This is a genomic window from Bradyrhizobium sp. HKCCYLS3077 (assembly GCF_051167555.1).
Classification (GTDB): Bacteria; Pseudomonadota; Alphaproteobacteria; order Rhizobiales; family Xanthobacteraceae; genus Bradyrhizobium.
The window spans coordinates 167790-398475 of sequence record NZ_JBNPTH010000005.1 but is presented as its reverse complement, the minus strand read 5'-3'; the positions used below and the strand labels follow the sequence as shown (position 1 = coordinate 398475).

The window sequence follows — 230686 nt, the reverse complement described above, 5'->3', positions numbered from 1 at the left end:
CGCTGTTGACCGGGCTCGATCCACGCGACTTCACCAGGCTCAGATCATACAGCGCCTGATGCGGCAGGAACGGCACCGCCGCCCCGGCCTGGGCCGGACCGAGTGTAACCGCCGCGATCGCCAGCGCGCCCATCGACAGTCGAAACGAATGAGCCATGAGTTTTCCTCGGGGGACGTATCGTTGAACCGTCACATTAAAGACCGCCGCAATACGTCGCAACTGCGGCTGGCTCACGGAAACGTGCGAAAGCGGCACCAAGTTAACGACGGCCCGGGCTGCTTGCATGTCACTGGCAACTGCGCCAAACAGGGCCGCGGTCCGGCACGGGACCGGCGCTCACGCGACAGAATGGGGATTTGAGATGGCGGGTACGGTTGAACAGACTCTGGCGGCACAAGGCATCACATTGCCGGCGCCGAAAGCTCCGGTGGCCAATTATGTCCCGTTCGTACGCACCGGCAACCTGCTGTTCGTCTCCGGCCAGGTCTGCCTCGGCGGTGACGGCAAGCTGATCGCAGCCGGCAAGCTCGGCGCCGGCGTGTCGCTCGAGGATGGCTATGCGGCGGCCAAGGGCTGCGGCGTCAATTTGCTGGCGCAGGTGAAGGCGGCCGTTGGCGATCTCGACAAGGTCGTGCGCGTCGTCCGGCTCGGCGGCTTTGTCAACTCGGCCCCCGACTTCGTCGATGGGCCGAAGGTCCTCAACGGCGCCTCCGACCTGATGGTCGCCGCCTTCGGTGACAAGGGCCGCCATGCCCGCACCACGGTCGGCGTCTCGTCGCTGCCGTCGGATGCGGCGGTCGAGGTCGAAGGCGTGTTCGAGATCGCGTGAGATTGAACTGAAAGACAATGGACGGGGCGAATGCGCGCACCTGACTGGCTGACGGCCCGCCCCGTCGCCCACCGCGGCCTGCACGATGCAAGCCGGGGCATCATCGAGAACATGCCGGCCGCCGCCCGCGGCGCGGTCGCCGGCAATTTCGCCATCGAATGCGACATTCAGTTGTCGGCCGATGGCGAGGCGATGGTGCATCACGACTACGAGCTCGGCCGCCTGACCGAAGGCTCCGGCTACCTGATCGAGAAGACCGCCGCCGAGCTGAAGGCTGTCAGATTCAAGCAGACCGACGAGCGCATGATGACGCTCAAGGACCTCTGTGACCTGATCGGCGGGCGCGTCCCGCTGGTGGTCGAGGTCAAGAGCACGTTCCAGGGCGATCGCCGTCTGGTCCGGCGCATGGCCGAGGTGCTGTCGGCCTATTCCGGCCCGGTCGTCGGCATGTCGTTCGATCCGAACCAGGTGCTGGCGCTGCGCGAGACCTTGCCGAGCCTGACGCGCGGCATCGTCGCCCAGCGTACCTATCAGGACGGCTATTGGGCCAAGCTCACCCGGGAGCAGCGCGACAGCATGCTGCATCTCAAGCACGGCATGAGCACGCAGCCGCACTTCGTGGCCTATTGGGTCGAGCAGTTGCCGGCTCCTGCTCCCTGGATCGCGCGCAACGTGTTCGGCTGTCCGCTGCTGACCTGGACGGTCCGCACGCCGGCGCAGCGCGCCACCGCCGCCCGGTATGCGGATCAGATGATCTTCGAAGGGTTTACGCCGGAGACGTGACGTCGGTCTTGAAGTCGGTGCTGCGATGCACGATCTTGAGCAGAGCAATCCGGACGTCTCCGACGAGCGTTCCTTGCCAGACGCTTTTTCAAGGGTTCGATGGCAGCACCTGAGATCACGCTCGAAGCCGTTCCCGGGATCGGCGAGATCCCGGCCGAAGCCTGGGACGCCTGCGCCAATCCGGCCGGCCGCCTGCCGCCCGGCTCATCCGGCGCCTGCGGCCCCTCGTACAACCCGTTTGTCTCCCACGCCTTTTTGTCGGCCTGCGAAGCCTCCGGCTCGGCGACGATCCGCACCGGCTGGGCACCGCGGCATCTGGTGGCGAAGCTCGGCGACGAGGTCCTCGGTGTCGTGCCGTGCTATCTGAAATCGCATTCGCAGGGCGAATATGTCTTCGACCGCGGCTGGGCCGATGCCTATGAGCGTGCCGGCGGCCGCTACTACCCAAAGCTCCAGGTCTCCGTGCCCTTTACGCCTGCGACCGGGCCACGGCTCTTGATCCGTCCCGACCAGGACCGGGACGTGATCGGCAACGCGCTCGCACAAGGATTGAAGGCGCTGTGCGGGATCAGCGAGGCCTCCTCGGTCCACGTCACGTTTGCACGCCAAGCCGAGTGGGAGCTGCTCGCCGCGCAGGGCTTCCTGCAGCGCACCGACCAGCAGTTCCACTGGCATAACCAGGGTTTCTCCACCTTCGACGATTTCCTGGCGACGATGAACTCGCGCCACCGCAAATCGATCAAGCGCGAGCGGCGCGATGCGCTGGCCGCGGGGATCACCATCCATTGGCTGACCGGCAAGGACATCACCGAGGACGCCTGGGACGCGTTCTTCGACTTCTACATGGACACAGGCTCGCGCAAATGGGGCCGGCCGTATCTCAACCGCAAGTTCTTCTCGCTGATCGGCGAGAGCATGGCCCAAGACGTGCTGCTGGTGATGGCCAAGCGCGAGGGACGCTGGATCGCCGGCGCGATCAACTTCATCGGCTCGGACACCTTGTTCGGCCGCAACTGGGGGGCCATCGAGCACCACCCGTTCCTGCATTTCGAAGTCTGCTACTACCAGGCCATCGACTTCGCGATCCAGCACAAGCTCGCCGTGGTCGAGGCCGGCGCGCAAGGCGAGCACAAGATCGTGCGCGGCTACCTGCCGCAGACCACCTACTCCGCGCATTACATCGCCGACCGCGGCCTGCGCCGAGCCATCGACGACTATCTCAAGCGCGAGCGCGCCTATGTCGAGCAGGCCGGCCGCGAGCTTGCCGAATCCGGCCCGTTCCGCAAAGGCATGGACGAGCAATCTTGACCGGCGGCATGGGGCAATGAGAGTAAGGCGCATAACGAGGAACCGCTGAAGGACCTGCCGATGACCGCCTACGATCCGCAAAACCCGTTCGCAAAGATCCTGCGCGGCGAATTCCCCTGCGTGAAGGTCTACGAGAACGACCACGTGCTGGCCTTCCTCGACATCATGCCGCGCGTCCCGGGCCATACGCTGGTGATCCCGAAGGCGGCGGCCCGCAACATCCTTGATATCACCGAGGAAGACTACCTCCACGTCGGCCGTGCCGTGCGCACCATCGCCCGTGCCGCCAAGACCGCGTTCGCCGCCGAAGGCATCACCGTGCAGCAGTTCAACGAGCATGCCGGCGGCCAGATGGTGTTTCACCTCCATGTCCACATCATGCCGCGCCACAATGGCGACAGCCTGCTGCCGCCCGCGAGCCATAAGGAGGACCCGAAGGTGCTGGAGGAGAACGCCGCGAAGCTGATCGCGGCGCTCAAGGGCTGATCAGGCGTCGTCGAGGCCGATATCGAGCGCGGCCGATGAATGCGTGATCCAGCCGACCGAGATCAGGTCGACACCCGCTGCCGCGATCGCCGGCGCGGTGTCGACATTGATCCGGCCCGAGGCCTCGGTGATCGCCTTGCCGCGCGCCATGCCGACCGCGCGATCGAGCTCCGCCGGCGTCATGTTGTCGAGCAGCACCGCGTCGACGCCGAGCGCCAGCGCCTCCTCGAGTTGCGCGAGGTTGTCGACCTCCACCTCGATCTTCACGAGATGGCCGGCATGAGCCTTCGCCCTCGTGATCGCCGCCTCGATGCCGCCGGCAATGGCGATGTGGTTGTCCTTGATCAGCACGGCATCATCGAGCCCGAACCGGTGGTTGCCGCCGCCGCCGGCGCGCACGGCATATTTCTCCAGCGCGCGCAGCCCCGGCGTCGTCTTGCGCGTGCAAACGATCTGCGCCCCCGTCCCCTTCACCGCCGCGACAAGCGAAGCGGTCGCGGAAGCGACACCGCTGAGATGGCAGAGGAAGTTGAGCGCAACGCGCTCGCCGGTCAGCAGCGCCCGCGCCGGGCCGCTGATGGTGGCGATGACGTCACCCGGCGCGACGGCACTGCCGTCGCCGCGGATGATCTCCATGCGGACCTCGGGCGAGACGGTCTGGAACGCGCAACGCGCAACGTCGAGCCCCGCGATCACGCCTTGCTGGCGCGCCCGCAGCTTCAGGGAGGCGCGCTGCTCGGCGGGCACGATCGCGTCAGTGGTGATGTCCCCGGCGCGGCCGAGATCCTCCAGCAGCGCCATGCGGACCAGCGGCTCATAGAGCAAGGGCGAGAGTGGATTGAGGGTCATGCGACGACGCTCCTGAGAGAGGGACGCTTCGTCTCGGCGATTTCCCGCGCGGCGGCGACCGCCGAGGACCAAGTGAGGCGGGACGTTTGCGCGAGGGGCTGCATGTCAGGACAGTCCGTACGGCAGTGCCCTCCGCGGCTCTCCTCCCGCGCGAGGGCCGCAACCGACATCATCAGGCCGACCAGGGCAGGATCGGCCGCAGCCTCTGCTCCCAGCGCCAGCGGGAGCAGGCTCCGGATCCCGACTGTCATCCGATCACGGTCGCGCAACACGCCGAGCGTATCGGACAGCAATGGACGTACGGCTGCGGGATCGGAGGCAACAGGGATTGCTGCGGCCTCTCCGGGCTTGGCCGCGCGTGGCGGCGAGCCAGCCACGCTCTTGGCCACCCATTGCGCGCAGACGATGGCTTCCATCAGCGAGTTGCTGGCAAGGCGGTTCGCGCCGTGCAGGCCGGTGCGGCCGGCCTCGCCGCAGGCCCAGAGACCATCGACGGTGCTGCGCCCCATCGCGTCCACGGCGATGCCGCCCATATGGTAGTGCACGGCCGGCCGCACCGGGATCGGATCGACGGCCGGATCAATCCCGGCCATGCGGCAGAACGCGGTGATGACGGGATAGCGCGCGGCGAACGCCGCGCCTGGCTTCTCCCGCGCATCGAGGAACGTCCGGTGACCCGCCGCGCGATGACGCCACACTGCGCGCGCCACCACGTCACGCGGCGCGAGCTCGGCGCCGGGCTCGGCGGCCATGAAACGTGTGCCGGTCTCGTCGATCAGCACCGCGCCATCGCCCCGGATCGCCTCGGTCAACAGCGGCAGCGGCCGCGACGGTCCGTCGAAGGCCGTGGGATGAAACTGCACGAATTCGAGGTCGGACAGCACCGCCCCTGCCCGCGCCGCCAGCGCCAGCCCCTGACCAAAACAGCCGGAGGGATTGGTGCTGTCGAGGAACAGCCCGCCGATGCCGCCGGTCGCGATGACGACGCGCGTCGTGGCGAGCACGAGCGGCTCGTCACCGCGCACCGCGAGCACGCCCTGGATCGCATTGTCCGCGACGATCAGCCGGCGCGCCTCGACGCCTTCCAGCAGCGTCACCGAGGGACATCGCCGGACAGCCGCGATCAGCGCGCGCATGATCTCGCGCCCGGTGCCGTCGCCGGTGGCGTGGACGATCCGGTTGCGGCTGTGCGCGGCTTCCAGGCCCAGGCGCCAGCGGCCGTCGGCCTCGCGGTCGAACGCGACGCCGAGTTGCGCGAGGCGATCGACCGCCGCCGGCGCCGCGTCGATGATGCGGCGCGCCGAGGCCTCATCGCACAGGCCCGCGCCGGCAGCGATCGTATCCGCCAGATGCAGCGCCGGAGCATCATCGTCGCCGACAGCGGCGGCGAGGCCGCCCTGCGCCCACATGCTCGACGCCTCCGCGCCGAGCGGCGATTTCGACAGCAGCACGACCGGCTCCGGCGCGAGTTGCAGCGCGGTCATCAGGCCGGCAGCACCGCCGCCGATGATCACAGGACGACCGACAAGGTCAGCAAGATCGACACTCATAGCGCCAGCATCCTTTCCACCGAACGCCGCGCGCGCTCGGCCATCCCTGGATCGATCGTCACCTCATGCGTGTTGGTCTCGAGCGCATGACGGATGTTCTTCAACGTGATCCGCTTCATGTGCGGGCACAGATTGCAGGGCCGGATGAACTCGATGTCCGGATACGAGACCGCGACGTTGTCGCTCATCGAGCATTCCGTCAGCAGCACCACCCGCGCCGGCCGCTTGATACCGACATAGTCGGACATCGCCGCGGTCGAGCCGGCGAAGTCGGCTTCCGCCACCACCTCCGGCGGACATTCCGGATGCGCGAGCACGGTCACCCCGGGATGATTGTCGCGCAGCGTGCGAACATCCTCGGCGCTGAATCGCTCATGTACCTCGCAATGGCCCTTCCAGGCCGTGATCCTCGCCTTGGTCTGCGCGGCCACGTTGCGGGCGAGATACTCGTCGGGCAGCATGATCACGTGATCCGTGCCGAGCGACTCCACGACCGCAAGTGCATTGCCCGAGGTGCAGCAGATATCGGACTCCGCCTTCACCGCGACCGACGTGTTGACATAGGCGACCACCGGCACGCCAGGATGGCGCGCGCGCATCAGTCGGACATCGTCGGCGGTGATGGATTCGGCGAGCGAGCAGCCGGCATCGAGGTCCGGAATCAGCACCGTCTTGCCGGGATTGAGCAGCTTCGCCGTCTCCGCCATGAAGTGCACGCCGGCGAGCACGATCACCTCGGCGTCGACCTTGGTCGCCTCGCGCGCCAGCAGCAGGCTGTCGCCGACGATGTCGGCGACGCCGTGGAAGATCTCGGGTGTCTGATAGTTGTGCGCGAGCACCACGGCGTTGCGCCGTTGCTTGAGCGCCAAGATGGCTTCGACATCCTCTTCGAAGACGGCCCATTCGGGTGGAGGGATCACACGCCGCAGGCGGTCAGGGAAAGGCGACTGCGGCGCGATCGCGGGCAGAACAAGCTCGGCCATTTATACTCTCCATGAGCATAAGATGGCTTATACTTATCCTGAGCATAAGTCGTGTCAAGGGCTGGAGATCACGAGCGCGAGAGCGGGAGCTTGGTTCCGACCACCGCGCGTTCGGCGAGCACGCCCTGGCGGAAGCGAAACAGCTTGGCCGGCCGGCCGATCGTGTCGGCCGCCATTGCCCCTGTTTCTTCAACGAGTTCCTGCTGCTCGATGAGGCGGCGGAAGTTCTGTTTGTGCACCAGCCGTCCGGCCAGCGCCTCGACGCTGCGTTGCAATTGCAGCAGCGTGAATTCGTCAGGCATCAGCTCGAACACGACGGGACGATATTTGATCTTGGCGCGCAGCCGGGCGATGCCGGTGGCGAGAATGCGGCGGTGATCGCCCGTCATCGCGCGGCCGGGCACGGCTGCTTCGCCGCCCTGCTCGCGCACGCTTTCCGGGATCAGCGCCGCCTCGTACAGCAGCTCGTAGCGCTGCAGTGCCAGCTCTTCATTCCACTCGCGGCCGTCGAGGCCGAAGGTGATCGCGGCCCGCCGCCATCGCGTCTTCTGCAGCGCCGGCTCGTCGGCGGACCGCGCCCACGCCTTCAGCTTCGGCCCGATGATCTTCGACAAAATGGCAGGATCACCGTCGCGATGATCCTCCCAGGGGAAGTACTCGTACCAGGACGACCATTGCGCATCGACGCCCTCACGCCCCTCCTCCTCTCGCGTGAGTCCGAGATAGCTGATGGAGATGCGGTGCGGCGCCTCCGGATCCCCCGAGCGGCCACGATCGGCGAATGTGTAGAGCTGCTCGACATAGCCGAGGGGATGGCCGGTCTGCGCCTCGACCCATGCGCGCAGGCCCATCTGCAGCGAGCGGTGCGCGAACTGGAACGGCCCGCTCGGCAACGCCGACGCGTGCTCGATCGTCATGATCCGGGGATCGCCGTCGGTCACCGCGACCAGCACGGCGACGAGATCCGCAGTGATCGCATCCAGCGCAGTCACGGTCTTCTGCGGCCGCTTGTTCACGTTCGCCATCGGGGATCGCTGGTCCTATTTGTCCTCGCCTGCCCCAGGCGTGAACACGCAATGATCCGGCTTGAGGTCAATCAGGGGCGTCTCGTCGAGACAGTCGAGGCCACGCACCAGCACGGTACTCCCCTCGAGCGCGACGAAGCGGACGGTCGAGACGCCGATCGGATTGGGTCGCACCGGCGAACGCAGCGCGAAGGTGCCGCGCGTCTCGCCATCATGATGGCGCGGGCTCTGCTTGACGAGGTCGCGGCGCGCGCGGTTGAGCCAGTACAGCACCTGGAGATGGCTGAAGCCGTCGATGCCCTGCAGCGCCGGCACCCAGGGCTCGAAGATCTCGAGCCGGCACACGGGGCCCTCGAAGCTGCCCTGGCGCGGCGTCTCCAGCCGCGAGGTCCAGGGCGTGCGGATGCGGCCGATGAAATACAGCGAAGCGTCTCGCGGCAGCGGCGCGTCGACGGCGACTTCGCCCGGGCGCAGATCGGTATCTGTGGTCATTCCGGAATCCTCAGGTCTCCCGGCAATCTAGCCGAAGCCGGCGGCGCCGCAATTGCGGCCGCGCAATTCAGCCGAGCCACCATTTGCCGGCCAGCATGACAGCCTCGCCGCAGACGACGCCGGCGAAGATCGAGCGGCGCGTGGCCAGGAATGCCGCGAGGCCGGCGACGACCGCGCCGTAGCGCAGGCCCCAGGGCACGCTCGCCAGCGCGCCCGGCGGCTGCACCAGGATCTGGGCGATGACGCCGGCCAGGATCGCGGTCGCCACCGCCTTGACCCACATCAGCAGGTCCGAGCCCTCGTCGAGGCCGCTGCCGAACCACAGGCCGAGCAGGCGCCAGATCTGGTTCGGGATCACGCCCGCCACCAGCAGCACCACCAGCGCGTGCCAGTCGCCGATGAAGTCGCTCATGCCGCCTCCCGCCGCTCACGCCATTTGTGGACGGCGAAGGCGAGCGTCCCGGCGACCACGCCGCTGACTAGGATGTCGACGCCGCTGTTGAGCCGCGCGGCCAGCGGATAGAGCACGAGACCGAGGCCCAGCGCCAGCACGTCGGCGAGTTCCTTGGCGTTGCGCAAGGTGGAGAACAGAAAGGCCAGCGGCGTCAGCAGAAGCACCGCCGCGCCGAAGGTCTGCGACAGGTTGGCCGCGAGCAGATAGCCGATGACGGTCGCGACCAGCGCGACGCCCATCAGCCCCGAGCCGAGGCCATGCACGAAGGCGATGCGGCGCTCGCGCGGCACATGCGGCAGGAAGCGATAGCATTCGACCCACAAGGTGACCGCGGTGAAATGCGCGATCAGCACCAAATGCCGCCGCTTGGTGTCGGGCGAGCGGATCAGCGGCAGCACCGCGACCACCATGGGAAACAGCCGGATCGCGCTCATGGTGACCGCGATCGCCGACTGCAGGATGGTCTGGCCGGAGCCGAGCGTGGAGACCAGGATGATCTGCGCCGGCCCGGCCCACACCAGCACGGTGCTCAGGATCGCCCAGAGCATGCTGAAATGGGTGTCGTGGGCGAGCGCGCCGATGCCGATGAAGGTGACGAACAGCACCACCGACAGGATGGTCGCCGACGTCGCGCGCAGGCCCCAGCCGAAGGCCTTCAGCGAACCATGCCATTGCGGCGAATCGAGCGGAGGAAGTGTCACGGGCGGCCCAGTGGAACGGAGCGCGATAAGGCTGGCGAAAACGCCTCGCGTCAACCGCCACTGCACGCGCGCGGCTCTGCACGCGGCGCAAGCCGCCTGCCCTCAAGCGCGGTTGCGCAGCACGAAACAGGCGCCGCCGGCGCCGCGGATACGGTTGCAGAGCGCATCCGCCTCGGCACGCGTGTCGGCGCCGATCCGCACCTGGTAGAAGGCGCGGTTGCCGCGCGTGCGCATCACCGAGGACAGCAGGCTGGGATCGCGATCGCCGATCACCGAGCCGAGCCCCTTGATCGCCCGCGCATACATCGCCAATGCCCTGTTGCGATCGAAGCCGGCCGCGAGCTGCACGCCCCAGGATTTCGCAGCCGCCACCGCAACATGCTGCTCGAGCTGGGTCACGAACGGGTTGGGCGCGCGCTTCAGCAGCGCCATCAACTGATGGCACGAGGTCGGCCGCGCGCTCGGCGGCGTCTTGCCGCCCTTGCCGGCCGCGGCCCAATCGTCGATCGACGAGCCGGTGATGGCGGAGACGTAGTTGCGGGTCTCCCACGGGATCTGTCCCTTGCCGCCGAGCCAATCCTGCACCCGGCGCGGGCCGGCATTGTAGGCGGCGGCTGCGAGGCCGAGATTGCCGAACTGAGTGCGCAGCTCAGCGAGAAACTCCGCCGATTTCGGCAGCGCCTGCACCGGGTCGAACGGATCGAGCAGTTGCCGCTCGCTGGCCGTGCCCGGCATGAACTGCGCGATGCCCTGGGCGCGCTTGCCGCTCCGCGTGACGGGCCCGACCGCATCGGTCTGAAAGCGGCTCTCCTGCCAGATCACGCGGGCGAAGAACTCGAGCGGCAGATCGTTGGCCTTGGCGGCGGATTCGATCATCAGGCAGATCGCCTCGCGGGTGCCGCTCTCCTTCGGCTCGGCGGTCTTTTCGGCAGCGTCCTTGGAATCGCTTGCTGCCGGGGGCGCACCGTCCACCAGCGGCCAGACGGTCTCGCCCTCATTGGCCGCAACGGCAGAGATCGTCGCGACAAGGAGACAGACAACCACGCTCAGAGACTGAAAGGCGGCCGACAACGAAATGGGCATGGACACAATGAAAAATGGCCGGCCAGCTGCCGGCGAACCCCAACGCGGAGAGACAAAGCCTCAGAGGCGATCCGGTTCCAAGAGGCCGCGAGGGCGCGGCGCCTTGACACACGGGCCCACGCCGCTAGCAAATCGATCATGGCTTCATGGAGCGCCCCCGATGACCGCCCCGACTGACGACAAGCTCGGCTTTGCGCCCGATGACGCCGCGCCGCTGGCCTACATGGCCCGCACGCGCGACTATTATCTCGCGATCGGCTACGATACGCCCTATCGCTGGGCCCACTACACCTCGGCGCCATTCCAGCCCTTGCGCAAGCCGCTGGCAGACTCGCGAGTCACCATCATCACCACGGCCTCGCCATTCGACCCGGCCAAGGGCGATCAAGGTCCGGGAGCGCCCTATAACGGAAGCGCGAAGTTCTATTCGGTCTATGACGGCGACACGTCGGCGCAACACGATCTTCGCATCTCGCACATCGCCTATGACCGTGCGCATACGTCGGCGGAGGATTCCGGCACATGGTTTCCGCTGCCGCAACTGATACGGCTCGCAGGCGAGGGACGCATCGGCGCCGTCGGGCCACGCTTCTTCGGCGCGCCGACCAATCGCAGCCAGCGCGTGACGATCGAGACCGACGCGCCCGACATTCTCGCACGCTGCCGCGCCGACGCCGTCGACGCCGTCGTGCTGGTGCCGAACTGCCCGGTGTGCCACCAGACCGTGACCCTGGTCGCGCGGCATCTCGAAGCCAACGGCATCGCCACCATCGTGATGGGCTGCGCGAAGGACATCGTCGAGCATGCGGCCGCGCCGCGCTTCCTGTTCTCGGATTTTCCGCTCGGCAATTCCGCCGGCAAGCCGCACGACCCGGCGTCGCAAGCCTTCACGCTCGAACTCGCGTTGCGTGTTCTCGAGGGTTCACCAGCCGCACGGACGACCGTGCAATCGCCGCTGCAATGGAGCGACGATCACAGCTGGAAGCGCGACTACAGCAACCCCGCCATGCTCGCCCCGGACGAACTCGCGCGGCGGCGTGCCGAGTTCGACGCGCAGAAGGCGATCGCGCGCGGGATCCGGGAAAAGCAGGCGTGAAAGACACACCTGCGCCGGACTCAGCGGCATTTTCCTTCGGAAAAAGCTGATTGCGCTTGCTCTCCCGTCCCAGTTGAGCTTGAGTTCCGCCGAGTTCAAGGGGGCACTACCAAATGAGAGTTGTAGCGTTGGTGGCGCTGTGCGCCGCCCTGGGTGGTTGCGCGTCCGTCACGCGCGGCACGACCGAAACGATCAGCGTGGCCTCGACGCCGTCAGGGGCGGAGGCGACGATCTCCGGTCTCGAGGCGCCGATGACCTGCACGACCCCGTGCTCGTTCGTCGCCAAGCGCAATGCGGATATCTCCGTCACCGTCGAAAAGCCGGGCTATGAGACCCAGATCATTCCGCTGACGAAGGACATTCCTGCGGCCGGCGCCGCCGGCTTTGCCGGCAACATCATCGCCGGCGGCCTGATCGGCATGGGCGTGGACGCTGCGACTGGCGCGGCGACCGACCACAAGCCCAATCCGGTGATCGTCACCCTGCAGCCGAAAATGGCGGCCCCCGTGGCGCGAGCCCAACGGCCGCCGCGCCGGTCGGCGCCGCCGCCGGCACATCCGGAGGCCGGGACCTAGCGCGCCGTCAGCCGGCGGCAGCCTGAGCCTCGCCGGGCGCTACCGCATCGACGGGCAGTGCGAACGCCTCGACGCGATTGAGCGGTTTCTTATTGAGCAGCAGCCGCGTGACGTCGGGGCGCGAATAGTGCCCGGCCGGGTCGGCGGCGTTCTTAGCGATGCCGATCATGCCGAGGTCGATTTCGGCGATCAGCAATCCCTCCTGCTCCGGCGGCAGCTTCTCGACGAGCATGCTGCCGTCCGGGCCAAAGATCGCGGCATGGCCGCCGCCGACATGCAGCAGCGCGTGCTTGTCGGGCCGGTCGCAGAGTTCGTCGATCATCGCCTGAGAGACCGTCGCACAGGGCGCCAGCACGAAGCAGGAGCCTTCGACGGCATAGACGCGCGAGGCGGCGTTGTTGACCTCGGCGCCGAGCGCCGGCGCAAACGGATCGTACAGCGAGAAGCTCGGCCAGGACGCGACGTGCACCTGCTCGTTCTGCGAGTACATCGCGTATTTCGACAGCGGCTGCAGGTGCTCCCAGCAGCACAGCGCGCCGATCCGGCCGATATCCGCACGGTCATGCACGGCGAGATCGCTGCCGTCGCCCTCGCCGTAGACGGTGCGCTCGGCATGGGTCGGCCGCAGCTTGCGGCGCTTGGCGATGGTTTCGCCATCCGGGCCGATCAGCCATTGCGCGATGTAGAGGCTGCCGCCATCGCGCTCGGACAGGCCGAGCACGGCCGTCAGCTTCGCCTTGCGCACGGCGGCGCGCAGTGCGTCCGCCTGCGGGCTGTCATAGGCCAGCGAATTGTCGAAATAGCGCTGCACGAAGCCGCGGCCGATACACCAGGCCGGCGAATCCATCCAGATGTGCCAGGGATAGCCGGGGATGAACACCTCCGGAAACGCGATCAGCCTGGCGCCCTTGTCGGCGGCCTCCTCGATCAGCGCAATCGTCTTCTTGATCGAACCGTCCAGGTCGAGCCAGGCAGGCGCCGCCTGCACCACCGCGACCTTGTACTTCGGATGTGCCAGTCCCATTGCGTGAACTCCCCTGCTGCCGGATCGGCGGCGCGCGGCGCCGCATTGGCCTGCAGTATTGACCTCGGCCCGTAATCGCGCTCGTCTTGGACGGAACGAAAACTCGACTGCGGCCGTGAGGAAGAGCCCTCCGGCCCGGATTTTGCTGAATTCCGACGATCCACGCGAATGGCTGCGGAGGGAGACGGAGCGATGCCGGTCTTGTTCACCACGGAAGGAAGCCCGGGCCACCGCCGGCTGGCGCTGTGGCAGGATATCGTCTGCGACGTCTATGTCGGTCTCGACTGCACGTCCGATCTCGGCAGCGCGTTTCGCGGTGCGGTGACGCACACGACCTTGGGCCGGGCCGTCTGCTCCGAGGTCGCCTCGGACCAGCAGCGCGTGCGCCGGACAACGCAGCGCATCGCGCGTGCCGATGCCGACTACGTGCTGGTCGCGCTCGGACGCGAGGGCACCGGCGGCGTCACCCAGGACGGCCGCGACACGGTGATCCGGCCCGGCGAGTTCGCGATCTACGACACGACGCGGCCCTATGAGCTGCAGTTCGACGCGGCCTTCCGGCAGACCGTGTTCAAGCTGCCGCGCGAGATGCTGCAGCGCAGGATCGGCGCGACCGAGGCAGTCACGGCGATCACCTTCGGCAGCGACAGCCCGCTGCAGCCGCTCGCCTATGACTTCATTATCAAGCTGTGCGAGCGCGCCGATCACATCGGCGTCGAGCATGCCGAGCACCTCGCGGATCAGGCCGCCGACCTGCTTGCGATGACTCTGACCGAGCGGCTCAGCACGCAGCCCTTGCCGTCGTCCAGCCATCGCGCGGCCCTGCTCTACCGTATCAAGGCACATATCCGGACGCGGCTGTCGGATTCGGATCTGTCGCTGCAGGCGATCGCGCGCGAACTCGGCCTGTCGGCGCGCTACGTCAATGACCTGTTCTCCGACGAGCAGCTCTCGTTTCAACGCTTCGTTCTGGCCGAGCGCCTCAAGCACTGCCGGCGTGACCTCGGCTCGCCGTCGCTGGTGCATCGTCAGATCGGCGAGATCGCGTTTTCCTGGGGCTTCAACGATCTCTCGCATTTCGGCCGCGTATTCCGCGAGCAGTTCGGCCTGACGCCGAGCGAGTGGCGGCGCAGCGCCGTGAAGCGCTGAGCGCCCACGCCCGCGATCAGGCCGGCGTACCGGCGCGCAAGGCATCGATGATCCAGTCACGGAACGCGCGCATGCCGGACGTCGGCTCCTTGGACTTCAACCAGGTCAGCCAATAGGACCCGGCGGCGACCTCGGCTGCAAACGGCCGGACCAGCCGACCGGTCTGAAGCTCGCGCTCGAACATGGCGATGGGGACCAGTCCGACGCCGACGCCGCGCGCGGCCGCCTCGGCCATCGCGACGGAGCTGTCGAAGATCGGCCCCTGGATCATCGGGCACGGAGCACCCGCGACCGCGAACCAGAGCGGCCACTCCTCGGCGCGGTAGGACCGCAGCAGATTTTCACGCGCGAGATCCGACGGCGCGCGCAGACGGCTCGCGGCGTCGGGATGACAGACGGGCGACAGCGGCGCGGACATCAGATGGAGAGCTTCGGTGCCATGCCAGGAGCCGTCGCCGAAGCGAAGCGCGATGTCGAGCCCGTCGCCAGCGATATCGATGCGGTTGTTGTTGGTGAGCAGGCGCAGGTCGATATAGGGGTGCATCTCGCGAAAGCCGTCGAGACGTTGCAACAGCCATCCGGTGGCGAAGGTGCCGACGCAACCGACAGTCACGACCTCGCGGGCTCCCTTCGTCTCGATGCGATCGATCGCGCCGCTGATGCGACTGAACGCGTCGTTGAGCACTGGAAACAGAGCAAGCGCTTCGTCGGTCAGCGTGAGGCCGCGCGGCAGCCGCCTGAACAGGTTGGAGCCCAGCATCTGCTCGAGCTGTTTCACCTGGTGACTGATCGCGGTCTGCGTGACCCTGAGTTCCAAGCCCGCCTTGGTGAAGCTCAGATGCCGCGCGGACGCTTCGAAGGCGCGAAGAGCGTTCAACGGGAGATGGTTGCGGATGGGCATGATGGCCAAGTTCTGCTCATGGCTCGACGCATAAATGATCGTTTGTCAGTCGTCACCCCGTTCGGCAGGTTCGCGCCGTCACGGGAGAATGAACATGCTGACGCGACGTCATCTCGGTCTTGGACTGCTTGGGATCGCGGCTTCGGCGAGCTGGCTGCGATCGCCAGCGGCCAACGCGGCGGACCACCGAAGAGCGCGCCTGGAACAGGAACTCGCCCGCATCGAACGCGAGAGTCTCGGACGGCTCGGCGTCGCCGTGCTCGACTCCCAGACCGGGTTCGAGGCGGGCCTGCGTCCGGCCGAGCGCTTTCCGATGTGCAGCACGTTCAAATGCCTGGCCTCCGCAGCGGTTCTGAAGCGCGTCGACGCCGGCGACTTGCAGCTCGACACGCGCATTGCGTTCGAGGCGAAGGATCTCGTGACCTATTCGCCGGTGACGAAGGAGCATGTCGGCCGCGGCATGACCCTCGCCGAACTCTGCGAAGCTGCGCTCACGCAGAGCGACAACACCGCGGGAAATCTGCTGTTGCGGCAGATCGGCGGTCCCTCGGGACTGACAGGTTTCGTCCGATCGATCGGCGACGAGGTCACCCGTCTGGACCGCTGGGAACTCGAGCTCAACGAGGCGAAGGCCGACGATCCCCGCGACACGACCAGTCCGGCCGCCATACTGCAGAACCTGCGCCGCCTGCTGCTCGGCGACGTCCTGTCGACGACCATGCGCGAGAGGCTGACGGGCTGGATGCTCGCCAACAAGACTGGCGACACCCGATTGCGGGCCGGTGTGCCACGTGACTGGCGCACCGCCGACAAGACCGGCTCTGGCGAGCGCGGCACGGCCAACGACATCGGCGTTTTCTGGCCACCAGGCCGCAAGCCGGTTCTGGTCACGGCCTATCTGACCGGCTCGCAAGCCTCGCCGGAGGAGCGCAACGCCACGATCGCGAAGGTCGCGCGCGCGGTCGCGGACGTCGTGCTCGGACAGGCGGGTTAGTTCGGGCACCGTGCTTCCGTTCAGCCTCGAGGGCTCGGCCCACGCGATGTTCGTCATGGCGGGGCACCGACCGGGCGGGCTAAAGTGGCACCGGCCCACATCATCGAAATGCGGGGCCGCTGCCGGGACCGATCCGATGCGCCGCTTTGCCATGAAGGCCCTGTTCTCCCTGCTGACCTTGCAGCGCGACGAGGAGACCGAGCTGCGCTGGGACCGGATCGTCCTGATCGGCTCGACCCTGGTGACGATCGGGCTCGTGGCCCTGTATGCCTATGGCAAGGCCGAGGGCCGCTGGTAGCCCTGGGCGCACGTCCAAGCGAGACACGCGTTTATGAGACGACGAATGGGATCCGCCTGCCTGCTGCTGCTGGCGCTGGCATCCACCGCCAGCCATGCGCTGGACAGCGAGCAGAAGCGTGGAAAAGCGCTCTTGCAAAGCCTTTGCAGCCGATGCCATGCGATAGGTCCCACCGGCGCCAGCCCGCACCCGGACGCGCCCCCGTTCAGGACCTTCGGTGACAGCAAGCTCTACGACGAGGATTTTGCTCAGCGGCTGCAAAACGGCCTCTCCACCATCCATAAGGACATGCCGAGCTTCCAGTTCGACCGGCCTGACGCGGAAGCCGTGGTCAATTATCTCAAGGCCATTCAGGTCCGTTCCAGGCGCTGACGCCTCGGTCCCGCCTGAGCGCATGGAACGCGGATTGTGCGGTGCGGTTGCCCGTGCCCGTCCCTCATCCGCGGCCCGGCTGCGGCGGGAACCTGCGCAATGAACTCTACGACCACGATGGTGCATGCCGACGGCCTGCCGCTGCCGCAGCGGACCTGGGCGATCGTCACGATCGCGCTCGGGATCGTGCTGGCGGTGGTCGACGGCGCCATCGCCAATGTCGCGCTGCCGACCATCGCCCGGGATCTCAACGCCAGCCCGGCGTTCTCGATCTGGATCGTCAACGGCTATCAGCTCGCGGTGACGATCTCGCTGCTGCCGCTGGCCTCGCTCGGCGAGATCATCGGCTATCGCCGGGTCTATCTCGCAGGTCTCGTGCTGTTCACCGCCGCGTCGGCGTTCTGCGCGCTGTCCGACAGCCTGCTGCTGCTGACGCTCGCGCGCATCCTGCAGGGCTTCGGCGCCGCCGGCATTCTCAGCGTCAACTCGGCGCTGGTGCGCTTCACCTATCCGCAGGCGCTGCTCGGCCGCGGCATCGGCGTCAACGCGATGGTGGTCGCGGTGTCCGCCGCGGTGGGACCGACGATCGCGGCCGGCATCCTCGCCGTCGGCAGCTGGCCCTGGCTGTTCGCGATCAACGTGCCGCTCGGCATCGTCACCTTCGTGTTCGGCTTCCGCTTCCTGCCGCATACGCCGCGCGCGCCGCACATGTTCGACTGGCAGAGCGCGGCGCTGAGCGCCGTCACCTTCGGTTTCCTCATCGCCGCGGTCGACAGCCTCGGCCATGGCGAGGCGCTGGTGACCTGCGCGATCGAGTTCGTCGTCGCCGTGATCGCCGGCATCTGGCTGGTCTATCGCCAGACCCATATGGCCTCGCCGCTGCTGCCGCTCGACCTCCTGCGCATCCCCGTGTTCGCACTGTCGATCGCGACCTCGATCTCGTCGTTCTGCGGCCAGATGCTCGCCTTCGTCGCGATCCCGTTCTATCTCGAAAGCCATTTCGGCTATTCGCCGGTGCAGATGGGCCTCCTGATCACGCCCTGGCCGATCGCGGTCGGCCTGACCGCGCCGATCGCCGGACGGCTGGTGGAGCGCGTGCCGGCCGGTCTGCTCGGCGGCATCGGCCTGGTCATCTTCGCAGCCGGACTCCTCACGCTCGGCCTGCTGCCGCAACAGCCGTCATCCTGGGACGTCGTCTGGCGCATGGCGCTGGCGGGCTGCGGCTTCGGCCTGTTCCAGACGCCGAACAACCGCACAATGATCGCCGCCGCGCCACGCGAACGCGCCGGCGGCGCCAGCGGCATGCTCGGCACCGCGCGGCTGCTCGGTCAGACCACCGGTGCGGCGCTGGTCGCGATGTTCCTGGCGCTCGATCCCTCCGGCGGAACGCGGCTGTCGCTCCTGACCGGCGTCGGCTTCGCGCTGGTCGGCGCGTTCCTGAGCATGCTCCGGCTGTCGCCGGCTGGCGCGCGCGGTGCCGAGCATGTCCGCGTTCATGATGGCCAGCGGCTGAAGGGCGAGTAGCGGCAGATGAGTGAAGTGTTCATTCGGGACGATGAGTCACTGAATCTAGCCGAATTCGCTCTGTCGATTTTCAGTCGCCTGAATGTGAGGTTCGTGGAGATTCGCGAGAGTTCGTTCTACGTGGAGAACACATACATCGTTGGTGAGGCACTGGGCATCACCGTCAAGTTGGCGTTGACCGACTATGCGGAGTTCAGCGACTATCGATACTGGCTTACCCTCAGTGCTCCGCATGGCCTGTGCGAGCCTCGACGGCCTTGCTGAGTTGGTCGCGGGCGCATTGGCACTGGAGGGACTGGAGACGGCCCGTTCGCTCGGGCTACGAAACGGTGATCCGAAGAGGGTTTACAGGAGGGAAGTCCGAAGCGACGGCCCGGGCTATGTTTTACGAACGACGGAAGCATAACCTGTGTGGACGACCAACTTCACGATGCTGTCCCTGCTTGCGCTCGCTGCCTTCGGCTCGGGGATCGTCAATGCGCTCGCGGGCGGCGGCGCCTTCTTGACCTTCCCCACCCTGTTGGCCGCCGGCATTCCGGCGATCGACGCCAACGCCTCGAGCACGGTCGCGCTCTGTCCCGGGCAGTTCGTCAGCGCCTTCGCCTCGCGTGACATCCTGAGAGACACCGAGGCGTCGTGGCGCCGCGACCTGGTGCGGCTGTCGATCATCAGCCTGGTCGGCGGTACGCTCGGAGCCGTGCTGCTGCTCGTCACGCCGTCGGCGGCCTTCAGCCGGCTCGTGCCGTGGCTCCTCCTGTTCGCCACCGTCGTGTTCGCCTTCGGCATGCGCTTCACGCCGAAGGACGGCAAGCCCTGGCTGGGGCCGCTGACCATCCAGGCCGTGCAGTTCGTGATCGCAATCTATGGCGGCTATTTCGGCGGCGGCATCGGCATCCTGATGCTGGCCGCGCTGGTGTTCTATGGCATGCGCGACATCCGCGCGATGAACGGCTTGAAGATCTGGCTGGCCGCGCTGATGAACATCATGGCCTCGATCATCTTCGCCTTCTCCGGCCGCGTGCATTGGCTGGAGACGCTGACCATGATGTGCACGGGCATGCTCGGCGGCTTCGTCGGCGCCCGCCTCGGCCAGATCATCCCGCCAGCTTACGTGCGCCGCTTCATCATCGCGGTCGGCTGCGGGCTGACGGTGTACTTCTTCATCAAGCCGGCCTGAGCGCGAGATCCTCGTCGACCACCTGCTTGACCCCTTATCGGGTGCATTCCACAGTCCGTCACATGAACCCGCAGAGATACGGGTGCAGTCTCCCAGCGAGCCCATCCATGCTGATGACGAAATGCAAGCCAGCGACAGTAGCCGAGATCCTGGTCGAGGAGTTCATGCAGCCGCTCGGGCTGACGCAGACCGCGCTGGCGGCAGCGATGGGTGTGCAGCGCAAGCACGTCAACGAACTCTGCAACGGCAAGCGGAACGTCACCGCCGCCACCGCCCTCATCCTCGCCCGCGTGTTCGGCAACAGCGCAGAGTTTTGGCTCAACGTCCAGCGCCGCACCGATCTGTGGAACGCCCTGCATTCGCCACGTGAACGCAAGCGTATCGACCGCGCGAAGCCGCTCAATTCAGCGGCGTGAGCGAGACAGACGAGGCCTGAGCAGAAGAGGCCTGAAGAAAAGGCCCACTGAAGAAAACAGACCCAAATAGAAAAGGCCGGCGCGAAGCCGGCCTTTTCATTCATTGACTTGGTCCGGCCATCACGCCTTGACCAGCGGTCCCTTCGGCGCCGGGCCCTTCGGGCCGCTGCCGCCGGACTTCGGCTTGCGCTTGCGCGCCGCCGGCACTTCCGACTTCGGCGAGACCGGGCCGTCGACGAACTCGAAGCCGATCTTCTCGTCCACCCCCGACTCGTCCTTGACCAGGACGACGCGGACGTGGCCGCCGCTCTTCAGCTTGCCGAACAGCACCTCGTCGGCCAGCGGCTTCTTGATGTGCTCCTGGATCACGCGGCCCATCGGGCGCGCGCCCATCTGCTCGTCATAGCCGTGCTGGATCAGCCAGGCCTTCGCCGGTTCCGACAGCTCGATCGTGACGTCGCGGTCGGCCAATTGGGCCTCCAGCTGCAGCACGAACTTCTCGACGACCATGCCGATCACGTCGACCGAGAGATGGCCGAACGAGACGATCGCATCCAGGCGGTTGCGGAATTCCGGCGCGAACTGCCGGTTGATCGCCTCGTGGTCGTCGCCTTCCCGCTTCGAACGGTGGAAGCCGAACGCCTGCTTGGCGAGGTCCGCCGCGCCCGCATTCGTCGTCATGATCAGGATGACGTTGCGGAAGTTGACCTGCTTGCCGTTGTGGTCGGTGAGCCGGCCGTGGTCCATGATCTGCAGCAGCACATTGTACAGATCCGGATGCGCCTTCTCGATTTCGTCCAGCAGCACCACGCAATGCGGATGCTGGTCGACGCCATCGGTCAGGAGGCCGCCCTGGTCGAAGCCGACATAGCCGGGAGGCGCGCCGATCAGGCGCGACACGGTATGCCGCTCCATGTACTCCGACATGTCGAAGCGCAGGAGCTCGACGCCCAAGGTCGCCGCGAGCTGCTTGGCCACCTCGGTCTTGCCGACGCCGGTCGGACCCGAGAACAGGTAGCAGCCGATCGGCTTTTCCGGCTCGCGCAGGCCGGCCCGCGCCAGCTTGATCGAGGCCGACAGCGAATCGATCGCCTTGTCCTGGCCGAACACCACCCGCTTCAGGGTCTGCTCGATGTTCTTCAGCACCTCCGCGTCGTCCTTCGACACGCTCTTCGGCGGGATCCGCGCCATCGTGGCGATCGTGGTCTCGATCTCCTTGATGCCGATCGTCTTCTTGCGCTTGTTCTCGGCGAGCAGCATCTGCGCCGCGCCGGACTCGTCGATCACGTCGATCGCCTTGTCCGGCAGCTTGCGGTCGTGGATGTAGCGCGACGACAGCTGCACCGCGGCCTCGATGGCCTCGTTGGTGTACTTCAGGCGGTGATAGTCCTCGAAGTAAGGCTTGAGGCCCTTCAGGATCGCGATCGCATCTTCGACCGACGGCTCGTTGACGTCGATCTTCTGGAACCGGCGTACCAAAGCGCGGTCCTTCTCGAAGTGCTGGCGATATTCCTTGTAGGTGGTCGAGCCCATGCAGCGGATCGAGCCCGAGGCCAGCGCCGGCTTCAAGAGGTTCGAGGCATCCATCGCCCCGCCCGACGTCGCGCCCGCACCGATCACGGTGTGGATCTCGTCGATGAACAGGATCGCGTTCGGATGCGCTTCGAGCTCCTTCAGCACCTGCTTGAGGCGCTCCTCGAAGTCGCCACGATAGCGCGTGCCGGCGAGCAAGGTGCCCATGTCCAGCGAGAACACGGTCGCCGCCGACAGCACCTCGGGAACCTCGCTGTCGACGATGCGCTTGGCGAGACCTTCGGCAATCGCGGTCTTGCCGACGCCGGCTTCGCCGACGAACAGCGGGTTGTTCTTCTGCCGGCGACACAGCACCTGGATCGCGCGGTTGATCTCGGAGTTACGGCCGATGACCGGATCGATCTTGCCGTCGCGGGCCTTCTTGTTGAGATTGACGCAATAGGTTTCCAGCGCCTCGCCCTTTTTCTTGGAGTCCTCGTTGCCCTTGGTCTCCGTCTCCTCGTCGACGCCGCGAACCGGGCGCGCTTCGGAAACACCAGGGCGCTTGGCGATGCCGTGGCTGATGTAGTTCACGGCGTCGTAGCGCGTCATGTCCTGCTCTTGCAGGAAGTAGGCGGCGTGGCTCTCGCGCTCGGCGAAGATCGCGATCAGCACGTTGGCGCCGGTCACCTCTTCGCGGCCCGAGGACTGAACGTGAATCACCGCGCGCTGGATCACGCGCTGGAAACCTGCGGTCGGCTTGGCGTCGTCGCTGCCGTCCGTGACCAGATTTTCGAACTCGGTTTCGAGATAATTGACGAGACTGCCGCGCAGCTTGTCGAGGTCGACGCTGCACGCGCGCATCACGGCCGCTGCATCGCTGTCATCGATCAAGGACAAGAGGAGATGTTCCAATGTCGCGTATTGATGATGACGCTCGTTGGCAATCGCCAGCGCACGATGCAGGGATTGTTCAAGGCTTTGAGAAAAAGTCGGCATGCGCGTCCTCTGTGGCCCCTTGCCATCATGATCGCCGCCGCCCGGTCAGGCAACAACAACCTTTGTCAAATATAGTTATAACCGAGTGCGACAAAAGACCGGCCGAGCGTCTCGATTACGGGTTCACCGGATCGTCAATGCAAAACCCGTTCCGATTGAGGCGAACCCAGCCTCGACAACCGACGGGAAGAGCCGTTCTGAGTCCCCAAAGAGACGGGACCGGATCGGCCGTAATTCTGCGGACGAAGCACTCTCCGGGCACGCCGAAGATGCGGCAATTGCCCTCACGCTCCATCAGCCGACGCGCGTCCGATCATCGGCTGTGCGATCATCGCGGCCCCCGGATCGGGAGACGCGGCTACTTCTTCTCCATCACACACTGCAGCGGGTGCTGGTGCTTGCGGGCGAAGTCCATCACCTGCGTCACCTTGGTCTCGGCGATCTCGTAGGTGAAGACACCGCACTCGCCGATGCCGTGATGGTGCACGTGAAGCATGATCTTGGTCGCGGCCTCGACGTCCTTGTTGAAGAATTTCTCCAGGACGTGAACCACGAACTCCATCGGCGTGTAATCGTCGTTGAGGATCAGGACCCGATAGAGATTGGGACGCTTGGTCTTCGGCTTGACCTTGGTGATCACCGAGGTGACGGGGCCACCCGGACCACCCGATTTATTGTCGTTATTGCTCATCCTGGGCGCGGATCGGTTCAATCTGGAAGTTGGCTGCGACATCTTGCACGCGTTAGATATGGCGACGAGGACACCAATAAAGAGTTTCCCTGGAGAGGGTGTCTCAATAAGGGCTGCCCCGTCCTGTCCCCGGCCGGGCCGCTTCCGCCACCCGGTCCTGCTTTCCAGATCGCCTGTCCCAGCCGACCGGTCCGGTCGGACCGACACCAGGAATATGGGTCAGTGACGGGTCTGCCGCAAGCGCATGACCGCGAGGGACACGGCGCCCCGGCAGGACCGATTCCCTGCCCCGGCGATGGCACCGAAGGTTAATCAAACCGACCGCATTTTACAAAGCCCATTCACTGGGCATTGACAGGGAACCGGATTCGCCGGGGGAGCGGTGCCGGGCTGCGGGCACACCTGCGGTTTTCCGGTTTCGGATTCACCTGCCTTTATCGACCGGCCGCGGAAATCACCTGCAGAAACCACATTTGGTGAGCGACATGACCGCCGTTTCCCCGCTCCGCTTCTGCCGCCGCGTCGTGCCCCAGTTCGTCCGCGACCGCCGCGGCAACATCTCCATGCTGTTCGCCATCGCGCTCGTTCCGATCCTGGCCTTCATCGGCGCCGGCATCGACTACAGCCGGGTGAATGCGGCGAGGACGTCGATGCAGGGGGCGCTGGACTCCGCCGCGTTGATGCTGTCGCGCGATCTGTCGCAGGGCACGATCACAGCGTCGGACGTCCCGGCGAAGGCATCGGCCTATTTCAAGGCGCTCTACACCAGCGCCGACGCCCAGAACGTCACCGTGAACGTCAGCTATACCGCATCGACGAGCTCCTCACCCTCCAACATTCAGTTGTCGGCCTCGGGCCAGATCGTCACCCAGTTTATGAAGATCGTCGGCTTCCCCACCATGGATTTCGGCGTCAAGGGCACGACCACCTGGGGCGACGTCAAAATGCGGGTGGCGCTGGCGCTCGACAACACCGGCTCGATGGCCTCCAGCGGCAAGATGACCGCGCTGCAGAACGCGGTGGCCGGCAGCGGCGGGCTGATCGACCAGCTCAGCGGCCTCGCGAAAACGCCCGGCGACGTCTACATCTCGGTCGTTCCCTTCGCCAAGGTCGTCAATGTCGGCGCCAGCAATTACAGCCAGAGCTGGCTCGACTGGACCGACTGGCAGAACCCGCCCACGATTCAGCCCAACAACGGCTCCTACCAGGCCGCGATCCCGAATACGAAGTTGACCCAGGCGCAATGGGACATGGTCGGGCCGGGATCCGCCTGCCCGTTCACCTCGGGCAATGGCTACTATTTCGGCTGCGTCAGCGGTCCGACCTCGGGCAGCGCGAGCACCTCGACGATCCCGAAGACCGGCGACGCCAACGCCGGCCAGGTCTGCCCCGGTTATGACTCAGCCTCGCACAGCTACTACAATGGCTGCTGGACGACGGCCAAGACATCGACGGTGGTCACCTATTGCACCGGCTCGAGCTGCAAGTGCAGCAACGGCGCCAATGAGAGCTGCAGCTGCACGGGCACATCCGGCACCAGCGGCTACACCTGCAAGGTCAACACCTACACCAAGACCTGGGTGGCGAACGCCTTCAGCAGCTGGACCGGCTGCGTCGCCGACCGCACCCAGCCGAACGACGCGACCGCGGTCTCGCCGGTGGCGTCCGACGTCAAGACGCTGTTCCCGACGAACCAGCACATGGAGAACAACACCCAATATTGCAGCAGCACGGCGACGACCAAGCTCGCCCAGATCGTGCCGCTCAGCTACAGCTGGAGTTCACTGAAGAGCGCCGTCAACGCCATGCAGCCGACCGGCGGCACCAACCAGGCAATCGGGCTCGCATGGGCGGTGCAGTCACTGATCCCCAACGGCGTGCTCGGCGCACCGTCGGAAGATGCCAACACCACCTACAACCGCGTCATCATCCTGCTGTCGGACGGCTTGAACACCGAGGACCGCTGGCCCGAATACGGCAACGGCTCGTCGCAGGCCTCGGGCAACCCGATCGACGCGCGCCAGGCCCTGCTCTGCTCGAATCTGAAGAACACCAAGGATTCGAAGGGGAACTCGATGTACACGATCTACACCATCCAGGTGAACACGAGTTCGCCAGCCGACCCCACCTCGACGGTGCTGCAAAACTGCGCCAGCAGTCCCGACAAGTTCTACATGCTGACGAGCTCGAGCCAGATCGTGACCACGTTCAATTCGATCGGCACGGCCCTGTCGAAGCTGCGCGTCGCCAGATAGCGGCGCGGGCGCCCCACGCATTCAGCCAACAAAAAAGCCCGGCGCGAGCCGGGCTTTGTGCTCCCTGCGGGCGCGAACGCGATCAGTGCGCGGCCGGCGGGGTGAACTTCGCAGCGATGCCTTCCAGCGGCTTGAACGCCTGCTTGGCGAGATCCGAATAGAGGCCGGCGATCTTCTGCGAATCCGCGACGAAGGTCTCGTAAGCCGACTTGGCGAATTCGGTCTGCGCCTCGAGCACCTTGTCGAGCGACTTCACGCCCTGGAGCTTCTCGACGAACGACTTGGTGTCCTCGAACGACTTCTTCGTATAGTCGCCGTAGGCGGTGGCGATCGCATGGAGGCCGTTCTGGACGGTGGTCGCGGAGTTCACGACGGTCTCGAACTGCTCCTTGCCGTAGTTCTGAAAGTCTTCAACCTTAAACATGTGGCATTCCTTTCCCTGACTTTGAGCGCCCACAGGGAAGCCCCGGTTCCCTGACGCGGCACCAGTATAGTGCACCGCACAATAAAAGCAAGAATCTTGTGCAATGCACCATTGCAGGCATTGTCGCGGAGTATGGGATTTTTGCCCCGTCGCGGATCGAATCAGCAGAAATCCGGAGTGTCGAGGCAAGATTTCTTTAATACTTTGGCAACTCGACCGTCCTAACCTCCCCGATGGTCCCGGCCAGCGTCGGCCGAACCGTAAAGCTGTTCTAAAACAGCGTCTTAACAAAACCTCAGTTCGGGCCTTTCGATGCGGTGCCGCGGTACGGCGCGGTTCTGGAGGGTCCGGCAGGCACGATCACAGGGCGTTCGGCACAATTTCGCCTTACGAGCCGGTGATCACGTCAGAAATTGGACGGGGATTTCATGCTTCGCACAAAAATGGCTTCCTCGCGCCTCTTGCGGGTGGGCGTCTACGGACTGATCACCCTCGCGACGGCAGCAGTGGTCACGGTCGACAGCGCAGAAGCGCGGCGCCGCCACCGGCATCATCACGCACGCCATTCGCCGCACAATGACGAGGGCAGCTACAGCCCGGCCTTCGCCTCGATCATCGTCGACGGCAATTCCGGCGCGACGCTGACGGCGACCAACCCGGACTCGCTGCGGCATCCGGCCTCGCTCACCAAGATCATGACGCTCTATCTGCTGTTCGAGCGCCTCGAGTCCGGCAAGATGAAGCTCGACACCGAGATGCCCGTCTCCGAGCATGCCTCCGAGCAGTCGCCGACCAAGCTCGGGCTGCGTCCCGGCCAGAGCATCCGCGTCGAGGACGCGATCAAGGGCCTCGTCACCCGCTCGGCCAATGACGCCGCCGTCGTCATCGCCGAGGCGATTGCCGGCGACGAAGACGACTTCGCCAAGCTGATGACGCGCAAGGCGCGCGCGCTGGGCATGAGCCGCACTACCTATGTGAACGCCTCCGGCCTGCCGGCCGACGAGCAGATCACGACCGCCCGCGACCAGTCGATCCTCGGCCGCGCGATCCAGGACCGGTTCCCGCGCTACTATCGCTACTTCTCGACCGAGGTCTTCAATTATCGCGGCCAGTCGATCCGCAACCACAATCACCTGCTCGGCAGCGTCGAGGGTGTCGACGGCATCAAGACCGGCTACACGCGCGCGTCCGGCTTCAATCTCGTGACCTCGATCCGCCGCGGCAACCGCTTCCTGGTCGGCGTCGTACTGGGCGGCCGAAGCGGCGGCTCGCGCGATGCGATCATGCGCAATCTGCTCGCCGAAAATCTTGAGAAGGGCGCGACCCGACGCACCGTGGCCGCGATCAGCGAGCGCGGCAGCTCGGACAACGGTGACGCCGACCAGAGCACGATGCAGCTCGCCTCGGCAGCGCCCGAGGCCGCGCCGGCCCCGAGCCGCGCCGCGAAGCTGATCTCCACCCTCTCCGAGGCCACCGCCGCGCTGCCGCCGTCGGCGCCGAAGGAAGCCAAGGCCGAGCCGGCGCCGATGACCTCCGGCGTGATTCAGAATCCGATCTCGCTCGTTCCGGGCTCCACCGAGCCGATGAAGCCGGTCAAGGTCCGGACGGTCCAGGTCAAGGCTGGTGCCGTGAAGCTCGCGACGGCTGCGCCGCAGCCGGTTGCTGCCGCCCCTGCTCCCGCTCCGTTCGCCCAGCGTGTCGAGGCGATCGAGCCGGCTCCGCCGATCGCCCGCGCCGAGGCCCCGCGTCCCGAAATGCCGCCGCAGCCCCCGGGACACGGCACCGGCAACGGCATTCTCGGTGTGCTGCCGGCCTCCAGCCTGCCAGCGGGTTCCTCTCAGGCGATGGCCTATGCCGCGCCTCCGGCTGCCCCGGCGCCGCAACCCACGCAGCTCGCGTCCGCCAGCCCCGCGCCCGAACTTCCGAGCAAGTCGGCCGTGGCGCGCAGCGGCTGGATCATCCAGGTCGGCGCGCTCGACAGCGAGGCCGAGGCTCAGAAGCGCATCGAAGCGGCGCGCAGCTCGGCCCAGGGACTGCTCAGCAAGGCCGATCCGTTCACCGAGACCGTGTCGAAGGGCGACAAGACGCTGATCCGCGCCCGCTTCGCCGGCCTCGATCGCGATCAGGCCGAGGCCGTGTGCAAGAAGCTGAAGCGCGCCGACATCTCCTGCATGACCGTGCACAACTAACAACGTCACTGACACTTTGGACGGTGAGGCCCGCGCGACACAGCGCGGGCCTTTTCGTTTGGGCCTCGCGCGACCGACGGCCGGCGGCGCGGGTGCAAACCACTCGTCAAGGATTTGCCGCTAGAACTTCTTCACCATGACGAACGATGGTGCGTGACGAGGGCGAAAGCCTGCGGGGCCGACACAACGGCCATCACGACGGGGTCGTCATCGGGGCGTTGGTAGCGTTGTCGGAGTTAGCCGTGATGCGTACGAAGCAGAGTATCCTTGGCCTCGTTCACCCGGGCGGCGAGATACGTCGACCCCCCTTGGTCGGGATGCAGTTTCTTCATGAGCGCACGGTGGGCACGCCCGATCTCGTCGCGCCCCGCGCCCGGCTGCAGGCCAAGGATCTGATAGGCCTCCTCGTCCGTCATTTTGGAACTCGACGCCGCGCGGCGCTGCCGCCCTGCCGCGTCGCCCTGCGCGTCCTGACGCCAAGCGGGAAACCGGCGGTCCAGATACGTTTCAAGTAGCGCCAGGCTGTCGGCGTCGAGGCTCGGGGCCATCGCCACGAGCTGCGGCAGATCGAAGTCATCCAGCGACCGGCCGGCATGAGCGCCGGCAATGAAGCGCCCCTGCATCTGGCCTGTGTCGTGATCGAGCCTCATCTCGATCAGGGGCGAGCGCACCTGCGAGCTCTGTCCCGCCGAACGTTGCCCGCCGAGCCCGAACAAATTGCCGACAGGGCCCATCCCAGCCGGCGACCAGCCCAGCAGCCCTGCTCCGAACAGCCCGATCGGGATCGCCACCACCAGCTCGCCCCGAAGACCGGTGAACGCCGCCACGGCAAGACAGGCGACACCGCCGGCAAACTTGACGATTCGCGCCAAGGCCGCCGGATTGGCGTTCCGGAACATTTGCAGCAGCAAATAGAGGGTGATGACGGCGACGGCGCCAGCGATCAGGGTCATGCGCCGAATATAGGGCGTGTCGTCCCAAAAAGCATGATCGGCCGTGCGAGGGACTGCCGCAGTCGGACCCTCGCCTCACCGCAGGCGCCGCCGAAAAGCGGGATCCGCCGTCATTTCATCTGATCGATCAGGAAGGCCGCCCCGGTTTCGCGGCCCGCCAGCCGGAGCAGCGCTTCGCGGCCGCCCGCCGCATAGGCCGCTGCCGCGCGGAGAAGTTCGCGCAACTGCGCGGCTGCGCCGGGATCGAACCGGCACCAGGCTCCGCCGGAGAGCCGCGCCATGTCGCGAAAGGCCTGTTCGGCTCGTGGCTCCTGCCCCTCCTGGAACATGAACAACGGCACCTTCAACAGGCCGAGTTCACCGGCCCTGGCGCAGAGCTCGTCGACATTCTCTTCCATCGCATCGCCAACGAATACGACGGCGCGAATGCCGGCCGACGTCGCGTGACGCCGCGCCTCCGCGAGCACCTTGCCGATCTGGGTCTCACCGCCGCGACAATCGATCTTGCTCATCAGCCGCGCCAGCTCGGCGCTGTCGGAAATCCAGCCCGTGGCGCGGCATTCGTTGAAGCCGCGATAATAGACCAGGCGAATGTCGAGACGTCCCAGCGCGGCGGCCTCGCGGAACATTTCGGCCTGCAGCGCACAGGCCATGTCCCAGGTCGGCTGGCGGCTGAGCGTTGCGTCAAGGGCAAACATGAGCCGGCCTCGGGTGCCCTGCGCTTGCGGCGCCATGGCCTTGGCCTGCGCGACAAACGCCGCGATCGCATCCGCCGTGGACCGTTCCGTTTCCGGCAAGCGCTGCGGCCGCGCCTCTGCGTCAGGCGACGCCATGGGTGCGGAACCAGATTTCGAGGGACGATCGGCCATGCGCATCACCTGCTGCGATGCGCATCATGTGGGCAGGTGAGCCCCGGCCTTCAATGACAGTGGGGGAGCAGTAGTCGGACACGTCTCGGCCGCAGCTTGGTGCGGCGGCGAGACGAGGAAGCGGCGTCCAGCGTCAATGCGTCAGGGGCTTGGCCGGCGTGGCGGCCTTGGCAACCGGCGCATAGGGCGCGACCGGGCCCGGGTCGAGCAGCGGCGTCTTTGACTTCACCGGACCGATGCTGGAGCTGTCGCTGTCCGCAAGGAACTTGTCCAGCATGGCCTGGATCGACGACTTGGCATCGTCGGGCCCGGTGTCGCGCATGTCGTTATGCTGGAAATCGGTGTTCACGACCGTGATGCCGGTCTGCTCGCAGATGTCGTCGCTCGGGACCACGCCCGGATCCGCCTTGAAGTGCGGATCCTTGGAACGGAACGACAGGATCTTGAACTTGCCGTCGGTCACGAAGGGCACACGCAGATTGTCCAGCGTAACGACCTTCCTGACGTCATCCGGATACTGCTTGGCGAAGTACATCGAGATGTCGCCGCCCATCGAGTGGCCGACCATGGTCAGATGGTCATAATCCGCATTCGGCTGCAGCTGACGCATCTGCTGAACCGCAAACCTGATATTGGCCACGCCGCGCTGGATCTGCGGCAAGCGGCCGACATAGGGCTCGCCGACCTTGGTCACCATCGGCGCATCGGTCGGCAGGTCGTGCTGAATGCTGACGGCCATATAGCCGCGCGCCGCGAGCACGTTGGCCAGGAAGGAGTATTCGGTGAACTTCACGGTGTTGCCGTGATTGAGGATGGCGACCGGCAGCTTGATCATGCCGGCTTCGGCCTGCATCTCCTTGTCGCGGCGGACCGCGACGGCGACCTCGACGAGACGGTTGCTGCGGGAGGCGTCATAGAACCTGATCGTCTCGTGCCGGATCGCCCACTTGCTCGCAGTGAAGTAGCCGACGGCCGCCAGGATACTGACAGACACAAGAACGGTTATTCCACGCTTCATGTTCGTCCCTCGGGAGCACAATCAAAGGTAGTTTCAGACCTGTAAGACTCTCGCGACCCGTTCTGTTTAATATATGTAACCGCGCTGTGACAGAAAGGCTAAATGTTGTGTATCCGCCGCCCGTTCGTTGTGCGGCGCACCTAGTTGCTGTGCAACATAAGCGGCGCCGCGCCCCTCCTTTGTGACGGGAAGGCTGAACGTCAGGTTCAAATCAGTCACGAATTTGACGGTAATCGAGCGAAATCGGCGACGCTTTGACCTGAGACAACTGCGACCAGAGACAACAGCCTTGTCTGATCCCGGCCGCCAGCCGGCTGCCAAGCTTCGACAACCCGGGACGTTACCGGCGATGCCGGTGTGAGCCCAGAGCGCACAATGTCTCAGTTGGCGGCGGCCGGGCGCCTCGCCGGCCTGCGCCTCAGGCGCTGATGATGTCGTGAAGGTCGAGCGGCTTGTCGACCTGCGCGAACCACTCCGCCCGGTTGGCAGCGCGGCGGCGGCCGCGCTCGTCGAGCGGCAGCTTGAGCTGCCGCAGCAGGCTGGTGACCTCCTCCCGCGCCGTGACGTGGCCGAGATTGGGGCGCGTGCCGAGCGTCGCTTCGTCGATGTCGTCGAGCGCCGTCAGGCCGCGCGGAAAGAACTCGCGATAGACCACGCGCTCGGCGAAGCCGTCGATGGCGCGGAAGCCGAGCCTCAGCGACAGATCCTTCAAGCCGTCCGCGACCAGTTGCTTGTTGCGCGAGCCCAGCATCGACAGGCGATTGCGGACCACGATCCAGTCGGTCATCACGCCGTCGACCTGGCGCCGCTTGCGCCGGACGTCACGCACCATCTCGGCGTAATGACTTTCGCCGGTCACCGCATAGGTGGCCGGGTCGACGGTTCCGAGCACGTCGAAATCGAGAAAGCTGTCGTTGATCGGCGTGACCAGCGTGTCGGCCATCGAATGCGCCAGCCGCATCAGATAGCTGTCATTGCCCGGCGTATCGATAACGATGAAATCGAAGGATCGCTCGACCGCGCTCACCGCCTCCATGAACTGCTGGAATTCGGTGTTCTCATTCTCGTCGATCTGCAGCGTCTGACCGAGCTGGATGCAGTAGTGCGTCGGCAGCTCCAGGCGCAGGCCGGTCCGGCGCGCCCAGGCGCTGCGATTGTTGATGTAGTGGGTGAAGCTCTGCTGCCGGCAATCGAGATCGATCGTGGCGACGCGCTGGCCTGCCTTGAGAAGCGCCACGGCGATGTGCAGGGCGGTGGTCGACTTGCCCGACCCACCCTTCTCGTTCCCAAGCACAACCACGTGGGCAGAGCCCGATTGTCCTTGGCTAGTCTGCACCAGCATGATTTCGACCCCTTACGATCATCTTCGAGTCACGGTCGTCCGTGGTCAAGTGAAATACATCTTCATCGTGAATCCACGGGGGGACGCATCCTCCGCTACTACTTGATGCGCGCGTTTACCAACTCCGCATTTTGCTGCGGAGAGGTGCTAACAGGCGTGATCGAAGAAGCTGAGCGGCTTGTCCCGTGTTGTGAGAGGCGACCGCGCGAGCGTCAAGGCCGAACACTGACTCCGCGCTTTTTCGCCGGAAGATCGAGCAAAAATGTCACGACATCCGCGTATCGCCCGCATCGTCTCCGCACTGCGCCGCGAGCCCGATGTCATCCGCCCGCAAGGCGAGCGGCGCGCTGCATGACGATCGCCTGTCGCCCGGTCGACGGGCGACACACGGTGCCGACGAGGTGGCTCGTCGATCTTCGTCCATGCGACTCAGTTCGCCGCTCGGAAGATTTCGGTTCCTACCGGCGTACCTGGAAGGAGGACGTTCCAAGCTGGCAGGCGGAGAAAGTCGATCTGATCCGGCATCCGCGCGCGATCGTCGCCGCGACGGACTATCAGCCGCTCGACGACGCCGTCCCGAGCGGAGCGCGACGTCGCTCTCGGCTTTCGCATTGACGGCTCGCGTACGGTGCACGAACGCAACCGCGCGTGCGATGTCGTCGCGCACCGTCGCAATGTCCATCTTGGTGCAGAGGTGCGGCGCGCTTGCGGGCGCGCGGCCGATCAACGCCGCCCTTCGGATGCGGCCAACATGCGGGAGGCTGCTACAACAGCCCGAGATCACGCAGCTCGCGGCGCAGCGGCTCGGGCATCGCTTCGACGCCGGCCGCGCTGGTCTTGCCGAGATCGGCGGGAGCATCCTCCGCCGTCAGGTAGCGCCAGCCCTGGAACGGGCGCATCGGCCGCGGCGACACCGCGATCACCTTCGGCTGCATGATGATGCGGCAACGGCCGATGCCGTCGCCGTCGCGGAACGGCTCGATGCCGATGATCTTCTCGCGCGCGGCGACCTCGCCGCGAATCACCCAGTACAGCGATCCGCCGCCGAGGATGTCCTCGACACGCTTCGGCGTCATCCGCGTGACGTGGACGTGCTGCTGCGGCAGGCCCTTCTTCTTGGCGGCGAGCATGCGCTCGGCGATCCACTCCTTGAGGTCCGTGACGGACTCGCAGCCGACGGCCAGCTTGATCAGGTGCAGGGGCATGAGGGCGGTTGGACCAGCGGAGCTATTCGTTGTTCGCTGCCGGCTCGGCAGCCTCGGGCGCCGCCTGCTGCGCGGGCGCGGCTGGTTTCGGCTTCGGTGCCGCCTTCTTGGCCGCGGCGGGAGCCTGGGCATGGCTGGCCGCCACGGAAGCCGGCGCGGGCGGCGCAAGCTGCGTGGGCGGCTTCGGAGCGGCCGCCGCCGGCGCCGCCGAACGGGTCGAGGCTGTCGGCTCCGGATTCATGATGCTGACGGGCGGAGTATTGGCCGAGCTCGGAAACTCCGCCGTGGTCGGCTTGCCGGTCGGCTGCGACGGCGCGAGGCCCGCGAAGGTCCCGACCGGCGCCGGCTGGCCCTGGGGCGGCTGCGGCGCGTTCCACTGCGAGGCATAGCGCGTCACCAGCCCCTCATAGGTCCGCCCTTCCATGTTGTTGACCAGTTGCTGGCGGTCGCCGACGGCGCGAAACATGACGCAATCATTCGGCGTGCAGCGGTCGCGCGTCAACAGCACATAGGCCATCAGGCCATAGCGATCGCGCTCCACGGCACGGCGCAGCGCCAGCAATTCGGCTGTCATCACCTTGTTGGCGTTGGCGAGATCGCCCGCCTGCGACAGCCGGCTGAGAAGCCCGGCCGAATAGCTCACCGCGGCGGCCGTCATGTCCGGCGAGCCGAACAGCGCTCGCTCACAGTTCGACAGCACCAGATCCCCGGCGAGGTCGTCGATGCACGCGAGCGCGGGGGGCGTAAGGCCGACCGACGCCGTCGTCTGCGGATCGCCATTGGCGTTGCGCTGCGCGGCGTCCTGGGTTCGCATCATCGATGCAACGGCAATCCCGACCGCCAGCAGAGTGATCACGGTGAGCGCGCCATTGGCGACCGACTTCTCGGCGCGCAGCAGCGTGATCAGGACGACCAGCGCAAAGAAGCCGGCGGCCGCGACGGTCAGCCACATCGGGAAGGCCGGCGAATTGAGAAGCTGGTCGAGCGAGGAAGGCCAGGTCGAATTCATGCGCGCTTGTTCCTGACGCGGGCCAACAACGACGGCCCCGATGGCGTCCCTACAGGGGACGGCCGCGAAACGATCATCAAATTCAAATGATCACCCAAAACCTTGGCAGCCCCACCGGCGACAATACGACGATTCCATGGGCCCCGTGGGCACAGGATGGTGTGGAGCTACCCGCTATCCCCAAAGGGATCGCGCAACATTCGTTTAGGTCCCCCGCCACGCCCTCGTGGCCAGCACGATCCTCCCTCTCGACACGTCACATCGACGCACAGGCTCAAGACGAGGCCTGTCGAGACCCCGCCGTCACGACAGGGCCAATTGGCTCTCTCTCGCAACCCGCTCAAAGGCTTCCGTGGAGCTCTTGATCCGATACTGGCAGTCATCGCCTTCGGTCGGAAGCTGGCGGATGATCTCATACGTGCCAGTCGCCGCCGGACGCGAGACATTGCTGGTGGTGAAGTAGACCGTGGCTCCGATCGGGAACTTGTGTTTCAACGCCCTCTCCTGCTCGCATGCCGGCACGAGCCCCTGGTCCCGCTGCCCGGGCCGGCGTGTCTTTATAAGTAGCGTCCTATAGCATGCCGAGGCCCGCACTGGCCAGCCTCTCGCGACATAGCAGGCCGGAAGATTGCAAGGTTCTTCAACGAGATGGCGTCAAGAATGGTATTCCCGGACGAACCGCGCGGCCGTCCGGGGCAGCCCTGACGGAACACCGCTCAGACGTTTTCGACCCGCGCGATGATCCAGGTCTCCGCGAGCCCGGCCTGGACCCATTCGGCAAAGGCCGGCATCGCCATCATGGTGTCCATGTAGGCGCGGGTCTCCGCCGCGACGGGGACCGCAAAGCTGTGGAACCGCGTGACCACCGGCGCGAACATCGCGTCAGCCGCGCCGAACCGGCCGAACAGGAACGGCCCCCCGGCGCCATGGCGCGCGCGGCAGTCGCGCCAGATCTCCTCGATCCGGGCGACGTTCGCCTTGGCGTCAGCCGACAGCTCCACCGGCCGCACCGGCCGGTGCAGGTTCATCGGACATTCGTTGCGCAGCGCCTGGAAGCCGGAATGCATCTCCGCACAGACGGATCGCGCATGGGCCCGCGCCGCGGCGTCCGCCGGCCACAGCCCGGCCTGCGGGAAGCGCTCGGCCGCATATTCGATGATGGCGAGCGAGTCCCACACCGTCGTCGCGCCGTCGACCAGGACCGGCACCTTGCCGGCCGGCGAATGCGCGAGGATGCGCGCCTTGTCGGCGGGATCGTCGGTATAGAGCGGGATGACGATCTCCTCGAAGGCGATGCCGGCGCCGCGCAGCGCCAGCCACGGCCGCATCGACCAGGAGGAATAGTTCTTGTTGCCGATCACCAGCTTCAGCGTCATGTCCTGCCGTCTCCGTGTTCGAGTCAATGGCGTCGGCCGATCTCGATCGCCGGCCCCGCGTCCGCACCCATGGCTCGTGCGACGCATACAGGATCAGAGGGCGGTGCGTCGACAACGGCGCGAGAGAGCTCAGCCGCCGAAATCCTGCGGGCGAAACGAGATCTCCAGCACTTGCCACTCCCGGTAGCGGTCCGGCGGCAGCATCGAATAGGGCTGACACGCATCGAGAGCGGCGAGCGCGCTCTGCTTGAGCTGGATCACCTTGGCGACCTTCTCGGGATCGGCCACGGCGGGCCCTCCGAGCAGTTCGGGCTCGGCGGCGAGCCGGCCATCGGGCCGCATCGCGACCAGAAGCTTCACGAAGATGTCGTCCGAGCGCGACAGCGAGGCCGGCAGCCGGGCGCAGGATTTGAAGCGCTGGCGCAGCGCCGCCTCGAGATCGGCCGCGACGGCCTTGGTGGCGGTCGACCCGACCTCCTGGTCGCCGCCGGACGGCAGCGCATCGAGCGGATCGGGCAGCCCGAGCCGCACGCCGTATTTCACCGTGATGTCCGGCTCCGGTGGCACATAGCTCTGCGGCTGCACCGGCATCGGCCGGAGCACCGACCTGACCTCCTGCTTCGCTTCGGGCTTGGCTTCGGACTTGGCTTCCGACTTGGCGGCCATCTTCGCAGGCGCTTTCGGCGACGGCCGCTGCGGCGGCGGTGACGGAGAGGACGCTGGCTTCGGCGCCTCCTTGGCCTCCATGGTCGGCGATGGCTGCGGAACCGGCGGCGGCGCCGAGGCGGCTGGCGACGGACTTGGTGAAGGCTGCGGCGCCGGCTGCGGCAGCGTCAGTTCGGGCGACGGCGAGGCGGACGGAGACGGCGTCGGCTCGGGCTCCGGCGTCTTCTGCGGCTCCTCGGCATCGACGATGTCGACCGCGATCTCATTGCTCTTGGGGATCTCGTAGGGACGGACCGTCGTGGAGACGACGACGCCCCCGGCGATCAAGAGATGCGCAAGCACGGACGCGGCGATGCCCCAACGGATGAACTGCCAACGTTCCATGCTGCTACACTTGTGCCCGCGCCCGATCGAGAACGGATCCCGCCCGCTCTCGCCGATCAACGGCAGAGTTGCAGCACGCGCCGCCCAGCGGCCCGCCGGCCGCACCCTGCCCCGTCGCAGTCTAGCATAATCGCGCGGGCGCCGCCCTCAATCCCATTTGGGCGCGAAGGCGAAGTTGGTCATCCGCCCCTCTGGGCTCCCCATCGCGAAGATGTCGGCCATGTCCTGCTCGGACAGTTCGAACTCGAACACGTCGAGGTTCTCGGACAGGCGCTCGATCTTCGAGGTGCGCGGGATCGCCACCGCGTTCTGCTGCACCAGCCAGCGCAGGCAGATCTGGGCGGGACTCTTGCCATGAGCGCGGGCGATGCGCGTCAGCGTCGGATCGTTCTTGATCTTGCCCCGGGCGATCGGGCTATAGGCGACGACCGCAAGGCCGTGGCGCGCGCAGGCCTCGCGCACCTTGGTCTGGTCGAGATAGGGATGATACTCGACCTGGTCGCACACCAGCGGTTCGGGCGAGACGGCGACCGCCTCATCGAGCAGAGCCACCGTGAAATTCGATACGCCGATGTGGCGGGCAAGCCCGAGCGTCTTGGCATGCGACAGCGCGCCGAGCGTCTCCGCGAGAGGCACGTGCGAATTCGGCCAGTGCAGCAGCAGGAGATCGACCTCGGAGACGCGCAGGCGCACCAGGCTTTCCTTCGTCGAGCGTTCGAGATCGTTGGGCGCGAAATGCGTCGTCCAGACCTTGGTGGTCAGGAACACCTCGTTGCGCCGGACGCGGGAGGCGCGCAGGCCCTCGCCCACCTCATTCTCGTTCTCATAGACCTGGGCGGTGTCGATATGACGGTAGCCGAGGGTCAGCGCCTGCTCGACGATGCGCGCGCAAGTGCGTCCGCGCAGCTCCCAGGTCCCCAGACCCAAAGCGGGAATCTTCGCACCATTGGCCTCGATCATCAGCATGGCCGTGCACTCCAGACCGCGTGCAACATTATGCACGCCACACGCCCAACGTGCCACGCACGATCGGATTTGAGCTTAAGTCTTAGCTAAGGCCGCGAATACCGTCTCCGGCGCGTGCGCGATCACGGTGAGCAGCGCCCGCGCGGGACCGCGCGGCATGCGCTTGCCCTGCTCCCAGTTGCGGATGGTCTCGACGGGGACGCCGAGCTTGGCGGCGAATTCCTGCTGCGTCAGTTGCACCCGGCGGCGGAGATCGCGCACCTCGACGGGAGCTGCGGGGGCCGATGGCGCCAGCGGGAATTCTCCGCCGTCGCGCAGCTCCACGATTCGTCCATCTGCCTTCAGCCGCAAGCGTTGCATCGGTCCAGCTCCGTCTCGACGAGGAGTGTCACTGATCCGCGTTAAGGCCGGATTAACGATATAAGCCGTTCAGGCGCCTCGCCTATTTCAGGCCGAACCACAGCGTGGCGATGCCCAGAAACGAGAAGAAACCGACGACGTCCGTCACCGTGGTGACGAAGGTCCCCGAGGCCACCGCCGGATCGGCGCGGACGCGTTCGAGCACCATCGGGATCAGGATGCCGCCGAGCGCGCCGGCCACGAGGTTGGAGATCATCGCGAGCCCGATCACGATGCCGAGCCCGGGGGTCTTGAACCACGCCACCGCGGCGATGCCGGTGACCAGCGCGAAGGCGAGCCCGTTGACGAGGCCGACCAGCGCCTCGCGCATCACGACGCGCAGCGCATTGTTCGGCCCGAGCTCGCGCGTCGCCAGCGCGCGCACCGCGACCGTCATGGTCTGGGTCGCGGCATTGCCGCCCTGGCTCGCCACGATCGGCGCCAGCACGGCGAGCGCCACCATCTGCTGCAGCTGGCCCTCGAACAGGCCGAGCACCGACGACGCCAGGAAGGCGGTGGCCAGGTTGATCAGCAGCCAGTTGAAGCGGCCCTTGGCGATGGTCCAGACGCTGTCGGACAGCTCCTCGTCGCCGGACACGCCGCCGAGCGCCTTGAAGTCCTCGTCGGCCTCCTCCTCGATCACGTCGACGACGTCGTCGATGGTGATGACGCCGGCGAGCCGGTTGTCGGCATCGACCACCGGCGCCGCCACCAGATTGTACTTGCCGAACATCCGGGCGACCTCGGCCAGATCGTCGGTGACGGTCACGCGCCGGCGGTCCTCGTCGATCAGGTCGGCGAGCGGCACCGGCCTTCGCGCGCGCAGCAAGGTGTCGAGCGACACCGCGCCCTGCCAGTGCCGCGCGCCGTCGACGGCGTAGATCTCGTAGAAGCGTTCGGGCAGATCGGGCGTCTCGCGCATGTAGTCGATGGCTTCGCCGACGGTCCAGCCCAGGGGAACCGCGATGAACTCGCTCTGCATGCGCCGGCCGGCGGAGCCGTCGGGATAATCGAGGCTGCGCTCGAGAACGTCGCGCTCCGACGGCGGCAGGCGCTCGAGGATCTCCTCCTTGTCCTCCTCGTCGAGGCTTTCCAGCAGCTCGACGGCGTCGTCGGATTCGAGCTCGCGGACGCCCTCGGCCACCGTCTCCGGCTCGAGCTCCTCGAGGATTTCCTCGCGGACGGAATCGTCGACCTCGTTCAGCGCCGAAAAGTCGAAATCGGTGCCGGTCAGCTCGACCAGCCTGACGCGGTCGTCCGGCGCCAGCGCCGCGATCAAATCGCCGAGATCGGCCTCGTGCAGCTCGGCGACCTCGGCGCGCAGGAACGCCTCGTCCTCGGCGGCGATCGCCGCCGTGATGGCGCTGAGGAATTCGGGACGGATCTCGCCGGCCTCGGTGCGCATCGGCGCATGACCAGCTAGAGTGGCATCAGCAAGGGCAACGTCCGATGTCTCGTTCATGACGTGCCTCACGAGCGCAAAATGGTGTGATTTGTGCTTTCGTGCATTACATAATCGGCAACAGCGAGTGCAACGGGAAAAGATGCGACATCCTCGGCCGATCACGGGATGGGTAAATGCAGCCGCGGTCGCAGCCGCGCTGCTCGCGGCCGATGTCGCGATGGCCGCCTCCGCCGCATGTCCGCGCGAAGGCACGCTCGGCACCTCGCGCGTGCTGAGCGTGAACCCGAAGAACTATCCCCGCGTCGGCCTGAAGAGCTTTCCCGATACGCTGCCGCTCGAAGACGGCGAGGTGGTGCTGACCTTCGACGATGGCCCCTCGCCGCCGATGACCAACAAGGTGCTCGCAACGCTCGCCAAGGAATGCGTGCGCGCGACCTTCTTCCTGGTCGGCCAGCCCGCGTCGGGCCGCGCCGAGCTGGTGCGGAAGATCGCGGCCGAAGGCCACACGGTCGGCCATCATACCTACACGCACGCGCATCTCGCCCACATCACGCCGGAGCAGGCGGTCGAGGAGATCGATCGCGGCATTGCCGCCGACGAGAAGGCGCTCAACGGCGTCGAGACCACGACCCCGTCGACGCCGTTCTTCCGCTTCCCCTACTTCGAATCGACGCAAGCGACCCTCGACCTGCTGCAATCGCGCGGCATTGCCGTGTTCGGCGCCGACCTCTGGGCCAGCGACTGGACGGCGATGTCGCCGCAACAGACCTTCAAGCTGCTGGTCAAGCGCCTGACCCAGGCGCGCAAGGGCATCATCCTGCTGCACGACCCGCAGCCGCGCACGGTCGCGATGCTGCCCGCGTTCCTGCGCTATCTGAAAGACAACGGCTATCGCATCGTCCACATCGTGCCGGCGAAATCCGAGCAGGCGGTGGAACCGCACACTGAGCAGCACAGCGGCGAACAGCACAGCGGCAGCCCTCCACCCGCCGAGCCGCATGGCGGTGGTTAATCCCGCGTTCAGGGCCGCTGATTACGCTTGACTGTCGCAGTGAGTGACGATTCCAGCCGATTGCAATCCGGCAACAGCCACCGGTAAAGCGGAACCCGGGATGATGTGATGTCGCGACGGCTCAACATCCCTGCTATGTCTCGGTGGGCGCTTGCCAGCATGGCTGCGACCGATCATGGACCATCGAAGCGCCGGGCTGAAGGACCCGGCCCGGTGAAGGGAATCGAGCAGCGTGATGCGTGATCGTAAGTCTGCTTGCGTCGGACGGCCCACACGGCTCGCAGTGCTGCTCGGCGGCGTTGCCGGAGCGGCCTTGAGTATCGCATCGGCCGCGTCGGCCGCCGATTGCCCCGGAAATCCCAACGCGCTCGGCACGTCGCGCACCCTGGTGGTCGACCCGCGCGAGCATCCGCGGCTCGGCGCCATGCAGTACAAGGAGACGCTTCCGCTCCGGGATCACGAGGTGGTCATCACCTTCGATGACGGCCCGCTGCCGAAGTACAGCAATCAGGTGCTGCAGATCCTCGCCGACCAGTGCGTCAAGGCGACCTTCTTCACCATCGGCCGCCAGGCCAAGGCCGATCCCGAGGGCGTGCGCAAGCTCGCCGCGGCCGGCCACAGCATCGGCACGCACAGCCAGAACCATCCGCTGAGCATGAACCGGATGACGCTCGAGCAGGTGCAGCCCGAGGTCGACCAGGGCATCGCCTGGACCAAGGCCGCGCTGACCGATCCATCGGCGCTGTCGCCGTTCTTCCGGGTGCCAGGCCTGCTGCGCGGCGACGCCGTCGAGAGCTACGCCGCCTCGCTCGGCCTGCAGGTCTGGAGCGCCGATTTCCTCGCCGACGATTGGCGCAGCATTTCCGGCGCCAAGGTGCACGAGCTCGCGATCAAGCGGCTGGAGGCGCGCGGCAAGGGCATCCTGCTGCTGCACGACATCCAGGCGCGCACGGTCGCCGCGCTGCCCAAGATCCTCGCCGACCTCAAGGCCAAGAACTACCGCGTCGTGCACGTCGTGGCGGCAACGCCGGACCGGCCGGCAACGCCGACGGATCCGCAGGACTGGCTGGTGCACCGGCCGTCCGACGAGACGCCGGTCGCGCATTGGCCGGCGATCACGCCGGTCGATCTCGCCGGCGCCGAGACGCGCATCCGCGCCAGGCTGGATGATTTCGGCAATCTGGAGATGCGGCCGGCCGGGGCCGTGAGCCTGCCGAAGCCGGCATGGCCGCGCCCGGCGGTCGCTGCGCGGATCGCGAATGCGCCGGCCCTTCCCGCGCCGGCGGCCGACCTGTTCGCATGGCCGCCCGTCGCTCCGTTCTCGGCTGGACGGCATCATCTCGCCCGCCTCGAGGCTCCCGTGGCGAAACCGGCCGCTCGGCCGGTTCGGCTGGCCAGTCTCCGGAAGCGCTGAGCACCGCATGCAGCCGCCGCGGCGACGCAAGCGTCGCGCGCGGCTAGAGCATGATGCGCCTCCGTGGAAACGCATCATGCCCTCGTCGCCAACGTACCGATAAGGACGACGGAAGGCCGCGAATTCCGTCACCCTCCCCTGGAGGGCAGGGCAATCGCATGTGGCGATCGCCGTTTTGTGCTCGTCTCTCTCCACGTCGTCATGGCCGGGCTTGTCCCGGCCATCCACGTCGGCCGGCATGCTGGGAACGACGTGGATGCCCGGGACAAGCCCGGGCATGACGGAGTCACTAACTTATAGGATCGTTCGTTGCGACAAAGCTGCGCACTGCGGGATCGGAAAGGTGCGTCATGCGGCCATGATGCGTTTCCGAAGAAGCACATCGTGCTCTCGCTACTTCGACTACTTCGTCACCAGCTTGCTGACACAGAGAATGACCGCCGCGGCCAGGAAGAACAGGTCCATGTAGGACATCTTCTCGCCGTCGCGCCGCAGCGAGCCGACTTCGTTCATCGTCTGCTTGTTGACGACCTGGCCGACAGGGCCTTCACCTAGCATGCCGGACAACCGGCGAACGTCGGCCTCCAGCTTCTCGATGCGGCCGAAGAAATGAAACGAGCGCACGACGGTGTACGAGCGCATACCGGAATAGACCAGAATGACGAGCGCCAGAACCGCGCGATTCTGGTAGTTCTCGATGTAGTTCAGGCTCATATACACCGCGCCGAGAAATACGAAATTCGACACGAAGCGGTAGGCCAGGCCCGCGAAATTCATCTGCTCCCCCACAGGATGTTCGGATCACCGGTGGACGACAGAACCTGCGACTAGCGCCTCGCCCCGCATTCTGCCCCAACCGGATTCACCGTAGGAGCGCGGACTTGCGAATGTGTGAAGTACGGAATTTTGCACCGCAAAACGGGCGTCGTTGGTAAACAAGACGCTGCTGGGGACAAGCCGCTACAGCCGGCGATTGCAGGACTGCAGCGGCTCTCGTGAACTACGCACCGAAGCGCGCTGGCGCGCACGCGGCGACGTCGACGGAAGGCTTCTCACCGCTCATCAGCTCCGCGAGGATACGACCGGTGGCCGGCCCCAGCGTGAAGCCCTGATGGCCGTGTCCGAAATGCAGCCAGAGGCCCTTGTGCCGCGCCGCCTGTCCGACGACCGGCAGCATGTCCGGCATGCACGGCCGCGTGCCGACCCACGGCTCCGACTCGACCGGCTTGCCGAGATCGATCAGTTGACGCGCGGCGGCCTCGGCCTTGCCGAGCTGCACCGGCGTCGGCTTTGCATCCGGCGACGACAGCTCCGCGCCGGTCGTGATGCGCACGCCCTTGGCCATCGGGTTCATCAGGTAGCCGAACGCCGCGTCGCGCAGCGGCAGGTCGAGCGGCGCGCCGCCCGAATAGTGCCGGTGATAGCCGCGCTTGCGCACCATCGGGATGTCCATGCCGAAGCGCTTCAGGAATTCCGGCGACCACGGGCCGAGCGCAACGACCACGGCCTCGGCCTCGATGCGCCCCTCTTGCGTCGTCACCGCCCAGCCGCTGCCCTGCTGCGACAACGTCGTCGCGTCGCCCGTCAGCAGCTTGCCGCCGCGCTTGACGAACAGATCAGCGTAGGACGCGACCAGGCTTCCCGGATCGGACACGGTCCACGGCTCCTGCCAATGCAGACCGCCGATGCCGGTATCGGTCAGGCCGGGCTCGGCCTTGCCGAGCTCCGCCGATGTGAGCAGCTTGAACTTGACGCCATAGGCCTTGCCGACCGCCTCGGCCTCCCTGGCCTCCTTGTCGAACTGCGCCTGGGTCCGGTGCAGCACGCGAAAGCCGTCACGGCGCACAAGGTTGCCGGCGCCGGCGGCAGCGATCAGCGGCTCGTGCTCCAGCGTCGCCCGCCCGATCAGTTGCGCGTAGGTGCGGGTCAGCACGTCGTGGCGCGCGGGAAACGAATTCCACCAGTACCGCAGCAGCGGCTTGACGTGATACGGCAAGGCCATCAGCCGGTAATGCACGTCGTTGGTGCGCGCCAGCGCGATGTCGAGCACGCCGGCGAGATCATAGGGCATCGCATACGGCCTGACGGCCTCGCTCTGGATGATGCCGGCATTGCCATAGCTGGTTTCGCGGCCGGGCTCGCGGCGGTCCACCAGCGCCACCGACCAGCCGCGGCTCTGCAGATGCAGCGCCGTGCCGACACCGACCATGCCTCCGCCGAGAACGATCGCGCTACGCATTGTCATGTCTCCTGTTTCAGGTCCGCGCCGCCGCGACGACGGTGACCTCGAGCTTCACGTCCGCGATCATCTGGGCCTGCACCGTGGTGCGCACCGGCAGCGGATCCTTGAAGTGCTTGCGATAGGCCGCGTTGTATTCGGCGAAATCGGCCTTGTCGGCGAGGTGCACCATGCACGACACGACGTCGTCGAGCGAAAGCCCCTCGCCCGCCAGCGTCTCCGAGATGTGCTTGAACACGAGGTCGGTCTGCGCGGTGATGCCGTCGGGAATGCTGCCGTCATCGGCGACCGGGATCTCGCCCGACAGAAACACCAGTCCGCCGGCGCGGCGCACCAGCGAGAACGGCCATGAGGACGCGTCGGACATTGTTAGCTCCGGAAAATGTTGATCATTGTCGGCGCCGCTCAATCCCAGGCCATGAAGCCCGGCGTCTGCGCCAGCGGCGGCAGGCTGGCGAGCTTGGCGAGATCCGGCTGCGGCCGGCTCAGTTCGGCATCGTCGGCGAAGGCGGCTTCCAGAGCCGCGGCCACGCCGAGCACCAGCGCATCGCCACCGCGGGGGCCGACGATCTGCAGCCCGAACGGCAGCCCGTTCTCATCGACGCCGAGCGGCAGGCTGAGCGCGGGATGTCCCGCGAGCGTCACCGCATAGGCCAGCGCCAGCCAGTGGAAGTAGGACTTCGTCGGCACGCCGTCGATCTCGGCCGGATACAGCTCCGCCCACGGCCGCGGGCTCAGCGTGATGGTCGGGCTGATCAGCACGTCGTGCTGGGCGAAGAACGACTGATAGGACCGGTAGATCCGGGTCTGGTTGGCGGCCGCGCGCGAAAAATCCTCAAGGCTGTAGGACAGCCCCTCCTCGACATTGGCGCGCACGTTCGGCCCGATCATGCCAGGGCGTTCGCGATAATTCTTGCCGTGCTGGGTCAGGAACAGCGAGGCGCGCAGCACCGCGAAGGTCTCATCGGCGCCACTGCAATCCGGTGCGCTCTCGGCCGCGTCGGCAAACAGCGGCGCGATGCGCGTCACGCGCGCGCGGAAGGCGCGGCGGATCAGTTGCTCGGTCGGGGCAAAACCAAAATCCTCGGTGAAGGCGAGCTTGAGCTTGCGCAAGTCCACCTGCGGCGGCACGGCCCAGCGCGCTTGTGCGCCGCGCACCGCCTCGCCCGGCAAGGTGTAGGCGAGCGGATCGCGCGCATCGTCGCTCGCCATCACCGCCAGCATCAGCGCGGTATCGGCGACATTGCGCGCCATCGGCCCGTCGGTCGACAGGCACGACCAGCCATGGGCGCGCTTCTCGCTGGCGACGAGGCCGTAGGACGGCCGCATGCCGACGATCCCCGAGAACCCGGCCGGATTGCGCAAGGAGCCGCCCGTGTCCGAGCCGGAGGCGAGCGGCGCCATGCCGCAGGCCAGCGCCACGGCCGAGCCGCCGGACGAGCCCGCCGCCGAGCGCAGCGGATCGAACGGATTGCCGGTGGCCCCGAACACGGGATTGCGGGTGTTGCCGCCCGCCGCCCATTCCGGCGTGTTGGTCTTGCCGAAGATCACCGCGCCGGCGGCGCGCAGCCGCGCCACCGAGGCCTGGTCCGTCACCGGCACGTTGTCGGCCAGGATCGGGCTGCCATAGGTCGAGCGCATCCCGGCGGTGTCCTGGGTGTCCTTGATCAGCACCGGCAGCCCGTGCAGCGGACCCTTGTCCTCGCCGCGCGCGAGCTCCGCCTCGGCGGCCTTCGCCGCCGCCCGGGCCCCCGGCTCGTCCAGCGTCACCACCGCATTGACGGCCGGATTGACCGCCGCGATCCGCTCCAGGCACGAATCGAGCAACGCGACCGGCGAGATCGCCTTGGTTTTCAAGAGCTTGACCAGCTCGCCGGCAGTTTTGTCGCAGATCGATTCCACAGGGCTTCTCTTTTCCGTTTCGGAAAACTATTTAGCACATAAGAAATCGAATGCACGACTTGAAAACGCAATGTTCCACCGCGCTTCACGCATGACCGTGAGCCGCCGGCCTAGCTTGTTGATTGATCAGCCCCTTTCGGGCGACATTACCCGACTGCCGCCGCCCCGAAGACAACCCGATCCGCTAACGGATTTTCCGGAGCCCTGAAGTGACCGACACCGCCGTCAGCGACCACGCGTCCGAAGGCCCGCATTCCCAGCTCGGCCACTGCCTCAAGGCGGCCCGGCAGGCGCGCGGGCTGACCCTGAAGCAGGTGGCGGAGAAGACCGGGATGGCGCTGTCGACCTTGTCGAAGGTCGAGAACGGGCTGATGTCGCTGACCTACGACAAGCTGCTGCAGCTCACCTCGGGCCTGCAGATGGACATCGCCGAATTGTTCAGCCCGGCGGCGCCAAAGCCCGAGCCGGGCCGCGCGGTGACCGCCCGCCGCAGCATCAGTCGCGCCGGCCAGGGCCAGGTGGTGAATACCAAGTTCTACACCTACACCTATCAATGCACCGACCTGATCGGAAAGCGCATGGTGCCGATGATCACCGAGGTGCGCGCCCGCACATTGGAAGAGTTCGGCCCCCTGCTCCGCCACAGCGGCGAGGAATACTTCCTGGTGACGCGCGGCACCATTGCCGTGCACACCGAATTCTACGCGCCGGAGATCCTTCACGAGGGCGACGGCATGTATCTCGACAGCACCATGGGCCACGCCTACCTCAACGCCGGCGACACGGAGTCCGCCCAGGGCGTGTGTCTCTGCACCAGCGAGCAAGCGGATCTGTTCGAGCAGTTGCACCGGATCGCGCGGAAGGATGCGGTGGAATGATGGGCCGCTTCGGCGCCAACTCCTCGTAGCACGGAAGAGCGCCAGCCGACGCCCCTTCGGCGTCGGCGATAGCGACATCCGGGTTCACCGGCGACGGCTCGTGAGAACCCGGATATCGCGTCCGCCTCCGGGCTCTGCTTCCGCTCATCCTGGCTACTATTCCGCCCGTCATTGCGAGGAGCGCAGCGACGAAGCAATCCAGGACTGCGGAAACGACTCTGGATTGCTTCGCTTCGCTCGCAATGACGTGGAGAGAGTATCGCTAAGCAGCTAAGCCCTGAGACTCACGTGCAATCGCGGGGTCCAGCGCTGTCCTCACCGCCTCGTCCAGCCGCGTATGCGGCTCCGCGCCGAGCAGGCCGACGAGCCGTGTATTGTCCAGCGCAAGGCTCCGCTGCCACAGCCAGCGCATCTCGATCGCCTCGCGCATGAAGCGCACGAATGGCGCGGCGAGCCAGAGGATGATCCACGGAAACGGCTTCACCGGCAGATCGGGCTTGCCGAGGACGCGGCGGACGGCGTCGGTCATGTCATGGCCCGTCGCATCGTAGTGGCCGGCAAAGTTCAGCATCGTGTAGTTGGGCAGATCGGCGCGGATGTCGACCACCCGGGCGAACGTCTCGGCGAGATCGGGAACGTAGGCCCAGGCGTGGCCAATACCCGGCCTGGTCAGACGCTGCACGGAGGTCGCAGCCATGCCGCCTTTCGCCAGCGCCTGCGCGAACCAGGAATTGGTCACACCGGGGCCGAAGAAGTCGCCGGCGCGGATGGCGATGACGCGGACGCCGTGCTCGCGCGCGGCCTGCTCCAGCATCTCCTCCATCTCCAGCCGCACCTGCCCCTTCCGCGTCGTCGGCTGCCGCGGCGTCGTCTCGCTCGCCACCGCAGGCGATGCGGATGAGTAGACGTAGACATTGCCCGGGAACACGATGGTGGCGCCAACCGCCTTGGCGGCGGCGATGCTGTTGGCGAGCATCGGCAGCGCGTCCTCGCGCCAGCGCGCATAGCCCGGCGGATTGACGCCGTGCACGATCAGGCTGGCGCCCTCGGCGGCCAAACGCAACGCGGCCGCATCGCGGGCATCGCCGTCGCGCCACTCCACCGGAAAGCCGAACGAGGGCCGCTCGGCCGCGGGCCGGCGCGTCAGGGCGCGGATGATGAAGCCGCGGCGCGCCAAAGCCTCGGCGATGGCGCCGCCGATGGCGCCGGTCAGGCCGAGGACGAGAACGGTGGAAGCGGATGGGCTGGTGGACATGGTCGATCTCCTGCTGTCCCCGGCACTCTCGCCTTCCTCTGTCAAAACGAAAATTGCCAATCTTCCTAGAGATGCTATACGTTTTTGTATGACTGAGCCCTCGGACTGGAGCCTGCTCCGATCGTTCCTCGCTGTCGTCAGGCGCGGCAGCCTGTCGGCGGCGGCGCGCGCGACCGGGCTGACGCAGCCGACCGTCGGCCGCCACATCGACGAGCTCGAGACGGGTCTCGGCGTCGCCCTGTTCACGCGCTCGCAGGCCGGCCTGCTGCCGACCGCCGCGGCGACCGCGCTGCTGCCGCATGCCGAGGCGATGGAAGCGGCGTTCGCGGCGCTGGTGCGCAGCGCCAGGACCGGCGGCGACACGGCGCAGCCGCGCGGCGTGGTCCGGATCTCCGCGAGCGAGATCGTCGGCACCTATGTGCTGCCGCCGATCCTCGCCGGCCTCCGCAACCGGCATCCGCACATCGTCATCGAGCTCGTGCTCAACAACCGCACCGACGACCTGCTGCGGCGCGACGCCGACATCGCCGTGCGGATGATCCGCCCCAAACAGGACGGCCTCGTCGCGCGCCGGCTCGGCAGCGTCCCGCTCGGGCTCTACGCGCACCGCGACTACATCGCCCGCTTCGGTAAGCCCGAGACGGTCGAGGCGCTCGGGGCGCACCACGTCATCGGCTTCGACCGCGACGATCACTCGGCGCGCTCGGTGGCGAGCTCACGGCTCCCGATCTCGCGCGAACTCTTCTCCTACCGCACCGATTCCGACGTCGCCCAGGTCACGGCCATCGAAGCCGGCCTCGGCATCGGCGGCATGCAGACGGCGCTCGCCAGGCGCAATCCGTCTTTGGTCCCGGTGCTCGCCGATCACATTGCCTTCGAGCTCGACTGCTGGCTCGCCGCGCACGAGGACCAGAAGGATTCCCCGCCGATCCGCGTGATGTTCGACGGGCTGGCGGAGGGGCTGGCCGAGTGGATCAGCGAAGGCAGAGCGTAACGCTTCGCGCCATTGAAAAACCCTGCGCGAAAAAACTCATTTCACGTGGCGCCGCAACGACATCACCTCTGTCCAGTCCCGCCGTAAAAAATAAATATCTTTCGCATTATCGGAATTCATGATTGTATCTCCCCATCCCGCCTCGGCACGAGGGGCGTATCGCGATCGTCACGGCACGCGGGGTGGGATGCGGTGGGCGCGTGGGTCTCGCAGCATGCTGGTCATGCGGACGAACGGGATTGCGCGCCGGCGAAATCGTAGGGTCCTGGCCTCCCGGTGCTGAGGCCAAGCGGATGGTGACGATCATCATTCGTGACGGGGGCAAGACAGCCGGTCCCCGGGGAGAGGACGTATAAGCCGGAAAACCATCGCGCGGGGAATGCCGGGATGACTCGGCTGAACCTGTGGTGACTGCCGCCTGCTTTTTGTGTTGCAGGCGGGCCATGGGTGCGGCCAGCGCCCGGCATTCCCTGCGCCCTCGACGTGTCGAGGGTGAAACGACCCGCACAGCTCGGACGCCCTGCGCGCCGCGAGGCCGTTATCTGTTGTCGCTGCACGCCGGTGGGCAAACCCGAGGAGATCACGATCCATGATCGCGACCAGGTGTGATCAGGTGTTGGCGGCCTTTCCCGCACCGGTCCCGGCCAGCGTCGCCACGATCGCGTCGGACAATTGCCCCAGGCGAAACGGCTTGGCGATCAGCCGGCTGGTCTCGCGCAGCTCCTCGGGCACCAGCGAGGGGTCGGCGAAGCCGGACATGAAGAGGATCGGCAGGCTGGGCCAGCGGCAGCGAACCTCGCGCGCCAGCTCGATGCCGGTCATGCTGCCGGGAAGCAGGATGTCCGTCAGCAGCAGGGCGACCGGGTCGGGCCGCGCCAGCGCGGCGAGCGCCGCGGGCACGTTGTTGACGACCAGCGGGCTGTAGCCGAGCGAGGAGAGCATGGTGGAGGCCATGACCCCGACCAGCGCATTGTCCTCCACGACCAGGATCCGCTCGCCGGTCTCCGGCCGCGACGGGCGCGCCACGGCGGCGCGCGGCGGATCGGCCACGCCCGGTCCCGCGCTCGGCAGATACAGCGTGACGCGCGTCCCCTGCCCGACTTCGCTGGTGATCACGGCGGTGCCGCCGGACTGCCGGGCAAAGCCGTAGACCATGCTGAGGCCGAGGCCGCTGCCCTTGCCGAACTCCTTGGTGGTGAAGAACGGCTCGAAGGCGCGGCGGACGATGTCGGGCGGCATGCCGGTGCCCCTGTCCGACACCGCGATCGTCACATACTCGCCGGCCGCGATGCGCTCGTCGCCGTCGTTGAGCGGCTCGTCGAGCACGGCGTTCTCGGTCGCGATCGTCAGGCAGCCGCTGCCCGACATGGCGTCACGCGCGTTCAGCGCGAGATTGAGCAGCGCGTTCTGCAATTGCGTCGGGTCGATCAGGCAGCGCCACAGCATCGGGTCCTGCGCGAGCGCGATCTCGATGGTCTCGCCGAGCGTCCGCTGCAGAATCGTCGTCATGCCGCCGACCAGCTCGTTAACGTCGGTGATCTGCGGCCGCAGCGTCTGCTTGCGGGCGAAGGCGAGCAGGCGGCGGTTGAGATCGGCGACGCGCTCCGCCGCCTCGATCGCCCGCTCGACCATGCCGCGGCAGACTTCTGCGCCCGGCGGCAAGGTGTCGAGCAGCATGTCGAGATTGCCGAGCGTGGCCGCCAGCATGTTGTTGGAGTCGTGCGCGATGCCGCCGGCGAGCTGGCCGATCGCCTCCATCTTCTGCGCCTGGCGCAGCTCGTCCTCGATGCGCTTGCGCTCGGTGATGTCGACCGACAGCACGACATATCCGCGCACGGTGCCGTCAGGACTGCGATCGGGCACGCGGATGATCTCGCACCAGCGCTCGCGGCCGTCGGGAAAGACCAGCTTCTCCTCGCCGCGGATGGTCTTGCCGGCCAGCACGGCCTGGATCTTCTGCTTCCCCTCCACCTCCCGCGAGGGATCGATGAAACTGTCGATTCTGCGGCTGCGCTTGGCGGCGGCGGACGCATCGGCGTACCATTCATGCGCGATACGATTGGCGTAGCGAATGCGGCCGTCGGCGTCGACGCGGACGATCAGCGCGGGAACGTTCTCGGTGACGAGCTTGTGCTGCTCGAAATTATCGCGCAGCGCCTGCTCGGAGTTGGCGCGCAGCCGCCATTGGCGCGCAAGGCCAAAACCGAACCCGACGATCAGCAAATTGAGCCCGGCCGCGGCGGCGCTGTAATAGAGCGCATTGTTCTTCCAACCGGCCAGATACTCCACCGGATGCCGCGCGACGGTCACGACCAGCGGCAGGCCGGCAACACGCCGGTAGCTGATGGTGCGGGACACGCCATCGGTGATGCCGCTGCCTTCGAAGCTGCCGCTCGGCGCCTGGGGAAGATATTTTGTGAACAGCCAGTTCGATCGCACGTTGCGCCCGCCGAAGGCGTCCGCGTTGGGCGTGCGCAGCAGGATCGTGCCGTCATCGCGGTACAACGTCACGGTGCCGCGCTGGCCGACGTTCAGCGACAGAAAGAACCTTCTGAGGTTCTCATAATCCAGCGGCACGACGACGACACCGCCAAAACGCCCGTCGCTCGTCAGGAAGGCGCGGCTGACCGCAATGAAGACGCCCTTGTTCACGCGCGAGGTCACCGGCACGTCGATGAAGATCCCACGGCCGGGATCGTCGCGCTGAACCTGGAAATAGGCGCGGTCGGAAAAATTGTTCTCACGCCCTGGCACGCCGTTGCCTGCGCTGTCGCCGATCAGCTCCCCCTCCGCATCGAGAACGACGATGCCGCCGGCGACCGGATAGGGTTTGACCCGCTTCTTGAGATCATCGATCAGATCCAGGTTGCCGCGCGTGAGCAGCGACGGGTTCTGCCTGAGATTATCGATCGTCGTGTTCAACAGCAGGTCGACGGCCTGAATATTGCGCAGCATGTATTCTTCGAGCGCGCGCGCGAGATCGCCGTTGGCGGCTTCGGTGGTGCGCTGGGTCTCCCAGTAGTTGACCGAGAGCATGTGCGCGACGAAGGCATCGCACAGGATCGCGAGCACGAGGCCGCTGAGAACGATGATCCTCGGCGTCCAGCGCCGGTCGCGCGCCGCGCGAGCCTCGGCCCTGGCCGTCTTGTCGCCCCGCGGCCGTCGACCGTGCCGTTCGTCGATGGTCGATTGAGATTGGTCCAACATGACGTCACGGCTTCGGAAATCGTCGAGCCGTTCCAATTTCTGTGGATCGGCGCGGCACCGTCAGCCGATCGTCCGCAGCTCGGCTTGATCCGGCATCTCGGGCGGGCTCGCGACGTCCCGATAGCAGTTCCGCCGGAAGATGTCATCCTTGCCAGAGCAGCACCTGCGCCGGGCGACGAACGATCGCCGCGACAACCGGTCCGGTCAGAGCTGATGCTCGAACGCCTCGCGCTGTGCACGCGTCAGATGCAGGCCATGCTTGGTGCGGCGGTCCAGGACGTCGGCGGCGGTCACGGCCCACTCCCGCTCGCGCAGATAAGCAAGCTCGCGTTCATAGAAGGTGCCGCCGAAATGCCGGCCGAGGTCATCGGTGCGGCGGGCCGCACCGAGCAGCTCACGGGCGCAGCTGCCGTAGAGCCGGGCATAATGCGCCACGGTCTCGGGCGGCAACAGCGGATAGTCGGCGCCGAGTTCAGCGAGAAACTGCGTGAACGGCGCGCCGAGATCGCCGCCGGGAAGACAGGCGCCCGCCGTCCACGCCGGCGCCATCTGCGGAAACCACGGCGCGAGCCGCTCCATCGCGTGCTCGGCAAGCTTGCGGAACGTGGTGATCTTGCCGCCGAAGATCGACAGCAGCGGCGGATGCTCCGCCGTGCCGTGCACCTCGAACACATAATCGCGCGTCACCGCCGAGGGATTGTCGGCATTGTCATCGTAGAGCGGCCGCACGCCGGAAAAGGCATGGACGATGTCAGCCTTGCCGGGCGCGGCGCGGAAATAGCGATCGAGCACCGCGAGCAGATAATGGATCTCGCCGCCCTCGATCGCGACGTCCTCGGCGCGGCCGTCATGGACGATGTCGGTGGTCCCGATCAACGCCAGGTCCGTCTCATAAGGGTTGACGAAGATGACGCGGCGGTCGGTGTTCTGCAGCAGATAGGCCTGCGAGCCGCTCCAGAATTTCGGCACCACGAGGTGACTGCCCTTGACCAGCCGCACGCTGTGCGCGGAGTTGAGGCCGGCGACGCCCTGCACGACGTCCTGCACCCAGGGGCCTGCGGCATTCACCAGCGCCTTGGCGCGCACCGTGCACAGCTCTCCGGTCTCGGAGCGCATCTCCAGCCGCCAGCAATCGCCCTCGCGGCGCGCGCTCATCGCGCGGGTGCGCGGCAGGATGATGGCTCCCTTGCGCGCGGCATCGACCAGATTGAGGATCACGAGCCTGGCATCGTCGACCCAGCAATCCGAATATTCGAACCCGCGGCGGAATTCAGGGCGCAGCGGCGCGCCCTCCGGCTCATGCGCGAGATCGACGCTGCGGCTCGCCGGCAACTGCTTGCGGCCGCCGAGATGGTCGTAGAGAAACAGCCCCGTGCGCACCAGCCAGGCCGGGCGTTGCTCGGGCGAGTGCGGCAGCACGAAGCGCATCGGCCAGATGATGTGCGGCGCCGAGGCCAGCAGCACCTCGCGCTCGATCAGCGCCTCCCGCACCAGGCGAAACTCGTAATATTCGAGATAACGCAGGCCGCCATGGATCAGCTTGCCCGAGCGCGACGACGTGCCTTCGGCGAAATCGTCCTTCTCGCACAACAACACTTTCAGGCCACGGCCGGCGGCATCACGGGCGATACCGGCGCCGTTGATGCCGCCGCCGATCACGGCGAGGTCCACCAGACCGTGATCGGTTCCGCTGCGTGAGACCGCGACGTTCATCGCGCGCCGCTGCGCTTCGCCTCGGGCCTGCGGCCTGCCGCTGCGGCCCGCGTCCTGGCGCCGGACTTTGCGGCCGCCTTCTTGACGGGCTTCGCGGCCTTGGCGTTCTTCTTGGCCTTGGGCTCCTGCAGCCCATAGGTCGAGAAGCCCTGCGCGGTCTCCGCGATCTCGGCATCGCCGAGGATGTGCGGCTGGCCGAGGGCGAGCGACAGATAATACTGCTTGGCGATGGTCTCGAGCTCGACCGCGAGCCACATCGCCTTGTCGAGATTGGCGCCGACGGCGATCATGCCGTGATTGGCGAGCAGACAGCCGTTGCGCCCCTCCAGCGCCTCCAATGCGAGTTCGGACAGCTCGGCCGTGCCATAGCGTGCATAGCCGGCGCAGCGGACATCGGTGCCGCCGAACGCCGCCATCATATAGTGACAGGCCGGGATCGGCTTGCGGGCAATCGCAAGCACGGTCGCGTAGGTCGAATGCGTGTGCACGACGGCACCGACATCCGGGCGTCCGCGCATGATGTCCAGATGAAAACGCCATTCCGTCGAGGGCTTCAGCGGTCCTTCCCAGGAGCCGTACTCGCCGTCGAGCGGCATCGACGCGATCATCTCCGGCCTCATGGAGTCGTAAGGGGTGGCCGACGGAGTGATCAGCATCCGGTCCTTGTAGCGGGCGGAGATGTTGCCCGACGTGCCCTGGTTCAGACCCGACGCGTTCATCCATCGGCACTTGGCGATGATGTTCTCGCGGATCTGTCGTTCCTCGCGGTTCATTGCAAAAACCTTTCGTCAGCAGGGATTGAGCGGCGGCTCGCCGGCGAGATAGCGGCGAACCTCTTCGGCCGCCTGGTCGGCGGCAAAGGTGACGGTGCGCACCGAAGCGCCGGCGATATGCGGCGTCAAGGTCACGTTCGGCAATTGCAGCAGCGGCCAATCCGGCGGCACCGGCTCGACCGCAAAGGTGTCGAGCATGGCGCCGGCCAGGCGCTGCGAGCTGAGCACATCATAGAGCGCCTGGTAGTCCACCAGCGGCCCCCGCGCGGTGTTGATCAGGATCGCGCCCGGCTTGATCTTCTCCAGCGCCGCGCGGTCGATGAACCCGGTGGTCTCGGCGGTGACGCGGGCATGCAGGCTGATGACATCGGCGTGCGCCAGCAGCTCGGCGAGCGCGACGTGCTCGACGCCGTCATTACGGTCCTGGACGCTGAGCTGGACGTAAGGGTCCGTCACCAGGATCTTGCAGCCGAACGCCTTGAGCAGCTTCACCACGCGCGTGCCGATCGCGCCATAGCCGACGATGCCGACCGTCATCTCGCCGAGCTCGCGCCCCGTGCGGTCGGCACGGTAGAGATCGCCGCGCCACTCGCCGCCGCGCAGCGACTCGTGGCCGCTGCGGATCAGCCTTGTCTCGGCGAGCATCGCGCCGATGGTGAACTCGGCTACGGCGCTGGCATTGCGTCCGGGCGTGTTGACCACGAGCACGCCGTGATCGCGCGCCGCCTGCATGTCGACATTGACCGGGCCGCCGCGCGACACCGCGATGAATTTGAGGCTGGGCAGCCGCTGCAGCATCGCCCGCGAGATCGGCGCGAGATGCGTCACCAGGAGCGCTGCTTCGCCGATGAAGTCGGCGAGTTCGTCGGGGTCGCCCATGAACTCCTTCAGGCCGTCGAGCTTGGAGCCGGCATAGCCGTGCTCCATCGGCTCGTCCGGCCATGGCTGCTCGAGCATGCGGATGTCGATGGCATCGCCGCACGTGGCGGTGATGCGCTCGGCGAACACCGAGGGCAGCATGAAGCGGTCGCCGATGATGGCGATGGAGCTAGACATGATTGGTTCCCGCACGCTGTGCAGCGAGCTGCTTCCACACCGGCCGCGCCGCGAGGCGGGCCTCGACATAGGTTGGAAACAATTGCGCATAGCGTTCCGCCAGCGCCACATCCGGCGCTTGCGGCTCATCCAGATACGGTCTCACCCATCCCTCCGCGCAGTCCATCATGTTCGAATAAAGTCCGGTCGCGACCGCCGCCATCATCGCGGCGCCCGACGCGCCTGCCTCCTCGCGCCGGCAGACACGGATGGTACTTCCGAGCACGGCACCAAGAATGGTGCCCAGCGCACGGCTGCGCGCGGCACCGCCGGTCAGCCGAATCTCCGCCGGCAGCGAACCCATCGCCGCGTAGCAATCGCGCGCGGCGAAGGCGAGCCCCTCCATCACCGCGCGCATCAGGTCCCAATAGCCATGACGCGTGCGCAGTCCGATCAGCTGCGCATGGGCCTCGTGAGACACGAACGGCCCACGCTCGCCGGCATCGGAGATGAAGGGATGATACAGCAGCTCGCACGCCTTCGCTTCGAGCACACGCTGGTCGAGACGCCGGATCAGATCGTTGCGCGAGCGCGCGATGCCCTCCAGGGCAAGCACGCCGCGCGCGACATCCAGCAGCCAGTCGATGTTCAGGGTCGCAGCCATCGTCGACTGCATCTGCCCGTAGTGACCCGGCACCGGAAACGGCATCGTGTAGCCGGTCGCCTCGGCATTGAGCTGGACGTCTTCGGCCCGCGCCGCGAGGCGCATGTGCATACCGGTCGAGCCGATGATGCTGCAGCCGACGTCCGGGGTCTGGTCGTAGAGTCCGCCGCCGAGTGCATTGCAGATCACGTCGACATAGCCGAGCGACACCGGCACGCCTTGCGGCAATCCCGTCTCCGCAGCGGCCGCTGCCGACAGACCATGCGTCGTCACGACACCATCGACGATCTCCGGAAACAGCCGCTCGGAACTGGCGATCCCGATCAGCCGCGCCGCTTCGCTGTCGAAGCAGCGCTTGCGGTAGTCACCGCAGGAGAACGTCGCCTCCGACGGATCGGTGACGCGCTCGCCGGTCAGTTTGAAATACAGCCAGTCCTTGCAGTGGAACGCCGTGCTGGCGCGCGCCAGCATTGCTGCGTCATTCGCCTGCAGCCAGGCCAGTTGTGGCCCCTGCTGGCAGGCGTTGAGCCCCGACCCGGTGCGCTGATAATGCGCCGCGTTGCGCTCACTGCCGCGGAAGGACTCGACGAAGCCGGCCGCGCGGGAATCGAGCCACAGCAGCGCGGGCGCGACGGGACGGCCATCGGCGTCGATCAGCCAGGTGCCGTCGCCCTGCCCGGTCACGGCGATCGCGGCCACGCGGGGGGCCACATCAGGCAGCGCCTTGGCCAGGCCGCGCAAGGCTGCCACCGTGTCTGTCCAGGTCCTGTCCATGTCCTGTTCGACGCGGCCGCCCGGCGCCGTCGTGTAGCTGTTGGGAATTGCGAAGTCGCCGAGCTGGCGGCCATCCCGCGCGAACGCAACCGCCTTGATCACCGAGGTGCCGGCGTCGATGCCGATGATCACGTCGCGGGCGGAGGCGGACACCATGATCAGCGCGCCTCCGCATGGCGGATGCAGACGCCATCGGCGCCGAAGAGATGAAGATGGCCGGCCTCCAGCCCGCAGGGCACGACATCGCCCGGCCGCGCGGCGATCTTGCGCGACGTCACCGCGACGAGCAGATGCCCGGCGCATTCGCCGGCAATATGCGACTGGTCGCCGAGCCACTGGTTGGACACGACGCGCAGCCGCGCCTCGCCGCTGCCGATCGCGATCCGCTGCGGCCGGATGCCGACCTTGATGCGCTCGGCCTGCGCCAGCGTCTGCTGCGCCTTCGGATCGAGGGACTGGCTGGGAATGTTGAAGGCGATGTCGGCGCCAGCCGAGAGACGGAAACCGCCCTCCTGCTGCGCCACCACGGTGTCCAGCAGGTTCATCGGCGGCTCGCCGATGAAGCTTGCGACGAACAGATTGGCCGGACGGTTCTTCAGCTCTCTTTCGCTCGCGAACTGTTGCAGCACGCCGTCCTCCATGACCGCGATGCGATCGGCGAGCGCGCTCGCTTCGGTCTGATCATGGGTGACGAAGATGGCGGTCATGCCCCGCTCGGCGAGCAGGCCCTTGATGCGGCCGCGGAGCACCGCACGCAGCTGCGGTTCGAGCTGCCCCATCGGTTCGTCCAGCAGATAGAGGTCGGCGTCGCGCACCAGGGCCCTGGCGAGCGACACGCGCTGTTGCTGGCCTCCGGACAGCGCACGCGGATGATGATCGAGGATGTCCTCGATCTCGACCAGGCGCGCGATGCTGTCGACGCGCGCTGTGATCTCGGCCCGCGACAATTGCTGGGCCTTCAGCGCGAAGGCGATGTTCTCGCGCACGGTGAGCGGCGGGTACAACGAATAGCCCTCGAACGCCATCGCGACCCTGCGCCTGGCCGGCGGCAGATCATGAATCGGACGCTGCGCCAATGCGATCGACCCCGTGCTGACGCTCTCGAAGCCCGCGATCATCCGCAGCGTGGACGTCTTGCCGCAACCGGACGAGCCGAGCAGCGCGACGATCTCGCCGGTTCTCACATCCATGTTCAACGCGCGCACGGCGTGAACCGGCGGTTTGCCGCGGGTGTGATAGACCTTGTCGACGTCACGGATTTCGAGCATGCCCATCCCAAACTCTCAAATGCCAAGCTCTCAAAGGCCAGATCATCAAGCGGCCTGCCGCCGCGGCGAGAGGCCGATGCGCTCGCCCGTCGCATGGTCGAACAGCAGCACCGTCTCGGGCGCGAACCGCACGTAGACGTCCTCATCGGCGCCGGCCTGCAGCGCGTCCGGCGTCAGGGCCGCCAGCCATTCCGAGCCATCGGCGAAGCGCAACAGCACCACCGCGCGCTCATGGATCGGCGTGACCGCGACCAGCCGCGCGGGAAGCGCCCCGTCTCCGGCCTGTCGCGTCACCATGACATCGTCGGGCCGCACGCCGAGCCAGCAGCGCTGGCCGACGACGGCCGAGGCATCTTCGGCGTCGAGCCGGATCTGCGTTCCCGCGAGATCGGCGATCACACGGCCCTGCTCGGCCCGCGGCGTGACCTCGGACAGGTTGATGCTGGGGTCACCGAACAGCCGCGCCACCGCGACGGAGGCCGGCCGGGAATAGATCTCCTCCGGGCGCGCCACCTGGACGAGACGGCCGTTGAACAGCACGACGATGCGATCGGCGATCGCCATCGCCTCGCGATAGTCCTGCGTGACGTAGAGCACCGCGGCAGAGCCCCGGCGCAACAGGCTCGGCAGCTCCAGCCGCATCTCGTAGCGCAGCTTGGCATCGACGTTGCGCAGGGGATCGTCGAGCAGCAGCACCTCGGGATTGCCGATCAGCGCACGCGCCAGCGCCGTGCGTTGCTTCTGCCCGTTGGACAGTTCGCGCGGCTTGTGGCCGAGCACATGCTCGATCTTCAGAAGCCGGCTCATCGCCGCCACCTTTGCCGCTACGTCGGCCGCTCCGCTCGCGCGCAGACCGCTCGCGATGTTGTCGCGCGCGGTCATGTGCGGAAACAACGCGAAGTTCTGGAACGCCATGCCGATGCCGCGCTGCTCCGGCGGCGCGTCGACGATCGAGTGGCCGCCGACGAGGATATCCCCTGCATCAGGCTCGAACATGCCTGCGATCATGCGCAACAGCACGGTCTTGCCGCTGCCCGAGGGACCGAACACCGCGACGATCTCGCCGGGCTCGACGGTCAGCGACACGCCCTTGGCGCAACTGACGCTGCCGAAGCTCTTGTCGACGGATTTGAGTTCGAGACGCGCCATGACTGCTCAACCCTTCACTGCACCGAGCGAGAGACCTTCGACCAGATAGCGCTGCGCATAGAGCGCGAGCAGCAGGGTCGGCGTCACCGACAGCACGATTGCCGCCGCGATCTGGCCGTATTGGATGCCGGACGCGGTGACGAAGGCCAGCGCGCCGACCGTCACCGGCTGCTTGTCGGCCGAGGCCAGGATCAGCGCGAAGACGAAATTGTTCCAGCAGAAAATGAACGACAGCAGGCCCGCTGCCGCAATGCCAGGACCGGCAAGCGGAACCGCGATTCGCGTGAACGCCTCGCGCCAGGAATGCCCGGCCAGCCGGTAGGCATGCTCGATATCCGGGCTGATGTCCTCGAAATAGCCGCGCACGATCCACAGGATGAGTGGCAGCGCGATCAGCTGATAGACCCAGACGATGCCGAAATAGGTGTCGTTGAGGCCGAGCTGCTGGTAGTAGAGCGACAGCGGCAGCAGCACCAGGAGCGGCGGTGCGAATCGGAACGACAAGAGCGTGAACGCGATGGTCTCGCCGAGCTTGAACTTGAAGCGCGCGAAGGCATAGGCCGCGGGCACGCCGAGCAGCAGCGCCAGAATCACGGACGCACTCGACAGCAGGAAGCTGTTCATCAGATTGCGCATGAACGAGATCTGCAGATTGCCGGCCGCGGTCTTGAGCTGGCCGGAGATCAACGCCTCGTAATTGGCGAGCGTCGGCTCGAACAACACCCGCGGCGGAATACGCAGGATCTGCTCGTTGGTCTGGAACGACATCAGCAGGATCCAGACGATCGGAAACATGAAGAATACGAGCACGAGCGCGAGCGCAACGCCGCGGAAGATGCGCCCCATGAGACTGGAGTGATCCATCAGCGGCCTCCTTCAGGCGTGACCGTGGGCGCGTTCGCGCAGCCGCAGCCAATTCTTGATGAAGATGTTCGACAGGATGTTTGTGATCAGCCACAGGATCATCAGCAGCGCCGCGGAGCGTCCGACATTGGTGTACTGGAAGAACTCCAGATAGGCCTGCACCTGGAACACCATCAGCCGGTCGCCGGGGCCGCCTTGCGTCATCGCATAGACGATGTCGAACTGCTGGATCGAGTCGAGCAGCCGGAACAGCGACGCGGTGATGATGTAGGGCGCGAGCATGGGCAGGGTGATGCGGAAGAACACGAAGCTCGCCGGCACGCCGTCGAGCGCCGCGGCCTCGAACGGCTGCCGCGGCAGCGAGCGCAGGCCGGCCAGCAGCAGGATCATGATGAAGGGCGTGTAGACCCAGACGTCGACCAGCACGACCGTGAACAGCGCGGTCGACGGGTCGGACGCCCATTTGAAGTCGTGGGCGCCGAGCAGCCCGACGAGATAGGACAGGATGCCGAAGCTCGGATTGGTCATCAGCTTCCACATCAGCGCGGCGATCGCCGGCGCCGTCATCAGCGGCAGCAGCAGCATGATCGAGACCGCGTTGTGGAAGCGCGTGGGACGCCGCAGCAAGAGCGCGATGCCGAGACCGAGCAGCAGCTCGGCGATGACAGTCACCGCGGTGTAGACGAGAGAGATCCGCAGCGTATTCCAGAACGCGGGATCCGACAGGAAGTCGATGTAGTTGTCGACGCCGATGAAGCCGCGCAGATACGGCAGGTTCAGCCGGTAGCGCTGCAGCGAATACACCGCGGCAGTGACGAACGGCACCAGAATGGCGATGCACACCAGCAGCGCCGGCAGGCTCAGGAGATACGGCAGCAGCCGGCCGCGCCAGCGTTTCGTGCGGCGCGGCACCGCTTCGGTCTCGACAAGTTGGGCCATGCTCATGACAGGCGTGATCACATCGTCGCAGGGAGATGGGCCGGTCCGGACGCTTGTGGGGAGCGGCCGGACCGGCGGGCGGTCATGGAGAGTGCGCGTCCAGCCTCAGCCGAGGCCGGCCTGCTTCAACTGACGGTTGATGCTGTCGGCCAGCTTGTCGAGGCCCTCGTCGACGGTGATCTCCTTGGCCACCATCTTCTGCAGCGACGCCGCCCATTCGGTCGTGAGATCGAAGAACAGCGGCTGCGCCGTGAAGTAGATCTTGGCTCCGGGCGCCGAGAGGTCATGCTGCTCAAGATAGCCCGGATAGGATTTGGCAATGCGGTCGCGGAACTCGCTGTCCTTCCACACGGAGGTGCGGACCGGATTGACGAAGTCCATCTTGCGGGCGCCGAACAGGTCGTGCTCGACCGAGGCCGCCCATTGCATGAAGGTCCAGGCCGCATCCTTCTGCTTGGAGAAGCTCGACATCGCGAGCGACCAGATCCACACGTTCGGCGTCGGCGCCTTGGCGGCCGGGTTGGCCGCGAACGGCGCGTAGCCGAGATTGCCGCGCTCCTTGTTCTCGCCGCCGTTCATGAAGTAGCCAAGAATGTCGGCGTCGAAGATCATGCCCGAAGCGCCGGCGCCGAGATCGGTGCCGACCTGGTACCAGGTATAGGTCGACCAGTTCTTGGGACCCGAGCCCTGGATCATCTTGACCCACTTCTCGTGGAAGTCCTTCGAGGCCTTGGTGTTCATCGCGGCCTTGAGCTTGCCGCCCTCCATCACGAAGTCCTTCTGGCCGAAATTCGCATAGGCCGACAGGAAGCCCGGATGGATCGTGGCCCAGGAGCGCGAGCCGCGCACGCCGACGCCATAGGGACCGCCGGCATCCTTGGTGATCTTGGCCGCGACCTCCAGCATCTCGTCGAGATTGGTCGGCGGCTTGACGCCGACCTTGCTGAAGATGTTACGGTTATAGGTGATGTTGTTGAGCTCGTAGCCCCACGGAATACACCACTGTTTCGCCTTGCCGGAGCCGAGCTCGGAGCCGGCGACACCGTCCCAGGCGGTCGAGGAGCGCAGGCCCGGCAGCACGTCGTCCCAGGCAAACGCCGGATTGGTCTTGGCCGGATCCTTGATGTAGGTGTTGAGGTCTTCGATCCAGCCGGCCGGACCATAGGTCCAGGTCATGTAGGCGCCGGTCATGAAGGCATCGTACTGATCCGACTTCGACGACAGCGCCGCCGTGACCTTGTCGAAATAGACGTCCTCCGGAAAGATGTCGTAGGTGACGTTCATGCCGGTCAGGCTCTTGAACGCCTCGATGTCGCCGATCATCGCATCGACGTAAGGATGTTTGTTCAGCAGCAGCTTGACGGTCTTGCCGCTGTGGGCCTTCCAGTTGAAGTCGGCGGCCATCGCCTTCGACATCGCCGAGGCAAAGGCGGCATTGGCGGCCACGCCGGCGATGCCGAGCTTGGCAGCGCCGTCGAGGAGATCGCGCCGGCTGATGCGCTTGCCGGCATAGGACGCAAAGAGATTCTTCTCACGATCGTACATTCAACCCTCCCTATTTTTTATGATGAGACTTGCTCGCGTTACCTGCCCTTCCGACTTTTCTTCTTGGAGTGACCGGATGTTTTCTCCGGCTTGTCGGTCGTGAGTGCCTGAGCCGTGACCTCGTCGATGATGAGGCCGTTCAGGAAGCCGCTGCGCAGCACCGCCCGCAGCGCTGTGAGTTTCGCCTCGCCACCGCCGATGGCGACGATACGATGTTTCTTCAGCTCGCTCGCCGCCATCGAGGTCGCGCGCGCGGAGAGATCGAGATCGAGCAACTCGCCGTCGGCGTTGAAGAAGTGGCCGAGCAGATCGGCGCAGGCGCCGGCGCGCTTCAGCTCGACGACCTCGTCGGGCTTGATCATGCCGCTCGACACCAGGAACCCGTCGGCGTGGATCTGGCCGATGCCGACGAACAGCAGCGACGCCTGCTGCGCCAGCGCGAACACGTCAGATATGCCGAACTGCTGCATCAGCACGCGGCGGTCGGCCACGGAGTTGGCGAACACCGGCACGGGCAGCAGATAGGCCTCGGCGCCGGTGCGCTCGGCGAGACGGTGGATCACGTCGAACGGATTGGCCGCGAACTTGCGCGTGAGGCCGCCGAGCAGCGAGACGAACTGCACGTCGCGGGCCGGCGTCTGCGGCAGTTGCGCCACCACGGCCGCGAGCGTGCGGCCGTGGCCGACACCGATGATCTTGTCGTCGCCGCGCTCCAGCACCTGGCGCAGGAAGCTCGCGCCCTCCAGCGCCAGCGCCTTCAGTGGCAGATCGCCCTCGCCGAGATCCGGCGCCACGCGGCAGAAGTCGAGGCCGTAGCGATCGGCCAGCGCATTCTCCAGCGCGACGCATTCCGCGACGGGACCCTCGACGAAGACGCGGATCATGCCCTCGCGGCTGGCGCGCGCGATCAGGCGATGCGCCTTGGTGCTCTGGATGTTCAGGCGGTCGGCGACCTCCGACTGCGTCAGTCCGGCCGCGAAATACAGCCACGCCGCGCGCGTCGCCAGCGAGGCCTCGCCGTCCACCATGGGCGCCCTGTCGGAAGCTGTCGTCACGCGCGATTGCCTGCTTGCAAATTTCTTCACGTCTTGCAAAAAATTGCAGACACCGATCCGGCCGTCAATCCCCCAAACGTGCTGCAGCGCGTCAGGGACTGACGGGATCGCGCGGGCAGTCATGCTCGCCTGGTCACAACGAGAAGAGGTCGCATGAGGGAGTTGTTTGTCGGCATCGATGTCGGAACGAGCGGCGTGCGCGCCTGCGCGATCGATGCCAGTGGCGCGATCCAGGGCGCAGCTTCCGTGCCGCTGGCGCCGCCGCGTCAGGATGGCGCAGCCATCGATCAGGATCCCGAGCTGTGGTGGCGGGCGACCACATCAGCGCTCGGCAAGCTCGGCGAAGCCGTCGATCTGCGCGCCGCCGCGCGCATCGCGGTCGACGGCACGTCGGGCACGCTGCTGCTGATCGACGGCGACGGACGTCCCCGCTCCCTCGGGCTGATGTACAACGATGCACGCGCCGTCGATGAGGCCAGGCGGATCGCCGCGGTCGCACCGCCGGAGAGCGGTGCGCATGGCACCAGTAGTCCGCTCGCGAAACTGATGCATCTGCTGGCGTCGACCGGCGGCGCTGTCCGCGTCGCGCATCAGGCCGACTGGATCGCGGGCCGGCTCGCCGGCCGCCACGGCGTCAGCGACGAGAACAACGCGCTCAAGCTCGGCTATGATCCGGTGCAGCGCCGCTTTCCCGATTGGTTCGATCAGCTCGGCGTGCCGCGCGAGGTGCTGCCGACCATCCTGGTGCCCGGCACGCCGTTCGCCGAGATCGATCCCGCGATCGCGCGCGCGCTCGGCATTGCGTCCTCCGCGCGCATCGTCGCCGGCACCACCGATGGTGTGGCCGCCTTCATCGCCACCGGCGCCGACGCGCCGGGCGATGCCGTCACCTCGCTCGGCACCACGCTCGTGGTCAAGCTGATCGCGACCCAGCCGATCTTCGCCGCCGATCAGGGCGTCTACTCGCACCGGCTCGGCGACAAATGGCTCGCCGGCGGCGCGTCGAACTCCGGTGGCGCCGCGCTGCTCGCGCATTTCTCCGCCGACGACATGGACCGCATGACACCCTTACTGCGCCCCGACGAGCCCATCGGGCTCGGCTATTATCCGCTGCCGAAACCCGGTGAGCGTTTCCCGATCGCCGATCCCGCGCTGGCGCCGCGGATCACGCCGAGGCCGGCGGAGGATCATCGCTTCTTCCAGGCGCTGCTCGAGGGCATCGCCGATGTCGAGGCGCTGGCCTATCGGCGCCTGCAGGCGCTCGGCGCGCCGACATTGCGGCGGATCATCAGCATCGGCGGCGGCGCCAGGAACCACGCCTGGATGCGGATGCGCGAGCGAATCATCGGCGTGCCCATCAGCGTCGCGGCGCAGACCGAAGCCAGCTACGGCACCGCCCTGCTCGCCTTGCAGGGGCCGCCGCAATGACCGCCGCGGCGTGTGAGATCAGCGGCCTTTCCGCGATTGCCGACCGGTTCGATCACGTGCTGCTCGATCAATGGGGCACGCTGCACGATGGGCGCACCGTGTTTCCCGCGGCGCTGGAGTGCCTCGCCAGGCTGAAGCGGGCGCACAAGCCGACCCTGGTGCTGTCCAACTCCGGCAAACGGGCGCGCTCGAATGCCGAGCGACTGGCGCGGCTCGGTGTCAACAGCGCGGCCTATGACGGCATTCTGACCTCGGGCGAAGTCACCTGGGCCGGATTGCGCGACCGGACGCGCGCGCCCTTCACCGATTGCGGCGACACCTGCTTCCTGATCAGCCGCGGCGGCGACCGCTCCCTGATCGAGGACCTGGACATCGTGACCGTCGACGACATGCGCGAGGCCGATTTCATCCTGCTCGGCGGGCTCGACGATGATCTGGCCGAGCCCGATCTCTGGCGGGACCAGTTTGCGCGAGCGGCGGCGCGCCGCGTGCCGATGATCTGCGCCAATCCCGACCTGATGATGTTCGGTGCGAGCGGCCTCGTCCCCGCCCCCGGCACGCTGGCGCGCGCCTATGAGTGGCTCGGCGGCGCGGTGACCTTCGTCGGCAAGCCGCATGCGCCGATTTTCGAGGCGGCGCTGGAGCAGCTCGGGCGTCCCGATCCGCGGCGCGTCCTGATGATCGGCGACTCGCTCGACCACGATGTCGCCGGCGCGCGTGCCATGGGCTTGCAGACCCTGCTGCTGGCCGATGGCGTGCATCGCACCGCGCTGGCCGGCGCGCCTGACCTCGCCGCGGCGACGCGAAAGCTCGCGGCGTCCGCGCGCCGCATGCCGAACTGGACGATGCAGCAGCTGAGCTGGTGAAGGAGACCGACCATGCGCGAACCCGCCGAGCTTGATGCGTTGCGCCGGATGTCGGCGCGCGTCGGCTGCAACATGCTGCTCGTGCAGGGCGCCGGCGGCAATTCCTCCGTGAAGGATGACGATGTCCTCTGGGTGAAGGCCTCCGGCACGTGGCTGTCCGACGCCAATGACAAGGACATCTTCGTGCCGGTGCTGCTGACGGCGGCGCGCGAGGCGCTGGCCCGCGACGACGAGCGCATCCCGCTGGCCGCGCCCGGTGCCTTGCGCGCGTCGATCGAGACCTCGCTGCACGCGCTGATGCCGCACCGGGTCGTGCTGCATGTGCATGCCGTCAACACCATCGCCTGGGCGGCGCGCCGCGACGCGCGCGATGAATTTGCCGCGCGGCTCGACGGGCTCGCCTGGCGTCATGTCGACTATGTCCATCCGGGGCTGCCGCTGGCGCGCGCGGTCGGCGCGATCGTCGCAAGCGAGAGCGTCGACGTGCTCATCCTCGGCAATCACGGCCTGGTCGTCGGCGCCGAGACCTGCGAGGACGCCGAGGCGCTGGTCCGTGACATCGAGACGCGGCTGGCCTTGCCGGTGCGCGCAACACAAGCGGCAGACGATGCCGCCTTGCGCCGGCTCTGCGCCGGCACCGAGTATCGCCTGCCGGCCGACGCAGGCTGTCATGCCATCGCCACTGATCCGTTCAGCCGCGCGGTCGCGACCGGCGGCTCGCTGTATCCGGACCATGTGGTGTTTCTCGGCCCGGGCCTGCCGACGATCGAAGGTGCCGATGGTCTCGCCACGCTGCTGTCGCGCGCGCGCGCAGCCGGCCTCCCCGCGCCCGTCGCGGCCTTGGCGCCGGGTCTCGGCGCCATCATCCGCAACGATGCCAGTCCCGGCGCGGAGGCCATGCTGAGCTGCCTCGCGCTGGTCACCAGCCGCCTGCCGCTGTCGGCCGAGATCAGCTATCTCTCGTCACAGCATGAGCAGATGCTGCTCAACTGGGACGCCGAGCGCTACCGGCAGCAGCTGACGGCGAGTCGCGGGTAGATCGGCCGCATCAGTTCGGATCAGCCGACGCGATCCATGGCTTCATTCGGCTGCATAGGCATCCGGATCGGGACTGCTGCTGGGCTTCTTGAACGCGGCGCGCAACGCAGCCGGCATCGGATAGTTGAAGTTGGTCCCGGTCGGCGGCACCGGCGATTCGAACCAGGTCTTGTAGAGCTTTTCGATCTCCGGGCTCTGATAGAGCTCGGCGGTGACGCGGTCGGCGATGGCCTTGAACGGGGCATCATCCTTGCGCAGCATGATGCCGAAGGGCTCGGCCTTGGAGAACGCATCTTCGCTGATGACATAGGCGGCCGGCTCCTTGGAGCGCGCGATCGCGACCGCAAGCTGGACGTCGTCGAGCACATAGGCCTGCGCCCGGTCGGTCTCGAGCATCAGGAACGCCTCGGCCTGGTCCTTGGCGGGAACGATGGTGATCCCGAGCTTGCGCTCGACATTGACCTTGTTCAGTTGCGCGATGTTGGTCGACCCGGCGATCGCAACGGCCGTTTTGCCCTTCAAATCGTCGATCCGCCGCAGCGAGCTCGACGCCTTGGCGGCGAACCGCGTTGCGCTGAGAAAATGCGTGTTGGTGAAGGTGACGAGCTTCTGGCGCTCCGCGTTGTTGGTGGTGGAGGCGCAGAGAAGGTCAATGGTGCCGTTGGTCATCAGCGGAATGCGGGTGGACGAGGTGACCGGAACGGTCTCGACCAAGAGGTTGGGCAGCCCGAGCTCCCGCTTCACGGCGTCGGCGATCCGCGCACAGATGTCGAGCGCGTAGCCCACCGGCTTCTGGTTGCCGTCGAGATAGCTGAAGGGCACCGCCGCTTCCTGGAAGGCGACCGCGATCTTGCCGGTTTCCTTGATCTTCTGCAGCGTGCCGGTCAACTCCTCGGCGCTAGCCGCATGTGCCGCCAGAACCAGTGCCAGTACGCATCCCCATCGGCGCATCGAAGCCTCTCCTCGTCGTCATTCCCTGCATGGTGCAGCGGGCCGCAGCCTCGCTTCGGCCGACTGCGATGAAAAGGGATAAAAACGCTTCCGCGTCCATTCCAAAAAGTGATGTCTATCTCGGAGCTCTAGCCCTGGAGCTGCCGGCTGAAGTCGCAGGTCCTGCGCGCCAGTTCGGCCACGACGGCCGTGAGCGCCGACGGCCTGTCGTTGCGATACATCGCCGAATACGGCACGGCGGGAAGCGCCGGCTTGACCGGTACGACGGACAATTTTCCCTCGGCAAAAAGCGGCCGGAAGCAACGTTGCGGAAGGTAGCTGATGCCGAGGCCGGCCACGGCGAGACCGACGAGAGCGGTGAGATTGTCGACCGTAATCGCCCGCTTGAAGGCGACACCGTTCGCCGTCAGCCACCGATTGATGTAGAGCCCCTGCCCGGAGCGGCGGCCCTGCATCAGGAGAGTGTATTCCCCGAGTTCCTCGAAGCCGAGCGACCGCCGCGACCGAACCAGACCAGGGCGCGCGGTCCAGACGTTCTGCACCTCCGCGAGCCTGACCGAGGTCACATCCGGGTCGGAAAACACCTCGGGAACCACGATCAGGTCGATGCTGCCTTCCATCAGGCGATCGTAGAGCGTGCGGGTGGTCTCCACTTCAGGCTCGATCACCACGGCGGGATGCTGCTCCCGAATCGCCGAGACGAGGCGCGGCAACCAGGTCAGCGCCGACAGTTCCGTGGCACCGAGGCGCAGCCGGCGGGCTGGGGACTGCCTGCCGTCCCTCAGCGCCAGGATCTGCTCCTGCAGCGTCAGCATCTGACGGCCCAGAGCGAGGATCTCCTCGCCCCGCTCGGTCAGCCGCGCACCGCGCTGGCGGCGGTCGAACAGCGGTACGCGCGCGGACGCTTCGAGCTCCTGGACGCGCTTGGAGATCGCCGACTGCGTCGTGTTGAGCTTCGCCGCGGCGCGCTCGAACGTGCCGAGCTCCGCGATCCAATGCAGCGCCTCGAGCTGCTTCAGCGTGATCATGAGACATTCTCAAAAGCGATGATATGACATCGTCATTTATCTGTTTTCTGAATTTGGCGCGAGTCCTACACCGGTGCCCATGCAGCCATCCGACGGCGCGCATCGAGGAGAGCGACAATGAGTGACACCGAACGGCCGCCGGTTGCGACAGTCGATCCCAGCCTGATTGCCGCCTTCAGGCAGATCCCGACGGCCGTGATCAGCGACAATCTCGAGCGTTTGCCGGGCGCGATCGGCCTCAAGCCGTTCTACAAGGGACCGCCCATGGCCGGGATCGCGCTCACAGTCGACACCGCGCCAGGAGACAATCTGTTCGTCCATCGCGCGCTCGATCTGATCAAGCCCGGCGATGTGCTCGTGATCAATGGCGGCGGCGACGAGACGCGCGCCCTCGTCGGCGAGATCATCGCCGCGATCGCCGAGCAACGCGGCGCGGCCGGAATCGTGCTCGACGGCGCCATCCGCGATTCCGCCGTGCTGATGGCGTCGCCGTTTCCGGTGTTCGCGCGCGCCGCCAACCATCGCGGCCCCTACAAGAACGGGCCGGGCACCATCAACGAGCCGGTCTCGATCGGCGGCATGGTGGTGGCACCCGGCGACGTCGTGGTGGGCGATGCCGACGGCGTCGTGGCCTTCGCGCCGGAACGCGCTTCGCTGCTGTTGGAGATGACGCGCGCGCAGGAGCAGCGCGAGGCCGACATCCTGGCGAGCATCCGCGCGGGCCGCTATCAGGGAGCCTACGGAAAATAGCCGCGGGCGGCGGCAGTCGGGCCTGCACACGAGCCCGACGGGCGACTCATGCCTCGCGCTGACTCTCACCTGTACCCGCCGGGCAAGCCAAAGCCGTGCGCCGGAAAACTGATTTCTTCCGTCGTCTCAGTCAGATGACCTGTGTCCAGTCGTCTCACAAAAAATAAATCGATTTCGCTTTATACGAAAGTCTGCTTGGATGCCCCTGTCCCGCCTCGCCGAGAGGGGCGCATCGCGATCGTCACGACGCGTGGGGTGGGATGCGGTGGGTGTGTCGGCTCGCAGCATGGTCTTGGGCCATGCGGACGAACGAGCCCGATGCGCCGGCGAAATCGTAGGGTCCTGGCCTCCCGATGCTGAGGTCAAGCGGATGGTGATGATGATCCGTCCGTGACGGGGGCAAAAAAGCCCGGTCCCCGGGGAGAGGACGTATAAGCCGCCCAACCATCGCGCGGGGAATACCGGGATGTCTCGGCTGAACCTGTGGTGACTGCCGCCTGCTTTTTTTCTGCAGGCGGGCCATGGGTGCGGCCAGCGCCCGGCATTCCCCGCGCCCTTTCCTGATTCGAGGGCGAATGACCAGCACGACCCGGACGCCGTCGCGCCGCGGGGCTGCGAAGTCACGCCAGATGAAACCACGCCAGAAAAAGCCACAAACGGAGTCGAATTTCGTTCAGCGATTCCGGCTGCTCTGAAAGGGCGAAACATTGTCTGCGCCGTCAACCTCTTGCTCAGAGCACCGATTGCCCCAATATCAGGCGACGCCGATACGATGGCGGCTGCGGCGACACAGCGCGGTCTCCGGCTTTCAACGCGCCAATGGCGCGATGCCGTTGCCACCGCCATGCCACATTGCCCTCGTGTGGCATCGGCGCACCCGCCCGTTGACGCGGCGTGCCCGGCTTGCCATGTAGGCCGCCCGAACCTCCCAGGGGCAGTCCATGCAAGTCATTCGCTCGGTGCGCCTCTGGATGAAGGAGGGCAAGTCCGACAAGGTCTACGAAGTCGATCTCGTCGATCTCGAACGCGGCGACGGCGACGCGCGCTATCTCGTGAATTTCCGCTATGGCCGTCGCGGCGGCTCGCTGCGCGACGGCACCAAGACGACGTCGCCCGTCACCCGCGCCAACGCCGACAAGCTGTTCGACAGCGTCGTGGTATCCAAGATCAATGGCGGCTATCGCCGCGTCGATGGCGACGCGCCGCCGCTGATGGAGCTCAACGCCGGAGCCGCCAATGACGGCCGCGATACCGAGCTGCTGAAGCAGCTCGCGCTCTGCGTCCGCGGCGGCTGGAGCGACACGGAACGCGACCGGCTGTTCTGGCGCCTCGGCGTGATCCGGCTGACAGCCGCCTACCCGCAGCTCGCGGCCTTCGCGCGGAAGGCCGGGGCGGCGAATGCGAGCTACAGCCTGGTCTATGCGCTGGCGCGCTGCGGCGGTGGAAGCGCCGCCGAGCTGCTGCGCAACTGCGCGGAGACAAACGTCAGTCCCGTGACTCGCGACTACGCGGCCTACGCGCTGGCGAGCGAGTTGATGGGCGCGCAGCGCTCGCCGCCGCGCCCGTCGCTGCCGCGCAGCAGCGATGCGGCGGCCAACGGCGACATCGATGCGGCGCTCGCAGGCGGCAATGGCGCGGCGCTGCTGCAGGCGCTGGCGACGGTGAGCGCATCGCAGCCGAACTTCGGCAATCAGTACCTCTTCGCCCTCGCCCATCACGCGCTCGCCGATTCCGCCGCGCGCCGCACGCTGCTGTCGGCCATGCGCGCGATGATGCCCCGACCGCCTCACGTGCAGGTGCTGCGACGGCTGTTCAAATATGCCGATCTGACCGACGACGGCCCGCTGTTCGCCGCGACGGCGCGGCAGTTCGAACTGGCGACGCCGATGTATCGCCGCGGCCATGTCTATCGCGATCAGGTCTGGCTGCCCGGCCTGCGCCAGCCGTTGAAGCTCAGCGAGGAGCAAGCCAGCGCCGTGCCGCGGCTCGCGCTGTCCGACCAGACCCTGTTCTACTTCAAGCGGCGCGCCTGGCGCATGCTGCGCAAGCGCGCCGAGCTCGGCCAGGACGCCTTCACGGCGATGGCGAGCGAGATCCTCCTCGCCTTCACCGACGCCGACGGCGGCAAGCCGGTCGAATGGACCGGCTACGTGAGCATCGACGGCCGCTATCAGTCCGTTCCGCACGCCACCGAGGCGCTGAGCCAGGTCTGGAGCGTCAGCCATCTGCTGTATGGCGCGGCCGAGACCAGCCGCTTCAATGACAAGGCGCTGACACATCGTCATGTCGGTGCGCGCATCGCCGGCCGGCGCCAGGAGGCCTTCCCGGCGCTGTGGGATGCCCAGCCGCAATCCCTGCTCCGCATCGCGGCGCTGGCGCGCAATCACGATGCCGCACGCTTTGCCGCGCTGGCCTTGCAGCAGGGTGCGCCACGGCCGGAAGCGATGGACATCGCCGCCATCGGCGGCCTGCTGGCGTCGCCCTATCCGGAGGTCACCACGCTCGCAGCGGGGATCGCGCGCCGCCTGATCGACGCTGGAAAGGCCGATGCGGCCCTGATCGCGGCGCTGCTCGCGACGGGCGCACAGGAGATGCGCGACCTCGCCATCCGCGCCATCGACGATCGCGCCGATTGGCCTTGGGGCCACACAGGCCTTGCGCTGGCCACGCTGACGAGCCCCTACGAGCATGTGCAAAGCCGGGCCCGCGCCTGGCTGCGCGACCGCGCGCCGTCGCGCGAGCAGCGCGCGCAGGCGACGGAGGCATTCGCGGCCTGGCTCGCGCAATTGCCGGCCGAACTCGACGACCTCCAGCGTGCCGGCCTGTCGGCCGCCGTCGCGCTGCTGCCGCAGCTCTGGCCAGACCGCGACTGCCCGCTGCAGCCGGAGGTGATCGAAGGCCTCACCGGCCACGGCAGTCCCGAGGTCCAGGCGGCCAGCATCCAGCTCATCGCCGTCACGCCGACGAAGCCAGCCGACCTGCCGCCGGCTTTCATGCAGGCGATCCTACTGGCCGACGCGCCCGAGATTCGCATCGCCGCGATGAACCTGCTCGGCCGGCTCGACGACGCCGCGCTTGCGGAGCATCGCGACGGCATCGTGCTCGCGGCCACCGGCACTCATGCCGGCCTGCGCGCAGCGGCGCGGCCCCTGCTCGCGCGCCTCACGGCCGCCGATGCGGCGTTCGCGTCCCGCGTGCGCGACCTGCTGATGGCCATCCTGTTTCGGTCCGAGCCGGTCGAAGGCCACGCCGTCGACATGGTCGCGCTGTTCACGTCGGCCTTGCCGCCGGCGGCCGCCGACGTCGACGACGGCACGCTGTGGCGGCTGTTGCAGGCCCGCGCGGCCGGCGCCCGCATGCTCGGCGCGAAGCTGCTCGGGAGCCGCGACCCCGCGCAGTTCTCGGTCCGCCAGCTCGCCCGCCTCGGCAATCATGCGCTGGTCGCCGTGCGCCGTTTCGTGCTGCAGGCCTTCGCCGCCGACGAGGCCCGCTTTCGCGCCGATCCGGAGAACACCGTGCTGCTGGTCGAAAGCGAGTGGGAGGATGTCCGAGCCGCCGCAGTGAGCCGGCTGACGGCCTGGCCGAGCGAGGCGCTGCCGGCTTCGGCGCTGGCGGTGATGGCGGATTCCACCGTAGCAGCGGTGCAGGACAGCGCCCGCGTGCTGCTGCGGCGCAGCCTGTCCGACGGCGACATCGCCGACGTGCTGGGCCGCCTGCTCGAGCATCCCTCGGGCAGCTTCCATCTTTTCGTGACCGAGCTGCTCACCGGCGCGGCGCTGTCGGATCCTGCCGTGTTCGCCAAGTTCATGACCCAGGCGCGCATCATCCTGATGCAGATCAACCGCGGCCGCGTGGCCAAGGACCGGATCTTCACGGCGCTGCGCCACGAGGCGCTGGCGCACCGCGAGCGCGCCGCCGAGATCGCGCAGCTGCTGCACGACTTTACCCTGAGCGTCACGCTTCGCGACAAGGCGCCCGCACTGCTGATCCTGCGCGACATCGCCCGCGCCTGGCCGGATCTCACGCTGCCCGTCACCGTGGCCCGCGCCGGGCGCAGCCCCGAGGGCGGCTCGCACATCAGCGGAAGCGCCGCATGAATTTTGCCTATCGTTTTCTCGGCAGCACCAGCGCCTCGTCCGATGCCGCCGCATCATCATTTGCTTTTGCGCCGGACACGCTGCGCCAGCCGACCTTCTTCACCGGCAAGGTCGCGCGCCACATCGCCTTCCGCGAGGCGATATCGGCGCTGCATCACGTCGTCGTCTCCGACCTGCGCTTCAAGCCGCGCGATCGCACCGCCTATTTCGAATGGCTGAAGCAGAACGAGGCCACCTTCCTCGCCGAGGCGACCGCGCAGTCCGAAGCGCTGAAGCCGCGCATCGCCGAGCTGCAGGCCCGCATTCGCGGATTGGACCAGCAGCGCAATGTCCTCATGCAGCCCTACTGGAAGGCGCAGCGGGCCTATTTCGACTACCTCTACAAACGGGATCGCGATGCCTGGATCGTGCTCGATCCGGTCATCACGGTGCATCCGGACGAGATCTTCTTCGAGTGCTTCAGCCTCGACGAGTCCAGCTACGGCCGGCTGTCCTGCGATCACGACGTGTTCGAAAGCCTCGGCGAGATGGCGTTCGGTACCACCAACATCGACTACAGCCACGCCCTCTACGACGAATTCCAGAAGATCCGCTCCTATCGCGACACGACGCTGACGATCGACCCTTCCGGCTTCGAGGTGCAGACCGGCGGCGACGCCGATTTTCGCGAGGAGAAGATCGACCTGCCGGACAGCTGGGTGCGCGGCTTCCTGCAGGTGTCGAGCGCCATGACCCTGCCGGCGCATGTGTTCGACCTGCATCCCGTCGACATGGCCAACATCCTCACCCGGCTCGCGCAGAAGAAGGAGAAGGCCGGCCCGCGCTCGCTGCGCTTCGTGCTGACGCCGGATGCGCCGGTGGAGGTGGTGATCGAGCCATGGAACGAACGGCTCCGCTTCCGCCGCTCGATCTATCGCGGCCCGAGCGCCGCCGAGATCCGCATCTGGGGCCGGCGCCGGCTCGCGATCCTCGGGCGCACACTGGCACTGGCGCGGTCGGTGCGCGTGCACCTGACCGGCAGCGGCCTGCCCTCGTTCTTCGTCGTCGATTTCGGCGGCCTGCGCTTCACGCTTGGCCTCTCCGGCTGGACAGCGAACGACTGGTCCTCGGCGGGACAGTTCGACCTGCTCGCGCCGCGCCACAAGGTCGATCATGACACGGCGCAGCGGATCTTTACGGCGCTCGGCAGCGCGCATGCGGCGACCGCCGCCGAGCTGTCGCGGCAGACCGGTGTCAACGAGCCGCTCGTGCATGCCGCGCTCACCGCCTACACCCAGGCCGGGCGCGTGATGTTCGATCTCGACAAATCGCTCTACCGCGTGCGCGAGCTGACGCGCGATCCGCTGTCGCCAGACCAGCTCCGCTTTGCCAGCCCGCAGGAGGAAAAGGCCGACCGCCTGATCGCGGCGAACCTCGTCACGATCAGCAGCATCGACCGCAACCAGGGCGCTCGCGCGGTCACCGGCAGCGTGCTCGACAACGCCCGCACCGAGCAGGTCAGCTTGGTGATCGACGGCGACGACCGTCTCGTCGAGTCGCGCTGCAGCTGCCACTTCTACATCCACAACAAGATGGCGCGCGGTCCGTGCGAGCACATGCTGGCCTTGCGCCGCATCGTCCATGCGCAGGTCGAGGGCGTGGCCCAAGATGCACAGGCTCACGCACAAGACCGCGGACAGGCCATCGCATGACCGACATGACAGCCGCCATCAACACACCCGGCTTGAACCGGCAACGACAATTCGCGTATCACTGGCTTCGGAAGAGCGCAGGCCGGTCAGGACCTTGCAATCCGGGCGGCGTATCGCCGTCCTTGCACCATGACCATGCATGCGTCACTGGCCCGATCTTCACTGGGCCGGGGCTGCCCACCCATCCGCAATCGCAGAATGGGTTCTTTGAACCCAATTGCGGATGGGTGGGCGCCCCGGCTTCGAGTGGATCGATCCAGTTCTTGGAGAAGACGAAGGCAAACCGGCCTGCGCTCCTTCCGATCTCTCTTGATCGCTCTGCAGCGCCCCTCCTGACCGGAGGGCCGACCGCGTGACCGACACCGTTTCGCCGGGCAAGCTCACGCGCCAGGAGCTCTACGACCGCATCCGGGAATCCTCGAAAGACGAGGTCATTCTCGAAGAGATGATCCGGCTCGGCTTCTGGCCCGAGAGCGAGCGCGCGCCCGCGCCCGCAGCGGAGGCCATCCGCAACCGTGCGGAGGCCATTCGCGAACTCGCCGAATTGCAGCGTCAGAACGCCGTGCTCGGCGATCCCGTGCGCGCATTGAAGGAAATGCACAAGCGCCGCAAGGCCGAGGCGATGGCGCGGCGGCAGGAGACCAGGCGTCGCCATGCCGAAGCGCGGCAAACGCGGGCGTTTGCCTGGTACGAGCGGCGCAAGCGCGACGTGCTCTATCTCGGCGAGGATGTTTCGCCCGGACTTCATAGCCGGACGAATGCCACGCCCTTGCGTGATGGCCTGCCCCCACTCGCGGACGCCAAGGCGCTGGCCGATGCGATGGGCATTGCGCTCGCCGAGCTGCGCTTCCTCGCCTTCAACAGGAAGGTAGCGTCGGTCAATCACTACCAGCGCTTCACGATCCCGAAGAAGAGCGGCGGCGAGCGGCTGATCTCGGCGCCGATGCCGCGCCTCAAGCGCGCGCAATACTGGGTGCTCGACAACATCCTGGGCCGAGTGCCGCTGCACGAGGCCGCGCACGGCTTCGCGCCGGAGCGCTCGATCCTGACCAATGCGCGCAACCATGTCGGCCGCGACGTGGTGATCAATCTCGATCTCAAGGATTTCTTTCCGACGCTGACCTATGTCCGCGTCAAGGGCCTGTTCGAGGCGCTCGGCTATGCCGAGTCCGTCGCGATTCCGCTTGCGCTGTTGTGCACCGAGCCGATGGTCGACGAGGTCACGCTCGACGGCGAGCGTCACTTCATCGCCGACGGCCCACGGCTGCTGCCGCAGGGCGCGCCGACGAGTCCGGCGATCACCAACCTGATCTGCCGCAAGCTCGACCGGCGCCTCGCAGGCCTCGCGCGCACGCTCGGCTTCGTCTACAGCCGCTATGCCGACGACATGACCTTCTCCGGCTCGGGCGAGGCGGTGAAGAAGATCGGCACTCTGCTCAAGGCCGTCCATGGCATCGTCGAGGCCGAAGGCTTCAAGGTGCATCCGGACAAGACGCGCGTGATGCGGCGGTCGGCGCGCCAGGAGGTGACCGGCCTCACCGTCAACGAAGCGGTCGCGGTGCCGCGCGACCTGATGCGCCGCTTCCGCGCGGTGCTCCAACAGGTCGAGCGCCATGGACCCGCCGGCAAGCAGTTCGGCCCCGGCAAGGACGTGATCCGCTCGCTGCTCGGCTTCGGGCATTTCGCTGTCATGGTGGATCCGGAGCGCGGCCGCCCGCTGCTCACGCGTGCGCAGCAACTCGCCGCACGCTACGCGCCCGCGCGCTCGGCACGGCGCCCCACGCGCCTGGCATTCCGCAAGGCCGCAGCCGCGGGTCAGACACCACCCGGCCGGCAATGGACTCCCGCGATGCGGCCGCCGCCGGCGCCGGACCCGGTGCTGGTCGCTCTGGCGCGGCAGGAGGAGAAGAAGCAGGCCGCGCAGGCGCGCGCCAACGCGCCCGGCCCGTCGCGCCCGCCGATCGTGCCGCCACCGGTCTGGGGCGCGACACGCGCGAACGAGCCGCAGGCGGCCGGTTCGGCAAATCCGTCGACCACGCCCACGAAGCAGCGGCCGCCATGGTACGTCACGGCGCTGGTGATCCTGGCGGCCGTGCTGCTCTCCGTCGCGATCATTCCCGGCGGCGCCGCGATCGCCGGCGGTCTGCTGTATTTCTACTACCGGACATGGTGGAGGCGCTGAACCGACGCGCCGCCGATCAGGACGTCTCGCGCTTCAGCGATCGTCGGCTCTGAACAAAACGCGCCTGGTACATGGCTTCGTGACTGATCCGCATCGTCTCGTCGTCCGGGAAGTCGATTTGCACCCAGGGCACGACCTGGAATTGCCGCTGAGCCGGTTCTGACGGAAACTTCGGCATGGCGGCGGCGCCTCCTGGATTGCACTCCGTCGTTGACAATGCGATGGGGAGTTAACTACCTTCTTCGAAGGGTATCTGTCGAACGTGGCGTGCGCTGAACTGGCCGACGTCGTCCAGCTCTTTGCACCGAGTGCTTCGTTCGAAGACGGACCCTCGACGACAAATCATAGACGCGGCATGTGAGCCATTCGTTGCCTCATTCGGGAGGTACGGGTGGCTTTTTTCGTTTGCCGCCCAAGATCTGTCGATCGAGACACGTCCGCGTCGCCAGACCGGCAGCGCAGGTCCGAGTGCGGAGCATGAGTCATATCGCGAGAGAGGATGACGAACGATGGCAGCAACAGATGTCCACTATCTCGGCCTCGTCGATATCGGACGAAAAATCCAGGCCAAGGAGTTGTCGCCGGTCGAGGTGACCGAGGCCATGCTCGGGCGGATCGAGCAGCTCGACGGCAGGCTCAAGAGCTTTGCCCATGTGATGCCCGACTCCGCGCTCGCGGAAGCGGCGGCAGCTGAAAAAGAGATTGCCTCCGGCAAGATCAGGGGGCCGCTGCACGGCGTGCCGGTGGCGGTGAAGGATCTCTGCTGGGCCAAGGGCGCGCCGGCGGCGCATGGCATGACCATTCATCGTGACTTTCGTCCCTCTGAGGACGCCACGGTGGTCGCCCGGCTCAAGGATGCCGGCGCCGTCATCCTCGGCAAGCTGCAGCAGACCGAAGGCGCGTACGCCGATCATCATCCGAAGATCGATCCGCCGAAGAATCCGTGGAATGCCGATCTCTGGCCCGGCGCATCGTCGAGCGGGTCCGGAGCCGCCACCGCGGCCGGCCTCTGCTTCGGCTCGCTCGGCACAGATACCGGCGGCTCGATCCGTTTCCCGTCTGCGGCCAACGGGGTCACCGGGCTCAAGCCGACCTGGGGGCGTGTCAGCCGGTACGGCGCATTCGAGCTCGCAGCGACGCTCGATCATATCGGTCCGATGGCACGGAGCGCAGCCGATTGCGGTGCCATGCTCGGCGTGATTGCAGGGGCGGATCCCAAGGATACGACCTCGGTTCCGCTGCCCGTCCCTGACTATTTTGCTAATCTCTCTGGCGACCTCCGGGGTTTGACGATCGGGATCGACGGGCGCTGGACCAGCGAAGGCACCGACAACGATGCATCCGGGGTGCTGGCCGAAGCTCTGCGGGTGGCAGCCGATCTCGGTGCTGAGATCAAGGAGATCAGCTTCCCCGATCCCAAGGCGGTGATTGACGACTGGTTCCCGCTTTGCGGCATCGAGGCCGCGGTCGCGCACGAGGACACCTATCCTGCGCGCAAGGACGAGTACGGTCCTGGGCTCGCGGGTCTCTTGGATCTCGGCCGGCAGCAATCCGGCATGGACTATCAGAAGATCGTGCTTCGGCGCGAAGCGTTTCGGGGCGCAGTCCGCATGTTGTTCGAGACCGTCGATCTCCTGGCGGTTCCGGCGCAGGCCTTTGCTGCGCCGAGCCTCACCAAGATGGCGGCCCTCGGCGAGGATGCTTCGCTGATCGGTGGCCTGCTTCGTTTCACATGCCCGTTCGACATGACGGGAAGTCCGACCGTGACCTTGCCGGGGGGCTTTGCTGCGAATGGCGGTCCGGTCGGATTCCAGTTCGTCGGCCGTCATTTCGACGAGGCCAGCCTGGTGCGCGCAGGCGATGCGTTTCAGCGCGTCACCGACTGGCACAAACGTCACCCGGAGATCTGATGTAACCACCGATCAGATTGGCCCGCAGGCAGAATCAGAACCTCTCAGCCGCAGCCGCCTCCCTGATCTCGACCCGTATGCGAGTCGGATCGAAGCCGTTGCAGCGGTTGTCGACCTGCGGGCAGTTGGAGATCACGAACAGCACACCCGCTGTTCGACGGCGCTCGCAAAGCGAATGACGTCAGCTGACCTTGCTCATCAGAGGCACCAGCTCGGCGTCGGCCGGCGTCTCGGCGGGCACCAGAGTGGCGGCGACCGCGTGCTGTGTCGGCAGAGGCGGTCTCACGGCTGCCACACTGGAGCGGCCGACGACGATATGGGCCGTGAGCACGACGGGAACGCCGAGCCCGAAGGCGATGTGGACGGTGCTGATCCAGGGACGCAGTGCTTCCGAGCCGACGTAGTAAAGCCCGAACGCGGTTGCGATCAGCAAGCCGTACAGCGCGACGCTGAGCACCCCCGTCGCCCGGTTCTTGCTGGCGCGCCAGGCGCGCTGGACGTGCATGGGACCGAGCGCCCCCAGCAGCATCAGCGTGATCATCGCAGTGCCGCCATGCGCACTCAGGAGCATGGCGGAGGCCTGCTGCCAAGCCTCGCTGTCCGCCTCCGAGCGGGTCTTCATCTGATCGGCGTAGATCCACAGCGCTCCGCTGGCAAACAGGAGCCCGAAAATCGCATAGACAGCGAAGCGAAACGCACCCTTAAGCCGCATGCTGCAGATCTCCTTGCCAATCGGGGGTCGTGAGGATGTCGCCGTTCGCCACGACGAGCATGGCGCTCGCGCCGAACCGGGAGAGCTGCCCGGCAGCGGCTTCGCCCGTGATCATGACGATCTTGGTCAGCGCGTCGGCTACCATGCAGGTGGGCGCGCAGACCGTTGCGCCATGGATATTCTGGGCCGGCCGCCCCGTTGCCGGATTCACCACCGCGGTATCCGTCGTCTCGACAGACCGGAACGGATCGAAGCGGCGCGCCGACGAAGCCATCGCCTTGTCGCGCAATTCCAATTGGCAGACGATGCCGCATGGTGAGCGCGGATCGCGTATATCGACCACCCGGGCACGCGGGCCGAACGCGGCGAGGTCACCGCCTGCGTTCACCATGGCTGCGGCGATGTCGTATGTCCGCAGCGCAGCGATTGCGCAGTCGACGGCGAAACCTTTTGCGATTCCGCCAAGGTCGATCTTGTATTCGGCACGATGGAAGCGGACGCGATCACCGGCGAGCAGTTCGATCGCGGAGTCCTCCTTCTCGACAATAGGCTGTCGCGCCCGGCTGGACACGCCGATATCGAAGGCGCCATCGGACAGACGCGCCATATCGACCGCCGCCTGCAGCACCTTGGTGGTCCAGGGATGCACCTCGACCGCGCGACGGCATGCCTCGCGGTTCAAACGCGAGACGTCGCTCTCGGGATCGTGGACGCTCATCAGCCGATGCACGTCGGCGACGGCCGCGAACGCCGCTTCGACCGCCTGCTCCGCGCCGTGCGCGCGCGCGTCATCGACGTGGATCTCGACGTAGGTCCCGAGCAGCGGCCGCGCACGCCGCAAGCTAGCGGAAGTGGCTGGCATGATAGGTCAGCACCTTCTTCACACCCTCGGTCACATGGGTCGAGGACAGCGTCGCACCGGAAATGTTGCGGATGTCGGAATTGATGCGAACCTCGTTCTGGCTGCTCTTGCCGACGAACTGCGCGAGCCAGCTCGCATCATGCACCTCGCCGCCATAGGATTCGCGGTAGTTCAGGATTTCGACCTTGCGCACGCGCCCGTCCGGTCCGATCGCGACCGTGTAGTCGATCAGCAGATGCTTTCCGACGACATGATCGTAATAGAAATAGCCGCCATTGCTCGCCTTCCAGACCCGGCCGGCCTGCACCTCGGTGAAGCTCGCGCCGGGAAATGCAGCCTTCTGCGCCTCTTCGACGCTCATGTACTGCATCGCGTAGCCCGGCGAGGCCATCGACACGATCGCGGCGGCGGGCGCCGTCCATTTCAGCCAGCCGCTCATTACGCCCACCTCGTATTTGTTGTCATGTCACGATCCTCCCTCGCGAGCCGGCAGCGACGTCTTGCGGACGATCATGTCCTCAAGCTTCGCGACGGAAACGACACTGGCGTGATCGTCCGCCAGCCTCGTCATTCCGTTCGGCGTCCGTCAGCCGCACCCAAGCGAATTTCTGCAAACCGGACTGATTGTCAGTGCGAATGAATTAAGTGGTTTGATTGCGGCGAATTGCCGCGTCGATGTTGGCGATTTGCCGGAGCGGCTGCGAAATTACGATGTTGGCGGTTGTGCTTTGACGCACGGTCTCGCGACGCGCCGACCGAACTGTCCAAGCGCGAGCGCCCTTCTCCATCGAGTTGTCGGCGCCGCGACCGCGACGCCGACATCCCCAGTCGAGGTCGGCGCGGCTGCGCCTACCACGGCATCTGGTTCATCGCCTCCCATGGCGAACCGTTATAGGGCGACGGCACCACCTTGATCTTCGCCATCATGCCTCCGTCCTCATGTTCGAGGATGTGACAGTGATAGACGAACTCGCCGACCTGCGAGAACGGGATGTCCACAACCACCGGCTTCGAGGTGCATTGCCCGCTGCGCCACTGCTCGATGGTGCAGACGCCGTTCTGAGCGTCCATCACCTCCGGCACGTTGGGAGTCGCGACCCCCAGCGGGACGTTGTCCTGCAGCATGCCGCCGCCGATGTTCTTGTTGAACGACACCGCCAGCGGCGTGTTCTCACCCGCCTTGCTGTTGATCGTCCGGAACCGCGTCTGGTGAATGTGGAAGTTGTGGTTCTCCGTCGAGAGCTGCACCAGCTCCCACGTCTCGTGCACCGGGCGCTGCCCCGCGGCCAGCGGCAGACAGACGATGTTCTGCGACGGATCGAACTGGCTCACCGGGAGCTGGGTGCCGGGCACCGGGTTGCCGTTGTGATCGACCTCCTCGTAGCCGAGGCCGAAGGTGCCGTCGTCGTTCAGATCAGCCAGCCCGAAAAAGATCCGCCGGCGGTGACCGGGCGGCAATGGACGGCAGCCGTTGCGCAGCGGCGCGGCGCTGGCATAGGGCACCTTCGCATCGAGGATGCCGGACGGCTGCATCGTCGCCAACGCATCGCCCCTGATGTCCAGGCCGTAGGCGATGTGGTTACGCGAGCCGTGCTGGTGGAAGCGCACCTTGGCGAGATCGACCGCCGGCCACTGATCGCCGCTGCCCATCGTCAGCCCGGCCATCTTGAACGTCGCGGAGGCCACGCGTCCGGGACTCGCGATCGCGCCCGTGTTCGGATCGCGGTAGGTGACGAACACCTCCGTGCGCGAGCTCGGCATCATCACCATCTGGGTGACACAGACCGGCTTGGAATGGAAACGCGACGTCGGCAGCGGCGGACACGGCACCACGCGGAAACGCGCGCCGCCGAGATGGACCATGGTGTCCATCGTCGTATCCTGCGGCAGGTTCACGCTGACGCCATCCACCGAGATCAGCTGCATGATCATCGACTTCTGCGTCTCGTCATCGGTGAGCTGAAGATTGTAGGACAGGCTGCCCGACGCGTTGGTCAGACGCCAGACCTCACCGTCCGGGTCGGTCACCTTGATCTTCGGGAATGTCCGCCCGTTGACCGTGAAGTACCATTTGCCGCCGCTGAAATTGGTGCCGCCATCGGCCGAGGTGTCGACGCCGGGGCACGAACCCTCGCGCACCTCCGAACTGTCCGCCGGAAACTGCGCGCAGAAGTTCGGATCCTGCTGGTTGATCACCTCGCCCGGCTGGACGTTGACCGGGCCGCTGTCGAACTGCACCGGACCACCGGGCGCGACCTGGAGATCCTTCAGGATCAGGTGGCGCACGCTGGCGTCGGGAAACGGCGTATCCCTGGCGTCGCCATGCGCGTAGTCGGAGACCTCGCCGACCGAGATGATGCCCGCCAGCCCCTGAGACACCTGGTTCAGCGAGATGCCATGGATGTGCGGGTGAAACCAGAACTGTCCGGACGGATGATTGCGCGGAATGTTGATGCGGAACTCCGCTGAGTCCATCTTGTTGGAGCCGTGCTGATGGGTCGTCTGCGGCACCGGCATGCCGTTGGCGGAGTTGAAGATCTGCACGAAGACATAGTCGCCGAAGGTCGGATCATTGAGCGTCGGCGCGCGCGGCTCGACGATCAGCCCGTGCGTGTGCAGGTTGGTCGGATTACGAAACAGGTTGGCCTGGCCGGGGTCGGTGTTGTGGTTCACCTTGGCCGGATCGAGCTGCGGCAGCTGGTTCACCAGCTTGATCTTGAGCGTGTCGCCCTTCTGGAGCGCCAGGCGCACGCCGCCATAGTCCGCTACTGCGGAATGAGCCGGACAAGTGTTGCCCCATGCGGGCCTGCGGCAGATCTCGTAGACCCAGCCGGTCGGGTTCATCGGCGAGCTGCTCGGCGGAGCATAGCTGATCGTCGAGATCGGCTTCGCCTTGGCGATCATCAGGAGATCGAGGACGCCGCGCGAGCTCCTGAACACGGTGGGCTCAGCCAGATCATGGGCGCTCGCCATGGTCCCGGTCATTGCGAGACCTGCCAACAGCGCGGCTGCGGAGAGCGATGTTCTGATTGTTGGTTTTCTCGTTGGTTTGCGTGGACACCCGACTGACATCCCTGATCCCCATTCGGCTCGAGACAAAGATCGTTGCGGCGCGATGCAGTTCATCGGATGCCGCTTGCGCGAAGCCTCACCCATGATCGGCGATGAGGCCATCGCACCCTCCCGCTTCGTGGCTACGGATGGGGGGTGTCTCCTTTGTGACCGTTTCTTTCGCTTTGTGAGACCCGCAAAACCGATCTTCAAGAATCGATCTAATCAGGCTGACAAACAATCATGCTGTGCGTAGGCCGCACGTGCGGCGACACAAAAACGACAACCACCCCGCTTAGTTCGCTTCCGACGGGCTCTGATGAGTCGGCAGGACGCACCGCGACGATCCCCGTTTATCTTACGACCGCGCCAAGGAGGCCTGAGAATGCTGCTTGCTGTTGCTCTCGCATGGGCGTGCAATGTGGCCGGCGTCGCCTGCGGCACGCCGACCGTCGAGACCATTCAGAAGGCCTACGAGCAGGAAGCGCCGGCGTCCGGCGTGCGCCACGACAAGGGGCTGAAGATCGTCGAGGCGAGCTGCGACAAGGGCGACGGAAGCGGCCGTTTCCTGTGTCAGGTCTCGTTCGTCTCCGAGGACGATCCCGACAAGCGGCTGTATTTCGACATCGTCTCCGCGGCGCTCACCGACAAGGGGTGGGTCCTGACCAGCGGGTTGTGCAAGCGCTGAACGAAGTTCCTCGCGGCGGCTCTCTCACCTCTCACAAGTGGCGGCGTCCCGACCTTTGCCGCTGATGCATGCGGAGCAGTCTCGATTCCGGCGACAGAAACGGCGCGCCTGATTGCGCCAATGGCGGCGCAGTCGGCGTCGAGGGCATGTCGGAGATGGTCGTCGCAACCGGGATGATCGACTGCCCCGGCGTCTGCTGCGCGAAATAGAGCACGATGAGCTCCCCGCCCTTTTGCAGGGTGGCCGATCGTGCCTCGACATGGCGCAACGTCCAACCCTGATAGTCCGCACCGGTTCGGACGCGCAGAGGCGTATTGCTGCCGGACTCGAGAAAGATGGCAAGCCCACGCTCGCCGTTGACCACGGTGCCGACCAGCGAGAGCGCCGGCCGCTCCGGCCGGCTCGGCTCCTGAATGTCCGGCGCGGCAGCAACAGGCGGCGTCGGCGCCTCTTCCGGCGGAGGACGCCGCGACGGCGAGAAGATCGGCCGGTCGCGCGTCGCGGAGAGCTGATCGAGCGGAATGCCCCAGAGCGGGTTGCCCGTTCGCGCCTGCCCGTTCGATGTGAGCGGCGTGTCTTGCGCCACCGCCGGCGCGCGCTCGTTCGCGGCCGTGAGCGCAAGATCTGGGCCGGCAGCCTCGGCGGACATGTCGCGCGAGGTCGCGACGAGAACGCTGATGGACAAGACGGCACAGAGTTTCATCCGAGCGTTCATTGCGGGCCCTGCCATTGTCCGGACACCATGATCGTGATGCGCAGCCTTCCGTTCGACATGGCTGCAGAGGCGCCGCCATCGACAACCAGCTCGTCGATGAACAGGCACGGCATGCCGGCCTCCAGCTCGTAGAGGATGGGCTGCAAGGCGGTCTGGTCAACCTCGAAGCTCGCGCCGACCCTGGCCTGACGATCCCTGGCACGCGGGCCTTGAACGTCGAGCTGCGCGGACGACACGCTGCCGCCATGGCGGCCGACGACCTCGTTCAGACGCTGCAGCAGCGCCGCGCCGGCTACCGTCACGGTGGGACCTTCGAGAAAGGCCGATCCGGAAACGGCTCCGCCGCCTCTGTCCTCGCGGGCGACCGCCGCCATGCTATGCGCATCGAGCAGCCGAAGCGTATCGGTGAGCGCCTCCAGCTCAGTGCGCTGGTCGAGCAGGCTCCTGACCGGCAGCACCGTGGCTGCGCCCAGCATCAGCAGCAGGCCGGCGTAGACAGCAGCCGCGATACGGGGCGAGGACGGAGTGGCGGTGAACAGCGATCCGATGCTCATATGCCGGGTCCGAAATGAGGCTTGATGCCTGCTTCGATATGGAAACGCTGGCCGGCCTCGTCGGCCGAGCGTGTGGTCGGCGCAGAAAATGTCGCGCGCGTGAAGTGCGGCGATTGCTCGATCAGTCCGATCAGCGCGGGCGCATCTTGACTGACGCCTGCGATCTGCAGCCGGTCCTTGTCGATCCGCAGCTCGGTCACATAGGTGTCGTCCGGAAGAACCCGCGATAGCGCTTCGAGCAGCATCACGTCGGCCGCCGTGTCCTGCTTGCGTCGCAACAGACTGCTCAGCGCCGCATTGTCACCCCCCTGCGAGCCCAGGCGCAATTTTGCGCGCCGCTCTGCAATCTTCTGCGACAGCATGCCTTGCTGGTCCTCGAAGCGCTCGCCGAGAAAGCCCGTGATCGCCAGCGACAGCGTCGCCGCGACTGTCGCAACGATCAGAACGGCCGTCAGCATGCGACCGACGCGGCCAACGTCCAGCGATCCGCGCAGCTGCTGTTCGATCAGCCGCGTGGCCGTTGCCGTGACGGCCTGGCCGGCGTCCGATCCCGCAGGGGTCTCGGCAGCAAACAAACTGACGGACGCGGCACGCCAGGACTCCGCCAGCCGGACGAGCGGATCGATGCTAGATCTCGGCGCGGCGACGACCGTCGTCCGAATGCGGTCCCCTGGGATTTCGGTCGGAGCCGTGCTGCCGAACACCGCCTCCTGCGCCGTCCACGGCGTCAGACGATCGAGCTGCGAGCGGACCATCGAGTCGAGAAACTCGACCGCACGCTTGGGGAGATCCAGCGGACGCCACAGGAAGCGGTCGGGCCGCAGGGTGATCCTGATCCGACTGCCGCGCAGCACGTCCTTCCAATTCGAAGGAAGCTCGGCGGCAACTCCATGCACCAACCGTATCGTAACGTCCTGCGGCACCGATCGCCCGCTCGCGCTGATGATGAACACATCGCGCTCGGTCTCGACCAGTTCCACCGACGGTCTGAAATTGATCCGGCCGATCGCATCCACGATGGCTTCGGCGACCGACCCGATCCATGTCGTGAACTCGCGACGCGCGCGCGTCAGGATGGTCATCACAGCGCCCTTCCTTTCTCCCTGAGCATCGCGGGGCTGCTTACATCGTCCCGCCATGACAGGATGCGATAGGGATCGTCGCCGTCGCCCAGCAGGATGACGGCCTCCGCCGCGGCCCGCCGGCCGGCATCGAAGTCGATCGTGATCCGCACCCGAAACGCATCGCCGACGTCCAGCGTCGCACTGGCTCGCGCTGGTCCGAGCACGGACGATACCGACCTGGCGTCCCGACGCAGCGCGGCGCGCTGCGCGAGGAAGGCCTTCAGGAGATCCTGGGTCATCCCGGGCAGCGCAGCGACGACCTCGGGTGGCGCTTCGAGCGCATCGACCTCGCTACGCCCGCTGAAGACCGTCACGAAAGGCATCGCCTGGTCGACGAGAGCCGGCGGGATGTTCAGCACCAGCTGAAGCTCCTCGGAGTTTGCAAAGTGGCCGCCACGCGGGACGTAGTCCACGCCGGCCGTCCGGTAGAGCTCGCGCTCGGCGTCCGGAGCATTGTCGCCCGGCGCGGTGCGCCAGCCGATGATTCGCTGCGCATAGTCGCCGGCCTTCTCCGGGCGCGCTCCCAGCGCCACGAACAGATTGGCGAGCATCGGCCTGGAGGCATGGTTGAGATCAATGCGGGCTGCTTCCGACCGGAACGCGACCGACACCTGCGCATGGTCGAGCCTGAAGGAGAAGGCCCCCGCGGGCGCGCGCTGCGGCCTGGGCACGGCAGATAGTTTGTAGGCTGCGAGTTCGAGACCGGCCGAGACCAACGCGGCAGACCGGAGCCGGGCGTCATCGAGTGACAAACGTTGCGCCGTGCTGACCAGGTAGACCGAAAGCGCTCCGGCCAATCCGGCCAGCGCGATCAGGATCCACAACGCTGCAACGAGCACGAATCCGCCCTCGCGGTCGTGATGGAGGTGATCCAAGGCATCCGTTGCGGCGCGCATGATCATGGCTCCGATCGCGCCGCGGCACGTCCGACGGTGGCGCTCGCGGGCAGCAACGGCGTGTCGCAGGTTCGGTCCGCCGCGCTGCAGACGCTGTCAGCTGGAGCCGAGACATGGATGACCGCGATGCGCGAGATCGATGGCGCGCTCGCATCGCTCGCGTTGCGGACGGTCACCCGGACTGCGGCCGGCAGCGTCTCGGACGCGCGCCACGACGGCATCCAGTTGCGGTCGGCACCTGCATAAGCAAACGAGACATGATAAGGCGCCTGCAGCAGCACGACCGGCTCGGCCAGCGCGCGAGCGCTGCCCGGCGCGAACGCAGCGCGTCTTCGGCTCAGCACCGCGCCATCGCCCTCCCCCGCCTCGGCGATCCGAACCAGCTCGAGCCCGCGGCCGCTCCGTAGACCGAGCGCCACCCGGACGAAGCTGACCGAGGTCTCCGATCCGTCGAACAGCACGGATTTGGTCTGGCCGTCGGGCCGGATGAATTCCGCCGCCGCGATGTCGGCGCTGATGCGGTCGAGCGCGACGCTCAGGGACTCATTGCGCTGGATGCGAAGCAGCCCGCGATTCCAGTTCGGCATCCATTGTGCGGTGATCGCCGCAAGAGCCGAGACCAGCAGTCCCATCAGCGCCATCGCGACCAGCGCCTCGATCAGCGTGAAGCCGGCTTGTGGATCTTTACATCGGCGCGCCATCACTCGGCCCGCCTTCGGAACAGACGGATGGTCTCGAGCTCCATCGTGGCGCCCGATGGCGACCGCACCTGGAGCACGATCTTCTGCGGCGTCCAGGCAGATGCACCGGGCTCGGCCGCGAGCGGCTGAGCCTGTGCGCGCCAGGTATGCGCCATCGTTTCCCCGGACTGCATTCCCGACGCCGGCAAGCGTGACGGGAATGCCAGCCACAGCGCATTATGGGCCGCCTGCACCAGCGCCACGTGCTGCTCCAGCTTACGGCTTCCACGCGACGACGAGCCGGTCAGCGCCGCAATCGCGACGAGCGACACCGCCACGATCGCGAGCGCAATCAGCGTCTCGATCAGGGTGAAACCCGCGGTCGCGTTATGGTCTGGTGAGGACGGCATTCGACGCCACTTCGATCCTTCCCGTCAACCAGTTGACCCGGATTTCGTAGCCGGCTTCGCCATGCGCGAGCGCGACGATGCCGCCGCACGACATGCCGGAGCCGAAAAAGCTGATCGTGTCGAACGCCGGCCGATCGACGCAATTGCGCGGCAGCACCGTCTCGAGCCGTACGTCCTCAGGCAAACGGACCACCTGCCCGCTCGTCCCCGAACGGATCGTCCGCGCCTGCACATCGATGCGGCTCTCGACCGCGCGCCCACGGTTGATCGCGGCGTTGCGATCGGCCTTGAGCAACGCAGCCGCTTCCAGCGCATAGGCTTCGAGTCGCGGCCGCGAAGTCTGCCTGGACATCGCCGGCAACAACACGGCCGCCATCAGCGCCACGACCCCAAGCCCGCAGACGACTTCGAGCAGCGTGAACCCGGCCATGCTGCCGCCCGGATCATTCATCGCTAGCGCGCTCCGACGGTAACCGATGAGGAGATGTCGGCCGCGAGATCCGTACCGCCCTCCTGGCCGTCAGATCCGTAGGAGAGGATTTCGTAGGGGACGTGCTGTCCGGGAGACCGGTAGACATAGGCATGGCTCCACGGATCGCTCGGAACGTTCCCTCCCTTCAGGTACGGTCCGGCCCAGCCCGCAATCGTCGATGCTGGCCGCACCAGGGCAGCCAAGCCTTCGGATGTCGTCGGATAACGGCCGGTGTCGAGGTAGAACAGATCGAGCGCGCTCGAAAAGCTCTGGATCTGAATGCGCGCCGTCTTCACGCGGGACTCGTTCAACGACGACAGCACGCGCGGCCCGATCAGGCCCATGATCATCCCGATGATGGCGATGACGACCAGCATCTCGACGAGCGTGAAGCCGCTCTCGTCACCGCATCGGCTGCGCAGACGCCGCATGGCGGCGCTGGTCGCTGGCTGTGTCATCTGCTGATCTCCTCTACCCGACGAGTTGCGTAACCGACAGCAGCGCGCTCATCACCGACACGATGAGGCCGCCGACGACGGCGCTGATGAGAATGATGGCGGCGGGACCGACGATGCCGACGATGCGATCGAGGCTCCGCTGCAGCTTCGCCTCGTAGAACTCGGCGATTCGCCCGGCGAGCACCGGCAGCTGTCCGCTCTCCTCGCCGATCCGGATCATCCGCGTCGCCATTGACGGCAGAACGTCCACCGCAGACAGCGCATCCGACAGCTTGCCGCCGTGACGCACACGATCAGCCGCAGCATTCCACGCCGCCCCGCTGCCGGTCACTGACATGATGTCGAGGAGAATGCGCAAGCTCGCCGTCAACGTCAGCCCACTGCCGAGCAGGATCGCGAGGTTGCGACAGAACAGGCTGGTGCGGTACGACCGGAACACCGCAGCGAGACCCGGCAGCCGCGACAGCCGCGCGATCAGCGCGATGCGCACACGGGCGCGACCGAGCAGGACGACAACTGCAATCATCAGCGCACTCGCTGATGACGCTAGCGCGAGAGCGTTGCCGCGCACGAAATCCGAGATGTCCAGGAACGTAGTGATGGCCGCGTCGCGATCGGCGCCGAAATCGCGCAGCACGGCCGAGAACTGCGGCAGCACGACCACGAAAAAGAACAGCATCACAAGGCTGGCGGCGACCAGGACGAACAGCGGATACTGCATCGCGTCGCTCAGCTTGCGGCGCATCGCCTCGGCGCGCGCCCGCTCGGCGCCGAGCAGTTCGAGCACGTGGTCGAGCGTCCCCGACGCTTCCCCGACCCGCACCAGCGCCAGATACATTGCAGGAAACTGCTGGGGATGCTGCGCCAGCGCCTCCGCCAGACTTTCGCCGGCCAGGACACTCGATCGTAGCCGGCCGACGACCGGACGCAACCGGCCGATATCGGCGTCGCCTGCCAGCAGTTCGAGCGACTCCTCGAGCCGCGCTCCCGCCTTCAACAGCAGAGCCAGATCGCGCGTGAAGGTCGTGACGTCGGCCGGCGATGGACCACCGAACCAGGCCAGCGTGTCCCGCGCGGCAGACCCCGCAGGACTTTCCTCGAAGGTCTCGATCGGCATCAGCCGCAGATATTCGATCCGGTCGATGACGTCCTTGGCCGTCGCGGCCGAGATCGTGCCGTGCACGACGTCACCCTTCTCGGTCAATGCGCGATAGCGGAAGGTGCTCACCTTTTCACCTCAGTGTCGCCACGCGCAGGATCTCAGCGACCGATGTCGCCCCCGCCCGGCACTTGGCGAGGCCATCGTCGAGCATCGTGGTCATGCCGCTGCGCATCGCAGCGCGATCGATCACGCCCGCATCGGTCTTGCCGTGAACCATCGACCGGATCTCGGCATCAAGTTCGAGGATCTCGAAGATGCCGAGGCGGCCGCGATAGCCGGCGCCGCCGCAACGCTCGCAGCCGGCCGGCTCATAGACGGTCTCCCCGGCATTGAGACCGACCGCCTGAAAGCGCGGATCGGCATGGAGATCGTCGGCGCTCAGCCTGCGCCGCGACTTGCAATGGTCACACAGCCTGCGGACGAGCCGCTGCGCGATCACGGCACGCAAGGTGGAGCGAAGCAGAAAGTCCTCGACGCCGAGGTCGAGCAGCCGCGGCACGGCGGCCGCAGCGTTCTCGGTGTGCAAGGTCGTCAGCACCAGATGGCCGGTGAGCGCCGCGTGAACGGCAACATGGGCGGTCTCGCCGTCACGAACCTCGCCGACCATGATCACGTCGGGATCCTGCCGCACGAACGATCGCAACGCGCTCGCGAAGGTCAGACCGATGGCCGGCTTGACCTGCGACTGGTTGATCCCCGGGATCTCGTACTCCACCGGATCCTCAATGGTGAGGATCTTCCGCGTCGGTTCGTTGAGGATCGACAGTGCCGTCGCGAGCGTCGTGGTCTTGCCGCTGCCGGTGGGCCCACAGATCACGATCAGGCCGTGGGGCAGCGCGAGCAGCCGGCGCAGCGCTCGATCGTCATGGCCGGCGAAGCCGAGCTTCTCGATCGACAGCAGTCCGCGATCCTTCGGCAGCAGCCGGATCACAGCGGATTCGCCATGCTGCGTCGGCATCACCGCGACACGGACGTCCAGCTCGAAGCGGCCGATGTGAAGCCGCGCGGCACCATCCTGCGGCAGGCGCCGCTCCGCAATGTTGAGCCCGGCGACGATCTTGATCCGCGAGATCACGGCCTGTGGCAGCACGCCGCCGGGCGCCGGCAGCGGCTTCAACAGACCATCGACCCGCATCCGGATCGACAGACCGTTCCGCATCGCCTCGACGTGGATGTCGCTCGCGCGCAGTTCGACCGCCTGCTCGAACAGATCATTGACGGCGCGCACCACCGGAGCACCGGTGGCGAGGTCGCGAAGGCTGTCGATGTCGTCCTCGCGCAGCTGAGGCTGCTGCTGCGTCGGCTCGGATCGAACCGAACTCTCGCCCTCGCCCGCCAGCCGGCCGAGCGCGGTGACGATGTCGTCAGACGACGCCACCACCAGTTCGACCGGACCACCGAACACCAACTCAGCCGCGCGCAACGCCGCCGTATCGCGGGGGTCGGCGACCGCCAGGCAACGCGGGTGGTGCGACGATTGAAACGGGAAGATAACCGTCTCGCGCAGGAAGCGGCGGGAGAAGTGCTCAGCCAGCGGCCGGGCCGCGAGCAGATCGGCCAACGCGATCCGCCGCAATCCAAGCTCGTGCGCGATCGCGTCGGCGAATTCGGGAGACGCCGGATCCAGCGCCTCTGCTGCACCCTCGGCCGGCGTGCGCAGAGTCGGGCCCCCCAGCGCAGCTCCATTCGGAGCCAGCGGAGAGCCCGCAGGACGATCGACCGCGTGATGAGGAAACGTCGAAACCATGGCGCTTTCCGAGGATCGTGCCCGATCACCTCATGCCGAGGCCGAGATGGAGAGCCGTCGTCCGAGACCTTACGTTCTCGATTTCAAAGATGACGCTTATGAGATGGACGACTTAGAACAACTACAAACCTGGTTTTGCTGCGACGACACGATGGGGGCCGAGACGAGCGCGCTGCCAATCCAGCGACAGATTCTGGCCTTCCACGATCTGTGCCTGCGACATCTTCGAGGCGACGGCATCGCGAATCCGCAGGTAAGGCTCGCGCAGACGCAGCGGCGCCGCGGCCGCCGCGAGGTTCAGCCATTTGTAGGCCAGCACCAAGTACTGATCGACGCCATGGCCCTTGTCGTAGCTCAGCCCGAGCAGATGCTGCGCCGCGGGCTCGCCCCGCTCGGCGGCTTCGATGTAGAGCTCGACCGCGGCATCGTAGGACTGCGGAACGCCAAAGCCGTTGTCGTACATATAGCCGAGCGTGGTCATCGCGCGCGGATGTCCCCGCTGTGCGAGGGGCACCAACAAGGCGGCCGCGCGGACATAATTGCCTCGCGCGAACGCCGCCCACCCGTCACCGCGGGGCCGGGCTTCGGCGCCGACAAGGCCGAGCGACAACGCCAGGACGCCGGCTGTGATGACCGAATGCCACCTCATCGCGTCGTCCGCGACGTCTGCAGGGCGCTGGTCGAGACCGGCCTGATGGTGCCGCGCAGTTTCGAGCGGAGCTCCTCGGCGACATAGTGGGCATCGGTGCCGTCGCGGATGATCTGCGGGCGAATGAAGATGATCAGTTCGGTGCGACCCCGCGTGCGATCGGTGTTGCTGAACAGCTCGCCAAGGCCCGGGATCTGGTCGATGCCCGGAACGCCGCTCCGGCTGCCCTGGCGGGTCTCGCTGATGAGGCCGGCGAGCAGCACCGTCTGGCCGCTCGCCACCGCAACCGAGCTCTTCACCTTGCGCTGCGCTACCGTGGGCGTGAGGCTGTTGGCGGTCTGCGGCGCCACGTTGCTGATTTCCTGCTCGATCTCCAGCCGCACATTGCCGTTCTCGTTGACCCGCGGCGCGACGCGCAGGATGATTCCGGTGTTGCGATAATCGATCGTGTTCACGACCGTGTTGTTGGTGGTCAGCACGGTGGCGCTGCCGGTCGAGACCGGCACCTGGTCACCCACCTGCAACGTCGCCGCCTGATTGTCGATCACGACCAGCGAGGGGTTCGACAGCACCTTGACGTCGGTCACCGTATGCAGGGCGCTCAGGATCGCGCTCGGCTGCGATTCCGAGCCGATCAGAAAGTTGAAGCCCGGGAATGCGCGATTGAGGAAGGCGTTGGTGATCGTTCCAGCGGCGGACGCGACCGTCGCCGGCGCGGAGGTCGAGGTGGTGTTGAGCAGCGAGCCCTGGTCGGGGCGCAGGCCGAGATTCTTGCTGGTGAGAAAGGCCTGCACGCCGTAGTTCAGATTATCGTTGAGGGTGACCTCGGCGATGGTCGCGTCGATCGCGACCTGCAGCTGCGGCCGATCGCATTGCCGCAGCGTGGCTTCGATGATTCGATAATTCTCACGGTCGGCGTAGATCAGCAGCGTGTTGTTGACGACATCGGGCGTGATCCGCACGCCGTCCATCAGCGGCTTGCCGCCGGAGGAAGACATGCGCGGCTCTGCAGGCGGATCTGCCACCACGGGCGGCGGCGTCCCACCGAAGCCGCGCGTGGCCACCAATCCGTTGCCGCCCTGCTGCTGGCTGGAGAAACCCGATTGCGCCGTAGTCCCCGCGGCCGACAGCCGCTCGCCGCTTGAGCTGGTCGCGGTGCCCGATCCCGGGGCGATGTCCGTCGACGACGCATCCGCCGCGCTGCCAGCGCTCCCGATGAACATGTCGTTGAGCACGCGCGCCATCTGCCGCGCCTCACCGTATTTCACGCGGTAGACATGCACGCTGTTACGAAGCGTGTTGCCCGCGTCCAGCCGCTTGATCCAGGTCTCGGCGGTCTTCAACAAGGCCGGCTTGCGGCTGATCACCATGATCGCATTCATCCGGCTGACGGTCTGGAACTTGACCATGTTCTGGCCGAGCCCGCTGTCGCCGGTATCCATGATCTTCTCGAGCTCGGCGACGATCGGCTCCGGATTGCCGTTGGCGATCGGGAAGATGCCGACCGACTGGCCGCGCATCCAGTCCGCATCGAAGCTCAGCGCGGCCTCGGCCGCGGTGCGGCGCTCCGCGCCCGTTCCCTGAATCAGCAGCACGTTGCGGCCGGGATCGGCGCGCACCATGCCCGGCTTGAGCGCGAAGCTGTCGAGCAGCTTCAGAAGCGTCGGCGCCGAGACATATTGCAGAGGCAGCGCCGTGATGCCGTAGCCGGCTTCCGCCGAGGCGCCGGAGGCATCGACGGTGCCGGCCCCCATCGCCTCGCCGAGCGGTATCAACCGATAGCCCGACCCGTCGCGGACGAGCGCCGTGCCGGAGAGGCGGAGCGCGTTTTCGAGCACATACGCAACATCGGTCTTCGCGACCGGGCGCACCGACGACAGGCTGACCGTCCCCTGAATTCGCGGATCGATCGTGTAGCCGACGCCGAGAATATCGCCCAGCATCACCTTCGCGACCGTCGCGATCGGCGTGTTCTCGAAGTTCAACTCGAACCCGTTGCCGACCGCCTGCGAGTGAGCGGCGACCTGCTCGACCGGAATCGCATTCGTGGCCGGCGCTTCCGCGCGCGCGTCGCGTGCGCCCCGGATATCTTCATTGCCACCGTAGATCTCGGCGCGCGCACGGCGGGCGGCCGGAGACTGCTCGGGCATCACCTGCCTCGGATAGCGCGGTGAAAGATCGAGCCGTCCCACCTTGTCCATGACGTCGTCGCGGTTGTCACTGCCGAGCGTTGCGGGATTGCAGCCCGCCAAGACCAATGACAAGCCGAGCGACATGACGGCCGGCATCACGAGCATGCGGACCCGCAATCGATCGCGTCCAGAATCAACGATATTCAACACTCACCCGCCCACCCGATGTGCCGAGTCTTCCGTCGGTTAGTCCCGGGACGGCGTGACCTCCACGCCGGCCCGGGGGGTCGTCCGCGCCCTACCAGAGCCAGCCGACGCCGGCGAGCACCCGGTCGGACATCGCACCGGCCGCGCTGTGGTCGATGACCTTGGTGTAGTTGAGCTTGTAGACGAGGCTCGGATTCGGGAAGATGGCGACGCCGACATCGTGGAAGGTCATGTCGCCGCTGCCCGTGACGTTGTTCAGGCCGTTTCTGAGATCGGCGCCGAGCATGCCGGAGGTCTGGAAGTTCTGTCGCGTATAGCGATAGAACGGCACGATGTCGTAGTCGTTGGGCGCGCGGAAATGATAAGCGATCTCGCCCGAATAGCCCCACATGGTCTTGCCGACATTGTTCGTGTCGTCGAGATCGTTGTTGGCGCGCAGGTTCTCCGGATTGGAGAAATGCACATAGGCATATTCGCCGCGGAACTCCAGACCGGTATTCGGAACGCGATAGCGGGCTTCGGTATTGAAGATCGTCATCGCATTCTTGCCGAGCAGCGTCTCGGTGCCGTCCGCCTCCGTCGCATAGGCGCCGCGCGGCGTCACATTCGGCGAATAGTAGATTGCCGAGCTTCCGGCGAACCCTGGCAGGAACGACGGCGCGTAGCTGAGGCGGAACGTATAGGCGAGCTGGTTGCTCAGCTGGCGGTAATCGCCGATCGGTGCCTTGGACAGCGCGAGCGCCTCCGAGCCGCTGATGCCCGCCTCGTAACCACCCGAAACGATATGGCCATTGTCGCCGCGATGGGCGAAATCGTCGCCGAAATCCTCGGCGCTCTGGCTGACCTGGAACTGGTAGTTCAGGCCGTCGACGATCTTGCCGTAGAATCCGGCCGACGGTGCGTACCAGGTCGTCGGGATCAGGCCGTTGGCGAGCTCGGGACGGCGCACGCTGTAGAACAGGGTCGGCTCATGATACAGATTGATGAACGAGATCGGGATCAGATCGATACCCGGCGACCGCAGGGTGAAGTGGTCGTTGAACTTGATGTCGAAGAAGGCCTGCTCGACCTCGATCGCGCCATGCAGCTTGTCGTCGTTGTCGAACGCCGTGCCGCCATGCTCCCATTCCAGCTCGGCATTGAAAGTAATGTAGTCATTGACCTGGTAGGTCGGCAGCAGCACGAGGCGGGCCATGTCGAAGCCGTTCTGCCACTGACCGTTCGCGGCCGGGTTCTGCATCGAGCCGAGCTTGATTTCCCCATACATGCCGATGCGCATGCCCGGCACGGGTGACGGCGCGGCACCGAACAGATCCCTGCCGGGCGTTGGCGGTGGCGCCTTGAGATCTGACGCCGGCAAGAACTTCGGCTTCGGATCGGAGTCGGCGAACGCCGCCGCCATGCGCGAGACCGGAGAAGGCGACGCCGTCTCCTCGGCTGACGCAGAGCCCGTCTTGCCGTCCTTCGGACCCGCGAACGGCACCGCGGTGACACCCGGTTTCGACGCGGGCTGGGCCATATCCCACGCCTTCCCGTGCGTGTCCTTCGCGCCGCTCAGTGCGACCGAGTCGGAGGGACGCCGCGACGCAAGCGAGGCGGACTGCCCGACACTCGTCTTCTTCGCCTTGGCATCCTTGAGCTCAACCTGGAGCGTATTGATGCGCTGTTCCATCGCGTCGAGCTTCGCCATCAGCGCCTTGACCGCCGCTCCCTCGGCGGGGCGCGCATGGGAATCGTCGGCGGCTCTCGCCGCGACCGCGCCGAGCGCCAATGTCGATGCCGCCGCGAGCAACGATGAGACGATCATCCCGCGGCTGCGCGCTGCACGAGCACCGCGACAATTCCTCAGAGCCCCGCTTGGAGACACCGGGGCGCCAGTGCGCTGGGCATTGCAGCTTATCAAGACCATTCGTCGGACCTCCCCATGATTGAAGCGCGGGCGATTTTCCCCTGCCCGCGCCACAGAACCGCTCGTGCGCAACCGCGACCCATTCGCGCTAGAAGCGTGCGATGTCGATACTTGGGCTCGCCGGCGATGCTCGCGTGTCAGCAGTTTGACGCCATCAGCAGGACGGGTCCCTGGGAGCATGGCAGGCTGCGGTCGACCGATGACTCCGTCGTGCGTCAGGACGATGCTAAGTCGCTCAACGGCCTATTGATTGTTCCGAGCTCCATGCGCCGCACGCGAACAACCAACAGCTGGTCCTCAGCGGTTGTATTTGCATCGTCGCGCAGCCACGCAGCGGCCGGCGCCACAGTTTTTCCGGCGCGGCCGTACTTCGATAGACATTGCGGTCGGGCGATGGCGCAGATCGGAGATGGATCTTGAAATCAAAAGACAAAAGCGGGCTGCCGGCAGGAGTGAGATTGCGGCGAGATGACGCATGATGAGTTCAATGAGCGTTGCAAACGCGGAAGCAAATACCTGCCGCCGACGATCAAGGCAGCTCATGACACGCGGCGACGGACTGTTTAAAGAAATTCTAAAACGCCATCGTCCGGCGTTCGCCCGATTCCTTGGAATGATTACAAATCAGTTGGTTCGGCCAACTCATCAGGCCATCACGCGATGATCCTCCCATCATTACGCCGCATTGCCTTCCCCTATTGCTCATCAGTTAGTACGGCCTGACTTGCTCGTTACAGTATTCGTGCAGATGGCAGGCCGTCGCTATCCATGTCTGATGATCGCGGCCGATGATCGCGACTGCAATTACTGCAAGGCAACACGAGTTCGAAAATAGGCTTGTCAATGAACCGATTGCTTCGCTCCAGGGCGACCAGGATTGGAGGCGCGTCATGAACGCAATCCATCGGATGGAGATGACGACCGGACCGTTGCAGACGCTGCTCGGCCATCTCGCCGAGACGGTCGCGCACGATGCGCCGACGATCGAACGCCTGCCGGATCGTTCGCTCACGGCCGGACGGCGCCAAATCATTCATCAGCACGAGCTTGAAGGGTTGCCCGGCGTCACTTTCAACACGTTCGATGCGGACGGCCCGGTGTGGCTGTCGATCGAATGCCTCGCCGCAACCGAGCCGCCGGTCGTCGCGGACGATCTCGTCCGGTGGATCGACGTGTCGTCCGATCCGGAGCGGCGCCCGTTGGTCCGGCAGCGCGTGACGATCACGGTGCAAGCCGCGGAAAAGGAGCGGCTGATCGCGGACGGCGATGCCCGCGCCGAGCACTGCACGCCTGCGGCCGGCCACGAGGATGGCGTGGGACTCTGGAGCGTGCGGCTGTGCCTCGAGCAGCGCGCCGACCTCGTGCAGCGCCTGGAGCACTATCTCGGCGGCCCGTGGGCAGCCTGGGCAGGCGCCGAGCGGCCGCGCCGCCGCACCATCGCGATCTATCAGACCCTGCGGGAGCTGGCGCGCGCGGACGGTGCCGTGAGCCAGCAGCGTGGTTGCGAGATCGTGTGGGGCATCGGCGTCACGCGGTGGCGCCGCCATGGGCATGAGCTGGAGCTTCCCTTGCTCGAACGGCTGGTCACAATCGAGGTTCTGGACCGCGCCGACGCTGAAATCAGGATCAGGCCGCGGCTGGCGGCCGCGACGGCACATCTGAAGCCATTCGAGGCGCTCTCGCCGGCCACCAAGCTCGCGGCGCATGCGGCCGAGCAGATGCTCGAGCGCGGCGCGGAGCTTTCGCCCTTCCAGCCCGCCACCTTCGAGCCGATCCTCAGCGCCATCGGCTCGCAGCTGGACCCGCAAGGGATCTATTGTCCGACGCTGCCGGATTCAGCGCTCGTGCTCCCCGAGGAAAGCGAGCAGCTGGTCGTCTCCGACCGATGGGTGCTGTTTGCGCGGCCGCGCTCGGACCTGCTGCTGCTACGCGACATCGAACGCCTGAGACGCGCGATCGACTACACGCCCGGCGCCGAGTGCTGCCTCGGCCGCATGGCGCAGCTCCTGCTCGGCGGCCCCGATCACGACGGCCATGACGGCCCGCGGCTTCGGCTGTCCGGTGTGATCGGCGAGCGGATCGATATCGCGCCGGAGACGCAGGTCGCCACCGATCGGGGGGACCTGTTCTTTCCGCTTCCCACCAACTCCGACGAGATGGAGATCGTACGCCAGCTTCGCCGCTCGGACGGGGTCATCGTCAGGGGCGCAAGCGGGCCGGACCGGAGGTCCGCGATCGCCAATGTGGTCTGTCATCATCTCGCGCTCGGCTTGCGCGTCCTGATCGTTTCACGCCATGACATGGCGCTGTCGCTGCTCGCGGCCACGCTGCCCCGGCCGATCCGCGATCTGACGCTCGATCTGACCGGCTCCGACGCCGATGTGTTGAAGCGCGCCGAGGGCGTGATCAGCCGGCTGCAGTCGATCATCGACGTGACGGGCCTGCGCGATCAGGCCGAACAGGTCAATCAGCTCGAGCAGAGCATCATCTCGACCAGTCACGCGATCAGCCGTCTCGACGACGAGATCGCCGACATCGCAAGCCGCACGCTCCTGCGCTCCGGAACGAACGCCCCGTCCTTCGAGGACCTGGCCACGCTGGTGTCCGACCGCGACGCCTATGCATGGTTCACGGATCGGCCTCTCGGCTATCTCGGCGAGAGCGACCTGCTCGTGGCGGCCGTCGAACAGGCTCGGGCGGCGCGGCTGCGGCTTGGCGACGACCTCGCCTTCGTCGACGATCCGCTGCCGGATGTCTCAGCCCTGCCGGACACCGCGACGCTGGTGCGTCTGCATCGGGGTCTGCAGCCGGTCGCTGTATCGATGCCAGTCGACGGCGACAAGGACGAGCTGGCGCGGCGCGTCGTCAATGCCCTGGAGCCGGACGGCGCGGAGAGGTTCGCCGATGATCTCGATGCGCTCGCGGGGGCGCACCGGGTGGTCGCCGGCGAACCCTGGCTCGCCGCCTTGTCGCCGCTCGGCGCGCAGCCCGATATCCCTCCAACCAGCGCGATCCTGGTGGATTTTGCCCGCGACGCGTCATCGCTGTTGACGCGGCGGAGCAGCTTCCTGGTGCGGCCGGTGGAGACGCCCACCGACGCGTTTGCCAGCGACCCCTTGCTGGCGGTCATCGAACGGCTCGCGTCCGGTCAAAGCGCGGTCGCGACATTCTCGCTGTCCGGGCGCGCGCTGAAGCGGACGCTGGACGACATCAAGGTGTCGGGCTTCCGGCCCAAGAGTGCGGCCGATTGGGCCCATATTCGCGACTATCTCCTCTGGCGGCGTCACCTGCACTCGCTCGACGTGCGATGGCGGTCGCTGGCGGACGAGATCGGCGCGCCCACGCCGGAGCAGGACGGGTCCAACACGCTTCACGTCCACGAGCGCGTCGTCAGGCAGGTCGAAGTCGCGATCGTGATGGCGGAGCTGGCAAAGCGCAACGTCCGCACCGCCGCTGCAAAGCTGTCCATGCCTGACGATGCGATCGCCGGCCTGCTCGCCGACGCCTCGCGGCTAACCGCGCTGGCAGCCGCGATCAAAAGTGCCGTGGCGCTCGTCGCGCAGCAGCGCAACGAGCTCGCGAGGCTGACCGAGCTGTTTGGTGGCGGCGGGTCGATCAACGCGCAAGTCCGGGCCGACATCCTGTCGCAGCTTGGCCGCGCCGACATCGACCTTCGCGACATGGAGACGCGATGGACCGCGATTCGTGCAAGGCTGCAGAGGCTGCACGATCGGCGCCAGGACCTCGAACTCATTCGCGAAGTCTGTGAGTCCGTGACCGAGGCCGGTGCAGGGGCGCTCGCCCGGCGGATCCGAACCGAGCCGGCGCGCCGGGATCACAGCGATCCGGTGCTGGTCGCGGACTGGACGATGGCCTGGAACTGGGCCGTGCTGATGCGGCAGACCGAAGGTGTCGGCCAGCATCAGCGGCTGCATGATCTGTCAGGCCAGCGTGCGCTCTTGGAGACGCGGCTGCGCGAGCTGTTCGAGCAGGTGGTCGTTGCACGGATGCAGCTGCACCTCGCGCAGAACACCGGCGGCGCTGTCCGCCAGAGCTTCGATGTGTTCCTGACCACGCTGCGCAAACTGGGGACGAGCTGTTCCGGTCCCAATGCCGGCCGGATGCGTCAGGTCGCGCGCGAGGCACTCGAAACCTGCCATGACGGCATTCCCTGTCATCTGCTGCCCGCCTGGCGCGTCGCCGAGCAATTGCCCGCGCGTCTCGGCGCGTTCGACCTCGTTGTGGTCGACGACGCATCGCAATCGGACCTGCGCGACCTCACCGTCCTGCTCAGAGGCCGGAAGGTTCTCGCCGTCGCAGATGAGCTTGTGAGAGAGGAGACCGACGCTCCGGCTCGCGTCGACGTCGGAGGCATCGCGCCTGCCGGTCTCGGCGGCCTGCCGCTCTCGCTGCGCCAGCTGATGCCGGCAAACGCAAAGCTGTGCGATCTGCTCGAACGGCTGTTTCCGAACCGGGTGATCCGGCTGCGCGAGCACGCCCGCCGGATCGATCCGCTCGCGATGTCGATGGAGGGCCCGTCGCAGCCATTCGCGCCGCCGACCATGTCGGATGTTGCGGCAGTCTCCGCAGACGCGTCGGAAGATCAACTCTCGGCAGCGCTGGAGGATGAGATCGCCAGCGTCGCCGAAAGCCTGTCGCTCGCGCGTCAGGAGCGGCACGCCGAACCGCCCTTGCCGGCAGAGGCGTCGCCGCCGCCGTGGCTGCGCAGCCGGGCAGATGCGGCCAAGATCGATCGCGACATCCATGCATCGCACGGGCCGCACACGATCGATGATCGAGTCGTGGAGACGGCGCCGGCTTTCGCCGATGTCGCAACAACTCCGATCGCCCGTGCGACGCCAGCGTCGGAAGCGACGACGACGCCCGTCAATGCCGATCCGGCGCATCTCCATGCGATCATCGCCTCGGCGCAGCGACGGCGGCCGCTCGATGCCGGCGCGCCGATGCGGCGCCCCTACCGCAGCCGCGCCATCGCCGCGGCCGCGGTCATCGCGGTGGCGCTGGCCGGCGGTTCGATCTACTGGCAGCCGGCATCCAGCCGCATCGCAAGCTCCTGGGGCTCCGTCTCGAGCCAGTTGGCGTCCTGGACGGCAACATCGTCGACGACAGCGGCGCCGGCGAGCACCGAGCCGCGCAAGGTCACGGCGGAGCGGATGACGACGGGCGCCGCGAGCATGGCGGGCCGCGAGACTGCGGGCTTGCCGGACAACCTTCCGTCGCACGCCGTGCTGTATCAGGAGGATTCGCAGGATCCGCTCGGCAAGCGCTATCTCGGCAAGGTGACCTGGCGCGTCGAGCCGGCCGCCGGCAGCGTGCCCACCTCCATCAAGGGCGACATCGAGATCGACAAGCGGATGAAGGCGACGCTGTCGCTGCGGCCGAACACCGAGAACGACATGCCGGCCAGCCATATCATGGAGTTGAAGTTCAACTGGCCGGATGACCCGGCTCATGCGGGCGTCGACACGCTGAAGGGTGTCAGCATGAAGATGAAGGAGGCGGGCCGCGGCGCCGCCCTGGCGACGCTCACGGCCAAGGTGACGCCGGAATTCTTCATGATCGCGCTCTCGGCCGGCGAGGTGGACGCCAAGCGGAACGTCCTGCTGCTGAAGGGCAAGGAATGGATCGATATTCCGATCGTCTATAACGGCGGCAGCCGCGCCGTTCTTGCGATCGAAAAGGGAGCAGACGGTGATCGCGCTTTCAAGGACGCATTCAGCGCCTGGGGACAATGAACAGGACGCCGTGCCGGGGCATGGCGGTTCGCGCGTGAGCGGCGGGATCAACGTCCTCAGGCCGTCGCTCGCCCCTGCCCCCGGCGGGCCCGAGCGGTCGCTTGAAGCCGTGAGCTATCCGGTGCCTTGCGACCAATGCGGCCGCGTGGTGAATGTGGCGCTGAGCGCGCTGCGCGCCCCGAGCTTTCAAGACCTCGCCGAGCAGCTTGCATGCCCCGACATCCAGGCCCGCCGCAGCAAGCGCGGTGGGCTGCTCATGATGATGTGCGGCGCTCTGAAGCAATCGCTTACCGAGCGCTGCGACCGGGCCGAGGTCGAGGCCACCGCGCCTGTTCGCGGCGAAGCCGGCCGCGTGGTCTGCAACATCCCCGGCATTTCCATCGCTCAGCATACGCCGCAGGAGGCGCGCAGCCTTGCACTGATGTGGCAGGCGCACGGACAGACCAAGCTGGCGGCGCGGCTGCGCGACGCCGCGGCCAGCGCCGAACGCCGTCCCCTGCTCCGAACCGGCATGGCCGCCGGCCTTGCGCTCCTGCTGTTCGCGATGGCAGGCAGCTGGCTCCTGCTCACGCGCCAGCCCACCGCGTCCCCGCCAGCACCGCCGCAAACCGCCGACGCGCCAGTCGCTGCGCCAGACCTCGCCAGCGCAGAAGCTCCGCAGCGCGCCGCCATGGTGCAGGCGGTCGCCAGCGCGACGGCGCCGCTGCAGGATGTCGCCGCCACCACCGCGGCCGACGAGGCGCCAACCGCAAAACTCCCGGGCGCTGTCGCCGCCGCGGAGGCCACGCCCCCGACGCCGCCGACACAAGATCCGGAAGCACCGCGAACCCGCCTGCCTGACGTCGTCATGATCCCCGGTGGAAGCTTTGCGATGGGCGGCACGGAAGCCGCCGAGCTTCCGGTCCATCGTGTCACCATCAAGCCGTTTGCGCTCGGCAAATATCCGGTCACGATCGGCGAGTGGCGGGAATGCGTCGCCGACAAGGCATGCGCGGATGTCACCAGCGGACCGAACGACAATCCCGTCTCCAACGTCAGCTACGATGATGCGAAGGACTACCTGGCCTGGCTCTCCCGAACCGTCGGCAAGCCATTCCGGCTGCCGACCGAGGCGGAATGGGAGTATGCGGCGCGCGCGGGAGCGAACACCAAATACTGGTGGGGCGATCAGATGCGCGCCGGAATGGTCAACTGCCATGGCTGCAACGAGGCGGGCGCGCCGCCGCAGCTGATGAAGGTCGGACATTTTCCCGCCAATCCGTTCGGCCTGTTCGACATGGGCGGCAGCGTCGACCAATGGGTCGCCGACAGCTGGCACAAGACCTATCAGGGCGCGCCGTCCGATGGTTCGGCATGGATCGACGAGCAGAGCTTCATCCGCGTCATTCGTTCCGGCTCCTGGAAAAAGGACGCGAGCTATGCGCGGAGCGGAAGCCGCGATCGTTATGATGGACGGATACGCTACCCGACCCACGGCTTCCGCGTGGCGCTCTCGCTCTGAGATGAGCTGCATCGAGGTCGCCGGCACGGCGCTCATTCGATGCAGCATTTTATAGGAATTCTGATCGAAATCGCCTCGCGAGGCTGAGGGGAACCTCAATTTCGCCGCGCTTGGTTCGATTGATAGTCTGCCCGTTCGGGTCCGTTATTTTCCAGATTTGTGAGCAGAGCGTTGTGAGTAACAAGACATCCGTGCGGTCGGCGGCGCAATCCGGATTGATGACCCGCCGAGATTTTTCCATTGCGCCGCTCTCCCTTGCCTGCGTCGCTTTCGCTGCGTCGCTGACGCTCGCCCCGCATTCCTCGTGGGCGCAGAGCAGGAGCGCGCCCAAGGACGCCTACGTCTACTTCATCTCGCCAACGGATGGAGACACCGTGAAAAGCCCGTTCTGGTGTCGCTTCGGGCTGCGCAACATGGGCGTGACCCATGCCGGTGACAGCTTCTCCAATACCGGCCACCATCATCTGCTGATCGACAACAACGAACAGATCAGCCCTGGCGAACCCATCCCGCAGGACAGACACCATCTTCACTATGGCGGCGGCGAGACCGAGGCCCTCATCGAGCTGCCTCCGGGCAAACACACACTTCAGCTCGTGATGGGTGATGGCATGCACTTCAACTTCGATCCGCCGCTGATGTCGAAGAAGATCACGATCACCGTCGAGGGCGGATCAAATCGCCGAAACCGTAGCGCCGCGGAGACGCACCACCACAAGAAGCCCATCCGCGCGGCACGCTCCGCCGAAACCTCGACAGCAGAAGCGCCGCCGGACGATCCGTCGAAGTCGGCCGGAGCGCTCGACTTCCTCAAAGGGCTGCTGTCGGGCACGAGTGACGCCGGCACGAAGTCACCGCGTTGAGACATGCGCGAGGGGCCTGCGACCGAAGCAAATTGTCGCTGATCGCCCCGCCAGTTCGGAATACGACGAAGTCGCGAGTCCACGATCGACAGCATGATCGGAGCTGGCGAATTCGACGGGGCTTCGTGAGCTGGCGACGGCATTTTGTCCTGTTCGGCAAGCCGCAAAGGAAGCCGTCACGGAGTGAGCAGGCAAGCAGCGTGAGGGCCGCGGCTTGAGGTGAGTACGAGCTGGCCCAGCCATCGTTCGCTGTCTGCAATTCTCCAGCGCGATCGGCCCAAGCCCGTCCGCCATCTTCGCTTAAGAATAATCTACTTGCTATTTTTCAGAATTCATGGTTTTCTGTCTCCATCCCGGCCCGCGAGAGGGGCGCTTCGCGATCGTCACGAGACGTGGGGCCGGAGATGCGGTGGCCGTAAGCGTGCTGCAGCGGGTGTGATGCCTGCCGACGAACAGCGCGCTTTGCGGACGTGAAAGCGCGTGGTTCTGGCCTCCCGGTGCTGAGGCCAAGCTGGTGGGGATGATCCGCCGGCGACGGGGTCAAGAAGCCGGTCCCCGAGGAGATCGCGCCATAAGCGTGAAAACCATCGCGCGGGGAATGCCGGGTGTCCTCGGCTGAACCTGTGGTGACTGCCGCCTGCTTTTTTTGCTGCAGGCGGGCCATGGGTGCGGCCAGCGCCCGGCATTCCCCGCGCCCTCTCATCTTCCGAGGGCGGAACGACCGGCACAACTCGGACGCTCTTGCGCCGCGAGACGAAGTCCCGCGCCTTGCGCGACAGGTGTCACGCCGGAACGAACCGGAAACAGATTGGGATTTTCAAGGAGAGAGGGATGGTGCGCTCGGAGGGCGGAGAAAACTTGCCTGTGATCAGCAGGCTGATCGAGTGGAATCCATTTTGAGGCGCTTTGCACGGCCGTCGAGCGCCTTTCAGCGGAGAACTGGTCCTGCTGCTACACCAAGCAGCGTCGACATCCAGAGCTGCGAAACAGCAGACGGGATCAGGGACGCGTCGCTTCGATTCTCATGGTGACAGGATCTGCGCCAGATCTTGCGTGGCGTTGCCTTATCGGCTGCGACCAAGCGCGAAGCCATCAAAATTCAGCTTGCTTGGGCTCGTCCCTCGACCCGCTCGCAATCTTGTGGCAGAGCGGATGGAGCCGGTCTGCCACGTCGGGTGTCTTGATGTCGTCGAATCGAGATTGGACGGACGCTTTCCCTCCCCTGCGGCAGCTGCCGGCGGTGATTTTTTCTCAGCTGCGTGAGGCGAGCCTCATTGTCGAGCTTCCCGAAGGCAGTCGTATCTTCGGGCCCGGCCAGGCGCCGGAATCGTTCCTACTGCTGCTGGACGGCACCATTCGCGTGCAGCAGACGTCGGAGTCCGGCCGCGAGATCGTGCTGTACCGCGTCCAGGCTGGGGAGAGTTGCGCGCTCACCACCGCCTGCCTGATGGGCTATGAGGAATACCAGGCCGAGGGCATCGCCGAGACGCCGATCCGTGCCGTGGCTATTCCGCGTGCGCTTTTCGACCGGCTGATCGCCACCTCGCGCGACTTTCGCCAGTTCGTGTTCACCGCCTTCAGCCGCCGGGTCACGAACTTGTTTCGCGTCATCGAGGAGGTGGCGTTCGAACGGATCGACGTCCGGCTAGCGCAGAAGCTGCTGGAGCTTGCCGGCGCGAAACAGCAGGTTGTGGGCACCCACCAGGATCTTGCCAACGAGCTCGGCAGCGCCCGCGAGGTGATCAGCCGCCAGCTCAACGAATTCGCCAGGCGCCACTGGTTGCGAGTGGCTCGCGGTACCGTCGAGATCACCGACAGGCCGGCGCTCGCGCGGCTGGCCCAGCATGGCTAGAAAGCCAACTGTCTCGGTGACTTAGTTACAGACCGCTCGTCCCCCTGCCGCTTACGTTTGCTCCATCGCAACGCCGGAGGGGAGTGTCACATGACACGGAATGTTGGCAAGATCGACCGACTGCTCAGGATTATCGTCGGACTGGCGGTTCTCAGTCTCGTGTTCGTCGGGCCGCAGACGATGTGGGGCCTGCTCGGCCTGATCCCGCTCGGCACCGCGCTGGTCGGCTGGTGTCCGCCCTACGCTTTGCTCGGCATCAACACCTGCGGAACGGAGTCGAGCCCGACGTCTTAGACCCGGCAGAATGACAGCGGGCACGGGGGCGGCGATGCCGCCCCGGAGCTTCATCGTGGAGCAGCAGCCATGTCCTATCCGATCGATCTCCGTGTGCGGCCCAAGGTGGCCGGCTTCTTCGATCCGGACACCAGCACGATCAGCTATGTGGTGAAGGATCCGTCATCGCCGTCCTGTGCGATCATCGATCCCGTCCTCGACATCGACTATGCGGCCGGTCGCCTCGGCACGCGCTCGGCGGACACGCTGATCGACTACATCAGGATGAACGATCTGCGGCCGGAATGGCTGATCGAGACGCATGCCCATGCCGATCATCTCTCGGCCGCGCCCTATATCCAGGACAAGCTCGGCGGCAAGATCGGCATCGGCGAGCACATCCGCATCGTGCAGGAGACGTTCGGCAAAGTCTTCAACGAAGGCACCGAGTTTCGCCGCGACGGCAGCCAGTTCGACCGGCTGTTCAAGGACGGCGACACCTATCAGGTCGGGCAGATGACCGCCTTCGTGATGCACACGCCCGGCCACACGCCGGCCTGCGCGACGCATGTGATGGGCGACGCGGCGTTCGTCGGCGACACGCTGTTCATGCCCGACGGCGGCACGGCGCGCGCGGATTTCCCCGGCGGCGACGCGCGGACGCTGTTTCGATCGATCCGCAGGATCCTCGAGACGCTGTCGCGCGAGACCCGGTTGTTCATGTGCCACGACTACGGCCCTGACGGGCGTGAGGTGCGCTGGGAGACGACCGTAGGCAACGAGCGCCTCCACAACATTCACGCCCGCGACGGCATGACGGAGGGCGCGTTCGTCGCCCTGCGCGAGGCCCGCGACAAGGCGCTGGGCATGCCGCGGCTGATCATCCCCTCGCTGCAAGTGAATATCCGCGCCGGACATCTTCCACCCGCCGACCACAGCGGAAAGATCTTTTTGAAAGTGCCGATCAACGCGCTGTGATCTCGCGGACGGTCTCATCGTCTGTTGCGCGATCGCGGCGTCACGAAGATGTCAGTTGCCAAGCACGAGCGGTCCGCGCGACGTGTCTGCGCTGGAGAAGTAGTTCGAGATGAGGCGATCTGGTTTCAAGGTGCCCGCGCTGACCCGCCGCCTCGTGGCGGCGCTGGTCGTGGTCGCCATGAGCCTGGTTCCGCTGCTCGGCACGCTCGAAGCGGCAACGGCGGCAGCGGCCGATGGCATCCCTACGCAGCAATGGTCGTCGACGACGACACCTGCGCCGAAGCCGTGCCGGAAGGCCGTGCTCCCCGGCACCGTCAACATCTGTCCCTTCGCCGCGGCGAGCCTCACCGCCCTCCCCGCGGATGACAGCGCAACGGCGCAGCCGATGGCCAAATCCCGGACGCTGTCGTGGCATCCCCGGCATGACGCGCTGACGACGCAATGCCACGCGTCCTCGCCCTACCGTCCTCCCTGTCGCCGCTCCTGATCACCGTTTCGCGCGCGGCGTAACGCTGCGGCTGGAGCGAGCGAAATTCCATCATCGATCGCGCATCGAGCGGATCGCGTAGCGCGGCCTCGTCGTCAGGCCGCCTTGCGTCGAACCGCGCGGTACGACCGCTTGAGACATGCGCTGACCGCGCAGGGAGATCATCATGTCCATCCGCCATCCTGGCTGGCTCGGCCTGCTGCTGGGCGCGCTTCTCGTTGCGACGACGGGTGCGAGCGCTGGCGCGTCGCGGCCTCAACCGAACCTCGCCACGCGCCTGGTGGTCGGCGACGTCGCACGCGCCGACAGCGGTGTGACGACGGCCTGGGCCGGCCTCGACGTCAGGCTCGACGCCGGCTGGCATACCTATTGGCGCTCGGCCGGCGACGCCGGCGCGCCACCGGAGTTCGACTGGAGCGGCTCCGCCAATGTCGCCGATGTCACGGTCGAATGGCCGGCGCCACGCCGCTTCAGCGAGCAGGACATCGACACGTTCGGCTATGACGAGCACGTGCTGTTTCCGTTGCGGGTGCGGCTGAAGGATGGAGCAGCGCCCGCGTATCTCAAGCTGAAGGCGGTCCTGTTCGTCTGCTCGATCATCTGCACCCAGCAGGAGACGCAGCTCGAAGCCGACATCCCGGCGACGTCGCATCAGCCGAACGATCAGGCGCTGATCGAGGAATGGCGGCAGCGCGTGCCGCGCGAGTCCGCGCCCGGCCTCTCCGTCACTGCGCTACACATCGCGCGCCAGCCCAAACCGCAGTTGCGTCTCGAGGCGCGGGCGACGCCACCGCTACGCGCGCCCGACGTCTTCGTCGACGGCGACGACGCGGTGTCCGGCGGTCGCGCTCAAGTCAGCAACGGCTCGGATGGCGCCGTCACGATCCATGTGCCGTTGCACGGCCTCGATCAGGCCGCCGCTGGACAAAGGTTGCGGGTCACGCTGGTCGATGGCGACCGCGCGATCGAAGCCACGCTCCCCGTGGACGCTGATGCTGTGGCCGCCAAATCGGCAACGGCAAGGCCGCAGGCCGCCGCGGCATCGATCTGGAGCATCCTCGGCGTGGCGCTGCTCGGCGGCTTCATCCTCAACTTCATGCCCTGCGTGTTTCCGGTGCTGTCGCTGAAGATCGTCTCTTTGGTCGACCACGATCCGGCCCTCGCGCCATCACCGCGCCCGGCCTTCCTGGCGACGGCCGCCGGCATCATCGCGTCATTCGTGACTCTCGCCCTCATCCTCTCCGGTCTCAAGGCCGCGGGCGCGGAAGTCGGCTGGGGGCTGCAGTTTCAGCAGCCGGCTTTCCTCATCGCAATGATCGTCGTACTCGCCGCGTTCGGCGCCAATTTGCTCGGGCTGTTCGAGATCCGCCTGCCCTGGTGGATCGCCGGCCGTCTCGGCGGCGCCGCCGGCCGCAACACGATGGCGGGTCACGCCGTCAACGGCTTCGTCATGACGCTGCTCGCGACGCCCTGCTCGGCGCCGTTCGTCGGCACCGCCGTCGCGTTCGCGCTGTCGCGGGCGGCGCCGCAGATCCTGCTGGTGTTCACCGCCCTCGGGCTCGGCATGGCCGCGCCCTATCTGGGCCTCGCAGCAGCGCCGCGCCTGGCCGCGCTGTTTCCTCGGCCGGGCCGCTGGATGCTGACGCTGCGCGCGGTTGCGGCGTTTGCGATGATCGCAACGGCATCATGGCTGCTGCGCGTGCTCGCGGACATCAGCGGCGTTGCGGCCGCGGCCGTGCTCGCCGCTGTGTTGCTCGTGCCTGCGCTGATCCTGACGATGCTGCGCTTTCCGTTGCGGCGAACGGTCGCCTGCGCAGGCGTCATTGTCGCAATCGGGCTGGTGCTCACCGCCGCCACTGTGATCGGTTCGCCCGACAGCCAGGGACGGTCGGACAGAATCGCCTGGCGGCCGCTCGTGCCGACGGACATCGCGGCCCAGGTCCGCGCCGGCCATACCGTGTTCGTCGACATCGGTGCCAGCTGGTGCGTGACCTGCAAGGTCAACGAGACGCTCGCGATCGACAGCACCGCCGTGCGCAACCGTCTCACGTCTGATGTCGTGGCCGTCAGGGCCGACTGGACCTCGCACGACAATACGATCGCAGCGTACCTGCAATCCTTCGGCCGCTACGGCCTGCCCTTCAACGTCGTGTTCGGCCCCGGCGCCCCCGCCGGCATCGTGCTGCCCGAATTGCTCACACCGCAAATCGTGCTCGACGCCATCGACACTGCATCGACCAGCTCACAAAAGGAGACCCCCAAGACATGATGACCAGGAAGACCTTTTCAGCTTCGCTCGCGACGCTGCTGCTGCTCACGTCTGCCATGCTGCCGCTCCAGGCCCGCGCCGAGGATGACGACGGCGACATTCTAAGCGAGGCGCGCATTCTGCGCGATCCCGCCATTCCGGTCCTCGGCAACGCCGATGGCGACATCACGATCGTCGAGTATTTCGACTATCAATGTCCGTATTGCCGCAAGATCAGCCCGGACCTCGCCAAGGTGGTGCGCGATGATGGTCACATCCGTTTGATCTTCAAGGACTGGCCGATCTTCGGCGGGCCGTCGATCTACGCGGCCCGCATGACGCTGGCGGCGAAGTACCAGGACAAGTTCGCCGAAGCCCACGAGGCGCTGATCTCGCTCAAGGACAAGCTCTCGGAGGCGAACGCCGATGCCGCGCTTTCGGCCGCCGGGATCGACCTCGCGCGCGCCAAGGCCGATCTGGCCGCCAAAGGCAGCGAGATCGATGCCGTCCTCGCCCACAACCACGAGCAGGCCATGGGCCTGGGCTTCCAGGGCACCCCGGCCTTCATCATCGGCCGCTTCCGCGTGCCCGGAGCGCCCAACGCCCAGGCCTTCAAGCAGGCGATCGCGGATGCGCGGAAGGCTGCGGCGGCGTCCACGAAATGAGCCGGCTCGCCGGCCTCACGCCGCCCTGATGTGAGCGAGGAACTGGTCGACCTCGCTGCGCAGCCGTGTCGACTGCTGGGCGAGCTCACCGGCCGCCGACAGCACCTCGTTGGCAGCATGACCGGTCTGCACCACACCGCTTGTGACGCCTGCGATGTTGCGCGTGACGTCCTGGGTCTTGCCGGCGACGAGGTTCACGTTGCCGGCAATCTCGCGGGTGGCCGCGTCCTGCTGCGCGACCGACGAGGCGATGATGGTCGAGATCTCGTCGACCTCCCGGATCGTGGCGCAGATCAGGCCGATGCTCTGGACGGCGGCCGCGGTCTCGGTCTGAACCGCGGCGATCTGGGCGCCGATCTCCTCGGTCGCCTTGGCGGTCTGGGTCGCCAGCGTCTTCACCTCGCTGGCGACGACGGCAAATCCCCTGCCCGACTCGTCGGCCCGCGCGGCCTCGATGGTCGCATTCAGCGCCAGCATATTGGTCTGGCTGGCGATCTGGTTGATCAGCGCGACGACCTCGCTGATCTTGCTGGCGGCGATATTGAGCCGTTGCACCTTGTCGTTCGACTGCTGTCCCTCGTCCGCCGCCTTGCGGACGACCAACGACGCACGCTCGAGCGTCTTGCTGATCTCGTTCATCGACGATGACAGCTCCTCGGCCGCCGAGGCGACGGTGTTGACGTTGTCGGATGCGGAGCCGCACGCCTGCGACACGGTCAAGGCCTGCTGCCTCGACTGGTCGATCGTCGCCGACATCGACCGGGCTGTGGCTTCCATCTCGATCGCTGCGGCCGAGACGGCATCGACCACGCCTCGCACGCTGGCTTCGAAACCATCGGCCAACTCCATCAGCATGCGGCGGCGATCCTCCTCGGCGCGGGCCTGCGCCTTCTCTTGATCCGCCTGCAGATCCCGCATCCGGATGGCGTTGTCCCTGAACACCGAGACGGCACGCGCCATCTGTCCGACCTCGTCCTTGCGCTGGGCGGCGGGAACGCGGACATCCAGGTTGCCATCGGCAAGCTCGCGCATGGCGCTCGTCATCTGGACGATGGGACGGGAGATGCCGCGGGCGATCAACAGGCCGGCGAATGCGATCAGCGCGAGACCGGCCAGCGTTGTTCCGATCGCAATGGCGCCGGCGCGATTGCGGGCCTGGATGAACTCGCTGTTGTCCATGACGATCTCGACCGCGCCGATCGGCTTGCCGGAGAAATCCTTGATTGGGCCCAGCAGGGCAACGACCGGCACGCCCTTGAGCTGCCCCTGGCGCGACAGGAAGCCGCCGGCGGATGCCCCCCTATACTCGCCGCCTGCAAAGAACGACGTCTCGCCAATCGTCGTCGCAAACAGCTTGAAGGCCGCGTCGCCAGCCAGGCGAAACGCGACATCGACATTGCGGCTGCGCTTGAATTCGTCGAAGAAGCCCTGGCCGAAGGTCAGCCCGAACTCGACCGAGCCCAGATGCTTGCCCGCGGAGACGATCGGTACCACGCCGCGGAGGCCGAGGCCGGCGACGCCGCCCTCCAGCCCGACGACCGGCTTGCGATCGGTGTTGGCGGCCACGACGGTCTTGCGGAAGCTCGATAGATCGTCGCCAAACTTGGCCGGCTGATGCACGCGCAGAAAGGAAATCGCCGGGGCCGTGTGGAACTGAAACTGATCAACGCCGTAATCGGACTTCAGGCTCGCCATGCCCGCGCCGAACAACCGCATCAAGGCGTCCCGGTCGTTCTGCGCCATGGCCTCCTGGACCGCGGGAATCTTGGCGACGACCGCGCTCATCGCCTCCGCGCGGGTCGACTCCAGTTGCAGGCGCGAATTGAAGGCGTCATATTTGGCGTGGAGTTCGCGTTCATTGGCGCGGTCGATGATGCCGCCAATGATCCACATGGCGACCATCAGCACGAACAGAGCCGTCGCAGCCGCACCGATCACCAGGGACAGAGTGATCCGGGCCCTCAAGCCACCAAGCTTCAGCATGCAATCCTCGACGGTTGACTGGTGCTCGAGTATTGCAGCGGCGGAACTAATTATTCCTGAACAAATAAGCTAATGACGCGGACTGATCAGCAACAAACTGGCGGCGAGACGTCAATTGCGATTAACCTACGACACTCTCGTTGGGAGACAGATAGGCTGGCCGTCCAGCACGCCTCAACCAGGCCGGAGCAACACAACAGATCAGAACATCCCGACCGGTCATCGGTAGCGCCTAGGCGACAGGACCACCGCGTGCGCGCCAGCCGTTCATGCCGCCGGCATAGTGGCGAATGTCCTGCCGGCCCGCCGACAGCGCCCGGCGCAACGCGGTGGCCGAGCGGCCGCCGGCCTGGCAGATCAGGACGACCGGCTTGTCGTGCACGAGGCTCTCCGGATCGAAACGCGACAGCGGATGGTTGATAGCGCCCGGGATATGGCCGCCCTTGAACTCGTGGGGCTCGCGGACGTCGACGATGATGCAGCTGCGCTGCTGATGCACCTTGACCAACTCGTCATGCTGGATGGCTGGCACGCTGGTCGATCCCGTCAGCTTGTTGAACAATCCTGCCAGCATTGGATGAACCTCTCGACTATCGATGATGGGCAGATCGGGCGAAGCGGCCTAACCTTGCGCGCGCCTCGCCTTGGCCTCCGAAGCCTCAACCCAGAAGAAGAACGCGCCAGCGCCGATCGCGAGCGCGGCGAACCAGACACCATCCGGCACACCGGTGATGTCCGGCAGCCGCAACTTGCCGAGTGCCCAGACATTCAGGATGTGAGCCTTCACCCAGTCAAAGCTGAGCGCATAGAGGATGGCGCCGACGATCATTCCGAAGGCTCCGACCGCCGCATGCACGCTGCCACTGGCGATGGCACCGAGCGCGGTGCCCGGGCAGTAGCCGTAGACCACCATGCCGATGCCGAACAAGGCCGCGCCGAGCGCGACCGCCAGCATGTTGGCGTCCTTGACGTAGTATTTGGTGTTGCCGGTGTCGACCAGCAGCAGCACGCCGATGCCGCCGACCACGATCGCCGTGCCCATCACCTTCAGGACGGTGAAGTCGCGCAACCGGAACTGGTTCTCGATCACGTTGCAGCTCGTGACCTTGCCTTGCTGCAGCAGATAGCCGAACACGGCGCCCATCAGGATCGGGCCTGCGATGCTCATCAAAGATGTCATGACCTCTCTCCGTCTCAGGCTTTGCGGAACATCAGGCGCGACACGACCAGGCCGGTCGCAAACATCACCGCCAGGAACAGCCAGCTCGACAGCGCCAGTTGCAGCCCGCCGGATATGCCATGTCCGCTAGTGCAGCCGCCGGCCAGCCGCGCGCCGTACATGATGACGATGCCGCCGAGGAACGCGGCGACGAAGCGTTTGAGCACCGACGGACCGAAGCGCTGCTTCCAGACCTCCGGCACCAGCTCGAGGCGCCACGTTCCCGAGATGATCGCCGACAGGAACGCGCCGAGTGGAATGCCGACAAGGAACCACACGCCATAGTCCCATTTCAGCGGCATCGACTTCCAATAGCTGTTGGCGGCGACGACGTCGGATCCGACCACCGGCGCAGCAAACAGCGAGGCGACGCGGGAAAACGCCGTCGTCACGCCAAGCGGATCGCCGAACCCGGCAAAGGCCACCCAGCTCAAGATGCCGATACCGGCCCCGACCAGATAAGGCGACCAATCGATGGGCTTTCTCGCATCTCCGACGACGACGTCGGTCATGATCGTCATGACACCTGTCCTCCCTGATGGCGCGCGGCGCGCTGCTACCACGCATTATATACGTACATTCGCACTTGTGAATATAAATTATGATGGCGTCACCGCGCTCGGCAGCATCTCGCCTTGCACCTGTTTGGCTCCGAGCAGCCAGCGGTCGAGGACGAAATCGGTCACGGCCGCGCCGAGCCACATGCCGCCGAGCACGATCCAGGCGGTCAGCGCGAACACCGACGCTCCGGTCACGCCGGCGCCGACGGCGCAGCCTCCGGCCAGCATCGCGCCAAACCCCATGAGGACGGCGCCGATCAGATAGCGCCGCATGCCGCGCCCATCTGAGAAGCCTTCGAGATTGAGCTCGCGGGCCAGCGCCGCGGCGACGAATGAGCCTATGAAGACGCCCGGGATGATGCCGAGATCGAAGCCGGGCTTCAGCTGCTGGCTGGCCAGCACCTGCATGAGGAGCTCGGCGGACGGGCCGCTGAAGGTCAGGCTCTTCAGCGGCACCGGCGCGAACGAGGCCTGGCCGAGCTGATACGTCAGCAGCCAGCCGGCGGCGACCGCCGCGCCGGCGGCCACGGCCGAGCCCATGACCTTCGCGCCGACCTGAAACTTCGACACGGCGGCGAGCCCGGCCACGAACCACAACATGCCGAAGCCGAGCTTCTCGGGCGTGCCGCCGCCGAACAGGCTCATGATGTCGCGCGACGGCCCGCCGTCGACGAGCCAGAGCTTGGTGAGCCACTCGCGCGCCGGCGCGAGCAGGCCATGATAGGCGGATTGCGCGGTCACCGCAAAGATCAGGCCCGACAGCAGTGCCCGCAGATTGCCGTTGGCGGAGAGCACCAGGAGCCGGCTGGCACAGCCGCGGGCCAGGATCATGCCGCAGCCGAACAGGGTGCCGCCGATCATCGCGCCAGAGATACTCCCCTGCTGCGCCAGTTGCCGCGCTTCGGACACATCGAGGAGGCCCATCGCCACCAGCGCCTGGGTGCCGAGCAGCGCCGAGGCGAAGGTGAGGAGCCACACCGCCAGACGCGGGCCGCCCTGTCCGCGGGCGAACTCGATCGTCGCCGCCCGCAGGCAAAAGCGGCTGCGCTGGGCGAAGAAGCCGAACGCGCCGCCGACCGCAAGCCCGCACAGCAGCGACACCAGCTCCTCACCCAACAGGTCGATCAATGCGGTGAGCACGGGCGCTCTCGTCGTTCTGTCTGCCGCTCAACGCGCCGGGCGGCATCGGCTGCGACATACGCGCCGTCACGGGCGCAGATAGGCATATCCGCTCTGTTGCAGCTCGGTGAGGCGCACCACCCCGCCCTTCTCCGCCACCGCGAAGCCGGGCAGGAGATCGTCGAGCTTCACGCCCTGCGCCTTCATGGTGTTGGCGCAGGCTTCGAAACCGACGCTGGCTTTCATCAGCCGCTCCGCCAGCGCCGCGATGGTCTGGTCGGCCGAGATCGCGTGGAAGGCGCGCAAGCCGGGACCGTGGATCACCAGCCGAATGTCCGCGCGCCCCGGTCCACCGATGCCATCGACGTGGTTCTGGATGTTGCCGAGCACGAACAGCGCGCGATCCTGGTCGGCCAGATGATAGGCGACGCGCTGGCGCGGAGACTCCGTCGCGGCCCGGGCGCTACTGACACCCAACATTCCGAACAGGCCGGCAAGCCCGGCTTGCATTAGAGATCGTCGTTCCATGAGTTACTCCTAACGCGCGGCTGCAATGAATCCTGCGATGCGATCTGCGGCATCCTCGGCGGCGAGATCGTGAAAGAAATGATCGGCGTCGTCGATCGTCTCCAGCCGGACACGGCTGCCGGCGCGAGTGGCGAGCGGCGCGAACGATGCGACCACGTCCGGCACGGTCTTATCTTGCGCGGCCGCCAGCACCAGAACCGGGACACTGACGTCCGCGATCAGCGCCGCTGTGTCCTGGCGCCGGTCGGCGCGATAGAAGGCGGCGAAGGCGCGCGCGGTCACCTTGGCATCGCGGCAGTAGATGAATCCCGGCACCGACATCGAGTCGCCGCCGCGTCCAGCTGATACAGCGCCTTCGGCCTTTTCGAGCAGCGGCGCCAAGGGCTGGCCATAGCTCTCCGCATAGGCCGCCCTCAGGCCGGTCTCGATGCCCGCCGTGGCCGGCGCCAGCAGGATCGCGCCTTCGATCGCAGCCTTCGGGTTGGCGACCAGATAGCGCGCGAGCTGATTAGCGCCGCGCGAGTGCCCGAGCACGAAGATCCGCGACGCAGTCTTGCGCGCCTCGGCGAGCCAGGCGGCGATCTCTTCGATCGCATCATCCGGCGCGTAGTCATGCGGCTTGGCGCAATCATACATGCCGGTGCGGCGATCGAGCCCGAGCACGAGGTTGTGCGCCAGCGAGCCGATGCCGCGCTCGGCCAGCGCCTTCGACAGGCTCTGGATGGTCTCCATGTCCTTGTGCGCGAGCGTGCCGTGCGTCATCAGCACCAGGGGGACATCCGGCCCCGACTGCGCCGGCAGCCGGAGCGTGGCGAGCGCCGTACGGCCGCCGATCACGAGCTCGCGCGGCTCCTCAGCGGCTAGCGTGACCGACGCCACCAGACAGACGACGAGAGCGAGCCACCAGCGCATCGCAAATTCCTTCAGGGACGTACGATCGTCCAGTTCTTCTCCGACAGCTCAAGCAGAGTCGCGACCCCGGTTTTGACGACGGTGACGCCGGCGAGCAACGGCGGCTGCCGGCCCTCCTTGCTCGCGAGCGTCTCCAAGGTGTTGCCGCAGGCGATGAAGCTGACATTGGGCATCGACTTGGCGAAGCCGAGCACCCGCTCCTTCACCGGCGAGCGGTCGGCCAGCAGCATGTCGAGCCCGCCGTTGAACGCCACCACCACGATCTCGACCTCGTCGCCCTCGCCCGAATAATGCCGGGACACATTGGCGGCGACGTCGAGCACCGCACGCATCTTGGCCGGATCCTCATCGCTGATCTGCAGCGCGAGCCGGTGCGGCTCCGCTGCGGCGGCAATCGAAGCGCTCCCGATTATCGCAAGCGTAACGGATGCAGCCGCCAGCAGCATCTGGCGGCGGCTGCATCCGGCCATCGTCACTCGACGCCCCGCGGCTTGCCGTCCTTGTCCTCGGGCGTGACGTCGACGGCGGTCGCACGTCCCGTGATCTTGACCGGCGCGATGCAGTTCTTCATGCACGGGTCCTTCTGCCAGAAGGCTTTCTCGCTGGTCGCTCGGTTATCCATGATGAACCCGCCCTCGTTCGGCATCTTGATCGTGGCGAGATTCTTGTCGGTCAGCTCGAAGTTTTGATCGGTGATGACATCATTCAGATAGAGCACATAGGCGACCAGCGCGTAGTACTCGTCGACTTTCAGCGACTGCGGGCTGCCGAACGGCATCGCGTGGCGAACATAGTCGAACAAGGTCGAGGCGTAGGGCCAGTACGAGCCGACCGTCTTGACCGGATTGTCCGAGGTGAGCGAGCCCTTGCCGCCGGCGAGTACCGGCCAGCGGCCGGCCCCCTCGCCGAACTCGCCATGACAGCTGGCGCAATTGTCCATGAACAGCTTTTCGCCCTGGGCGACAGTGCCCTTGCCGGTCGGCAGACCCTGCCCGTCCGGCCGCACGTCGATGTCCCAGCCGCGGATCTCCTCGACCGTGGGCGCGCGGCCGATGTTGAAGCGCTGCGGCGCATTGGCTTCGGTCTTTGCCTCAGTCTTGGCGTCGGTCTTGCCCGCGATCTTCTCCCCCGAACCGCCGGCGAGCGCCACCGAGCCAGCGAGCGTGGCAAGCGCGGCGGCTGCGATGATGAGCTTAGGCGACCTCGACATTCTCGACCTCACCGTTTGCCTGCACATGCCAAGTCTGTATGCCATTGTTGTGATAGATGGAGTTGTAGCCACGCACCTTGCGCAGCTCGGCCTTGGACGGCTGGACGTATCCGGTCTCGTCCTGCACCCGCGACTGCAGCAGCAGCGGCTCGCCGTTCCAGTCGAACTCGTAGTAGAAGCGCGTCAGCGCCTTATCGAGCACAGGGCCGTCGATCCGCGCCGGCCACCAGTTGCGGCCGCCATCGAGCGACACGTCGACGCGCTTGACCTTGCCGTTGCCGGACCACGCCAGGCCCGAGACGATGGTGAAACCCTTGCCGTGCTTGATCGGCGCCTGCGGGCTCGGGCTCGTGATCACGGACTTTGCGTCCATCGACCAGGTGAATCGGCGCGCCTTGCCGTTCGGCAGCAGGTCCGTGTACTTCGACGTCTCCTCGCGGGTGTGCCAGGGCTGATCACCGACCTCGATGCGCCGCAGCCACTTGACCCAGAGATTGCCCTGCCATCCCGGCACCACAAGCCGCATCGGATAGCCCTGCTCGGGATACAGCGCCTCGCCGTTCATCTTGTAGGCGATGATACAGTCGTCGAGCGCCTTCTCGATCGGCAGGCTGCGATCCATCGACGCGGAGTCGGCGCCCTCGACGAGCAGCCATTTGCCGCTGGGCTTGACCCCGGTCTCTTCCAGCAGCGTGCGCAGCGAGACGCCGGTGTATTGCACGCAGTGGATCATGCCGTGCGTGAACTGGCAGCCGTTGAGCTGGGCGCCGCGCCATTCCATGCCCGAATTCGCCGCGCATTCCATGAAGTGGATGCGGTTGACGCGCGGGTAGCGCTTGAGCTCGTCGAGCGACAGCAGCAGCGGCCGCTCCACCAGGCCATGGATCATCAGCCGGTGGTCGGCCGGATCGACCTCGGCGACGCCACCGTGATGGCGCTCGAAGCACAGCCCGTTCGGCGTGATGATGCCTTCCAGCTCATGCAACGGCGTGAAGCTGACCGAGGATTCGCGCGAGGCTGTCAGCCATTCGACGTCGCGGCGGATGACGTCCTTCTCGAATTTCGACGGCTTGCCGTAGGGACGCACGGCGACGCCCTCCCCGAGCGTACGGGTCCATTCCGGCACGTTCGGCGGCTGGTTGGCGGGATTGCCGGCGCCCGCACGCGCCTGCGACGCCAGCGCGGTGGCAGCGAAGCCGCCTGCTGCGGTCAGGAAGCCACGGCGCGACGCGCGAGATACTGAGGAAAGTGATTTGTCCTTGGACATCGTCGTCACACTCCGGAGACTTTGACGGCCCGGTTGGGCTCGAGACGCACGGTTTTCTGGCGCTGCAGATAGCTCGACACGACCTCCCAGATCGGCGGGCCCTGCGTGCCTTCATTGACGCTCGCCCAGCCCGCGACCTGATACTCGCGCGCCGGGTCGATCGCCGCGCCGGTCTTGATCAGGCGCATGTCGGAGATGCGCTGTCCCTGCGGCTTGTTGACGTCGATGGCGTAGGACATGCCGCCGATGCGGACCATGTCGCCGCCCTGCTGGTAGTACGGATCAACGTTGAACAGATTGTCGGCGACGTCCTCGATGATCTCCTTGAGGCGCGTGCCGGTCATGCCCATGCGGTAGACCGCGGGATAGGTGATCGCGGTGGCGTTGGTGACGTCTTCGAAGGTGATGTCCTGGCCCGGCATCACGCTGGTGCCCCAGCGGAAGCCCGGCGACAGCGCGATCTCCGCATCACGCTCCTGCAGCAGCGCCTGGCAGATGAGGTCGTCGAACGTGCCGTTGAAATTGCCGCGGCGGTACAGCAGCGTTTCGGTCCGTCCCAGTGAGCGGCCGAGATCGGCAGCAAACGGCTTGCGCACCTCGGCAATCTTGGCCGCCATCGCTGGATCAGGCGTGATCACGTCGGAAAACAGCGGGATCAGCTTGTACCGATAGCCCTTGACCTCGCCATCTCTGACGTCGAGATCGAGCCGTGATACGAACTTACCCGAGGAGCCCGACGCGATCAGCAAGGTCTTGCCGACCTTGACCGCTTCAGGCAACGCATCATGGGTGTGACCGGTGAGGATGACGTCGAGGCCCTTGACGCGGCTCGCCAGCTTACGGTCGACGTCGAACCCGTTGTGCGACAGCAGCACCACGAGGCCGGCGCCATCCTTGCGAGCCTTGTCGACCTGCGTCTGCACGTCCTCCTCGCGAACGCCGAACGACCAGTTCGGAATCATCCAGCGCGGATTCGCGACTGGCGTATACGGGAAGGCCTGGCCGAGCACCGCGATCTTGACGCCGCCACGCTCGATCATCGTCGAGGCCTCGAACGCCGGCTCGTTCCACTCGGTGTCGCGGATGTTGAGGCCGAGGAACGGAAAGCCGAGTGCGTCCACCGCCTGCTTGACGCGCTCGGTGCCGTAGGTGAACTCCCAATGCCCGGTCATCGCATCGGGCCTCAAGAGCGCCATGCAGTCGATCATGTCCTGGCCGCGGGTCTTCAGCGACGACCACGATCCCTGCCAAGTGTCACCGCCGTCGAGCAGCACAACCTTGTCGCCGCGCTCGGCGCGGATGGCCTTGATGACGGTCGCGGCGCGGTCGAGCCCGCCGATCCGCCCGTAGGTCTTGGCGAGCGCCTCGAAATCCTCCGAGGTCAGCGCATAGGCCGACGACGAGCCTGGCGCGATGCCGAAGCGGGTGAGGAAGTCCTTTCCGGTGACATGCGGCGGCTGCCCCTTGGCGTCGCCGACGCCGAGATTGGTCGAGGGTTCGCGGAAGTACAGCGGCATCAGCTGGCCGTGGATGTCGGTGACATGCACCAGCGTGACGTTGCCGACCGGATCGAACGCCAGCAGCTCCTTCTCGGTTAGCTTCTGCTGCGCAAAGGCCCGGGACGTGCCGCCCGTCAAGGCAGCCGCCGCCAATGCGACCTGAACGAATTCGCGACGCGATATCATGATGTGTCTTCCTAGTGTCCGCTAGTTGCGGACCGACGGTGTCTCGACGGGCAGGCCGATGCCGCGCCAGGCGACGTAGAGCTCGAGCGCGAGGAACTCGTCCGACAGCGGCTTGTAGGGCACGCCGCGAACGTCGAACATGCAGCCCTCGAAGCGCTCGTGCAGCGGGATCAGGCGCTGATCACGCAGCCGGTAGGTCGGAAAGCCGTTGGTCTGGCCCTGGCTGAGGAAGTCGGCGCGCATGAACTTGCCGTTGTTCTTCTCATGGCAGGAGGCGCAGGCGAGATCGAGCTGGCCGACCCTGGTGTAGTAGATCTCCTTGCCCTTCTCGAACCAGGGCGACATCGGACCATCGGTCTTCACCGCCACCGCCATGCCGCGCGACTGGAAGCGGACGAAGGTCGTCATGTCCGTCAGCTCCTTGGACTTGAAGCCCCAAGGCTGCGCCTTCATGTGTTCGCTGCGACAGATGTTGATCTGCTGCTCGAGATTGACCGGCTTGTTGAGCTTCTCGCTCCATTTCGGCATCGCGGCGCCGACGCCCTTCATGGCTGTCTCGGCCTCGCCGTGGCAACTCATGCACGATTTGCCTTCGCTGCCGTCGACCGCCTTCCACATGTCCGCAGCCCGCTCCACCGCGAGGAAGCCCGGGTTCTCCAGGTCATCATCCTGGAGAGCGCGCGTTTCCTTGGTACGGAACTGATAGCCCGAGATGATGGTCTTGAAGACGTGGCCGGGAGGCGCCGGAATGCCCTTCCGTTCCGCCTCCTGGCCGAACACCGCAATGGCCGAGAGTGTCAGCGCGGCCGTGGCCAGGACAGCGAGAGAACCGTAGCGAATGGACATTCGTCACTCCCCGTAGCGATCGCACGCGGCCGGTCAGGCTTTCAACGCGATCTTTTCCTCGGCCGTCACCACCGAGCCGTCATCATCCGTCCAGGCGAACTTGAAGGTGCCTTCCTCGTCGACCTTCGCGTCGAACTGAATATACGGATTGGCGGAGATCGCCGGCTCCAGCACGCAGGAGAACACCGGCTTGCCGTTGAACTCGCACGCGAACTTGTTGATGATCTTACGTGGGATCGGCTTGCCCTGCGCATCCTTGCGCTGGCCCGATTCCATCAGATGCGAGACCAGCGTTTTGATCTGGATGATCTCGCCCTTCTTGGCTTCCTTCGGAAGCTTGATCCGCGGCTTGTCTGCCATGTCTTCTCTCCCCTGTCTCAGCCGCCGCAGCCGCCGATGGTGACCTTGACGGTCTTGCGCTCGGTGAACAGCGAGCCGTCGCTCATCTTGGCGACCGCGATCACGTTCTGGGTCTGCGCCAGGCGGATCCGGATCGAGGCCTCGGCCTTGCCGGACATCGGCGTGAACATCAGCGTCGCGACGCCAGCGTTCGGATTGCCGTCGGCCACGAACAGCACTTCCTTGACGTAGTTGTCAGCCGTCATCGGGCTCTCGATTGAGAGCGCGAGCGGCACGGTGTTGCCGTTCTCGGCGATCTCAGGCAGATCGAGCGTGATCTTGCCCTTCGTGGCTTCCTTGCCGCCGGTGAACTTCTTGATCATCTCGGCCGCGTCATTGCTCGGCTCGGCGTTGGCGGCCATCGGCAGCACCGTCAAGGCGACGAAGCCGCCGCCGAGAAGGAATGCCTGTCGTCTGTTGATTGCGCCCATGCATCATCCTCCAGAGGCGGTTATTTCAATGTTTCGAGATAGGCCACGACGTCCTCGACCTGCGCGGCGGTGAGAACCGGCTTGCCGACAAACTCGGGACGCACGCGATTGAGGCCGTCGTTCTTGTGGAAGGCGGGCATCACCGTATCGGTGAAGATCCGCTTGGGATCGGCAACGATGAGGCGCAGCTGCGCCGTGTTGTAGCGGGTCGCGACGCCGTCGAGCGATGGACCGAACTCGCCGTGAAACTCCTCGGACTTCAGAGAAGACACCTGATGGCAGGCGAGGCAATTGCCCAGCGTTCGAGTCAAAAACACTTTCTTGCCGGCACCGGCATTGCCGGGCGTTCCCGTCAATGATTTCGGAATGGCGTAGTCGACGACATCGAGCCTGATCGGCTCGTCACCTCGCGCGGTTGCCGAGAGCAACGCGCAGAACAAGGCGGCCGGAATCAAACGGCGCATGCTTCCACCCTGACCGACGAGGCTTCCCCTCGCCTGCTGATGCAACGGACTTACGGCCCGTCATATTCACGAATTATGATTTGATAATGTGATTGAAGTCAACGGAAATCGATGTCGCAGTGCACTCAACCTCTGGAGGCGGCGAGATAGTCGCGAAACGTGCCGCGCTCATAGGCCTTGTCGCGCACGAAACGGAACATCGCCAGGAAATGCGGCGGCTTGAGATAGCCCGGCGCGCGAGCCACCTCGCGCGCGAGCGGCTCCTTGGCGGCGACGCCGTCCGCAGACGGCGGAAAGAACTGGAAAGTCGGCGTGAACCTGATGGCGTAGCGCTCGGCCAGTTCCTTCTCGGTGAGCTCCTTGCCGTCGAAGTCGGTGACCTTGCGTGAGCCGAGCAGATTGAGCTGCAGCACCTCGAAATTCGCGCGGATGTAGTCGGTGATGAGGGGATCAGCGAAATTCACCAGATGTGTCTCGCGGCAATAGGGACAGCCGCGCAGCTCCCACATGATCGCGAGCCGCTTGCCTTCCGATGCAGCGCTGTCGAGATCTTCGCGGAGATCGAGGAAGCTGTTGAGGAACCACGACTGGTGATAGAGCCCGTCGTCGCCGAGCACGGCATCGGCGCGCGCCAGCGTCGGCATGGCACCGAGGACAGCAGCGGCAGGCACCATGGCAACCAGTTCGCGCCGCGACATCATCGGGTTCGAAGTCATGAGCCTCCCCGCGCTTTGCCAAATCTCTCGAAGTTCGATACACCATATTCGAATAATAGAATGTGAAAAGGACGTTCGATGCTGCGCCGCGCCATCATCCTGTCCCTCGCGCTGTCGTGTCTCGCCCCAAGCGTCCATCTGCAGGCCGCAGAGAAAGCGGACATCGCGGCGATGATGCCGGCGGCGATGGTCAGCCTGCGCGCGGCTGCGAGCTATGCGCGGACCGGCAACATCGGCCTTGCGCAGATCGAGCTCGATGATGCCCGTCGGGCCTGGGCAAAGCTCGGCGGACTGGCCGCGCGCGCGGCGGCCCCCTATTCCAACCCGTCGCTTTCGGAGCTGATCGGGGGCGGAAGCGATCGCCTGAGCAAGGCTGACGCGGCGCTGGCCTCAGGTGATGGCGCTCGCGCCGCGGCGGACATCGCCGCGCTGCGCCAGTCGATCCACGCCCTGAGGCGCGATGCGGGCGTCATCGAGCTCAGCGACTGCGTGTTCGAGCTCGTTCCCGTCATGAATATCTTGCGCGACGCCGCGGCACGGTTCTCCACGACCAAGGCAGGACCTGGCGAGGTCGTCGAGGCCGGCGCCGCCCTGCGCGCGCAGTTGCAGCGCTGCAACGGCCTCGCCACGCCGGACGTTGCAAGCCAGGCCGAATTCCGCCGCCTGATCGACGGCGCCAGCTTGAGTGCCCAGGAGATCGGGCGCGCCGCGCGCGAGGGCGATGCCGGTCTCGTGCATCGCTACGAGATCGAGCTGCAGTCCTTCGTCAACCTGCTCGACTTCCGCTATGGCTGATCAGCCGATGGTGGCGAGCGATGGAAAGCGCTCGAAGATCCATTCCGACATCCGCGGGATGACGCCGGCGAGAAAGGCTGCGCCGGTAAGGACGAGAAATCCGCCCATCGTCTTCTCGACCAAGGGCAGATGCGGCTTGATCCCCTTCAGCATCGCCATGAACTGTCCGGTGAAGGCGGCCGCGATCAGGAACGGGATTCCCGTGCCGACCGAATAGGCCGCGAGCAGCAGCGCGCCCTTCCCCACGGTCGCCTCCGCGCCGGCCATCATCAGCACGGCGGCGAGCACCGGCCCGGCGCACGGCGTCCAGCCGAAGGCGAAGGCCAGCCCCATGACGAACGCGCCGAGCAGGCCGGCCGGCTTGCGGCCGACGTCGATTGTCGCGCTGCGGTACAGCAAGGGAATCCTGAGCGCCCCGAGAAAATGCAACCCCATCGCGATGATGACGAGCCCGGCGAGGATGCCGAGCTGGCTGAGATGGCCGGCGATGAAGCGCCCGAAGACGGAGGCTGTCGCCCCCAGGCCGATGAACACCAGCGAGAAGCCGGCGACGAAGCACAGCGCCGTCAGCACCGTCCGCCGCCGCTGGACCATGCCGCTCTCGATGATGGTATCGGCCGCCGAGACGCCGGCCATGTAGCACAGGAACGGCGGGACGAGCGGCAGAATGCAGGGTGACAGGAACGACAGGAGGCCGGCGGCAAGCGCAGCGCCGAGCGTGACGTCGAGATCCATCTCACCTCCCCCGCGACCAGTGCTGCGGCCCCATCTGCATGGCAGGCTTCGGAATTCACGCACTGGTACATATTCGAATTTAATGATAGATTGGCGGGCAAGTCCAGAGAGGATGGCGGCATGGCGGGTCAAATCACCATTCGCAGGCTCGCAACGCTGGCATCTGCCGCGGTCGCTTTGCTGTGCCTGTCGGTCCCGCTCCTCGCCTCCGAGCTCGTGATGTTCGAGCGCCCCGGCTGCGGCTGGTGCGCCCGGTTCAATGCCGAGATTGCGCCGATCTATGCCAAGACCGACGAGGGGCGCGCACTTCCCCTGCGGCGGGTCGATCTCACCCGGCCGCTGCCGGCGGATCTCGCCGGCATCGACCCCGGCGCCTTCACGCCGACCTTCGTGGTGCTCGACCACGGCCGCGAGATCGGCCGGATCCGCGGCTATCCGGGCGAAGCATTCTTCTTTGGGCTGCTCGGCCGCCTGATGAATGCTACAAGCGGGACGCCGCCCCGCTCCTGACCGACAATCGAGGATCCCAAATTCATGCCGCTGCCGAAGTTGAAGGACATCGAAACCTCCGCCGAGCTCGAGCAGATGATCGAGAAGGCGCGCGAGGCCAGCGAGATGCTGAAGGCGCTGTCCCACGAGTCCCGGCTGCTGCTGCTGTGCATTCTCTCCGAGGGCGAAAAATCCGTCACCGAGCTCGAGCAGTTTCTCGGCGAGCGGCAGTCGACCGTCTCGCAGCAGCTCGCCCGTCTCAGGCTCGACCGGCTGGTGACAACGCGGCGCGACGGCAAGACGATCTATTACAGTCTCGCCAGCGAGGACGTGCGCAAGATCCTGACCGCGATCTATGACGTCTTCTGCGAGCCGGTCCGCAAGCGCCGCCGCTGACCGTCTCTGCGCTGCGAGATCGTCGGCCGCATCAGAAGCAGGCGGCCGCAAGCGCTGGTATCGGACTGCGGAAGAGTTCTGGCTTTGCCAACAATCCTGGCGCACAATCGCCCGGACACGAACAAGGACATCGGGAGGAATGCTCAGTCCGTCAGCAATGACGTTCCTATGCGGGCTGCTGGCGGGCGCCGTGCTCGGAGTCGCCGGCCGTGCGGGTCGTTTTTGTACCCTCGCGATGCTCGAGGACGCATTCTTCGGCGCCGATACGCGGCGGCTCAAATCCTTCGCCCTGGCAGCGGCCTCGGCGCTGGTCGCGACCCAGCTGCTTGCCAGCTTCGGCCTCGTGGATCTCTCCCGTTCGATCTACCTGACCTCCTCGATTCCGCTCGGCGGTGCCATTCTCGGCGGTTTGCTGTTCGGGATCGGCATGGCGCTGGTCGGCACCTGCGGCTTCGGGACTCTGGTGCGCATCGGCGGCGGTGATCTGCGCGCGATCGTCGTCTTTCTCGTGCTCGGCGTCTCGGCGCTGGCGGCGATGCGTGGTCTCACCGGATTCGTGCGCGTCGGTTTGATCGAGCCGCTGTCGGTGCATCTGCCGGAGACGATGAACCAGGGCATGGACACGCTGCTATCCGCGGCCATCGGCTCCTACGCGCGGCCTGTCATTGTCTCGGTCGCTGCCGTGGCGCTCGCGGCCTGGGCGCTGGCTGATGGCCAGCTGGTCAGGTCGCCCCGCCTGCTGTTGTCGGGCCTCGCCGTTGGCGGCGCGGTCGCCTTCGGCTGGTTTGCAACCGGCTGGCTCGGCCATGATGATTTCGACCCCGAGCGGGTGGCCTCGCTCACCTTCGTCGCTCCGCTCGGCAACACCGTGCTCTACATCGCCACGCTCTCGGGCAGCCACGCCGACTTCGCGATCGGCTCGGTCGCCGGCGTCATTCTGGGATCGTTCGTGGCGGCCATGTTCTCGCGCGTCTTCCGCTGGGAAGCCTGCGACGACGCCCGCGAGCTGAAGCGCCACATGACCGGCGCGCTCCTGATGGGCACCGGCGGCATCATGTCGATGGGCTGCACCATCGGCCAGGGCCTGTCTGCATTCTCGACGTTGGCGCTGTCCGCACCACTGACGATGCTCGCGATCAGCTGCGGCGCGCGGCTTGGCCTAGAATACACGATGACCGGCGAATGGCGACCGGCGCTGCGCAGCCTGCTGCGGATCTAATTGGTGACAACCGGTATTTGTTATGCGCCGTGGACCAATTCGTCCTCAACCGTCCGGGAAGAGAGTCTTTGCGCGCTGATCGAGCGCCCAGAGCCTCAGGGCTTTCGAAGATGACTGCCTTTCGCCGTGGACACGAGGCGGCCGCGCGGGCTTTGAAGCAGGGCCTGCCATGTTTGCCGTCACTGCCGACACGTCGGCTTCGATCTTCATCCGGCCGTAGAGTAGCGCCAGTAAGTGCAGAGCAGCTTAAGGCCACGAGGCCGAGCGGCAGCCCCGATGCCGACGGTCATTGGGCCATGACCGGTCTTTCCCAAAGCAAATAAGTCCAGCTTGAAAGCTGCGCGAGATAGATCTGGCGATTTCCTGGGCGTAACGGTTCATCCGGTGTGCTCTTGAGCTGCTCTGACATCACACTGTCTAGTGTTAGCTCATGCAGCATCGGTTTTTAGCGCCGGCCCGCATCAGAGGCCTTGGCAGCCCGCAAAAAGGCTGGTTCAATTTGCATGGCATTTGCATGATCCTCGCGAGATCACCCGTCCGGTCTGAGACCCCGATATGGAAGCTCGAGCCGATCTTAGGACATTCAGCGCGTTCGTTCTCGAGCTGTACGAGCGCAGTCAGGTGCTTGATCCCGTCGATCTCCTGCATTGGAGCATCGACAGCCTCGGTGCCACAACGGCGTGCGACGCCAATTGGGGGGGCTGGGCCGACCTCAGTTACGACGCCATCGAGATCTGCGGCTCGGTCTCGCGCAACCTGCCGCCCGACTTCGTGAAATTCTGGTCCGACATCAAGCACGAAGATCTGCTTGCCCGTGACTTCATCGAGACCGGTTGCGCATACCCGACCTACAGCCGCCAGGGGACGCGGCATACCCCAGGCATGGTGGCGCTGTCCGACCGGTACAACATCGACAAGTTTTCGACCATCGTGGTCGACAACAAGCGACTGCCCGTGATGCTGTTTATGTCCTGCTACCGGAGCGGCCGCTCAGCACGGCCACTCGCCGAGGACGAACTCAGATTTTTGCGCGCGGCACTGGACCATGTGGAATTGGCCGTCGAGCGCAAGGCGCTGGGTGGGCCAGACGGGAAGCATCTTCTGGTCAATGAGAGCGGCCGTGTGCTGGCCGCTTCACCGGAAACGCTTCGCGCCCTGCGCGATGTCTGGCCTGGCTGGAAGGGAGACCGTCTGCCGGCCCGGCCGCCGCGGCATTCGTCGCGGCAGATCGTGTCGATCGAGAAAGTCCGCTTCGAAATCCAGCTCGCATCTCAGCTGGCGGACCCGCACCTCTATTATGTCCGCCTGCTCGGCAAGGACCCTTGTGACAATCTCACATTGCGCGAGCGGCAGATCGTCGCCCATATCGCCGATGGCCTGACGCATAAGGAAATCGCCCGACATCTCGGCATCTCGCCGGCAACGGTGCGCAATCATACCCAGGCGGTGCTGACCAAGCTCGGCGCCCGCAACAAGGCCGCGCTGCTCAAACTGATCCATTCCGCGGCCGCCGGCTGAACCGCGAGCCATTCGCCCTGCCCTAATGCATCTGCATCATACCGGGGTCCCTTCCGTCGCCGTACCGTGACGATCGCTGATGATCGAACGCAGGTCAGGACAGGACACCGCACATGCAGATCGCACGCAGAACACTGCTTGGAGGAATGGCAGCATCCGCTCTGACCGGATCGCTGGCCGGCCGTGCCGCGGCCGCGGATGATATTTTGATCGGGGTGCCTACCGCCCAATCATCCCCCGTCGGGGTCGGCGACCAAAAGGACTGGCTCAACGGGGTCACGCTGGCGATCGATGAGATCAATGCAGCCGGCGGTGTCGCCGGGCGCAAGCTGCGCGCGGAAGTCACCGACATCGACATCATGACACCGGAAGGCACGGTGTCGGCGATGCAGACCCTGACGGGCAAGCGCGTCCACGCCATCGCCTCCGCCTTCGTGCTCATTCCGCAGCCAGCGATGGATGCCGCCGCGGCGTCTGGGACCCCCTATCTGCACGGCAACACCTCGATCGCCTCGCTCGAGCTCGTGAAGTCAAGTCCCGCTAAATACAAGAATATCTTCCAGATCGATCCCGCCGAGACCTGGTACGGCTACGGCTTCGTGCGCTATCTGAAACAGCTCACGGCCGCTGGATGGAAGCCGAAGAACAAAAAGATCCATATCGTGCAGGAGCAGATCTCCTACACCCAGGTGATCTCCAAGTCGGTGCAAAAAGCCATCGCCGAATCCGGCGGCGAATGGGTGCTGGGTCCCGTCACCGACATCCAGTTCCCGGTTCAGGACTGGTCGCCGGTACTACGTGCGCTGCACGATTCCGATGCGGGCGTCATGTTCATCGACCATTGGGTCGCGGCGGAGCTCGCAGCCTTCGCCCAGCAGTTCGCGGCCGATCCGGTGAAGGGCTCGCTGGTCTATCTGCAATACGGCCCGAGCCAGCCGGAGTTTCTCAAGCTCGCCGCCGGCAGCGCCGAAGGCATGATCTGGGGGACCGTGATCGGCACCCATGCCGACGGCAAGGGCAAGGATTTCCGCAGCAAGTACATCAAGCGCTACGGCGACAATATGGGCATCGTCTATACGGGCAGCGGCTACGACACCGTCAAATTGCTCGCGACCGTGTGGGAGAAGACCGATCCGTCGAATTTCGACACGGTCGGCTCGGCGATCCGCAAGCTCCGTTACGAGGGCGTCTGCGGCACCTATACGTTCGACAACGCTGAACAGGCGCCGCCCTGTCATCCCTGGCAGACAGAGGATGTGAAGGCGGGTATCAGCCATCTGCTGCTGCAGGTGCAGGACGGTCAGCATAAGATCATCGCGCCGGCCGAACTGGCGGAGGTCAAGATCAAGCCTGCTCCCTGGTTCTGAACGCAACGCACGCGGATCACCGACCATGCTGCCAGCTGGCGCGTGCTTCGGATGCGAGGGCGTCATGCTGTCGCTGGGAGGCCGGCGGATCTTGAGCGACGTGTCCCTCCACGTGAAGCGCGGCGAGGTGCTCGGCCTGATCGGCCCGAACGGCGCGGGCAAGACATCCCTGTTCGAGGTCCTGTCCGGGCGCTACCATCCGCAACACGGATCGGTCTTTCTCGACGAGCTGCGGCTCGATCGCCTCGACATCTTTCGCCGGGCCCGGCTCGGCGTCGCCCGCACCTATCAGAGCCCCGTCGTTCCCAATGCACTGACCATCGGCCAGACCTTGCGCGCCGCTCGCAAGGCCTATGCGCCGATGATGTCGGCGCATGACGCCGAATGGGCCGCGCGCCTCGTGCGGCTGGAAGCCAGCTGGGACCGGCCGGCCGGCTCGCTCGATACGTTCGATCGGCGCAAGCTCCTGCTGGCCTGCCTCATGATGCGCCGGCCACGTGTGTTGTTGATGGACGAGCCGGCCTCCGGGCTGATCAACACCGAGATCGCCGAGCTCGATCTGCTGCTGCGCAAGTTCGCCGACGAATATCATCTCGCCATCATCCTCATCGAGCATCGGCTCGAATTGCTCGGAGCCATCGCCGACCGGGTCTACGTGCTGGATCTTGGCGCCATGATCGCGGAGGGCGTGCCCGAAGACGTCTTTCGCGACGATCGGGTCCAGGCGGCGTATTTCGGAGGCGCCGCATGAGCAGTGCGCTCCTCACCGTTCGCGGCCTGTCCGCCGGCTACGGGCCGCTGCGCGTGCTTCACGACATCGATTTCGCGATTGCGCCGGGCGAGCGGCTCGCGATCGTCGGCCTGAATGGCCATGGCAAGACCACGCTGTTCCGCGCCATCATGCAACTCGTCGGCTGGCAGCGCGGATCGATCCTGTTCGACGGCAAGGAGATCGGTGGCACCCGCTCGCTCGGTGAGGGCCGCTTTACGCCAGGGATCGTCAGGCTCGGCATTGCGATGACGCCGCAGGGCGATGCGATCTTTCCGGGGCTGACGGTGCGGGAGCATCTGGATTGCGGGGCTCACGCCAAGACGGCCTGGCGAGATCGCGCCCGCCGCCGGCAACGCGTCTATCAGTTGTTTCCACAATTGGATGAGTTGCAAGGTGCCCTGGTCGGCAAGCTCTCCGGCGGCGAACGCCGGATGGTCTCGATCGGACGTGCGCTGATGTCCGACGCCAAGCTCTACCTGATCGACGAGCCGACCCTCGGCCTTGCACCGAAGGTCTCCAAGCGGGTGATCGAGGCGCTCGTGAACATCCCGCTCGAGGGCAAGGCCATGGTCATCACCGAGCAGAACGTCGCGCTGCTCTCCGGCGCCGTGAGCCGCATGATGGGAATGCACGCCGGCCGCCTGCGCGGCGAGGTCGGACATGTGGGGCTCGCGTGATGGACGCCACCCTCGTCATTTATGCGCTCTATCTCGCCGCCATCTATGCGCTGATGGCGATCGGCATCTCGCTGGTCTGGTCGAGCATCGGCATGGTCAACATGGCCTATGGCGCGACCTTCGCAGTGGCCGGCTACGCCGCCTATTTCGCGGCCGACGCGATCGCACCGGCCATTCGAAGCTGGAGCACGGGCGTTGACGGAATGGTTCTGCTTGCGGTCCTCACCGTGATGGCGGGGATGATCGCAGGCGCGCTGTTCGGCATCTTCGTCTATCTCGTGGCGTTCCTGCCGATTCACGACAAGCCGAACTTCGCGGTTCGCAGCCTCATCGTCACGCTGGCCATCAATCTTGCGGCCGTTCAGGCCTTGTTGTTCGCGTTCGGGCCGCAGCAGAAGGCGCTGCCGCGCATCTTCGGCGTCGGCCGCTTCAACCTGCTCGGCACGTCGATGCGCCTGGATCAAGCCATCACCATCGTGACGACGATCGTGCTCCTCGCCCTGGTGCTGTTGTGGCTGCGGATCAGCCGCAGGGGCCTGGAAATTCGTGCCGTGATGCAGAACTCCGAGGGCGCGGCCTTGTGCGGCATATCCACCCGCTGGACGGCGCTTCCGGTCATGATGTTGACCGGATCGCTCGCGGGCCTTGCCGCCGTGCTGCTGTCGCAGAGCATCTTCGTGAACCCGAGTGCCGGCACGACGCCGCTGATCAAGGGGCTGACCATTGCCCTCCTCGGCGGTCTCGGCTCGGTCCCCGGCGCCGTGCTCGGCGCGATCCTGGTCGGCTTTCTCGAGGCCATCACCGGGATCATTCCCTTTCTCGGCCAGCGCTACGTTCTGGTGGTGCAGTTCGCCTTCATCGTTCTGGTTCTTCTCATTCGCCCCCGGGGTCTCGGCGGCCTGCTGGACGAGACGCGGGAATGATGAAGACGGACAAACCTGCAGCCTCGTACGTCAAGGTCGGCCGCAGGCCGGACGAGGTCACGCTGAAGCCGGATGGCGACCAGCTATGGCATCGCTGGCGGCCGCCGTTCAGCCGGCGGCACTGGCTGGCTTGGCGCGGACGCTACAATCCGAGATCGCTGCGCCGCGAGCGGCGGCTCGTCGACAAACGGCCGCTGTGGTGGACGTTGGGGCTCGGCGGCCTGCTGATCGCCGTTCCTTTCCTATCCGATCAGTTCGTCAACATCGCTGCGATCTTCTGCATCTTCGCCGCCATCAACGTGATCTGGACGTTGATCGTGGGGGCGGCCGGCATCTTCTCGCTCGCGACCATGGCGGTCGTCGGCCTGAGCGCCTATGCCGCCGCCGCGGCCAACGTTTATCTCGGCCTGCCCTGGCCGTTGATGATGCCGATCGGAGCTGCCGTGGGCTTGATCTTCGGGCTGCTGCTCGCCCTGCCCTCGACGCGGCTCGACGGCCTCTATTACGCGCTGCTGACGCTCGGGATCGCCGAGATCTGCCGGGTCTCGATTTCGCAGATCAAAGCCCTTGCACCGTCGAACAGCAGCATCAACGGGGTCGACTCCTTCATTCCCTCTGCCTGGCATCTGCAGCGACCCGGATTACTCCTGGGCTTCGCCGGCGCGTTCGTCCTTCTGCTCTGTGCGCTCCTGGTGTTTCGCCTTGTCAACACCGAGCGGCTTGGCCTGCTGCTGCAGACCGCGCGCGAGGACGAAGCCTTCGCCGAGGCCGTCGGTATCGACTACCGCCGCGCGCGCTGGCTCGTCTTCGTGCTCGCCTCGAGCGCGCTTGGCGCCATCGGTGCCTTCTATGCGATGTTTTACCGCTCGATCTCGCTGGCGGTGTTCTCGCTCGATCAGCTCCTGCTGCTGTTCGCGATGATCGTGATCGGCGGCCTCGGCCGCTCCGAGGGCGCCGTGCTCGGCACCGCGATCGTGGTGCTGATCGACAAGGGCCTGATCGGCCTCGGGCCCCTGCGCATTATCATCGTCACCGCCGTCATGATCATCGTCGCGCTGACGGCGCGCGAGGGACTGACCGGCATCAAGGCCCAATTCCAGGCCTTCAGGAATCGCAAGAAGAGCGAGCGGCGCGCCGCGCGGACGGAGAAAGGGGGCGAGGTCATGCCCGAGGAAGCCACCGAGATTGCCGACAAGCAGTTGATCTACCGGCGCCTGTTCGACAAGCGCCTGCGCGATGCGCTGAAGTCGTCGATCACGCCGGACCTGATCGCGGAACACCGCGCCAAACCGCTCGGCCAGCACTCCGACGCGCTCGATCGTCTGCTGAACTATTTCCGCCGCGAGGAGATGCCGGACAAATACGCCATCCTCAGGGTCGGCCCGCTGCGTTCCTGCAGCTATCGCGTGATGGCCTTGTCCGGGCGCGCCGGCCATCCGCCCCGCCTCGTCGACGACAAGCTCTATCCGACCCTCGACGAGGCCTATCACGCGGTGTTCCTGCTCCGCATCAACGACCTGCTTGCGAGCTGAGACCGACGCCATGGCAGAGAAGAAGCTCTACGGCTATTGCGACCCCTGGACAGTCAAGCAGGGCGAGACCCTGTCCTTCATGATCTCGGCCGAAGGGACCGACACCGTTGACGCCCGCCTGGTTCGTCTCGTTCACGGCGACGAACACCCGGACGGCCCCGGCTTCCTCGAAGAGGAGGTCGATTGCGACATTCCCGCCACCCTGAGCGTCCAGCGCCAGTTCACCCAGATCGGCGCCCACGCCGTCGTCGAGGACGTCTCCCGCCGCCTCATTCCCACTCAAGATTTCACCGTCTATGGCTTCATCTTTCCGACCCGGCCGGGCGGCAGCCGCCAGGCCATCCTGTCGAAGTGGGACATCATGTCCGGCAAGGGTTACGGCATCGGCATCAACACCGAGGGCCGGCTCGAGTTCTGGGTCGGCAATGGCGAAGTGATCGACCATGTGGCCGCAGAGGTGCCGCTGCGTCCCCGTGCCTGGTACTTCGTGGCGGCGACGTTCAATGCCGCCACTCGGGAGGCCCGGCTCTACCAGATCGGCGCCGTCAACCGCTACAACTCCCTGCTCGGCCTCGTGGTGCCGATCGACTACGATTCCCGCGTCGCCGAGACCTTCCGCGTGATGCCCCAGGCGCCCGACGAGTCGGTCCCGTTTCTATGGGCGGGCGCGAGCGAGGAGAACGATCGCCGCGGCCGCTTCGTTGGGATGCTCTATTCTGGCAAGATTGACCGCCCCGGGATCCTCAACAAGGCCTTGCCACCGGAGGCGATCGCCGCCCTGGCGCAAGGCGAGCTGCCGCCCGCCGACGCGATCATCGCTCATTGGGACACCAGCGCCGGGTACACCGACAGGGGCATCGGCGATATCATCACCGATGTTGGACCACACGGCCTGCATGCGCACGGCGTCAACCGGCCAGTGCGCGGCATGACGGGCTGGAACTGGGCTGGACGGGAGGACAGCTTTCGCCTCGACCCCAGACAATACGGTGGCATCGCTTTCCGCGATGATGCGCTGACCGACTGCCGCTGGTCGCCGACCGTGACGCTGCGGATTCCGAATGATCTCAAGAGCGGCGTCTACGCGCTGCGACTGCGGGCTGGCGAGAGTGAAGACCATATTCCGTTCTTCGTCCGGGCAGCGACGCCGCGCGCGCCGCTGGCGGTCCTGATGTCGACATTCACCTATCTCGCCTACGCCAACGAGCGGCTCGGCTTCGATGCGCCGATCGCCCAGGCGATCACCGCCCACACGCCGATCTTCAGCGAGGCCGATATCGACTTCTACAAGCTCCAGGAATTCGGCTTGTCGACCTACGATCACCATTCGGACGGATCGGGATGCTGCTACTCGTCCTGGCGCCGGCCGATCATCAACATGCGGCCGAGGCATCGCAATGCCGCGACTGGCGTCACCTGGGGGCTTCCCGCCGATCTGTCGCTGCTGTGGTGGCTGCAACATGCCGGCTATGATTTCGAGATCCTCACCGACCACGATCTGCATGCCGAAGGTGCCGCCGCGCTGCGCCCCTATCGCGCCGTCATCAACTGCACCCATCCCGAATATTATTCCGAGCGGATGATGGACGGCACCGAGGATTATCTGCGCACGGGCGGCCGCCTGATCTATGCCGGCGGCAACGGCTACTACTGGGTGTCGGGGCTGCGCGAGGACGAGCCGCATTGCATGGAAGTGCGCAAGCTCGACAACGGCTCGCGCGCCTGGCAGGCCGATCCCGGAGAAGCCTATCTCGTCAGCACCGGCGAGCGGTCGGGCCTGTGGCGCTCCCGCGGCCGGGCTCCGCAAAAGCTGGTCGGTGTCGGCTTCACCTCCGAGGGCATGGACGAAAGCCAGCCGTTCGAGCGCATGCCGGATTCCTTTCACCGCCTGATAGCCTGGATGTTCGAAGGCATCGGCGACCGGGAAGAGATCGGCAATTTCGGGCTGGGGCTCGGCGGGGCGGCGGGAATCGAAATCGACCGCTATGATCTGGCGCTGGGCACGCCACCGCACACACTGCTGGTCGCCTCGTCGCACGGGCATTCCGACAATTACCCGCTGGTGTCCGAGGAGATCACCTATGCGTTCCCCGGCCGCGGCGGCACCCAGGATCCCCTGGTCCGGGCCGACATGACCTATTTCACGACAGCAGCCCACGGCGCCTGCCTGTCGATCGGCTCCATCGCCTGGAGCCAGGCGCTGCCGGTCAGCCGGGGCGACAACAACGTCGCGACCGTCATGCGCAACGTGCTGACCGCCTTCCTACGTCCCGGTCCCCTGCCCGGTAGCGAATTCGTGGGCGACGAAAAGCTCTGGCGTTGATCGTGATGCATATGCATCATTACGGAGCCGGAGCGTCCTATCGTATGCTTTGCTCCCGGAGCACGTCGCAGCCTTGGCTGCTGCAAAGGATACAGGGTAGGCATGCTGGGGGCCCGGCGGCGGAGAGATTGAGATGAGGTCGTCTTCATTCATATCCCTGCTCGGGCTCGCGCTGATGCTCCGCCCGGGCGCCGCGGCCGAATTCAAGCCGGAGGCGACATCGAACAGCACGATTCCCGCGACCATGAACCGCGTCTATGTGGCCGACCCCGCGCTTCCCCACATGGTCGATGGACGCGTCTACGTGCTCGATGCCTCTGACCTCAGCCTCAAAGGAATGCTGGAAGCCGGCTTCGCCGGCATGATGGTCGCGGCGCCCGACAAGCACCGCGTCTATGTCGCGACGACCTTTTACGAACGGCTCACCCGCGGCAAACGGACCGACGTCATCCAGGTGTTCGACGACCAGACGCTGAAGGTGATCGACGAAATTCCGATCCTGACGCGACGTGCCCAGGCGCTCGGCTATCGCAGCCTGTTCCAACGCTCCAGCGACGGCAAATTGCTGTTCATTCAGAACGCCACCCCGGCCACCTCAGTCAGCATCGTCGATCCCGACAGCAAGCGTCAGCTCGAGGCTCCGGCTCCGGGATGTTTCGGAATTTATCCAGCACTGTCCACGCCGCTGCGCTTTTCGACCCTGTGCGGTGACGGAACGGTGGGCACCTACACGATCACGGCAAATCTGCGCAATTCGGACCGGAAGGCAAGCAGCAAGCTGTTCGATGCCAGCGCCGATCCCCTTTTCATCCACGCCGAGCACGACCAGGACAGCTACATTTTCCTGAGCTTCAAGGGCAAGCTGCTGCGTGTCTCGCTGGAGGGCGAGCGCGCTACAGCCATCGAGACGCTCGATGTCATTCCGCCCGATGCGACCGGCTGGGCGCCGGGCGGCTATCAGCCTTTTGCGGTCGACGCCAAAGCGCGGATTGCTTACATCTTGATGCATTCGGACGACAAGGACGGAGTACACAAGAATCCGAGCGCGGAGATCTGGTCCTATGACATCGGCAACAAGCGTCTTCTGGCGCGCTCGCCCGCTCCCAACCTGACATCACTGACATTGTCGGCCGTTGATCCGACAGTGCTGTTCGCGATCAATCCGGTCGACCAGAAGATTGAGCGCCTCACGATCGACGCGACTGGAAAGGTCTCGCGCTCCGCGGACATCAAGCTCGGCGAGACCGCCGCTTTGGTCGAGGCTCCCCGATGAATTGGCAGCTCGATCCCCTTCTGCATCTGGTGGCAAGCGGCTTCATCATCGTCGTGCTGGCACGCGCGGTGCTGGAGAAGGTTCAAGGCTATGCTCTCTTCGTAGCGAATCTGCGCGACTATCGTCTGCTGCCTGAGGCGTTGGCTCCCCTCGCCGCGCCGTTGCTGCTGGCGGCGGAAATCGCGGCGATTGGGTGCCTGATGTATCCTGCCGCAAGCCAGATCGGAGCCATCCTCGCCTCCCTGCTGCTCTGCCTTTACGCCTTCGCCATGGCTGCAGTCCTGATCGCAGGTCGCAGCGAGATCGAATGCGGCTGCGGCGGCGAGGGCCAGCTCGTCAGCTGGACGCTCGTTGCCAGAAATGCGGTGCTGGTCGCGGTCAGTGCCGCCATCATGCTGCAGACGTCGCCACGTCCAATGGGCTGGTCCGACATGCTGATCGGGCCAATGGCCGTGTTCGTGCTCCTGCTGCTACTCGCAACGGCCGAAAAAACCATCGGAACATGGGCGGTCATTCGCCGGCTCGACTCCGGCTCGTTCAACTGAGGTGACCATGGACGGTCTCGTCGTCGCATTCATCCTGCTCTGTATCCTGGTGCTCGGACTGGCCATCGCGGTGTTCGCGCTGGCGCGCCAGGTCGGCATTCTGTACGAACGGATCTCCCCGATGGGGGCCCTCATGACCGACTCCGGCCCCGCGGTTGGCGAAAAGGTGCAGCGCTTCGACCTCACTGCGCTCGACGGTCGCGCCGTCGCGGTCGGTGCCGCTGGTCCCCGTTCGCAGCTGGTATTCTTCCTGTCGCCGACCTGCCCGGTCTGCAAGAAGCTGCTGCCGATCCTCTCCTCCGTCGCTGCAGCCGAAAGCTCGTGGCTGGACCTGGTCCTCGCCGGCGACGGCGACGTAGCCGCGCACCGAACCTTCGTCGCGCAGCGGCGGCTGGACAAATTTCCCTTCGTGCTCTCCCGCGAGCTCGGCATGGCGTTCCGCGTCAGCCGGCTGCCCTACGCCGCACTGATCGACGGCAACGGGCTGGTGCGCGCCAAGGGATTGATCAACAACCGCGAGCAGCTCGAGAGCCTGTTCAATGCCCGCGATCTCGGCGTCGCTTCGATCCAGTCCTATCTCGATGCGCCCCACCCCGCCCACTAGCCACGGCCCCATGCGGAGAAGCTGATGTCGGACATCATCATCGACAGGCTGATGGCGGCCTTCGACCGGGCCGCGGAACTAGCCTTCCGGCGCTCGGCGCAGAGCATCGGCCGACGGTCGGCGCTGAGCGGAATTGGCAAACTGCTAGTGGGCGGCGCCTTGCTGCCGGTGCTCCCCTTCGACCGATCGGGGCAGGCTCATGCAGAAGGCGCATCGAAGCCGAATTCGAACGAAGCCAATTGCGACTACTGGCGCTATTGCGCGCTCGATGGCTTCCTGTGTTCGTGCTGCGGCGGCACCGTCTCGTCCTGCCCGCCGGGCGCCGAGCCGTCGAAGGTCACCTGGGTCGGCACCTGCCACAATCCCACCGATGGCAAGGACTATCTCGTCTCCTATAATGATTGCTGCGGCAAGACCACATGCGGTCGCTGCCTCTGCAACGGCAATGTCGGCGAGCGCCCCGGCTACCGCATGGGCGTTCACAACGACATCAACTGGTGCATGGCCAACACCCAGAGCATGTATCACTGCACGGTCTCGGTGCTGGTCGGCGTGGCTGACAAGAAATGAGAACCGCAATCTTCGCCGCTTGCGCCGCATTGACATGGCCCGGCGTCGCGCTCGCTGCCGATGGCGCCAAGATCTACGCCGAGACCTGTCAGGCCTGCCATCAAGTCGGCGGCGTCGGCTCGCCCGGGCTGGCCCCGCCATTGGTCTCGCCTGTGCTCTCCAACGCGGCGACCAAGCGGCCTGACTATCCCGCAATGGTCGTAATCAACGGGCTTTCCGGTACGCTTCCGCTCGAAGGGGGGGAGACCATCACCAGCGCGATGCCGTCCCAACCGGGTTTGAACGACGAAGCGACCGCCGCCGTGGTCAATTACGTGTTCCGCTTGAATCGTGCCAAGGTCCAGCTCAAATCCGCCGACGTCGCTCGCACCCGCAACCATCCGGTCGGCAATGACGAAATCAAGCAGATCCGTTCCGGCCTGATGCCATGAGATGTCTGACCCTTGTCCTGATCGCAGCAACCACGATCGGCGCCATCGAACGCGTACGGGCAGCAGAGAGCACTGAATATCTCTATCGACTGCACTGCTCCGGTTGCCACGGTCTCGATGGCGAAGGGTCGTCCGTCGGACGCATCCCGCCCTTTCCCGGCATCGTCGGACATTTCGCCGGCAGTGAACAGGGCCGCCTCTATCTTGCGAACGTACCCGGCGTTGTGAATGCTGCCCTTCCTGATGGCGAGACCGCGGATCTCCTGAACTACGTCCTTCGCGTCTGGGGCACGCCCACGCGCGATCGCAGCAAGCCGTTCACGGCGGAAGAAGTCCGTCGCCTGCGAGCCAGGCCGGTGGACGACATCACGGCGCTCAGACAGGCCCTCACTGTCGAGCTCGCCAAAAAGCGCATCTCGATCGCCTATTGAAAGTCACGGATCACACGGCCTCGATCTCTGCCGCCCGAGGCTCCGGTCCGGATGGCTGACACCTTCAGCATGCTCAAAGGTTTGCACGAACGAGCATGATTGAAGCCAGCAGGCGAACTTGCTCTAGATAAAACGGCGATGGTCATGACGAACGCGCACGCCTGTGAAGGCCGGCGGCGAGAAGGAGCGTGACCGCCATCGGATCAAGGACGGCGACGAGCGCCAACGTGAGCAGCCGGACTGCTCGCTCAATGTCGGTAGCGGGTATCCCCATCAACTCGGCGAGGTATCGGATCGGTCCCACTTCAGCCTCGGCGCGCCGTCGCAGCGCTTGGATCCTGGCCCTTTCGATCTGTAAGTTCGCGAGCAACTCCGACTCGCGACTGCGTTCAGCGGCAATGTTGGCTCGTTCGTGGCGCTTTTGGTCAGCGATTGTCATCGCGCCGACCGGACGGCCAAGGCGTGTGGACTCGTCGATGGCAGCGTCGATCTGGGCAGTACGCCGGTCGATGTCCGCAACCTTCTGGCTCTGTATTCCGAGGCGAGCCTCGACGTCTGCGGTTCTGTCGGCAAGGGCGAGATCTACGGAGGCCATATGGTCAAGATGGGCTCGGGTCAGGAAGCCGAATACGCCTATAGCGTTCAGGCCCATCAGGGCTCCGATCATCAGGACGAGGACGTACCGCAGGAGTAACGGGGCCGAATTCCAGTGCTCGGTCAACCAGGCGGCTGCGACGAGCTTACCGGCCTCCAATACCGCGCCCATCATGATGACAGGCCAAAAGGCGCCGGCGAAGATTGCTGTCAGGCCATCAATGGAGAAGGCCGCCGAAACGCTCGCCATCGCCAAAGCCACAATGAAAGATGCGAGGTTGACTGGTGTCGTATAACGACCAGACGCTTCAGCTCGGGATTTCCCTGTGACGGCGGCGACCTCTGTAACGGAGACCGAGCCCTCTTCAATGGTCGACGTCACGCTGCCCGTCACAATGATTGATTCAGCGTTACGGCGGATCAGGCCAGCGCGTTCCCAAGCTTTCAGACGACGACCGGTTCGCATCCTGTTCCAACCCCATCGCCGTCCAAGCTCAGCGGCACTGATCGCCAGGCGGCCCATGGGTTGGGAGCGCAGCCAGGCCAGTGCCTCCGTTTCATCAAATGGGTGGGGTGCAATGGGCTCTATCACGATCGGACGCTCCTTCTGTCCGGCCGCCGCGCGAGGCCGCGAAGAGGCGGCCGCTTCAAACAAGACGACCTCGGGGGCAGAAACGGGACAGCTCTTCGCCTAACCGGGATCGCGTATTCCCCTGCTCCCTTTGAGTGCAGGCGCGGAGTTTGCGCAGTGTTGCCGGATCACGACTCTTCTGCCGCCGCTTCGTGAAAGCCGATCAAGCCGAGCTTCACCAACTGAAATCCACGCGGGCGTGCCACGAAACTGACATTTCTGAAGCCAGAGCGGTACGGCGGAATTACTCGATGTTGTACGCTGCAGCTCCCGCTAAGAGCCACATTGCGCGCGCCGTGGGCTTCTCTCTCGCTCTCGGTCATCGGACACGAACAAAAGCTCAGCTGCACGCTGGACGGATGTGATGCTGAACTGACGCTCGTTAAGCTTCCCAGCTCCTGCACCGGAGTTGTACGGATCCCGGTGCATTTCAGCCGAGACCAACGCGGTCGCTTAGTTGGGCGATCCTCTTGTGCTAGCCAGGTGGACGAGATCGCGACGAAACCTGAGCCAAGGAGCGACGTGATGTGGAAAGCGTGCGTCTGGCTGATCCGTTAAAAGCGCGTGGATCGAGATCATGCAGGGAGGCTTCGCGGTATATTCGGTGAGGTTGGCCCCATGAAACGCAGCGCAAGCGCGCCGACAAGCTGCGGCCGCCTGCGCTGGGCCTTGCCTCGGCCCTGGTTGCCCTTTCATTCATAATTCTGTAACATACAAGAGGTCGATCCCGCACGTCGCTGCGGTGATGGAGAAACCTTCATGGAGCCTGCTCAGAAACCTATGAAAGAGCGGGATCGCGCCCTGAAGGCGTGGCGCGACGAACTGATTGAAGTCGAGCGGCGGGAAATCGAATTCCGCCGCCATGACCGCCGGCAGCGCGCCGCCGAGTTGGGACTGCCGCTGGACTACCCAGCGACGACCCGGACCAACTGATCGCGCGCATCCTGCGGAACTCGAGCATCGCCTCCTTAGCTGTTCAGGCAGACCGGCACGCCCGGCAGTGAACCGGCTGCGCCCCGCGGCTTTCGCCATTTCGACACCTCCGCCAGTTCGGCCTCGGGCCGGCGCACGACGATTTCGCCGCGGCCGAGATGGACCTGGCCGGCATTGCCGTCGACGGTGATCCAGTCCTCGGAGGCAATGACGGTGTCGCCGATGCGGGCCTGATGGGCGTCGCCATCGACGCGGATCGCGGCGCATCCGACGACACAGGGTTTGCCCATCTGGCGTGCCACCAGCGACGCATGCGCGGTGCGCGCGCCGACCGCGGTGACGATCCCCGATGCGGCCGCGAAACCGGCGACATCGGCGGTGCTGGTATCGTGGCGGATCAGGATGACCGGATCGCCGGTCGCCGCGAGCCGCTCGGCAGAGGCGCTGTCGAACGCTGCGCGTCCCGTCGCGACGCCACCCGAGGCGGCAACGCCGATCGCCGCGGGCTCGCGGGCCGAAATGAGCGAGGTCTCGGTGAGCGCGTCGAGAGCGAGACCTTCGATGCGTCCGAGCGCCTCCTCCGGAGTGATCAGCCCCTCATGCACCAGATCCACCGCGATGCGCAGCGCGGCACGCGGGGTGCGCTTGGCGGCCCGCGTCTGCAGGATCCACAGCCGGCCCTCCTCGATGGTGAACTCGATGTCCTGCACATCGCGAAACGCGCCTTCCAGCCGCTTCAGCGTCGCGCGCAATTGCTGCGCGACCTCCGGCAGCGCCCGTGACAATGCGGCCTCGGTCTCCGCAGTCCTGCGGCCGGACACGACGTCCTCGCCCTGCGAGTCGAACAGCACGTCGATGACCGGCTCGTCCACGCCGGTCGAGGGATCGCGCGAGAACGCAACACCGGCTCCCGACGACGTGCCGCCATTGCCGAACACCATGGCCTGCACGGTGACGGCCGTGCCCTTCAGATGCTCCAGACCTTCCAGTCGGCGATAGGTGCGCGCCCGCTCGCTGATCCAGGAGCGATACACCGCGCGCGCCGAGCGTTCGAGCTGAACATCGGCATCTTCGAGCCAGCCGTCATCGTCAAAATCCTCCAGCGGGCGACGCTCGTCGGCAGCCAGCCGCTCGAGCGCCTCGCTGTCGAGCTCGCGCTCATTGGCCACGCCCTCGGCCGCAATCATCTGGTTGAGCCGCTCGGCGAGCGGCCCGGGTTCGAGGCCGATGACCGTTTCGGCGTAGCTCTCGAGCAGCCGCCGCCGGCAGTCCCAGGCCAGCCGCGGCCGCCCGGTGGCGCGCACCAGCCCGCGCACCGCGCGCGAGGTGCAGCCGACATTGAGCACCGTATCCAGCATGCCCGGCATCGACCGCGCAGCCCCGGACCTCACCGAGACGAGCAGCGGATTGCGCGAACAGCCGAACGTCTTTCCGGTCGCCTGTTCGAGGAACGCAATGCCCTCCTTCAAATCGTCGATCAGCTGGCGCGTCGCCTGGCTCTTGCCAGCAACCACATCGGCGCAGAGCTGCACCGGGAGCACGAAGGCCGGCGGCACCGGCAGATCCAGCGCCGCCATGCGCGCGAGGTTCGCCGCCTTTGCTCCGACCTCTTCGGCACTAGGCAGTGCGCGCCGGCCATCGCCAATTCGTACGATCGTCATGACATCATTCCCTAAGCCGAGAGATCGCTCATGGTGTAGCGCCGCAGCAGATGGCCAAAGCTTGCCAGGCAATCGGTCGCGCGCTCGATCGCGCGCGACAGTTCCAGCGCGGCAAGCGAGGCCGTCACGTCGAGGCCGCCGGCGAACACGCGCGCCGTGATCTCACGCTCGCTGGCATCCGCCTGATGCTCCGCATCCATCAGCCGCGCCACGGCGGCCAACGCATCCTCGGAGTCGGCGCGGCGGCCTTCCTGGACCTCGGCGGCGGCGGCGAGGCCAGCGGCGGCGCGCTCGGTCGCCGTCACCCCGACAGCAGCGAGCGCCTGCAGCGCGGATCCGATCTCGGGCTTCATCGGCCGCTGGGTGAGCGAGGCGATGAACGCGGCCTGCTCCAATTCGTCGATCGCCTGCTCGATCCGGTCTACGAGCTCGCCGATCACCGGCCGCGCATCGAGCCGCGTGATCTCGGCACGCGCTTCGATCGCAATCCGGTCGGCCTTCTGCTCGATCCGAGCTGCGCGCTCTGCGAGCTGCTTGATGGCCACCGGATCGGGCTCGGGCATCGCTACGGCTTGCTGAACCAGCGCCGCGACGTCGCGCGCCAAGCCGATCTGCCGCAGCACCATCGCGAGCAATCCACTGTCGACGCGGTCGAGATGGCGGACGAGATCGGCACCGATGCGGTCGCGCGCCAGGCGCGACGACTGCCCCTCCAGCAGCGCCTCGGTCGAGATCTGCAGGCAAGCCTTGAGGAAGCTGATCGCGGCCTCCCGTCCCAGGACCTGATCCAGCCTCTCGCCGAAGCCGAGACGCGTCGGCGCCGCGCTGCGCACGGCCGCGCCGAGCAGTTCGTTACCACCCAGTTCCAGGAAGCCGCGATGGCCGATGCGCTGGCGCGCTCCCCATTCCAGGATGCGCACCGCGTCGGTCTTGGCGACCCAGCTGCGCAGCAGCTTGCGCGCCTTGTTCCAGTCGATCAGGAACACCAGCGAGGCTCCGATCGCGGCGAGCAATTCGTCGCGGTCTTCGGGCCCCGCATACTCATAGGTGCCGGTGACGAGATAGAAGGTGCCGTCATCTTCGAGGCCGGCCGCAGAGTGCTTGTCGAGGCCGCTCCATGTCAGCGCATGCCCGTCGAACAGCGAGACGAAAAATTTCGCGCGTGCCAGGTGCACGTCGGTATAGGTGATCGTGACCGCGCTCGACGTGACGATGATGACGATGACATGCGCGTCGGTGGTGCCGATGTCGTTCTGGATCACCAGGCGATCGCCGGCGCGAATCGCAGTCGCATCGAGCCCCGGATGGTTGAACTTGAGTGGCCGCGTCTCGTTCAAGCCGCGCATGAAGCTTGCGATCGGCGCATGATCGGCGTCCCGCACGCCGAACACATGCGCGCCTTCGATGACCTCCTCCGCATTGCGCGCCGCCAGGCGGTTGAGCGCCTTGTGCAGATCCATCACCAGCCGATGCAGGCTGTCAGGTCCGCCGCTGTCGACGCCGGTCAGCCGGCCGATGCGCGCGATCTCGATCTCCGGCGTGGCGTCGAGATGTCCGGCGCTGCGGATCGCCGCCAGGCGCTTGTCGAACTGCTGGCCATCCGAAGGCTCGCCGGCCGCAACGGCGCTGATCATCGCGACAATGTCGCTCTCGACTCCCTTGAGCAGCGGTGCAAGCCCGGGCGCGACCACCTTGTCGTCGCCCGCGAGATGCGCGCCGCCGATCAGCGTGACGAGCGCGGCAGGCGCAAGCCCGGCGGCGCGGCTCTCGGCCGTGAGGTCCGGCACCTCGCCACGCGGCTGGCGGGCATGTTGGACCGCGGCCTGCAGCGCGCTGAGGCGCAGCTTGATGCGGTCGTTGGCGGCCAGCCCTTCCGCGACGAGTCGCGGCAGCAGGATGTCGGGTTGTCCGAGTTCTTTGACGATTTCAGTCTTCATGGGCCCAATGTCGCCGTTTGACTTGGCCGAGTGGTAGCAGCCGTAGATGAAGAGCGTTTGCGCTGGATCAGTCACCAAACTGTCATATGCGCGACGTCACGCGATCAAGGTATGCGCGATGGATGCGAGCGACGGCCTCGCATCTGCAGCAGCAATCAAAGAACGAAGACATGGAACAGCGTTCCCGCGGCGGACAACGCCCGAGTTGTGCATGCGGTCCGCCCTCCGCGACAGGCAGGAGGGCGCAGGGAATGCCGGGTGACAGCCTCACCCATGGCCCGCCTGCTAACAAAAATGCAGGCGGCAGGTACCACAGGCAAAGCCGGAACACGCCGGCATTCCCTGCGCGATGGTCTTCACGCTTATACGCAGTCTCCCTGGTGCGCCGGGCTTGTTGGCCACCATCCCCACGCAAAGCGAAGCTTCGTCGTGAGTTGATACCAGCATCGGGGTATCGGGACGCTGCGACTTCACGTCCGCACGTCGTCGTTCGTCCGCGCATCCGAAGACACGCTGCGACTTCCCGCGGCCATCGCATCCCCGCCTCGCGTGTCGTGACGATCGCGCGCAACGCCCCTCCGAGTGAGGCGGGATGGCGAGAGAAAACCACGAATTCCGAAAAATCGCAAGATGATTTTATTTTTTCGAAGTCGCGCGTGTCCTGTCCGGCGGACCCACCGCCGGCATCGACCGTCAGAAGGTGGTCGTGGTGCGGATGCCTAAGACGATCGCGTCGCGGATGCGCCGCGTCTGGGTCGGATCATTGGGGTCGACGCTGCCACCGCCCGGGTGCATGACATATTCCACGATCGGCTGAACCGCGACATTCGGCGTGACCTGGAACGAATAGCTCGCCTCGAAGATCGCTTCGAAATCGCGGATCGGCGTCGCGATCCCCGTGAACAGCTGCAGGTCCTGGTCGTAGCGGCGGACATCGCGGGAGATCCGGGCATAGGTCGCGGCGATGCCGAACTTATCGTCCGGCCGTGCCGCGCTGAAGCCGGTGAACTGGATGCCGCCATCGAGATAGAAGCTGATGAGGTTGCGGTCGGAAGGGCTGACCGACGTCCTGATGAACAGGCCGGCGCCCTTCGCAGTATCCAGGGGGCTGCGCATCAGGAGCTGCTCGAACACGCCGAACAGACCCTGATTGCGGCGCATGCGCGCCGGCTCGCCGGAGCTGAGCGGATCGGCCAGCGATCGGCCGGCGGCGTCGAGAGATTGGTTGTCGAACGAGCCGAAATGATACCAGGCGCCGGCTGCGATGGTGCCGGGCAAGGCCGTCGCGCCGAGCTCGAAATTGTACCTGAGCTGGCCGATCAACCAGGGCGGGTCCTGTACCCGGAACAGGATGCCGTGTGGATTCTTGAGCTGAGGATCGCCGGGGCCTGGCGGCGCCGCATCGCCGTTGAACACCGCGAGATAGCCGACGAGCTTCTCCGTCAGCTGTGCCTTGAGCCGGACGCCGGGGACCGCCAGCGGCGGCGATGGTCCGCCGCTCGGCAGGATGATGCCGGTGATGCCCGGCCATCCCAGCGCCGAATTGGCGAACAGGTCGTCATATTTGCTGTCGATGAACTCGATGTCGGAAGGCTGCTGGCCGACGCGGACCTGAAGCCTGCCGCCGAGCAGCGCCTGCTCGACCCAGAATTCGTAGAGCCGGCTGGCCGGCAGCGCCTCGACGCCGCTCACCAGCATCAGATTGCCGACATAGCTGCGCGACAGGCCGTCGCCGTGGATCTGGAAGGCGTTGGCGTGGAAGGTCGCGCCGCCCCAGCCGACCAGCTTCTCCAGGTCAATGGTCGTGCCGATATCAAGTCGCCCGGTATAGATCGCGCCGTTGCGGACACCGCCGACCGGATTGGCGAAGGTCTCGCCGATATAGGTCAGGTTGAACTGGATGCCCCAAGCGGCGAGCTGCTGCCGCAGATCCTGTTGCGTCGTTGCGGAAGCTCGATCGTCGGCCCGGGCGCCGGACCACAGTGTGCAGGTTGCCAGCAATGCAAACGCAAACGATGAAAACCGCACTCTGGCCCAGGCTTTCGAAGTCACGCGACGCTCGCTCTATCTGATCAGGCCGATGCGCTTCATCAAGACATACGAGCCGAGAGCAGTGAGCGCCATCAGCAGAACGGCCGAGATGAAGCCAGTCTCGGAGTCCGTAAACGGCAATCCCTTGGTGTTCATGCCGAAGATGCCGGTGACCAGCGTCGGTGGCAACAGCAGCGCGGTCAGCACCGACAAGATCCGGAGGCTGTTGTTGGTCTGCTCCTCCATCTGCAGGTGAAGCTCCTCCTGCAGCAGCCGGCTACGGTCGCGCAGCTCCACCACCATGTGGTCGAGCCCGTCGAGCCGCTCCGCCAGATTGCGGGCGCGCAGCTGCAGCGCCGGCTTCATGTCGGCCGGCGCGTTGCGGTCGAAGCGATGCAGCACGACGCGCAGTTCGGACAGATGCCGGTGCACCCTGATGCAGGTGCGGCGCAGACGGCCAAGTGCGGGGAGCTGGTTGCCGCCCTCCTCCGACAGCAGCTTTTCCTCGATCTCGTCGAGCTGCTGCTCGAAGCCGTCGACGATGTGCTCCATCGCCTCGGCGACATTTTCGACGATCCGCTCGAACAGGACAGCTGCGCTCGGCACACGTTGACCGGCCTCCAGCGACCGGCGGGTCACGTCGACCGCATGCAAGGCGTGATGGCGTCCGCTGACCAAGAGACGCTCGGTCATGACGAAGCGCAGCCGCCCCGTCTCCTCCGTCGATCCGCCGATGTCGCGCGCGAGATCGGCAATCACGCCGTGCACACAGTCCTCGGTGCCATGCAGCTGCTGAAAACTGTCCTTCGACAGCAGCAGGTCGCGCGCGGCCGGCGGCAGCTCGGCATGGCCAAGCCACTGCACGGCGCGCGCATCGGCCAGATTGAAGTGCAGCCAATACCAGCTGTCGTGATCGAGATGAAACGGCTGGTCGTTGGCGAGCGGCTGGGGCGTGCCGTCCGCGGTGAAGCGGAAGGCCCACACCAGCCCCTCCAGGGGCGGCGCCGTCACAGCTGCAAGCGCCGCCCGGTCAGCGCGCATCTTAGAAGATCCGGCTGAAGATCACGTAGAGCGAGCCCGACAGCAGGATCGCCGCCGGCAGGGTCAGCACCCAGGCCATCAGCAGGTTGCGCACGGTCGACATCTGCAGGCCGGAGCCGTTGGCCGCCATGGTGCCGGCGACGCCCGACGACAGCACATGGGTGGTCGACACCGGCAGGCCGAACACGTCGGCGGCGCCGATCGTGGCGGCGGCGACCAGCTCGGCCGACGCTCCCTGCGCATACGTCAAATGCGACTTGCCGATCTTCTCGCCGACGGTGACCACGATGCGCTTCCAGCCGATCATCGTGCCGAGGCCCAGCGCGATCGCGACGGCGATCTTGACCCAGGTCGGGATGAACTTGGTGGCGCTGTCGAGCGAGCCCTTGTAGGCGTTCAGGGTCGCGACCTCGTCCTTGTTGAGGTCGTTTTCCTTGTCCTTCATCAGGAAGCGGATGGCCTCCGACGCCAGGTACATGTCGTTGCGGGTGTTGCCGACCGCTTCAGCAGGGACCTTGTTCAGCGAACCGTAGGTGCGAACCTGCTCGCCGACGTCCTTCACCAGCACTGCGAGCGAGGGATAGGTACCCTCGTTGATCTTGCGCTGGGAGACATAAAGGGTGACCGCCGGACGCGGATCGCCGATCACATTGTAGCCGGCAGCCTTGGCAGCGATCACCTTGGAGGCGGCCTGCGAGGTCTCCTGGAATTTCGCGATGTGCGATTCCGGCAGCGTGCGGTTCAGCGCATAGGCCGTCGGCACGGTGCCGATCAGGATCAGCATGATCAGGCCCATGCCCTTCTGACCGTCGTTCGAACCGTGCGCGAAGGACACGCCGGTGCAGGTCAGGATCAGGAGACCGCGGATCCAGATCGGCGGCGCCTTCGGACCTTCGGGAGCGGCGTAGAGCGCGGGATTGCGAACAAGGAATTTGAGCAGATAGAGCAGTGCGGCGGCGCAGATGAAGCCGACCAGCGGCGACAGCAAGAGCGCATAGCCGATCTCGGTCGCCTTGGTCCAGTCGACGCCGGAGGTGCCGTCGCGGCCGCGCATCAGCGCGTTGGCAACGCCGACGCCGATGATCGAGCCGATCAGCGTGTGCGACGACGAGGCCGGCAGGCCGAAATACCAGGTGCCGAGATTCCAGATGATGGCGGCGATCAGAAGCGCGAACACCATCGCGAAGCCGGCGCTCGACCCGACCTGCAGGATCAGCTCGACCGGCAGCAGCGAGACGATGCCGAACGCCACCGCGCCGCTCGACAGCAGCACGCCGAGAAAGTTGAAGAAGCCCGACCACATCACGGCGAATTCGGCCGGCATCGAGTGGGTGTAGATCACGGTGGCCACCGCATTGGCGGTGTCATGGAAGCCATTGACGAATTCAAAGCCGAGCGCGATCAGCAGCGCAACGAACAACAGCACGTAAGGCAGATAGGTCGTCACCTTCACGCCGGTGGCGTCGACGTCGACATAGATGCTGTAGGCAACGAACAGCAGTCCTGCAGCGAGAATACCGAGGAAGAGGATCATCGTCAGCGGGTTGAAACCCTTGTCGAGATTGGGCCGTCCGGCCGGCTGAATCGGCCGCTCGTCTCCGACGGCTTGGTTGACTGTGATATCGGCCATTTGGCTCTCCCCGTTACCCCACAAACCAGGAAGCTCGATTGTGGAACGCGGATGCGAAGCGCAGATGACAATCGGTCGCACCCAGACCGAAGACGGTTGATAATCGAAGTAGTCAATCAGTCGTCACTCTCGCGCCCTATACCTGATGCACCGCAGCACGCGATCGCTCCGCCGATCGGCAGGCGCAGCGAGATCACGCGAATTTCGGCAACGGAGCGCGAATGAGCCCGACCATCCGTAACAAGACTTGGGCTGAGCTCAAGGTCGGTGACAGCGCTTCCATCGAGCGCAAATGCGCGGTTCAGGACCTCATCCTGTTTGCCCATGTTTCGGGCAACACCAACCCGCTGATGGTGCCCGACGGCAGCGTCAATCATGGCGCGAAAGACGTCGTTGCGCCGTCGATGTGGGTCGGGTCGCTGATCTCGGCGGTGCTCGGCAACGTCATGCCGGGTCCGGGCACATTGTATCGCTCGCAGTCGCTGGAGTTCAGGAAGCGCGTGCATGTCGGCGACCGTCTGCGCATCACCGTGACCTGCTCCGAGAAGCGCGAGCAGCCGGTCGCGGTGTTTCGCGCCGAGATCACCGACCAGGGCGGCGAGATCGTCTGTGCTGGGCTCGCCGAAGTCGATGCGCCGATGGTCGCGATCGAGACGCCGGTGCGTGAGCTTCCGGCGCTGATCGTGGACCATGCCGATCATTTCGCCAGGCTGATCGACCTTGCCGCTCAATTGCCTCCGCTGAAGACCGTCATCGTCTGCCCGGAGGACCACAATTCGCTCGGCGGCGTCCTGCTCTCCACCGAACGCGGCCTGATCCACCCGGTGCTGATCGGCAATCCCGACCGCATCTCGGCGGCGGCGCGCGAGATCGATGCGGACATCAGCGGCTGGGCGCTCGTGCCGGAGACCGATCACCGCGCCGCAGCCGCGCGCGCGGTGGCGATGGTGCTCGACGGCGAAGCCGGCGCAGTCATGAAGGGCGCGATCCATTCCGACGAGCTGCTCGCTGCGGTCGTGAAGAAGGATGGTGGCTTGCGCACCAACAGCCGGATCAGCCACGTCTTCGCGATGGACGTGCCCACCCTCGACGAGATCCTGTTCATCTCCGACGCCGCGATCAACATCGCGCCGGATCTGCTGGCGAAAGTGGACATCATCCAGAACGCGATCGACCTCGCGCGCGCCTGCGGGCTCGACCGTCCCCGGGTCGGCGTGCTCTCGGCGGTGGAGACCATCAATCCGAACATCCCCTCGACCCTGGACGCGGCGGTGTTGTCGAAGATGGCCGAGCGCGGCCAGATCAAGGGCGGCATCGTCGATGGTCCGCTGGCGATGGACAACGCCATCGACATGGAGGCTGCCAAGACCAAGGGCATCGCCTCGCTGGTCGCGGGCCATGCCAACGTGCTGATCGTGCCGAACCTCGAGGCCGGCAACATGCTGGCCAAGGAGCTGACCTTCGTCGCCCGCGCCGAGGCGGCCGGACTGGTCGTCGGCGCGCGTGTCCCGATCATGCTGACCAGCCGGGCCGACAACGGCCGCGCGCGGCTCGCGTCCTGCGCGCTGGCGCAGCTCTACAATCACTGGCGCCGCGAGGGCCGCGCATTCGCCGCCCCGTCGCAGGCGCTGGCCGCGGAGTAGACGATGACCGACGTCATCCTCACCATCAATGCCGGCTCGTCCTCGATCAAGTTCGCGGCCTATGAGACCGCAGCGACCGCGTTGCGCCCGGTGGCCAGGGGCCATATCGACGACATCGGCGACGACACGATCTTCACGGCTGGTCCTGCCGACGGTCCTGCCGAGCGGCAGCCGATCGATGCGCCGAAGGGCGCGATCGATCACCGCGCCGCGCTGGAGCTTGCGCTCGATTGGCTGTGCCGCCACGAGGAAGGCTGCCGTGTCGTGGCGGTCGGCCACCGCGTGGTGCATGGCGGGCCTGATCATGCCGAGCCGGTCGTGATCGACGACGGCACGTTGCAGCGCCTGCGCAAATTCGTGCCGCTGGCGCCACTGCACCAGCCGCACAATCTCGCAGGAATCGCCGCGGCGCTGCATGCCTTTCCCGATGCAGCGCAGGTCGCCTGCTTCGACACGGCGTTCCACCGCCAGCATCCGTTCATCGCCGATACGTTCGGATTGCCGCGGCGGCTCTATGACGAAGGCGTGCGCCGCTATGGCTTTCACGGCCTGTCCTACGAATTCGTCTCGCGAAGGCTGCGCAGCGTGGCGCCATCGCTGGCCGCGGGACGCGTCATCATCGCCCATCTCGGCAACGGCGCCTCGGTCTGCGCGCTGCGCGACGGCCGCTCGATTGCCTCCACTATGGGCTTCACCGCGCTCGACGGCCTGCCGATGGGCACGCGTTGCGGTCAACTCGATCCCGGCGTCGTGCTCTATCTGCTGACCGAAAAAGGCATGAGCGCCGACGAGATCACGCATCTGCTCTATCACGATTCCGGGCTGAAGGGCCTCTCGGGCCTTTCCAACGACATGCGCGAGCTCGAGGCCTCCGATGCTCCGGCCGCGCGCGAGGCGATCGACTATTTCGTGGCGCGGGTGCGCCGCGAGATCGCGGGGCTCGCGGCGACCATCGGCGGCGTCGACGCCGTCGTGTTCGCGGGCGGCATCGGCGAGCACGCCTGTCGCGTGCGCGAGCAGATCCTCGGCGACATGGAATGGCTGGGCATCATCATCGACCGCGACGCCAACGCGCGGAACGCGCAGACGGTGAGCCTGCCGGACTCGCGCGTCACGGTTCTGGTCATTCCGACCGACGAAGATTGCATGATCGCCGAACACACCGCCGAGATCCTGGGGCTGATGCAGAGCCCTGCGAACCCGATGCGCCTGACAGCCTGACCAAAGGGATCACCGATGTCCTCTCCCTACAGCCCCGCCACTGCCCTCGCCCGCAGCTTCGGCGCCGCCGATATCACCACCACCCAGACGCAGCGCATCTCCCACAGCACGAGCCGGCACCTGGACCGGTTCGCCCACGAGCACGGCAAGCGGGTGCAGGAGATGATCAGCGACGGTGCCGCGCTGGCGCAATCGTTCGGCGCCGCGCAGCAGCATCTGTTCGAGCTTGCCCGTGACTACTGGATCGATGCCGGCCAGCGCATGATGATGACCTTGGATGTGCTGCGCGAGCGCGCCGACAATGATGCGCAGCACGAGGCGGCGGGCACGCCGCCGGTGCTGATCTACGACCACGAGGTCGCACTCGACGGCAAGACCTTGCCCCGTCCGGTCAACTACATGCTGCTGAAGATCCTGCCGCCGGCGGGCGTGGTCACCTATGAGTGGAAGCGGCCCTACGTCATCATCGATCCGCGCGCCGGCCATGGCGCGGGGATCGGCGGCTTCAAGCAGGACAGCCAGGTCGGCGTCGCGCTGCATGACGGCCATCCGGTCTACTTCATCGTGTTCCGGCCGCATCCCGAGCCCGGCCAGACGCTGGCCGACGTGATGCGCGCGGAAGCCGAGTTCATCGCCGAGGTGCATCGCCGGCATCCCGAGGCGCCGAAGCCGATCATCGTCGGCAACTGCCAGGGCGGCTGGGCGACGCTGATCCTGGCCGCGGCCAATCCCGAGATCACCGGGCCGCTGGTCGTCAATGGCGCGCCGGTCGCGTACTGGTCGGGCCGGCTCGGCGAGAACCCGATGCGCTACAATGGCGGCCTGCTCGGCGGCATCCTGCCGGCGCTGGTGCTGTCGGATCTCGGCGGCGGCGAGTTCGACGGCGTGCACCTCGTGTCGAACTTCGAGATGCTCAATCCCGGCCGCAACTATTTCGGCAAGTATTTCGACCTCTACACCAATCCGGAAAAGGGCCGCGCCAGCTTCCTCGAATTCGAGCGCTGGTGGGGCGGCTTCCATTTCATGAACGAGCAGGAGATCCGCTGGATCGTCGAGCAGCTGTTCATCGGCAACCGGCTGTCGCGCGGCGAGGCGCGCATCGAGCGCGGCCGCCAGCTCGATCTCAAGGCGATCCGCTCGCCGATCATCGTGTTCGCGAGCTGGGGCGACAACATCACCCCGCCGCAGCAGGCGCTGAACTGGATCGTCGACACCTATGCCGATGAGCACGAGATCCGCATCCGCGGCCAGCGCATCATCTACATGGTGCATGACAAGGTCGGCCATCTCGGCATCTTCGTGTCGTCCTCGATCGCGAAGAAGGAGCACACCGAGGTCGCCTCGACGATGAAGACGATCGAGGCGCTGGCGCCCGGTCTCTACGAGATGACGATCGACGAGCAGATCGGCGAAGGCGTCGATGCGCGCTTCCACGTCTCGTTCCACGAGCGCAAGATCTCCGACATCCTGGCGATCGACGACAACGACCGCAGCGAGGAGCGCGGCTTTGCCGCGGTGGCGCGGCTGTCCGAGCTCGGCGCCGAGCTGTATGACCTCACCGCGCGTCCTTTCGTGCAATCGATGGTGACCGACGAGGCCGCGAAGCTGATGCGCGACGCGCATCCGGCGCGCCTGATGCGCCGCGGCTTCGGCGGCGACAACGCCGTCACCCAAGCGATCCGCAAGGCGGCCGACGAGGCGCGCGCGTCGCGCACCCCGGCCACGCCGTCGAACCCGTTCCTGGCGCTCGAGAAGCTCTGGGCCAAGAGCGTGATCCAGGCCTTCGACGTCGTCCGCGATCTCCGCGATAGCCTGTATGAAGCCACGTTCCTGTCGATCTACGGCTCGCCCTGGATGAACGCGATCGCTTCGACCCACGCCTTCCAGCGCGTCCGCCGCGAGCCGAGGGAGCTGCGCTTCCTGCCCGAGGTGCAGGCGATCCTGCTCGGTATCGATCGCGGCGGCTTCGAGGAGGCGGTGATCCGGATGCTGATCCTGCTCGCGGAATCGCGTGGCTCGGTGCGCCGTGACCGGCTGGAGCGCTCCGCCAAGGTGCTGACCAGGGACGAGCCGTTCGCTTCGCTGGGCGCCGAGCGCCGCGCGGCGCTGATCCGCGAGCAGTCGATCATCGCCGAGTTCGAGCCCGAGCAGGCGATTGCGACCCTCGCCAAACTGCTACCCGAGATCGATGACCGCAACCGCGCCATCGACGTCGTGGAGTTCATCGCGGGCTCGCTGGAGGACATGGAGCCGAACACGATCCGCACCCTGCAGCGGCTGCGCGAGGCGCTCGGCCTGCCGCCGCTGGCGCTGGCCGCGGTGGCGGCCGATCCGCTCGAGGAGAACGGCGCGATCCGCGACGTCGCCTGACAGGAGAGCCCGATGGCCGACCCCGTTCCCGTCGATCCGCTGCCGACCGTCTTTAATCCTGACGACCGGATCGGCGACATGCTGAAGAGCCGGCGCGGCCTCGTCGTCGGCGTCGCCAACGAGAACTCGATTGCCTTCGGCTGCGCGGCCAAGCTGCGCGCCCTCGGCGCCGAGGTGGCGCTGACCTATGCCGACGCGCGCACCCGCGACTTCGTCGCGCCGCTCGCCGAGCGGATCGGCACCAGCCTGCTGCTGCCGCTGAACGTCGAGCAGCCCGGTGAGCTCGAGGCGGTGTTCGCCCGCATCGGGCAAGACTGGGGCCGGCTCGACTTCGTCGTGCATTCGATCGCCTTCGCGCCGAAGGGCGACCTGCACGGCCGCGTCGTCGACTGCTCGGCCGACGGCTTCAGTCGCGCGATGCGGATCTCGGTGTATTCGTTCCTGGAACTCGCCCGTGCCGCCGAGCCGCTGATGACCCACGGCGGCGCGCTGGTGACGATGAGCTATTACGGCGCCGACAAGGTCGTGAACAACTACAACGTCATGGGCCTCGCCAAGGCGTCGCTGGAAGCCGGCGTGCGCTATCTCGCCGCCGAGCTCGGCGAGAAGAATATCCGCGTCTATGCGGTCTCCCCCGGCCCGCTCAAGACCCGCGCCGCCAGCGGCATTGCCCATTTCGACGAGCTCGTCGAAGCCGCCGTGGCGCGCAGCCCGGGCCGCCGGCTGGTCGACATCGCCGAGATCGGCCGCGTCGTCGCCTTCCTGGTCGGCGGCGGCGCCTCGGGCATGACCGGCGACACGATCTATGTCGACGCCGGGCTGCACAACATGGCCTGAGGCGAGAGCCGGCGCCGTCCTTCAACCGTCCTGGGCCAAGGGCGGGCGCCTCGCCCGAGCCATACCTCCCCGCGATCTCGCTGATGTATCATATATATCGTAATGCTTCATTGCGATGTTACCTTAATATCGTCAAAGCTTAATCTTCCATTGCTACCGACGATCCGGTCGAACGGTCGACGTACAAGCGTGAGCTCTGCTCCCGAAAGACGTCAGGGTCTCTGCGCCCTTAGCTTGCGCGGGTATCGTCCAGCTGGGGGTGAGCTGTGGGGACATCGAACAGCGATGCCATGAGAGCTGCGTGGCGGCAGATGCCGTCCGACGCTCTCATTCGGGCGGCGACGTTTAGCCCAAGAAATCTCAGCCCATGACCTCCGCTCTGGACATGACGGCCGCGGCTGCCCGGCCGGCGCGACCGCGCTGGCTGATCGGCGCGCTGGCGCTGGTGCTGATGACATCCGTCATTCTGATCGCAGCCGAGCTGATGGCCTCCGTGCTGTTTGCCCTGATCGTCTCGCCTCAACTCTCGGCCCGGCGCGCCGACCCCGATCACTACTACCGCGCCTCGGCCGATCCGCTTCTCGGCTACGAGCTGCGGCCGGGAATGCAGATCCGCCGTGACGGGCGCGAGCTGTCGATCAACTCCCACGGCCTGCGCGGCCCCGAGCCGGTCACGCCGAAGCCGACCGTCCGTTTCGCCATCCTCGGCGATTCCGTCACCTTCGGCATTCAGCAATCCGAGGCGCAGACAATCTCCCGTCTGATGGAGACGAAGCTGAGCGCGGCCTGCGGGACAAGCGTCGATGTGCTGAACATGGGCGTTCCGGGATACGGCGCCCAAGAAGTGGGCGAGCTGCTCCGGACCCGCGCCAAGCCGCTCTCCATCGACGGCGTCGTCTACCTTCTCAATCTCAACGACTTCGCGCGGCGCAACTCGTTGTGGGAGGGAGCGGATAGCGGCCTCTACCGCATGTATGCACCGCCGTTGCTGAAGTTGCCGTTCTTCCTGCAGAAGGCGCTGTATCGCTGGAAGAAGGGCGGCAAGGACGACGGCATGATGCCGTCGCTGGACTGGTACCGCTGGCTGATCGACGGCACATTCGACACGACGATCGCCGAGATCGCGGCCATGAATGCCTGGGCTCGAGCGGCCGGCATCGGCTTCTCCGTATCGATCATGCCGTCTGGTGTCGCGCTCGGCGGCGGCCAGAACGCGCTGGCCGACGAACATCGCAAAATCGGCGAAGCGTTGAGCAGCCGCGGCGTCGCCGTGGTCGACGACGTGCGGCCATTCATGGGTGAAGCAAAATTGTTCGACGGCACCGATCATCTGACAAATCTGGGCAACGAAATCGCCGCGGCGCATCTGGTTGGCGTCCTTGCATCCACGCAGCCCTCCCTGCTTTCGCAGGCGGCATGCGGCGGTGGTTCGCCGAGAGCGGAACGGCCCGCGTCTCACAGAGCCGACAATCACGCGGATGGGAGATAGTTGGAATGGCGACGGCGCTCGAGCAGAGCTCGCATCACAGCCCGCCCCCCGGCAGTTCCGAGCGCCAGTTTGGTCTCGTCTTCGCCGGCTTCTTCGTCCTGGTTGCCGGCCTGCCGCTGATCCGCTTCGACCAGCCGCGCTGGTGGGCCGTCGCGGTTGCGCTGGCGTTCGCAGCGGTTGCGCTGATCCGCCCGCAGCTGCTGCGGGTGCCGAACCGGCTGTGGCTGCGGTTCGGCGAGTTGCTGCACCGGATCGTCAGCCCGATCATCATGGGCGCCATCTTCTTCGGCTGCATCAGCCCGATCGCCTGGATCATGCGGCGGAGCGGCCGCGACCTGCTTGCGCTGAAGCGGGACCGCCAGTTGCAGAGCTACTGGATCGACCGTCCGCGCGAGCCGCCGGATCGGTCTGCCCTGAAACGGCAGTTCTGAGACATCTCCCCGATCAAGATCTGAAAGAGATCACAGCATGTCGATCGTTGCAGAATTGTGGGATTTCATCCGGGCGCGCAGGAAATGGTGGATCGCACCGATCCTGATCGTCCTGTTCGTGTTCGGAGGCCTGCTCGTCATCGCCCAGGGTTCGGCGATTGCGCCCTTCATCTACACGCTGTTCTGAGACGATCCGATGCGCATTCTCGGTCTCTCGGCTTTCTATCACGACAGTGCCGCGGCGCTGGTGATCGACGGGCACATCGTCGCGGCGGCGCAGGAGGAGCGCTTCACCCGCAAGAAGCACGATTCCAGCTTCCCCGCGCAAGCGATCGCCTATTGCCTTGCGGAAACAGGCATCGCGCTCGACGCCGTGGATCACGTCGTCTTCTACGAAAAGCCGTTTCTGAAGTTCGAGCGCCTGCTGGAAACCTATACGGCGTTCGCGCCGCGCGGCTTCGGCTCGTTCTCCCGCGCAATGCCAATCTGGCTGCGGGAGAAGCTGTTCCAGAAGGACCTGCTGTGCCGCGAGCTCAAGGCGATCGCTCCCAAGTCGGACTGGCGGGACAGGCTGCTGTTCAGCGAGCATCACCTCAGCCACGCCGCCAGCGCCTTCTATCCATCTCCGTTCCAGGATGCCGTGGTACTGACGATGGATGGCGTCGGCGAATGGTGTACGGGGTCAGCGGCCGTAGGCCGCGGCAACGATCTGAGCATCATCAAGGAAATGCGCTTTCCGCATTCGCTCGGCCTGCTCTACTCCGCCTTCACCTACTACACCGGCTTCAAGGTCAATTCCGGCGAGTACAAGGTGATGGGTCTCGCGCCCTACGGCACGCCGGACTATGCGGACACCATTCTCGACAATCTGATCGATCTCAAGGATGACGGCAGCTTCCGGCTGGACATGTCGTATTTCGACTACTGCACCGGCCTGACCATGACCAACCAGAAGTTCGCGGATCTGTTCGGACAGCCGGTGCGCGATCCCAAGACCGACAGGCTGACGCCGTTTCACATGAACATGGCCGCCTCGATCCAGAAGGTCGCCGAAGAGGTGATGCTGCGGCTGACCCGCGCGCTGGCCCGGGAGCATGGCGGAGGCAATCTCTGCCTCGCCGGCGGTGTCGCGCTCAATTGCGTCGCCAACGGCAAGGTCCTGCGTGACGGTGCGTTCGACAACATCTGGATCCAGCCGGCCTCGGGCGATGCCGGCGGCGCCCTGGGGGCCGCGCTCGTGGCATGGCATCAGCACGTTGGCGGCAAGCGGCAGGTCAACGGCCACGATCTGATGCAGGGCGCCTATCTCGGCCCGGCCTACGCGCAAGGCGAGATCGAGCGCGATCTCGCCAAGGCGGGCGCACGTTTCTCGGTGGCCAGCGACGAGGAAATGCTGGAAGCGACCGCGGCCTCGCTGGCGGCCGGCGAAGCCGTCGGCTGGATGCAGGGCCGCATGGAGTTCGGCCCGCGCTCGCTCGGTGCGCGCTCGATCCTCGGCGATCCGCGCTCGCCTACCATGCAGAAGACGCTCAACCTCCGCATCAAATATCGCGAGAGCTTTCGTCCCTTCGCCCCCGCGGTGCTGCGCGAGGATGTAGGCGAATGGTTCGAGCTCGATGGCGACTCGCCCTACATGCTGCTGGTCGCCGATGTCAGGAAGGAACGGCGGCGGCAGATGACCAATGAGGAAGAGGCGCGGTTCGGGATCGAGAAGCTCAACGCCGTCCGCTCGGACATTCCGGCCGTGACCCACATCGACTATTCCGCCCGCATCCAGACGGTCCACGCCGAGACCAATCCGCGTTTTCACGCCCTGATCTCGCGCTTCAAGGCGAAGACCGGTTGCCCCGTGCTCGTCAACACCAGCTTCAACGTGCGCGGCGAGCCGATCGTCTGCACGCCCGAGGACGCCTTCCGCTGCTTCATGGGCAGCGACATCGAGCTGCTCGTCGTCGGCAACTGCCTGATGCGCAAGACCGAGCAGGATCCCTCGTTGAAGCTCGACTACAAGAGCGCCTTCGAGCTGGACTAGCGGAGCCAGGCCGGTCGTCTGACGACCGGGGATCATGACTGAACGGGTTGCAGCGGCCGCGCAAGCGCCGCTCGGTGCGCCGAATGCCGACACCGGCCACGAATGGGAAAGTCGATGCAATGACCTGCAAACTTGCAACCCGACCGCGACGCGCCGGAGCCCCCCGGGGACGAGAGTCCGTCGCCGAGGCGCCGACGGCGCTGGTATCGAGGTTTGACGGTCATGTGGAGCCCACACCATGACCGGGCGTGAGCACCTTGCCGACGCGGACGCCGCGCGCCCGCTCGCAGCGGTCGTGCGTGAGGTGACGGCCCTCGTCCGCCGCCGCCGCCATACGCTCCTCGCGGGTCCCATCATTGGATTGATCGCCGGCCTCGCCTATCTGGTCGTCTCCCCCGCCCAATTCACGGCGACCGCGACCGTGCTGGTCGACAGCAGCTCGATGCGCGCGCTCCAGACCCAAGCGCAAGCCCCCGGCGCGGTGGGCTTCGACACCACCCAGGCGCCGTCACAGATCGACATCATCGGCTCCGACAGCGTCGCGCTCGGGGTGATCCGCAAGCTCGACCTGGTCAAGGATCCCGAATTCGTCGCAGCAGGCCGCTCCGACGCCGCAACGGTCGACAGCCGCGAGCGTCAGGCGCTCGACGCCTTTTCGCGACGGCTCAGCGTCTCCAGGGCGCGCAACTACGTCTTCGACATCTCCTTCACCTCGCGCGACCCGGTCACCGCGGCCAAGGTCGCCAACGCGACGGTCGAGGCTTACATCCATAATCAGGTCGAGACCCAGGACGAGATTAGGCGGCGCGCCGGCATTTGGCTGCAGGAACGCATCAAGGAACTCGGCGCCCAGGTCACCTATGCGGACCGCGCGATCCTGGAATTCAAGGAGAAGAACAACATCGTCGATCTCGGCAATGCGGCAGCGGTCGTCCCCGGCGCCCCTCGCCGACCCATCGACGAGCAGCAGCTCGCCGACCTCAACAGCCAGTTCGCGACGGCCCGGGCCGCGACCAGCGAGGCGCGGGCGCGGCTCGACCGCATCGAGCAGGTCCGCAAGATGGACATCAAGGAAGCGGCAGTGGCGGATGCGCTGCGTGACGAGGTCATCACGCGCCTGCGCACGAAGTATCTCGACCTGTCGGCCCGGGAGACCTACCTCTCGTCTCGCTATGGTGCGGATCACGCCGCGGCCGAAGCCATTCGCCAGCAGATGGTCGACCTCACCGCCAATATCGGGTCCGAGCTTGGCCGCATCGCCGCGAGCTACCAGAGCGACTACGAGATCGCTCGCGCGCGCGAGCACAGCCTGGAGCAGCAGCTCGCCAGCCTGGTGTCGCGTGGACGGCTCACCAACCGCGACCGTCTCGGCCTCGCCGAGCTCGAAAGCCTCGCCAAGGTCTATCACGACGTCTACAACACGTTTCTGCAGCGCTATATGGACGCCAGCCAGCAGCAGACCTTTCCGATTACCGACGCCAGGGTCATCAGCGTGGCCGCGCCGCCGACCAGCAAGAGCAAGCCGAATGCGCCGCTGGCGCTGGCGATCGCATTGGCGATCGGGACGGTCGGCAGCTTCGCGGCGGCCGGCTTGCGCGACATCACGGACGGCGTCGTCCGGACCGGACGGCAGATCGAGCAGGCGCTGGACGTACCGTGCCTTGCGGTGCTTCCGCAGCTGCCACGCACAGCGCCGGTGCTCGACAAGGGCCAAGCGCCCCGGCGCCCTCCTCTGCAGCTGATCGGTCATTCCGTACAGCCGAAGCTGGAGGCGCCATCGTCGACGCGCCCTGGCGTCGACTTCGTCGACCGCAGGCTGCGCTATGCTGCTGACGATCCGTTGTCGGTGTTCGCCGAGGCGGTGCGGGCCATCAAGCTCAGCATCGGCGTCGAAGCGGCGCGCCGGCATAATCAGGTCATCGGCTTCACCTCGACCCTGCCAGCCGAAGGAAAGTCGACGATCGCGTGCAATCTCGCGATCCAGATGGCCGATGCCGGCAAGCGGGTCATTCTGCTCGATGCCGATCTCCGCAGCCCGACTCTCGCCGGCAGCCTGACGCCGGCGCCCAAGATCGGACTGCTGCACGTCCTGACCGGCGAGAGCAGCCTGGACCAGGCAGTAGGCTACGAGCCGGACACCCAGCTGGCCGTACTGCCGTTCATCCCCGACGACCGTGTGGTCCACTCCGACGAGGTCCTGGCATCGGCCGCATTCAGAGACCTCGTTGCCAAGCTCCGCGACAGCTATGACTATGTGATCCTCGACCTTCCGCCGCTGGCGCCGGTGGTCGACGTCCGCGCCGCCCTGTCGGCGATCGATTCCATCGTGTTCGTGGTCGAATGGGGCAAGACGCGCATGAGCGCGGTCGAACGCCACCTGCTCTCCGCTCCCGATGTCCGGGACCGATTGCTGGGGATGGTCCTCAACAAGGCCAACCTCAAGCACCTCGCGAAGTTCGAGGAGCCAGGCCATCAGCACGAGGGCTACTACAGCAATCTCGGCTATCCGCGATCGGCATGATCGCGGCGCCGGCTGATGGGTCCGGAGGGAGCCAGCCCGCAAGGGCTGGTACGCATCACCCGAATTACGATCGACAGGCCAGCGTCAGTCCAACCGGCCATGATACACTCGGCGTATCATACAAGCCGCACATCGCACGCGCATAGGCGCGTGTCATACGATTGTCATCTCCGGCTGTCACTTGTCCCGGTTCGATCGGCCTGCGGCGCGTTCCTGCAGGTCCTTCAATTGATCCTGCCAGTTCAGCTTCTCCAGCAGCATCTCGGCAACGAGGCGCTTCAGCTGTGCATTCTCGGCTTCGAGCCGCTTCACGTCGTTGTCGGTGGCCGATGAAACCAATCGCTTCGGTTGCAGGTCGTGCTTGTCGGCAGCGCTATCGGAGGCCGGTGCAGGATCCGGCTGGGGATGGCTGCCCACGGCCTTCTTCCAGCGATGAAAGGTCATGAGGCTGACGCCGAGGGCCTTGGATATTTCGCGCTGGGTTTTGCCTTTGGCCGCGAGCTGACTGGCCTGAGCCATCTTCGCCGAGATTTCCTCCGAGGCATGCCGCCTGCCAGCCATATACGCGTTCTCCGGCCCGAATCCTATCCGCCCGGACCTAGTAATGCGAAAGCATCAAAGATTTCAATAGGCAATAGCAAAATGCCCACTCTCGACATGGCTTATGTACCATGTCGGCAGCAGGTCACATGAGGCTTGCGTCGTGGCGCGGGCTCGTACCGGATGATCACATCCGGCCACAGCCGCCGCCATCATTCCGCCATCGTTCAGCGCGCCGGGGAACGCCCTCAATAGGCATTCCGGTGCCGTATCAATTCGAAGGCAGTCCGTATCATGATATAGATGTCGAGCGAAAGGCTCCAATGATCAATATACCATAAATCCGATGCGACACGCTGTTGCATCAGCTCCAGCCGCGGCGTGCCACCGCGCAAACCGTTGACCTGAGCCCACCCGGTCATGCCGGGCTTGACGTGGTGCCGCAACGCGTAGTTGGCGATCATCTTGCCATACTCGTCGTCATGGGCGAGCGCATGCGGCCGCGGACCGACGATCGACATCTCTCCGCGCAGCACGTTCCAGAGTTGTGGAATCTCGTCGATGCTGGTCGCCCGCAGGATCCGCCCGATGCGCGTCACGCGGGAATCATGCCGCTGCGCCTGCACCACGGCGCCGCCGTCCTCCATGACGGTCATCGAGCGAAACTTGTAGATCAGGAAGGACTGCCCGTTGAAGCCGCGCCGGCGCTGCCGGAAGATCACGGGCCCGCGGCTCTCGAGCTTCACCGCGATGGCGGCGACAAGCAGCAGCGGCGACAGCAGGACAAGCGCCGCGGTTGCGACGATCACATCGAGAACCCGCTTAGCGCACCTTTCGAGCCGGTTGAGCGGCGCCCGCTGCATCTCGACGATGTAGGCGTATTGCGGCTGCGCGGTCTGCCGCCGTACCACGGACGAGACGGCCTGATCGGGCAGCAACCTGACCGGTAACGGCACGGCCCGCAGGCGGTCGAGGATCCCGTCGAACGCGCGCAGCTCCGACCACGGCAGCGCGACGATGATCTCCTCCACCGGCTGCCGGCGCAGGGCGGCGACGAGTTCGTCGAGCTTGCTGGTCAGCATCCCCGTCGCCGCCGGGTCGGGCAGGACGATGCGGCTGAACTCATCCAGTCCGAACCGCAGCAGCAATTCCTGGCGCGAGAGCTGCAGCAACTCGGCGCGCGTTCCCACGACGAGGACGACGCGCCCCTTGATGTCTCCGCGCCGGACGGCGGACCGCAGGCGCCATTGCGCCGCCTGCCGGACCACCGGCAGCGTCAGACCGCCGAGCAGGAAGATGCAGACCATCGTGCCGCGGGAGATGTCGGCGCTGGATTTCAGCAGGAACAGCGCCACGGTGAGGAGGAGAACGGCCAGCGCCCAGCTCGCCAGCACGCGCCGCTTATCCTGCTGCCCTTCCAGCAACCGGTCATGCGTGTAGAGGCCGATATGGTTTGCGACGACGCAGTGGCAAAATCCGGCGATCATGCCGAGACCCAGATGCGCCGTCAGCTCGCCCGGGCCCTCGCCAATGGCGGCGTGATACCCCAAGCCGCCAAGCAGGCCGGCTGCCAGCACCGTCACCGCGTCCAGGGCTGCAAACAGCGGCCCTATCACCTCGAAGCCAACCTGGAGCCGAGGCCAGACGCGCTGGTCCAAGCCTGCTCCTGACTGTCCAATTCCGGTCAGATCCGACACATCACGCCCCATGCCGAGCTCCACGGGACGTATCATAATTAAGATAACATTATCATGATCCACAATTAACATCGCGCGATTTGCACCGCTCGATGCGACGTTGCTCAGGCGAGCTCGCCCAAGCCGACCGCGCCCAAGCCCCCCGGAGACGCCTCAGTGCGCCTGCATCGCGGGCTGGTGCCCGCAAGGCGCCCAATGGCGGATGAAAGGCTCACCCGCCATCCAGCGCAGATGGGGCTTACTTCGCAGCGGCCTCCGGCTTGGTGCCGAACAGCCGGCCCAGCGCGATCTCGTTGACGACGGATGGCGTCTGCTTGACCAGCTCCGAGACATAGGCGCGGCGATTGGCCTCCGCCCGCTCCGCGCGCAGCCGCTGCACCAGGACATCCCTGACCTCGGCAAGCGGCCGCGTGGTCGATGCCTCGGTGTCGAGCAGCTTGACGACGTGCCAGCCATCGTCGAGACGGATCGGGTCGGTGATGCTGCCCTTCGCGAGACCGGCAACCTGGCTGCGGATTTCGCCGCGCAGGTTCGGCTCGGGCACCCAGCCGATCTCGCCGTCCTTCTCGGCCGATGCCGTCTCGTCCGAACTGCTCCGCGCCAACGCCGCAAAGTCCGCACCCGGCTGCTTCAGCTTGCGGACGATGTCGTCGAGCTTCTTCTTCGCCGCCTCCTCGGCGGCCTTGTCGGCGTCATTGGCGATGTTCACCACGATCTGCGCGATGCGGAACCGGCGCGGCACCAGGAAGGCGCTCATGTTGACCTCATAGGCCGACTTGAGATCCGCCTCGCTCGGATAGGAGTCCGGCGGCTGCGTCACCGATTGCAGATAGCCCTCGGTGAGGATGCTGTCCCGCGCCCGCGCCAGCTGCGCAACGACGGCCGGCTGCTGGTCCCACTTCTTCGCCAAGGCCTCCTTGAGCACCAGCCGGTTGGCGAGGATGGCGCGGACGGTCTGGCTGAGCAGCGCGGGATCACGCGCCAGGGCGGCCTGCTGCCGCGGCTCCAGCGTCGCGATGGTGGCGCGTACCTCATCGGCGGTCACGTCGCTGTCGCCGACGCGGGCGACCACCTCGTCGTTGCGGATCGCGCCCCGCTCCTCGACGGCCGCCGGCTTCGCCGCAGCGGGCGTGGGAGACGTCGCCGCCCCGCGCGTCGGGGCAGGCGTCGCCGCAGCGGCCGGCGTGCGGTTCTGCGCGACCGCCGGAATGGTTGCCAGGCAGATCGTCGTGGCGAGAAGGAACGTTGCGCGCGGCCTCGTCATGGCTTCACCCTTTGATTGAGAACTCGGTCACGGAAATCCTGGGCGGCGTTCTGATGCTCCACCCGCTTCAACCCGGTCAGAGGCTCGTGATCCCACAGCTTCTCCAGCGGATCCATCGCCTCGTATTTGCTGACGACGTCATTGCTGACCTTGACCAACTCGGCGTTCTTGGCCTCGCATGATTTGGTGCGCGCCTTGTAGTCGGTGGATTCGGCCTGCAGCTTGAGCCGTTCGGCCTCCTTGGCGCGCGCGACGTTGGCCGCCTCGCCATAGGCGCTCTTCCATTTCTCCAACGTCTCGTCGCGCTCGGTGATGCGATCGTTGAAGTCCTTGACCGCCTGGCGATAGGCCTGCTCGGCCTCCTTGACCTGGGCGCGGTAAGCCTCGTTCTGCTTCTTGAGCCGGTCACGCTCCTGCTCCGCCGCAGTCAGCTTGGCCTGCAGCGCCGCCCGCTGGTCCTCCAGCGAGCGCGACTGCGCCGTCGCCGCGCGCAACGCCTCACGCAGCCGGTCGGACTCGTTGTCGGCCGCACTGGCCGCCATGGTGCACAGCGCGAACGCGCCGGCGAGATAGAAGGGCCAACGGCGCATCGTCAGAACCTCGCGTTGAGATCGACTTGGAACACGTCGACCGCATAGGGCGCACCTGCGACCTGGTTGGCGCTCAGCCAGCGCGCGCTGATCGAGGTATTCGGCCCGATCGCGACGTTGCCGCCGATGAAATAGCCCTTGAGATTGGTGCCGCCGAGGCCGAAGTCGGAGTCGGTGAACGCATCGATGACGGCGTCCGATTCCAGATATTTGTAGCCGACGAAGGCGTTCCAGTCCCACAGCTCCTTCAACTCGCGGTGACCGACAGTAAGGCGCCCGAGATAGCCCTTGTTGCCACCGGCATAGATCTGCTGACCGCAGTTGACGCCGTTCGTGCAGGGCGCGATCGCGCTCGACGGCAGCGGAGAATTGAGGATCTTGGCCGCGATATCCTGCCGGTCCCAGGCGAGGTTCTGTACGAACTCGCCATCTAGTATGATGTGCACGGGATGGAAATGTCCGAGGTCCAGCCGAGAGCTGATCACGAGGTCTCGGAACGCCGACGCGAGACCAAAATATTGGTAAGCGGGCCCGAGCGCCGGGTTGCCATTGGCATCGATCGGGCGAGCGTCACGCAAAGGCATATAGGTGTTCCCGCGCTGCGCGAACAACGGGCGTTTCAGGTCGGTGCTACAACTATCCTGAACCGACTGTATGATGCATGGAGTGGACAACCGGCCCTGCACATTGGTGAAGTCGTAGTACGCGGCAGCCAGAGTAAACTCAACATCAGGCATGAGGCGCGTGTTGGCTCCGAGCTGGCCGCCGAACATCCATCTGTCCTCGCTGCGCGCCTTGCCAAAGGTCGCGTTGCCGTTGTTCAGGTTGATGACCGAACCGGCATTGATATCCGTGTTGAAGATCGGGAATGCACCACCCACCGCGAACGGCGTGATCTCCGACGAGACCGGATATCGGATCTGAGCGGAAAAGCCGTCGAAGCCGAGGTCGCGGTGATACAACAGATCGGTCGGGCTGAAGAAGGGATTGTCGAACCGACCGGCTTGCAAGGTGGCGAGATCCTGAACCCTGTACTTGACGAAGCCGCGATCGAGCCAGATGCCGTATTTGCTGAAATTGCCGCCGGAGCCACCGAGCGTGGCGTTGAACGACACGGGCGAGCTGCCGTCGCCCGTGCCCAGACGCATGCCGGCCGAAAATCCATCGAACAGGTCGGCATCCATGCCGAGCCGCGCTCTGAGCCTGGCCCGGTTGCGGTTCTGATCGGTGTTGAGCGTGGGCCAGACGTATTGGTTGAGGGCGCTCACATCATAGGGACTTCCGGTGTTGATCGCATTGTAGTTCACCGCAAGAGGATCATTCTGCTTGCCGAAGAAATCTCCCTCATATCGCACCCGCACGTCCCCATAGAACCGCAGCCGCTGCGCCCATTCCGGGTACTTGCCCGGCGAAGCCCAGTTCTCCTTCTCGGCCTTGGCCATGACCTCCTGCCGGATCTCGTCGCGCAGCTGCTTCTTGACGATCTCAGGCACATAGGTGACGCGCTTGGTGCCGGGCGGCGATGTCGCATTCGCTGCCGCGGCCGCGGTCTTCGCCGCGTCGTCGGCCCGCGACGTCGCCGTGCTCACCGCCTGGCGCGCGACATAGGCCTCGTCGTCGGCCTGTTTGACCAGCGCAGCCGCCTGCTCGTCGCTGAGCACGCCCTGCTTGACCAGGAGATTGATCAGATTGACCGTCGCGTTGGATGACAGCGCCGGACTGCGCGAGACCGACGGCCGGCGCGCCGGCGCATTGTCGTCCTGCGCCGCGGCCGGTCCCGCAGCGGCCAGCATGAGAACGGCGGCGGCCGCAGCCATGCCCTGCATCTTGATATCAGCCTGCGCCATGACGAACCTTCTGTTCATTCCACTTCGATGGTTGCTCTGCTTCCCCTGCCCGACCGAGTTTCAGCTCGGCGCGCGCGCGATGACGCGGGTGATGATGGGCATGGGCATGTCTTTCGGCGGCGGCTCGCGCAGCGTGAGGCTGCCGAGCACCTGGTCGCGGATGACCGCGTCGAGCTCGCTGTTGCCGGTCGAGGTCACGAGTTGCACGCGATTGATGCGCCCCCCCGCGTCCGACCACAGCCGCACCTGGATCTGCATCACCGCCCGCCGCGTTTTCTCATTGGCGCGCAGCGCGGCCTCGATCTGGGTCTGCACGAGGCTCGCGTACCAGCCCCAGCGGCTGCCGCCGCTACCCCCTCCGCCGCCACCGCCGATCAGGCCGCGGCCACCGGCACGGCCCAGCAGTTCGCCCGGTCCCTTGCCGGCATCGTCGAGCCCGAGGGGGCCCGGCGGCACATCGTTGTTCGGCGCGTCCGGCGGCGCATCCTTGGGGATGTCAACCGGCTTCTCCTCGATGATCTCCTGCTTGACCGGCGTCTGCTCGACCATCTTCTGCTCCGGCTGCTGCTCCTGTGGCGGCGGCGGAGGGGGTGGTGGAGGCGGAGGCGGCGGCGGCGTGATGGACACGATCGTCATCTCGTTGACCTTGCGCGGCGGCTCGCGGTCGCCGCCAAGCAGTGTGTAGATCCCAAACCCAATCAGCAGCAGAACGCCCAGGCCCGCGCCGGCCAGCAACGCAGTCCGGCGCGCGGACGGCTGGTCGCTGTCGAACTGGTCGTTGTCGCTCATGATGCGCGTCTGCCCCTGTTCTCACTTCACCAGCGGCTTGGTGGCCATGCCGACCTGGTTGAAGTTGAGACGTCCGAGCAGATCGAGTACGTCGACCACGTTCTGGTACTGCGTCTCGCGGTCGCCGCGCAGCACGATCGGAAACTCCGGTGTCAGCGCGCGCTGCTGGACCAGCCGCTGCTCAAGCTCGGCCATCGTCACCGGGATCGTGTCGAGGAAGATCTTGCCGTCATTGGTGACGGTGATCGCCTTGGTGGTCTGCTGCGCCAGGCTCGGCGCCGCACTCGCCTTCGGCAGATTGACCTTCATGCCCTGCACGGTCGCCGTCGTCATGATGATGAAGATCACCAGCAGCACGTAGGCGAGATCGAGCATCGGCGTGATGTTGATGTCGTCATAGGGCTTGCTGTCGGCTTGTACCTGCATCGCCTCACTCCGCCGCCTGTGCCAATGGGTTGCCGGAATAGGTTTCGGCGATGCGCGTGATCATCTCGTCGATGAACACCTGCATCTCGCTGGTCGCATCCTTGATGCGGGTGATCAGGTAGTTGTAGGCAAACAGCGCGGGGATCGCGACGCCGAGGCCGGCGACGGTCGCGACCAGCGCAGCCGCGATGCCCGGCGCGATCGCATTGACGTTGACGTCGCCGGTCGCGGCAATCGCCGCGAAGGTGATCATGACGCCGACCACGGTGCCGAGCAGGCCCAGGAACGGTCCGCCGGAGATCGCGATCGTCAGCATCACCATCATGCGGTTGAGACGCTGGGTCTCCTGCACGAAGCCGCTGTCGAGTACTGCGCGGATCGACTCGATGGCGGGTCCGGACAGGCTGCTCTGGCCGCGCGCGAAGCGGCGGCGGATCTGCTGGGCGCCGAGGTTGAACAGCCGGAACAGCGGCGAGCGCTGCAACGCCCTGATCTCGTTCTTCTTGGTGAGGCGCCCGCCGAGCGACAGATCGGTCTCCTGCTGATCAGGGCGCAACAGGTCGGAGATCTCCACCGTTCCATCGCGGAAATGCTTGAGGAAGGTCGCATTGGCGCGCGCGATCCGATTGAGGTAGGCGACGCGGTCGTACATCACGAACCAGCTGATCACCGCCATCACCGCGAGCAGGCCGATCACCACCCAGCCGTCGAGCGTCACCGAGCGCAGGATCACGGCGAAGTAGCCGCTCAGCCAGCTCGCATTCTCCTCGTCGACGCTGAACGAGATCAGCTTCGCCTGCTCGGGCCCCTGCCCGATCGCCGCCAGCCTGATGAAGCCGGCCGGACGCGCCGCCTTGGCGATCTGCAGCTCGTCGATCTCGCCGGCAAATCCTGCCGGCGCCGCGGCGGATGCGCCGGCGTCGGCGGGCGCATCCGTCGGAGGAACGGCCGGGGCATCGGCCGCAGCGCTGGCCGGCGGCGTGGCCCGCCCGATCTGCGCAAGACCTGTCATGGTCGGCAGCGCGGCCGTGATCGGCGCGACGGGCGTGCCATCCACGAACAACGTGACCTGATTGCTCTTGGCCGTGACCGCCAGGTGCCGCCACGTCCCGGCATCGAGCGCGGCAGCGCCGTTCGCGCGCTGCGTGGCGCCGTTGTTGACGATCTCGACGAACGGGATGCCGTTGTCGAGGCCGATCGTCAGCGTGTTCGCCCCCTCCGAGCGGGCGTACAGCACGGCCCGCGGCTGCGGCGCCGACATCTTCACCCACACCGACCAGCTGAGTTCGCCGCCTTCGGCAACGACCAGGGACGGCGAGCCGGGAAGCGTGATCGCGCTCTGCCCGTCGAGCCGCGCGCCTTGCCCGATGATCGCGCCATCGGCCGCCGGCACGGCGCTCTGCGCGCCGTTGGCCCAGGCCGACACGTCCTGCGCCGGGGCGCCACGCTCGCCGAAGTGATACACGAGCACCGTGTCCGGGTCATAGGTGCCCTTGGCGTCGACCGCCGCGGGCGCCTTCTGATTGCCGTAGTACAGCCAGACCTCGTTCTTGGCGCCGGGCTTGAGATCGGGTACGCCGACCCAGACCAGCGCCTCGCCGAGCAGCGGATCGTATTTCTCGACATGATGCTTCAACGGGGTCTTGTCGTCCGCCGCAACGAAGCGCAGGTCGCCGCCGTCGTCCTTCGCGGCACCGAATCGGAAATTTCCGATATGCAGCCGCACCAGCACCGGCGACGGACCGATGGGGTCGGTGATCGCCGCACCTGTCGGCGCAGTATCGATCGTGATCTTCTTGCGCAGGGTCCACTGCTCGTTCCACCAGGCCGAGGCGCTGCCCGGCCACAGCGTGAGTAGGATGGCGATCAGGAGCATCGCCGGACCGCTCGAGGTCAGCATGCGGCGGAGACGGCTGTCGACGCGCGTCATCTAGAACTCTCCCCAGAAACGAAAGCTGAAGCGCGGGTGATTGGCGATCGTCGTCTGCTGATTGATCAGCGGAACGCCGACGAGGAAAACGCCGTTGAAGTGGTTGAGCATCTTCATGCGCGTGCCGACGCCGTAGCTGGCGAGATCGAAGGTCGTCTGCTGGTCGACCAGCGGCTCGATGATCTTGGCCCGGCCTGCATCGGCGAAGACGTAGAAGCGCCAATCGTTGAACAGATTGAAGTTGATCGGAGATCCCAACGGATTCTCCAGCTTCTGCTGGAAATAGGGCGTGAGATCCGGCGAGCGGATCTCCAGCGTCCCGGCCGCCCCGTAGTCCCCGAGCGCCTCAGATTCGAGATAGCCGCGCACCGTGTCCTGGCCGCCGAGGCTGAACTGCTCACTGGACACCAGCGGCTGGTCGGCGATCTGACCCTGCATCTTGGCGAAAAGCTGCACGCCGCCGGGAAGGTCCTGCGTGTGCGACAGGTCGGCCTTGAGATGGATGAAGCTGGAGGTCGCCTTGAAACGCTTGGCGTCGAACTCCTCGAGCGAGCTGCCGATACCGCGCGTGCCGCTGGTAATCGCGACGTTGAGCTGTGTCAGCGCGTTCTCGATCTTCCAGGTCGCGCCATAGCTCGCAACCAGCGGGACGTAGTTCACCGGTGAGCTGAACGACCCGCCCGCCAGAGACAGCGTCTGAGCGAAGTTCTTGTAGTCGGCGCCGAGCGAGATGTTGTGGACCAGATCGCCCCTGGCGGGCAGCGTGATCACCGCGCGTGCGCCGATCACCTGGCCCGGACCGATCACGTTGGCACCGCCGACGGTCGCGACCGAGCTCCAGGATTTCACGCCGTACAGGAGAACGTTGAGCCAGTCGCGGTCCGTGCGCGCCAGATAGGAGCCCGAGACCACCATGGCATCCTTTCGATTGAGGGAGGCCTCCTGGTAGCTGACATTGGCGGAATCGCCCCTCTGCCAGAAATTGTCGTAGTGAAGCGTGAGGCTCGATCGCAGCGCCGACGTACTCGGGCTCTGCCGGTTGTTGATCTCGTAGCTGCCATGCAGCGGATAGGTGTCCTCGACGTTCAGATCCACGTCCACGGTGCCGGGGGTCACACCCGCGCGCAGCGCCGGCGTGACGCGGCGATCCGGCCACTGGTTGAGGCTGACGATATCCTTGGTGACAGCCTTGAAATCCGGCAGCTTGCCCTCTTTCAGCGACGGCGCGCTCTCCTTGATCTTGGCGAGATCGAAGTAGCGCGAGCCCTTCACCCGCAGACGGCCGACCCGGTTCTCGGCAACCTTCAGCACGACGAAGCCGCGTGTCGCGTCCTGCTCCGGGATGGAGACGCCGACGGTCTGCAGCCCGCGGTCGTGATACGCCTTCTCCAGAGCCGCGCGGGCCTTCTCGACATCTTCAGCCGATCGTCCAGGCCCGAGGAACGGATAGACCGCAGCTTCCACGTCGATCTGCGGCAGGCTGTCGGCTCCTTCCACGCGATATTCATCGATGTCGAAGCGCGCGGTGCTCTTTGCCGCCGCGGCGGCCTTGTCGGGATCTGCTTGGCCGTTCGCACCGGCTTTCGGCGGCAGCTTCTTCGCCGATCCGTCCGTCGGGGACGCATTGCCCCCGTCGCTTGCAGATCTGGCAAGCAGCGCCTGGGGGGACGTGCTGAGCAGAAGGATCGACACCGCCATCGCCCGCCCGAGTCGAGACCACGGCAGATCGCAGCGGTGGTGCGCAGACCCGTGACGGCACGCCCGACGCGAAACGATACGAATAACACGATACATCATCAACGATGGTCCGCAGCAGCGCAGCCGCGCGATCACGTCGTGATCACGCCCTAACCGATAGACGCGCCGGACTAGAGCGTGCCGAAAAAAAACTTCTCGATTCCTGCAAGATTCTGCGCGGCAGCTGCGACACTGCGTCAAACAAACATCACTCGCGCCGCGACGTTACATGCAACACATCATCGTCACACTTCCGTAGCCCCGCAACGTTACGTTTGCCGCAAACGAGACTTGGGGGCTCAATAAAATGGCGGGAAGCAATACAAGAACGTTGCGAGACCTGATGCTCGCGAACTACAGCAGCATCGATCAGCAACTCGCACGACGTTTGGGATCCGCCGATCTGGCGTCAGAGGTGCTTCAGGAGACCTATCTCAAGATCGAGTCGATGCACTCTACCGACGAGATCAAGAGCCCGAAGGCCTATCTGTTCCGGATCGCGCTGAACATCGCGAACGACTATCGGCGCGCCCAGGCCCGGCGGCTGACGACCGAGGAGGTCGATACCCTCCTGGACATTCCGGACGACCGGCCGACTCCCGAGCGAGAGATCGAGGAGCGCTCCGAGATTGCCCTGCTTCGGCAGGCCCTGGCCGACCTCCCGGCCCGTCGGCGGCAGGTTCTGCTCCTTTCACGCATCGAAGGGCTGCCCCATCGCGAGATCGCGCAGCGGATCGGCGTGACGGTGCGGACGGTCGAGAGCGATCTCAAGCAGGCGATCGAACATTGCGCCGACCGATTGAAACGTCCCACGATCAAATTCGGTTTTGCTACTCGCCGTACGTCTAACCTTCAGAGACGTGTCGTTCGGGACGGATCCATCGGGCCCAGCGTCTCCACGAGAGCGTTGGACCGTGATCAAAAGAACCGATCGATCGCCCCGCAAGACTCCCCTGGCACGACAGGCCACGGCCTGGATCTTGCGCCTGAAGTCCGGGGACGCGACGATGGCCGACGCGGAAGAACTGCTCGAGTGGCGCGCGCGAAGCCCAGCGCATGAATACGCATTCCGGGACGCGGTCAAGCTGTGGCGCATGCTCGGCGAAGGGCTCGGTGAGGCACCGCCACCCTCACGGCCGCGGCGCAAGGACGATACGAACTAGTTTCTGACGGCCAGCGCGGCAGTTGCTGCCCTGGCCGCGAAGCGCCCCGCTTTCCTTCCCGGCCATGAAAGTCTTCATCGCGGCCGGGCGCTCGTGAAATCGGAGCGTGAGCACACGACCGTTCAAGGCATCGGACAGAGATTGCCGGCAACTAGGGCACAGGACGGATCGCGCTCCGGCTCGACTGCACGCGGAGTCTCATATTCAACGAGGCCATGTCGAGCGGGCGGCTGTATCCGGATCCCGCTGCCGGTGGGGTTGGGACCGAGCGTCCAAATGTCGCCTGGGGCACGTCTCCGGAGACCTGGACGCCCTGGGCGGCTAGGTGGCTTCGGATGCGCACGCAGTAGATGACCGACAAATGCGAGAACCTCGTCTCGCCATGGCCGGCTCGATATTTCATCGCAGCCGTGCAGAGGTCGCCGCCGGCAAGCCGCCACGCCCCGGCCAGATACTTCGTACCGTACCGGATGTTGATCGCAGGCTCGGCAAGTTGCTCCCTCGTGCCGCTGAAGCCGAGCATGCGCGCAGTCGATGGCATCACCTGCATCAGGCCGATTTCGCCATCCAGACCGATCACGGTCGGGTCATAGCTGCTCTCAACCGCCATCACGGCATCCACGATCGCGGCAGGCATCCCCGCCGCCGAGGCCTCGCGCTCGATCAGATCCCGATACTCCGCGCGTTGCGCGCGCCAGTCGCGCGGGACGATCATGCTCGTGACCCGCATGCTGCGGCTCACCGGCCCCCGGGCGAGCGGACTGGCAGGCGGTAAATCAGCCGCCGACAGCGGCCGCGGCCTGAATGGCTCGAGCTGCAGCGGCGGAACGTCGATCTCGGAATCATCATCTTGTGACGGCGCAGCCGGAGCAGCCTCGGGCTGCGAGGGCGCCCGCTCTTCCTCGCTCGCCCAGGCCGACGCGCTGATCGCTGCACCGATCAGCAGACCGAGGCCGGCCGCAGTCGCAAGCCATCTGCACCGTGGCCACGTCGAGGGATTGCGAAGGATCAGCATCAGCGGCGCGGGAATGAATAGGTCGGAGTGGCAGGCCGATACGGGACGGCGGAGCGGCCGTAGTTCGGCCCGTACTGCAAGCGGATCGCTGCCTCGTTGGCGTTGCCAACGCGAATGTCCGGGGAGCGCGCATCGATCGGTGGCATATTGAACGAGGGATTCACACGATCGACCTCGCGCCGCAACGTCTCGTTCAAGCAGCCGAAGGAACGTTCGCTGCCTACCTCGACCTCGACGCATCGCTGGTGGACGGCTCCCTGCGCAGGCTTGCCGCCGATCATCACACCGCCTCGTCCCTGACCGCTCTCTGGCGAGGCGAACTGAGCCAGACCAGAGGAGCTGCACGCCACGAGCAGATAACTGCCCGCTATGACAGCGAGACGCAGCCCTGACCCGAGCCGCGGCATCACAACGAGTCGCTCCCTGGGCGCTGCAGCCAGGTCAAATCGCTCGAATGTCGCTGCCATGTCTCATCCCCCGGTCGCGATCTGCCCGAACCCAGCTCGGCCAGCCCTGAGGCTCAGGCCACGTTACGGTATTCGTCGATATCATATCGTAACAACGTGATATTGGCCCTCAGGCGCAAGTCTAGAGTTCGATTTAACCGCTCATAAAGAGCTCCGATGGTCTACTGGGCCGGGAGCTCCGCGATGCTCATGATCTTCTGCCTACTCTGTGGGGCCGTGCTCGGCACCCGCTACAACGTGTTCAGCCTCATCCCCACGATCCTGGCCTTCGGCATCGGCCGGCTTGCGCTCGACCTGTTTCAGGCGGCTTCGGTCAGCACGATGGCCTGGCAGTTCGTCGGCGTCGCTGCATCTCTGCAGATCGGATACCTGGTGGGATCCGTGCTGCAGATCGCCCTGGCGGGCGGCCCGGCCGCGGCTGTCAGCGGCCGAGGCTTTTCGCAGAACCGGCATGCCAAGATCTCGTGACATCTTCGAGAACGTCGCAGATCTCGTTGGCGGCTCGATTGATGTCGAACCTCGCGACGAAGCAGTTGCGGGCCGCTTCGCTCATGCCCGCGACCGCATCATCGGATAGCGATAGAAACCGACGCAACACGGCCGCGGTGCCATCGACGTCGTCTCGTCCGACCAGACCAGCACCGAACGTCTTGACCTCGCGCCAGATGTTCACCCGATCGCTGATCAACACCGGCCGGCCGGCTGCAAGCGCCTCGGTGACCACGACGCCGAAATTCTCCTGATGGGACGGCAGCGTCAGCGCTGCGCAGCCACGCAACGCGCCCCATTTCGCGTCGCCGACGAGCATGCCCGGCCAGTGGATCCGACCGGCGAGTCCCATCGCCGCCGCCGCTGTCTCGAGCCGCGGTCGTAGGTCTGCAGGATCGGGGCCGGCCATCACAAGATCGACCTCCGGGCAATCCGCGGCTACGCGGCAAAACGCCTCGACGAGAATATCGCAGCCCTTCTTGAGGTGCAGGCGACCGAGAAACAGCAGAAACGGCCGGCCCGCCAGCCGCGGCACACGGGCGCGAAACGCGGCTATCTGTTCGGCCGCGCTGCCGACGACGTCAGCTGTGCCATAACCCACGACCTGCCCGCGCACCGAATACGGCCAGAACGCGTTCTCGGCGCTCGTCATCTCATCCTCGGCCGTGAACAGCACCGCAGCGGCGTTTCTCAGCAGCGGCCCCTCCGATGCGAGCCAAAGCAGCTGTTTGGCAACATGCTTAAAGGGGGCATCGCGCCTGAACCAGGGATCAAGCATGCCATGCGGAAACACGACATAGGGCGCAAACAACGGCAGACTCCTTCGTGCGGCGAGGGTTGCGTAGTTCCACAGCCCGTTCACGACCACGACGTCGTACTGGCTGCGGTGCGCCCGCAGCCATGGCACGAGCGTCGGCGTGTAGCCGAAACGGCGGAACGGCGCGCCGCGCCCCCCGGCAGCCGCGGGCCCGAAGCCGAACGTCCGCACCGGACAGTCGCGAACCCAGGGCGCATCAGGCGGATCGAGCGAGGCGATCTCGGTGTGGCAGCCACGCCGCTCGCGCACGGCCGCCTGGCGGACCAGACCTTCGATGGCTCCGCCATGCCGCGGGTCCACCGAACCGATGATCTCGAGAATCTTCATCGGCGCCGCTCCGTTCGAGCGTTGGTCCTCCACACCATGAAAAATTTCGAGATCATCGGCGCCATCGGTCAGAGCCTGCTGTTGGCACGGGCGACGTAGACGCCGTTGGGGACGCTGATGCCGTTCTCCGCCGTGACCGCAACCGAGTTGATGAAGCTGAGAACCTTGGTCACATCGACCTGCGGCGCGTTGGCGACATAGAGCAGATCAAACGGACGCATCTGCAACTTGGTCGCCAGGAAATAGCCCGCCGGGTCCTGGAAGCTCACCCTGAACACGATCGGCACTTGATCGCCGTCGGCATTGGAGCAGTTGACCCCCAGACGTTCTGCGACCTCCCTCGTCTCGCGTCGGTACAGAAAGATCGATCCCGGATCGGCCTGAACGTCCAACAATCCTCCGGCTTTGCCGACCGCCTGCGCCAGATTGATACGCCACGCATCAAACGGAAACTCGCCTTGCGCGCCTGTCGCTCCGAAGGCCAGAAACTTGGTCGGCTCGCGATACAGATAGATCCGATCTCCCGGCTGAACGAAAATGTTGTTCGACGGATAGTAGACGAGATTGCCGAACGGAACCGTCGCGCGCTTGCCGCCACGCTCCAGCACGACCCATGTCTCCCATCCCGGACCACTGATCCCGCCAGCACGCGTGATCGCGTCCGTCAGCCGGTCCTGCGCACCGGCAGCCGGCATCGGGAAACGCACGGGCGTCCTGACCTCGCCAAACACGCTGACCAATGACGATCGCTGCTGACTGGACGTCACGACGACCTGAGGGTCGATCGCGCGCCTTTTGATCCGGCTCAGGATGTCTTCCTGGATCTGCACATTGGTACGCCCGGCAGCGCGTATTACGCCGGCATAGGGTATGCTGATGTTGCCGTCGTTATCGACGGCCTGGTCCGGGATGGTGACGAAGTTGCCTGGGCGCACGCCCGCCTCCAGCGGGATGTAGAGTCCGCCGGCGGTCGCTTCGAAAATGGTCACGCTGACGATGTCGCCAATACCGAAGCGAATGCTCGACGGCGGCTTGCTGTCGGCGAATGCCGTCGGCAGCTGCCTCGGCTCCGACTTCTCCAGGATCTGCAGGACTCGGCTGTCGAGCTTGACGACCGCAAACGGCAGCGCTGCACTGTTCTCGGACTGAATGTCGACGCTGGCCGGCCCTGCCATCGGGATGAAGCCGCATCCGCCGAGCAGCGCGGATACAATCAACGCCGCGGCGAGCCCAACGACGGATGTCAACTGCATCGCGTGTAGCCCACATCGACGCTCACGATGCTTCCGATACTCATGTCGCACATCTCGGTCCCGACCTGCAGATCGATCCAGCAGCCATCTCGATTCATAGACGGATGGGCTCAGCGAGAACCGAAATCAAAGCTGCAGTGGATCGTGCGTCACATACGAGCCTGCGCGACATTCATCGCGTTGCATGCGAACCATTGAGACCAGTCGAAACGATCTCATCTGCTGGTTCGATATCGCCTCGTCAAAACTCGGAATGACATCGCCTTGTCCTGTCAACGAGGCTGCTCCGGCGGATGTGCAGCCCTGTCACGGTGAACAGGCGACCGACGCCGAGGATCGTCTCGATCACAGGCAGCGCCCTTCCTTGTGCGGCTCGCAACTGCCCGGGTTCGCCGAACAACGCCAGCCGCTTGCATCGAGATGAAAAGCGAACACGACCGATGCAGCTACTCGGCATCAGCGGCTGACGGCTCGTATCCAACCCACTGTGCCCGCCGTTCACGCCTGCCGCCGGTTAGCGCGCCCGATGCAGCGAACATTAAGCGTCCGGGCCGGCGTTGGCCGCCTGCTCATTGCTGCAAGCGTCCTGCAATCGTTCGATCTCGGCCTTGATGATCGTCAATTCCCGGATGAGCAGCGCGTTTTCGCGCCTCAGTTGACGGATACGGAGGACCCTATCGTTCGCAACCTGTCTCGTCCTCAGGTCGTACACGTCCGCAGTAGGAAGTGATGCCCGTCCCCGCTTCTGCAGTTCATTGCAGCTCGTCGTACGCATGGTTCAGCCCCCCGGCCGATGATTGGCTTCAGCCAGGTTTTCGATGCCCGCCCAAAACCTGCACAACATTACGGATTATTTAGCCAAGTTTCTTATCGTTGCTGTGACCGCCATTAAACGAGCAGTTACGTTTGCGGCCGACAATCACGTCCATCAGTTCGGAGCTAACGCCGCGTGCCGCAGATCTGGCTCACCTACGACGAATTCGCCGCGCTCGTGGCTTGCGCGCCGGACGATGCGCGGAGCAAGGCCCTTGCGATGGGTCTCGACCGTCGCCAGAGCCGCGACGGCCTGACGCGCGTCAAGCTGACCCAAATGCTCACCGACCTTTTTCTCGATGCGGTCGTCCAGCGCCGTCTGAACGAAGAACTCGCCGCCTGCGTGCACGATCTCCGCACAATGCAAGCTCGGATGGCAAACGGCCATGCCGCACCGGTCAGGCATGCTTTGCCGCTCGCTGATGAGCAGCGAACCGCATCCTGACATCCTGCGCGATCCGCCTCGGCCATGCCGCAGCATGGCGGGCGTTCTCAAGGCTCCTTCTTGTCGTCGTCGTCGCGGCCTTCCTTTGGCTTGATCTCGCGTGGTGACGACGCAGGCGGGGACACGCCTTCCTGCGAATTGCCACCGCCGCCATATCCGACCACCTCGACCACGAAGACGGAGGCCTGCTCGCGATTTCCGGAGGCCGTCGCGGGCTCGGCACTCTTGCCGGCAGCCGCGCCCGTGTTGCTCGCCGACGTTTGTGCGGCAATGTTCGGAACGGTGACCGTTGGGATGCCCGTGGTGCTTCCAGACACCTGGAAATTGCTGGCATTGGCGATCACCGGCGCGACGAAGACAGCATTGCCCGAAGCGCGAACGCCGGCGGTGCCGAAATCAATCACGCCCCGCGGGGCGAGCAAATACAGGCTGGAAGGCGTCGCCGATTCCGAAGCCTGTAACGTCCCAATTCCCGATCCGGTCACGTAACCACCGGGATCGATGCTCGCGAAGGCGTTCTGGTCGTAGACGAGTTGGATCGCCGGCGCCGAGACGATCGTCTTCGATCCGCGTCCGGCATCAAGGTTGCCGTTCGAGCTCCACATGAAGACGTCGCCGCCCTGCGTCGTCAGCACGCGGCTGGAGTTCACCAAGACGCTCTCATCGGTAAAGGTGTTGATGGCGCCGCCGCCGAGCGTCATGATGCCGAGGTCGCGCAGCCGCAGCACCGGGTTGGTTTCCTGCGCCAGTGAGCCGACGACGATATTGCCGCCGGGCCCGAAAATCGAAACGTCCCCGCCGAATCGGGTCTGGATGGTGGAATGCAGGACATCCAGATCGCCGGTTTTGACGAGGGTACTGGCGCCGTTGGCTCCCGTCAAAGCATTCTCGGTATAGCCCGACTTCGATGGGAACATCGTCTCGACCATCTTGTAGCCGCGCTGGTTCTGCTGCGATTTACTGTCCTGGTTCGCGACCGCCACCGCCTTCAGCTCGGCGAAGAACACCTGCTGGACGAACACATGCTGTAGATCCGGCGAGAGTGACTTGAACGCTGCCAGAACCGTTGCATCGTTTCCGATTGCGCCCTTGCCGACCTTGTGCAGGAAGGCACGCAGCTCGGACATGTAGTTGTGGTCGACCAAGGCCGCGTTGGATGGATCAACATAGGCCTTGATGACCGCGTCGTAGTCGACACCGAACTTGGTGCCGAACAGTACGTTGATGCTGGCGCCCTCGCGGGTGCCGGAGACGTCCGTCAGCTGGGTATTGCGGCGCGGACGGCCGAACGGCCCGAACAAGGTCTGATTGTACAAGCCGACGGAATATTTCGAATAATAGATGTCGCCGACAATGCGGGCACTGGCGATCCCGACCGAGGCAATGCCCTCCTGCACCGGAGCTGCGACGGCATTGTCATAGGCGAGCGGCAGGAACGGACCGATGTCTCCGCCCGCTTGCACCAACAGATAGCCAGCGCCCGCGATCTGCAAGCCGCCGGCGTTGCTGGTGCCGGTGTAGGTGATGTTGCGCCCGGCCTCGACGACGCTGACGTCGCTTGGCTGGACGTTCTGCATGATGATGTTGAGATCCACGATGTCACGACCGGCATAGATCCTGGCGGGACGATTGATCTGAATGCGCTGATAGTCCTTCACAGCCCCATTGCCGACCGCGCCGAGGCGATAACCGCCGACGGCCTTGATGTCGCCGGTCGCGGCATAGATCCGCGCCGTCGCATCGATGCCGAGATCGGGGTCGTCGACATGCGCCAGCAGCGCGCGGCTGGACGATCCGGCGAAGCCGCTGTTGGGCTGGAATGGATCGAACGCGGTCTCGAGCAAAGCCGCGCCGGCCGAGAACACCGGCAGGAAAGCGGGTCCCGTAACCGTGGGATCGAGATCCGACGTCCGATAGCCGAAAGTCAAATCGATGCTGCCGCGAGCCAGCAGCGCGAAGCTGCCGTGCTCGGACGGACTGAGGACGATGCCCGGCGATGGGATCGTCTGCCGCGCGACAGCGTCGATCCCGGTGGTGACGAGATTGCCGTTCAAGGCAGCCGCCTCGAAGCTTGCCGGATAGAGCGAGGGCGCGGCACCGACGGGCAGTGACGATTTGGATGCATCGCTGATGGTCGTGGGCGCGATCGAAATCGTCAGGTCGCCCGCATTTGCGACAAGCGAGACCTTGCCGTCAGGACCATAGGTGTCCATCCGCAACGAACTCGCGACCGCGCCGGCCACGAGCGGATCGAGCCTTGCGGCCGGTTGTTGCACGTGCAACGTCGCCGGATTGATCACGCCCGAGATGGCGAGCGAGCCGCCGGCGACCATGCTGATCTGCCCGGTGTCGACGGCCAGAAGCGGCAGGTCGGCCAGGAGCAGCGGGCTCTCCGCGTACCTGGAGATGGTGCCGTTCTGCCCGATGTCACCGTCCGCGACCATGCTGGCATGCCCCGAGCCTTCGTAGAAGGATCCGCCGAGGATATTCCTGCCGGCGCGGACCATCATGTTGCCGCTACCGTAGAGATGGGCGACCGGCGTGCTCGTGATGGAAAGACCGCCGCTGACCCGGCCGGTCGTCGGCAACGAGATCGCGACGTCGATCATGTCGCGGCCGGCGGAGACCGTGACGTTGCCGCCCGCGCTGAGGACGCCCTGCTGGAAGCTGCCATACTGGATCCACCAGGCGGTTTGCGACGCGATCTGGGTTCCGGATGGCATGAAGACGCCCTGTCCGAGAGCCGCAACTGCGGCTTGCGTGAGTTCGGTGTTCGACAGCAGCCAGGGCGCATAATATTGGGGCGTCTTGTTGCCCGTCCCCACATAGCCCTTGACGTCGCGCTGCGCATCGATGGTCACATCGCCCCCGGCCTCCGGAAAGGCCGCAGCCGTGGGCGGACCGAAATAGGCCGTCACCGATTTGCTCGCCGCGTAGTTGCCGTAGCCGAGCACACGAGGCTCGTAGAAGCCGTCCGGGTTTGCAGCCACGATCCTTGTTACGCCGTTGACTGTCTGAACGGAGTAAGCGGCATCCGCCGCTGCGGTGTTGACACCGGCTGTGTAGATCACACCAGGTGCGACCGCATCAGCCAGCAGCACGTCACGCCCGGCTGCCATCGTGATAGCGCCCGTTCCGGTACGCACCATCGTCGGCAGATTGACGAAGACGGAGGTCGTGGGATCTCTAGCATCATTGACGAGGTTCTGTGTGTAGCTGCTACGGTTGCTGACGATGACGTCGCCCTTGGTGACGCCGTCGGACAGCGGCGTGCGCGCCGTGCGGCTGGCGCTCGCGAGTTCGGCGCCGGCGGTCATCGTGTAAGACCATGACGACGGAGCCGTGACCGTGCGGACCACGGCAGCAGTCGTCCCGCAGCCGCTCACGCAGACGCGCAAGGTACCTGGAAAGAGATCCGACGCCGCGAGGTTCGCGGAGGTCGGGCTGATTGCGTTGTTGGCGTCGCGATACGGTGCGACCGGAACGGTGCCGCCGTTGTTCAGATAATAGGTGAAGAAGTCACCGACGTTCTGATCGCCCGCCGCTGGAAAGAAGCCGAACCTGGCGTCGATCGTTCTCGCGGACGCGACGGCATCGGTCCCGCTGCCCAGATAGGCGTTGACCGCGGCGATGTAGCTCGTGTCGAGATAGTTGCGGAATTGGAAGAAGCCGTCGGAGATCGACGCCTCGACATTGATGTTGCCATCGGTGCGCAGGGTCAGATCGCCAGCATCGACGCCGCCCCAGGGGGTTGCGAGGCGATAGTTGAAATTGACGTAGCTCGAGCTCGGATCGAAGACCGACGGCGCCCTTCCGGTGGCGGGATCGAAAGCCGCTCCAGACGCCAGATTGAGATTGGTCTTGACGGTGATGTTGCCGCCGTTGATCGCCGCGCTCGAATTTACCAGTTCGACGCCGGGCTGGACGTGCACGGCGGTGGCGCCGAGCTGGCCGACCAGCGGCTGAAGCCGGCTGAACAGGTTGCCGAAACCGTAGTCCCGGACGACGCCGTCGGCGCCGGTATACTTCCAAGTGCCCTGGGTGGCTTGCGTCAAGACCGTGGCAAAGAAGGCGCCGTTCGGCGTATCAGCCGTAAAGCTGCCAACGCCGGATGTGCCCTGTGTCGCCGGATTGAACACGATGCTCGACGCTCGCGGAATGAACGACTGACCCGCATCCGGCGCGAAGCTTCCGTCGGCCGCGGTGGTCCCAGAGAAACTGCTGCCTTGCGCGAAGCTGACGAGCGCAAGCAGGGCGCCGGTGCTGCTCGTAACCCGGATTTGCGACGGAGCACTCGTATAGCCCTTGCCTGCGCTGATGATCGTTGCGCCGCTGACCGAAAGCGTCGTCGATAGCGCGACCTGCACGCCGCCAACGATCGCGGAGGTCGGTGCCGTCACATAGCCGCTGCCCCTCGACGCGAAGCTGAATATCATCGCTCCTCCGGACACTGTCACGGTGCCCGTTGCAGGGGAGCCTCCTGAGGGCGTCGGAAACGTGAACGAATAGCTGCCATTCGCGAGGCCGGGATTCGTGGCGGTCACCGTGTTGACACCCAGCACGGGCTGGACGATGGCTCCCGTACCCCCGCCGCCGGTCACCGCAACCGGGGGCGGCACCGCTGTGACGTTCCCATTGATGACGGTCACTTGACTCGGCGACCAGCCGGTGACGTTGGTCCATTTTCCGGCGGTCGCAAAGCTCAGCGTGCCGTCGGCGTTGACGATGTACCAGCCGGCGGGATCGATCAGTCCCTTCCAGCTGATCGGCGTCTTGCCGTCCGCCATCAAGCCGAGATTGGAGCCGTCGAGGCCGTATTGGCTCTTCACGGTGTCAAACGCGACATAGGCGTCGAAGGTAACGGCCCGCGCGCCCCTGATGGTTAGGCTGTTGTGACCGTTGATCGTCCCGCCGATTGTCGGCGCCTCCACGTCGCTGCCGGCATAGAGCTGGGCGATCTTCATGTCGCCATTGCCGTCGCGTGGGGCGCGGAAGGTGACCGTGCCGCCACTGACGCCGCCCTTGGTACCGCCGGAGACGTCGATCTCGGTGAAGGTCTGCAGGTAGATCTTCGACTTGGCGTCCCAGCCGATCCCGACGACCACGTCGCCGCCACGCTCGTCGGCATGTCTGGTCGAGGCATCGATCTTGCCGGTGCTGGCGAGCAGCACAGAATTGGCGGCATACAGCGATACTTGCCCGCCGGTCTGACCAACCCCGTCCGTCGTCACGTCGTCATAGCCGCGCGCATCGATCGTACCCTTGACGATGATCTGCCCGAACAGCTTGCTCGTGCTCGAGTCCCAGGTTGGATCGTCAGCGGTCAGCGCGACCTTGTTGGCCTTCAGGGTGTGGGACTGATCGAGCTGGAGATTGCCGGTCCGGGTGCGGACGTCGATCGTGCCGTTGACGCTGCCGGTCAGCAGGTGGTCGGCGAGCGCGGTCAGATCCGCCGCGCCCTTGGTGTCGAGCTTGAACGAGCCGCCATGCCCGGCTCCGCCTCCTCCGCGCAGGACACCGTTCAGCTCGGCGGCTCCGTTCAGCGCGGTGATTTTGATCTCGCCTCCGTAGCCCAAGCCGCCGCTGGGCTGTGCGACATCGATCACGCTCAGCGTATCGGTCATGACGTTGCCGGTGCTAGCCGTCAGCGCAACCCTGCCGCCCGCGATGTACGTCGTCACGTCGCGGATCTGGCTGGCATAGCCGCCCGCCGCGAGATAGGCTCGTGGCTTGAGCACGACGTCTCCGGCGGTGGCCGTCAGCGCAATGCTGCCGCCCTGGGCCTGGATAACACTGCCGACCGTCACGCGCGCGCCGGTGAGCGCCAGGCTGCCGCCGGTCTGGGTACTGTCGCTGGGCCGGTTTGCAATGCCGTCGCGCGTGAAGCTGTCGTAGATGTCGATCGCGCCGGTCGTGGTGATCGCATAGGATTTGCCCTTGGCGCCGGTGGCGGCATTCACCACAATGCCCGTGGTTCCGATATCGAGATTGGCCGCGCCGAGATCGAACGTGCCAGGGCCGGCCACGATAATGCGATCGAGCGCAGCCATGTTGACCTTGTCGTAGCCGATCTGCTTCTGATCTCCTCCGCCGAGCACCAGGGTCTTGGCGTTGAAACCGAGCGTCCCCGCCGTCGTTGACGCGGCAGCTGTCGAGCCCGCCGTCCCCGAGTTCGACAGGGTCAACGTCCCGCGACTGGAGATGGTGGCGTTGCCAGTCCCATCAGCGCGCACCAGCGCCGCCGCGTCCAGCGACAGATCGATGATCGACTGGCCGGAGTTGAAGTCACCGAACACGGAGATGTCTCGCGAGAGCGATTTGAGCGTCAGCGCTCCGACATCCGCAAACTGGTAATTGTAGAGCGCGATGCTGCGATCGGTGATCGGCGTCGGCGAACCGATCGCTACCGTCCGGCCGGCGAGCGTGAGCTGTCCGAGATGCAGGTCGGCGGTGTTGATCACGACCGCCTGTTTCGACGCCGAGCCCTGCATGGTCAGAGCCTTGGCCGTGATGTTCGATCCGGGCGCGAGGATCACCCGTCCGAGATCCGCCACCGCGGTCGCAGATCCCGTCACCGCACCCGGCGCCGAGCTGTCCTTGCTCGTGGCGAACTGCACGCTGAGCGGGGCGGCGCTCGGCCCGGTGATGCTCAGGCTGCTGTCGCCGCCGGCGACGAACAAGGCGCCGGCCTGCGATCGATACTGGCCGAGCGTCGCCAGCGCCGATGCCGACAGCGAACCGCTCCGTGTCGCGACCGTGTTGCCGGCCGCATCCTTGACGATGTAGCCGAGTTTGCCGAGATCGACGTTGCTGATGACGGTGCCGCTGGCGTCCAGCGTGCCGCCGAGCGCGGCAGCGACGTCCTGCGCTGTAACGCTTCCTGGCGCGGCGCCGAAGAAGAAGCTTCGGCCAGCACCCACATGAACAGCTCCGGTGGCTTGGATGATGCTACCGGACCCGATCATGACCTCGCCGCTGGTCAGATCCTGTGAAAGCGTGGTCTCGCGGACCTGCACCGTCTCTCCGGTTGACCCGTTGGCCACCGTCAGGGATTGATAGGCGCCCGGCGTGGGCGTTGCGACGAGGATGATTTCCGGCGCGGAGAACAACTCGCCTCTGGTGTCGACGAGCACCTTGGACGCCGCGGCCGTGATCTGCGTGCCCGTGGTCGTGGAGCTGCGCCGGCCGCCGATCAGCAGGCTTTCGAAGCCGAATGCGCTGAGCTGGCTGGCATCGAGCGCGAGATAGCCGGAGGGTTTGTCGCCGCTGGCGTACTGCACGTGCCCGACGACCGCGATGGCTTGCGAGGTGCTGATGTCAAGCTCGCTGCCGCGCCCGAGGCTGCCATTGTCATCCCGCCCAGGCGCAGCCAGCGCCAGACCCGACAGATCGACGCTGTTCTGCGCCCACACCTGCAGCCGGCCGGCATCCACCGGTAGCGGCGGCACCACGGTATTTTTCTTCAACGCCTGCTGGGTGAAGTAGCTGTTGGCGCGCGAGAACTGATATTCGCTGTACCTCTGCCACAGCACGTTGGTCTGAACCGCAAACAGATCCTGGCCTGCAGAGAGCTTGCCGGGAGCGGTGGACTGAATGGTGTTGCCGGTCACCAGCACCGTGCCATCCGGCAACGTGGTGCCGGTCGCGATGTTGCGGCCGAGATTGCTGCCGTAATAGACCACACGGTAGGCACCAGGCAGCGTCGCGTAGTGAGCCGGATAGAGCGTATAGGTGCCCGCCGCAATGCCGGTGCCGCCGCCGATCGTGATCTGCGTGCCGGCCAGCGGCACGGTGTCTCCGGCAGCGGCGGTCTTGCCGCCGTCGAGGCTGCGCGCCGTGGCGAAGTGGATATCGTAGGCCGCGATGGCGGCGCTCGACGACGGTAGCAACGCATAGACGGTCTGCCCCAGCGGGGTCGTCGTGAGCGTATCGCGCGAGCCGCCCTTGCCTTGCACCCATTCGATCGCCTGGAGGTCGCCGCCGCCACGAACATCGATGGTCGAACCACCAGCGACCTTGACCACATCCCCGGCAAGCCTGAGACCCTTCTCGGGAGGACTCGCCAGCGGCGCCGTGCTGACGTTGTAGTACCAGCCGCCGGAATCGAGAGTAGCGCCAAACGGCACGATGGTGTCGGCGAGACTGACCGAGGTCAAGCTGCCCGGCGCCAGCGTTACGGACTGCGTGGTCCCGGTCTGCCCGAGCGTGATCTGCCCCAATGGCGCGAACAGATTGCCCGCTTGCGTGATCGTCTTGGCAACAACCGTGATGCTGCCGCCCGCGGCCAGCGGAATGTCGGTATTGCTCCCCGCCGGCGCGGAAAACGCCACATCGCCGCCCGTGCTGATCGTGAAGTTCACCGCCGACAGCGGATAGATCCGCTGAGCCGAAAGCAGCAGATCGCCTGGCGCATCAAGGCGACCGTTGAAACTCGAACTGTCGCTGTTGCCCGCGACGCCGTTGACCACCTTGGGCGTGCTCAGCCGGATGTCGCCAATGCTCCTCAGATCGACCCGACTGAAGCCGCCGAACGAGGCCCCCTCGACATCGATGGTGTTGCCGGTGATCGCAAGCGTGCTCGCGCCAACGGTTGGCGTTTGCCCTCCGCCCGTCAGTTCGACATAGGACGCGCTGAGACGAGCATCGATGGTGCCGTTAGTGTTGATCTGACCTGCCGCGATGTGCAGCCGGTTGGCCACGCTCCAGTTCAAGCCGCCGGAGATCGACAGCGTCGAATAGGCCGGCGCGCTGTAGCCAAAAAGATTGGGGGCCCCGCTCCAGTCCGTGAAAACGCGCGCCGCGCCGCCCTGCCCGGCCCCGGCGTAGAGATAGACGTTGTCGAAGCCGCCAAGTCGATCCGCCGCGGCATAGAGCGCGCCTGGTGCACTGCCTGCGTTGAAACGCGCGAGTGCACCGAGCGATTCAGTGACATCCTGCGACAGGACGATCGCGCCGCCGCCAAGCACGATCGTGCCGTTATTGGCTCGCGTCTCTGCGCGAAGCTGACCGTCCGCGCCGACAAAGCGCCCGCCTGCAGCGGCAAAGCTTCCGCCCCAGGCAAAGCCCGACGTGTCGACGTTCACGGTCCCAGCATCACTCCACGACCACACCGAGGTCGAACCGCGTCCGCTTCCGACACCGATGTTACCTGCAGCGCCGGAGACATCGACCAAAGCGCCGGCATCGGCGACCAGGTAGTTGACGCCGACGGGCGCTGCATAGGCGTTGATCGTGTACTGATTGCCCGCGGCAGCGCTGCCCACACTTGTTGTCTTGTACTCACCTGCCTCGACGGTGAACGTGCCGCCAGTGGTGTAGCTGCCGCCGACCAACGGCCCGCCGGTAAGTCCAAATCCAGAATTCGCAACGAACGTGCCGGACAGATCAATGCGTGCCTCTCCGGACAAGTAGGTCTTCAGCGCATTGACGAAGACGCTGCCGCCGTTATTGACGATCGTTCCGCGCAATTCGACGCTCTTGGCCGGCGGAATGCCGGTCGTGCTCGCTCCGGAATAGTCGACATTGCCGATGACGACGCTCGCCTTGGCGTCGGTGACGATCGTCGAGCCGGTATCGAGCACGACCTTGTCAGCCCTCAATGTCAGGTTCGTCGCTAGCCGCTGGTCATCCGGCAGCAGGCTCAGAGCCGGCGTGCCCTGCCCCAGTTTCGTTCCCGCCCCAAGCCCGGTGTAGTCTGCGCCGCTGTCCAGATTGCGCTGCCGCGGGGTCAGGCCGACACCGGCGGATAAGATCACCTGCGGCGTGGGACCCTTGTTCGAGGCTCCTGACCAGCCGTCGGAGACGGCGGCAAGGGTATAGGAGCCAAAGCCGCCATTGCTCAGCACATCGACAGGCAGCGTCGACCCGACGCCCCCGATCGTGAGTCCCGAAATCTCGCCGGTTTGCAATGCGCCGCCAATCCGGATGGTGTCGATGGTGCTGAGGCTGAGACTGCCGTTGCGCTCGAAGCCGTAGCCCCGCAGCGAGCCGTCAAGTTGGATCGTCGCCAACGTACCGGCAATCGGCCGATTGCCGATAGGACGGTTCTGGTCGTCCGCCCAGCCCCCCACATAAGTGGAAAGGGCGATGCTTCCAGCCTTCCCGGCCAGAGTACCAGAGGCCGCCTGCTTCGCCTTGCCTTGCGCCGATACATAGCCGCCGCTGGACACGTCGAGCAGACTGCCGCGCGCCAGGATGATGCTTCCGGTCCCGTCGATCGTGCCGTCGCTGGTCAGATGGGTCGCGAGCGAGATCGAACCGCCATTGATGGAGGCGGATCCGACACGATTGCCGGTACCGGAATCGTTGACGAAGCGTCCGCTGACGTCGAGCGCGCCTTCCACGTAGATGTTGGCTGGAATGTTGATCTTGTCTTTCGTCGGGATCTTGAACAGCGAACTTGCGGCACCGAATATGGAGGCGGAAGCAGCTGTCCGATCCGTGGAGAGATCGATGCTGCCGCCCGCCGCAGACACCGACCCGGCGATGTCGATCGCGCCGCCGGCCACGACCGTGAAGCTGCCGCCCGGTGCGAGATTGAGGGTGCTGCCGTGCGACACCACGAGATCGTTGGCGGTGATCGACAGCTTGCTCAGTCCGTAGCCGGACAGGATCTCCGGCGACAACCGCGTGGTGTAGGCGCTGGTCGCGACGTAGTTCGCCGAGGCTGTAGCACCAACCTGCACCGTGGTCGGCGTCTTCAGCGACAAGCTGCCTTGGTCCGGCAGGTCTGCATTGGCGATCTGCCGGTCACCGGCCACCGCGCCGAAATACATCGCGCCCTGCAACTGCGGAATGACGGTCGAAACCGTCACGCCGCCGGCCTTCTGCCCATCCGTGTATCCTGGCGAATAGGTCTGGCCGCCCAGCGACCAGGTTTCGGTCACGCCCCACCGGCCGTGCTCGACCTTGAACTCTCCGAAAATCCCGACATACGTCATGTTCGGGCTTGCGTTGTCCAGGCTGTAGATGCGGCCGTCGGCGCCAAGCAGCCGCGTCGTCTGCACCCAGCCAGGCTCGAATCTGACGCTGCCGCCGGATACGTTGATGACCGATCCGGAAGTCTGGACCTGACCGGGCGACGTGGTGAGATTCGTCTGCAGGCTCACATGACCGCCGGCGGTCATGAGCTGGTAGATGCTGCGGCCATAATTGGCGATGTTGCCGCTGACGTCGGCCACGGGGGTACCGACCCAGCTCGTGCCGTCGCTCCGCACGCCCTTGTCGCGGATGTCGACGACGAAACTCTTGCCGTACAGGATGCCGTCCGGCCGCTGCAGCGGCATGTCGGCAAACTCCGCCCGCGGCTCGACGGTGATGAAGTTGTAGCTGGCAGGCAAGGTGACGTCCCGGAGCCCTGCGACGTCGATGACGGCGCCCGGCGCGAGCAGGACTGTCTGCTGCAGCGAGGGCGTCGAGCTGGTGGTGTCCGTATTGGCAAGACCCGGGCTGAATTGCCGATAGGCGATTCCGGATGTGTCGAGATAAAGGTCCGCCCCTGTAAAACTGACGGCTCTCAGTGCCACCTCGGCTGAGGGCGCCGAGATGAGACCGGACGAGCCGACCGTCACCGCGGTCTGCGCAGTCATCTCGACATAGGCCGGCTTGAAGGCCTGCACGGAGCTGCCCGCCGCGCCGCCCTGCGGGAGGGGCGAGGCGCCGTCGTCGTAGGGCAAACTCGAAATGACGCCATTGAGCGCGACGCTGGTCGCAGCACGCAGCATGACGAAGCTGTTGAAATCGAGCGCGGTGTCGGCCGAGATGACGCCTTGAAGCGCGCCACCTGCCCCGTCCGTGAGAATGTTGCCCGCACCGTCTCGAGGCTTGTCGACGACGATCGAGTTGCCCGCCATCATGACAATGCCGCCGGGCGAATCAATCAATCCATCGTGCCTGACGACGCCGGTGTTGGGCAGATAGCTGCCCGCTCCATAGCCGTCCGAGTTGAGGCTCGCGGAGAACGGCGTAACGCTGAACTCGATGCCGCGGAACGCCAGCGATTTCCCAGTGACGGAATCGGTGCCAAGCACATTGGAGGGCAGCGCCGAAAAGCCGTTCGGCACGAGATCGACAGTTCGCGCCGACACCAGGGCGACCTGGCCGGTCGGCGCCTCGAGCGTGCCCGAGTTGGAGACGTTGGCGCCAAGCAGAAACACCTTGCCAAGCGACGCGATGGCGTTTTCGCCGTCTAGCTTTGCGTCCTTCGTCGTGGTGCGCAGCTCTGGCGCAGACTTCGCCGTGATTGTCGCCCCGCGCTCCACAATGACATCGCCGGCGACGGCTTTCGAGTTCGCAGCGCCGTTCACGCCGGGATCGTAGAACGAGAACGAGTTGAGATTGGCAACACCGGTATTCAGGAAGTAATCATCGCGCTTGGCGAGATCGGAGCCGAGCTTGCCAACGTCCAGCGTCGAGGCGATCAGCGTGTGGACGTTGACCTGCGCGCCGGCACCGAAAATGATGCCGTTGCCGTTGATGACGTAGACGGCACCCTTGGCATTGATGTTGCCGTCGATACGGCTCGCCAGCAGGCTGCTCGGTGCCACGGTCGAAGATACACGGTTGAACGCGATCCAGTCGGCGCTGGCCTGCTGGAAGTTGACCGTCGTGTTGGCGCCGACGTTGAACGTGTCCCAATACAGCAACGCCTTCTGCTGCGTCTGCTGGATGTTCACGGTCGTCTGCGAGCCGCTGGTCGTCTGGGTCGGATTGTTCGCACCGACCCACTTGCTGGAATCGAGCTTGATGCCGGCCAGCGGGTCATCCTTCGTTCCGCCGTAGGGCATCAGGCCGTTCGGCGTAAGCCCGTTGGGAACGTTCGAACCGCTGCTCACGCGGGCCGCCGCGGCGGCATCCTGCTGCAGCTTGCGCATCCCCGCCAGCGCCGCGGAGGCGCGCGCCAGCGATGTTTGAGCCTGTGCGGACGCGGCAGCCGCCTGCTGGGCCGCAGCGGTGGCGGCCTGCTGAGCTGCGTCGGTCGGCGCGACAGTGGAGGAAAGTGACTTGAGGCTGGCGGCTTGCGCTCCTCCGTCGAGCACCATCAGCGCGAGCAGGCTGACTCCGCTGAGAAATATCGTTCCCAGCGTGGTATTCCGAGCGCGACGAGACACAGCTGCGTGATCGAACATGAGACGACCCACTTCCAACTCGCGTCCGCGATCCACCAGGGGTTGATCGCGACGGAGGAATGACACACCGCGCCGGGTTTACCTTTTGTTTACCGACAGTGATGTGTCACTTTTGAGTCGTTGACGCATCATAATGCATCATGGCTACGCGTGAGGCGGCGTGTCGCACTGGGCACGGTTGGAAAAATCGACTCCTGATTGCATCCACATGTGACAACTGGTGGTACATTCCGGGTCGCCGGCAGCAGCTGGTTTTGACGCCATCATAATTTCGTGCTGCTGCCTCCGCTGCGTCTCGTCGGCTCCGGCTCTGTCATCATGATCCGCGATCGGAATGGACGACGAGCGATCCGGCGCGCCGTGACCCCGGCCTGCGTATCGTTTGGGTTGGTGTCTCGCTTGTTTTTGTTGGTTGGACGGGCAGGCTGCCCCAATTGGCCGGACGGCACCCGCGCCCGTTGCGATCAGGGCAACCGCCCATTACGAAACGGATTGGCCGCTGCCGGGGCCGGATGGAGCATCGGCGGTCGCACCACGATCGTTGCTCCTGGCGGGGACGCCGGCAGCGCAGATGCCATGCCAGACCCAGTGCCCGCCGCAGCTGACGCATCGATCGCTCCGCTCGCGCTCGTCGGCGGAACGGCGTTGGCCGAACTCATCATAGGCTGGGTCAGCCCTGGAGCGGCCATCCCCGCGGCCAATGGCACGGCGGCTTCTCTGAGATCAGGGCGCGGAAGATCCAGCAGCGCGCTTTCGAGACCCTTGCCCAGCTCGACCTGGCGCGCGCGCACAGCACGTAGCATCCATCCCTTGTAGCTCTCGCCGGCCTTCAGCCGCACGGTGCTCTTGTCGGCGATGTTCACGAACAGGCCCAGCCGCTCGCCATCGCTGCTCACGGCCGTGCCGACCAGGGACAATGGCGGCTTCTCGCGCTCGACCGGCGCAGGCGGCAACGTCACCGCAACGGCGGGCTTGGCGGCCGGCGGCGCACGTGGACGGCGCGATGCAGAGAACAATGGGCGATCGCGTGTCGCTGTCAAACGCGTGAGCGGGATCCCCCAGAGCGGATTCATGGGCATGTCCGTCCGCGCTGGACCGGCTGACCGTTCCGGCGCCGCTGGTGGCGGCGGGGACGACGGCATTGCCTGCAACGGCGGCGGCTCGGCTGCCTCCGGTGCGACAGTCTGTTGCGGTGGAGCGTCGCCCTGCTTCGGCGCGACCGTCTGCGCTGGCCGCCCGTCCAATGGCGTCGGGAGCGCCTGCTTGGATGGTCTCTCGAACAGATCGCTCTGCGGATCGACGATCGCAGGCGCGGTGGCCCGCGCCGTCATGCTGAAGGCGAGGACCCCAATCACGCAGGCGGTAAGTCGACGCACCGCCATGACCGTATCCTTTTCTTGGAAGCAAGCAGAGCGCGAGAGACGCGACATCCGTCGCACGCATGCCTCATACAATGTACCACAATTCATGTGACGGCGACGATACCGCATCCTCTGAGGCGTGTCTTCATACCACATCGGAGGTCATTGCTTCCCGGAGGCCCCATCCGCGGCCGATGGCGCTTCCTGCACCTTAAACAGCACGCCCGACCAAACGGCCGGGCGTGCCAAGCTTGGAACCGATGCAATCAGGTCATCTCCCGAGTGCGATCAGTAGGCACCCGCGATGGTGGCGCAGCCGCCATTGCCGGTCTGAGCCGGACCGAAGTTCGGATCGCTCAGCAGCGTGTAGGTCTCGATCAGCCACGGCGACGGCACCTTGGCGAAGCCGTTGTCGTTCAGGATCTGCTCGGCGTTGGAGCTGCCGTAGAGATAGTCGAGCCAGGTGCGGAACCAGATGAAGCCATTGTTGCCATTGGCGTGGTTCGCGTAGCACTGGTACATGTTGATCCAGGTGAAGCCCGAGATCGGATAGGAGTCGGGCAGCACCGGGTTCGGGACGACGCCCTGCAGGCTCCAGGCCAGCGGGTTGACACGGGTCGTCATGTCCGGGAACTGCGGAACCGCCGACGCCATCGCCTTCGAAGCACCCGCCGGGGTCGGCGGCTGGAACTTGCCGGTCGCGTTGGTGATGTCCCACTGCGACTGCAGGTTCGCGGTCGGCTTGCCACCGGTGCGGACGGGGAGCCAGAAGTCCGACGACGCATAGCCCATCGCGCCGTTGGTCGACGCCACCAGAGCCACGAGGCTGCCGCTGCCCGACGCGTTGGCGAAGGTGCCGCCGCCCGAGTTCGACACGGCGTTGCCGCACTGATCGGTCGGGAATTGATCCGGCCAGTTGAGCTGGTTGGCGCCGCGGGCCACCGGACGCGGACAGGCGCCAGAGCGGTCGGTCCAGGGCAGCGCGTAGGACACGGTGGTCGAGTCGGTCTCGTTGTTCGGACCGATCTCGAACTGGCACTGCGTGGCGAGCGCGTTCGAGAACAGGAACGTGGTGCCGCTGCCGTCGGCGCGATGCACGAAGGTGATGTTGCCGGTGCCGAGCACGCCGCCGTTGAGCGCGGTCAGGATCGGGTTGTTCCACTTGGTGATATGGCCCGACACGATGCCGCAGACCGCGTTGCGCGACAGGTTGAGACCGCTGCTGCCGCCAACCGGGGTCGGCTTCAGGATGTTCAGCGGCGCGCCCGTGCCGTCGGTGCCGTTGAAGCCGATCGCCACCGGACCGACCAGAGCCGGGATCTGGATCAGATTGCCGAAACGAGCCGGGTTGCCGGCCGAATTCCAGGCCGTGATGTCGCTCGACGTCACGACGTCGTCGCTGCCGACGAACTGGACGCCATCGTAGTCGGACGTTGCGTTCACACCGATGGTGGCGTCCGTGTACGGAACCGAGTTCGACGGGGTGCCGATATTGGCCTTATCGTTGGTCCGCAGCACGAGCTTGGCGTTACCGGAGCCGGTCGGAGCATAGAGGATGCCGCCACCGAAGCCGCTGCCGTTGAAGCCGGTGCAGTTTGCAGCCTTGGCCAGCGGACCGGGCTTGCCGGGGCTGCCCTGCACCTGATCGTACAGGCAGTCCATCAGCTGACGATAGGCGATCTGCGGGAACGTCGCGCCGGCACCGTAGGCGTATGAGCCGGCATGCGCCGTGTTCGACGCGACAGCGGCGCAAGCAAACGCCGCAGAACTCATGAGAATAGCTTTAAAGTTGCGCATATAGGGATCTCCATGCTTCGGGGTGCGGCTCCCACCGAACCCGCAGGCAACGTAGTCGAGTTATGTGAGCTTTTCTTTTGTGTTTTGTGAATTATGATATGAGTTACGTTATCTTTGTGGATTATTACGATACGATCTTGCGCGCTCGATCTACGGTCGACCGCACTCGAAAGAGACTCCCGATCACCCTGCTCCCTTCAGCTGTCACCAAGCTGTCGTCGCCGGATCACACCGACGTCAAGGTGTTCTCGCTATGACGTCGCGCGCTGCCACGATGGTCGGCGTCGCCACGCTGGACGCACGAACGAACACATGCGTCCCGAACGCATCAGAGCGACAGCCGCCGTGCCATATCATCGGGCTTGCACGACGCACGCGACGAAAAGGATGTTACATGATGGTCGACGTACCGAAGCGGATGATGTTTCGATCAGTCACGTCCCGCACGCCTGTGTTGGCAGCCTGCCTCGTGGCCGGCCTGAGCATGGTCAGCGCGGCGCGCGCCGACGAGGCCGCGACTGATCCCGTGATTGCGACGGTGAATGGAGCGGCGATCCGCGAAAGCGAGCTTGCAATGGTCGATGAGATCGTCGGGCGCAACTTACCGACGCAGGATCGCATCGAGCGGCGAGACGCGATCTTGAAAATGATGGTCGACACGATCCTGCTTGCCGAGGTGGCACGCGAACGCAAGGTCATCGACGAGGCGGACATCGCACGCCGGACCAACTTTGCCCGCAACCAGGGTCTCATGACCCATCTGCTGCGCCAGGTCGGCGAGAGCGCCGTCAACGAGGAGACCGTTCGCAAGGCCTATCGGGACGTGGTGATGAAGGCCGCAAGCGAGCAGACCGAGGTTCACCTGCGTCACCTGGTGTTTCTGACCAAGGATGCTTCCGACGACGCGGCCCTGAAGGCCATCGAGGCCCGCGCGCAAGGAGCCCTCGACAGACTCAGGAACGGCGAAGACTTTACCGTGGTCGCTGCGGAGGTCTCGGACGATCCCGTGACCAAATCACGCGGCGGGGATTTCGGGTGGAGGATTCGGCCCGAGCTCAGCAAGGAATATGCTGATGCGGCCTTCGCCATGAAGAACGGCGACATATCGCCGCTGATCAGGACCGGCATCGGTCTGCACATCATCAAGCTGGAAGACCGTCGGACTCGCAAGCCGCCCGAATTCGACACCGTCCGCGAGCGAGTCGCCGCCATGGTCTCCGCAACGGCTCAGATCGAACTGGCCGAGAAGACGCGCGCTGCGGCGAAGATTGAACGCTTCGATGGTGGCGCACCGATGAGCCCAGGCGCACAGCCCTCCAAGAAGTAACGTGACGGGTCCTAACGACTTGGCGGCTCCATCGTCCCTGCTTGATCTCGAGGAGCGGCTCTCAATATGACGCTTGCCGTCGTCATCCTGACGCACAATGAAGAGCGGCATATCGCCAGGGCCCTCACCTCGGTTGCAGAGATTGCGACCGAGGTGTTCGTGATCGACAGCTTCTCGAGCGATCGCACGGTCGAGCTTGCGCGGGCCGCTGGAGCAACCGTGCTGCAGAACAAGTTCATCAACTATGCCAAGCAGTTCCAGTGGGGATTGGATAACGCACCGATCACAGCAACGTGGGTCATGCGGCTCGATGCCGATGAGATCATCGAAAGCGACCTCGCGCGTCGCATCAACGCCGAACTGCCGGGGCTGCCCACCGATGTCGTCGGCATCAATCTGAAACGGAAGCACATCTTTCAGGGACGCTGGATCCGTCATGGTGGGCGATATCCGCTATTGCTTCTGCGGATCTGGCGCCGGGGACACGGCCGCATCGAGAACCGCTGGATGGACGAGCACATGCTGCTGTGGGGCGGCCGCACCGTCACCTTCGAGGGCGGTTTTTCCGATCACAATCTGAACGATCTCACGTTTTTTACAGAGAAGCACAACAAATATGCGACACGCGAGGCGATCGACGTCGTCAATCAGCGCCGCCAACTTTTCCCGCGTGACACCGACTTGCCGACCAAGGGCTCCCGACAGGCAGCGATCAAACGCTGGGTCAAGGAGACCCTCTACAACAACATTCCCTATCAGATCAGCGCCACCGCCTATTTTCTCTATCGCATGATCATTCAGCTCGGCTTCCTCGATGGCAAGGAAGGGCTCGTGTATCATACGCTGCAAGGCTTCTGGTATCGCTTTCTGGTGGGCGCCAAGGTCTCGGAGCTCGAAGCTGCGATCCATGACCTGAAGGACCCCACAGCGATCCGCGGCGAACTGCGTCGTCTGACCGGTCTTGCGATCGATCCTTGAACTGATAGCGGCAGCACGCGGCATGCGACACATTGCAGCGATCGTTGCTCTGCAGCTCGTCGCGGTGGGACCGGTCGGCGCTGAGCCGACGTTGTTCTGGTTCAACGATCCGGTCGGACCTGACGACACCGTTGTCGTCGAAGGTTACGGTCTCGATGAGATCACGTCTGCCAGCATCAGCAGCATCTCGACTCCGCTTGCAGGACAGACGTCCGCTTCGGACGTCGCGGTCGAACTGCTGCAGAAGCAGAAGACATCGTTGAAGTTCGTGGTGCCCAAGGAATTGGGCAGCGGCCTCTATCGTTTTTCGCTCAAGGGACCCACAGGATCAATCAGCGGCCGCCTTAACGCGCCGACGGTCTACTGGACGCAAGGCAGTCTGGGCCGCGAGGTCGCCCCGGGTGGCTGGCTCGATGTCTTCGGCCGGAACATTGTCCGCCGGGCCGACCACGCGCGTCTGCTGATGGTTGCAGACGCTCCAGGCCCGATTCTCACGACATTGCTCCTGAAAGGCGGTCTGTGGCGCGGCTCATTCCGCGTGCCCGATGCCGCGCCGGCCGGACGTTATCAACTCCGCCTGTTCAATGGCGACGGAGCAGACCAGGATTGGACAGACGCAGGCACCATCACGGTGCGGAGCCCGGATCCTGATCCCGGCCGCTCGTTCGACATCCGGGCCTACGGCGCCAATGGCGACGGCCGCAGCGACTCGACCCGCGCAATACGCGCAGCGCTCGCCGCCGCCGCCGATGCGGGAGGCGGCACCGTCTACCTCCCGCGCGGCCGCTATCTGGTGTCGGAGATGCTGGTCATCCCACCAGGCATCACGCTGAAGGGCGAAGCCACCGACCTCGTCAATCTGGTCTGGCCGGATTTTTCCGCCCCTCCTCCCGCGCTGATCCAGGGCCAGTCACATTTTGCAGTCGAGGATGTCACGATCTATGCCTCCAACCATCTTCATGTCGTCAGCGGCGGATTCGTGTTTCGAGATACGATCGTGCCGAACGCGGGCGATATCGCCATCAGGCGGGTGCGCATCAGGGCCTCCGCTTTTCGGGGCCAGCAGGAACTCGAAACAACCATCGCGCGGATGCGCGAGTTTCGGCAGCTATTTCCCGGCGGAGGGCCCGACACCATCCGCTTGACAGGCAGCCGGCTCGAGGTCGTGGATTGCGACATCCTCGGCACCGGCAATTCGATCCACCTGACCAGCGCCAGCGACGCCGTCGTGGCTCGCAACATCCTCTACAACGGCCGCGACGGCAACTACGCGCTACGCGGCTCACGCCGGATCATTTTCGAAGGCAATACCGTCATCGGTGCCGATCTGCAGGCGACCGGCGGCGGCATGACGACCCTGACCAGATCGGCGACCGGCTCTGCGAACATCTTCATCGGCGGCAACACGTTCAAGTTCATCCACGGCTGGGACCGCGAGGCGGCAACCTCGGACGGTCCGGGCGGCTACTATTTCGGCCACGCCGTCAGCAACACGCCGAGTTCGCTCGAGCTGCAGGATGACGCCTCGCCGTCGGGTGCGACGGCTGACTGGACCGGCGCACTCGTGATGGTCGTGAATGGTGCGGGCGAAGGTCAGCACGCGCATGTCGCATCCTTGCAGCGCGGCGCACGCGGCGGCACGATTGCGCTCGACGAACCGCTGCGGCAGTCACTCGACGCGACATCCGAGATCGCCATCGTCCAGGGTCACGAGAACTATCTGATCGTCGACAACCTCTTCGAGGACACCGGTGTCGCCGCTCAATGTTTCGGCACTGGTCTCGGTCACATCATCGCCGGCAACCGCTCGAACCGGACCAGCGGCTTCGCCGTGGTCGGCCTGTCCTACGGACAGCCGCAGTCGTGCTGGCGCGTGCAGATCCTCGACAATGAAATCGATGAGGGCAACGTCTATCGGGCCGGCCCTGACCGCGATGTCTTCTCGAACGAAGCGATGATCTTCATACGCGCCAACCAGACCGCAACCGCCGCTGGCCGCCCGCCGCTCGTGCGGGGCATCATCATCCGCGACAATCGCCTGCGTCACGACGCCCAGATCAGGATCGAGGGGTTCTCCCCTGCATCTCCGGGAATCCGAGACGTCGTGATCGAGGGCAACGACATCGGTCCATCGCGCGTGGGGCTGACGATCGACCGTGGCGTCGCGCACTGGCTCGCACGTCGAAACACCGTCGCGCCGCGGATCCAGAAGTGATGCGGACGATCAGCGCCCTTGGCGCTGGTCGCTGCCAAAGGCGGAATTGCCGTTGCGCCGATCACGCCGGTCACGCGGCTGATATGATGCGATGTTACATCGCCTGCGACAGTGTTACAGTTTCGTATCGTCGCCAATCCGAGTGTCGAGAGGGTCGTCCATGAGCGCGATTCTGGGGCTCAACATCAACCACCCCGATGCGTCCGCGGCTCTCATCCTGGATGGGCGCGTCGTCGCGGCCGTCATGGAAGAACGCTTTGGCGAGAGGATCAAGCACGATCCGTCCTTTCCGCAGCACGCCATCCGAGCCGTCCTGGCCATCGGTGGCATCTCCGCGACCGAGCTCGACCATATCGCGGTGGCGCGCGACACCAGCCAGAATCGTGCGGCCAAGATCTCCTATGTGCTGCAGAACCCGATATCCGGCGGCATGGCCGCGCTGGAGCATTTCCGGCGCGCCCGCTCGGACCTCGGCGTGGAGGCACAGGTCGCCCTCGCCTGCGGGCACGCGCCAGATGCGCTGAAAGCAAAGCCCGTGAACGTCGAGCATCATCTCTCGCACATCGCCAGCGCCTACTACTGCTCGCCCTTCGACGGCGTCACCGCCGGCTTCTCCTACGACGGCAGCGGCGACTTCGTCAGCGCCATGGCGGCGCGCTGCGAAGGCTCGCGCATCGAGGTGCTGGACCGTGTCCGCCTGCCCTCGAGCCTCGGATTCTTCTACACGGCCTGCTGCCAGTTCATCGGCTTCGACCAGTTCGGCGAGGAATACAAGGTGATGGGTCTGGCGCCCTATGGCGAGGATCGCTTCGCCGAGGCGATGCGCCAGCTCGTGGTCAAGCAGAATGATGCGTGGTTCAGCCTGGCCGACGGCTATTTCGGCATGCATCGCGGCGGCCACGATGCCAAGCTCGACGGCGACCGTCGGATGAAGATGCTTCGCCTCTATACCGACAGCTGGCGCGACATGTTCGGTGAGCCTCGCGCCCGTGGCGAGGCGCTGTCGCAGCGAGAGATGGACATCGCGCGCTCGTGCCAGGTCCGCTTCGAGGAGATCGCCCTGCACTGCTTCAACCGGTTGCAGCGGCTGGTCCCGACCAGCCAGATCGCCTATGCTGGCGGCTGCGCGCTCAATGGCGTCATGAACGCCCGTCTGTTGCGCGAGACCGCATTCGAGCAAGCCTATATGCAGCCGGCCTCTTCGGACGACGGGCTTTCGGTCGGTGCAGCGCTGTGGACCTGGCACAATGTCGTGGGCGGCCGCGAGCGCTTCCACATGCAGCACGCCTATTGGGGTCCCGAGCATCCAAAGGACGCGATGCTGCGCGCTGCGGAGGCGACCGGAGCTGCCATGCGCGAATTGCCCCTGGCGCAGATCCCGGAGGCCGTCGCGCGCCTGATCCATGCGGGGCTCGTCGTCGGCTGGTACCAGGGCCGGTCCGAATGGGGCCCGCGCGCGCTCGGCAACCGGTCGATCCTCGCCGATCCGACCAGGGCCGACATGAAGGACGTCATCAACGCCAAGATCAAACGGCGCGAGAGCTTCCGGCCGTTCGCTCCCTCGGTTCTCAGGTCAGCGGTCTCGACCTATTTTGAGCAGGACGTCTTCAGCCCGTTCATGATGCACGTGGTGAAGCTGAGGCCCGAATGGCGGCCACGTTTGCCGGCCATCACCCATGTCGACGGCACGGGCCGGCTGCAAAGCATCGACTCCGACACCAACCCGCTCTACTACCGCGTCATCGAATGCTTCGGGCGGTTGTCGGGGGTACCGATCGTGCTGAATACCAGCTTCAACGAAAACGAGCCGATCGTCGACACGCCCGAGCAGGCTGCCAATTGCTTCCAGCGCACCGGATTGGATGCTCTCTGTCTCGGACCCTATTTGCTGGTCAAGGGTGAACATCAGCAGACTCTCGCGGACGCCTGCATGGAGAGTTCGGCGGCGCCGTCGTCATAGGTCGTATCATGTTGAATGTCCTCGAGCCCACAGCCCACGATCGGCAGACCGCCTCAGGGCCGCGCTTCCATCCTCGGGACCTCTGCCCGCTGTGCAGAGGCGCGCGGCTCGTCCAGACCATGCGCCTCGAACCGCTGCTTATCGTCAAATGCGAGTCCTGCGAGTTCATGTTCACGCGGGACGTGCTGGCGCCCGATGCGATCGCCGAATTCTATGTCGAGGGCTATCATGACGCCCGCCATGCGGCCGGCCAGCGTGTCAATGCCAGCATCAACATCGACGTCCTGAACAGCCTTGGCGTCGATGTTGCCGGCAAGGCCGTGCTCGACATCGGCGCCGGATTTGGCTCTCTGCTGGCGCGACTTCGAGACCGAGGCGCCCAGCGCGCCCTGGGCGTCGAGCTGTCGCGGGCCCAACGCCGATATGCAAGCGAGACACTCGGCCTCGACATTGCTGCCGATCTCGCCGAGCTTCGGGACTCGGACCGGTTCGACGTAATCACTCTTTTCGAGGTGATCGAGCACCTTCCGGAGCCGGCCGCGTTCATCCGGTCGATCCTCCCGCTCCTGAAGCCGGGAGGATCGCTGATCGTCGGCACGGACAATTTCGAGTCGGACGCCGTCGAGACGCTCGGAGCTGGTTTCCCGAAATGGATTCCGCACGAGCATGTCAGCTTCTTCTCGCCCAAGACCTTGACGATGATGCTGACCGACGACACTGGCCTGGAGATCGTCGGGACCAGTTCGTTCACCACGTGGGAGCTGCTGGCGCGCACCCTTGTGTTCCGGTTGACATCGGGACGGAGAGGCGCCGCGACCTACGACTACGACGCGATCCAGACCCAGGATGGGCAACGCCAGTACCGGCTGTTCACCCTCCGTCTGGCTCTCAACCGACTTTGGTTTCGTCTCGCGCGCCGCACCGATCTCGGCGGCGCCATGATGTATCTGCATGTGCGGAAGATGTGAAAGCGGACCTCAGGGACGCTTGTTCCGGTCCTGGGATTCGACTCGAGCCGCCAACTGCTACGCCGCTCCTTAGAACTGAAAATAGATGAATTCGATCCGGCCGAACACGCCGAACAGCAGGATATAGTAAGCCAATCCGACACCCGTGACGATCGGCAGCCGGGGCCATTTCGCCACCGCAGCCAGGCGCTCGGGATGGAACGCGAGGAAGTAGTCGACTACGAACAGAATGATCAGGGATACGCCGAGCATCAGCATCTCGAAGCTCGGCAGGCCCAGGATCTTGAAGGTGCCATACGACAACGGGCCGAAATGGCCGAAGCTCAGCAGCATGGCCCAGGCGCTGGCGAGTGTCGGCGCCCGGAAGATGATCTCACCGATCGTGAAGATCGCAATCGCCCAGACGCCGCCGAGGATCGCGGACAGACGCGCACCCAGCCAGCGCTCCGCATCGACGGTCTTGCGCACCCCACGCTCGACGAGCAGCCAGACGCCGTAATAGGCGCCCCACACGATGTAGGTCCAGGCCGCGCCATGCCAGAGACCGCTGGCGAGCCAGACGATCATGATGTTGCGGGCGGTCTTCAGCTCGCCGCCGCGATTGCCGCCGAGGGGGAAATAGAGATAGTCCCTGAACCAGGAGATCAGCGAAATATTCCATTTTCGCCAGAGGTCGGTGATGCTGGTCGAATAGAACGGTTGCCGGAAATTGATCATGAGATCGTAGCCCATGATCCTCGCAACACCGACGGCGATGTCCGAATAGCCGGAAAAGTCGCAGTAGACCTGGACGATGAAACCGAGCCCCGCGAGCAGATTGTAGGAGCCGGAGTAATCCTGCGGATTGGCGAAGATGCCGCTGACAACCGGCGCCAGGACGTCGGCCACGCACACCTTCTTGAATAGGCCGTAGCCGATGAACCACAATCCGCCGGGGACATTGTCGAAGGAGAAGCTGCGTGTCCGCCGGAATTGCGGCAGCATGTGCGGCGCGCGTTCGATCGGCCCGGCCACGAGCTGGGGAAAGAACGCGACATATTGCGCGTAGATGATGAAGTTGCGTTCGGCGGGTATGCGGCGGTTGTAGACGTCCAATGTGTATCCGATGGACTGGAAGGTGTAGAACGAGATGCCCACTGGCAGGATGATGCCGAGGGCATATTCCGGCAGTTGGTGCCCGAACAGGCCGGCAAGGCCGATCACGTTCGAGATCATGAAGTCGAGATATTTGACCGTGCCGAGAATTCCGAGGTTGATGGTCAGCGCCGTGATCATCGCGGCCCGACGCCCGCCCTCCGTCCTGGCGGATTGCATCATCAGGCCGGTCGTATAATCGACGATCGTGGTCAGCGCCAGCAACAGCGCGTAGGATGGCCGCCACCCCATGTAGAACACATAGCTGCCGATCAGCATCGTGAACGGCTGACAGCGGGATGGCAGCGCGAAAAACGTCACCAGAAAGGTGACATAGAACGCGAGGAACTCGAACGAGTTGAACAGCATCAGTCGAAGGCTCCGCTGCGCTTCAGGAGCGCCGCCAAGTCGCTGGTGTAGGCCAATGCGCCGCTGAGATTCATGTGCTGCGGATCGGAGAACATCCTCGGGGGATACAGGAAATAGTCCGGACCGATGATGCGAATGGACGGATGATCTGCAATCCCGGCGATCCGGTCGACGTCCTGCGGCGGCGCGTAATGCCCAAGGCGATATGGCACCGGGATGAACAGGATCTGGAAGCCGTATTGGCGGGCGAGTTGCTCCAGCCTCTCGCGGGTATGGGCGCGGTCCGGTATCTGCCGCCGCTCCACTCGCGCTGGCGTATCGGTCGGCAAGGTGTAGCTGTCCGGAAGCCTATCGTCCGCGTAGTGGCTCTGCGACTTGATGAAATACCAGCCGCGCTGGTCCAGCATGCCCTGGCGCTGCTCCGCCACGTCATGAAGTGCAGCCGCCAAACGGTGCCGGTTCTCATAGAGAAAAAGCGTCGCATCGCGCGGCAACGTTCGGAATGGGATCAACGCATTGACGATCGCGGAATCGTTGCGGAGCCGTTCGATCAGTCCCTCGGCGACCGGCTTGCCGTCCCAAGGCAGGGTCAACACCACGTGGGTAGGAACATTCCCCGCCTGCAATGCGGCTTCGAGCATGGGCATGAAGCGGACTTCGCCGGGCAGACCGAGATTGTAGGACCGAAAGCCGCGTCCCATGGCGCTGTCCAACTCCTGCGGGCGTATGCAGGTGAGCGCCTTGCTATGGCCGAAGAACATCACCCGGAACCGATCGCTCGGCTCGAACATCGGACGCGCGACCAGGGTGTCGAATTTGGCGTCGGCAATCACCACCGAGCCTGCGCGCAGGAACGGCAACGTCACATGCGCTGCGTAGCCGATCAGCCAGACGAGAGCGAACAGCAGCGAGAAGCGAATGACGGGCTTGAGCGCTGCGACACGCGCCGGCGCGGAGCGCCCGGATACGATGCCCTCGACGGCGGCCTGAGATGAATGCGTCGTCAAGGTCATGACAGCCTGTTTGGTGCGCCGGCGCGACGACGGGACACAGAGCTCCAATGTGGCGCGCGCACGATCCGAGCGGACGACCTGGCGTCCTCTCGTTTGGACACGCGTTGCCGACGCCGCGACCGGAACGCGCTGACGTCACGCGCGATCGCTCGACCAGCCACACCGGATGACTCCCCTGTCGCCATTGCAGTGATACGACGCGCCTCGTTAGCAACGCTGTATTACAGTTTGACGATATCATTCGTTCATCCGTCGCATTCCTGCATAACATAGCGGATATCGCTTTTGACGACGCAGGTACGCGCCGGGTGTTTCCACGATCCATATCGCGTGACGTGATCACATCCGGCGGTAGGGTGCGTCCAATCGTGCAGGGCGACGCCGAAGATGGACCAATGCTGATCGACTTCTCCAGCGATGATCAGGTGATCGCCGATTGCGACGTCTGCGTGGTGGGAGCGGGCCCGGTCGGGATCGCCTTGGCGATCGCGCTCGAAGATCGCGGTCTTTCGGTTCTGCTCGTGGAATCCGGCGGCGAGCATCCGGATAGCGTCACAGCGCAGCTCAGCGCCGGACACTTTGTCAATCCGCGACACGCTCCGACTGAGATCGCCATCTGCCGCGCGCTCGGCGGCACGTCGCGCTGGTGGGGCGGACGCTGCGTCCCGTTCGATGATGCGGATTTCGTTCCCCGCCCCGGTCGGAGGACGTCGGCCTGGCCGCTCGAACATGCGGATATCACCCGCTGGTATGCGGCCGCAGCCGAGTTCTTCGGTATCGCGCCAAACCGTTTCGCCACACCAGCCGGCGCCTGGACGGCGTTCGGCGATATCCGCTGCGATCAGCTCGAGCGTTGGACGCCTGAGATCGACGCGGGCAAACGCCATCGTGCGCGGCTTGCGCGCTCCTCACGCATCACTGTGCTGCTCGGGGCGACCGTCACGGCCATCGCGCTGGCCGATGATGGACGGCGCGTCACCGGTCTTTGTATCGCCGACGGCAAGCGTCGTACCACCATCACACCGCCGACCGTCGTCTTGGCCTGCGGCGGGCTCGAGAGCACCAGACTGCTGCTGCAGTTGCGGAAGGCCCGCCCCGATCTGCTCGGCGGCAGCTCGGGCGTGCTCGGTCGCGGCTACATGGGTCATCTGTCAGGCAAGATCGCAGATATCGTGCTGGCGGATCCCTCGGCGATCGCGGTGCACGACTTTTTTCTCGATCATGGCGTCTTTGCCCGGCGCCGCCTGACCGTGACGGCCGATGCGCTTTGCCGTCATGGCTTGCGCAACATCGCGTTCTGGATCGACAATCCGGCGTTCCGCGCCGCCGACCATGGCAACGGCGTGCTGTCCCTCGTATGGCTCGCGCTCGCCTTCCCATGGCTGGGCCGCAGGCTGGTCGCCGAGGGCGTCAGGCTCAACCATGTCGGACGCGGACCCCACGCCTGGCTGCGGCATGTCTGGAACGTCGCGCGCAGCCCGCTCTCGACAGTCCGCAACCTGGCCCGAATCCTGATCGACCGCTTGTGGGCGAAGCCGCGCAAGCCAGGCTTTCTGCTGCCCAGCCGCAGCGGCCGCTATGCCCTGCACTACATGGCCGAGCAGTCCGCGCGTTCCGCATCACGCATCGACCTCTCCGACCGGACGGATGCGCTGGGGCTGCCCTATCTCGACATCCACCTGCATTATCATCGAGACGACGCACAGTCCGTGCTGCTGGCCCATGAGCTGCTGGATCGCAATCTGCGGCAGGCGGGGCTCGGCCGCCTGGAGTATCACTGCGGCCGTAACGAGCGCCTGGCGTCGGTCCTCGCCCAGGCCTGCGATGGCTATCACCAGATCGGGAGCACCCGGATGGGCGGCGTCCCGGCAACGAGCGTGGTCGATGCCGATTGCCGCGTCCATGGCATTGAGAACCTTCATGTCGCCTCGAGCGCCGTGCTCCCGACATCTGGCCAGGCCAACCCGACCTTCGTGACCGTCGCGCTGGCGCTGCGTCTCGCGGCGCATCTGGCGTGCAAGATCCAACGCGGCAGGCTCGGAGTCGCCGCATGAGAACGGTCCACATCCCGCAACTCGACCGCAGGGTGTCGGCGCTCGGCTTCGGCTGCGCCTCGCTCGGATCGCGCATCTCGCCTGGCGCCGGACGCCGCGCCATTGCCCGCGCGCTGGAGCTCGGGGTGAACTGGTTCGACGTCGCCCCCGCCTATGGCGACGGCAACGCCGAGGCCCTGCTCGGCCTGGCGCTGCGCGACGTTCGAAAGAACGTCGTGATATGCACCAAGTTCGGCATCGAGCCACCGCAGCTGGGGCTGCCGGCCCGGTTGCTCCGTCCGCTGGCGAGATCAGCGGTTGCTGCCTTCCCGCGCCTGCGGCTCGCGGCGTCGCGCGCGCGTCCGATCGGAACACGCGCGCCGATCGACCCGGATCGCGTGGACGCCTCGGTCATCAGGAGCCTGCGCCGCCTGAAAACCGACTATATCGACGTGCTCGCGCTGCACGAACCGTCGGCGGACGACGTCAGCAACCCGGCGATCCATGACGTGCTGCGGCGACTCTTGAAGCGCGGAATCATCCGCACGGTCGCCGTCGCCGGCGATCCCGCCGTGATGGCCGCCGCAAGGCAAAGCGGTCTTCCGGTCGGAATCGCGCAATTCCCGGATACCCCGTTCTCGAATGCCGCCAACGAGGTTCGTCGGCAGCTCAGTGGCACGGCATCGCTGGTCACGCACGGCGTCTTCGGCTCAGGCATTGCCGACCGCCTGGCGGCGCTGAGCCGCTCCCAGCAGGCAAGACTTGCAGAGGCGGCAGCGGCGCATGGCGCGCCGGTCACGACGGACAGCGACCTGCTTCTCCGCTTCGCCTTTGCCAACAATCCCGACGGCGTCGTGGTTCTTTCCCAGTTCGACGTCAGGCACATCGCCGCCAACGTGGCTGCCGCGACGCAACATCCCGATCCAGAACTCGCAGCATCCATCCGCGCCGCGCTCGCTCCCGAAGCGCCCGCGCTCGCCCCGGCGCTGTGACTCCGACCATCGGGAGAACTGCGGCGGAGAGACGACAGATTTCCCTCTTGTCCCCAATTGTTACCCGGCGGCGACCAAAGATATGTTATGATATCTTCATGATGTTTACGATATCTAAGTCGTGATAGTCGTGCTGCACCATGTGATCTGCGCCATAACTGCCGACCTGCATCGTCGACGCTCAGCGTCGGCGGCAGGTCGCTTGCGGATCCGCTGAGGCGCGTTCAACCGCGGCGAGCGCACCTCGCCCGCAGATCCGAGGAAGATCATGCGCCTCTTGGTGATAGGCATCAATTATGCCCCGGATCTGATCGGCGTAGCCAAATACAACTCGGAGATGTGCGAAGGATTGGCTGCCCTGGGCCACGACGTTCGGATCGTGACCGCGCCGCCCTATTACCCAGACTGGGTCGTCCCGGCAGAATATCGTTCGTTATGGTATGCCCGGGACCGAGCCCGCGGCGTCGATCTCATCCGGGCCCCGATCTATGTCCCGAAGTCGCCGTCGGGCCTCAAGCGCCTCGTTCATCACGGCTCCTTCCTGCTCTCGGCATCAGCGCCGGTCCTGAGCAGCGCGCTGCGCTGGCGGCCGGACATCGTCGTTGCGGTCGCGCCTTCACTGCTCTCGGCCATGCTGGCAGTGACCGCCGCCAGGATTGCCAACGCGCCCTGCTGGCTTCACGTCCAGGACTTCGAGGTCGACGCTGCGTTCGAGCTCGGACTGCTCGGAACGAACGCGAGGGCGCGCGCCCTGATGCTCGGTCTCGAGCGGCGCCTCATGGACGCGTTCGACCATGTGTCGACGATATCACCGCAGATGTTGCGCTGTCTGCGCAGGAAGGGGCTCTCGGCCGAGAAGCTGTCCGAATTTCGCAACTGGATCGATACGGACGCGATCGCGCCGGGCACCTCTGCCACGTGCTTCCGTGCGCAGCTCGGACTTGGCGCCTCAGACGTGATCGCACTTTATTCCGGCGCCATGTCCAACAAGCAGGGCCTCGATCTCGTGATCGACATGGCCTCCGGTCTGCGCGGACGCAGTTCGCTGCATTTCGTGCTCTGCGGCAATGGTCCCGTCAAGCCCGAACTGATACGCATGGCCGAAGGACTTGCCAACGTCCATTTTCTCGATCTGCAACCTTCCGAACGGCTGAGCGAGTTGCTCAGCACCGCCGACATTCATCTTCTGCCCCAGAAGGCACAGATCTCGGATCTGGTGCTGCCGTCGAAGCTCGCCGGCATTCTGGCCTCCGGCCGCCCGGTGGTCGCCATGGCAGCGCCGGGATCAGGAATCGCGGAAGAGATCGACGGCGCGGGCCTGCTCGTTTCGCCGGGTGATGTCGGCGCGCTGTCGGCGGCCGTCGTGCGGCTTGCGGAGGACGAGGAGATGCGCGCGACGTTGGGCCGTGTGGCCCGTATTCGCGCTCGCCAGAATTGGGATCGGTCGGCTGTCATTCGTGGCATCGAGCGTGAGTTTGCTGCGCTCGCGGAATGCCGGCCGACGAAACAACCGAGAACGTCCGCGGAGTCCCGTCCGCTGCCATCGGCCGATTGAACATGAGATATTGTCGGCCGGAGGTGCACCCATCGATCACCAGGCTGGTCTGAGGCATCATCCGGGGTGCGATCGCCCGAAGCCGCGTCGCGCGATCACGTAGAACCCGATGAGATGAAAGGCGACCTCGCCGACCACGAGCGCGCCGATTCCGAGCCACGGGATGGTCAGGGCCGCGACAACCATGCCCGCGGCGGCGCTGCCGGCCAGACTCCAGGCCATCAGCCTGTAGGCGCCGAGAGCGGCCAGGCCCTGCATCACGACCAGCGACAGCGACACCGTCAGCACGGTCGGCGCGAACAGAGCCAACACGATTGCCGTGCGATGAAGACCGAGGCTCGGGAGCCGATCCACGATGGCCGCGGCCGCCAGCATCCCGCAGGCCAGCACGAGCGCACAACCGAGAGCGGCCATCTGCGGCGCGAGGATTCGCTGCAGAGTCCGCGGCCCCGTCCGCGCCAGGGTCTCGACCAGATTGGGAAACTCGACGCGAAGAACGAAGGCAACGACCTGCGTGAGCGCACTCACGATCTGCTTGGCATAAACAAACAGGGCTGTGGTTTCAGCGCCGAGAAACGATGCGCTCAACAGGATCTGCCCACGGCCGAACAGCTGCCCCGGCAGCAGCTGGAACAGCAGCGCGACGGCGTCTCGTGCTGCCGTCGCCACACCCGTGCGCGTGACACGCGCCCAGCGCGGCGACCAGCCATTCCGCCCAAGCACGGACCATTGCAGAAGCAGCGTCACCGCGTAGCCCGCCGAGAACGCCGATCCCAGAACCGCGCCAGCCGTGTCTGCGGGCAACGACGCCGCGGCCAGAAGACCGACGGCGGTCGCGATTGCCGGCAGCGCTGCGGCGAGACCGCTGACGCCGCTGAGACGCAGGCCATCGAGCAAGCCCGTCCCGTTGACAGCCCACAGCGTCGATCCGGGAACGGCGAGCATCACGTAAGATTTCGAAAAGCCATGATCCGCGATGAGGACACCATAGACAATGGCGCCTGCGGCGATGACGACCGCGATCGCCGCACGGATCACGCTCGTCTCGGCGAAAGTGCGCCAGACCTGTTGGTGCGCGTGGGGCTCGGTATAGTGCCGCGCCATCATCCGCGCGAGCGAGGTGACTGCCCCGGCATCGACCAGCATGATGCCGAGCCCGGCGAGGGCGTAGTGCAGGCCGAACTGCGCGAGCAGCTCATATTGTCCACGGGCGATCAGCAAGGACTGGCAGACGAACAGACTCCCCTGCCCCAGCCCGAGGCCGCCAACCAGGAGGATGACATTTGCGAGCCGCCGCTGGCGGCTCTGTGGCGACATCAGACGGCGCCGGAGCCCGCGCCTCAAGCGTGACCAGCGCGACGCGCCGCCGATGCCTTGAAGCGCGACGCCTGGAGGCGAGATATGGGGATGCGGGATGTCTGCATCCGGCCTCACGCTGGCAGCGCTGCTCTCGCGCATGGAAATCTCTCGTTTCGCATGGCCGAGCGCTGCGATCGGCCGCCCCTCGACTTAGCACAAGCGCACGCCGATGATAGCCATCATGCTCAATAATACACCTATGTTACATTGTCCTCATGTGTCACGTTCCTGTTCAAAATGGCCGCTAGGACTTCGCCGGTTGGGGAGTGCGCCAGGAGAGCGGGCGTCAGTCACGCGGACGGGCACGATGGCGATGCAGAGCGAGCAGCACCTCATGGATCGAGCCCACGCGTTGCTCAACAGAGGCAACTCGGTGGCGGCGGCCGAACTGTATCGAGAGCTGGTCGTCAGAAACCCAGACGATATCGACGCCTTGCACTTCCTCGGGGTCGCCGAGGCCACCGCGGGACACCTGGCGCGCGCCAAGCCGCTCCTGGATCGCGCGGTGCAGTCGCGACCGGTCAACCCCGACTTCGTCGAGAACTACGCAACGGTGCTGCACCGCGCCGGAGACTATGATGGCGTCATCGCGCTCTGCCGCCGATTTCCCGACATCGCGCCCAACAGCCTGCCGCTTCTGCACACCGGCGCTGCCGCGATGCTCGCGCGCGGCGAGTTCAGTGCCGCCATCGATCAGCTGACGCGGCTGCTGGAGCGTCATCCCAGCCACTTTCCCGCCCATGCGATGCTCGGCTCGGCCCTCGCCCGAACCCGACAATATCAGCCGGCGCTCGAAGCCTATGCACGGGCCGCCCGCCTCAATCCGCTGTTTCCCGACATTCATCTCGACCAGGGAACGATCCACCTCGCCCTCGGGCAGCCGCGCGAGGCCCTCGCCGCCTACGAGCGGGTCATCGCCACGCAGCCGGAGCACCCCGCCGCCTGGGCCGGCCGCTGCTTCGCTCTCATTCAGCTCGGCCGTGGTGAGGAGGCTCTGGCCGCGGCCGACCGCGCCCGCGCGCTTCAGCCCGGACTTGCGCTCGCCTCGGTCGCGCACGGCGACGCGTTGCTGCATCTGGACCGTCTTGACGAGGCCGAGTCCGCCTACCGCCGCGCGACCGAGATCGAACCGGAGCAGGCGGCTGCGTGGACCGGTCTCGGTCATGTCGCCCTGAAGGCAGGTCAGCACAAGCAGGCGCAGGCGGCCTTCGAGCGCGCGCTGGCGATCGACGCGACCTGGAGCGACGCCTGGCTGGGCCAGGGCCTTGTACTTCTGTCGCTCGGCGACCACGCCGGCGCCCTCGCGCCGATCGACCGGTCGCTCGAACTGTCATCTCACGTGCCAGCCGGGTGGCGTGCCCGCGGCCAGGCCGCCTATCTCGCCAAGCGCTTCGAGGAAGCGCTGCGTGACTGGACGCGATCCTTGCAGTTGAACCCGGATCAGCGGGACATCGTTGCCGCCCGGCTGCGCGTGAAGATGCATTTGTGCGACTGGACCGGCTATGAGGCCGCCGTCGACGCCGTCCGAGCTGCGGTCCGCGACGGCGCGGCGATCGCGCCGTTCATGTTCGTCGCCATTCCATCGACACCGGCGGAGCAGCTGCAATGCGCGCGGCAATGGGTCGCGCGCAACTTTCGTCCCGCCAATGCAGCGCCGACACCCCTGCTCGCGACTCGTCTCAACGATCGTATTCGTCTCGGCTATGTCTCGGCCGACTTCCACGAACATGCGACCTCGCAGCTCCTGGCGGGCGTGATCGAGCATCACGACAGGAGCCGGTTCGAAGTGACGGCCATCTCGCTGGGTCCCGATGACGGCGGTCCGATGCGCCAGCGCTTGCGATCCGCCTTCGAGCACTTCATCGATGCGCGCGAGATGGGGGATGGCGAGTTGGCCGAACTGATCCTCGGCAAGCAGATCGACATTCTCGTCGACCTCAAGGGCTACACCCAGGGAGCGCGCACCGGCCTGTTCGCGTTGCGCCCGGCGCCGATCCAGGTCAGCTATCTCGGCTTTCCCGGCACAATCGGCGCCGACTTCATCGACTACATCATCGCCGACGCTCACGTGATCCCGGATTCAGATCGCCCCTTCTATGCCGAAAAGGTGGCCTGGCTCCCCCACAGCTACCAGGCCAATGATGACCGCCGGTTCCGCCCTGGCGCGGACGCGGTCCGCCGCGATCACGGCCTGCCGGACGATGCATTCGTCTTTTGCTGCTTCAACGATAACTACAAGATCACGCCGGAGATGTTCGACAGCTGGATGCGGATCCTGCGCCAGATCGAGCGTGGCGTGCTCTGGCTGTTCGAGGACAACCCGGTTGCGTCCACAAACCTGCGCAAGGAAGCAGCAGCCCGCGGCATCGCCCCCGAGCGGCTGGTGTTCGCCCGGCACGTGCCGCCGGCACAGCATCTGGCCCGCCTGCACTGTGCCGATCTCGTGCTCGACACCCTGCCCTATGCCGCACACACCACAGCCAGCGATGCGCTCTGGGCGGGCGTCCCCCTGCTGACGCAGACAGGTCCCGCTTTCGCGGGCCGCGTCGGCACCGGTCTGCTGCATGCCGTCGGCCTTCCCGAGCTCGTGACGACCGACCAGGATCAGTACGAGCAGCTCGCCGTGCAGCTTGCCTCGAGCCCCAACCGCCTCGCGACGCTGCGGAACCGGCTTGCCAATGCCCTTACGGTCGCGCCGCTATTCGACACCCGCCACTTTACGCGCGATCTGGAGGGCGTGTTCACGGCTATGGTTGATCGCCATGCTCAGGGGATCACCCCCAACCATCTGACCGCTTGCGGGTCAAAGCACGCCTGAGGCGATGACGACAATGTCTCGGATGCCGCCGCAGGCCTGCCCCGCGAGACCGCCGCGCTCGCCTGGCGGACATCTCGAAGAGACCATGATCGCATGATGCCGCTCACACGATTTTCGACGTGGATGACCATCGGCGCGTTCTGGATCTGGTGCGCGCTGCTGAGCTATCCGCTGCTGTCGCTGAAGGTCGACCTCGTCGAGGCGTGGACCGAGTATTACTCCATCGCCACCGAGAACAGCGTCATCGTTATCAGCCAGATCGCCGGACTCGCCCTGTTCGTCCTCGCCGTCTTCGTCTCCCAGGGTTTCAGGGTGCAGCAAGCCGTTGGCCGTCTGTCCACCACGGCGCTCGGCATTCTCGCGATCTTCTTCCTCTCGCTGGTCTGCCAGCTGCGCGAGCTCGACATGCCGGCGCTGATGGGGATCGTCTACACCTTGTTGCTTGTAATCACCTCCGTATCCCTGTGCGTCGTCTGGGCGCTGCCGGGCCGCGATCTCGAGATCTGCCTGACCGGCGCCGCCGTCGTGCTATGCTCCTTCGGTGTGGTGGCGATCGCAGCATTGGGATGGCCTGATGGCCGCAGCGTCGGCAACATCCATCCCAACGGCTTTGCCGCCCCGCTCCTGGCATCCTTCATCCTGTCGCAGTTCAGGCGCGGCTGGATCGGCGTCGTGGTCCGCGTGCTGTCGTTTGCGATGGTGACGCTGGTCAGCTCGCGGTTCGCGATGGCCGGCTGCGCCGCCGCCTTCCTGCTGCACCAGGCGACGCTCGATCCATTCTCGCCCGGCAAGATCGCCGCCGCCATTCTCCTGCCTTGCGTCGTCGTGCTGTTCTGGCCGGTGATCTCCGGCGTGCTCGCGCTCGACGATCCGGATCGCGGACTGACATCCGGCATCTCGGGCCGTGACGATCTGTGGCAGCACTCGCTCGAGGCCATTGCCGAACACCCGTTCGGGATCGGCTTCAAGCGGACGATGATCGGCGAGGAAGGTGGCCACAACGGCTATCTGAAAACCGTCCTGGAATTCGGCATCGTCGGCGGCGGCGTGCTGATCACCTTCCTGCTGTCCATCATCGTAGCCACCGGGATCGAAGCGGTAATGACGTTGGGCCGAGATCGCCGGGACCATCAATTCGCCTGCGCCCGGTTCGGCGGCCTTGCCGCGCTCGGGCTCGGCGCCTTCTTCCAGCCGCAACTGCTGAGCCTGGGCGACGCCTTCTCGCTGTCGCTACTGTTTCTCATGTTCCGGCCCCGTCTGGCGGCGGCCTCGCTCCTCGCCCGGACGCCGAACGACATCAATCCTCGCCGAAGCCAACCCTATCAGCCTATCGCAGCCCGGCCGGCAGAGTAGCTATCTGCGCGCTTCCCCCGTCAGATCATCCTGCCACGACAGTACATGATAAGCCTCTCGCTCTCCTGGGCCTGCAATCATGATGACCACCTCCGAGGTACGCCGGCGCCCGCTCGACAGCGTGAGATGGATGCGAAGGCGATAGGCGTCGCTGCCGCGGGTCGTGGCTCCCGGCTGACGGCCGCCGAGCGCGCCGAGCACGACTTCCGCATCAGGCGGCAACGTATCACGGGCATTGAGGAAGGCGTCGAGCTTCGCCGGCGTCATCTCCGGCAGAGCCGCGAGCACGATCGGCGGCGCGTCCAGCACATTGATCTCGGCAACTCCGCTGTAGACCGTCACATAAGGCAGCACACGCTCGACGACGTCAGCCGGGAGCCCCAGCACGAGCCACAGCTCCTCGACGCTGTTGAACGGCGCCCGGCGCGCCAGCCGGCCGGCCGCGCCGTAGAGTCCGTCCTCGCTATCCTGCCCGTTCGGCCGGGGCGCACTGCGCCAACCGGCGATCCGGTCGGCGAACGCGTTGGCGGCATCGCCGTCGCTGCCGAGGGCTGCGAACAAGCCGGCGATCATGGCCCGCGGCGCCATGTTGAGATTGATGCGCGCAGCCTCGGACAAGTACTCGACCTGAACCTGCGCAGCGGAGAGGCGAAACGTGAACGCGCCGCGCGACGGCCGCCTGACCGTGGGCGCCGTAGACAGCTGATAGGCGGCGAGCTCCACTGCAGCGGAGGTGAGCATGTCGGTTTCCAGGCCGGCGTCGAGAACCGCCAGCGTCCGCGCCGACTGCGTGACATAGGCCGATGCGACGACTGCAAAGCCTGCCAGAGCCGCGAGCAGCCATAGCGCGAACACCAGCACAAAGCCGGCATCGGCATGATCGTCGTGGCCCCCTCGCGTGCGCAGATCGATCATTGGAACTGCGCCGCCGCGGCAGCGGCTTTTGGCGCTTCCAGGCGGTTGTCATCGACGGGATCAGGCACCGGCGCCATCGCGTCGACCTGGATCCGCGCGGCAGCCGAGATCAGCTGCCCTGAACCGTCGTCAGCGGTTCGCACGCTGATGCGAACGGCCGACGGGAGAACACCCAGATTGGGCCACGCCCGTAGCCAGCGGCCATCCGGAGAGGCATAGGCGAACCTCACGCTGAACGGCGCCCGCAGCAGCACCACCGGATCCGCGAACTTGATCTGATCGCCCGACAAGTCGCCATTGGGAAGAATGCGGAACGGCGCCGTCGACCGCACCAGCGCTCGCCCGCGACCGTCCGACAGCTCGGCGATCTGCACGATCTCGAGCCCACGCCGCCCGTTGGGGCTGAGTGTGGAGCGCACGAAAGCCACCGACTGCTCATCGCCGCGAAACAGCGGGTTCCGGCTCAGCCGGTTGGGTGTCATGAATTGCGCGGCGGCCAGGTCGGCCACGAGGCGTTCGAGCACGATGCCGACCTTCTCACTCTCCTGCGCGTAGCGCAGCCCACGCTTCCAATTGGGCAGCCAGTCGCGCGTGACAGCCGCGAGCATCGTCATGATGAGACCCGTGAGCGCGATCAGCACCAGAGTCTCGATCAGGGTGAAGCCGGCCTGTGTGCTCCGGTCAGCAGCCTGCGCGCGACGTCTCACGATCCGCCCCGGCTCTGTAACCTAATGGTCTCGACCGTCATCATGGCGCCCGAGGCGGACCGCACGCGCAATTCGATGCGCGCCGGAACGAAGCGTGACTGATCGTTGTTGATGTCGCCAAACCGCGACACACGCATCTGCCAGCGGTGCCCGGCCAGCTCGCCGGAGAGTTGCTGCGGCAACGGCTCACCGGCGCGCGGAAGTCCTGCAGCCACCAGCCTGATCGTCGCGATCAAGCCGACATGCTGCCTGAGCCTGCCGACGCCGCGCGTGTTTGTCGCGGCGAGCGCGCCGATCGCCGACAGCGTCACGGCGATCACGACAAGCGCGACCAGCACCTCGACCAGGGCGAATCCGGCCTCGTGGTCAGGGTCATGATCCGGTTTGCGCCGCAAGGTCGATATCTCCCGTCAGCCAGTTGACCTTGATCTCGATGCCATAGCCCTCGCAGGCGATCCGCAGGATGCCGCCGCAGGACATGCCGCTCGGCAGGAAGCTAATGGTCGAGAACGCCGGCAGTCCGTTGCAGCGCTGCGGCAGCACGGCTTCGAAGGCAACGTCGGCCGGAAGCTGAACGACCTGTGGACCCGAGCCGGACATCACCCTGCGCGCCTGCGTATCGATGCTGGCAGCGACCTGACGGTCGTCCTGGAACGCTGCATTGCGATCGGCCTTCAGCAGCGCAGCAAGTGCGATCGCATAGGCCTCCAGCCGCGACGGCGAGGTCGAACTCGGCAGCATCGGAAGCGCTATCGCGGCGAGCATCGCGACGATCGCCAGCACACAGACCATCTCCAGCATCGTCATCCCGCATTGTGCATGTCCGAGCCGATCGGGTACGCCTGCTGATGCGGTCATGTCAGCCGATTTCCTCGATTTGCTCCGCGCATGTCGCCAACCTCCCTACGCGTCTTGACCACGCAAGAATGTGACACGCGCCCACGATGCGTGCGCCGAGACTGTATCAGGCGAGGCACGTTACTATTATGCGACACTCGGCGTCATGATCATACTGTCACATACACCTGTCACAGACCATGGCTAAAAGCGGGCCAATCGGCCTCGCCGTCTGCGCTCAACGGCCGTCATTCATAGTAGCGTAAGAGCAGAGGCGGACTGTGGGCGGAACATCACGCCGGATTGGCCTGTTCATTCGGTCTACGCTGTTGTGTGCGCTGCTCGCCGGATGCAACACCGTGTCGGGCGTTGCCGACCAGACTGACGCGCGCGACGTCGACGTGCTGGACAAGGTTCGCTCGCTCGACCTGCAGCCGCGATCGCCGAGCGAAGTCGCGCAGGCGAAAGTGGACACCGGCCGTCGCGGCAAGCCGATCATCTACACGCCGGATCCAGCGGAACGTGCATCAGACACTTCTTACGAGCGAACGAGTTCGACCGTCAGTCGCGACAAGCTTGAGCTCAACTTCGAGAACGCAGCGATCGCCTCAGTCGCAAAGGTGGTGCTCGGCGACATGCTCGGCGTCGGTTATGTCGTAGATACGAGAGTGCAAGGCACGATCAGCCTGTCCTCGGGGCGACCGATCCCCAAATCCGATGTGCTGTTCGCGCTGGAAAGCGCGTTGCGCGTCGCCGGCATCGCCTTGATCCGCGACAACGGCGCCTACCGGCTGGTCCCGCAGGCCGATGCGGTCGGCTCCGGCAATGTCGAGACCGCCGATCGCACCGAGCCCGGCTACGGCATCTCGGTCGTCCCGATCCAGAATGTCTCCGCGCAGATGCTCACGAAGCTGGTGGAGAATTTCGGCACCAAGCAGGGCATGCTCCGCGCCGATCCCAGCCGCAACCTCATCATCGTCCAGGGTACCGGCAGCGAGCGGCGCAACGCGGTCGATCTGCTGCTGAGCTTCGACATGGACTGGATGCGCGGCCAGTCGGTTGGAATCTTCCCGGTGCAGAACAGCAACCCGGAGCCGATCATCGCCGAACTTGAAAAGATCATCGACTCCGGCGAGGGCGGCGTCTCGCAGCATGTCGTCAGGTTCCACCCGATCGGGCGCATGAATGCGATCCTTGCGGTGGCGCGCAAGCCGGAGACATTGCAGCGGATCGAAACCTGGATCGGCCGCCTGGACAACACCAACAATGCCCGATCGTCGATTCACGTCTACTACGTGAAGTATGGCGAGGCACGCCAGATTGCCCGCGCGATCAACGAGATCTTCGGCAACTCTGCAGGCGCCGCCTCGGTCGACAGCACCGGAGGTTCGATCGCACCGGGGTCGGGCCTGTCCTCCAGCTCCAGCCCGTTGAGCCGATTATCAGTCGGCACCTCGGGCCAATCGGCAGGCGCCTATGGCAGCAGCGCGCGCGCCAGCGCCGCAGCGAGCGGCGGCAGCGATATGGGCACGAGTGCAACCGCCGGCGCGACTGCGCAGGGCCAGGCAGGCAGCCTGTTCGATGGTCCCGCGGGAACGAACACGGGCGGTGCGGTCCGCGCCGGCGGCTCAGGTGGCATCGGCGGCGTGCTCGAAGGCGTGCGCATCACCGCCGACTCCGTCAACAACTCGCTTCTGATCTATGCCAGCCAGGAGCAGTACAGCATCGTCGAGCGGACCGTGCGCCAATTGGACCGCCCGCAGCGCCAGGTCGCGATCGAGGCAACCATCGCGGAAGTCACGCTGACCGATGACCTGCAGTTCGGCGTGCAGTCCTACATCATGAGCCGCGATCTCGGACTCAAACCCGACACCGGATCCTTCGGCGACGCGGCGTCCACCGCCATTGCCACGGCAGGCAATGTCGTCTTGAACCGCGCCATTCCCGGTTTCAACTTCCTGGTCGGATCGGCCACGACGCCGCGCCTCATCCTCAGCGCGCTCCACGCCGTGACCGACGTCAAGGTTCTCTCCAATCCCTCTCTCGTCGTGATCGACAACCAGGTCGCCACGCTGCAGGTCGGCAACGAAATCCCGATCCAGACCGGAACCGCGACGGTGCTGACCGGCAACAACACCGTCGCCAGCACCACCGACTATCGCAGCACCGGCATCATCCTCCGCGTGGTGCCTCGCATCAATGCGAACGGCAACGTCCGCCTCGATGTCGAGCAGGAGATCAGCAACGCGCTGAACGGAACCAACGGCGGAAACGGCGCGACCAATTCGCTGACACCGACGGTCGCTACCCGCAAGCTGCGCAGCTCGGTCGCGGTCGCCAGCGGACAGACGGTGCTGCTCGCCGGCCTGATCAGTGACACCCAGAACCGCACGCGAAGCGGCATCCCCGGCATCGACCAGATCCCCGGCATCGGCGACTTGTTCGCGCAGACCGGCAAAAACGTTCAGCGCACCGAGCTCATCATCTTCATCCGCCCCCAGATCATTCGCGACGGCGTCGACGCCAATTTCGTCGCCGAGGAGGTCCGTTCAAAGCTGAGGGGCTCGCTCGGCAACGCCGAAAGCCGGCAGGGCAGCGCAACGAGGCTGCGCTGAGGAAGCTCATCGGGGGATGATGATCTGTCATGAAAAGGATGCTGCGGCCCTTCCTGCTCTGCCTCGTCTTCGTCATCCTCGCTCCGCGACAAGGACACGCGACGTCGCTGCGCACGGTGAACGACCTGATTGCGCGAGGTGATTTTGCAGCCGCAGGCGTCATGCTGATAACCATGGCCGAGCGAGGCAACGCACGCGCGCAGACGATGCTCGGCTTTCTCTACGAGACCGGTCAGGGTGTCCCTCAGGCCTATGATGCCGCCGCCTATTGGTATCGCCACGCGGCGGAACAGGGCGACACGGCCGCGCAATATCGTCTCGGCCTCGCCTACGACAAGGGGCACGGCGTCCCCCGTGACGATATCGCGGCCTACAAATGGTTGAACCTCGCTGCCGCCCGCGCACCGGCGCACATGCGCGAGAGATACACCCGGCTGCGCAACGCGGTGGCCACGAAGATGACCCGGCACCAGATTGCATTGGGGCAATGGCATGCGCTGCGCTGGCCGCAGGAGTCGGATTTTTGAACGCATTTAGCCCGCCGGCGACGGCCGGCTTGCCCATGCCAGGCTGACGTACCGGGAACGGCTCACACCGGTATCAGTATTGCCGCATGATCATCGTGCTGCATGACGGGTCCTGCATCACATCCCGCGACAGCCGACGATAGCTCGAGCCAAAGGGCGTAAGATTCGAGCGCATTGAGAACAATTTGAATCGATTGCTTAGCCGGATCTAGAAGCCCATCTGTCAGAATCGCGCCCATCAGGCCCATTGGATACTGGCAGATGTGGAAGCTTGGCACCCCGGCAACGAACGTCCGACAATCGGCGATCACCCGCGTCTGCGTGACGATCGCTGTGGCGGCCTGCGCCGCGCTCGGCGCTCATCCTGCGAACGCGTTCCTGGCCCGCCCCGCCATCTTCGCCAAGCTCGACGTGGTCGCCAAGGCGCCAAACGGCTGGCTGCGATTCTGCGCGGATCAGCCGAAGGAGTGCCGTCCGACCCCGGACAGCTCCGATGACTTGCAACTCACCCCTGAAAAGCTGCAGCAACTCTATGTCATCAACGCTCACGTCAACGACCGCGTCAAATACACCACGGACAAGGCGCTCTACGGCGAGACAGAGCGCTGGGCGATGCCGTTCGACCGTGGTGACTGCGAGGACATCGTGCTGCTCAAGCGTCGTCTGCTCAGCGAGGCCGGCTGGCCGGCTGGCGCGCTGCTGGTGACCGTGGTCCAAGGCCGGGCGGGCGACGTTGACCGTCATGCCGTCCTGACGGTCCGCACCGACCGCGGCGAGATGATCCTCGACAATCTCACGCCGGAAATCCTGTTCTGGTACGAAACCAGCTATCGCTATCTGCTGCGGCAGAGTTCACGGGACCCCAACGTCTGGCTGGCCTTTTCCATGAGCCAGCCGCGGCCGGAGCAGATCAGCAGCGCGCGGCCGTGACGCTGCCTCCGTTGTGACGCGCGGTCGCGCCGAACGATCAAGCCGCCAGCGCCCGATACGCCATGTCGCCACCCGAGCGGCATTCATTTTTCATGGAATATTGATCCGATCTGGTCCGTCCGGTCTTGGTCCGTCCAGTCTTGCGCGGCCTGGATCGAGCAGCCAGCCGGCGATCGCCAAGAACTGGGCTGCAAAACGCATCCAAGGTCCTGCAACCCGCGCCTCGTTTCTCTCCTGACATCTATGGGACGCGAGCCGAGCGCAGTTGTGTTACATTTTTGGCCTGATATTATTTGCATCGCATAATTATGATATCTTGAGACGGTAAAGCATCACCTTTTCTGCCGAAAACACATCATATCCCTCCTGTCACGCATTGATCGCGGCTCAACGGCTGCATCACATCATTGGAGACCGACATGACCGACCCGACCCAACCGGATGCGCGGACGTCGCGGCGCGCGTTTCTGGCGCGAGATCTGAGAGCCATCTGTGCGCTGGCGGCGGGGCCGCTCCTCGCCGAGATGCTGCCGTCGCAAGCGCTCGCTCGCGAGCACGGCTCCGACTGGGGCTCCGGCGGCAGGCACGGCTGGGGTGGTTGGGGCGGCTGGCGCGGCGGTCACGGCGGCGGCAATCATGGCGGCGGCGGTGGCCACCACGGTGGTGGCGGTCATCACGGCGGCGGCGGCGGCAGCCACGGCAATCTCTGCTTTCTGCGAGGAACACGCATCATGACCGCCAGCGGCGAGCGTGCCATCGAGGACCTGATGGCCGGCGATCTTCTGCCGACCGTGTTCGGCGGTCTGCGTCCGGTGCAGTGGATCGGCAGCTTCCGGCGGCTTCGGATGAAGCCCGGCGCTGCCTGGCCCACTGCCGCCCGCCCCGTCCGCATTGCACGGTCTGCCCTCGATCCTGACATGCCGAAGCGCGACCTCTATGTGACCCAGGGCCACGCCCTGCTGCTCGATGGCCTTCTGATCCCGGCCGGCACGCTCGTCAACGGCACGACGATCACCATCGATCCGGCCGACCAGCATGAGGTGCTGGAGTTCTTCCACATCAAGCTCGCAAGCCATGACGTGGTCTATGCCGAGGGCGCGCCGTGCGAGACGCTGCTGAAGGTGGATGAGACCATGAGCAACTTCAGTAGCTATCTGCGCGAATTCGGCGAGCGCCACACCGAAGAGGCGCATTGCGCCCCGATCATCTGCAACGGGCCGCGCCGCGAGTTCGCGACCCGCGCCCGCAGCCTGATGTCGCCCTGGCTTGGACCGCAACGGTTCGACGAGATCAGGGCGGACATCGAGCTGCGCGCCGCAGCCCTGACCTGAACGACCGCGTGCCCGGGTGGACGGCGCCGCCGATCCGCCCGGGCGCGCCGGCTTTACTCTTTGCCCGCTCATCCGGATGCGATCCGATGCATCACGTCGATGTTATACTTCGATGTTAACGAACGCCGTGATACGAGAGCCCCGGCGCAGTCTGACCGTTCCTGACGGCCTCTCAGTTTCAACGCGCCGGTGCAATTCGGATGTCCACGGCCGCCTCGCGGCAAGCCGTCCAATGAAGGTGGATTTGACTTGAGTTCCAAGCAGCCTGTGGCTCTGATCACCGGCGTCACCGGACAGGATGGCGCCTATCTCTCCGAATATCTGCTGGGCCTGGGCTACACGGTCCACGGCATCAAGCGGCGGTCGTCGTCCTTCAACACGGCGCGCATCGATCATCTCTACGAGGACCGGCACGACGGCAACACGCCTTTTCTGCTGCATTATGGAGACATGACGGACTCGACCAATCTCATCCGGCTGGTCCAGCAGGTCCGTCCGACCGAGATCTACAATCTCGCGGCGCAGAGCCACGTCGGCGTCAGCTTCGAGAGCCCGGAATACACCGCCAATGCAGACGCGCTCGGCGTGCTGCGGCTGCTCGAGGCCATCCGCATCCTCGGCATGGAACGCGAGATCCGGTTCTATCAGGCCTCGACATCCGAGCTCTACGGGCTCGTCCAGGAGACGCCGCAGCGGGAGAGCACGCCGTTCTACCCGCGCTCGCCCTATGGCTGCGCCAAGCTTTACGGCTATTGGATCACGGTGAACTATCGCGAAGCCTATGGCATGTTCGCCGCGAACGGCATCCTGTTCAATCATGAGAGCCCGATCCGTGGCGAAACGTTCGTAACCCGCAAGATCACGCGCGCCGTGGCGCGCATCGAACTCGGTCTCGAGAGCACGCTTTACCTCGGCAATCTCGAGGCGAAGCGCGACTGGGGCCATGCGAGGGACTACGTCGAGGGCATGCACCAGATCCTCCAGGTCGACGAGCCCGACGATTTCGTGCTGGCCACCGGCGAGATGCGCTCGGTGCGCGAGTTCGTCGAACTCGCCTTTGCAGAGGTCGATCGCCAGATCGAATGGCGGGGCCGGGAGATCGAGGAAGTCGGGATCGACCGCCGATCGGGACAGGCCCTGGTCCGCATCGATCCGCGTTATTTCCGTCCGACCGAGGTGGACCTTCTGGTCGGCGACGCGAGCAAGGCGCGCGACAAGCTAGGCTGGCGGCCGAAGCGGAGTTTGAACGAACTCGTTCGCGAAATGGTCGCGAGCGATCTGCAGCTTGCCCGGCGGGAGGTCGCCGATGGCGCCCGTGATCTTTGACCTCGCCGGCAAGCGCGTATTCGTGGCCGGCCATCGCGGCATGGTCGGCCAAGCGCTGGTGCGACGGCTGGCGAAAGAGCGCATCGACCTGCTGACCGTACCACGCAGCGAGGTCGATCTGCGCGACCAGGCCGCGGTCTTCGCCTGGTTCGCCCGGAACAGGCCGCAGGTCGTGTTCCTTGCCGCCGCAACCGTCGGCGGCGTCGTCGCCAATAACACCAGGCGCGCCGAATTCATCTACGACAATCTGGCGATTGCAGCGAATGTCATTCACGCGGCTCACGCGAATGGCGCCGAGAAGCTGCTGTTCCTCGGCTCCTCCTGCATCTATCCGAAATTCGCCGCACAGCCGCTGCGCGAGGATGCGATGTTGACCGGGCTGCTCGAGCCTACCAACGAGCCTTACGCGATCGCCAAGATCGCGGGCATCAAGATGGCCGAGGCCTATCGCAGCCAGTACGGCGCGGACTTCATCAGCGTGATGCCGACCAATCTGTACGGCCCCGGCGACAACTACCATCCGGAATACAGCCATGTCGTCGCCGCGTTGATCGGCCGCTTCCACGAAGCGAAGCTGACGCGTGCGCCCGAAGTGATCGTTTGGGGCACCGGCACACCGCGGCGCGAGTTCCTCTATGTCGACGACATGGCCGATGCCTGCGTGCATCTGATGAAGACATATTCGGCACCGGAGCTCGTCAATATCGGCACCGGCGAAGACATCAGCATCGCCGATTTCGCGCGCGTGGTCGCGGACGTCGTCGGTTACGAGGGGCGGATCAGCTTCGATCCGTCGCGGCCCGACGGGACGCCGCGCAAGCTGCTCGACGTCACGCGCCTTGCGGGGCTCGGATGGTCGGCGACAACCCCGCTGCAGGACGGTGTCAGGCGGGCCTATCGCGCCTTTGTCGCAGAGATGCGCCCCGAAACGGCCTGACGACTGGCTGTCGTCAAAGCTTGTCGCGCGCGTCACCACCACGACACCCCACAATGCTACCACAACCACGCGGTGAGCGTCCTGCGCACCGCTACTCCCGCCATGAGACCTGATGATGCTCGCTGCCTCCCGGAAACGGCTCGGCGCTGCGCTCCTCCTCGTGACCTGCATTGGTCCTTCCTCCAGCCTCGCTCAGACGGACACGCCAACCTCTGTCACGACCATCACGGTCGACGCGGCGTCGATCG

196 protein-coding genes and 1 pseudogene (2 of these 197 only partly in view) are annotated in these 230686 nt (G+C 65.7%); 87 read left to right on the top strand and 110 right to left on the bottom strand.

The window, feature by feature from the left end; genetic code table 11:
• Positions 1-157: the beginning of a cell envelope integrity EipB family protein gene (locus ACQR0Z_RS22200; protein WP_434861678.1), read on the bottom strand. 719 nt of this gene lie to the left of the window's left edge; only the first 157 of its 876 coding nucleotides appear in the window; it begins with the start codon at positions 155-157; its stop codon lies off the left edge, out of view.
• A 205-nt stretch (positions 158-362) separates the two neighbouring features.
• On the opposite strand from ACQR0Z_RS22200, the gene ACQR0Z_RS22195 reads away from it, so the two are divergent.
• From ACQR0Z_RS22195 to ACQR0Z_RS22180, 4 genes are all read left to right on the top strand, one after another.
• Positions 363-830, top strand: coding sequence for a RidA family protein (locus ACQR0Z_RS22195; protein ID WP_434861677.1), 468 nt, complete (start codon positions 363-365; stop codon positions 828-830).
• Between the two features lie 30 nt (positions 831-860).
• On the top strand, positions 861-1613 hold the full coding sequence (locus ACQR0Z_RS22190; protein WP_434920037.1) for a glycerophosphodiester phosphodiesterase: 753 nt from the start codon (positions 861-863) through the stop codon (positions 1611-1613).
• A gap of 99 nt (positions 1614-1712) precedes the next feature.
• Positions 1713-2921 (top strand): GNAT family N-acetyltransferase, encoded by a 1209-nt coding sequence (locus ACQR0Z_RS22185; protein WP_434920036.1) that lies wholly within the window; start codon positions 1713-1715, stop codon positions 2919-2921.
• A gap of 60 nt (positions 2922-2981) precedes the next feature.
• Positions 2982-3407: an HIT family protein gene (locus ACQR0Z_RS22180; protein WP_434920035.1), complete on the top strand. Its 426-nt coding sequence runs from the start codon at positions 2982-2984 to the stop codon at positions 3405-3407.
• Here the strand turns inward: ACQR0Z_RS22180 and nadC are convergent, their stop codons facing one another.
• From nadC to ACQR0Z_RS22140, 8 genes are all read right to left on the bottom strand, one after another.
• On the bottom strand, positions 3408-4256 hold the full coding sequence (gene nadC, locus ACQR0Z_RS22175; protein WP_434920034.1) for a carboxylating nicotinate-nucleotide diphosphorylase: 849 nt from the start codon (positions 4254-4256) through the stop codon (positions 3408-3410).
• Complete coding sequence (locus ACQR0Z_RS22170; RefSeq protein WP_434920033.1) at positions 4253-5806, bottom strand: L-aspartate oxidase; 1554 nt, start codon at positions 5804-5806, stop codon at positions 4253-4255. Before ACQR0Z_RS22170 ends, nadC begins: the two co-directional genes overlap by 4 nt.
• Complete coding sequence (gene nadA, locus ACQR0Z_RS22165; RefSeq protein ID WP_434920032.1) at positions 5803-6789, bottom strand: quinolinate synthase NadA; 987 nt, start codon at positions 6787-6789, stop codon at positions 5803-5805. Before nadA ends, ACQR0Z_RS22170 begins: the two co-directional genes overlap by 4 nt.
• A 68-nt stretch (positions 6790-6857) precedes the next feature.
• Positions 6858-7814, bottom strand: a complete 957-nt coding sequence (locus ACQR0Z_RS22160) for an NUDIX hydrolase (RefSeq protein WP_434920031.1) — start codon at positions 7812-7814, stop codon at positions 6858-6860.
• Between the two features lie 15 nt (positions 7815-7829).
• Entirely contained in the window at positions 7830-8306 is a 477-nt protein-coding gene (gene tsaA / locus ACQR0Z_RS22155) for a tRNA (N6-threonylcarbamoyladenosine(37)-N6)-methyltransferase TrmO (RefSeq protein ID WP_434920030.1), read from the bottom strand.
• A 67-nt stretch (positions 8307-8373) separates the two neighbouring features.
• Positions 8374-8718 (bottom strand): AzlD domain-containing protein, encoded by a 345-nt coding sequence (locus tag ACQR0Z_RS22150; RefSeq protein WP_015666316.1) that lies wholly within the window; start codon positions 8716-8718, stop codon positions 8374-8376.
• On the bottom strand, positions 8715-9461 hold the full coding sequence (locus ACQR0Z_RS22145) for an AzlC family ABC transporter permease (RefSeq protein WP_434920029.1): 747 nt from the start codon (positions 9459-9461) through the stop codon (positions 8715-8717). Before ACQR0Z_RS22145 ends, ACQR0Z_RS22150 begins: the two co-directional genes overlap by 4 nt.
• Positions 9462-9563: 102 nt before the next feature.
• Entirely contained in the window at positions 9564-10544 is a 981-nt protein-coding gene (locus tag ACQR0Z_RS22140; protein ID WP_434920028.1) for a lytic transglycosylase domain-containing protein, read from the bottom strand.
• Between the two features lie 160 nt (positions 10545-10704).
• On the opposite strand from ACQR0Z_RS22140, the gene ACQR0Z_RS22135 reads away from it, so the two are divergent.
• Both ACQR0Z_RS22135 and ACQR0Z_RS22130 read left to right on the top strand, forming a co-directional pair.
• The gene (locus ACQR0Z_RS22135; protein ID WP_434920027.1) at positions 10705-11640 is read left to right on the top strand and encodes a glycine reductase; all 936 of its coding nucleotides are present in this window, start codon (positions 10705-10707) and stop codon (positions 11638-11640) included.
• Positions 11641-11753: 113 nt separating this feature from the next.
• Entirely contained in the window at positions 11754-12215 is a 462-nt protein-coding gene (locus tag ACQR0Z_RS22130; RefSeq protein ID WP_434920026.1) for a PEGA domain-containing protein, read from the top strand.
• A gap of 7 nt (positions 12216-12222) precedes the next feature.
• Here ACQR0Z_RS22130 and ACQR0Z_RS22125 read toward each other — a convergent pair whose 3' ends face one another.
• On the bottom strand, positions 12223-13239 hold the full coding sequence (locus ACQR0Z_RS22125; protein ID WP_434920025.1) for a carbon-nitrogen hydrolase family protein: 1017 nt from the start codon (positions 13237-13239) through the stop codon (positions 12223-12225).
• A 192-nt stretch (positions 13240-13431) separates the two neighbouring features.
• On the opposite strand from ACQR0Z_RS22125, the gene ACQR0Z_RS22120 reads away from it, so the two are divergent.
• Complete coding sequence (locus tag ACQR0Z_RS22120; protein WP_434861663.1) at positions 13432-14388, top strand: helix-turn-helix domain-containing protein; 957 nt, start codon at positions 13432-13434, stop codon at positions 14386-14388.
• A 16-nt stretch (positions 14389-14404) separates the two neighbouring features.
• Here ACQR0Z_RS22120 and ACQR0Z_RS22115 read toward each other — a convergent pair whose 3' ends face one another.
• The gene (locus tag ACQR0Z_RS22115) at positions 14405-15289 is read right to left on the bottom strand and encodes a LysR substrate-binding domain-containing protein (protein ID WP_434920214.1); all 885 of its coding nucleotides are present in this window, start codon (positions 15287-15289) and stop codon (positions 14405-14407) included.
• 94 nt (positions 15290-15383) lie between these two features.
• On the opposite strand from ACQR0Z_RS22115, the gene bla reads away from it, so the two are divergent.
• From bla to ACQR0Z_RS22080, 7 genes are all read left to right on the top strand, one after another.
• Positions 15384-16283 (top strand): class A beta-lactamase, encoded by a 900-nt coding sequence (gene bla, locus ACQR0Z_RS22110; protein ID WP_434920024.1) that lies wholly within the window; start codon positions 15384-15386, stop codon positions 16281-16283.
• Positions 16284-16419: 136 nt separating this feature from the next.
• On the top strand, positions 16420-16581 hold the full coding sequence (locus ACQR0Z_RS22105; RefSeq protein WP_434861661.1) for a hypothetical protein: 162 nt from the start codon (positions 16420-16422) through the stop codon (positions 16579-16581).
• A gap of 45 nt (positions 16582-16626) precedes the next feature.
• The gene (locus tag ACQR0Z_RS22100) at positions 16627-16953 is read left to right on the top strand and encodes a c-type cytochrome (protein ID WP_434920023.1); all 327 of its coding nucleotides are present in this window, start codon (positions 16627-16629) and stop codon (positions 16951-16953) included.
• Between the two features lie 99 nt (positions 16954-17052).
• On the top strand, positions 17053-18477 hold the full coding sequence (locus ACQR0Z_RS22095) for an MFS transporter (RefSeq protein WP_434920022.1): 1425 nt from the start codon (positions 17053-17055) through the stop codon (positions 18475-18477).
• A gap of 6 nt (positions 18478-18483) precedes the next feature.
• Positions 18484-18741 carry a hypothetical protein gene (locus ACQR0Z_RS22090; RefSeq protein WP_434920021.1) on the top strand — a complete coding sequence of 86 codons (258 nt, stop codon included), beginning with the start codon at positions 18484-18486 and terminating at the stop codon, positions 18739-18741.
• Between the two features lie 166 nt (positions 18742-18907).
• On the top strand, positions 18908-19654 hold the full coding sequence (locus ACQR0Z_RS22085; protein ID WP_434920213.1) for a sulfite exporter TauE/SafE family protein: 747 nt from the start codon (positions 18908-18910) through the stop codon (positions 19652-19654).
• A 107-nt stretch (positions 19655-19761) separates the two neighbouring features.
• Positions 19762-20070: a HigA family addiction module antitoxin gene (locus tag ACQR0Z_RS22080; protein ID WP_434920020.1), complete on the top strand. Its 309-nt coding sequence runs from the start codon at positions 19762-19764 to the stop codon at positions 20068-20070.
• A gap of 120 nt (positions 20071-20190) precedes the next feature.
• On the opposite strand, the gene clpA is transcribed toward ACQR0Z_RS22080, so the two are convergent.
• Positions 20191-22581, bottom strand: coding sequence for an ATP-dependent Clp protease ATP-binding subunit ClpA (clpA, locus tag ACQR0Z_RS22075; RefSeq protein ID WP_434861657.1), 2391 nt, complete (start codon positions 22579-22581; stop codon positions 20191-20193).
• Positions 22582-22939: 358 nt separating this feature from the next.
• A complete protein-coding gene (gene clpS, locus ACQR0Z_RS22070) occupies positions 22940-23272 on the bottom strand; it encodes an ATP-dependent Clp protease adapter ClpS (RefSeq protein WP_434861656.1) in 333 nt (110 codons plus the stop codon).
• A 485-nt stretch (positions 23273-23757) separates the two neighbouring features.
• On the opposite strand from clpS, the gene ACQR0Z_RS22065 reads away from it, so the two are divergent.
• Positions 23758-25527, top strand: a complete 1770-nt coding sequence (locus ACQR0Z_RS22065) for a pilus assembly protein TadG-related protein (protein WP_434920019.1) — start codon at positions 23758-23760, stop codon at positions 25525-25527.
• Positions 25528-25609: 82 nt separating this feature from the next.
• Here the strand turns inward: ACQR0Z_RS22065 and ACQR0Z_RS22060 are convergent, their stop codons facing one another.
• Positions 25610-25951: a phasin family protein gene (locus ACQR0Z_RS22060; RefSeq protein WP_012044785.1), complete on the bottom strand. Its 342-nt coding sequence runs from the start codon at positions 25949-25951 to the stop codon at positions 25610-25612.
• 428 nt (positions 25952-26379) lie between these two features.
• Here ACQR0Z_RS22060 and ACQR0Z_RS22055 point away from each other — a divergent pair, with 428 nt between their 5' ends.
• Entirely contained in the window at positions 26380-28140 is a 1761-nt protein-coding gene (locus ACQR0Z_RS22055) for a serine hydrolase (protein ID WP_434920018.1), read from the top strand.
• A gap of 236 nt (positions 28141-28376) precedes the next feature.
• Here ACQR0Z_RS22055 and ACQR0Z_RS22050 read toward each other — a convergent pair whose 3' ends face one another.
• The 4 genes from ACQR0Z_RS22050 to ACQR0Z_RS22035 form a co-directional block, all read right to left on the bottom strand.
• Positions 28377-29093 carry a DnaJ domain-containing protein gene (locus ACQR0Z_RS22050; RefSeq protein WP_434861653.1) on the bottom strand — a complete coding sequence of 239 codons (717 nt, stop codon included), beginning with the start codon at positions 29091-29093 and terminating at the stop codon, positions 28377-28379.
• Between the two features lie 110 nt (positions 29094-29203).
• Complete coding sequence (locus ACQR0Z_RS22045) at positions 29204-29962, bottom strand: VWA domain-containing protein (RefSeq protein WP_434920017.1); 759 nt, start codon at positions 29960-29962, stop codon at positions 29204-29206.
• 133 nt (positions 29963-30095) lie between these two features.
• Positions 30096-30980, bottom strand: coding sequence for an alpha/beta fold hydrolase (locus tag ACQR0Z_RS22040; protein ID WP_434861651.1), 885 nt, complete (start codon positions 30978-30980; stop codon positions 30096-30098).
• A gap of 418 nt (positions 30981-31398) precedes the next feature.
• A complete protein-coding gene (locus ACQR0Z_RS22035; protein WP_434861650.1) occupies positions 31399-32322 on the bottom strand; it encodes a division plane positioning ATPase MipZ in 924 nt (307 codons plus the stop codon).
• Positions 32323-32673: 351 nt separating this feature from the next.
• Between ACQR0Z_RS22035 and ACQR0Z_RS22030 the strand changes: the two genes are divergently transcribed.
• A complete protein-coding gene (locus ACQR0Z_RS22030) occupies positions 32674-32937 on the top strand; it encodes a hypothetical protein (RefSeq protein WP_434920016.1) in 264 nt (87 codons plus the stop codon).
• 149 nt (positions 32938-33086) lie between these two features.
• On the opposite strand, the gene ACQR0Z_RS22025 is transcribed toward ACQR0Z_RS22030, so the two are convergent.
• From ACQR0Z_RS22025 to mgtE, 8 genes are all read right to left on the bottom strand, one after another.
• Positions 33087-33527 (bottom strand): DUF1489 family protein, encoded by a 441-nt coding sequence (locus tag ACQR0Z_RS22025; RefSeq protein WP_434878550.1) that lies wholly within the window; start codon positions 33525-33527, stop codon positions 33087-33089.
• 22 nt (positions 33528-33549) lie between these two features.
• A complete protein-coding gene (locus ACQR0Z_RS22020; RefSeq protein ID WP_434920015.1) occupies positions 33550-34536 on the bottom strand; it encodes a hypothetical protein in 987 nt (328 codons plus the stop codon).
• A gap of 303 nt (positions 34537-34839) precedes the next feature.
• Complete coding sequence (locus ACQR0Z_RS22015) at positions 34840-35031, bottom strand: hypothetical protein (RefSeq protein ID WP_434861647.1); 192 nt, start codon at positions 35029-35031, stop codon at positions 34840-34842.
• 221 nt (positions 35032-35252) lie between these two features.
• Positions 35253-35912 (bottom strand): glutathione S-transferase family protein, encoded by a 660-nt coding sequence (locus ACQR0Z_RS22010; RefSeq protein WP_434920014.1) that lies wholly within the window; start codon positions 35910-35912, stop codon positions 35253-35255.
• Between the two features lie 129 nt (positions 35913-36041).
• Positions 36042-36962: a hypothetical protein gene (locus ACQR0Z_RS22005; RefSeq protein WP_434920013.1), complete on the bottom strand. Its 921-nt coding sequence runs from the start codon at positions 36960-36962 to the stop codon at positions 36042-36044.
• A 147-nt stretch (positions 36963-37109) separates the two neighbouring features.
• Positions 37110-37928, bottom strand: coding sequence for an aldo/keto reductase (locus ACQR0Z_RS22000; RefSeq protein ID WP_434861644.1), 819 nt, complete (start codon positions 37926-37928; stop codon positions 37110-37112).
• A 75-nt stretch (positions 37929-38003) separates the two neighbouring features.
• Positions 38004-38288: a helix-turn-helix domain-containing protein gene (locus ACQR0Z_RS21995; RefSeq protein WP_434861643.1), complete on the bottom strand. Its 285-nt coding sequence runs from the start codon at positions 38286-38288 to the stop codon at positions 38004-38006.
• An 82-nt stretch (positions 38289-38370) separates the two neighbouring features.
• Positions 38371-39789 carry a magnesium transporter gene (gene mgtE, locus ACQR0Z_RS21990; protein WP_434920012.1) on the bottom strand — a complete coding sequence of 473 codons (1419 nt, stop codon included), beginning with the start codon at positions 39787-39789 and terminating at the stop codon, positions 38371-38373.
• An 82-nt stretch (positions 39790-39871) separates the two neighbouring features.
• On the opposite strand from mgtE, the gene ACQR0Z_RS21985 reads away from it, so the two are divergent.
• Both ACQR0Z_RS21985 and ACQR0Z_RS21980 read left to right on the top strand, forming a co-directional pair.
• Positions 39872-40744: a polysaccharide deacetylase family protein gene (locus ACQR0Z_RS21985; protein WP_434920011.1), complete on the top strand. Its 873-nt coding sequence runs from the start codon at positions 39872-39874 to the stop codon at positions 40742-40744.
• Between the two features lie 235 nt (positions 40745-40979).
• Positions 40980-42158: a polysaccharide deacetylase family protein gene (locus tag ACQR0Z_RS21980; protein WP_434920010.1), complete on the top strand. Its 1179-nt coding sequence runs from the start codon at positions 40980-40982 to the stop codon at positions 42156-42158.
• A gap of 402 nt (positions 42159-42560) precedes the next feature.
• On the opposite strand, the gene ACQR0Z_RS21975 is transcribed toward ACQR0Z_RS21980, so the two are convergent.
• The 4 genes from ACQR0Z_RS21975 to ACQR0Z_RS21960 all read right to left on the bottom strand — a co-directional run bounded on the left by ACQR0Z_RS21975 (position 42561) and on the right by ACQR0Z_RS21960 (position 46299).
• Positions 42561-42935 (bottom strand): hypothetical protein, encoded by a 375-nt coding sequence (locus ACQR0Z_RS21975; protein WP_434861639.1) that lies wholly within the window; start codon positions 42933-42935, stop codon positions 42561-42563.
• A gap of 223 nt (positions 42936-43158) precedes the next feature.
• Complete coding sequence (locus ACQR0Z_RS21970) at positions 43159-44397, bottom strand: NAD(P)/FAD-dependent oxidoreductase (RefSeq protein WP_434920009.1); 1239 nt, start codon at positions 44395-44397, stop codon at positions 43159-43161.
• A 16-nt stretch (positions 44398-44413) separates the two neighbouring features.
• The gene (locus tag ACQR0Z_RS21965) at positions 44414-44764 is read right to left on the bottom strand and encodes a RidA family protein (protein WP_434920008.1); all 351 of its coding nucleotides are present in this window, start codon (positions 44762-44764) and stop codon (positions 44414-44416) included.
• Between the two features lie 38 nt (positions 44765-44802).
• Positions 44803-46299, bottom strand: coding sequence for an amidase (locus tag ACQR0Z_RS21960; RefSeq protein WP_434920007.1), 1497 nt, complete (start codon positions 46297-46299; stop codon positions 44803-44805).
• A 209-nt stretch (positions 46300-46508) separates the two neighbouring features.
• On the opposite strand from ACQR0Z_RS21960, the gene ACQR0Z_RS21955 reads away from it, so the two are divergent.
• Positions 46509-47177: a helix-turn-helix domain-containing protein gene (locus ACQR0Z_RS21955; protein WP_434920006.1), complete on the top strand. Its 669-nt coding sequence runs from the start codon at positions 46509-46511 to the stop codon at positions 47175-47177.
• Positions 47178-47439: 262 nt separating this feature from the next.
• On the opposite strand, the gene ACQR0Z_RS21950 is transcribed toward ACQR0Z_RS21955, so the two are convergent.
• On the bottom strand, positions 47440-48432 hold the full coding sequence (locus tag ACQR0Z_RS21950) for an NAD-dependent epimerase/dehydratase family protein (protein ID WP_434920005.1): 993 nt from the start codon (positions 48430-48432) through the stop codon (positions 47440-47442).
• 88 nt (positions 48433-48520) lie between these two features.
• Between ACQR0Z_RS21950 and ACQR0Z_RS21945 the strand changes: the two genes are divergently transcribed.
• Complete coding sequence (locus tag ACQR0Z_RS21945) at positions 48521-49426, top strand: LysR family transcriptional regulator (RefSeq protein WP_434920004.1); 906 nt, start codon at positions 48521-48523, stop codon at positions 49424-49426.
• Positions 49427-50035: 609 nt separating this feature from the next.
• On the opposite strand, the gene ACQR0Z_RS21940 is transcribed toward ACQR0Z_RS21945, so the two are convergent.
• The 11 genes from ACQR0Z_RS21940 to ACQR0Z_RS21890 all read right to left on the bottom strand — a co-directional run bounded on the left by ACQR0Z_RS21940 (position 50036) and on the right by ACQR0Z_RS21890 (position 64385).
• Positions 50036-52633: an ATP-binding protein gene (locus tag ACQR0Z_RS21940; RefSeq protein WP_434920003.1), complete on the bottom strand. Its 2598-nt coding sequence runs from the start codon at positions 52631-52633 to the stop codon at positions 50036-50038.
• A gap of 204 nt (positions 52634-52837) precedes the next feature.
• On the bottom strand, positions 52838-54346 hold the full coding sequence (locus ACQR0Z_RS21935; protein WP_434920002.1) for a glycerol-3-phosphate dehydrogenase: 1509 nt from the start codon (positions 54344-54346) through the stop codon (positions 52838-52840).
• The gene (locus ACQR0Z_RS21930; protein ID WP_434920001.1) at positions 54343-55119 is read right to left on the bottom strand and encodes a class II aldolase/adducin family protein; all 777 of its coding nucleotides are present in this window, start codon (positions 55117-55119) and stop codon (positions 54343-54345) included. The genes ACQR0Z_RS21935 and ACQR0Z_RS21930 overlap by 4 nt, the downstream gene beginning before the upstream one ends.
• Positions 55120-55134: 15 nt before the next feature.
• On the bottom strand, positions 55135-56175 hold the full coding sequence (locus tag ACQR0Z_RS21925; protein ID WP_434920000.1) for a 2-hydroxyacid dehydrogenase: 1041 nt from the start codon (positions 56173-56175) through the stop codon (positions 55135-55137).
• Entirely contained in the window at positions 56168-57748 is a 1581-nt protein-coding gene (locus tag ACQR0Z_RS21920) for an FGGY family carbohydrate kinase (RefSeq protein WP_434919999.1), read from the bottom strand. The genes ACQR0Z_RS21925 and ACQR0Z_RS21920 overlap by 8 nt, the downstream gene beginning before the upstream one ends.
• 2 nt (positions 57749-57750) lie before the next feature.
• Positions 57751-58860, bottom strand: coding sequence for an ABC transporter ATP-binding protein (locus ACQR0Z_RS21915; protein WP_434920212.1), 1110 nt, complete (start codon positions 58858-58860; stop codon positions 57751-57753).
• Between the two features lie 45 nt (positions 58861-58905).
• Entirely contained in the window at positions 58906-60009 is a 1104-nt protein-coding gene (locus ACQR0Z_RS21910) for an ABC transporter ATP-binding protein (protein ID WP_434878534.1), read from the bottom strand.
• A gap of 6 nt (positions 60010-60015) precedes the next feature.
• Complete coding sequence (locus ACQR0Z_RS21905) at positions 60016-60873, bottom strand: carbohydrate ABC transporter permease (protein WP_434878533.1); 858 nt, start codon at positions 60871-60873, stop codon at positions 60016-60018.
• A 12-nt stretch (positions 60874-60885) separates the two neighbouring features.
• On the bottom strand, positions 60886-61812 hold the full coding sequence (locus tag ACQR0Z_RS21900; RefSeq protein ID WP_434920211.1) for a carbohydrate ABC transporter permease: 927 nt from the start codon (positions 61810-61812) through the stop codon (positions 60886-60888).
• Positions 61813-61917: 105 nt separating this feature from the next.
• On the bottom strand, positions 61918-63357 hold the full coding sequence (locus ACQR0Z_RS21895) for an extracellular solute-binding protein (protein ID WP_434861625.1): 1440 nt from the start codon (positions 63355-63357) through the stop codon (positions 61918-61920).
• Between the two features lie 38 nt (positions 63358-63395).
• On the bottom strand, positions 63396-64385 hold the full coding sequence (locus ACQR0Z_RS21890) for a sugar-binding transcriptional regulator (protein WP_434861720.1): 990 nt from the start codon (positions 64383-64385) through the stop codon (positions 63396-63398).
• Between the two features lie 180 nt (positions 64386-64565).
• Here ACQR0Z_RS21890 and ACQR0Z_RS21885 point away from each other — a divergent pair, with 180 nt between their 5' ends.
• The 3 genes from ACQR0Z_RS21885 to ACQR0Z_RS21875 are packed head-to-tail and all read left to right on the top strand — an operon-like array spanning position 64566 to position 67744.
• Positions 64566-65840 carry an FGGY-family carbohydrate kinase gene (locus ACQR0Z_RS21885; protein ID WP_434919998.1) on the top strand — a complete coding sequence of 425 codons (1275 nt, stop codon included), beginning with the start codon at positions 64566-64568 and terminating at the stop codon, positions 65838-65840.
• Positions 65837-66706: a TIGR01459 family HAD-type hydrolase gene (locus tag ACQR0Z_RS21880; protein ID WP_434919997.1), complete on the top strand. Its 870-nt coding sequence runs from the start codon at positions 65837-65839 to the stop codon at positions 66704-66706. The genes ACQR0Z_RS21885 and ACQR0Z_RS21880 overlap by 4 nt, the downstream gene beginning before the upstream one ends.
• Positions 66707-66718: 12 nt before the next feature.
• On the top strand, positions 66719-67744 hold the full coding sequence (locus ACQR0Z_RS21875) for a class II aldolase/adducin family protein (RefSeq protein ID WP_434919996.1): 1026 nt from the start codon (positions 66719-66721) through the stop codon (positions 67742-67744).
• 42 nt (positions 67745-67786) lie between these two features.
• Here ACQR0Z_RS21875 and ACQR0Z_RS21870 read toward each other — a convergent pair whose 3' ends face one another.
• On the bottom strand, positions 67787-68695 hold the full coding sequence (locus tag ACQR0Z_RS21870) for an amino acid ABC transporter substrate-binding protein (RefSeq protein ID WP_434919995.1): 909 nt from the start codon (positions 68693-68695) through the stop codon (positions 67787-67789).
• A gap of 128 nt (positions 68696-68823) precedes the next feature.
• On the bottom strand, positions 68824-69723 hold the full coding sequence (locus ACQR0Z_RS21865) for a LysR family transcriptional regulator (protein ID WP_434878528.1): 900 nt from the start codon (positions 69721-69723) through the stop codon (positions 68824-68826).
• 117 nt (positions 69724-69840) lie between these two features.
• Between ACQR0Z_RS21865 and ACQR0Z_RS21860 the strand changes: the two genes are divergently transcribed.
• The 4 genes from ACQR0Z_RS21860 to ACQR0Z_RS21845 all read left to right on the top strand — a co-directional run bounded on the left by ACQR0Z_RS21860 (position 69841) and on the right by ACQR0Z_RS21845 (position 78443).
• Entirely contained in the window at positions 69841-70473 is a 633-nt protein-coding gene (locus ACQR0Z_RS21860) for an RraA family protein (protein ID WP_434919994.1), read from the top strand.
• A 941-nt stretch (positions 70474-71414) separates the two neighbouring features.
• Positions 71415-74570 carry a hypothetical protein gene (locus ACQR0Z_RS21855; RefSeq protein WP_434919993.1) on the top strand — a complete coding sequence of 1052 codons (3156 nt, stop codon included), beginning with the start codon at positions 71415-71417 and terminating at the stop codon, positions 74568-74570.
• Entirely contained in the window at positions 74567-76261 is a 1695-nt protein-coding gene (locus ACQR0Z_RS21850; protein ID WP_434919992.1) for an SWIM zinc finger family protein, read from the top strand. Before ACQR0Z_RS21855 ends, ACQR0Z_RS21850 begins: the two co-directional genes overlap by 4 nt.
• Before the next feature lie 352 nt (positions 76262-76613).
• Positions 76614-78443 (top strand): reverse transcriptase domain-containing protein, encoded by a 1830-nt coding sequence (locus tag ACQR0Z_RS21845; protein ID WP_434919991.1) that lies wholly within the window; start codon positions 76614-76616, stop codon positions 78441-78443.
• Between the two features lie 16 nt (positions 78444-78459).
• On the opposite strand, the gene ACQR0Z_RS21840 is transcribed toward ACQR0Z_RS21845, so the two are convergent.
• A complete protein-coding gene (locus tag ACQR0Z_RS21840) occupies positions 78460-78621 on the bottom strand; it encodes a hypothetical protein (RefSeq protein ID WP_434920222.1) in 162 nt (53 codons plus the stop codon).
• 331 nt (positions 78622-78952) lie between these two features.
• On the opposite strand from ACQR0Z_RS21840, the gene ACQR0Z_RS21835 reads away from it, so the two are divergent.
• Positions 78953-80353 carry an amidase gene (locus ACQR0Z_RS21835; RefSeq protein WP_434919990.1) on the top strand — a complete coding sequence of 467 codons (1401 nt, stop codon included), beginning with the start codon at positions 78953-78955 and terminating at the stop codon, positions 80351-80353.
• A 34-nt stretch (positions 80354-80387) separates the two neighbouring features.
• On the opposite strand, the pseudogene ACQR0Z_RS21830 reads toward ACQR0Z_RS21835, so the two are convergent.
• From ACQR0Z_RS21830 to ACQR0Z_RS21810, 5 genes and pseudogenes are all read right to left on the bottom strand, one after another.
• Positions 80388-80498: pseudogene (locus ACQR0Z_RS21830) on the bottom strand (urea carboxylase); the annotation flags it as partial.
• Positions 80499-80534: 36 nt separating this feature from the next.
• On the bottom strand, positions 80535-81065 hold the full coding sequence (locus ACQR0Z_RS21825) for a hypothetical protein (protein ID WP_434919989.1): 531 nt from the start codon (positions 81063-81065) through the stop codon (positions 80535-80537).
• Entirely contained in the window at positions 81055-81906 is an 852-nt protein-coding gene (locus ACQR0Z_RS21820) for an FAD:protein FMN transferase (RefSeq protein WP_434919988.1), read from the bottom strand. Before ACQR0Z_RS21820 ends, ACQR0Z_RS21825 begins: the two co-directional genes overlap by 11 nt.
• A gap of 1 nt (position 81907) precedes the next feature.
• The gene (locus tag ACQR0Z_RS21815) at positions 81908-82366 is read right to left on the bottom strand and encodes an FMN-binding protein (RefSeq protein WP_434919987.1); all 459 of its coding nucleotides are present in this window, start codon (positions 82364-82366) and stop codon (positions 81908-81910) included.
• A gap of 410 nt (positions 82367-82776) precedes the next feature.
• Positions 82777-84771, bottom strand: a complete 1995-nt coding sequence (locus ACQR0Z_RS21810; RefSeq protein ID WP_434920210.1) for a multicopper oxidase domain-containing protein — start codon at positions 84769-84771, stop codon at positions 82777-82779.
• 592 nt (positions 84772-85363) lie between these two features.
• Between ACQR0Z_RS21810 and ACQR0Z_RS21805 the strand changes: the two genes are divergently transcribed.
• On the top strand, positions 85364-85666 hold the full coding sequence (locus ACQR0Z_RS21805) for a hypothetical protein (protein WP_434862221.1): 303 nt from the start codon (positions 85364-85366) through the stop codon (positions 85664-85666).
• Positions 85667-85697: 31 nt separating this feature from the next.
• Here the strand turns inward: ACQR0Z_RS21805 and ACQR0Z_RS21800 are convergent, their stop codons facing one another.
• The 13 genes from ACQR0Z_RS21800 to ACQR0Z_RS21740 form a co-directional block, all read right to left on the bottom strand.
• Positions 85698-86369, bottom strand: a complete 672-nt coding sequence (locus ACQR0Z_RS21800) for a hypothetical protein (protein WP_434919986.1) — start codon at positions 86367-86369, stop codon at positions 85698-85700.
• 8 nt (positions 86370-86377) lie between these two features.
• A complete protein-coding gene (gene gspM, locus ACQR0Z_RS21795) occupies positions 86378-86935 on the bottom strand; it encodes a type II secretion system protein GspM (RefSeq protein WP_434919985.1) in 558 nt (185 codons plus the stop codon).
• Positions 86932-87951: a PilN domain-containing protein gene (locus tag ACQR0Z_RS21790; RefSeq protein WP_434919984.1), complete on the bottom strand. Its 1020-nt coding sequence runs from the start codon at positions 87949-87951 to the stop codon at positions 86932-86934. The genes gspM and ACQR0Z_RS21790 overlap by 4 nt, the downstream gene beginning before the upstream one ends.
• Before the next feature lie 65 nt (positions 87952-88016).
• Positions 88017-88961 carry a general secretion pathway protein GspK gene (locus tag ACQR0Z_RS21785; protein ID WP_434919983.1) on the bottom strand — a complete coding sequence of 315 codons (945 nt, stop codon included), beginning with the start codon at positions 88959-88961 and terminating at the stop codon, positions 88017-88019.
• Positions 88958-89656 carry a PulJ/GspJ family protein gene (locus ACQR0Z_RS21780; RefSeq protein ID WP_434862226.1) on the bottom strand — a complete coding sequence of 233 codons (699 nt, stop codon included), beginning with the start codon at positions 89654-89656 and terminating at the stop codon, positions 88958-88960. The genes ACQR0Z_RS21785 and ACQR0Z_RS21780 overlap by 4 nt, the downstream gene beginning before the upstream one ends.
• Complete coding sequence (locus tag ACQR0Z_RS21775) at positions 89656-90045, bottom strand: PulJ/GspJ family protein (RefSeq protein WP_434919982.1); 390 nt, start codon at positions 90043-90045, stop codon at positions 89656-89658. Before ACQR0Z_RS21775 ends, ACQR0Z_RS21780 begins: the two co-directional genes overlap by 1 nt.
• The gene (locus tag ACQR0Z_RS21770; protein WP_434919981.1) at positions 90023-90496 is read right to left on the bottom strand and encodes a pilus assembly FimT family protein; all 474 of its coding nucleotides are present in this window, start codon (positions 90494-90496) and stop codon (positions 90023-90025) included. Before ACQR0Z_RS21770 ends, ACQR0Z_RS21775 begins: the two co-directional genes overlap by 23 nt.
• Positions 90497-90498: 2 nt before the next feature.
• Positions 90499-90975: a type II secretion system major pseudopilin GspG gene (gene gspG, locus ACQR0Z_RS21765; protein ID WP_434919980.1), complete on the bottom strand. Its 477-nt coding sequence runs from the start codon at positions 90973-90975 to the stop codon at positions 90499-90501.
• Positions 90976-90988: 13 nt separating this feature from the next.
• Positions 90989-92203, bottom strand: a complete 1215-nt coding sequence (locus ACQR0Z_RS21760) for a type II secretion system F family protein (RefSeq protein WP_434919979.1) — start codon at positions 92201-92203, stop codon at positions 90989-90991.
• A gap of 4 nt (positions 92204-92207) precedes the next feature.
• Positions 92208-93884: a GspE/PulE family protein gene (locus ACQR0Z_RS21755; protein WP_434919978.1), complete on the bottom strand. Its 1677-nt coding sequence runs from the start codon at positions 93882-93884 to the stop codon at positions 92208-92210.
• A gap of 121 nt (positions 93885-94005) precedes the next feature.
• Positions 94006-94533 carry a tetratricopeptide repeat protein gene (locus ACQR0Z_RS21750; RefSeq protein WP_434919977.1) on the bottom strand — a complete coding sequence of 176 codons (528 nt, stop codon included), beginning with the start codon at positions 94531-94533 and terminating at the stop codon, positions 94006-94008.
• Positions 94530-96830 (bottom strand): type II secretion system secretin GspD, encoded by a 2301-nt coding sequence (gene gspD, locus ACQR0Z_RS21745; protein ID WP_434919976.1) that lies wholly within the window; start codon positions 96828-96830, stop codon positions 94530-94532. Before gspD (ACQR0Z_RS21745) ends, ACQR0Z_RS21750 begins: the two co-directional genes overlap by 4 nt.
• A 133-nt stretch (positions 96831-96963) precedes the next feature.
• Positions 96964-98679: a hypothetical protein gene (locus ACQR0Z_RS21740; RefSeq protein WP_434919975.1), complete on the bottom strand. Its 1716-nt coding sequence runs from the start codon at positions 98677-98679 to the stop codon at positions 96964-96966.
• Positions 98680-99671: 992 nt separating this feature from the next.
• Between ACQR0Z_RS21740 and ACQR0Z_RS21735 the strand changes: the two genes are divergently transcribed.
• The 7 genes from ACQR0Z_RS21735 (at position 99672) to ACQR0Z_RS21705 (ending at position 110491) form a co-directional block, all read left to right on the top strand.
• Positions 99672-104537: a helicase gene (locus tag ACQR0Z_RS21735; protein ID WP_434919974.1), complete on the top strand. Its 4866-nt coding sequence runs from the start codon at positions 99672-99674 to the stop codon at positions 104535-104537.
• A 34-nt stretch (positions 104538-104571) separates the two neighbouring features.
• Entirely contained in the window at positions 104572-106038 is a 1467-nt protein-coding gene (locus ACQR0Z_RS21730; RefSeq protein WP_434919973.1) for an SUMF1/EgtB/PvdO family nonheme iron enzyme, read from the top strand.
• A 173-nt stretch (positions 106039-106211) separates the two neighbouring features.
• Positions 106212-106901, top strand: coding sequence for a DUF4399 domain-containing protein (locus tag ACQR0Z_RS21725; RefSeq protein ID WP_434862237.1), 690 nt, complete (start codon positions 106212-106214; stop codon positions 106899-106901).
• A 1183-nt stretch (positions 106902-108084) separates the two neighbouring features.
• Positions 108085-108753: a Crp/Fnr family transcriptional regulator gene (locus ACQR0Z_RS21720; protein ID WP_434919972.1), complete on the top strand. Its 669-nt coding sequence runs from the start codon at positions 108085-108087 to the stop codon at positions 108751-108753.
• Between the two features lie 90 nt (positions 108754-108843).
• Positions 108844-109047 carry a YgaP family membrane protein gene (locus tag ACQR0Z_RS21715; RefSeq protein WP_434919971.1) on the top strand — a complete coding sequence of 68 codons (204 nt, stop codon included), beginning with the start codon at positions 108844-108846 and terminating at the stop codon, positions 109045-109047.
• Between the two features lie 69 nt (positions 109048-109116).
• Positions 109117-110004, top strand: coding sequence for an MBL fold metallo-hydrolase (locus ACQR0Z_RS21710; protein ID WP_434919970.1), 888 nt, complete (start codon positions 109117-109119; stop codon positions 110002-110004).
• A gap of 109 nt (positions 110005-110113) precedes the next feature.
• Positions 110114-110491, top strand: coding sequence for a hypothetical protein (locus ACQR0Z_RS21705; protein WP_434919969.1), 378 nt, complete (start codon positions 110114-110116; stop codon positions 110489-110491).
• Positions 110492-110542: 51 nt separating this feature from the next.
• On the opposite strand, the gene ACQR0Z_RS21700 is transcribed toward ACQR0Z_RS21705, so the two are convergent.
• Entirely contained in the window at positions 110543-110665 is a 123-nt protein-coding gene (locus ACQR0Z_RS21700) for a hypothetical protein (RefSeq protein WP_434919968.1), read from the bottom strand.
• Here ACQR0Z_RS21700 and ACQR0Z_RS21695 point away from each other — a divergent pair.
• Together ACQR0Z_RS21695 and ACQR0Z_RS21690 are read left to right on the top strand one after the other, a co-directional pair.
• The gene (locus tag ACQR0Z_RS21695) at positions 110658-112760 is read left to right on the top strand and encodes a protein-disulfide reductase DsbD family protein (protein WP_434919967.1); all 2103 of its coding nucleotides are present in this window, start codon (positions 110658-110660) and stop codon (positions 112758-112760) included. The genes ACQR0Z_RS21700 and ACQR0Z_RS21695 overlap by 8 nt on opposite strands.
• Positions 112760-113404 (top strand): DsbA family protein, encoded by a 645-nt coding sequence (locus ACQR0Z_RS21690; RefSeq protein ID WP_434920209.1) that lies wholly within the window; start codon positions 112760-112762, stop codon positions 113402-113404. The genes ACQR0Z_RS21695 and ACQR0Z_RS21690 overlap by 1 nt, the downstream gene beginning before the upstream one ends.
• A 15-nt stretch (positions 113405-113419) precedes the next feature.
• Here the strand turns inward: ACQR0Z_RS21690 and ACQR0Z_RS21685 are convergent, their stop codons facing one another.
• The 16 genes from ACQR0Z_RS21685 to ACQR0Z_RS21610 all read right to left on the bottom strand — a co-directional run bounded on the left by ACQR0Z_RS21685 (position 113420) and on the right by ACQR0Z_RS21610 (position 126701).
• A complete protein-coding gene (locus ACQR0Z_RS21685) occupies positions 113420-115387 on the bottom strand; it encodes a methyl-accepting chemotaxis protein (protein ID WP_434919966.1) in 1968 nt (655 codons plus the stop codon).
• Between the two features lie 232 nt (positions 115388-115619).
• Positions 115620-115961 (bottom strand): rhodanese-like domain-containing protein, encoded by a 342-nt coding sequence (locus ACQR0Z_RS21680; RefSeq protein ID WP_434919965.1) that lies wholly within the window; start codon positions 115959-115961, stop codon positions 115620-115622.
• A 48-nt stretch (positions 115962-116009) separates the two neighbouring features.
• A complete protein-coding gene (locus ACQR0Z_RS21675) occupies positions 116010-116567 on the bottom strand; it encodes a YeeE/YedE thiosulfate transporter family protein (protein WP_434919964.1) in 558 nt (185 codons plus the stop codon).
• Positions 116568-116581: 14 nt separating this feature from the next.
• On the bottom strand, positions 116582-117118 hold the full coding sequence (locus ACQR0Z_RS21670; protein ID WP_434920208.1) for a YeeE/YedE thiosulfate transporter family protein: 537 nt from the start codon (positions 117116-117118) through the stop codon (positions 116582-116584).
• A gap of 87 nt (positions 117119-117205) precedes the next feature.
• Positions 117206-118306, bottom strand: coding sequence for a YeeE/YedE family protein (locus tag ACQR0Z_RS21665; protein ID WP_434919963.1), 1101 nt, complete (start codon positions 118304-118306; stop codon positions 117206-117208).
• Between the two features lie 66 nt (positions 118307-118372).
• Entirely contained in the window at positions 118373-118813 is a 441-nt protein-coding gene (locus tag ACQR0Z_RS21660) for a DsrE family protein (protein WP_434878210.1), read from the bottom strand.
• Between the two features lie 9 nt (positions 118814-118822).
• Positions 118823-119725, bottom strand: a complete 903-nt coding sequence (locus ACQR0Z_RS21655; protein WP_434919962.1) for an alpha/beta hydrolase — start codon at positions 119723-119725, stop codon at positions 118823-118825.
• 11 nt (positions 119726-119736) lie between these two features.
• Positions 119737-120171, bottom strand: a complete 435-nt coding sequence (locus ACQR0Z_RS21650) for a hypothetical protein (protein WP_434920207.1) — start codon at positions 120169-120171, stop codon at positions 119737-119739.
• Between the two features lie 26 nt (positions 120172-120197).
• Positions 120198-120980: a c-type cytochrome gene (locus tag ACQR0Z_RS21645; protein WP_434919961.1), complete on the bottom strand. Its 783-nt coding sequence runs from the start codon at positions 120978-120980 to the stop codon at positions 120198-120200.
• Positions 120919-122202, bottom strand: coding sequence for a sulfite dehydrogenase (gene soxC, locus ACQR0Z_RS21640; protein ID WP_434919960.1), 1284 nt, complete (start codon positions 122200-122202; stop codon positions 120919-120921). Before soxC ends, ACQR0Z_RS21645 begins: the two co-directional genes overlap by 62 nt.
• A gap of 5 nt (positions 122203-122207) precedes the next feature.
• A complete protein-coding gene (soxB, locus tag ACQR0Z_RS21635; protein ID WP_434919959.1) occupies positions 122208-123887 on the bottom strand; it encodes a thiosulfohydrolase SoxB in 1680 nt (559 codons plus the stop codon).
• A gap of 21 nt (positions 123888-123908) precedes the next feature.
• Entirely contained in the window at positions 123909-124733 is an 825-nt protein-coding gene (soxA, locus tag ACQR0Z_RS21630) for a sulfur oxidation c-type cytochrome SoxA (RefSeq protein ID WP_434919958.1), read from the bottom strand.
• A gap of 33 nt (positions 124734-124766) precedes the next feature.
• Positions 124767-125093 (bottom strand): thiosulfate oxidation carrier complex protein SoxZ, encoded by a 327-nt coding sequence (gene soxZ / locus ACQR0Z_RS21625; RefSeq protein ID WP_434919957.1) that lies wholly within the window; start codon positions 125091-125093, stop codon positions 124767-124769.
• 17 nt (positions 125094-125110) lie between these two features.
• A complete protein-coding gene (gene soxY, locus ACQR0Z_RS21620) occupies positions 125111-125563 on the bottom strand; it encodes a thiosulfate oxidation carrier protein SoxY (protein ID WP_434919956.1) in 453 nt (150 codons plus the stop codon).
• Positions 125564-125583: 20 nt separating this feature from the next.
• Positions 125584-126027: a sulfur oxidation c-type cytochrome SoxX gene (gene soxX / locus ACQR0Z_RS21615; protein ID WP_434878202.1), complete on the bottom strand. Its 444-nt coding sequence runs from the start codon at positions 126025-126027 to the stop codon at positions 125584-125586.
• Between the two features lie 125 nt (positions 126028-126152).
• A complete protein-coding gene (locus tag ACQR0Z_RS21610) occupies positions 126153-126701 on the bottom strand; it encodes a SoxW family protein (protein WP_434878244.1) in 549 nt (182 codons plus the stop codon).
• A gap of 120 nt (positions 126702-126821) precedes the next feature.
• On the opposite strand from ACQR0Z_RS21610, the gene ACQR0Z_RS21605 reads away from it, so the two are divergent.
• Entirely contained in the window at positions 126822-127538 is a 717-nt protein-coding gene (locus tag ACQR0Z_RS21605; protein WP_434919955.1) for a hypothetical protein, read from the top strand.
• On the opposite strand, the gene ACQR0Z_RS21600 is transcribed toward ACQR0Z_RS21605, so the two are convergent.
• A complete protein-coding gene (locus ACQR0Z_RS21600; RefSeq protein ID WP_434919954.1) occupies positions 127539-128273 on the bottom strand; it encodes a cytochrome c biogenesis CcdA family protein in 735 nt (244 codons plus the stop codon). It lies immediately after the preceding gene.
• A 120-nt stretch (positions 128274-128393) separates the two neighbouring features.
• Here ACQR0Z_RS21600 and ACQR0Z_RS21595 point away from each other — a divergent pair, with 120 nt between their 5' ends.
• The 16 genes from ACQR0Z_RS21595 (at position 128394) to ACQR0Z_RS21520 (ending at position 143343) form a co-directional block, all read left to right on the top strand.
• A complete protein-coding gene (locus ACQR0Z_RS21595) occupies positions 128394-128783 on the top strand; it encodes a thioredoxin (RefSeq protein WP_434919953.1) in 390 nt (129 codons plus the stop codon).
• A 24-nt stretch (positions 128784-128807) separates the two neighbouring features.
• A complete protein-coding gene (locus ACQR0Z_RS21590) occupies positions 128808-129158 on the top strand; it encodes an ArsR/SmtB family transcription factor (protein ID WP_008960790.1) in 351 nt (116 codons plus the stop codon).
• A 139-nt stretch (positions 129159-129297) separates the two neighbouring features.
• Positions 129298-130377 carry a YeeE/YedE family protein gene (locus ACQR0Z_RS21585; RefSeq protein ID WP_434919952.1) on the top strand — a complete coding sequence of 360 codons (1080 nt, stop codon included), beginning with the start codon at positions 129298-129300 and terminating at the stop codon, positions 130375-130377.
• A 555-nt stretch (positions 130378-130932) separates the two neighbouring features.
• Positions 130933-131895: a response regulator transcription factor gene (locus ACQR0Z_RS21580; RefSeq protein WP_434878197.1), complete on the top strand. Its 963-nt coding sequence runs from the start codon at positions 130933-130935 to the stop codon at positions 131893-131895.
• A 146-nt stretch (positions 131896-132041) separates the two neighbouring features.
• On the top strand, positions 132042-133262 hold the full coding sequence (locus ACQR0Z_RS21575) for an ABC transporter substrate-binding protein (protein ID WP_434919951.1): 1221 nt from the start codon (positions 132042-132044) through the stop codon (positions 133260-133262).
• Between the two features lie 100 nt (positions 133263-133362).
• On the top strand, positions 133363-134013 hold the full coding sequence (locus ACQR0Z_RS21570) for an ABC transporter ATP-binding protein (RefSeq protein WP_434920206.1): 651 nt from the start codon (positions 133363-133365) through the stop codon (positions 134011-134013).
• The gene (locus ACQR0Z_RS21565) at positions 134010-134711 is read left to right on the top strand and encodes an ABC transporter ATP-binding protein (protein WP_434878195.1); all 702 of its coding nucleotides are present in this window, start codon (positions 134010-134012) and stop codon (positions 134709-134711) included. The genes ACQR0Z_RS21570 and ACQR0Z_RS21565 overlap by 4 nt, the downstream gene beginning before the upstream one ends.
• Positions 134711-135634 carry a branched-chain amino acid ABC transporter permease gene (locus ACQR0Z_RS21560; protein ID WP_434878194.1) on the top strand — a complete coding sequence of 308 codons (924 nt, stop codon included), beginning with the start codon at positions 134711-134713 and terminating at the stop codon, positions 135632-135634. The genes ACQR0Z_RS21565 and ACQR0Z_RS21560 overlap by 1 nt, the downstream gene beginning before the upstream one ends.
• A complete protein-coding gene (locus ACQR0Z_RS21555; protein ID WP_434878193.1) occupies positions 135631-137166 on the top strand; it encodes a branched-chain amino acid ABC transporter permease in 1536 nt (511 codons plus the stop codon). The genes ACQR0Z_RS21560 and ACQR0Z_RS21555 overlap by 4 nt, the downstream gene beginning before the upstream one ends.
• Positions 137167-137176: 10 nt before the next feature.
• Positions 137177-139489: a N,N-dimethylformamidase beta subunit family domain-containing protein gene (locus ACQR0Z_RS21550; protein WP_434919950.1), complete on the top strand. Its 2313-nt coding sequence runs from the start codon at positions 137177-137179 to the stop codon at positions 139487-139489.
• 133 nt (positions 139490-139622) lie between these two features.
• On the top strand, positions 139623-140762 hold the full coding sequence (locus tag ACQR0Z_RS21545) for an amine dehydrogenase large subunit (RefSeq protein WP_434919949.1): 1140 nt from the start codon (positions 139623-139625) through the stop codon (positions 140760-140762).
• Positions 140759-141307, top strand: coding sequence for a MauE/DoxX family redox-associated membrane protein (locus ACQR0Z_RS21540; protein ID WP_172132029.1), 549 nt, complete (start codon positions 140759-140761; stop codon positions 141305-141307). The genes ACQR0Z_RS21545 and ACQR0Z_RS21540 overlap by 4 nt, the downstream gene beginning before the upstream one ends.
• Before the next feature lie 7 nt (positions 141308-141314).
• A complete protein-coding gene (gene mauD, locus ACQR0Z_RS21535) occupies positions 141315-141911 on the top strand; it encodes a methylamine dehydrogenase accessory protein MauD (RefSeq protein WP_172109427.1) in 597 nt (198 codons plus the stop codon).
• A gap of 24 nt (positions 141912-141935) precedes the next feature.
• Complete coding sequence (locus ACQR0Z_RS21530; RefSeq protein ID WP_434919948.1) at positions 141936-142481, top strand: methylamine dehydrogenase light chain; 546 nt, start codon at positions 141936-141938, stop codon at positions 142479-142481.
• 29 nt (positions 142482-142510) lie between these two features.
• Complete coding sequence (locus ACQR0Z_RS21525) at positions 142511-142912, top strand: c-type cytochrome (RefSeq protein WP_434919947.1); 402 nt, start codon at positions 142511-142513, stop codon at positions 142910-142912.
• Positions 142909-143343 (top strand): hypothetical protein, encoded by a 435-nt coding sequence (locus tag ACQR0Z_RS21520; RefSeq protein ID WP_434919946.1) that lies wholly within the window; start codon positions 142909-142911, stop codon positions 143341-143343. Before ACQR0Z_RS21525 ends, ACQR0Z_RS21520 begins: the two co-directional genes overlap by 4 nt.
• A 142-nt stretch (positions 143344-143485) precedes the next feature.
• Here ACQR0Z_RS21520 and ACQR0Z_RS21515 read toward each other — a convergent pair whose 3' ends face one another.
• Complete coding sequence (locus ACQR0Z_RS21515) at positions 143486-144592, bottom strand: hypothetical protein (RefSeq protein ID WP_434919945.1); 1107 nt, start codon at positions 144590-144592, stop codon at positions 143486-143488.
• Between the two features lie 735 nt (positions 144593-145327).
• Between ACQR0Z_RS21515 and ACQR0Z_RS21510 the strand changes: the two genes are divergently transcribed.
• Complete coding sequence (locus ACQR0Z_RS21510) at positions 145328-145501, top strand: hypothetical protein (RefSeq protein WP_434919944.1); 174 nt, start codon at positions 145328-145330, stop codon at positions 145499-145501.
• A gap of 35 nt (positions 145502-145536) precedes the next feature.
• Here ACQR0Z_RS21510 and ACQR0Z_RS21505 read toward each other — a convergent pair whose 3' ends face one another.
• From ACQR0Z_RS21505 to ACQR0Z_RS21485, 5 genes are all read right to left on the bottom strand, one after another.
• A complete protein-coding gene (locus tag ACQR0Z_RS21505; RefSeq protein ID WP_434919943.1) occupies positions 145537-147162 on the bottom strand; it encodes a PEP/pyruvate-binding domain-containing protein in 1626 nt (541 codons plus the stop codon).
• A gap of 11 nt (positions 147163-147173) precedes the next feature.
• Complete coding sequence (locus tag ACQR0Z_RS21500; protein WP_434919942.1) at positions 147174-149099, bottom strand: hypothetical protein; 1926 nt, start codon at positions 149097-149099, stop codon at positions 147174-147176.
• A gap of 693 nt (positions 149100-149792) precedes the next feature.
• On the bottom strand, positions 149793-151100 hold the full coding sequence (locus ACQR0Z_RS21495; protein ID WP_434919941.1) for a carbohydrate porin: 1308 nt from the start codon (positions 151098-151100) through the stop codon (positions 149793-149795).
• A 63-nt stretch (positions 151101-151163) separates the two neighbouring features.
• Positions 151164-152171, bottom strand: coding sequence for a transporter (locus ACQR0Z_RS21490; RefSeq protein ID WP_434919940.1), 1008 nt, complete (start codon positions 152169-152171; stop codon positions 151164-151166).
• Position 152172: 1 nt separating this feature from the next.
• Positions 152173-153801, bottom strand: coding sequence for an inorganic phosphate transporter (locus ACQR0Z_RS21485; protein WP_434919939.1), 1629 nt, complete (start codon positions 153799-153801; stop codon positions 152173-152175).
• Between the two features lie 221 nt (positions 153802-154022).
• Here ACQR0Z_RS21485 and ACQR0Z_RS21480 point away from each other — a divergent pair, with 221 nt between their 5' ends.
• The 9 genes from ACQR0Z_RS21480 to ACQR0Z_RS21440 all read left to right on the top strand — a co-directional run bounded on the left by ACQR0Z_RS21480 (position 154023) and on the right by ACQR0Z_RS21440 (position 166345).
• Positions 154023-155444: a bifunctional enoyl-CoA hydratase/phosphate acetyltransferase gene (locus ACQR0Z_RS21480; RefSeq protein WP_434919938.1), complete on the top strand. Its 1422-nt coding sequence runs from the start codon at positions 154023-154025 to the stop codon at positions 155442-155444.
• Between the two features lie 3 nt (positions 155445-155447).
• Positions 155448-156665 carry an acetate/propionate family kinase gene (locus ACQR0Z_RS21475; protein ID WP_172130601.1) on the top strand — a complete coding sequence of 406 codons (1218 nt, stop codon included), beginning with the start codon at positions 155448-155450 and terminating at the stop codon, positions 156663-156665.
• Positions 156666-156680: 15 nt separating this feature from the next.
• Positions 156681-159035, top strand: a complete 2355-nt coding sequence (locus ACQR0Z_RS21470; RefSeq protein ID WP_434919937.1) for a DUF3141 domain-containing protein — start codon at positions 156681-156683, stop codon at positions 159033-159035.
• Positions 159036-159047: 12 nt separating this feature from the next.
• Positions 159048-159872, top strand: a complete 825-nt coding sequence (gene fabI, locus ACQR0Z_RS21465; RefSeq protein WP_434919936.1) for an enoyl-ACP reductase FabI — start codon at positions 159048-159050, stop codon at positions 159870-159872.
• A gap of 484 nt (positions 159873-160356) precedes the next feature.
• Positions 160357-161361: an SGNH/GDSL hydrolase family protein gene (locus ACQR0Z_RS21460; protein ID WP_434919935.1), complete on the top strand. Its 1005-nt coding sequence runs from the start codon at positions 160357-160359 to the stop codon at positions 161359-161361.
• Positions 161362-161366: 5 nt separating this feature from the next.
• Positions 161367-161792, top strand: a complete 426-nt coding sequence (locus ACQR0Z_RS21455) for an SxtJ family membrane protein (protein WP_434919934.1) — start codon at positions 161367-161369, stop codon at positions 161790-161792.
• A gap of 37 nt (positions 161793-161829) precedes the next feature.
• A complete protein-coding gene (locus ACQR0Z_RS21450; RefSeq protein WP_434919933.1) occupies positions 161830-161979 on the top strand; it encodes a DUF5989 family protein in 150 nt (49 codons plus the stop codon).
• A gap of 9 nt (positions 161980-161988) precedes the next feature.
• Positions 161989-163824, top strand: coding sequence for a carbamoyltransferase family protein (locus ACQR0Z_RS21445; protein WP_434919932.1), 1836 nt, complete (start codon positions 161989-161991; stop codon positions 163822-163824).
• A 238-nt stretch (positions 163825-164062) separates the two neighbouring features.
• A complete protein-coding gene (locus ACQR0Z_RS21440) occupies positions 164063-166345 on the top strand; it encodes an AAA family ATPase (protein WP_434919931.1) in 2283 nt (760 codons plus the stop codon).
• 177 nt (positions 166346-166522) lie between these two features.
• Here ACQR0Z_RS21440 and ACQR0Z_RS21435 read toward each other — a convergent pair whose 3' ends face one another.
• From ACQR0Z_RS21435 to ACQR0Z_RS21395, 9 genes are all read right to left on the bottom strand, one after another.
• Positions 166523-166864, bottom strand: coding sequence for a helix-turn-helix domain-containing protein (locus tag ACQR0Z_RS21435; RefSeq protein WP_434919930.1), 342 nt, complete (start codon positions 166862-166864; stop codon positions 166523-166525).
• 269 nt (positions 166865-167133) lie between these two features.
• Entirely contained in the window at positions 167134-168543 is a 1410-nt protein-coding gene (locus ACQR0Z_RS21430; protein WP_434919929.1) for an undecaprenyl-phosphate glucose phosphotransferase, read from the bottom strand.
• A gap of 277 nt (positions 168544-168820) precedes the next feature.
• Positions 168821-169846 (bottom strand): peptidylprolyl isomerase, encoded by a 1026-nt coding sequence (locus tag ACQR0Z_RS21425; RefSeq protein WP_434919928.1) that lies wholly within the window; start codon positions 169844-169846, stop codon positions 168821-168823.
• Entirely contained in the window at positions 169843-170436 is a 594-nt protein-coding gene (locus ACQR0Z_RS21420) for a hypothetical protein (protein ID WP_434919927.1), read from the bottom strand. Before ACQR0Z_RS21420 ends, ACQR0Z_RS21425 begins: the two co-directional genes overlap by 4 nt.
• A 2-nt stretch (positions 170437-170438) precedes the next feature.
• A complete protein-coding gene (locus ACQR0Z_RS21415; protein ID WP_434919926.1) occupies positions 170439-172283 on the bottom strand; it encodes a putative porin in 1845 nt (614 codons plus the stop codon).
• Positions 172284-172343: 60 nt separating this feature from the next.
• Positions 172344-173072, bottom strand: a complete 729-nt coding sequence (locus ACQR0Z_RS21410) for a TonB C-terminal domain-containing protein (protein ID WP_434919925.1) — start codon at positions 173070-173072, stop codon at positions 172344-172346.
• 21 nt (positions 173073-173093) lie between these two features.
• Positions 173094-173498, bottom strand: a complete 405-nt coding sequence (locus ACQR0Z_RS21405) for an ExbD/TolR family protein (protein WP_434919924.1) — start codon at positions 173496-173498, stop codon at positions 173094-173096.
• Between the two features lie 4 nt (positions 173499-173502).
• Positions 173503-175428, bottom strand: a complete 1926-nt coding sequence (locus tag ACQR0Z_RS21400; RefSeq protein WP_434919923.1) for a DUF2341 domain-containing protein — start codon at positions 175426-175428, stop codon at positions 173503-173505.
• Positions 175429-177126 carry a ShlB/FhaC/HecB family hemolysin secretion/activation protein gene (locus ACQR0Z_RS21395; protein WP_434919922.1) on the bottom strand — a complete coding sequence of 566 codons (1698 nt, stop codon included), beginning with the start codon at positions 177124-177126 and terminating at the stop codon, positions 175429-175431.
• 382 nt (positions 177127-177508) lie between these two features.
• Between ACQR0Z_RS21395 and ACQR0Z_RS21390 the strand changes: the two genes are divergently transcribed.
• Complete coding sequence (locus ACQR0Z_RS21390) at positions 177509-178225, top strand: RNA polymerase sigma factor (RefSeq protein ID WP_434919921.1); 717 nt, start codon at positions 177509-177511, stop codon at positions 178223-178225.
• On the top strand, positions 178173-178328 hold the full coding sequence (locus ACQR0Z_RS21385; protein ID WP_434919920.1) for a hypothetical protein: 156 nt from the start codon (positions 178173-178175) through the stop codon (positions 178326-178328). The genes ACQR0Z_RS21390 and ACQR0Z_RS21385 overlap by 53 nt, the downstream gene beginning before the upstream one ends.
• A 151-nt stretch (positions 178329-178479) precedes the next feature.
• On the opposite strand, the gene ACQR0Z_RS21380 is transcribed toward ACQR0Z_RS21385, so the two are convergent.
• Together ACQR0Z_RS21380 and ACQR0Z_RS21375 are read right to left on the bottom strand one after the other, a co-directional pair.
• Positions 178480-179058, bottom strand: a complete 579-nt coding sequence (locus ACQR0Z_RS21380; protein WP_434919919.1) for a lytic transglycosylase domain-containing protein — start codon at positions 179056-179058, stop codon at positions 178480-178482.
• 284 nt (positions 179059-179342) lie between these two features.
• Positions 179343-179624, bottom strand: a complete 282-nt coding sequence (locus ACQR0Z_RS21375) for a hypothetical protein (protein WP_434919918.1) — start codon at positions 179622-179624, stop codon at positions 179343-179345.
• Between the two features lie 369 nt (positions 179625-179993).
• Between ACQR0Z_RS21375 and ACQR0Z_RS21370 the strand changes: the two genes are divergently transcribed.
• Positions 179994-180278 carry a hypothetical protein gene (locus ACQR0Z_RS21370; RefSeq protein WP_434919917.1) on the top strand — a complete coding sequence of 95 codons (285 nt, stop codon included), beginning with the start codon at positions 179994-179996 and terminating at the stop codon, positions 180276-180278.
• Here the strand turns inward: ACQR0Z_RS21370 and ACQR0Z_RS21365 are convergent.
• Both ACQR0Z_RS21365 and ACQR0Z_RS21360 read right to left on the bottom strand, forming a co-directional pair.
• A complete protein-coding gene (locus tag ACQR0Z_RS21365) occupies positions 180232-181443 on the bottom strand; it encodes a glycosyltransferase (RefSeq protein WP_434919916.1) in 1212 nt (403 codons plus the stop codon). The genes ACQR0Z_RS21370 and ACQR0Z_RS21365 overlap by 47 nt on opposite strands.
• Positions 181444-181511: 68 nt before the next feature.
• The gene (locus ACQR0Z_RS21360; protein WP_434920205.1) at positions 181512-182618 is read right to left on the bottom strand and encodes a polysaccharide biosynthesis/export family protein; all 1107 of its coding nucleotides are present in this window, start codon (positions 182616-182618) and stop codon (positions 181512-181514) included.
• 1027 nt (positions 182619-183645) lie between these two features.
• Here ACQR0Z_RS21360 and ACQR0Z_RS21355 point away from each other — a divergent pair.
• Entirely contained in the window at positions 183646-183954 is a 309-nt protein-coding gene (locus ACQR0Z_RS21355) for a hypothetical protein (RefSeq protein ID WP_434919915.1), read from the top strand.
• Between the two features lie 47 nt (positions 183955-184001).
• Here ACQR0Z_RS21355 and ACQR0Z_RS21350 read toward each other — a convergent pair whose 3' ends face one another.
• The 3 genes from ACQR0Z_RS21350 to ACQR0Z_RS21340 form a co-directional block, all read right to left on the bottom strand.
• Positions 184002-197063, bottom strand: coding sequence for a filamentous haemagglutinin family protein (locus ACQR0Z_RS21350; RefSeq protein WP_434919914.1), 13062 nt, complete (start codon positions 197061-197063; stop codon positions 184002-184004).
• Positions 197064-197545: 482 nt separating this feature from the next.
• On the bottom strand, positions 197546-198463 hold the full coding sequence (locus ACQR0Z_RS21345; RefSeq protein WP_434919913.1) for a hypothetical protein: 918 nt from the start codon (positions 198461-198463) through the stop codon (positions 197546-197548).
• A 267-nt stretch (positions 198464-198730) separates the two neighbouring features.
• Entirely contained in the window at positions 198731-200239 is a 1509-nt protein-coding gene (locus ACQR0Z_RS21340; RefSeq protein ID WP_434919912.1) for a substrate-binding domain-containing protein, read from the bottom strand.
• A 394-nt stretch (positions 200240-200633) separates the two neighbouring features.
• Here ACQR0Z_RS21340 and ACQR0Z_RS21335 point away from each other — a divergent pair, with 394 nt between their 5' ends.
• The 5 genes from ACQR0Z_RS21335 to ACQR0Z_RS21315 all read left to right on the top strand — a co-directional run bounded on the left by ACQR0Z_RS21335 (position 200634) and on the right by ACQR0Z_RS21315 (position 207687).
• On the top strand, positions 200634-201566 hold the full coding sequence (locus ACQR0Z_RS21335; protein WP_434919911.1) for a peptidylprolyl isomerase: 933 nt from the start codon (positions 200634-200636) through the stop codon (positions 201564-201566).
• Between the two features lie 66 nt (positions 201567-201632).
• Positions 201633-202544, top strand: a complete 912-nt coding sequence (locus ACQR0Z_RS21330; protein WP_434919910.1) for a glycosyltransferase family 2 protein — start codon at positions 201633-201635, stop codon at positions 202542-202544.
• Positions 202545-202566: 22 nt separating this feature from the next.
• Positions 202567-204759, top strand: a complete 2193-nt coding sequence (locus ACQR0Z_RS21325) for a glycosyl hydrolase family 28-related protein (RefSeq protein WP_434919909.1) — start codon at positions 202567-202569, stop codon at positions 204757-204759.
• Positions 204760-204919: 160 nt separating this feature from the next.
• Positions 204920-206719, top strand: a complete 1800-nt coding sequence (locus ACQR0Z_RS21320) for a carbamoyltransferase family protein (RefSeq protein WP_434919908.1) — start codon at positions 204920-204922, stop codon at positions 206717-206719.
• A gap of 167 nt (positions 206720-206886) precedes the next feature.
• Positions 206887-207687: a class I SAM-dependent methyltransferase gene (locus tag ACQR0Z_RS21315; RefSeq protein ID WP_434919907.1), complete on the top strand. Its 801-nt coding sequence runs from the start codon at positions 206887-206889 to the stop codon at positions 207685-207687.
• A gap of 69 nt (positions 207688-207756) precedes the next feature.
• Here the strand turns inward: ACQR0Z_RS21315 and ACQR0Z_RS21310 are convergent, their stop codons facing one another.
• Positions 207757-209190 carry an MBOAT family O-acyltransferase gene (locus tag ACQR0Z_RS21310; RefSeq protein WP_434919906.1) on the bottom strand — a complete coding sequence of 478 codons (1434 nt, stop codon included), beginning with the start codon at positions 209188-209190 and terminating at the stop codon, positions 207757-207759.
• Entirely contained in the window at positions 209190-210203 is a 1014-nt protein-coding gene (locus tag ACQR0Z_RS21305) for a hypothetical protein (protein WP_434919905.1), read from the bottom strand. The genes ACQR0Z_RS21310 and ACQR0Z_RS21305 overlap by 1 nt, the downstream gene beginning before the upstream one ends.
• Before the next feature lie 395 nt (positions 210204-210598).
• Between ACQR0Z_RS21305 and ACQR0Z_RS21300 the strand changes: the two genes are divergently transcribed.
• The 3 genes from ACQR0Z_RS21300 to ACQR0Z_RS21290 all read left to right on the top strand — a co-directional run bounded on the left by ACQR0Z_RS21300 (position 210599) and on the right by ACQR0Z_RS21290 (position 214783).
• Entirely contained in the window at positions 210599-212257 is a 1659-nt protein-coding gene (locus ACQR0Z_RS21300; protein ID WP_434919904.1) for an FAD-dependent oxidoreductase, read from the top strand.
• Positions 212254-213228 carry an aldo/keto reductase gene (locus ACQR0Z_RS21295; RefSeq protein WP_434919903.1) on the top strand — a complete coding sequence of 325 codons (975 nt, stop codon included), beginning with the start codon at positions 212254-212256 and terminating at the stop codon, positions 213226-213228. The genes ACQR0Z_RS21300 and ACQR0Z_RS21295 overlap by 4 nt, the downstream gene beginning before the upstream one ends.
• A 268-nt stretch (positions 213229-213496) precedes the next feature.
• Entirely contained in the window at positions 213497-214783 is a 1287-nt protein-coding gene (locus ACQR0Z_RS21290; RefSeq protein WP_434919902.1) for a glycosyltransferase WbuB, read from the top strand.
• Between the two features lie 57 nt (positions 214784-214840).
• Here the strand turns inward: ACQR0Z_RS21290 and ACQR0Z_RS21285 are convergent, their stop codons facing one another.
• Positions 214841-216241, bottom strand: coding sequence for a lipopolysaccharide biosynthesis protein (locus ACQR0Z_RS21285; protein ID WP_434919901.1), 1401 nt, complete (start codon positions 216239-216241; stop codon positions 214841-214843).
• Positions 216242-216455: 214 nt separating this feature from the next.
• Between ACQR0Z_RS21285 and ACQR0Z_RS21280 the strand changes: the two genes are divergently transcribed.
• Both ACQR0Z_RS21280 and ACQR0Z_RS21275 read left to right on the top strand, forming a co-directional pair.
• Complete coding sequence (locus ACQR0Z_RS21280; RefSeq protein ID WP_434919900.1) at positions 216456-218960, top strand: tetratricopeptide repeat protein; 2505 nt, start codon at positions 216456-216458, stop codon at positions 218958-218960.
• Between the two features lie 93 nt (positions 218961-219053).
• Positions 219054-220313 carry an O-antigen ligase family protein gene (locus tag ACQR0Z_RS21275; RefSeq protein WP_434919899.1) on the top strand — a complete coding sequence of 420 codons (1260 nt, stop codon included), beginning with the start codon at positions 219054-219056 and terminating at the stop codon, positions 220311-220313.
• Here the strand turns inward: ACQR0Z_RS21275 and ACQR0Z_RS21270 are convergent, their stop codons facing one another.
• From ACQR0Z_RS21270 to ACQR0Z_RS21255, 4 genes are all read right to left on the bottom strand, one after another.
• A complete protein-coding gene (locus ACQR0Z_RS21270) occupies positions 220314-221228 on the bottom strand; it encodes a general secretion pathway protein GspK (RefSeq protein WP_434919898.1) in 915 nt (304 codons plus the stop codon).
• Entirely contained in the window at positions 221225-221869 is a 645-nt protein-coding gene (locus ACQR0Z_RS21265) for a hypothetical protein (RefSeq protein ID WP_434919897.1), read from the bottom strand. The genes ACQR0Z_RS21270 and ACQR0Z_RS21265 overlap by 4 nt, the downstream gene beginning before the upstream one ends.
• 62 nt (positions 221870-221931) lie before the next feature.
• Positions 221932-222330, bottom strand: coding sequence for a prepilin-type N-terminal cleavage/methylation domain-containing protein (locus ACQR0Z_RS21260; protein ID WP_434919896.1), 399 nt, complete (start codon positions 222328-222330; stop codon positions 221932-221934).
• Positions 222308-222793: a type II secretion system protein gene (locus ACQR0Z_RS21255; RefSeq protein ID WP_434919895.1), complete on the bottom strand. Its 486-nt coding sequence runs from the start codon at positions 222791-222793 to the stop codon at positions 222308-222310. Before ACQR0Z_RS21255 ends, ACQR0Z_RS21260 begins: the two co-directional genes overlap by 23 nt.
• 338 nt (positions 222794-223131) lie before the next feature.
• Here ACQR0Z_RS21255 and gspD (ACQR0Z_RS21250) point away from each other — a divergent pair, with 338 nt between their 5' ends.
• From gspD (ACQR0Z_RS21250) to ACQR0Z_RS21220, 7 genes are all read left to right on the top strand, one after another.
• Positions 223132-225387 (top strand): type II secretion system secretin GspD, encoded by a 2256-nt coding sequence (gene gspD / locus ACQR0Z_RS21250; RefSeq protein WP_434919894.1) that lies wholly within the window; start codon positions 223132-223134, stop codon positions 225385-225387.
• A 29-nt stretch (positions 225388-225416) separates the two neighbouring features.
• Positions 225417-225914: a tetratricopeptide repeat protein gene (locus ACQR0Z_RS21245; RefSeq protein ID WP_434919893.1), complete on the top strand. Its 498-nt coding sequence runs from the start codon at positions 225417-225419 to the stop codon at positions 225912-225914.
• 261 nt (positions 225915-226175) lie between these two features.
• Entirely contained in the window at positions 226176-226844 is a 669-nt protein-coding gene (locus ACQR0Z_RS21240) for a transglutaminase-like cysteine peptidase (protein WP_434919892.1), read from the top strand.
• A 419-nt stretch (positions 226845-227263) separates the two neighbouring features.
• The gene (locus tag ACQR0Z_RS21235; protein WP_434919891.1) at positions 227264-228175 is read left to right on the top strand and encodes a Hint domain-containing protein; all 912 of its coding nucleotides are present in this window, start codon (positions 227264-227266) and stop codon (positions 228173-228175) included.
• A 267-nt stretch (positions 228176-228442) separates the two neighbouring features.
• On the top strand, positions 228443-229501 hold the full coding sequence (gene gmd, locus ACQR0Z_RS21230; protein WP_434920204.1) for a GDP-mannose 4,6-dehydratase: 1059 nt from the start codon (positions 228443-228445) through the stop codon (positions 229499-229501).
• The gene (gene fcl / locus ACQR0Z_RS21225) at positions 229482-230438 is read left to right on the top strand and encodes a GDP-L-fucose synthase (protein ID WP_434919890.1); all 957 of its coding nucleotides are present in this window, start codon (positions 229482-229484) and stop codon (positions 230436-230438) included. Before gmd ends, fcl begins: the two co-directional genes overlap by 20 nt.
• Positions 230439-230550: 112 nt before the next feature.
• Positions 230551-230686: the start of a hypothetical protein gene (locus ACQR0Z_RS21220; protein ID WP_434919889.1), read on the top strand. 1685 nt of this gene lie beyond the right edge of the window; the window shows 136 of its 1821 coding nt (coding positions 1-136); the start codon lies at positions 230551-230553; its stop codon lies off the right edge, out of view.

What these genes read in the sequence shown, in the direction of transcription:
- ACQR0Z_RS22195 (WP_434861677.1), top strand. Translation starts at nt 363, where the DNA reads ATGGCGGGTACGGTTGAACAGACTCTGGCGGCACAAGGCATCACATTG.
- ACQR0Z_RS22190 (WP_434920037.1), top strand. Translation starts at nt 861, where the DNA reads ATGCGCGCACCTGACTGGCTGACGGCCCGCCCCGTCGCCCACCGCGGC.
- ACQR0Z_RS22185 (WP_434920036.1), top strand. Translation starts at nt 1,713, where the DNA reads ATGGCAGCACCTGAGATCACGCTCGAAGCCGTTCCCGGGATCGGCGAG.
- ACQR0Z_RS22180 (WP_434920035.1), top strand. Translation starts at nt 2,982, where the DNA reads ATGACCGCCTACGATCCGCAAAACCCGTTCGCAAAGATCCTGCGCGGC.
- nadC (WP_434920034.1), bottom strand. Translation starts at nt 4,256, where the DNA reads ATGACCCTCAATCCACTCTCGCCCTTGCTCTATGAGCCGCTGGTCCGC.
- ACQR0Z_RS22170 (WP_434920033.1), bottom strand. Translation starts at nt 5,806, where the DNA reads ATGAGTGTCGATCTTGCTGACCTTGTCGGTCGTCCTGTGATCATCGGC.
- nadA (WP_434920032.1), bottom strand. Translation starts at nt 6,789, where the DNA reads ATGGCCGAGCTTGTTCTGCCCGCGATCGCGCCGCAGTCGCCTTTCCCT.
- ACQR0Z_RS22160 (WP_434920031.1), bottom strand. Translation starts at nt 7,814, where the DNA reads ATGGCGAACGTGAACAAGCGGCCGCAGAAGACCGTGACTGCGCTGGAT.
- tsaA (WP_434920030.1), bottom strand. Translation starts at nt 8,306, where the DNA reads ATGACCACAGATACCGATCTGCGCCCGGGCGAAGTCGCCGTCGACGCG.
- ACQR0Z_RS22150 (WP_015666316.1), bottom strand. Translation starts at nt 8,718, where the DNA reads ATGAGCGACTTCATCGGCGACTGGCACGCGCTGGTGGTGCTGCTGGTG.
- ACQR0Z_RS22140 (WP_434920028.1), bottom strand. Translation starts at nt 10,544, where the DNA reads ATGCCCATTTCGTTGTCGGCCGCCTTTCAGTCTCTGAGCGTGGTTGTC.
- ACQR0Z_RS22135 (WP_434920027.1), top strand. Translation starts at nt 10,705, where the DNA reads ATGACCGCCCCGACTGACGACAAGCTCGGCTTTGCGCCCGATGACGCC.
- ACQR0Z_RS22130 (WP_434920026.1), top strand. Translation starts at nt 11,754, where the DNA reads ATGAGAGTTGTAGCGTTGGTGGCGCTGTGCGCCGCCCTGGGTGGTTGC.
- ACQR0Z_RS22125 (WP_434920025.1), bottom strand. Translation starts at nt 13,239, where the DNA reads ATGGGACTGGCACATCCGAAGTACAAGGTCGCGGTGGTGCAGGCGGCG.
- ACQR0Z_RS22120 (WP_434861663.1), top strand. Translation starts at nt 13,432, where the DNA reads ATGCCGGTCTTGTTCACCACGGAAGGAAGCCCGGGCCACCGCCGGCTG.
- ACQR0Z_RS22115 (WP_434920214.1), bottom strand. Translation starts at nt 15,289, where the DNA reads ATGCCCATCCGCAACCATCTCCCGTTGAACGCTCTTCGCGCCTTCGAA.
- bla (WP_434920024.1), top strand. Translation starts at nt 15,384, where the DNA reads ATGCTGACGCGACGTCATCTCGGTCTTGGACTGCTTGGGATCGCGGCT.
- ACQR0Z_RS22105 (WP_434861661.1), top strand. Translation starts at nt 16,420, where the DNA reads ATGCGCCGCTTTGCCATGAAGGCCCTGTTCTCCCTGCTGACCTTGCAG.
- ACQR0Z_RS22100 (WP_434920023.1), top strand. Translation starts at nt 16,627, where the DNA reads ATGGGATCCGCCTGCCTGCTGCTGCTGGCGCTGGCATCCACCGCCAGC.
- ACQR0Z_RS22095 (WP_434920022.1), top strand. Translation starts at nt 17,053, where the DNA reads ATGAACTCTACGACCACGATGGTGCATGCCGACGGCCTGCCGCTGCCG.
- ACQR0Z_RS22090 (WP_434920021.1), top strand. Translation starts at nt 18,484, where the DNA reads ATGAGTGAAGTGTTCATTCGGGACGATGAGTCACTGAATCTAGCCGAA.
- ACQR0Z_RS22085 (WP_434920213.1), top strand. Translation starts at nt 18,908, where the DNA reads ATGCTGTCCCTGCTTGCGCTCGCTGCCTTCGGCTCGGGGATCGTCAAT.
- ACQR0Z_RS22080 (WP_434920020.1), top strand. Translation starts at nt 19,762, where the DNA reads ATGCTGATGACGAAATGCAAGCCAGCGACAGTAGCCGAGATCCTGGTC.
- clpA (WP_434861657.1), bottom strand. Translation starts at nt 22,581, where the DNA reads ATGCCGACTTTTTCTCAAAGCCTTGAACAATCCCTGCATCGTGCGCTG.
- clpS (WP_434861656.1), bottom strand. Translation starts at nt 23,272, where the DNA reads ATGAGCAATAACGACAATAAATCGGGTGGTCCGGGTGGCCCCGTCACC.
- ACQR0Z_RS22065 (WP_434920019.1), top strand. Translation starts at nt 23,758, where the DNA reads ATGACCGCCGTTTCCCCGCTCCGCTTCTGCCGCCGCGTCGTGCCCCAG.
- ACQR0Z_RS22060 (WP_012044785.1), bottom strand. Translation starts at nt 25,951, where the DNA reads ATGTTTAAGGTTGAAGACTTTCAGAACTACGGCAAGGAGCAGTTCGAG.
- ACQR0Z_RS22055 (WP_434920018.1), top strand. Translation starts at nt 26,380, where the DNA reads ATGCTTCGCACAAAAATGGCTTCCTCGCGCCTCTTGCGGGTGGGCGTC.
- ACQR0Z_RS22050 (WP_434861653.1), bottom strand. Translation starts at nt 29,093, where the DNA reads ATGACCCTGATCGCTGGCGCCGTCGCCGTCATCACCCTCTATTTGCTG.
- ACQR0Z_RS22045 (WP_434920017.1), bottom strand. Translation starts at nt 29,962, where the DNA reads ATGGCCGATCGTCCCTCGAAATCTGGTTCCGCACCCATGGCGTCGCCT.
- ACQR0Z_RS22040 (WP_434861651.1), bottom strand. Translation starts at nt 30,980, where the DNA reads ATGAAGCGTGGAATAACCGTTCTTGTGTCTGTCAGTATCCTGGCGGCC.
- ACQR0Z_RS22035 (WP_434861650.1), bottom strand. Translation starts at nt 32,322, where the DNA reads ATGCTGGTGCAGACTAGCCAAGGACAATCGGGCTCTGCCCACGTGGTT.
- ACQR0Z_RS22030 (WP_434920016.1), top strand. Translation starts at nt 32,674, where the DNA reads ATGACGATCGCCTGTCGCCCGGTCGACGGGCGACACACGGTGCCGACG.
- ACQR0Z_RS22025 (WP_434878550.1), bottom strand. Translation starts at nt 33,527, where the DNA reads ATGCCCCTGCACCTGATCAAGCTGGCCGTCGGCTGCGAGTCCGTCACG.
- ACQR0Z_RS22020 (WP_434920015.1), bottom strand. Translation starts at nt 34,536, where the DNA reads ATGAATTCGACCTGGCCTTCCTCGCTCGACCAGCTTCTCAATTCGCCG.
- ACQR0Z_RS22010 (WP_434920014.1), bottom strand. Translation starts at nt 35,912, where the DNA reads ATGACGCTGAAGCTGGTGATCGGCAACAAGAACTATTCCTCCTGGTCG.
- ACQR0Z_RS22005 (WP_434920013.1), bottom strand. Translation starts at nt 36,962, where the DNA reads ATGGAACGTTGGCAGTTCATCCGTTGGGGCATCGCCGCGTCCGTGCTT.
- ACQR0Z_RS22000 (WP_434861644.1), bottom strand. Translation starts at nt 37,928, where the DNA reads ATGCTGATGATCGAGGCCAATGGTGCGAAGATTCCCGCTTTGGGTCTG.
- ACQR0Z_RS21995 (WP_434861643.1), bottom strand. Translation starts at nt 38,288, where the DNA reads ATGCAACGCTTGCGGCTGAAGGCAGATGGACGAATCGTGGAGCTGCGC.
- mgtE (WP_434920012.1), bottom strand. Translation starts at nt 39,789, where the DNA reads ATGAACGAGACATCGGACGTTGCCCTTGCTGATGCCACTCTAGCTGGT.
- ACQR0Z_RS21985 (WP_434920011.1), top strand. Translation starts at nt 39,872, where the DNA reads ATGCGACATCCTCGGCCGATCACGGGATGGGTAAATGCAGCCGCGGTC.
- ACQR0Z_RS21980 (WP_434920010.1), top strand. Translation starts at nt 40,980, where the DNA reads ATGCGTGATCGTAAGTCTGCTTGCGTCGGACGGCCCACACGGCTCGCA.
- ACQR0Z_RS21975 (WP_434861639.1), bottom strand. Translation starts at nt 42,935, where the DNA reads ATGAATTTCGCGGGCCTGGCCTACCGCTTCGTGTCGAATTTCGTATTT.
- ACQR0Z_RS21970 (WP_434920009.1), bottom strand. Translation starts at nt 44,397, where the DNA reads ATGCGTAGCGCGATCGTTCTCGGCGGAGGCATGGTCGGTGTCGGCACG.
- ACQR0Z_RS21965 (WP_434920008.1), bottom strand. Translation starts at nt 44,764, where the DNA reads ATGTCCGACGCGTCCTCATGGCCGTTCTCGCTGGTGCGCCGCGCCGGC.
- ACQR0Z_RS21950 (WP_434920005.1), bottom strand. Translation starts at nt 48,432, where the DNA reads ATGTCCACCAGCCCATCCGCTTCCACCGTTCTCGTCCTCGGCCTGACC.
- ACQR0Z_RS21945 (WP_434920004.1), top strand. Translation starts at nt 48,521, where the DNA reads ATGACTGAGCCCTCGGACTGGAGCCTGCTCCGATCGTTCCTCGCTGTC.
- ACQR0Z_RS21940 (WP_434920003.1), bottom strand. Translation starts at nt 52,633, where the DNA reads ATGTTGGACCAATCTCAATCGACCATCGACGAACGGCACGGTCGACGG.
- ACQR0Z_RS21935 (WP_434920002.1), bottom strand. Translation starts at nt 54,346, where the DNA reads ATGAACGTCGCGGTCTCACGCAGCGGAACCGATCACGGTCTGGTGGAC.
- ACQR0Z_RS21930 (WP_434920001.1), bottom strand. Translation starts at nt 55,119, where the DNA reads ATGAACCGCGAGGAACGACAGATCCGCGAGAACATCATCGCCAAGTGC.
- ACQR0Z_RS21925 (WP_434920000.1), bottom strand. Translation starts at nt 56,175, where the DNA reads ATGTCTAGCTCCATCGCCATCATCGGCGACCGCTTCATGCTGCCCTCG.
- ACQR0Z_RS21920 (WP_434919999.1), bottom strand. Translation starts at nt 57,748, where the DNA reads ATGGTGTCCGCCTCCGCCCGCGACGTGATCATCGGCATCGACGCCGGC.
- ACQR0Z_RS21915 (WP_434920212.1), bottom strand. Translation starts at nt 58,860, where the DNA reads ATGCTCGAAATCCGTGACGTCGACAAGGTCTATCACACCCGCGGCAAA.
- ACQR0Z_RS21910 (WP_434878534.1), bottom strand. Translation starts at nt 60,009, where the DNA reads ATGGCGCGTCTCGAACTCAAATCCGTCGACAAGAGCTTCGGCAGCGTC.
- ACQR0Z_RS21905 (WP_434878533.1), bottom strand. Translation starts at nt 60,873, where the DNA reads ATGGATCACTCCAGTCTCATGGGGCGCATCTTCCGCGGCGTTGCGCTC.
- ACQR0Z_RS21900 (WP_434920211.1), bottom strand. Translation starts at nt 61,812, where the DNA reads ATGGCCCAACTTGTCGAGACCGAAGCGGTGCCGCGCCGCACGAAACGC.
- ACQR0Z_RS21895 (WP_434861625.1), bottom strand. Translation starts at nt 63,357, where the DNA reads ATGTACGATCGTGAGAAGAATCTCTTTGCGTCCTATGCCGGCAAGCGC.
- ACQR0Z_RS21890 (WP_434861720.1), bottom strand. Translation starts at nt 64,385, where the DNA reads ATGGTGGACGGCGAGGCCTCGCTGGCGACGCGCGCGGCGTGGCTGTAT.
- ACQR0Z_RS21885 (WP_434919998.1), top strand. Translation starts at nt 64,566, where the DNA reads ATGAGGGAGTTGTTTGTCGGCATCGATGTCGGAACGAGCGGCGTGCGC.
- ACQR0Z_RS21880 (WP_434919997.1), top strand. Translation starts at nt 65,837, where the DNA reads ATGACCGCCGCGGCGTGTGAGATCAGCGGCCTTTCCGCGATTGCCGAC.
- ACQR0Z_RS21875 (WP_434919996.1), top strand. Translation starts at nt 66,719, where the DNA reads ATGCGCGAACCCGCCGAGCTTGATGCGTTGCGCCGGATGTCGGCGCGC.
- ACQR0Z_RS21870 (WP_434919995.1), bottom strand. Translation starts at nt 68,695, where the DNA reads ATGCGCCGATGGGGATGCGTACTGGCACTGGTTCTGGCGGCACATGCG.
- ACQR0Z_RS21865 (WP_434878528.1), bottom strand. Translation starts at nt 69,723, where the DNA reads ATGATCACGCTGAAGCAGCTCGAGGCGCTGCATTGGATCGCGGAGCTC.
- ACQR0Z_RS21860 (WP_434919994.1), top strand. Translation starts at nt 69,841, where the DNA reads ATGAGTGACACCGAACGGCCGCCGGTTGCGACAGTCGATCCCAGCCTG.
- ACQR0Z_RS21855 (WP_434919993.1), top strand. Translation starts at nt 71,415, where the DNA reads ATGCAAGTCATTCGCTCGGTGCGCCTCTGGATGAAGGAGGGCAAGTCC.
- ACQR0Z_RS21850 (WP_434919992.1), top strand. Translation starts at nt 74,567, where the DNA reads ATGAATTTTGCCTATCGTTTTCTCGGCAGCACCAGCGCCTCGTCCGAT.
- ACQR0Z_RS21840 (WP_434920222.1), bottom strand. Translation starts at nt 78,621, where the DNA reads ATGCCGAAGTTTCCGTCAGAACCGGCTCAGCGGCAATTCCAGGTCGTG.
- ACQR0Z_RS21835 (WP_434919990.1), top strand. Translation starts at nt 78,953, where the DNA reads ATGGCAGCAACAGATGTCCACTATCTCGGCCTCGTCGATATCGGACGA.
- ACQR0Z_RS21825 (WP_434919989.1), bottom strand. Translation starts at nt 81,065, where the DNA reads ATGCGGCTTAAGGGTGCGTTTCGCTTCGCTGTCTATGCGATTTTCGGG.
- ACQR0Z_RS21815 (WP_434919987.1), bottom strand. Translation starts at nt 82,366, where the DNA reads ATGAGCGGCTGGCTGAAATGGACGGCGCCCGCCGCCGCGATCGTGTCG.
- ACQR0Z_RS21810 (WP_434920210.1), bottom strand. Translation starts at nt 84,771, where the DNA reads ATGAACCCGACCGGCTGGGTCTACGAGATCTGCCGCAGGCCCGCATGG.
- ACQR0Z_RS21805 (WP_434862221.1), top strand. Translation starts at nt 85,364, where the DNA reads ATGCTGCTTGCTGTTGCTCTCGCATGGGCGTGCAATGTGGCCGGCGTC.
- ACQR0Z_RS21800 (WP_434919986.1), bottom strand. Translation starts at nt 86,369, where the DNA reads ATGAAACTCTGTGCCGTCTTGTCCATCAGCGTTCTCGTCGCGACCTCG.
- gspM (WP_434919985.1), bottom strand. Translation starts at nt 86,935, where the DNA reads ATGAGCATCGGATCGCTGTTCACCGCCACTCCGTCCTCGCCCCGTATC.
- ACQR0Z_RS21785 (WP_434919983.1), bottom strand. Translation starts at nt 88,961, where the DNA reads ATGATCATGCGCGCCGCAACGGATGCCTTGGATCACCTCCATCACGAC.
- ACQR0Z_RS21780 (WP_434862226.1), bottom strand. Translation starts at nt 89,656, where the DNA reads ATGGCGCGCCGATGTAAAGATCCACAAGCCGGCTTCACGCTGATCGAG.
- ACQR0Z_RS21775 (WP_434919982.1), bottom strand. Translation starts at nt 90,045, where the DNA reads ATGCCGTCCTCACCAGACCATAACGCGACCGCGGGTTTCACCCTGATC.
- ACQR0Z_RS21770 (WP_434919981.1), bottom strand. Translation starts at nt 90,496, where the DNA reads ATGAATGATCCGGGCGGCAGCATGGCCGGGTTCACGCTGCTCGAAGTC.
- gspG (WP_434919980.1), bottom strand. Translation starts at nt 90,975, where the DNA reads ATGACACAGCCAGCGACCAGCGCCGCCATGCGGCGTCTGCGCAGCCGA.
- ACQR0Z_RS21755 (WP_434919978.1), bottom strand. Translation starts at nt 93,884, where the DNA reads ATGGTTTCGACGTTTCCTCATCACGCGGTCGATCGTCCTGCGGGCTCT.
- ACQR0Z_RS21750 (WP_434919977.1), bottom strand. Translation starts at nt 94,533, where the DNA reads ATGAGGTGGCATTCGGTCATCACAGCCGGCGTCCTGGCGTTGTCGCTC.
- gspD (WP_434919976.1), bottom strand. Translation starts at nt 96,830, where the DNA reads ATGCTCGTGATGCCGGCCGTCATGTCGCTCGGCTTGTCATTGGTCTTG.
- ACQR0Z_RS21740 (WP_434919975.1), bottom strand. Translation starts at nt 98,679, where the DNA reads ATGATCGTCTCATCGTTGCTCGCGGCGGCATCGACATTGGCGCTCGGC.
- ACQR0Z_RS21735 (WP_434919974.1), top strand. Translation starts at nt 99,672, where the DNA reads ATGAACGCAATCCATCGGATGGAGATGACGACCGGACCGTTGCAGACG.
- ACQR0Z_RS21720 (WP_434919972.1), top strand. Translation starts at nt 108,085, where the DNA reads ATGTCGTCGAATCGAGATTGGACGGACGCTTTCCCTCCCCTGCGGCAG.
- ACQR0Z_RS21715 (WP_434919971.1), top strand. Translation starts at nt 108,844, where the DNA reads ATGACACGGAATGTTGGCAAGATCGACCGACTGCTCAGGATTATCGTC.
- ACQR0Z_RS21710 (WP_434919970.1), top strand. Translation starts at nt 109,117, where the DNA reads ATGTCCTATCCGATCGATCTCCGTGTGCGGCCCAAGGTGGCCGGCTTC.
- ACQR0Z_RS21705 (WP_434919969.1), top strand. Translation starts at nt 110,114, where the DNA reads ATGAGGCGATCTGGTTTCAAGGTGCCCGCGCTGACCCGCCGCCTCGTG.
- ACQR0Z_RS21695 (WP_434919967.1), top strand. Translation starts at nt 110,658, where the DNA reads ATGTCCATCCGCCATCCTGGCTGGCTCGGCCTGCTGCTGGGCGCGCTT.
- ACQR0Z_RS21700 (WP_434919968.1), bottom strand. Translation starts at nt 110,665, where the DNA reads ATGGACATGATGATCTCCCTGCGCGGTCAGCGCATGTCTCAAGCGGTC.
- ACQR0Z_RS21690 (WP_434920209.1), top strand. Translation starts at nt 112,760, where the DNA reads ATGACCAGGAAGACCTTTTCAGCTTCGCTCGCGACGCTGCTGCTGCTC.
- ACQR0Z_RS21685 (WP_434919966.1), bottom strand. Translation starts at nt 115,387, where the DNA reads ATGCTGAAGCTTGGTGGCTTGAGGGCCCGGATCACTCTGTCCCTGGTG.
- ACQR0Z_RS21680 (WP_434919965.1), bottom strand. Translation starts at nt 115,961, where the DNA reads ATGCTGGCAGGATTGTTCAACAAGCTGACGGGATCGACCAGCGTGCCA.
- ACQR0Z_RS21675 (WP_434919964.1), bottom strand. Translation starts at nt 116,567, where the DNA reads ATGACATCTTTGATGAGCATCGCAGGCCCGATCCTGATGGGCGCCGTG.
- ACQR0Z_RS21670 (WP_434920208.1), bottom strand. Translation starts at nt 117,118, where the DNA reads ATGACCGACGTCGTCGTCGGAGATGCGAGAAAGCCCATCGATTGGTCG.
- ACQR0Z_RS21660 (WP_434878210.1), bottom strand. Translation starts at nt 118,813, where the DNA reads ATGGAACGACGATCTCTAATGCAAGCCGGGCTTGCCGGCCTGTTCGGA.
- ACQR0Z_RS21655 (WP_434919962.1), bottom strand. Translation starts at nt 119,725, where the DNA reads ATGCGCTGGTGGCTCGCTCTCGTCGTCTGTCTGGTGGCGTCGGTCACG.
- ACQR0Z_RS21650 (WP_434920207.1), bottom strand. Translation starts at nt 120,171, where the DNA reads ATGCTGCTGGCGGCTGCATCCGTTACGCTTGCGATAATCGGGAGCGCT.
- ACQR0Z_RS21645 (WP_434919961.1), bottom strand. Translation starts at nt 120,980, where the DNA reads ATGGCATACAGACTTGGCATGTGCAGGCAAACGGTGAGGTCGAGAATG.
- soxC (WP_434919960.1), bottom strand. Translation starts at nt 122,202, where the DNA reads ATGTCCAAGGACAAATCACTTTCCTCAGTATCTCGCGCGTCGCGCCGT.
- soxB (WP_434919959.1), bottom strand. Translation starts at nt 123,887, where the DNA reads ATGATATCGCGTCGCGAATTCGTTCAGGTCGCATTGGCGGCGGCTGCC.
- soxA (WP_434919958.1), bottom strand. Translation starts at nt 124,733, where the DNA reads ATGTCCATTCGCTACGGTTCTCTCGCTGTCCTGGCCACGGCCGCGCTG.
- soxZ (WP_434919957.1), bottom strand. Translation starts at nt 125,093, where the DNA reads ATGGCAGACAAGCCGCGGATCAAGCTTCCGAAGGAAGCCAAGAAGGGC.
- soxY (WP_434919956.1), bottom strand. Translation starts at nt 125,563, where the DNA reads ATGGGCGCAATCAACAGACGACAGGCATTCCTTCTCGGCGGCGGCTTC.
- soxX (WP_434878202.1), bottom strand. Translation starts at nt 126,027, where the DNA reads ATGCGCCGTTTGATTCCGGCCGCCTTGTTCTGCGCGTTGCTCTCGGCA.
- ACQR0Z_RS21610 (WP_434878244.1), bottom strand. Translation starts at nt 126,701, where the DNA reads ATGGTGCCTGCCGCTGCTGTCCTCGGTGCCATGCCGACGCTGGCGCGC.
- ACQR0Z_RS21605 (WP_434919955.1), top strand. Translation starts at nt 126,822, where the DNA reads ATGCTGCGCCGCGCCATCATCCTGTCCCTCGCGCTGTCGTGTCTCGCC.
- ACQR0Z_RS21600 (WP_434919954.1), bottom strand. Translation starts at nt 128,273, where the DNA reads ATGGATCTCGACGTCACGCTCGGCGCTGCGCTTGCCGCCGGCCTCCTG.
- ACQR0Z_RS21595 (WP_434919953.1), top strand. Translation starts at nt 128,394, where the DNA reads ATGGCGGGTCAAATCACCATTCGCAGGCTCGCAACGCTGGCATCTGCC.
- ACQR0Z_RS21590 (WP_008960790.1), top strand. Translation starts at nt 128,808, where the DNA reads ATGCCGCTGCCGAAGTTGAAGGACATCGAAACCTCCGCCGAGCTCGAG.
- ACQR0Z_RS21585 (WP_434919952.1), top strand. Translation starts at nt 129,298, where the DNA reads ATGCTCAGTCCGTCAGCAATGACGTTCCTATGCGGGCTGCTGGCGGGC.
- ACQR0Z_RS21580 (WP_434878197.1), top strand. Translation starts at nt 130,933, where the DNA reads ATGGAAGCTCGAGCCGATCTTAGGACATTCAGCGCGTTCGTTCTCGAG.
- ACQR0Z_RS21575 (WP_434919951.1), top strand. Translation starts at nt 132,042, where the DNA reads ATGGCAGCATCCGCTCTGACCGGATCGCTGGCCGGCCGTGCCGCGGCC.
- ACQR0Z_RS21565 (WP_434878195.1), top strand. Translation starts at nt 134,010, where the DNA reads ATGAGCAGTGCGCTCCTCACCGTTCGCGGCCTGTCCGCCGGCTACGGG.
- ACQR0Z_RS21560 (WP_434878194.1), top strand. Translation starts at nt 134,711, where the DNA reads ATGGACGCCACCCTCGTCATTTATGCGCTCTATCTCGCCGCCATCTAT.
- ACQR0Z_RS21555 (WP_434878193.1), top strand. Translation starts at nt 135,631, where the DNA reads ATGATGAAGACGGACAAACCTGCAGCCTCGTACGTCAAGGTCGGCCGC.
- ACQR0Z_RS21550 (WP_434919950.1), top strand. Translation starts at nt 137,177, where the DNA reads ATGGCAGAGAAGAAGCTCTACGGCTATTGCGACCCCTGGACAGTCAAG.
- ACQR0Z_RS21545 (WP_434919949.1), top strand. Translation starts at nt 139,623, where the DNA reads ATGAGGTCGTCTTCATTCATATCCCTGCTCGGGCTCGCGCTGATGCTC.
- ACQR0Z_RS21540 (WP_172132029.1), top strand. Translation starts at nt 140,759, where the DNA reads ATGAATTGGCAGCTCGATCCCCTTCTGCATCTGGTGGCAAGCGGCTTC.
- mauD (WP_172109427.1), top strand. Translation starts at nt 141,315, where the DNA reads ATGGACGGTCTCGTCGTCGCATTCATCCTGCTCTGTATCCTGGTGCTC.
- ACQR0Z_RS21530 (WP_434919948.1), top strand. Translation starts at nt 141,936, where the DNA reads ATGTCGGACATCATCATCGACAGGCTGATGGCGGCCTTCGACCGGGCC.
- ACQR0Z_RS21520 (WP_434919946.1), top strand. Translation starts at nt 142,909, where the DNA reads ATGAGATGTCTGACCCTTGTCCTGATCGCAGCAACCACGATCGGCGCC.
- ACQR0Z_RS21510 (WP_434919944.1), top strand. Translation starts at nt 145,328, where the DNA reads ATGGAGCCTGCTCAGAAACCTATGAAAGAGCGGGATCGCGCCCTGAAG.
- ACQR0Z_RS21505 (WP_434919943.1), bottom strand. Translation starts at nt 147,162, where the DNA reads ATGACGATCGTACGAATTGGCGATGGCCGGCGCGCACTGCCTAGTGCC.
- ACQR0Z_RS21500 (WP_434919942.1), bottom strand. Translation starts at nt 149,099, where the DNA reads ATGAAGACTGAAATCGTCAAAGAACTCGGACAACCCGACATCCTGCTG.
- ACQR0Z_RS21490 (WP_434919940.1), bottom strand. Translation starts at nt 152,171, where the DNA reads ATGCGCGCTGACCGGGCGGCGCTTGCAGCTGTGACGGCGCCGCCCCTG.
- ACQR0Z_RS21485 (WP_434919939.1), bottom strand. Translation starts at nt 153,801, where the DNA reads ATGGCCGATATCACAGTCAACCAAGCCGTCGGAGACGAGCGGCCGATT.
- ACQR0Z_RS21480 (WP_434919938.1), top strand. Translation starts at nt 154,023, where the DNA reads ATGAGCCCGACCATCCGTAACAAGACTTGGGCTGAGCTCAAGGTCGGT.
- ACQR0Z_RS21475 (WP_172130601.1), top strand. Translation starts at nt 155,448, where the DNA reads ATGACCGACGTCATCCTCACCATCAATGCCGGCTCGTCCTCGATCAAG.
- ACQR0Z_RS21470 (WP_434919937.1), top strand. Translation starts at nt 156,681, where the DNA reads ATGTCCTCTCCCTACAGCCCCGCCACTGCCCTCGCCCGCAGCTTCGGC.
- fabI (WP_434919936.1), top strand. Translation starts at nt 159,048, where the DNA reads ATGGCCGACCCCGTTCCCGTCGATCCGCTGCCGACCGTCTTTAATCCT.
- ACQR0Z_RS21460 (WP_434919935.1), top strand. Translation starts at nt 160,357, where the DNA reads ATGGCCTCCGTGCTGTTTGCCCTGATCGTCTCGCCTCAACTCTCGGCC.
- ACQR0Z_RS21455 (WP_434919934.1), top strand. Translation starts at nt 161,367, where the DNA reads ATGGCGACGGCGCTCGAGCAGAGCTCGCATCACAGCCCGCCCCCCGGC.
- ACQR0Z_RS21450 (WP_434919933.1), top strand. Translation starts at nt 161,830, where the DNA reads ATGTCGATCGTTGCAGAATTGTGGGATTTCATCCGGGCGCGCAGGAAA.
- ACQR0Z_RS21445 (WP_434919932.1), top strand. Translation starts at nt 161,989, where the DNA reads ATGCGCATTCTCGGTCTCTCGGCTTTCTATCACGACAGTGCCGCGGCG.
- ACQR0Z_RS21440 (WP_434919931.1), top strand. Translation starts at nt 164,063, where the DNA reads ATGACCGGGCGTGAGCACCTTGCCGACGCGGACGCCGCGCGCCCGCTC.
- ACQR0Z_RS21435 (WP_434919930.1), bottom strand. Translation starts at nt 166,864, where the DNA reads ATGGCTCAGGCCAGTCAGCTCGCGGCCAAAGGCAAAACCCAGCGCGAA.
- ACQR0Z_RS21425 (WP_434919928.1), bottom strand. Translation starts at nt 169,846, where the DNA reads ATGACGAGGCCGCGCGCAACGTTCCTTCTCGCCACGACGATCTGCCTG.
- ACQR0Z_RS21420 (WP_434919927.1), bottom strand. Translation starts at nt 170,436, where the DNA reads ATGCGCCGTTGGCCCTTCTATCTCGCCGGCGCGTTCGCGCTGTGCACC.
- ACQR0Z_RS21415 (WP_434919926.1), bottom strand. Translation starts at nt 172,283, where the DNA reads ATGGCGCAGGCTGATATCAAGATGCAGGGCATGGCTGCGGCCGCCGCC.
- ACQR0Z_RS21410 (WP_434919925.1), bottom strand. Translation starts at nt 173,072, where the DNA reads ATGAGCGACAACGACCAGTTCGACAGCGACCAGCCGTCCGCGCGCCGG.
- ACQR0Z_RS21405 (WP_434919924.1), bottom strand. Translation starts at nt 173,498, where the DNA reads ATGCAGGTACAAGCCGACAGCAAGCCCTATGACGACATCAACATCACG.
- ACQR0Z_RS21400 (WP_434919923.1), bottom strand. Translation starts at nt 175,428, where the DNA reads ATGACGCGCGTCGACAGCCGTCTCCGCCGCATGCTGACCTCGAGCGGT.
- ACQR0Z_RS21395 (WP_434919922.1), bottom strand. Translation starts at nt 177,126, where the DNA reads ATGGCGGTGTCGATCCTTCTGCTCAGCACGTCCCCCCAGGCGCTGCTT.
- ACQR0Z_RS21390 (WP_434919921.1), top strand. Translation starts at nt 177,509, where the DNA reads ATGCTCGCGAACTACAGCAGCATCGATCAGCAACTCGCACGACGTTTG.
- ACQR0Z_RS21385 (WP_434919920.1), top strand. Translation starts at nt 178,173, where the DNA reads ATGGCCGACGCGGAAGAACTGCTCGAGTGGCGCGCGCGAAGCCCAGCG.
- ACQR0Z_RS21380 (WP_434919919.1), bottom strand. Translation starts at nt 179,058, where the DNA reads ATGCGGGTCACGAGCATGATCGTCCCGCGCGACTGGCGCGCGCAACGC.
- ACQR0Z_RS21375 (WP_434919918.1), bottom strand. Translation starts at nt 179,624, where the DNA reads ATGATCGGCGGCAAGCCTGCGCAGGGAGCCGTCCACCAGCGATGCGTC.
- ACQR0Z_RS21370 (WP_434919917.1), top strand. Translation starts at nt 179,994, where the DNA reads ATGCTCATGATCTTCTGCCTACTCTGTGGGGCCGTGCTCGGCACCCGC.
- ACQR0Z_RS21365 (WP_434919916.1), bottom strand. Translation starts at nt 181,443, where the DNA reads ATGAAGATTCTCGAGATCATCGGTTCGGTGGACCCGCGGCATGGCGGA.
- ACQR0Z_RS21360 (WP_434920205.1), bottom strand. Translation starts at nt 182,618, where the DNA reads ATGGCAGGGCCGGCCAGCGTCGACATTCAGTCCGAGAACAGTGCAGCG.
- ACQR0Z_RS21345 (WP_434919913.1), bottom strand. Translation starts at nt 198,463, where the DNA reads ATGGCGGTGCGTCGACTTACCGCCTGCGTGATTGGGGTCCTCGCCTTC.
- ACQR0Z_RS21340 (WP_434919912.1), bottom strand. Translation starts at nt 200,239, where the DNA reads ATGCGCAACTTTAAAGCTATTCTCATGAGTTCTGCGGCGTTTGCTTGC.
- ACQR0Z_RS21335 (WP_434919911.1), top strand. Translation starts at nt 200,634, where the DNA reads ATGATGGTCGACGTACCGAAGCGGATGATGTTTCGATCAGTCACGTCC.
- ACQR0Z_RS21330 (WP_434919910.1), top strand. Translation starts at nt 201,633, where the DNA reads ATGACGCTTGCCGTCGTCATCCTGACGCACAATGAAGAGCGGCATATC.
- ACQR0Z_RS21325 (WP_434919909.1), top strand. Translation starts at nt 202,567, where the DNA reads ATGCGACACATTGCAGCGATCGTTGCTCTGCAGCTCGTCGCGGTGGGA.
- ACQR0Z_RS21320 (WP_434919908.1), top strand. Translation starts at nt 204,920, where the DNA reads ATGAGCGCGATTCTGGGGCTCAACATCAACCACCCCGATGCGTCCGCG.
- ACQR0Z_RS21315 (WP_434919907.1), top strand. Translation starts at nt 206,887, where the DNA reads ATGTTCACGCGGGACGTGCTGGCGCCCGATGCGATCGCCGAATTCTAT.
- ACQR0Z_RS21310 (WP_434919906.1), bottom strand. Translation starts at nt 209,190, where the DNA reads ATGCTGTTCAACTCGTTCGAGTTCCTCGCGTTCTATGTCACCTTTCTG.
- ACQR0Z_RS21305 (WP_434919905.1), bottom strand. Translation starts at nt 210,203, where the DNA reads ATGACCTTGACGACGCATTCATCTCAGGCCGCCGTCGAGGGCATCGTA.
- ACQR0Z_RS21300 (WP_434919904.1), top strand. Translation starts at nt 210,599, where the DNA reads ATGCTGATCGACTTCTCCAGCGATGATCAGGTGATCGCCGATTGCGAC.
- ACQR0Z_RS21295 (WP_434919903.1), top strand. Translation starts at nt 212,254, where the DNA reads ATGAGAACGGTCCACATCCCGCAACTCGACCGCAGGGTGTCGGCGCTC.
- ACQR0Z_RS21290 (WP_434919902.1), top strand. Translation starts at nt 213,497, where the DNA reads ATGCGCCTCTTGGTGATAGGCATCAATTATGCCCCGGATCTGATCGGC.
- ACQR0Z_RS21285 (WP_434919901.1), bottom strand. Translation starts at nt 216,241, where the DNA reads ATGCGCGAGAGCAGCGCTGCCAGCGTGAGGCCGGATGCAGACATCCCG.
- ACQR0Z_RS21280 (WP_434919900.1), top strand. Translation starts at nt 216,456, where the DNA reads ATGCAGAGCGAGCAGCACCTCATGGATCGAGCCCACGCGTTGCTCAAC.
- ACQR0Z_RS21275 (WP_434919899.1), top strand. Translation starts at nt 219,054, where the DNA reads ATGATGCCGCTCACACGATTTTCGACGTGGATGACCATCGGCGCGTTC.
- ACQR0Z_RS21270 (WP_434919898.1), bottom strand. Translation starts at nt 221,228, where the DNA reads ATGATCGATCTGCGCACGCGAGGGGGCCACGACGATCATGCCGATGCC.
- ACQR0Z_RS21255 (WP_434919895.1), bottom strand. Translation starts at nt 222,793, where the DNA reads ATGACCGCATCAGCAGGCGTACCCGATCGGCTCGGACATGCACAATGC.
- ACQR0Z_RS21245 (WP_434919893.1), top strand. Translation starts at nt 225,417, where the DNA reads ATGAAAAGGATGCTGCGGCCCTTCCTGCTCTGCCTCGTCTTCGTCATC.
- ACQR0Z_RS21240 (WP_434919892.1), top strand. Translation starts at nt 226,176, where the DNA reads ATGTGGAAGCTTGGCACCCCGGCAACGAACGTCCGACAATCGGCGATC.
- ACQR0Z_RS21235 (WP_434919891.1), top strand. Translation starts at nt 227,264, where the DNA reads ATGACCGACCCGACCCAACCGGATGCGCGGACGTCGCGGCGCGCGTTT.
- fcl (WP_434919890.1), top strand. Translation starts at nt 229,482, where the DNA reads ATGGCGCCCGTGATCTTTGACCTCGCCGGCAAGCGCGTATTCGTGGCC.